At 44.2% G+C, this 230,686-nt stretch carries 164 protein-coding genes, 1 tRNA gene and 1 pseudogene (2 of these 166 cut by a window edge); 78 read left to right on the forward strand and 88 right to left on the reverse strand.

Features of this window, described 5'->3' with window-relative positions; all coding sequences use genetic code 11:
- The 6 genes from EGV92_RS08850 to fucP all read left to right on the forward strand — a co-directional run.
- Positions 1-242, forward strand: the 3' end of a protein-coding gene (locus EGV92_RS08850; protein WP_131668897.1) for a fumarylacetoacetate hydrolase family protein. Its footprint begins 601 nt before the window's first position; the window shows 242 of its 843 coding nt (coding positions 602-843); the start codon falls outside the window, past its left edge; it ends in the stop codon at positions 240-242.
- Between the two features lie 149 nt (positions 243-391).
- On the forward strand, positions 392-1,669 hold the full coding sequence (locus EGV92_RS08855) for an L-fuconate dehydratase (protein WP_131668898.1): 1,278 nt from the start codon (positions 392-394) through the stop codon (positions 1,667-1,669).
- Between the two features lie 186 nt (positions 1,670-1,855).
- On the forward strand, positions 1,856-2,680 hold the full coding sequence (locus EGV92_RS08860) for an amidohydrolase family protein (protein ID WP_131668899.1): 825 nt from the start codon (positions 1,856-1,858) through the stop codon (positions 2,678-2,680).
- Positions 2,681-2,798: 118 nt separating this feature from the next.
- Complete coding sequence (locus EGV92_RS08865; RefSeq protein ID WP_131668900.1) at positions 2,799-3,575, forward strand: SDR family oxidoreductase; 777 nt, start codon at positions 2,799-2,801, stop codon at positions 3,573-3,575.
- A gap of 61 nt (positions 3,576-3,636) precedes the next feature.
- Positions 3,637-3,972 carry an L-rhamnose mutarotase gene (locus tag EGV92_RS08870; protein WP_131668901.1) on the forward strand — a complete coding sequence of 112 codons (336 nt, stop codon included), beginning with the start codon at positions 3,637-3,639 and terminating at the stop codon, positions 3,970-3,972.
- Positions 3,973-4,011: 39 nt separating this feature from the next.
- A complete protein-coding gene (fucP, locus tag EGV92_RS08875) occupies positions 4,012-5,253 on the forward strand; it encodes an L-fucose:H+ symporter permease (RefSeq protein ID WP_131668902.1) in 1,242 nt (413 codons plus the stop codon).
- A gap of 430 nt (positions 5,254-5,683) precedes the next feature.
- On the opposite strand, the gene EGV92_RS08880 is transcribed toward fucP, so the two are convergent.
- From EGV92_RS08880 to EGV92_RS08890, 3 genes are all read right to left on the reverse strand, one after another.
- Positions 5,684-5,759: transfer RNA gene (locus tag EGV92_RS08880), tRNA-Arg, on the reverse strand.
- Between the two features lie 279 nt (positions 5,760-6,038).
- Complete coding sequence (locus EGV92_RS08885) at positions 6,039-6,734, reverse strand: hypothetical protein (protein ID WP_131668903.1); 696 nt, start codon at positions 6,732-6,734, stop codon at positions 6,039-6,041.
- Positions 6,735-6,837: 103 nt separating this feature from the next.
- The gene (locus tag EGV92_RS08890) at positions 6,838-7,362 is read right to left on the reverse strand and encodes a hypothetical protein (RefSeq protein ID WP_131668904.1); all 525 of its coding nucleotides are present in this window, start codon (positions 7,360-7,362) and stop codon (positions 6,838-6,840) included.
- 741 nt (positions 7,363-8,103) lie between these two features.
- On the opposite strand from EGV92_RS08890, the gene EGV92_RS08895 reads away from it, so the two are divergent.
- From EGV92_RS08895 to EGV92_RS08910, 4 genes are all read left to right on the forward strand, one after another.
- A complete protein-coding gene (locus tag EGV92_RS08895) occupies positions 8,104-12,747 on the forward strand; it encodes an exodeoxyribonuclease V subunit gamma (RefSeq protein ID WP_131668905.1) in 4,644 nt (1,547 codons plus the stop codon).
- A 111-nt stretch (positions 12,748-12,858) separates the two neighbouring features.
- The gene (locus tag EGV92_RS08900; protein ID WP_131668906.1) at positions 12,859-17,385 is read left to right on the forward strand and encodes a UvrD-helicase domain-containing protein; all 4,527 of its coding nucleotides are present in this window, start codon (positions 12,859-12,861) and stop codon (positions 17,383-17,385) included.
- Positions 17,386-17,423: 38 nt separating this feature from the next.
- Entirely contained in the window at positions 17,424-19,664 is a 2,241-nt protein-coding gene (gene recD / locus EGV92_RS08905) for an exodeoxyribonuclease V subunit alpha (RefSeq protein ID WP_242678672.1), read from the forward strand.
- 95 nt (positions 19,665-19,759) lie between these two features.
- Positions 19,760-20,743, forward strand: coding sequence for a hypothetical protein (locus EGV92_RS08910; protein WP_131668907.1), 984 nt, complete (start codon positions 19,760-19,762; stop codon positions 20,741-20,743).
- A gap of 85 nt (positions 20,744-20,828) precedes the next feature.
- On the opposite strand, the gene EGV92_RS08915 is transcribed toward EGV92_RS08910, so the two are convergent.
- Both EGV92_RS08915 and EGV92_RS08920 read right to left on the reverse strand, forming a co-directional pair.
- Complete coding sequence (locus tag EGV92_RS08915) at positions 20,829-21,392, reverse strand: hypoxanthine-guanine phosphoribosyltransferase (RefSeq protein ID WP_131668908.1); 564 nt, start codon at positions 21,390-21,392, stop codon at positions 20,829-20,831.
- 82 nt (positions 21,393-21,474) lie between these two features.
- On the reverse strand, positions 21,475-22,143 hold the full coding sequence (locus tag EGV92_RS08920; RefSeq protein ID WP_131668909.1) for a hypothetical protein: 669 nt from the start codon (positions 22,141-22,143) through the stop codon (positions 21,475-21,477).
- 1,216 nt (positions 22,144-23,359) lie between these two features.
- Here EGV92_RS08920 and EGV92_RS08925 point away from each other — a divergent pair.
- From EGV92_RS08925 to EGV92_RS08935, 3 genes are all read left to right on the forward strand, one after another.
- Positions 23,360-25,033 carry a carbon starvation CstA family protein gene (locus EGV92_RS08925; protein WP_131668910.1) on the forward strand — a complete coding sequence of 558 codons (1,674 nt, stop codon included), beginning with the start codon at positions 23,360-23,362 and terminating at the stop codon, positions 25,031-25,033.
- 716 nt (positions 25,034-25,749) lie between these two features.
- Positions 25,750-26,016: a cory-CC-star protein gene (locus EGV92_RS08930; protein WP_207401773.1), complete on the forward strand. Its 267-nt coding sequence runs from the start codon at positions 25,750-25,752 to the stop codon at positions 26,014-26,016.
- A 140-nt stretch (positions 26,017-26,156) separates the two neighbouring features.
- Positions 26,157-27,164 carry an ArsA family ATPase gene (locus EGV92_RS08935; protein ID WP_131668912.1) on the forward strand — a complete coding sequence of 336 codons (1,008 nt, stop codon included), beginning with the start codon at positions 26,157-26,159 and terminating at the stop codon, positions 27,162-27,164.
- Between the two features lie 54 nt (positions 27,165-27,218).
- Here EGV92_RS08935 and EGV92_RS08940 read toward each other — a convergent pair whose 3' ends face one another.
- Together EGV92_RS08940 and EGV92_RS08945 are read right to left on the reverse strand one after the other, a co-directional pair.
- Entirely contained in the window at positions 27,219-28,886 is a 1,668-nt protein-coding gene (locus EGV92_RS08940; RefSeq protein WP_242678673.1) for a DUF3482 domain-containing protein, read from the reverse strand.
- Positions 28,887-29,296: 410 nt separating this feature from the next.
- Positions 29,297-30,643 carry a DUF2868 domain-containing protein gene (locus EGV92_RS08945; protein ID WP_131668913.1) on the reverse strand — a complete coding sequence of 449 codons (1,347 nt, stop codon included), beginning with the start codon at positions 30,641-30,643 and terminating at the stop codon, positions 29,297-29,299.
- A 329-nt stretch (positions 30,644-30,972) separates the two neighbouring features.
- Between EGV92_RS08945 and EGV92_RS08950 the strand changes: the two genes are divergently transcribed.
- Positions 30,973-31,809, forward strand: a complete 837-nt coding sequence (locus EGV92_RS08950; RefSeq protein WP_242678674.1) for an SDR family oxidoreductase — start codon at positions 30,973-30,975, stop codon at positions 31,807-31,809.
- Between the two features lie 125 nt (positions 31,810-31,934).
- Here EGV92_RS08950 and EGV92_RS08955 read toward each other — a convergent pair whose 3' ends face one another.
- The 4 genes from EGV92_RS08955 to prpF form a co-directional block, all read right to left on the reverse strand.
- Positions 31,935-33,419, reverse strand: coding sequence for a bifunctional 2-methylcitrate dehydratase/aconitate hydratase (locus EGV92_RS08955; protein ID WP_131668914.1), 1,485 nt, complete (start codon positions 33,417-33,419; stop codon positions 31,935-31,937).
- Between the two features lie 530 nt (positions 33,420-33,949).
- Positions 33,950-34,555 carry a GNAT family N-acetyltransferase gene (locus tag EGV92_RS08960; protein WP_131668915.1) on the reverse strand — a complete coding sequence of 202 codons (606 nt, stop codon included), beginning with the start codon at positions 34,553-34,555 and terminating at the stop codon, positions 33,950-33,952.
- A gap of 154 nt (positions 34,556-34,709) precedes the next feature.
- Entirely contained in the window at positions 34,710-34,838 is a 129-nt protein-coding gene (locus EGV92_RS14350) for a DUF2834 domain-containing protein (protein WP_131668916.1), read from the reverse strand.
- Positions 34,839-35,404: 566 nt separating this feature from the next.
- Entirely contained in the window at positions 35,405-36,637 is a 1,233-nt protein-coding gene (gene prpF / locus EGV92_RS08970) for a 2-methylaconitate cis-trans isomerase PrpF (RefSeq protein ID WP_131668917.1), read from the reverse strand.
- Positions 36,638-36,947: 310 nt separating this feature from the next.
- On the opposite strand from prpF, the pseudogene EGV92_RS08975 reads away from it, so the two are divergent.
- Positions 36,948-37,142 (forward strand): annotated as a pseudogene (locus EGV92_RS08975) (IS3 family transposase); the annotation flags it as partial.
- A gap of 154 nt (positions 37,143-37,296) precedes the next feature.
- Here the strand turns inward: EGV92_RS08975 and EGV92_RS08980 are convergent.
- Both EGV92_RS08980 and EGV92_RS08985 read right to left on the reverse strand, forming a co-directional pair.
- Positions 37,297-38,460 carry a siderophore-interacting protein gene (locus EGV92_RS08980; RefSeq protein ID WP_131668918.1) on the reverse strand — a complete coding sequence of 388 codons (1,164 nt, stop codon included), beginning with the start codon at positions 38,458-38,460 and terminating at the stop codon, positions 37,297-37,299.
- 36 nt (positions 38,461-38,496) lie between these two features.
- A complete protein-coding gene (locus EGV92_RS08985; RefSeq protein ID WP_165525598.1) occupies positions 38,497-40,701 on the reverse strand; it encodes a TonB-dependent siderophore receptor in 2,205 nt (734 codons plus the stop codon).
- 173 nt (positions 40,702-40,874) lie between these two features.
- Between EGV92_RS08985 and EGV92_RS08990 the strand changes: the two genes are divergently transcribed.
- On the forward strand, positions 40,875-41,819 hold the full coding sequence (locus tag EGV92_RS08990) for a helix-turn-helix transcriptional regulator (protein ID WP_165525599.1): 945 nt from the start codon (positions 40,875-40,877) through the stop codon (positions 41,817-41,819).
- A 408-nt stretch (positions 41,820-42,227) separates the two neighbouring features.
- Here the strand turns inward: EGV92_RS08990 and acnD are convergent, their stop codons facing one another.
- The 7 genes from acnD to EGV92_RS09025 form a co-directional block, all read right to left on the reverse strand.
- Positions 42,228-44,858 carry a Fe/S-dependent 2-methylisocitrate dehydratase AcnD gene (gene acnD / locus EGV92_RS08995; protein ID WP_131668921.1) on the reverse strand — a complete coding sequence of 877 codons (2,631 nt, stop codon included), beginning with the start codon at positions 44,856-44,858 and terminating at the stop codon, positions 42,228-42,230.
- Positions 44,859-45,233: 375 nt separating this feature from the next.
- On the reverse strand, positions 45,234-46,364 hold the full coding sequence (prpC, locus tag EGV92_RS09000) for a bifunctional 2-methylcitrate synthase/citrate synthase (protein WP_131668922.1): 1,131 nt from the start codon (positions 46,362-46,364) through the stop codon (positions 45,234-45,236).
- Positions 46,365-46,434: 70 nt separating this feature from the next.
- Complete coding sequence (locus EGV92_RS09005; protein ID WP_131668923.1) at positions 46,435-47,106, reverse strand: DUF2059 domain-containing protein; 672 nt, start codon at positions 47,104-47,106, stop codon at positions 46,435-46,437.
- 80 nt (positions 47,107-47,186) lie between these two features.
- Complete coding sequence (gene prpB, locus EGV92_RS09010; RefSeq protein ID WP_131668924.1) at positions 47,187-48,080, reverse strand: methylisocitrate lyase; 894 nt, start codon at positions 48,078-48,080, stop codon at positions 47,187-47,189.
- A gap of 339 nt (positions 48,081-48,419) precedes the next feature.
- Positions 48,420-49,364, reverse strand: coding sequence for a LysR family transcriptional regulator (locus EGV92_RS09015; RefSeq protein ID WP_131668925.1), 945 nt, complete (start codon positions 49,362-49,364; stop codon positions 48,420-48,422).
- Between the two features lie 141 nt (positions 49,365-49,505).
- A complete protein-coding gene (locus EGV92_RS09020) occupies positions 49,506-50,294 on the reverse strand; it encodes a hypothetical protein (RefSeq protein WP_131668926.1) in 789 nt (262 codons plus the stop codon).
- 220 nt (positions 50,295-50,514) lie between these two features.
- Positions 50,515-51,789 carry an NRAMP family divalent metal transporter gene (locus EGV92_RS09025; RefSeq protein WP_131668927.1) on the reverse strand — a complete coding sequence of 425 codons (1,275 nt, stop codon included), beginning with the start codon at positions 51,787-51,789 and terminating at the stop codon, positions 50,515-50,517.
- Between the two features lie 542 nt (positions 51,790-52,331).
- Here EGV92_RS09025 and EGV92_RS09030 point away from each other — a divergent pair.
- The 10 genes from EGV92_RS09030 (at position 52,332) to EGV92_RS09075 (ending at position 64,238) form a co-directional block, all read left to right on the forward strand.
- Positions 52,332-53,300 carry a DUF805 domain-containing protein gene (locus EGV92_RS09030; protein WP_131668928.1) on the forward strand — a complete coding sequence of 323 codons (969 nt, stop codon included), beginning with the start codon at positions 52,332-52,334 and terminating at the stop codon, positions 53,298-53,300.
- A gap of 298 nt (positions 53,301-53,598) precedes the next feature.
- Entirely contained in the window at positions 53,599-54,294 is a 696-nt protein-coding gene (locus tag EGV92_RS09035) for a DUF805 domain-containing protein (RefSeq protein WP_131668929.1), read from the forward strand.
- Between the two features lie 92 nt (positions 54,295-54,386).
- Positions 54,387-55,310: an RDD family protein gene (locus tag EGV92_RS09040; RefSeq protein ID WP_131668930.1), complete on the forward strand. Its 924-nt coding sequence runs from the start codon at positions 54,387-54,389 to the stop codon at positions 55,308-55,310.
- Entirely contained in the window at positions 55,307-56,497 is a 1,191-nt protein-coding gene (locus tag EGV92_RS09045; protein WP_131668931.1) for a stage II sporulation protein M, read from the forward strand. Before EGV92_RS09040 ends, EGV92_RS09045 begins: the two co-directional genes overlap by 4 nt.
- Positions 56,494-57,396 (forward strand): hypothetical protein, encoded by a 903-nt coding sequence (locus EGV92_RS09050; RefSeq protein ID WP_131668932.1) that lies wholly within the window; start codon positions 56,494-56,496, stop codon positions 57,394-57,396. The genes EGV92_RS09045 and EGV92_RS09050 overlap by 4 nt, the downstream gene beginning before the upstream one ends.
- Positions 57,396-58,436: a hypothetical protein gene (locus EGV92_RS09055; RefSeq protein WP_131668933.1), complete on the forward strand. Its 1,041-nt coding sequence runs from the start codon at positions 57,396-57,398 to the stop codon at positions 58,434-58,436. The genes EGV92_RS09050 and EGV92_RS09055 overlap by 1 nt, the downstream gene beginning before the upstream one ends.
- Positions 58,436-60,598 (forward strand): hypothetical protein, encoded by a 2,163-nt coding sequence (locus EGV92_RS09060; RefSeq protein ID WP_131668934.1) that lies wholly within the window; start codon positions 58,436-58,438, stop codon positions 60,596-60,598. The genes EGV92_RS09055 and EGV92_RS09060 overlap by 1 nt, the downstream gene beginning before the upstream one ends.
- Before the next feature lie 150 nt (positions 60,599-60,748).
- Complete coding sequence (locus EGV92_RS09065; protein WP_131668935.1) at positions 60,749-61,858, forward strand: AAA family ATPase; 1,110 nt, start codon at positions 60,749-60,751, stop codon at positions 61,856-61,858.
- A gap of 42 nt (positions 61,859-61,900) precedes the next feature.
- A complete protein-coding gene (locus EGV92_RS09070; protein WP_131668936.1) occupies positions 61,901-63,685 on the forward strand; it encodes a DUF58 domain-containing protein in 1,785 nt (594 codons plus the stop codon).
- Positions 63,686-63,791: 106 nt separating this feature from the next.
- The gene (locus EGV92_RS09075; protein ID WP_131668937.1) at positions 63,792-64,238 is read left to right on the forward strand and encodes a tetratricopeptide repeat protein; all 447 of its coding nucleotides are present in this window, start codon (positions 63,792-63,794) and stop codon (positions 64,236-64,238) included.
- 390 nt (positions 64,239-64,628) lie between these two features.
- Here the strand turns inward: EGV92_RS09075 and EGV92_RS09085 are convergent, their stop codons facing one another.
- A complete protein-coding gene (locus EGV92_RS09085) occupies positions 64,629-65,897 on the reverse strand; it encodes a tyrosine-type recombinase/integrase (RefSeq protein WP_131668938.1) in 1,269 nt (422 codons plus the stop codon).
- A gap of 1,356 nt (positions 65,898-67,253) precedes the next feature.
- Between EGV92_RS09085 and bioA the strand changes: the two genes are divergently transcribed.
- The 3 genes from bioA (at position 67,254) to EGV92_RS14105 (ending at position 70,307) form a co-directional block, all read left to right on the forward strand.
- Positions 67,254-68,582 (forward strand): adenosylmethionine--8-amino-7-oxononanoate transaminase, encoded by a 1,329-nt coding sequence (gene bioA, locus EGV92_RS09090; protein WP_131668939.1) that lies wholly within the window; start codon positions 67,254-67,256, stop codon positions 68,580-68,582.
- A 107-nt stretch (positions 68,583-68,689) separates the two neighbouring features.
- Positions 68,690-69,415 (forward strand): dethiobiotin synthase, encoded by a 726-nt coding sequence (gene bioD / locus EGV92_RS09095; RefSeq protein ID WP_131668940.1) that lies wholly within the window; start codon positions 68,690-68,692, stop codon positions 69,413-69,415.
- A gap of 130 nt (positions 69,416-69,545) precedes the next feature.
- Positions 69,546-70,307: a hypothetical protein gene (locus EGV92_RS14105; protein WP_207401774.1), complete on the forward strand. Its 762-nt coding sequence runs from the start codon at positions 69,546-69,548 to the stop codon at positions 70,305-70,307.
- 319 nt (positions 70,308-70,626) lie between these two features.
- On the opposite strand, the gene csdA is transcribed toward EGV92_RS14105, so the two are convergent.
- Entirely contained in the window at positions 70,627-72,246 is a 1,620-nt protein-coding gene (gene csdA, locus EGV92_RS09105) for a DEAD/DEAH box helicase CsdA (RefSeq protein WP_131668941.1), read from the reverse strand.
- A gap of 568 nt (positions 72,247-72,814) precedes the next feature.
- On the reverse strand, positions 72,815-73,684 hold the full coding sequence (gene yghU / locus EGV92_RS09110) for a glutathione-dependent disulfide-bond oxidoreductase (RefSeq protein ID WP_131668942.1): 870 nt from the start codon (positions 73,682-73,684) through the stop codon (positions 72,815-72,817).
- Between the two features lie 309 nt (positions 73,685-73,993).
- Between yghU and EGV92_RS09115 the strand changes: the two genes are divergently transcribed.
- Together EGV92_RS09115 and EGV92_RS09120 are read left to right on the forward strand one after the other, a co-directional pair.
- A complete protein-coding gene (locus tag EGV92_RS09115; protein WP_131668943.1) occupies positions 73,994-74,794 on the forward strand; it encodes an alpha/beta fold hydrolase in 801 nt (266 codons plus the stop codon).
- 266 nt (positions 74,795-75,060) lie between these two features.
- Positions 75,061-76,470: a DHA2 family efflux MFS transporter permease subunit gene (locus tag EGV92_RS09120; protein WP_131668944.1), complete on the forward strand. Its 1,410-nt coding sequence runs from the start codon at positions 75,061-75,063 to the stop codon at positions 76,468-76,470.
- A 19-nt stretch (positions 76,471-76,489) separates the two neighbouring features.
- Here the strand turns inward: EGV92_RS09120 and arsH are convergent, their stop codons facing one another.
- From arsH to EGV92_RS09135, 3 genes are all read right to left on the reverse strand, one after another.
- Positions 76,490-77,209 carry an arsenical resistance protein ArsH gene (gene arsH / locus EGV92_RS09125; RefSeq protein WP_131668945.1) on the reverse strand — a complete coding sequence of 240 codons (720 nt, stop codon included), beginning with the start codon at positions 77,207-77,209 and terminating at the stop codon, positions 76,490-76,492.
- A 75-nt stretch (positions 77,210-77,284) separates the two neighbouring features.
- Entirely contained in the window at positions 77,285-77,800 is a 516-nt protein-coding gene (locus EGV92_RS09130) for an arsenate reductase ArsC (RefSeq protein WP_131668946.1), read from the reverse strand.
- 55 nt (positions 77,801-77,855) lie between these two features.
- A complete protein-coding gene (locus tag EGV92_RS09135) occupies positions 77,856-79,148 on the reverse strand; it encodes an arsenic transporter (protein ID WP_131668947.1) in 1,293 nt (430 codons plus the stop codon).
- A 207-nt stretch (positions 79,149-79,355) separates the two neighbouring features.
- On the opposite strand from EGV92_RS09135, the gene EGV92_RS09140 reads away from it, so the two are divergent.
- Entirely contained in the window at positions 79,356-79,676 is a 321-nt protein-coding gene (locus EGV92_RS09140; RefSeq protein WP_131668948.1) for an ArsR/SmtB family transcription factor, read from the forward strand.
- A gap of 521 nt (positions 79,677-80,197) precedes the next feature.
- Here EGV92_RS09140 and EGV92_RS14310 read toward each other — a convergent pair.
- The 6 genes from EGV92_RS14310 to EGV92_RS09170 all read right to left on the reverse strand — a co-directional run bounded on the left by EGV92_RS14310 (position 80,198) and on the right by EGV92_RS09170 (position 86,016).
- Positions 80,198-80,281: a hypothetical protein gene (locus EGV92_RS14310; protein ID WP_341352812.1), complete on the reverse strand. Its 84-nt coding sequence runs from the start codon at positions 80,279-80,281 to the stop codon at positions 80,198-80,200.
- Between the two features lie 119 nt (positions 80,282-80,400).
- Positions 80,401-81,123, reverse strand: coding sequence for a sulfate/molybdate ABC transporter ATP-binding protein (locus EGV92_RS09150; protein WP_131668949.1), 723 nt, complete (start codon positions 81,121-81,123; stop codon positions 80,401-80,403).
- A gap of 130 nt (positions 81,124-81,253) precedes the next feature.
- Entirely contained in the window at positions 81,254-82,228 is a 975-nt protein-coding gene (gene cysW / locus EGV92_RS09155; RefSeq protein WP_131668950.1) for a sulfate ABC transporter permease subunit CysW, read from the reverse strand.
- Positions 82,229-82,324: 96 nt separating this feature from the next.
- A complete protein-coding gene (cysT, locus tag EGV92_RS09160; protein ID WP_131668951.1) occupies positions 82,325-83,215 on the reverse strand; it encodes a sulfate ABC transporter permease subunit CysT in 891 nt (296 codons plus the stop codon).
- 156 nt (positions 83,216-83,371) lie between these two features.
- Positions 83,372-84,505, reverse strand: a complete 1,134-nt coding sequence (locus EGV92_RS09165; RefSeq protein WP_131668952.1) for a sulfate ABC transporter substrate-binding protein — start codon at positions 84,503-84,505, stop codon at positions 83,372-83,374.
- Between the two features lie 356 nt (positions 84,506-84,861).
- Positions 84,862-86,016 carry a sulfate ABC transporter substrate-binding protein gene (locus EGV92_RS09170; RefSeq protein WP_131668953.1) on the reverse strand — a complete coding sequence of 385 codons (1,155 nt, stop codon included), beginning with the start codon at positions 86,014-86,016 and terminating at the stop codon, positions 84,862-84,864.
- A 274-nt stretch (positions 86,017-86,290) separates the two neighbouring features.
- Here EGV92_RS09170 and EGV92_RS09175 point away from each other — a divergent pair, with 274 nt between their 5' ends.
- Positions 86,291-86,902, forward strand: a complete 612-nt coding sequence (locus EGV92_RS09175; protein WP_131668954.1) for a hypothetical protein — start codon at positions 86,291-86,293, stop codon at positions 86,900-86,902.
- A 143-nt stretch (positions 86,903-87,045) separates the two neighbouring features.
- On the opposite strand, the gene sat is transcribed toward EGV92_RS09175, so the two are convergent.
- Positions 87,046-88,320, reverse strand: coding sequence for a sulfate adenylyltransferase (gene sat / locus EGV92_RS09180; RefSeq protein WP_131668955.1), 1,275 nt, complete (start codon positions 88,318-88,320; stop codon positions 87,046-87,048).
- Positions 88,321-88,817: 497 nt separating this feature from the next.
- On the opposite strand from sat, the gene EGV92_RS09185 reads away from it, so the two are divergent.
- The 3 genes from EGV92_RS09185 to EGV92_RS09195 all read left to right on the forward strand — a co-directional run bounded on the left by EGV92_RS09185 (position 88,818) and on the right by EGV92_RS09195 (position 91,893).
- The gene (locus tag EGV92_RS09185) at positions 88,818-90,500 is read left to right on the forward strand and encodes a nitrite/sulfite reductase (RefSeq protein WP_131668956.1); all 1,683 of its coding nucleotides are present in this window, start codon (positions 88,818-88,820) and stop codon (positions 90,498-90,500) included.
- A complete protein-coding gene (locus EGV92_RS09190) occupies positions 90,493-91,149 on the forward strand; it encodes a DUF934 domain-containing protein (RefSeq protein ID WP_131668957.1) in 657 nt (218 codons plus the stop codon). Before EGV92_RS09185 ends, EGV92_RS09190 begins: the two co-directional genes overlap by 8 nt.
- 114 nt (positions 91,150-91,263) lie before the next feature.
- Positions 91,264-91,893, forward strand: coding sequence for a phosphoadenosine phosphosulfate reductase domain-containing protein (locus EGV92_RS09195; RefSeq protein WP_131668958.1), 630 nt, complete (start codon positions 91,264-91,266; stop codon positions 91,891-91,893).
- 103 nt (positions 91,894-91,996) lie between these two features.
- Here the strand turns inward: EGV92_RS09195 and EGV92_RS09200 are convergent, their stop codons facing one another.
- The 3 genes from EGV92_RS09200 to EGV92_RS09210 all read right to left on the reverse strand — a co-directional run bounded on the left by EGV92_RS09200 (position 91,997) and on the right by EGV92_RS09210 (position 94,290).
- Entirely contained in the window at positions 91,997-92,245 is a 249-nt protein-coding gene (locus tag EGV92_RS09200) for a WG repeat-containing protein (RefSeq protein ID WP_165525600.1), read from the reverse strand.
- A 47-nt stretch (positions 92,246-92,292) separates the two neighbouring features.
- Positions 92,293-93,894, reverse strand: coding sequence for a WG repeat-containing protein (locus EGV92_RS09205; RefSeq protein ID WP_131668960.1), 1,602 nt, complete (start codon positions 93,892-93,894; stop codon positions 92,293-92,295).
- 84 nt (positions 93,895-93,978) lie between these two features.
- Positions 93,979-94,290 (reverse strand): WG repeat-containing protein, encoded by a 312-nt coding sequence (locus EGV92_RS09210; protein WP_165525601.1) that lies wholly within the window; start codon positions 94,288-94,290, stop codon positions 93,979-93,981.
- 421 nt (positions 94,291-94,711) lie between these two features.
- Between EGV92_RS09210 and cysG the strand changes: the two genes are divergently transcribed.
- From cysG to EGV92_RS09230, 4 genes are all read left to right on the forward strand, one after another.
- Positions 94,712-96,211, forward strand: a complete 1,500-nt coding sequence (cysG, locus tag EGV92_RS09215) for a siroheme synthase CysG (protein ID WP_131668962.1) — start codon at positions 94,712-94,714, stop codon at positions 96,209-96,211.
- Between the two features lie 306 nt (positions 96,212-96,517).
- The gene (locus EGV92_RS09220) at positions 96,518-98,101 is read left to right on the forward strand and encodes an exonuclease SbcCD subunit D C-terminal domain-containing protein (protein WP_131668963.1); all 1,584 of its coding nucleotides are present in this window, start codon (positions 96,518-96,520) and stop codon (positions 98,099-98,101) included.
- Positions 98,101-99,057, forward strand: a complete 957-nt coding sequence (locus EGV92_RS09225; RefSeq protein ID WP_131668964.1) for a leucine-rich repeat domain-containing protein — start codon at positions 98,101-98,103, stop codon at positions 99,055-99,057. Before EGV92_RS09220 ends, EGV92_RS09225 begins: the two co-directional genes overlap by 1 nt.
- A gap of 87 nt (positions 99,058-99,144) precedes the next feature.
- Positions 99,145-103,080: an SbcC/MukB-like Walker B domain-containing protein gene (locus EGV92_RS09230; RefSeq protein WP_131668965.1), complete on the forward strand. Its 3,936-nt coding sequence runs from the start codon at positions 99,145-99,147 to the stop codon at positions 103,078-103,080.
- A gap of 28 nt (positions 103,081-103,108) precedes the next feature.
- On the opposite strand, the gene EGV92_RS09235 is transcribed toward EGV92_RS09230, so the two are convergent.
- The 3 genes from EGV92_RS09235 to EGV92_RS09245 form a co-directional block, all read right to left on the reverse strand.
- Positions 103,109-103,342 (reverse strand): hypothetical protein, encoded by a 234-nt coding sequence (locus tag EGV92_RS09235; RefSeq protein WP_131668966.1) that lies wholly within the window; start codon positions 103,340-103,342, stop codon positions 103,109-103,111.
- A 234-nt stretch (positions 103,343-103,576) separates the two neighbouring features.
- Positions 103,577-108,403, reverse strand: coding sequence for an NAD-glutamate dehydrogenase (locus EGV92_RS09240; RefSeq protein WP_131668967.1), 4,827 nt, complete (start codon positions 108,401-108,403; stop codon positions 103,577-103,579).
- Between the two features lie 673 nt (positions 108,404-109,076).
- Positions 109,077-109,283, reverse strand: a complete 207-nt coding sequence (locus tag EGV92_RS09245) for a DUF2905 domain-containing protein (RefSeq protein ID WP_131668968.1) — start codon at positions 109,281-109,283, stop codon at positions 109,077-109,079.
- A 457-nt stretch (positions 109,284-109,740) separates the two neighbouring features.
- Here EGV92_RS09245 and purD point away from each other — a divergent pair, with 457 nt between their 5' ends.
- Together purD and EGV92_RS09255 are read left to right on the forward strand one after the other, a co-directional pair.
- Complete coding sequence (gene purD / locus EGV92_RS09250) at positions 109,741-111,048, forward strand: phosphoribosylamine--glycine ligase (RefSeq protein ID WP_131668969.1); 1,308 nt, start codon at positions 109,741-109,743, stop codon at positions 111,046-111,048.
- 71 nt (positions 111,049-111,119) lie between these two features.
- Positions 111,120-112,496: an ABC1 kinase family protein gene (locus EGV92_RS09255; protein WP_131668970.1), complete on the forward strand. Its 1,377-nt coding sequence runs from the start codon at positions 111,120-111,122 to the stop codon at positions 112,494-112,496.
- Positions 112,497-113,427: 931 nt separating this feature from the next.
- Here the strand turns inward: EGV92_RS09255 and EGV92_RS09260 are convergent.
- On the reverse strand, positions 113,428-113,895 hold the full coding sequence (locus EGV92_RS09260; RefSeq protein ID WP_131668971.1) for a GIY-YIG nuclease family protein: 468 nt from the start codon (positions 113,893-113,895) through the stop codon (positions 113,428-113,430).
- A 123-nt stretch (positions 113,896-114,018) separates the two neighbouring features.
- Positions 114,019-114,705, reverse strand: coding sequence for a tRNA (guanine(46)-N(7))-methyltransferase TrmB (gene trmB / locus EGV92_RS09265; protein WP_242678676.1), 687 nt, complete (start codon positions 114,703-114,705; stop codon positions 114,019-114,021).
- Positions 114,706-114,942: 237 nt separating this feature from the next.
- Between trmB and EGV92_RS09270 the strand changes: the two genes are divergently transcribed.
- Together EGV92_RS09270 and EGV92_RS09275 are read left to right on the forward strand one after the other, a co-directional pair.
- On the forward strand, positions 114,943-115,197 hold the full coding sequence (locus tag EGV92_RS09270; RefSeq protein ID WP_131668973.1) for a DNA gyrase inhibitor YacG: 255 nt from the start codon (positions 114,943-114,945) through the stop codon (positions 115,195-115,197).
- Between the two features lie 126 nt (positions 115,198-115,323).
- Positions 115,324-116,514 (forward strand): aspartate aminotransferase family protein, encoded by a 1,191-nt coding sequence (locus EGV92_RS09275; RefSeq protein WP_131668974.1) that lies wholly within the window; start codon positions 115,324-115,326, stop codon positions 116,512-116,514.
- Between the two features lie 156 nt (positions 116,515-116,670).
- On the opposite strand, the gene EGV92_RS09280 is transcribed toward EGV92_RS09275, so the two are convergent.
- The 6 genes from EGV92_RS09280 to EGV92_RS09305 all read right to left on the reverse strand — a co-directional run bounded on the left by EGV92_RS09280 (position 116,671) and on the right by EGV92_RS09305 (position 126,298).
- Positions 116,671-117,573: a LysR family transcriptional regulator gene (locus EGV92_RS09280; protein WP_131668975.1), complete on the reverse strand. Its 903-nt coding sequence runs from the start codon at positions 117,571-117,573 to the stop codon at positions 116,671-116,673.
- A gap of 363 nt (positions 117,574-117,936) precedes the next feature.
- The gene (dnaX, locus tag EGV92_RS09285; RefSeq protein WP_131668976.1) at positions 117,937-120,348 is read right to left on the reverse strand and encodes a DNA polymerase III subunit gamma/tau; all 2,412 of its coding nucleotides are present in this window, start codon (positions 120,346-120,348) and stop codon (positions 117,937-117,939) included.
- Between the two features lie 163 nt (positions 120,349-120,511).
- Entirely contained in the window at positions 120,512-121,843 is a 1,332-nt protein-coding gene (locus EGV92_RS09290) for a hypothetical protein (protein ID WP_131668977.1), read from the reverse strand.
- 223 nt (positions 121,844-122,066) lie between these two features.
- Positions 122,067-123,599, reverse strand: coding sequence for a lysine--tRNA ligase (gene lysS / locus EGV92_RS09295; protein ID WP_131668978.1), 1,533 nt, complete (start codon positions 123,597-123,599; stop codon positions 122,067-122,069).
- Between the two features lie 212 nt (positions 123,600-123,811).
- Positions 123,812-124,906 (reverse strand): peptide chain release factor 1, encoded by a 1,095-nt coding sequence (gene prfA, locus EGV92_RS09300; RefSeq protein WP_131668979.1) that lies wholly within the window; start codon positions 124,904-124,906, stop codon positions 123,812-123,814.
- A gap of 246 nt (positions 124,907-125,152) precedes the next feature.
- Entirely contained in the window at positions 125,153-126,298 is a 1,146-nt protein-coding gene (locus EGV92_RS09305) for a beta-ketoacyl-ACP synthase III (protein WP_131668980.1), read from the reverse strand.
- A 721-nt stretch (positions 126,299-127,019) separates the two neighbouring features.
- Between EGV92_RS09305 and pnuC the strand changes: the two genes are divergently transcribed.
- Together pnuC and EGV92_RS09315 are read left to right on the forward strand one after the other, a co-directional pair.
- Positions 127,020-127,739, forward strand: a complete 720-nt coding sequence (gene pnuC, locus EGV92_RS09310) for a nicotinamide riboside transporter PnuC (protein WP_131668981.1) — start codon at positions 127,020-127,022, stop codon at positions 127,737-127,739.
- Positions 127,693-128,286 (forward strand): AAA family ATPase, encoded by a 594-nt coding sequence (locus EGV92_RS09315; RefSeq protein WP_131668982.1) that lies wholly within the window; start codon positions 127,693-127,695, stop codon positions 128,284-128,286. Before pnuC ends, EGV92_RS09315 begins: the two co-directional genes overlap by 47 nt.
- A 284-nt stretch (positions 128,287-128,570) precedes the next feature.
- On the opposite strand, the gene EGV92_RS09320 is transcribed toward EGV92_RS09315, so the two are convergent.
- The 14 genes from EGV92_RS09320 to EGV92_RS09385 all read right to left on the reverse strand — a co-directional run bounded on the left by EGV92_RS09320 (position 128,571) and on the right by EGV92_RS09385 (position 151,274).
- Positions 128,571-129,506, reverse strand: a complete 936-nt coding sequence (locus EGV92_RS09320) for a response regulator (protein ID WP_131668983.1) — start codon at positions 129,504-129,506, stop codon at positions 128,571-128,573.
- Between the two features lie 80 nt (positions 129,507-129,586).
- Entirely contained in the window at positions 129,587-131,944 is a 2,358-nt protein-coding gene (locus EGV92_RS09325) for a sensor histidine kinase (RefSeq protein WP_131668984.1), read from the reverse strand.
- Positions 131,945-132,206: 262 nt separating this feature from the next.
- Positions 132,207-136,475, reverse strand: coding sequence for an ATP-dependent RNA helicase HrpA (gene hrpA, locus EGV92_RS09330; protein ID WP_242678677.1), 4,269 nt, complete (start codon positions 136,473-136,475; stop codon positions 132,207-132,209).
- Between the two features lie 300 nt (positions 136,476-136,775).
- A complete protein-coding gene (locus EGV92_RS09335; protein ID WP_131668985.1) occupies positions 136,776-138,146 on the reverse strand; it encodes a fasciclin domain-containing protein in 1,371 nt (456 codons plus the stop codon).
- A gap of 550 nt (positions 138,147-138,696) precedes the next feature.
- A complete protein-coding gene (locus EGV92_RS09340; protein WP_131668986.1) occupies positions 138,697-139,467 on the reverse strand; it encodes a hypothetical protein in 771 nt (256 codons plus the stop codon).
- A gap of 168 nt (positions 139,468-139,635) precedes the next feature.
- Complete coding sequence (locus tag EGV92_RS09345; RefSeq protein WP_131668987.1) at positions 139,636-140,493, reverse strand: HAD family hydrolase; 858 nt, start codon at positions 140,491-140,493, stop codon at positions 139,636-139,638.
- A 108-nt stretch (positions 140,494-140,601) separates the two neighbouring features.
- Positions 140,602-140,907, reverse strand: coding sequence for a hypothetical protein (locus tag EGV92_RS09350; protein WP_131668988.1), 306 nt, complete (start codon positions 140,905-140,907; stop codon positions 140,602-140,604).
- Between the two features lie 13 nt (positions 140,908-140,920).
- Positions 140,921-141,505: a DUF1543 domain-containing protein gene (locus tag EGV92_RS09355; RefSeq protein WP_131668989.1), complete on the reverse strand. Its 585-nt coding sequence runs from the start codon at positions 141,503-141,505 to the stop codon at positions 140,921-140,923.
- Between the two features lie 71 nt (positions 141,506-141,576).
- Positions 141,577-142,389 (reverse strand): metallophosphoesterase family protein, encoded by an 813-nt coding sequence (locus EGV92_RS09360; RefSeq protein WP_131668990.1) that lies wholly within the window; start codon positions 142,387-142,389, stop codon positions 141,577-141,579.
- 113 nt (positions 142,390-142,502) lie between these two features.
- A complete protein-coding gene (locus EGV92_RS09365; RefSeq protein ID WP_131668991.1) occupies positions 142,503-143,543 on the reverse strand; it encodes an alpha/beta fold hydrolase in 1,041 nt (346 codons plus the stop codon).
- Positions 143,544-143,909: 366 nt separating this feature from the next.
- Entirely contained in the window at positions 143,910-144,821 is a 912-nt protein-coding gene (locus EGV92_RS09370) for a DMT family transporter (protein ID WP_131668992.1), read from the reverse strand.
- A 246-nt stretch (positions 144,822-145,067) separates the two neighbouring features.
- Entirely contained in the window at positions 145,068-145,763 is a 696-nt protein-coding gene (locus EGV92_RS09375; protein ID WP_131668993.1) for a 1-pyrroline-5-carboxylate dehydrogenase, read from the reverse strand.
- A 168-nt stretch (positions 145,764-145,931) separates the two neighbouring features.
- Positions 145,932-149,165: a bifunctional proline dehydrogenase/L-glutamate gamma-semialdehyde dehydrogenase PutA gene (putA, locus tag EGV92_RS09380; RefSeq protein WP_131668994.1), complete on the reverse strand. Its 3,234-nt coding sequence runs from the start codon at positions 149,163-149,165 to the stop codon at positions 145,932-145,934.
- Between the two features lie 810 nt (positions 149,166-149,975).
- A complete protein-coding gene (locus EGV92_RS09385) occupies positions 149,976-151,274 on the reverse strand; it encodes an NCS2 family permease (protein ID WP_131668995.1) in 1,299 nt (432 codons plus the stop codon).
- A 739-nt stretch (positions 151,275-152,013) separates the two neighbouring features.
- Here EGV92_RS09385 and tolQ point away from each other — a divergent pair.
- From tolQ to EGV92_RS13930, 6 genes are all read left to right on the forward strand, one after another.
- The gene (gene tolQ, locus EGV92_RS09390; RefSeq protein ID WP_131668996.1) at positions 152,014-152,748 is read left to right on the forward strand and encodes a protein TolQ; all 735 of its coding nucleotides are present in this window, start codon (positions 152,014-152,016) and stop codon (positions 152,746-152,748) included.
- A complete protein-coding gene (gene tolR / locus EGV92_RS09395; protein WP_131668997.1) occupies positions 152,745-153,206 on the forward strand; it encodes a protein TolR in 462 nt (153 codons plus the stop codon). Before tolQ ends, tolR begins: the two co-directional genes overlap by 4 nt.
- 143 nt (positions 153,207-153,349) lie before the next feature.
- A complete protein-coding gene (locus EGV92_RS09400; protein WP_131668998.1) occupies positions 153,350-154,378 on the forward strand; it encodes a cell envelope integrity TolA family protein in 1,029 nt (342 codons plus the stop codon).
- A 223-nt stretch (positions 154,379-154,601) separates the two neighbouring features.
- Positions 154,602-155,909, forward strand: a complete 1,308-nt coding sequence (locus EGV92_RS09405) for a PD40 domain-containing protein (RefSeq protein WP_131668999.1) — start codon at positions 154,602-154,604, stop codon at positions 155,907-155,909.
- A gap of 259 nt (positions 155,910-156,168) precedes the next feature.
- Entirely contained in the window at positions 156,169-157,140 is a 972-nt protein-coding gene (locus EGV92_RS09410; protein ID WP_131669000.1) for a M28 family metallopeptidase, read from the forward strand.
- A 252-nt stretch (positions 157,141-157,392) separates the two neighbouring features.
- Positions 157,393-157,542 carry a hypothetical protein gene (locus EGV92_RS13930; protein WP_165525602.1) on the forward strand — a complete coding sequence of 50 codons (150 nt, stop codon included), beginning with the start codon at positions 157,393-157,395 and terminating at the stop codon, positions 157,540-157,542.
- A 175-nt stretch (positions 157,543-157,717) separates the two neighbouring features.
- Here EGV92_RS13930 and EGV92_RS09415 read toward each other — a convergent pair whose 3' ends face one another.
- The 3 genes from EGV92_RS09415 to EGV92_RS09425 all read right to left on the reverse strand — a co-directional run bounded on the left by EGV92_RS09415 (position 157,718) and on the right by EGV92_RS09425 (position 160,539).
- A complete protein-coding gene (locus EGV92_RS09415) occupies positions 157,718-158,278 on the reverse strand; it encodes a flavodoxin family protein (RefSeq protein ID WP_131669001.1) in 561 nt (186 codons plus the stop codon).
- A gap of 86 nt (positions 158,279-158,364) precedes the next feature.
- Positions 158,365-159,327: a purine nucleoside phosphorylase YfiH/LACC1 family protein gene (locus tag EGV92_RS09420; protein WP_131669002.1), complete on the reverse strand. Its 963-nt coding sequence runs from the start codon at positions 159,325-159,327 to the stop codon at positions 158,365-158,367.
- Between the two features lie 117 nt (positions 159,328-159,444).
- Positions 159,445-160,539: an RluA family pseudouridine synthase gene (locus EGV92_RS09425; protein ID WP_131669087.1), complete on the reverse strand. Its 1,095-nt coding sequence runs from the start codon at positions 160,537-160,539 to the stop codon at positions 159,445-159,447.
- A gap of 477 nt (positions 160,540-161,016) precedes the next feature.
- Here EGV92_RS09425 and EGV92_RS09430 point away from each other — a divergent pair, with 477 nt between their 5' ends.
- The 10 genes from EGV92_RS09430 (at position 161,017) to yfaE (ending at position 175,935) form a co-directional block, all read left to right on the forward strand.
- A complete protein-coding gene (locus EGV92_RS09430; protein WP_131669003.1) occupies positions 161,017-162,234 on the forward strand; it encodes an outer membrane protein assembly factor BamD in 1,218 nt (405 codons plus the stop codon).
- Between the two features lie 407 nt (positions 162,235-162,641).
- Positions 162,642-164,858, forward strand: coding sequence for a DNA primase (locus EGV92_RS09435; RefSeq protein WP_131669004.1), 2,217 nt, complete (start codon positions 162,642-162,644; stop codon positions 164,856-164,858).
- Between the two features lie 922 nt (positions 164,859-165,780).
- The gene (gene rpoD / locus EGV92_RS09440; RefSeq protein ID WP_131669005.1) at positions 165,781-167,673 is read left to right on the forward strand and encodes an RNA polymerase sigma factor RpoD; all 1,893 of its coding nucleotides are present in this window, start codon (positions 165,781-165,783) and stop codon (positions 167,671-167,673) included.
- A gap of 199 nt (positions 167,674-167,872) precedes the next feature.
- Complete coding sequence (locus tag EGV92_RS09445) at positions 167,873-168,184, forward strand: YbeD family protein (protein ID WP_131669088.1); 312 nt, start codon at positions 167,873-167,875, stop codon at positions 168,182-168,184.
- Positions 168,185-169,564: 1,380 nt separating this feature from the next.
- Entirely contained in the window at positions 169,565-171,844 is a 2,280-nt protein-coding gene (gene nrdA / locus EGV92_RS09450) for a class 1a ribonucleoside-diphosphate reductase subunit alpha (RefSeq protein WP_131669006.1), read from the forward strand.
- 544 nt (positions 171,845-172,388) lie between these two features.
- On the forward strand, positions 172,389-172,799 hold the full coding sequence (locus tag EGV92_RS09455; protein ID WP_131669007.1) for a hypothetical protein: 411 nt from the start codon (positions 172,389-172,391) through the stop codon (positions 172,797-172,799).
- Positions 172,800-173,078, forward strand: a complete 279-nt coding sequence (locus tag EGV92_RS09460; RefSeq protein ID WP_131669008.1) for a right-handed parallel beta-helix repeat-containing protein — start codon at positions 172,800-172,802, stop codon at positions 173,076-173,078.
- Positions 173,079-173,306: 228 nt separating this feature from the next.
- Entirely contained in the window at positions 173,307-174,170 is an 864-nt protein-coding gene (locus EGV92_RS09465) for a hypothetical protein (RefSeq protein ID WP_131669009.1), read from the forward strand.
- Positions 174,171-174,360: 190 nt separating this feature from the next.
- Positions 174,361-175,494 (forward strand): class Ia ribonucleoside-diphosphate reductase subunit beta, encoded by a 1,134-nt coding sequence (gene nrdB / locus EGV92_RS09470; protein ID WP_131669010.1) that lies wholly within the window; start codon positions 174,361-174,363, stop codon positions 175,492-175,494.
- Positions 175,495-175,668: 174 nt separating this feature from the next.
- Entirely contained in the window at positions 175,669-175,935 is a 267-nt protein-coding gene (gene yfaE / locus EGV92_RS09475; protein ID WP_131669011.1) for a class I ribonucleotide reductase maintenance protein YfaE, read from the forward strand.
- Between the two features lie 168 nt (positions 175,936-176,103).
- On the opposite strand, the gene EGV92_RS09480 is transcribed toward yfaE, so the two are convergent.
- Positions 176,104-177,444 (reverse strand): S1C family serine protease, encoded by a 1,341-nt coding sequence (locus EGV92_RS09480; RefSeq protein ID WP_131669012.1) that lies wholly within the window; start codon positions 177,442-177,444, stop codon positions 176,104-176,106.
- A 538-nt stretch (positions 177,445-177,982) separates the two neighbouring features.
- Here EGV92_RS09480 and EGV92_RS09485 point away from each other — a divergent pair.
- The gene (locus EGV92_RS09485; protein WP_131669013.1) at positions 177,983-178,834 is read left to right on the forward strand and encodes a Nif3-like dinuclear metal center hexameric protein; all 852 of its coding nucleotides are present in this window, start codon (positions 177,983-177,985) and stop codon (positions 178,832-178,834) included.
- A gap of 919 nt (positions 178,835-179,753) precedes the next feature.
- Entirely contained in the window at positions 179,754-180,944 is a 1,191-nt protein-coding gene (locus EGV92_RS09490) for an MltF family protein (RefSeq protein WP_131669014.1), read from the forward strand.
- A 119-nt stretch (positions 180,945-181,063) separates the two neighbouring features.
- Here EGV92_RS09490 and EGV92_RS09495 read toward each other — a convergent pair whose 3' ends face one another.
- From EGV92_RS09495 to EGV92_RS09505, 3 genes are all read right to left on the reverse strand, one after another.
- On the reverse strand, positions 181,064-184,339 hold the full coding sequence (locus EGV92_RS09495) for a LysM peptidoglycan-binding domain-containing protein (RefSeq protein ID WP_131669015.1): 3,276 nt from the start codon (positions 184,337-184,339) through the stop codon (positions 181,064-181,066).
- A 525-nt stretch (positions 184,340-184,864) separates the two neighbouring features.
- Complete coding sequence (locus EGV92_RS09500; RefSeq protein WP_242678679.1) at positions 184,865-185,389, reverse strand: hypothetical protein; 525 nt, start codon at positions 185,387-185,389, stop codon at positions 184,865-184,867.
- Between the two features lie 450 nt (positions 185,390-185,839).
- Positions 185,840-186,946 carry a CNNM domain-containing protein gene (locus EGV92_RS09505; protein WP_131669089.1) on the reverse strand — a complete coding sequence of 369 codons (1,107 nt, stop codon included), beginning with the start codon at positions 186,944-186,946 and terminating at the stop codon, positions 185,840-185,842.
- Between the two features lie 778 nt (positions 186,947-187,724).
- Between EGV92_RS09505 and yajC the strand changes: the two genes are divergently transcribed.
- The 4 genes from yajC to EGV92_RS09525 all read left to right on the forward strand — a co-directional run bounded on the left by yajC (position 187,725) and on the right by EGV92_RS09525 (position 192,999).
- A complete protein-coding gene (gene yajC / locus EGV92_RS09510) occupies positions 187,725-188,057 on the forward strand; it encodes a preprotein translocase subunit YajC (RefSeq protein WP_131669017.1) in 333 nt (110 codons plus the stop codon).
- 228 nt (positions 188,058-188,285) lie between these two features.
- Positions 188,286-190,163 (forward strand): protein translocase subunit SecD, encoded by a 1,878-nt coding sequence (gene secD, locus EGV92_RS09515; RefSeq protein ID WP_131669018.1) that lies wholly within the window; start codon positions 188,286-188,288, stop codon positions 190,161-190,163.
- Between the two features lie 9 nt (positions 190,164-190,172).
- Complete coding sequence (gene secF, locus EGV92_RS09520) at positions 190,173-191,411, forward strand: protein translocase subunit SecF (protein WP_131669019.1); 1,239 nt, start codon at positions 190,173-190,175, stop codon at positions 191,409-191,411.
- 148 nt (positions 191,412-191,559) lie between these two features.
- Complete coding sequence (locus EGV92_RS09525) at positions 191,560-192,999, forward strand: MATE family efflux transporter (protein WP_131669020.1); 1,440 nt, start codon at positions 191,560-191,562, stop codon at positions 192,997-192,999.
- Between the two features lie 269 nt (positions 193,000-193,268).
- Here EGV92_RS09525 and purF read toward each other — a convergent pair whose 3' ends face one another.
- The 11 genes from purF to EGV92_RS09580 all read right to left on the reverse strand — a co-directional run bounded on the left by purF (position 193,269) and on the right by EGV92_RS09580 (position 204,946).
- A complete protein-coding gene (purF, locus tag EGV92_RS09530; RefSeq protein ID WP_131669021.1) occupies positions 193,269-194,807 on the reverse strand; it encodes an amidophosphoribosyltransferase in 1,539 nt (512 codons plus the stop codon).
- 152 nt (positions 194,808-194,959) lie between these two features.
- Positions 194,960-195,460, reverse strand: a complete 501-nt coding sequence (locus EGV92_RS09535) for a CvpA family protein (RefSeq protein ID WP_131669022.1) — start codon at positions 195,458-195,460, stop codon at positions 194,960-194,962.
- 148 nt (positions 195,461-195,608) lie between these two features.
- Positions 195,609-196,643, reverse strand: a complete 1,035-nt coding sequence (locus EGV92_RS09540) for a quinone-dependent dihydroorotate dehydrogenase (protein ID WP_131669023.1) — start codon at positions 196,641-196,643, stop codon at positions 195,609-195,611.
- 375 nt (positions 196,644-197,018) lie between these two features.
- The gene (locus EGV92_RS09545) at positions 197,019-197,528 is read right to left on the reverse strand and encodes a DUF4870 family protein (protein ID WP_242678680.1); all 510 of its coding nucleotides are present in this window, start codon (positions 197,526-197,528) and stop codon (positions 197,019-197,021) included.
- A 289-nt stretch (positions 197,529-197,817) separates the two neighbouring features.
- Positions 197,818-198,429 carry a type II secretion system protein GspM gene (gene gspM / locus EGV92_RS09550; RefSeq protein ID WP_165525603.1) on the reverse strand — a complete coding sequence of 204 codons (612 nt, stop codon included), beginning with the start codon at positions 198,427-198,429 and terminating at the stop codon, positions 197,818-197,820.
- A gap of 67 nt (positions 198,430-198,496) precedes the next feature.
- Positions 198,497-199,831: a type II secretion system protein GspL gene (gene gspL, locus EGV92_RS09555; RefSeq protein ID WP_131669025.1), complete on the reverse strand. Its 1,335-nt coding sequence runs from the start codon at positions 199,829-199,831 to the stop codon at positions 198,497-198,499.
- Between the two features lie 123 nt (positions 199,832-199,954).
- Entirely contained in the window at positions 199,955-200,410 is a 456-nt protein-coding gene (gene sixA, locus EGV92_RS09560; protein ID WP_131669026.1) for a phosphohistidine phosphatase SixA, read from the reverse strand.
- Positions 200,411-200,512: 102 nt separating this feature from the next.
- Entirely contained in the window at positions 200,513-201,829 is a 1,317-nt protein-coding gene (locus EGV92_RS09565; protein WP_131669027.1) for an NAD(P)H-dependent glycerol-3-phosphate dehydrogenase, read from the reverse strand.
- Positions 201,830-202,168: 339 nt separating this feature from the next.
- Entirely contained in the window at positions 202,169-202,768 is a 600-nt protein-coding gene (locus EGV92_RS09570; RefSeq protein ID WP_131669091.1) for a nitroreductase family protein, read from the reverse strand.
- A 291-nt stretch (positions 202,769-203,059) separates the two neighbouring features.
- Positions 203,060-204,184, reverse strand: a complete 1,125-nt coding sequence (zapE, locus tag EGV92_RS09575; RefSeq protein WP_131669028.1) for a cell division protein ZapE — start codon at positions 204,182-204,184, stop codon at positions 203,060-203,062.
- A 96-nt stretch (positions 204,185-204,280) separates the two neighbouring features.
- Positions 204,281-204,946 carry an alpha/beta hydrolase gene (locus EGV92_RS09580; protein WP_131669029.1) on the reverse strand — a complete coding sequence of 222 codons (666 nt, stop codon included), beginning with the start codon at positions 204,944-204,946 and terminating at the stop codon, positions 204,281-204,283.
- 782 nt (positions 204,947-205,728) lie between these two features.
- Here EGV92_RS09580 and EGV92_RS09585 point away from each other — a divergent pair.
- The 3 genes from EGV92_RS09585 to xseB all read left to right on the forward strand — a co-directional run bounded on the left by EGV92_RS09585 (position 205,729) and on the right by xseB (position 208,378).
- Positions 205,729-206,127 carry a hypothetical protein gene (locus EGV92_RS09585; protein ID WP_207401776.1) on the forward strand — a complete coding sequence of 133 codons (399 nt, stop codon included), beginning with the start codon at positions 205,729-205,731 and terminating at the stop codon, positions 206,125-206,127.
- A gap of 183 nt (positions 206,128-206,310) precedes the next feature.
- Complete coding sequence (xseA, locus tag EGV92_RS09590; protein WP_341352811.1) at positions 206,311-207,867, forward strand: exodeoxyribonuclease VII large subunit; 1,557 nt, start codon at positions 206,311-206,313, stop codon at positions 207,865-207,867.
- A 229-nt stretch (positions 207,868-208,096) separates the two neighbouring features.
- On the forward strand, positions 208,097-208,378 hold the full coding sequence (gene xseB, locus EGV92_RS09595) for an exodeoxyribonuclease VII small subunit (RefSeq protein WP_131669030.1): 282 nt from the start codon (positions 208,097-208,099) through the stop codon (positions 208,376-208,378).
- A gap of 18 nt (positions 208,379-208,396) precedes the next feature.
- On the opposite strand, the gene pncB is transcribed toward xseB, so the two are convergent.
- The 6 genes from pncB to EGV92_RS09625 all read right to left on the reverse strand — a co-directional run bounded on the left by pncB (position 208,397) and on the right by EGV92_RS09625 (position 218,685).
- Positions 208,397-209,686, reverse strand: coding sequence for a nicotinate phosphoribosyltransferase (gene pncB, locus EGV92_RS09600; protein WP_131669031.1), 1,290 nt, complete (start codon positions 209,684-209,686; stop codon positions 208,397-208,399).
- 288 nt (positions 209,687-209,974) lie between these two features.
- Positions 209,975-211,576 carry an inorganic phosphate transporter gene (locus EGV92_RS09605; RefSeq protein WP_131669032.1) on the reverse strand — a complete coding sequence of 534 codons (1,602 nt, stop codon included), beginning with the start codon at positions 211,574-211,576 and terminating at the stop codon, positions 209,975-209,977.
- Between the two features lie 177 nt (positions 211,577-211,753).
- The gene (gene msrAB / locus EGV92_RS09610) at positions 211,754-213,526 is read right to left on the reverse strand and encodes a bifunctional peptide-methionine (S)-S-oxide reductase MsrA/peptide-methionine (R)-S-oxide reductase MsrB (protein ID WP_131669033.1); all 1,773 of its coding nucleotides are present in this window, start codon (positions 213,524-213,526) and stop codon (positions 211,754-211,756) included.
- 567 nt (positions 213,527-214,093) lie between these two features.
- Positions 214,094-214,933 (reverse strand): ATP-binding cassette domain-containing protein, encoded by an 840-nt coding sequence (locus EGV92_RS09615; RefSeq protein ID WP_131669034.1) that lies wholly within the window; start codon positions 214,931-214,933, stop codon positions 214,094-214,096.
- Positions 214,934-215,036: 103 nt separating this feature from the next.
- Positions 215,037-216,935 (reverse strand): glycine betaine ABC transporter substrate-binding protein, encoded by a 1,899-nt coding sequence (locus EGV92_RS09620; RefSeq protein ID WP_207401777.1) that lies wholly within the window; start codon positions 216,933-216,935, stop codon positions 215,037-215,039.
- A gap of 310 nt (positions 216,936-217,245) precedes the next feature.
- Positions 217,246-218,685, reverse strand: a complete 1,440-nt coding sequence (locus EGV92_RS09625; protein ID WP_131669035.1) for a coniferyl aldehyde dehydrogenase — start codon at positions 218,683-218,685, stop codon at positions 217,246-217,248.
- Positions 218,686-219,025: 340 nt separating this feature from the next.
- Between EGV92_RS09625 and EGV92_RS09630 the strand changes: the two genes are divergently transcribed.
- The 5 genes from EGV92_RS09630 (at position 219,026) to EGV92_RS09650 (ending at position 222,945) form a co-directional block, all read left to right on the forward strand.
- Positions 219,026-219,250 (forward strand): hypothetical protein, encoded by a 225-nt coding sequence (locus EGV92_RS09630; protein WP_131669036.1) that lies wholly within the window; start codon positions 219,026-219,028, stop codon positions 219,248-219,250.
- A gap of 565 nt (positions 219,251-219,815) precedes the next feature.
- Positions 219,816-220,682: a lipoyl protein ligase domain-containing protein gene (locus EGV92_RS09635; RefSeq protein WP_131669037.1), complete on the forward strand. Its 867-nt coding sequence runs from the start codon at positions 219,816-219,818 to the stop codon at positions 220,680-220,682.
- A 357-nt stretch (positions 220,683-221,039) separates the two neighbouring features.
- Positions 221,040-221,570, forward strand: a complete 531-nt coding sequence (locus tag EGV92_RS09640) for an inorganic diphosphatase (protein WP_131669038.1) — start codon at positions 221,040-221,042, stop codon at positions 221,568-221,570.
- Positions 221,571-221,939: 369 nt separating this feature from the next.
- Positions 221,940-222,368 carry a hypothetical protein gene (locus EGV92_RS09645; RefSeq protein ID WP_131669039.1) on the forward strand — a complete coding sequence of 143 codons (429 nt, stop codon included), beginning with the start codon at positions 221,940-221,942 and terminating at the stop codon, positions 222,366-222,368.
- Between the two features lie 205 nt (positions 222,369-222,573).
- The gene (locus tag EGV92_RS09650) at positions 222,574-222,945 is read left to right on the forward strand and encodes a DUF1622 domain-containing protein (protein WP_131669040.1); all 372 of its coding nucleotides are present in this window, start codon (positions 222,574-222,576) and stop codon (positions 222,943-222,945) included.
- A gap of 169 nt (positions 222,946-223,114) precedes the next feature.
- On the opposite strand, the gene dusB is transcribed toward EGV92_RS09650, so the two are convergent.
- The 3 genes from dusB to EGV92_RS09665 all read right to left on the reverse strand — a co-directional run bounded on the left by dusB (position 223,115) and on the right by EGV92_RS09665 (position 226,960).
- Complete coding sequence (gene dusB, locus EGV92_RS09655) at positions 223,115-224,158, reverse strand: tRNA dihydrouridine synthase DusB (RefSeq protein WP_131669041.1); 1,044 nt, start codon at positions 224,156-224,158, stop codon at positions 223,115-223,117.
- Between the two features lie 120 nt (positions 224,159-224,278).
- Positions 224,279-226,324 carry a BCCT family transporter gene (locus EGV92_RS09660; protein ID WP_131669042.1) on the reverse strand — a complete coding sequence of 682 codons (2,046 nt, stop codon included), beginning with the start codon at positions 226,322-226,324 and terminating at the stop codon, positions 224,279-224,281.
- Between the two features lie 195 nt (positions 226,325-226,519).
- Positions 226,520-226,960, reverse strand: coding sequence for an HIT family protein (locus EGV92_RS09665; protein ID WP_131669043.1), 441 nt, complete (start codon positions 226,958-226,960; stop codon positions 226,520-226,522).
- Positions 226,961-228,013: 1,053 nt separating this feature from the next.
- On the opposite strand from EGV92_RS09665, the gene EGV92_RS09670 reads away from it, so the two are divergent.
- Both EGV92_RS09670 and ilvD read left to right on the forward strand, forming a co-directional pair.
- The gene (locus tag EGV92_RS09670) at positions 228,014-228,781 is read left to right on the forward strand and encodes a hypothetical protein (RefSeq protein ID WP_131669044.1); all 768 of its coding nucleotides are present in this window, start codon (positions 228,014-228,016) and stop codon (positions 228,779-228,781) included.
- A gap of 308 nt (positions 228,782-229,089) precedes the next feature.
- Positions 229,090-230,686, forward strand: the 5' portion of a protein-coding gene (gene ilvD / locus EGV92_RS09675) for a dihydroxy-acid dehydratase (RefSeq protein ID WP_131669045.1). It continues 326 nt past the right edge of the window; the window shows 1,597 of its 1,923 coding nt (coding positions 1-1,597); its start codon is at positions 229,090-229,092; its stop codon lies off the right edge, out of view.

Here is a 230,686-nt window from a genome sequence, read left to right on the forward strand (position 1 = left end):
AAGTAGATGGCCATCGCTATCAAGATGGTAATACTAATACTATGATCTTCGATGTACCAACCATTGTCAGTTATCTTAGCCAATTTATGGGCCTACGAGCGGGTGATGTGATCTCGACGGGCACTCCACCAGGCGTAGGTTTGGGTCAGACTCCGCCCGTTTATTTGAAGCCCGGTCAAGTGATGCGTCTTGGCATTGAAGGATTGGGTGAGCAGCAGCAAAATGTGATTGCTGCCGAATAAACATAACTCTCCTCTGCAATCTTAAGACAGCCTCTTATTTATCATTTACATTGTATTCAATGTCAATGAATAGGGAGGTTGTGTCTTAAAGAAATGTTTTTTACAAAAATTGTTTTTACCAAAAATGACGTTAAAAATGGATTTTTACAATGCTTAAAATTACAGACCTTGAAGTCTTAGACATCAGATTCCCCACTTCTCAACACCTAGACGGCTCGGATGCCATGAATCCTGATCCGGATTATTCTGCTGCTTATGTCATTTTAAAGACAGACAATGATGCGCTTTGCGGTCATGGTCTGACTTTTACCATTGGCCGTGGCAATGAAATTTGCTGTGCTGCTATTGAAGCGATGCGTCATTTGGTGGTTGGCTTAGATATTGATGAGGTTAAACAAAACCCTGCATTAATGTGGCGTCATTTGACGTCAGACAGTCAATTGCGTTGGATTGGTCCAGACAAAGGGGCCATGCACTTAGCGACAGGCGCTGTAGTTAACGCCATTTGGGACTTATGGGCAAAAAGTGAAGGTAAGCCGGTATGGAAACTGGTAGCTGACATGACCCCAGAACAGGTGGTGAATTGTATTGACTTTAGTTATATCACCGATTGTATTACACCGGATGAGGCGCTGACATTATTAAAAGCGAACGCAGTAGCTAAAGACCAGCGTGAGCAGACGCTACTACAAGAAGGTTATCCTTGTTATACCACTTCTGCAGGTTGGTTGGGCTATAGCGATGAGAAACTAGCACGCTTGTGTCAAGAAGCGATAGACGAAGGCTTTAATTACATTAAGTTAAAAGTTGGTCGTAATGTCGAAGAAGACATTCGCCGCGTGAGCATTGCTCGTGAAATTATCGGTCCAAACCGCCATTTGATGATCGATGCCAATCAGATTTGGGAGCGTCAGGAAGCCATTGACTGGGTAAAAAAATTGGCGTTTGCTAAGCCTTGGTTTATTGAAGAACCCACCTCTCCAGATGATGTAGAAGCTCACCGCGCTATCCGTCAGGCCATTGCTCCAATTCAAGTGGCCACAGGTGAGATGTGTCAGAACCGTATTATGTTCAAGCAATTTATCATGCGTGAAGCCATTGACGTTGTTCAGATTGATGCCTGCCGTATGGGTGGGATTAATGAAGTGTTAGCTGTGTTATTAATGGCAGCCAAATACGGACTGAAGGTATGTCCACATGCTGGCGGTGTAGGTCTATGTGAATATGTTCAACACTTGTCCATGATTGATTACTTGTGGTTCTCTGCTGAAAAAGATGACCGTGTCACTGAGTTTGTCGATCATTTGCATGAGCATTTTATTGAACCATGTGTCATTGAAAACGCAGCCTATATGCCACCAAAGCTACCAGGTTTTTCGATTGAGATGAAGGCTGCGTCTATTCAGCAATATTTATTTCGTGAATAGTCATAAATATAAGACAGGTCTAGCCGTTTTAATAGGATGTAGAGCGACTCATATCAAAGGATGATTGATAGGCGAGTAATCAAGGAGGATTTGCAGCAAAAACTGCAATGAGACTTTCTCGGAGTGATTCTTTTAGGGTCAGCGGGATCATCAGAAGTATGGGAAGCGATTAACAAGGAGTGTTAAGTGATCGATAGCCATTTACATTTTTGGGAATATTCTGCGGATGAGTTTCCTTGGATTCAGGGGGATTTAGCTCCTATTGCCAAGGATATGCTACCAAAAGATTTATGTCCGCAGCTGACGGATAATATCGATGGCATTATTGCAGTACAGGCAAGACCATGTGCAGCGGAAAATGACTATCTCAGCGACCTTGCACAGCAATATGCGCTGATCAAAGGGATTATTGGTTGGTTCGATTTTGAACAAGATGCCGATATGCAGTTAGATGCATTTAAGCGTAATCCGAAGATGAAAGGCTTTCGCCATATGCTCCAAGATGAAAAAGATCCTAGTGCTTATATGACACATCATAAAGGATTCAATTTAGGGGTTGAAAAAATTCAGCAGGCAGAGTTGTTATACGGCGTCCTAATTCATCAAAAAGATCTTGATGCAGCGGTGCAGTTTTGCGAGCGTCATGACCGTTATGAGCTAGTGGTGGATCATTTAGCAAAACCAAAAATGTATAGCAAAACAGGTTTTGATAGCTGGGTCAATATGATGCAGCGACTTGTACCTCTAAAGCACGTTAACTTAAAAATTTCGGGCTTAGTGACAGAGGGTGGTCCTAATTGTAAAGCTGAGGATTTTCAAGCTCACGTTGATACGGCATTAGAGCTATTTGGTCCAGAGCGTTTGGTTTGGGGCTCAGATTGGCCTGTGTCCTATGCCACGCACTCATATGCTAAGTTAATGGATTTTTGGCAGCAGTGGACGCGGCACTGGAGTGAATCAGAGCGGCTACAAGTTGAAAGTGGTACGGCCCAGCGTCTGTATAAGTTATAAACAATACAGCAGTCATTTAAACCATTTAGATCAATCAACTACTTAGATCAATCAACGACGAAAACTGTGAGCTCTGAATCTTTACAGCGATAGAAAATAAATATAGGAGTACATTTTAATGGATTTAAAACTTAACAATAAAGTATTTGTGGTCACTGGCGGTGGTGCGGGAATTGGCGGCGCAATTAGTTTGACCTTGGCGCAGGAAGGGGCTGTGGTAGCGATCTTTGGCCGTTCTGACTTGAAGCCAGAGTTTATTGAAGCCTTAGATGCACAGCAGGCAGTTTACTCTTTTCATCAGCTCGACTTGAGGGATGAAGAAGCCTGCAAACGAGAAGTTGAAGCAGTGATTGAACAGCATGGTCGCATTGATGGCCTAGTGAACAATGCCGGTGTCAATGACAATGTTGGGTTGGAAGATGGCGTTGACGCCTTTAAGCAGTCATTAGATAAGAACCTGATTCACTACTTCATGATGGCTCACTACTGCATTCCACATTTAAAAAACAGTAAAGGCAGCATTGTTAATATCGGTTCTAAAGTGGCTTTAACCGGTCAAGGTCATACCAGTGGCTATGCAGCATCGAACGGTGGTCGCTTGGCTTTGACCAGAGAATGGGCGGCGCAATATCGCAATGACGGTATTCGAGTAAATGCAGTACTGCCAGCAGAAGTCATGACACCTTTATATCAACGCTGGGTTGATAGCTTTGATAACCCACAGGAAAAACTTGCACAAATTACCAAAAATATTCCTTTTGGTCATCGTATGACCACAGTTGAGGAGATTGCAGACACCACGGTATTTTTATTGTCAGAACGTTCATCGCATACCACAGGCCAATTGCTGTTCGTGGACGGTGGCTATACACACTTGGACCGTGCATTGGATTAATTTAATTAAATTAAACTTTGAAAGCCAGTGCCGATAAAATAACTTAAGCAGGAGAGCTTAAATGAAACGCTATTGCTTAGCGCTTGATCTAATAAAGGATGCGGAAAAAATAAAGCAATATCAGGAGTTCCACCAAAAAATTTGGCCTGAAATTGCTGATAATATCAAGCAGCGTGGTGTGCTAGATATGCAAATTTGGCAAGTAGAAAACCGGCTGTTTATGATCATGGACACTCGAGATGATTATGATCCAGAAGTAGCCAATAAGATTGCTCTATCTGAACCGAAAAACGTGGAGTGGGAGACGTTGATGTCTCAGTTTCAGCAGCCACTACCAAGTGCTATGGCAGATGAGAAATGGGTTGAGATGACAAAAATATTTGATTTGAACTCTTAAATTGATGCAAGGACGAAATAAGGTATAAGGATGTAAAATATGAAAGCGAAAATAACAGAACCACAATTCAGATTGGGCTTTATGTTGGTCACTACACTGTTCTTTATGTGGGGCCTATCATATGGTTTAGTAGATGTTTTAAATAAGCATTTTCAGGAAGCGCTGCATATTACTAAGGCGCAGTCAGGCCTAATTCAGGCGGCCTATTTCGGTGCTTATTTTGTCATTGCGTTACCTGCAGGTTTGTTTATCAATAAAAAAGGCTATAAAGCGGGTATTATTTTAGGATTGTCCTTATATGCCATTGGTGCTTTGCTATTTGTACCGGCAGCAATGCAGTTAACGTTTAGTTTTTTTCTTTTTGCATTATTTGTACTAGCTTTGGGATTGGGCTGTTTAGAAACAGCAGCCAATCCGTATTCAGCGGCACTGGGTGACCCTACGACAGCAGAACAACGCTTGAACTTATCTCAGTCATTCAATGGTCTTGGTCAATTTTTTGGCCCACTAATTGGCGGTTTATTTTTCTTCAGCGATAGCGGCGTAGAAGCCTCAGGGGATTTTACTGCTGTCACTTACACCTATGTCGGCATTGCGGTTATTGTGATTATTTTGATTGCATTATTTGCCAAAGCCAACCTACCGGACTTACGTGAAAGTGAAGCAAAACTTGATGCAGCTAATATTAAAAATAGTAGCGCCTCATTGTGGTCATATAAAGAATTTAAATTCGGCGTAATTACTCTGTTTTTCTATGTGGCAGCACAAGTTGGTGTCGGGGCATTCTTTATTAACTTGATGGTAGAAACGTGGCCACAAAGCTCAAGCCAGCAAGGTGCTTACTTCTTGTCCATTGCGATGCTTGCCTTTTTGATTGGTCGCTTCATTAGTACAGCACTAATGTCCAAGATCGCTGCAAATAAATTATTAATGATTTATGCCATAATTAATACAGCGCTTTGCGCAGTGATTCTTTCAGGTACTGACTATGTTTCGGTAATTGCTGCAATCTCGGTTTTCTTCTTTATGTCGAGTATGTTCCCGACTATATTTGCAATGGGTGTGAAGAATCTAGGGTCTAAAACTAAGATTGGTAGCTCGTTTATGATCATGGCGATTGTTGGTGGTGCTGTGATGCCATACTTCATGGGGAAAATGGGTGATCACTTTGGAACACATGTTTCATATGCATTACCATTAGTGTGCTTTCTCATCGTGTTTGCTTATGCTTTAAGCTACAAAAAAATCGTGCCAAACTCAGCGAATATTGCAGCTAATTAAAGTAGTGCCTATATGGGCAGTTGATTATAATTAATCCATCGCGATTAAGCTGCCTAACTGCGATTGCCACCCCAAATCTAACCTAGCTTGCTAGGAAGGACATAGAAAAACCTCTTAGCCTATGAGGCTCTAAGAGGTTTTTTTATGTCCAAAATTGTCTTAATAGCTAGGACGTGTCCTTATTTTAAGCTTCGTGAGCTAATTGAGGGTATGCCCTAGTAGATTCTAACCAAGAATATATTCTTCTACTACTTTCTATAGTTGGCCCACAGTAAAGCTGTTACGTTGTCATCCTCACTAGCCATACTGCTGTATAGCCTGCGCTCGGCTTGCTTGTATCAATAAATAGACATCATTAAACACTTAGGCCGACGTTTATCAGGGTTTTAGGCAGGTTGAGGGATGTGAAGGGGTGTCTAAATATAATAGATGGTGCGCTCACCAGGACTCGAACCTGGATCGGTCACTTAGGAGGCAACTGCTCTATCCTGTTGAGCTATGAGCGCAAAATAATGACGATCTATCAGTAATGTTAAATTGTTAGAAAGGCCTATTTAAAGGTCAAAGTGAACTAAACCAAGCTATTGTAAGAAAAAGTCTTAAATAAAGCAATGTGCAAACGCTGATAACTGGCCTATTATGGCGCTACTATAAGAGCATTACTAATCATCACAGTAATAAATAATGCAGCTTTAGTGCTACTGTTAGCGCGCAAGTGCTGATTGCTCCTAAAAACAGCCATAAATAAAACAGCAATAGCCAAGGCAGCAAAAAAGCTATGGCTATTAAGAAGTCTTGATGCCTGAATCATTAAATAGATCCGCGACTTGGTTTCGATAACCATCAATATTGTCATAACCGAATTGGACAAAGATATCTTGCCCCATACTCGATAGGAGATAGTTACGTAGACTAATAGCGCCCGGTTTGTCAGTTAACTGAACCCCCATTAAGCGCTGCTTTTGTTGCAGGCTATAGCTAAAAGGCCGCACGTAAGATTCGGCTGCCAGTAAGCTCTGACTATCGTCGTTAGGCTTATTGGCTATGCTTTGGATGCGGTCTAGAGTTTGAGCGGTAATCGGCTGCGCGAAGAGGAGAATGTCTTGATGGTGCACAGCGCAATCCTTACTTATCGGTGCTGAATTGGTATAAGTCGCTACCACATTTAAATCTGTATAGCGCTGTTTAAAGCTTGTGATAAGAGCATCCAATGCGGGTTGAATGCTACGATCGGCACACAGCTGAATATGAGACGACGTGGGGTTGACAGTGACAGCCTGCGTGTCAGAAGTCACTAAACCCACAGTTTTAGCGCTAGTAAAACTGTCATTAGCAGCGGCAAGAAGGTCTGCACTGGTGGCAGGAATCGGTAGCGGGTTGACATTCAAGCTATTTCGTTGCCACATCCAGCTTAAGGCAGCCATCAATAAGGTCGTCGTCAATAAAATTAGGCCAATCAGTATGGCTTTGATTTTTTTCATACAAGCAGTCTTAATACAATCAAGTTAGGGCAGAGAAGGACGACATAAAGATATCATCTAAAATCGGGTGTTAACGACGTCCAAGGTGGTGTGAGTGGACGACTCAGCGAGAATGCAGAACTTCATCGGCAAGCTCTGCCAACATATCGTCAAAGATATTGCCACTGGAGGGTTGCGTTGATTGTTTTGCCCTGCTCTCAAGCTGACCTGTCAAAGGTGAATCAGTCGTTTTGTTGGTTGGAGTAGTATCTATCGCTGGCGCAGGCGTATCTTTATCTTCGCTTGATTTGGCATGACCGGCTAAGGGAGACTCGCCTTTGGTAATAATATCTTTTAGCCAATCAAAACCATGGGTTAGCCACCAATCTTTAAACTTAGGGAAGCTAGTGCCATGCAAGTTTTTAGGCAAGTCTAGCGTTCTAAGCTTACGGGCTAATTCAGTATCTTCAATATATTGATTGTGGCTAAGGAATAAAGCATTTGGATCACCACGATAGGCCTGCCTACGCCACCAAGAAGCCACATCAAGCTTCATTCGAGTCAGCTGCCACAGCTCACCGCCATGATAAATCACATAGCATCGCCGCTCGGGGTGGACAAAAATGGCATCAACAGGACGCAGTGGCATAGTCAGGTTACCTTAGTCAAAGTTGGAGACGTCGATCCACTTATTAAGGCAGATCAACAATTGAAAAATAACACTTAGAAATAAGTTAAAGATCACACATTAACGTAAAATTTGCAGCTTATGATAGCATGACTCTTGAACAATCCTCAGCAAAGCCACATTATCTTGCTCACAATCAGGCATTAATAGCATGAGAACTACTGATTTATAGTCTTTCTTTAAATTCTCAAGTCAATTCTAACGCGCAACGCTAAAAATATAATGGCTGAAGATGCAATCGATAATTCTTACCTTTGGAGCGGTATGGATTAAGCACTATGCGACAACTACTGTCGTAAAGGGTGCGATTTGCCGGTCATTTAATGGCCACTTACTAGTATTTTAACAAGGTTCGTGGCACTCTATTTTACTAGAAGGGCATTTTGACTTTATATCTTCTAAGCTCAGTATTTGTAAAAATATCAAAAAACCACCTCTAGATTATTTTAAATTATTGAATAGATTCGTCTCTTAATGCTTATCAAAGTAGCTTCTAGTTGTCGTTGTAGGATATGGCTATAGTCATTCCTGTTTAAAAAGCTCCAACACGAGTCACTGCTATACACCCTTTGGCTAGTGGTCATGAGAGGCCCAAGGTAGGTGGATAGCAGTGACTTTGTGTCAGAGCTAGAATGTATTGACTATCGTCCAAACATTACAAGATGCAGCCATTTGATTAGAGCGTTATCCTAGGTTTTATTTATGTTTACCATTATCCAATCCCACCGCACTGAGCGTTTGGTTTCGCATTTGCTCAAAGCTTACCAGTCTAAGCAACACGCTATCTTTGATGAGTTTATAGTTATCGTGCCGTCGATGGTTTTGGGCGATTGGCTGGATAAGACTATTGCCAGCCGTGCGGGGATTAGTACGCTAGTGACGACTAAGTTTTGGGGTCAGTATCAGTGGACCCTTATGCAGGATGTGCTCTCGAAACACAACGCTTGGCTTGCTGAGGGTAACCCAAATACACCTTTATTAAATGTACCCGAAGTTGCCGTTCTGTCGACCACGGTAATGCAGTGGCGATTGTTTGGTTATCTGACTTATTATCGCCAGAGTATTATGGAGGATGAAAGTCATCCTGTGCACCCCTTGTTAGAGTCATTGCTGGGCGATGATAGTGACCCGGTGCAACAGGAGACGCGGCTGTGGCAACTTGCTACCGATCTTGCTCGGGTGTTTAACCGCTACCTGACCCACCGAGATAACTGGCTCAACTCATGGTCAAATAATGAAGGCCTTGATGTCGAAGCTATGATTAAAGAAAAAGATGAGCTATCAGAGCGCTTTGACCAACACGCCAGTCAAACGCCACCTTGGTTGACTGCTCATTATTGCGAGCTTGAAGTGGCGCAGCGTCATCTTTGGCATCATCTATTTGCTGGCGTGCACCAGCATCGAGTAGCTATTGAGGAGCTGTTTTGGCAAGCATTAGAAGACAATCAGGCTAATGAGCGCCAAGCCTTGCCTAAGGCGCTACGCATTTTTACCATTCAGCAGCTGCCGCAAAACGAGCTGGACTTTTTGCAGCGTCTGTCGCGATACACTAACATTACCTTGTTACATTACAATCCCTCTAAGTTATTCTGGGCAGATATTGTCGATAAAGTCTGGCTTCAGCGTCAAAAAATTATTAATCCAAAGAGTGTATTCCTTCGTGATCATGGTCATGCACTATTATCACGGTTAGGCAAGCAGTCGCGAGAGACTTTCGCTATGCTGGCAGGTCTTTCGGGAAACGAATTTCACGACGATATTGTCATTGATTGGCAAGATAGGTTTACGGAAGAAGATGACCCTGACTATGAGTCCGAGTATAAACAAGCAAGCTTAGCGTATTCAGCAACGGATAGCAGTGGCGCTTGGGCAGACGACTATCCCCATGACAGCTTGCTGGCGCGACTGCAAAATGACGTGTTGATGTTAGATGAAGCGGCGACTCAGCAAGCCACAGTGGGCCGAGTCAGTCAAGCGTTGGGCGAGCAGTTGCAGATGGACTTTGCCGAACTTGATGCCGAGCCTGATGATTGGCATTCAGACGCTACGCTGCAACAAAAGCGCTTTGTAAAGCATCGCGAATGGAATGTCTCAGAGCAAGATAATAGCCTAAGCATTCACGCTTGTCATAGCTTACAGCGCCAACTAGAGATCTTGCGCGGTATGATTGGCCGCTGGCTCAATGAGCGCAACCCTGATGGCAGCCGACGGCACGTCTCAGATATTGTGGTGCTATTACCTGATGTCGATCGCCACCATGCCTTAATTAATTCGGTCTTTGTCGATGGAAAAGGTCAGGATGGGCTAACGCTACCAGCTAAAGTGACGGGTGTTGTCGATACGTCTATTCGTCAGCTGTGGGAGGCTGTTAGCGGCTTTTACCGATTGCTTGGCAGTGAGAGTGCACGGTTTGAAGCGCCTGAGGTTTTGGACTGGCTCATGCTGCCGCCGCTGTACGAGAGCTTTGGTCTTACTCATGAGCAGATGAGTCGTGGTTGTGATCTATTAATTCAAGCCGGTTTTGTACGTGGCTTCGATGAGCAGCACCTGCAGCAGAGTCTAGACACCCATGATTATGATTATCGCTTTAGCTTTGCCCATGCGCTAGACAAGTTGACCTTAGGGCTGATCATGCCTGAGGCGAAGGTGAATGCTAGTCTTTATCCCTTACAGTGGCCCGATAATGTGCTACCCGAGAAGACCCTACCACTAGCTGGTATCAGTCTAGATGACGCGCCGTTGATTGAAGCACTGTGCCGCATTTATCAAGGGCTTGTGGCACGTCGAGATGACCATAAGCAACGCTTACAGGCTGAAGAGTGGCTTAAGCAGATTGAGTCGCAAGTGATCCATACTTATTTCGCTGCAGTTGACCAAACGCGTAGTATGCGGGCGATTTATCAGGCCATGAACGGCTTTAAATCTAGTCTGCGTGCCAATCGCCATTATAGGCATTACAGTAATACTGATGGCGCTAATGATGAGGCAAATAACCTTGAGCAGCGGCTTAGCAATGTCGAAAAACTGCCGTTGAAGCTGAGCTTTATGCTCGACAGTATTGAGGATGAGTTAGAGAGTCAGCAAGTCAGTGCCGAGCCGACAGGGGTAATTACCTTTGGTCGGTTTGGTGCTCTGCGCAATGTGCCCTTTGGGCTGGTCGTCATGTTAAATATGAATATCTCTGAGTTTCCCAATCGTGACCGTGACAACCGATATGACTTAATGAAAGCCGGGATAGCACAGCGCGGTGATCGCTTTAGTGAAGATGATGATAATGGCGCGTTTTTAGACGCGCTACTGTGTGCTCGCTCTGCCTGTTGGATATTTTATAATGGCCAAAGTCTCACTGATACTCATGAGCATCTACCGGCCAATCCCGTCAGCGAATTGCTACAGTTCTTGCAAGGTGAGGTCAAATGGCAATGGCAACCGCTTGATAGCGTAGGCGCTGGTGGAGGTATAAGTAGTGAAACAGATTCGGCAACGACTGAGCAGATTCAGCGCTACTTACCCAAGCTAGTAGAGCGCTGGCTTGTGACGCATCACCCTGCACTGCCTTTCGCCCGTGATTTATTTGAGGTAGACAGCGCACTCTTTAATGACAGCCATGTGTTGAATAATGGCAAGCGTTTAAACGCTTGCTCAGCGACAAATGCTAGTGAACCTCTAAGTATAGGACAGGGGGCGGATATCGATGCAACTGTTGGTAATAACGAAACTAGTCATAAAAACCAAGTTAGTAATAAAGCTACTGAGGATGACAGTTGGCGACAGTTGCTCGATACTGCCATGCAGCGGACGAAGCTAGAACAACGTCGGCAATACCCTCCCGCGAAGGTCTGGCAGTCGGTGTTTAATGAGCTGAATAAGCGCAAGATAAATAATAACGGTAGGGGCAAGAGTTATGATGAATACGACGATGTGACAGTCAGAACCTCTGCTCCTAGTATTGAACGGACGGTAACGCTACCGACGCCGCCACAATATCGAGCTTTGGCCAAGCTACTAGGTAATAACTCTAGTTACTCACAGGCTGCTGAGCTCACTAATAAAGAGTTGGCAGAGATTGTCAAGCTGGTTAGTGTTGATAATCATCATCTTACTGAGGCAGAGCTTGCCAAAGCGCTGCGTCAAAGTATCTTTGCCATTGAGCAGATAGATATTCAGTCGCTGCTATGGCAAGTACGCCATCCTGCCAAGCAGTTTTTACGTGAGCAGCAAGTGCTGATAACTCAAACAGAAGCGTCGCTATCACGGCAAGAGCCTCTGTCATTGGATAGTCTTACCCGCTATCAAATCGACGATGAGCTACTAAAGCATCTACATGCCAATCATACAAGTGATCCAGATTCTCACGAGTCTTCCTCTACTAGTTCTGCTACCAGTCATAGTGCCGATGATAATCTTCAAGTGCTAGTGTATGACAAAATGATACCGGCAGGGGTCGCTCGGCAGACGACCTTAAGCCATCAACTGGCTAAGCTACAACGCCAATGTGATGACTTTAAAGCGCAGCTGCAAAAGCTGGACATTGATATAGACAGCCCTGATTTCCCTGCTGCGGGGGAAAGCTTATTGACCCCAACCCAAGAGGTGACCACCAAGGTTAATCTGACCCAAGTTTATGCAGCGTTATCTAAAGACGCTCAAGCTGAGTCTTCTACTGAAGCTACTGAGTCTAAAGCTATTGGCTTAGAGGTGATTAAAGAGTGGTTGCCCAACGAGCTTTCGCTAAAAGGGGCGGTGCCTTGTGCAGAAGCTACAGAATATAAAGTCTGGCTAAATATACTACCAAACTCTGCCAGCCCCAAGCATTTACTCCGTTTTTGGCTGGCACATCTTTATTGGCAAGTGGCTCGTCATACCACACCTGCACAAGTTGCTACAGATAATGGTCGCAGTATTTGGCGTTTTAATAGTAGCAGCTCGCAAGTTAAAGCCTATAAAGATATCGTAACCTTCGAGCTGAAGCCTATTATCTACGAGCAAGCGGTCATGCAGCTGATAAAATGGGCAATTTTTGCGAATCTTGCAGGACAAGTACCGATGACCCTTTTGCCAAGCTATGCGCTGATTTATCTTGATAAAGTCAAAGAGGCCGCTACACCAGATAAAAAGACAGGTGAGGTAAAGGTTTATTATCCAAAACGCAGTGATTTTAGCGACTGGCTAGCACCTGGGTTTCATGCGGATACGGTTTACGATACCTGCTCGCAGCATGCCATCTGGCAGTATGTACTGCTAGGGCAAGGCGATGTATTTTCTGCGTTATCAACGTCATTAACTACGTTGGCTGTGCCTATGTATCAGCCTATGTTTGAAGCCCTTGTACCCATAAAAGAATAGACAGGGCACTGTGCCAGCAGAGGGTAATAGAGCTGCAATTTATCCTTTGCTAACGCGCTATAGACTTTACTGAAATGACCACTATGACTCAATAAGACCTAAAACAACGATATGACCACTATGCCGCCAACATCTCCTCAGTCTTCTCCTGAGACTTTAAATCCAGATAATAACGCTGGAGCTTCGGCTTTACAGGTGCTCAATGACAAGCCTCCAGCAGTACGTATTGCGCTGACCGGCGAGCATCTGATCGAAGCCTCTGCAGGCACTGGTAAGACGTGGACATTGACCGGTATCCTGCTGCGCTTGTTAATTGAAGCTAAGCGTCCCCCTGAGCAGATTATCGCTACCACCTTTACTCGGGCGGCAGCAGCAGAGATGCGTCAGCGTGTGAATGACCGACTGATTGATTTTTATCAAGTGCTGCAATGGGTTAGTAGCTTGCAGGACAATACCAATTATAGGGAGGCGTTATACCCTGACGCCTTGCAGGTGCTGCCTGAGAAGAAAAAATCGTCTCATAAAAATACAGAAACGGATAAAAAAATATTAAAGATTAGCCCAGTTGAACGAAGCAAGCTTGAAAAAGTACGAGAAGAGTGGCTGCAAGAGCAAGCAAAGCTGGCTGGCATGAGTGAGCGTGTGAATGACCCTATTAACTTACACTTGGTGGGATATTTGCTCGATCATGTGACGACCTATCCTTTAGCTGAGGCTATTCGGCGTACCGAGCTGGTGCTGACGACTTTAGATAAGCTGTTCGTCGGGACACTAGACAGCTTGGCACAAAAGTGGCTGTCAGAATATAGCGCAGAGACCGGCTATCGCCAAGGCATGGGCATTACGGAAGATGTTGAAGTCGTGACAGATGGTATTATTCATGATGAGCTACGCCGGTTTCAGAGTCAGCTTTATTATGAGCAGCCTAAGATTTATCAATTGCTGCAAGAGCAGGGCAAGCTGACGACTATTGACGATCATCGTCAAGCGGTTAATAAAGCGTTGACTTTTATTTCTGCGCCCATTGATGAGGTCAAGCTGGCTGATGCTTTTGATTTTGCTGAATTAGAAGCGCTTCTAGAGAGATTTATAGCATTAGACTTCCAAGATATTGAGCCTTATTTTGATAAAGAATACAGAAAGTCGCAAGGTATAAGAGGCCGGTCAAATTTGGACACCAGAATTACCTACATAGCTGATATTCAAAAGGCTGTATGTCAGTATGGTTATGTTTTTTATAATCATTTAAACGACGATGCCAGTAAGATTTACCATGCAATAAAAAGTGTATTTCCTGATACAGAAGGGAAGACGGTAGGGTTTAATAGTAAAACTGAAGAATCTCATAATACATTTATCAACCTAGAAACCATAAAAACCTTAAAAGCAATTCACGATAAGACCGATGAGTTAGACGAGTATTTAGACAACATAGTCACTAATCTCAACCGCAATATTGCCATAAGCGTGCGCAAGAAGCTGGCCAGCATTTTAGAAGAGCGCAACGAGACCACCTTTACCCTACAGATGGTGCGTCTTAACCAAGCTTTATCAGGTAGACAAGGGCACAAGCTCGCTCGCTATATCCGCCACCATTATCCAGTGGCTCTAATTGACGAGTCGCAAGATATTAATGGCGAGCAGGCGCAGATGATTGAGCGCATTTATCTGCCTAGCCAGACCAATCCTAACCCTACTCATGAAGAGCTGTTGAATAGCGCCAGTAATAATGCAGTTAACAATGTCGAGACAAATAGCCAAGCCGTTGATAGTAGCAACAATGAGAGAAAAATAAGCACATTTTTATTGCTGGTCGGCGATCCGAAGCAGGCGATTTACGGCTTTCGTGGTGGCGACGTGGCCAACTATAACTACATGAAGGCCAAGTTTACCAGCAGTATTATGACGCTGAATCTCAACCGTCGCTCTAACGCTTACCTAATCGATGCATTAAATCATTGGTTTGGTTGTCCATTACCGCTAACTACAAAAGGTAATAGCAGTTCACAATTTGAGCTAATAGCCAATGATAAAAATAGCCTAAGTAAAAAAGAAGAACATCATGTCGCCTTATCAGAGCTTGGCGAAAATATTCACTATCAATACATTGAAGCCCATAATCAAAATACCAAGTTGTCTTGGCAATCAGCAATAGAGACAGCTAGTGATTCAGGCAATGATGATGTAGGAGTAGAAAGTCAGCCAGCCGAGCAGCCTTTACCGCCTACTATTCAAGACCTGCTACCGACTAAGCCGCTCACTATTATTCACCTGCCCAAGGATGAAGCAGACTACGATGAAAGTGAAGCAACCGCTCTACATATCGCCTCACTACTCAAGAGCCAGCAAACCATTGATGGTCGTCCGATTCGACCCAGTGACATTGGGGTATTAGGCAGAAGAAAGCTTGAGCTGAAGCAAATTGAGGCGTATCTCACTAAACTCAATGTCCCGACCTTAAGCACTAGTGAAGTCAGTATTTTTGAGACCATGATAGCGGCAGATTTAGTCGCACTAATGGAGGCAATGCTGCGCTCATACCGCCGCGACACCATCAACCGAGCGCTTACGAGTCAGTTTTTTGGCTTAAGCCTACGTCAAGTCAAAGCGATGATGGCCAGTCATGACCATCATGGTGAGGCAGACGATGATCTGACAGTGGGGAGTGGTCTTACGGATCATGCACCTGAAGATCGAAGCTCACAATGCTACCAAGACTTTATTACCCATATCAAAAAGGCGGCAGAGCTTTGGCAAAAGCGCGGTATATTGCCTGCCTTGCATCATCTGCTAGGGGTTAGTCCGATCCATCCTAAGGGTGCTTGGCAGAGTCTGGCGTCGCTACCAGACGGTGAGCGCCATATTATGGATCTTCGTCACTTATTAGATATCTTGGCGCAATACAGCATGAATATGGGCGAGCATGAGTTACTGTCTTGGTACAAGCAAAATATGGAGGCCGCGCCTACGGGAGACTGGGCCAAACAGCAGCCACTCCCCACCGAGTCAGGCGTTCAGCTAATGACTATTCATAAATCTAAAGGTTTAGAATTTCCTATCGTCTATGTATTAGGTATGGATGCGGCCAGCAATGAGGCGGGTTCGCGTGAGAAACATGGGTTGTATTTGTATAATGTAGAGACCAAGGAGAGCGAACAAGCCATAGGTTGGCAGCGCCGCTTGTCACCAGTTAAGGGCAAGCCGCACGATGAGAACTTTTTTACAGATATAGAAACTACAGAGAACTATAGCGAGCGTAAGCGGTTGGGGTATGTGGCCTTTACTCGGGCCAGTGAGCAGCTTTATATTGTCCTAAAAGACCTCTCTAAAAAGACAAAATTGACGAGTAGACCGGCGTTTTTTTGGCTGAGTTGTGATGATAAAGAGCTGGCCTTACCCGAGAGACTAAAATCCCAAGTGGGCTGGCTAGCGGGCAGCAAAATCTTTGACTATCATAACTGTCAAAAAGACAGCAAAAAACAGTCCTCATTAGCAATCGCTACACCCTCTAATGAAATTAACGACGTTACCCGTATTCCTTACCCAAATATAGATACGCTGATGCCCGATAAGTTCTTTTATGGTTGGGCAAAGACCAGTTTTACCGCTTTAGCACGGCAGCTAGGGGAGCAGAGCCAAGACTTAGCGGTTATGGATGAGCGCATAGATGATGACCTTTATATCGCGACTACGCCCAATTGGGACAATGCGGCCACCTTAGCTGCTGAAGATGATTGGGCAGCGCTGAAGCCTGTAGACGATATACGCTTTAGCTTTGTCAAAGGTGCCAATGCAGGTACATTTCTGCACCAAGTTTTCGAAAAGATAGACTTTACCGAGCAGGCTCTATGGTCTGTGGTAATTGATAAGGCCATCCGTGACTATCAATTGCCGATTCACTACGCCAGTCAAGAACAGCAACGCGTCATCTTAAAAAATAAAAAGGACAAGACACAAGATAAAAATAAAATAGACGATATGCATCATAGAGATCTGAAAAATTGGATAGCAGAAGTGTTAGAGACACCACTACTAGCGTCCAATCAACCGCTAAAAGCGATACCCACTAATAAACGCTTTGCCGAACTGAGCTTTAATATGGGTCTGTCTGAGGGATTTCGCGCTGAGGCCATTAGCGATATCTTTCGTCAGCATCTAGCAGATGATCCTGATAAGCATGTGGTGTTGACCAAGCATAATATCCCGCATCTATACCGCTATCTACGCGGCGAGATTGACTTAGTCTATGAGCACGCTGGCAAATATTATGTTGTCGATTATAAGAGTAACTATTTAGGAAATAGCCTAAGCAATTATAATCAACATACTCTATCTGAAGCCATGAGCAAAGCCGGATACTGGCTGCAAGCCGCGATTTATCAGGTCGCACTCCATCGTTTTCTCTCTATCCGTATTGCAGATTATATCGGCAATGAGCACCAGTACCTCGGTGCGGTAGAGTATGTCTTTTTACGTGGGACCTTAGCGCCTTCTTTAGAGAATAGCTCTGAGGCTCAGCAGACTCCGAACAACAGCCAGACAATATTGTCACAGCAACGCTTTGGCTTAGTTAAATGGGAAATTCCTATCGACTTTATCAAAGCCTTAGATGCAGCGTTTGGTAAGCCAACTCGCTAATGACACCACATTTATTACCAAAAATCAGTGACACTCATATGAAATCAGCCAATAACATGACCAATCCTAATACTGTCAGCCAAGTACCTCAACCGTGGGCGCATACGATCAGCGACTATCTATTGCAAAGAAGAGCGCAGAATAAGCAAGCTTACGAGACGGCTTTTATAGGGCAGGGTAGTGCTGCGATTATTGAAGATCTAGACGGTCAGGTGAATGATTGGCTGTTTAAAGCTTTATTTATCGCTTTAGCACAGCAGTTGGAAGAGGGACATACAGTATTGGCGCTTAGTATAGACAGTCATCCTGATAGTGAGACTAGCAGTGCTGTGAATACGTCGGCTATGCTGCATACTTGGCAACAGCAACTGCTGACTACTTTGCTATCGCCATTGTCAGACTATCTCGATAAAGCAGTTCAGCCTACTGGGGATAGTTCAGACCTAAGCGAAGAGGATAAAGCGAATGCTAATCTAGCTACAGACTCGTTAGGTGAGTTATTAAGGCGATGGCCGCAAGTCATCGTACAGCTGGCTCTACCGCGGCATGAGAGTAAGATATTGACGGAGCGCTATGAGTTAGGGTGCAAGTTATATGACCACTTCTTACGTATGAATAAGCTCGATGGTCATAGCCGAAATAGCCTAAGCAATTTTATTCAACTTATCCACGATAATAATCTATTCGCTGATACCCGTACCACTGATACCACGCCCATACGATTTAAAGTAATTAATACTCAAAATAGCCTAAGCATAACTTTATGGCTTCAACGAACTTGGCAAGCAGAACACACACTAGCCAAAAAGATTCAACAAATTAGTACTTACCCAGTCACACCATTACCTATCACTGTAAATGAACAACTAAATACAGAACAACAAGCAGCGATTGACATGGCCAATAACAGCGCTTTTAGCATTATTACCGGAGGACCGGGGACAGGGAAGACCTATACAGTAGCGCAGTTGGTCATTGCGCTTAAAGATATGCAAACTACTGACTCAACAGCTAATGAGAAGCCTAAGCGCGCCACAAAAGAACAAAGTGCCAGTTTGGCATTGGCTGCTCCTACAGGGAAAGCCGCCCAGCGGATGCAAGAGTCGCTACAAGTAGCATTAGATAGCGCAGGCGTGAGTATGCAACTGCAAGAAGCTAAGACCATCCACCGCTTGCTCGGTATAGGGCAGAGTGGGCGACCGCGCTACCACGCGGACAATCCTCTGAGTGAAGACGTCGTCATCATTGATGAAGCCTCTATGTTAGGGGTGGAGCTGGCCAATCATCTAGTCAGTGCTATCAAGCCTGGCGCGAGACTCATTCTTTTAGGAGATGCCAATCAGCTTGCCGCAGTTGATGCTGGGGCCGTACTAGCAGATTTATGCCGCATTCCTATATTGCAGTCGATGCACCAAGAGCTAACAGAAAGCCGTCGATTCAGTAGTGAGTCGGGCATTGGTAAACTTGCAGCGCAAATCAATAGTCCCACTACTGATGTGCCAGCGATATGGCAGCTGTTTGCAAATGATGATGCTTTGGCCTTTCAGTCGGTCAGAGCCCGAATTGATACTGATAATGGCAGTATTGATAATAATCAAAATATAAATAGCCTAAGCAACTATAAGATTCTCAAAAACCTATCAAAAAACTACCAAAATTACGTAAACAAAATTCAAAATTTATTAACAACATCATCCACCGCAAAATCTGTACCTAAAATTGAGCCTATAACCTTTATTAACGAACTTTTGAACACGCTAAATCAATTTCGTATCCTAACAGCAGGACATCACGGCCGTTGGGGCGATCATGCTTTGAATAACTACTTGAGCGACTGGCATATTAGTGAATTAAAGCTGCCAGTGTCGAATAGTCCTTGGTTCCACGGGCGTCCAGTCATGGTGTTGCAGAATAGCTATGAGCTAGGCTTATTCAACGGTGATATTGGTATTTGCTTGCAGACCGAGAAGGGGCTTGAGGTCTTTTTTGAAAATAAACAGCAAGGTATCGCGGTCAACTTATTAAATGACGAGATGATTGCCACAGCCTATGCGATGACCATTCACAAGTCACAAGGGTCTGAGTTTGATCATGTAGCGATTACCTTTGATGATAGCAATGCGCGGCTACTGAGTAAGGAGCTGATCTATACGGCTGTGACCCGTGCCAAGCAGCAAGTTAGTATCTATAGTACGCAAACGGCATTTGCGCAGGCTGTTAGTACACCGACAGAGCGCCAAACCGGGTTGGCTTTGCAGTTTGATAAAGAATACAAATAGATAAATTGTCTTATAGCCTCATTACAAGCTATTAATAATTATCAACATACGTAGTAGTATTAAGGTTGAGTATTTAACGGTAATAAGGGATTATAATGAATTTTAAGACAGCTTTTATCGGCAGTTTTTGGTTAGTAGGTGCTTTTACATTGGCTGCATGTGGCGGCGGTGATGATACCAATTCAACAATGACTAGCGCTCATACGGGTGGTGGTAACGAGTCAAATCGTGGTCCTATTGTGAATAAAGAGCTTAAGTACACCACTTATGATATTTATAGTGATGTCGTTAATGATAAGTATAAGAGCGCTTGGGGAAAATTAAAGTATTCGATTACGGAAGATGGCGTTCGAGAGGAGATATCTACTGTTGTCGGTAGCACACCTTATAAGGACACTCATAACTCTAATAATGAGGGTTTGGACTATTATGCAGGCGATAATTTCTTTATAGCTACCTCTGAAGATTGGGATAATGCGAGTCATAAGCTTAGCTTTGTAGATCACGATACCTATAAGTTGAAAATCACTTCTGATAAGGCGTCGATTACTAGCAATTATGATGTTCTAAGTTATGACATAAGTGGTGCTAAAAAATTGCCTGACAATGCAAAAACAGGTATTCGTACTGATTTGCATTATCCTTATTTCCCAGCGAATGTTACCTTTCCCAAAGGATCGCAATGTTACATCCTTGCAGAGACACCTGAGCAAAGCTATTATAGTTTTTATAGCACAGCAGAACGTGATGACATTACTCTAGATCAATGGCTAGCGAATAAGAAAAAAGAAAATCGAGTTACTAATGACGGCATTAAATATAACTATCAAGTCAATAATTTAGTTAAAGAAAAAGTAGGTCAGAAGAACAGTTTGAACGCCCTTCGATTCACCGATCAGTATGGAAAAATCCATGCTGCCATTGAATTTAATGGTTTAGTGTACAATGCAGACTATCTGCAAAAGGGAGTGAAAGAAAAGATTGAAAGCGATCCTAAAACCCAACTTGTCAATTGCCGGTTATATAATGATATTGCTGCTGACTTTATAGAAAAGCAGATTAAAGCTAACTATAAATAGCCCGATCTATCCATGATGGGTAGTAAAAGTAGTCAATAATAAATAAGCACCCAATCTTGGGTGCTTGTTTAGTAGCAATTGTAGGCTAAATTTGGTCTTCTTTAATCGCATAGATGCCAGGCAGATGACGCAAATAGCCATGAAAATCCATACCACAGCCATACACATAGCGATCAGCAACGTCGATACCGACAAAATCAACATTAAAATCTTTAACTTTGCGGTCATGTTCTTTATTAAGAAGCACGCAGCAGTTTATTGAGGCTGGATTTTCGATTTTTAACTCTTCTACAATGGCTTTTAAGGTGATACCTTCATCAAAGATATCATCGATCAGCAGAACGTGCTCATTGGTTAACTCTACGTCGGGTCGATAGTTCCACGTCAGCTCATTAGTACCTTGATTATCACGGTAGCGGGTAGCATGAATATAGTGCATACGATGATAGAAAGTCAGCTGAGTGAGTAGCTGACCTGCTGGGATTAGACCACCATTCATGACGACCATCACGATAGGATTTAAGCCGGCATAATGAAGATTCAACTGAGCGGCGAGGCGCTCATAAGCAGCAGCGACTTCAATACTACTAATTAGACATTCTGAATTACGTAAAGTTTTTTCAATTTCTTGGTTGCTGATTTGGGTCATGGAGTTTGCCTTACATTAAGAATGCCGGTTATTTTAACAAGAAATAGATAATAATCCTAACCATCACAGCGATAAAATCGGATTAATCATTTATTTGTACGATAAATGGCTTATAGAAGCCTGCTAAGCGGTTTAAAGCAGGATTATCAAGCTGAGGGAACAGCTTGTTGATCGCCATTCCTAACCCTTTGTTGATAGCTACCTTGGTCACAGGAACTGCATTACGCTTAAACATCCCAAGCTTTAAGGTAGCAGCAAAACGTGTAATAAAGTGAGTCAGTATTTCATTGTTCATAACCTCAAGGCCATGTTTGAATTTATCGATGTCAATAGACTCAGGGGTGACCGCATTGAACCCTGCTAAAATTTGACTCGCCGCTTCATCAGGTAACTTAAAACCAACTCGGCGCTCACCTGCATTATCCGTAAATAGCGATTCATTCTTCATAAAACAGAATGTGGGCAACACATCTTGGTTATTGTCTTTGCCCAATAACACTTTTAATAAAGTCTCAGTAGAGCTTTCGATCGAAACGATAATTTTACGCATTTTCGCCTGTCTTTCAGGATTGGGAATATAGTCAACAAGGTTAACCAAAAGATTGTCGATAAGTTCACGAGCGATAAGCTGAGCAATCTCATTCCGGTAAAGATAATAATCTTCATCCTTGCCAGCTGTAATGACTTTATCAGCTTGATCAATCTTCTGGCTGAGCTCGTCTGAAGGTTTAAATCCAAAATAGTGAGACATGTAAAACTCCTTTTAATAGTAGCCAATAATTTGATGTGACAATTTAACCATGACCAACAAAGTTGGTCTACAGTTAGGCATAATAAAAATATATTACCTAGGCAAGAAGGCATTCATTAGAGTAAGCGCAGTCAAAAAGGGCAGGGCATAGTAGTCGTACATGTATTATTGCTATCTGCTAATCCCCAACCGATCATCGGGCAGCTCCTCAATTGCTTAACCGACTAACTGACTTTTATGAGTGATACAGAGCGGTAAATCAAGCTGGATATAACTGGCTGAATTAACAACATAATAATATTTGCAGTCAAATATTGACTAATGGTAGGTATAAGTGGAGGGTTGTTGTGCCCCTTTTGCTTGTAGCCTTATTAAAGCCTTATCAAAAATCACCTTACTGTCATAGCTAGCATTTTAGGTCAGTACCCGAAAATAGATTTCAATTCCTAAATCAGGCTGACTTGATATCAGTAACACTAAAGTTATCTGGCCAACAGCTGCACTAAGTTTTATGAAAGCTAGAATTGATAAGGAGCGCTAAGGTAATTTAGATGACAATGGTCATTCAATATCACCTAATAACCCTACTGGTATAGTGACAATAACCATCCCGTATGCTAAATTATCGACCACTGCGGTGATACCTGCATCTACTATATAAAAAATATATGGTTTGGATATTCATAGCTAGCGGCTTTAGCAGATAAGTCGTGCTCAACTAGCCAAAAAATGAGCTAGGCTTAGAAACTATAGAAGCAGGGCAGCGCTTACCAATGACGCATTCACTAAAATCAGTCCTTTGTTATCACAGACTACTCACTACTCAAATTACCACTAACGGCACAGGTATCCAATCTGGATAATAGTGTCGATATGAGGTCATATAGCAGAGCGCTAGATCAATATTATGAAGAGGGCGTGGGACAGAGATCGGCAAATTTATTTATGGTCTAATATCGATGTGCCGATCACTGACTGATATAAATAGCGCACTTATAGCGAATCAAGCTCAAGACTGACTAAAAAAAGTTAGACATAATATTGAAGTCAGGGTGAAAAAACACAAGACCACACTAAATACAGCGATAGAAAATTAAGGTCAGACACATCCTGACCACAGTCTCCTATCAAACAACAACCTTGGTAATGCACCAGCTATCGATCTGGTGCTTTATATATTTTACCAATCTATCCTAAACCGTCCAGGGAGGGTTAAATGAACAGTGCTATTGTCCTAATTTTCGGTATTGTCGCCATGTTGTGCGGCTATCTATTTTATTCCAAATTTATTGCAAGCAAAATATTGGCACTAGACAATAGCATTCCCACGCCAGCCCATACTCTAAAAGATGGTATCGACTATGTCCCAACCAATAAATACGTCTTGTGGGGGCATCATTTTACCTCAGTAGCTGGCGCCGCACCTATTATCGGTCCTGCGATTGCAGTCATTTGGGGCTGGGTTCCCGCTATTCTTTGGGTGGTACTTGGTACTATCTTTATGGCAGGCGTTCATGATATGTCTGCTGTCTGGGCAAGTGTACGAAACAAGGGTCAATCTATTGGCTCTATTGCCGGTACTGTCATGGGTGGCCGAGTGCGCACACTCATGATGGTGGTGATCTTCTTACTATTATTGATGGTTAATGCTGTCTTTGGCGTTGCCATTGCTAATATGATGATCAAGACGCCATCAGCGGTACTTCCTGTTTGGGGGGCATTAGTGGTCGCTGCTATTATCGGTCAGTGTATCTATCGCTATAAGATGAGTTTACCACTTGTCTCTATCATTGGGGTCGTAGCGCTTTACACCCTAATCTATCTTGGCCCTATGTTTCCAGTAGTACTGCCCGAGACAGTCATGGGCCTACCTGATAATGCGGTTTGGATTATTATTCTATTCGTTTACGCGGCAATCGCATCATTATTACCTGTGTGGATGCTCTTACAACCTCGAGACTATATCAACGGCCTACAACTGTTCGTCGGCCTAATACTACTGTATGGCGCAATCTTTATCGCGACACCGAATATAGTAGCGCCTGCGATTAACAATAACCTGCCAGCTAGCACGCCGCCTATGCTGCCACTATTATTCGTGACGATTGCTTGTGGTGCTATCTCTGGCTTCCATGGCTTAGTCGCTACGGGTACTACTTCAAAACAAATCGATAAAGAAGAAGATACCCGCTTCGTTGGTTATTTTGGTGCCGTTGGTGAAGGGCTATTAGCACTCGGTGCGGTACTCGCTGCTACAGCTGGCTTTGCTAGTCTCGCAGATTGGGAAGGGGTCTATCAAAAGTTCGGTGATGGCTCTATCGGCGCATTCATCGATGGTGGTGCTACTATCTTGAACGCTGGTGTCGGTATTGATATGGTACTGTCGCAGACTATGCTTACCGTTATGGCAGCTTTATTCGCTGGTACTACAATGGATACAGGGGTTCGTTTACAGCGTTATATCTTCCAAGAGTTTGGTGAGATTTATAATCTACCGCCTCTACGCAAAGGTTATGTAGCGACATTATTGGCTGTCGGTACCTGCTTGTTACTTGCTTTTGGTGCCGGTGGTATCGATGGCTCTGGTGGTATGATCATCTGGCCATTATTCGGTACGACTAACCAGCTGATGGCAGCTCTGACCTTAATGATTGTGACGGTTATCTTGTTACGTAAAGGCAAGACCGTTTGGTACACTTTAGCGCCGCTGACTTTCTTACTAGTCATGGCGATACTTGCACTTTTACTTCAATTAAAGACTTTCTATGTCGATGGTAATTGGCTACTTATCATCATGGATATCATCATTTTGATTGCTACAATTATGGTGACCTTTGAGAGCTTCTCAGTACTGCGCCGTGAATGGCGTCAGCATAAGACTCTAAGCTAAGGTATAAAGGTAGGTGAATTAGAAGGTAGGTGAATTAGTTCGTTAAGTGGCTTACAAAATTAGTAAGTTAAGAGAAACGCTGGCAGAAGCTGGCGTTTTTTTATGACCTGATTTTAGATTACTGTCTTTATACTCCTACTACAACCTAGATATTAGTGAATCAAGATAAGCTTGCTATAGACATAAACAACGTTTATTTTCTTTTTTGAAAAATCGTTTCTGACATCGTGTTAAATCTTGCTAAATATGCTGAAACTTAATAAAGGTATTTAGCTCTAGTATAATTTCTAAGCCTGTAATGCTAAGATTGAATACAAACCAGATAACGCCTCCCCAAGATAGTGGCAAGATAATGGGGTAAGTGGCAAAAAGACAGAGTCAATCATCGTAGAAAAATCTTGCAGAATAACACATTGATTTTATGAGAATTTAGAGGGCTGCATCGGTTCATCACCTAGATGAGCTTTAGACTCTGGGATAAGAGACAACGACCACAAAAGCCATAGGATGTTTAACAACTCAAGCCAAAGCCCCGTCCCCTTAAACAGACAAGGCATGATTTTAAGAGTGTTATTCTATAGCGAGCTAAGAGGTCGGAATAGAGATGAATATGAAAGGTAGGAATGATAAATATAATCGCATTAGTCAATTATTAGTCAATTATTAGTCAATTCGGGGCTTATTTCACGGTAGAGGAGCGAAAAATGGAGCATAAAATGACGCAGAATCTTTCCTTTTGGCGGCGGTTCGTTGAGGGGCTTAATGAGTTTTACCATGCTCCATATCGGCAAACTCTAGCTCGGGCAGCGCGTGATGAAGAAGACTTATTTATGTTGCTGCTCTTTGCTGAGAGTCTAGGGGTAGATAATCCTGCCAGTTTTTATACGTTAGAGCTACAGCCAATATTTTTGGAAAAATTCCATGAATGGCATACGCGCATGGGCATGGAGCGCTGTCCGCTACAGCATGGCGGTTGCTGCTAGTATTCGTGTCAGATATCGGTGCGCACCAACGACCGGATTGTCTTTAATTCAAAGCTCTGTAGGCTGTCGTTTGTAGAAGACTAGCCCTCTCAAACATTTAAGTCGTGATATTGATAGAATGATATTTATAGGAAGTTACCATGAGTTTTAAGCCGCTTGGGCAACTGGCGTCCCAGCTAAAAAATACCCCTATTTTATTTATTGGTGGTAAGGGCGGCGTAGGGAAGACCACTACGGCTGCTACATTAGCAGTTAGGTTTGCGTCGCAAGGTCAGGGGACGCTACTTATCTCTACAGATCCTGCTCACAGTCTGGGCGATATCTTTTCCGCCAAGCTCGGACATAGTAAAACGGCATTACATAAGTATCTGGACGTCATCGAGCTGAATCCCGATATCATTATCGACCAGCATTTCGCGCAGGTAGAGCGAACCATTAGTGGCTATACCAATCCGGAGATGATGCCCAAGATTCAGGCACACCTTAAGCTTTCTAAGAGTGCGCCGGGCGCGCAGGAAGCGGCGATGCTAGAATCAATATGTAAGCACTTGGTCGAGGCGATTGAGGCTGGATATGAGCATGTGATATTTGACACAGCACCAACAGGTCATACATTACGACTGCTGGTATTGCCTGAGATGATGGAGGCTTGGACCGATGGGCTGCTCACACAGCAGCGGCGTCAGGCCAAGCTCAAAAGTGCTGCCGATCATTTAGGCAGTGCTACATCTAAAAGCCAATTGGCCAACCCTTTTGACAAAGCTGGAAAACCTGATCGCTGGCAGCAAGCGGTCGAAGTACTGACAAAACGCAAGCGGCTATTCAGTCAAGCCGGTAGCCTACTGCACGATAAGGCTAAAACAGCCGTTGTCTTAGTCATGACTGCCGATACGCTACCGATTGAAGAGACACGGCGAGCTACAGAACAGTTAACCTCAGCGCAGCTCAGGCCCGCTGCTATTGTGGTAAATCAATTGATTAGACCCAAGCAGAGCGATGACTTTTGGCAGCAAAGAGCGACTCGCCAGCAAAAACTCCTTGGCGATATAGAGCAGATATTTAAGAGCTATCCGCTCTATGAGATTTATCTTCAGCAGACTGATATCCGCGGTTTTGCTGCATTAGAGGCCATGACTAACCCAGAGTAGCGTTTAAAGCGTACGTTAAAAGCACGGGTTAGGACGCAAACCATTCCCTAAGCCTTATCGATACAATCTTCTAGATAAGCTCCACGCAGCGTCAGCTCGAAGCTCACTTGCTTGTTGGCTATTGCCACCTGTCAAGCTGCTCCACTGAGGCTTGCCACGAGCTTTTTTAAGCTCACTCGGTAGCTTGTTTGGCTCCCACGGGGCGTTGGTCTGCTCTTGAAGCTCAGCAATAGGCGAGTCGGCTGTCGCCGCATGACCACGATGGCGTAGGGCCGTGAGCAAGTCCAATGAGCGAGTAGCTAGCAGCGTCAAAGTCGCGGGATCAATATAGAGTCGTTTAACCCCAGTAATCTTATCCGCAATACTGCTGGTATTAGACAACAGCCCGCCTGCGATGCCACCAAGAGCCGCACCAAGCCCTAAGGTAGTACCAAGCGCAGCTGCATCAATGCCCAGACCTAGCAAGGCACCTGCCGCTGCACCCGATGTAGTGCGGAGGCCATAACTTTTGAGCAGCTCAGGGTCAAAGGGGTCCTGCTGGTATTCTTGTAGCTCAAGTGGAGTGACTACTGCGGCATTGTCATAGAATTTATATAGGTTTAACAATTGCGACTGCATCGTGCGTTCTGTCTGGCGCACCGCTTCTTGCATCTCCTTGAGTACCGGCATTGGGTCATCGTCCTCACTAATCTCGCGTACGAAAGCGGCGACGTTCAGCAAGAAGTCAGCGATGATAATAGTAGCTTCATCATAAAGCTGCGCCCAGTCGTCCTGTCGTCTGTCGATCAGCTGATTTAGCACTTCAGGATGGGTCAGCATGGTGGCAAGGTTTTGCCACAAAGTCATCTCATCGTCAAACTCAAAGGCGACCGAATCGAAGCGAGTAGAGATGTGCAAGTTGCGCCGTGCTAGCATCGTCTGCCATTCGCTGATATTGGCATCTTGGCTGTCAGTAAAGTTAAAGACTGGCATCACCGGAATCGCGGCCCAAGACAAGATGCTCAGCTCGTCCTTATATTTGCCCAGTACCGGCTCTCTGGCATCAATGACATAGATAGCCATATCGCTCGCCAGCAGCTGCCGGATGACTTTGGCTTCTTGTGAATAGTCATCCATCGAGCTGTTGACCAAATCGCCGCCTTGGGCGATATCATTGGCCAAAAACTGCTGTAGTCGCTCGATACCATCTCGGCGGCTGGCCGTATTGTCCTCAAGCCAATCCATTAGACCTGAGGCATCTTCTAACCCTGGAGTATCGTACAAGGCTACAAGTACCTGTCCAGTCTGGCTGTCGCTAATCAGCGCTTGCTCTACATGCCGAGTGGTCGCCGCTTCGTTTTTGACCTCACCGAAATACATGTCGCGCAGCAGCGTTCGCAAGATTGAAGTCTTACCAGTATTGGTATGACCGACCACTGCGAGCTTGAGAGCCTCACCACTTGCCAGCGTGGTTTTAGGCGCTTCTTTTAAGATAGTAGACATAGATTGGGGCGCTGCGCTTTGCTCAGTATCTTTGCTTTGTTTGTTTAAATCTGGCTTAGCCGCGGGATCATTATCGTTATGACACTTATTATTAGAATCATTAGGGCCATTCATGAAAGCTTTATCAGCAAACAATCCGGGCGGACGACTATCAGCTTGATTGGAAGTAATGTCAGTAGATGAAGGTATAGTGGTAGGAGAGGCAGTCGATGATCGCTGATTTGGATTAGAATTAGGCATAATTTTTGATAGCTTCTTTAACTTGATAAATTTGAATAAGCGTCTAACCTGCATTAGGCTAAGATTAAGCAAGTAAAAATCACCACAGTGCGTCAGGCGCTTTAAATAGCTCCCAAAGCGCTGCTAAAGGCTTTTACTTTATTCCAATAATAGACTGATTAAGGGTCTCCCTTAAGCGATCAAGGTAAGCGGCATAACGGCCCATGTTAACCTTCAACTGAACCCTTAGGACAATACCTTAGTATAGCAAAACAGGGTAAATGACATTTAAAAATTACTTTAGCATACGTTTCACTATTTAAGTCGATATTTTAATGGCTATGTATGTCCTCTTTCTAGAAGTTAACGCTCCATAACCCCGTTGTTTTGGCTATTACCGTAAGGCTAGAATGACCTTTTAGGAGCCACATTCAACTTATCGAATCTGCCACAAGACCAATCTGCCTCTCAGCAAGAGCGGTCTGCCATTGATCATAGCGCGCAGACTTTGCGGCTTGATTCATAGTCACATTATTATCCTTTAACAGCTGAACAATAAGGCCTTGTTTAGCATGACTGGCGATTTTATCAAGCTTTCGCATCGTACCACGGTCCGGAAGTGCTTGAGCATGAATACCGATAAGAACTTGCACGTCATTGTCTTCTAGATAGCTTAGCAATCGCTCCATGTCATCACGGTCATCGAGGATGCCAAAGTCATGAATCTGATGGCCGACACTGAACTGATACCAGTGTTCATCTTCATAAGGATATTCAAGTAGAGCGACGAGCTTTTGACCGTGGGCTACCTGTGCTACGGGAGCAACAGGCACGATTTTTTCCTCAAAATCATCCGCATCGACGACCTTGCGCTGCCAAAAGTTAAGGATTTTTTGATAATAAGGCAGCTTGATATCTAGGCGCATTTTTTTGCGGCGAAACATAAGTGCGCAAAAGGCCCAAGCAATGGCTCTAGGCACGATGCCGTACATCAGCAAGCTACCAATCAACAAGCTGGCCCATTGCCGAGCAATAGTCAGCGGCATTGTCCCCTGAACCAATCGACTTTGAACCACCGCATCACTATCAGGCACACTAAACCCGACCATATTGGGTAGCCAACCTAGCCAATGGGTTAGTGTCATCAATGTAGAGTCTGATAGGAGCGTCGACTCCCAGCTAAAGCTGTACTGGCGCACAATGAGCAAAAAGATAATGGCAAACAGCATGCCGGTTAAAGTGGCTAACCACAACTGATGGCTGAATTTGCTGAGATACCAACGCATACCAGTGTGCTGTAGCTGACGCTCATACAAGCTCGCAGCGGCCATAGTAACGTCGTCCTTGCCACGCACTAGCGCTCGCGGGCTAATAAAGCTGGTAACAATACTAGGCGACTGATCACCTTGATTGACCAAGGTCAGGAGCAGCCAGCCCACTAGCATGACTGTATGAAAGCCCAGCAAACAAACGAGCACATAAAAGAAATTGACCACATTGGCTTGCAAGAGGGTAAATAGGCCCAAGAAGCCAGAAATACACCAGACGATACTCATGACCAAGATGATACCCTTGATACGGCCATCTATCTTGCCTAGCGTACTAGCCAGCTGAGCATTTGCATCAATGCGCTCAGCGCGGCGATGCAACTTTTGAATGGGGTTGCCACTCTCATCTTGTAGCTTTTCGGTGATGAGTAGAGGGTCGGCGGCAAAGACATGGTTTTGTGTCTCAAGCTCACGAACCAGCTCGGTTAATTGGTCTTGTTTGGATAGCATGTAAACGTCCAATAACAGCGTGCGTCAGTAATCGATAATTTATATTGCCAACTGGCACTTAAAATAAAGGCTTATTGTAGCGCATTTGGAAAGGTTATAATTTTGCCATTAAATTAGGTAGCTCAGAAATAATTTTACTGCAAAAATTTATGATAAAAGTATCTATATCCGCACAAATTGCGATTTACATTTATTTTTACAGTTCGCATGCTATGCCACAGCCTATCCAATACCTAACTATTTAATACCAAAAGCCTATACTGCCAAATACCAGCGACTTTGTGTCAAACCTAAAATGGGTTGACTATATGAGCGAATGAACAATGAACATGGCACAACTAAATAAGAGCAGCTTGATAGGTGCTCATAAAATTCATCCCAATCCGCTAATGAGGACCTCTATGCCCATGCAGAACTATCTAATTATTGGCGGAACGGGTGGTATCGGTCAAGCCATAGTCGAGCAAATTATAAAAAATTCGCTACATAAGCCTATGCATATTTATGCCACCTATCATCAGCGACAGCCAAATTTGCAGGCGGATAATCTATCTTGGATTCAGATGAATGTCAGTAGTGAGGCCAGTATCCAAGCGGCTATTGCTGAGGTTCAAAGCCAAACCGACCATATCGATTGGGTCATTAATGCGGTAGGGATGCTGCACTCTGAGTCAAATGCTCCAGAGAAGGGTATTCGTCAGTTAGAACCAGACTATTTTATGCAGAATATGGCAATTAATGCCTTGCCAAGCCTGCTGATTGCCAAGCACATAAAGCCTTTATTAAAGGCGGCTGAGAATTGCTTAGGCTTGTCAGCAAAAGACGCGCCTGTGATCTTTGCCACCATCTCGGCTCGAGTGGGCAGCATCAGTGACAATCAGCTCGGTGGTTGGTACAGCTACCGAATGAGCAAGGCTGCCCTCAATATGGGCATGAAGACCTTGGCTATAGAATGGTCGCGAACGTTAAAGCACGTCTGCGTGGTGGTGATGCAGCCCGGTACTGTCGATACTGAGCTGTCTAAACCCTTTCAGGGAAATGTGCCAGAAGGTAAATTATTCACTGTAGAGTACAGCGCGCAGAAGTTACTTGAGGTCTTATCGTCTATGACAGCTGAGCAATCTGGAAGTTTTGTGGACTGGTCAGGAGCAACCATTCCTTGGTAGGACAGAGCAGGCTCATCAATCCCAACCCTTCCTTTGGTAAGGGCTGGGGTAATAAAAGAGAGCAGGGGTGGATTTAAATATAAGGGAAAGGTCGGAATAGCATTCGACCATCGTTCGAGCAAGTGTTAATTCACCACAAACAGGTCCATAAACTCATTGACCGGCGTTTGCTCTAGTTTCTCTTGGTCACTACAAAGCTCTATAATCTCATCACAGCGACTTTCGATAAAGCGCGTCATAAGGTTGGCGTGAAACTTCGCTTCAAGGACGGGAATGCCTTCGTCACGGCGGCGTTTGTGACCAATAGGGTACTCGACTGCGACTTTATCCGTACTACTGCCATCCTTAAAGAATATTTGAATGGCATTGGCAATCGAGCGCTTTTCTGGGTCGTGATAGTCTTTTGAGTAACGCTCGTCTTCTTCCACCACCATCTTACTGCGCAGCTCATCAATCGATAAATGCTGAGCATGGTACTCGTCAGCATAGTTCTCTGCAACCAAATCGCCAGTTAGTAGCGGCACGGCAACCATATACTGTAAGCAGTGGTCACGGTCAGCAGGGTTGGCCAGCGCGCCTTCTTTAGAGATAATGCGAATCGCTGACTCATGCGTGGTAAGGACGATTTTTTCTATATCATCAATGCGATCTTTAACTTGCGGATGCAAAATTACCGCTGCCTCACAAGCCGTCTGAGCATGGAACTCAGCGGGGAAGCTAATCTTGAATAAGATATTCTCCATCACATAGCTGCCAAAGTCGCGCTGGAACTTAAATTTACGCTCGCCCTCAGGCTTGGTCGCTAGATCCTTGTTGGTATGGCTAAACAGCACGTCATAAAAGCCCCACTGCGGCGCGGATAATACACCAGGAATACCCATCTCACCACGGCGAGTAATATCGACTAAGCGCACCGCTCGACTGGTAGCGTCGCCTGCTGCCCATGACTTACGGCTACCTGCATTGGGTGCATGGCGATAAGTTCTGAGCGCTTGACCATCCACTAAGGCCTGCGAGATAGCAGCCATAATGCGCTCGCGAGGTAGCTCATATAGCTTGGCAACCACTGCGGTAGACGCTAGTTTTACGAGTAATACATGATCGAGACCGACACGGTTAAAGGAGTTCTCAAGTGCCAATACACCTTGAATTTCGTGCGCCATAATCATGGCCTCTAACACCGCTTTCATGGTTAACGGTTGGCGACCTTGGCTGATGTTCTGCTGACTAATATAATCAGCAACGGCTAGAATTCCCCCTAGATTGTCAGATGGATGTCCCCACTCAGCAGCCAGCCAGGTGTCGTTATAATCTAGCCAGCGCACCATACAGCCGATATCAAAAGCCGCCTTGATAGGGTCAAGTCGATGTGACGTACCCGGAACACGTGCGCCATTCGGCGTAATCTGACCTTCGCAATCAGGGCCAAGGTGTTTGGTACATTCTGGGAAGCGTAGCGCGAGCAATCCGCAGCCGAGGGTATCTATCAGGCAGTGCCTTGCCGTCTCCCAAGCATTCTGACTGTCTATCGAATAATTTAAGACGTAATCGGCAATCTTTTGAATCTCGTCGTCGTACTCTGGTCGGACGTTGCTTTCTACATTACTCATAGTTGTGCTCCTTCACTCAGTGGTTTATGTACTTGATAATCATTCTTATTTAAAGATAGCACAGACATGAGTAAACAACAATGCACTAGTTAATGTATTGTCGTAGCAAGAGATAGAGGAGGGAAGTTAGCAAATAGCAGCCATATGATAAGAGGTATAACTGCTAAATAACCTAGGGAATTTAAGGACTAACGAAGCATACCCTGCATATTATCTAATCGCTGAGCTGGGCAATGAAGTGTGGTTGGGCGCCAGTAAAAAGGTATGATTGCACCATAAGTTAACAGCATTAATGCTATAAGACATGAATACTCACGATACTAAATAGTAAGTTTATTATAAAAACGATTCAGCGGTACTGGGCTGAATTTTTGCAGTCTTCGTTGGCGTGCTCGCAGCACACCAGGAAAATTTATACCAGTTCCGCATTATACTACTCAGACCTAATACAATGGCGCTATCTTATTTAGAAGCACTATAGCTGGTCAGCAAATTAAAATTAGCTCTTTTTAGAAGAGTTCTTTAGACTGTCAAATGACTAAATAAAGGACGCCTGCAAGAAACAGAGCAGCGAGTAGCAACAGCAATCCATACAAGACCTTGGTTACAATAGGCGACTCTGAGCCTTGCGATTTTACCTTAAGCTTCTTTTTAAGGTTCAAAACCATCGTCACATGCTCAATACCATCTTCAAGATAACCCTCACCATCAGTGATGAATCCTAGCGACTCATAAAATTTGATGAGATAACTCTGTGCCGAGATGATAATGGGCTTCTTGCCAAACTTCTTACGGCAATATTTAATAGCCTGCGTCATTATTTGTCGCGCCAAACCGTTGCCACGATGTTCAGGCAATACCAGCACTCTACCAATAGCAGGCATTGCGCTTGCCGCACTCGCTCCTATAGTCCTAGAGGTCAGCGAGTTATATTGGGGCGGAATAATGCGGCAATAGCCAATGAGCGCCTCGTTCTGGTGTGCGACCAGATGTAGGCAGTCAAAATCCACCTCGTCCATGTCTTGATAGGCGCAGTGTTGCTCAACCACGAACACCTGCGAGCGCGCTTTTAGAATGTGATATAGGTCTACTGAGGTAAGCTCATCAAAGGTTTTAATAGAAAATTTACAGCTCATAATTGGATAGCTTCTGGCAGTTGAATTAAATTAAGTTGACTTGCACAGGATTGTCATTAAATGGTGCTGGAGAGGGTAAAAGACAATAGCAATATTCCCATAAAAATTAGTGAACCTAACAGTAAGTCGTTCAGTGCAGCAGCCTATTATCTCTTTAACGATAAGCCTTTACAGCAGTTTTGGTAGAATTTTCACGAAAATATAGATACAACGGTAAACCGCAAGAGGGACCGACCAATAGGGGAGCTGTCATGGCAATCAAGCGAAATTTAGTTGCGACCAATCATGACCCCATCAAAGTAAACAAAATCGAGGCGATAGCGCATAGTATGACATCTGCCCCAGCGAATAAACTGCTACTATTTGCAGTTAAGTTTTGCAAACAAAGATAGCGTTATATCGTTTTGACACAGCCAACTTATAAACAAACTATAGGGGAGCGTAGCGCCTAGCACAGATAATAAAAGACAAAATTCCGCTTTAGTGACACTCTAATCATCACCTGAAATTCTTTATTAAACTTTTATCCCAATGGTTTCTATCAAGCACATAAACCGCATGATGCATAATTCGACCATTAACATTTTTAGCTCGAATGACAGCGCCTTTTAAAATAAAGCCAAACGTAAAATAAAGCCCAAACATTCGGCTACGCGGCGACTAGTTTATCCTAAATGAATCTAAACAGAACTTTAACGCTAATACCGTGGCTGGTAAGTATTTACTGGCTGGCAGAGTGATATTTTTGGATATTAAAGCTTAGCACCTTCAAAGAGGCTGGATAAATGTCACCCAGCCTCTTTATCGTAAATTTGACATAGACTCGTTATAATTTAAACAAGTAGCCTATTAGAAGCAGTCAGCAGGTACAAACACTTCACCAACCATAATGCGGCGAGCTGAGCGGCTCATAGAGACCTTCTTGGCTTGCCAGCGGCCATCAACTTGCTCCGTCTTACCACCGACCAGCAAAGTGCCTGATGGATGACCAAAACGAACTTCAGATAATTCTCCACCACCTGCTGCTTGATTCACCAGCGTGCCTTGAGTGGTAGCTGCCGCCGCGATAGCGACCGCTGCCGTTCCCATCATAGCATGGTGCAGCTGACCCATACTCATCGCGCGAACGACCAAATCGATGTCATCAGCTTCGACGGTCTTGCCACTAGAAGCGGTATAAGTTGTAGCAGGGGCTACCCAAGCAATTTTCGGAATATGCTGGCTCTTTTCAGCTTCACTAACATCTTTAAACAAGCCCATAGCTATGCCGCCTTGCGCGCGGATACGCTCAAGCTTAGCAAGTTGTTCGCTATCACTATTAATTGCGCCTTGCAGCTCAGTCCCATCAAAGCCTAAATCCTCGGCTTTCATAAATATAGTCGGGATGCCGGCGGTAATGAAGGTAGCCTTGGCAGTAGTGCTATTGCCGTTACTATCTGTAAAGGTGAAGTCGTCGATTAGATTACCCGTAGGGAACATACTGCTGTCGCCATCGACCGGATCGATAAACTCAATCTTAACTTCAGCGGCAGGAAAGGTGACGCCGTCCAATTCAAAATCACCCGTTTCTTGAACCTGAACGCGGCCCTGCTCATCCGTATAAACAGGCACATGGGCAATGATAGTCTTGCCGATGTTCTCTTGCCAGATGCGTACTTCACAGATGCCGTTGTTTTGAGCACTGTCTGCAATTCGCTCAGCAGCCACCAGTCCCATATTAATGGCACAAGCCCCTACTGCGGCAGTCAAATTACCGCAATTACCCGCCCAATCAATCATGGGTTTGGCGATATTGACTTGACCAAATAGATAATTGACATCGTGGTCGGTTTGCTTCGCTTTAGAGAGGATAACTGTCTTAGAGGTTGAAGAACTGCCATTGCCCAAGCCATCAATCTGCTTGCCATAAGGGTCAGGACTACCAATCACGCGCAGTAAAAAGTTATCGCGAGCCGCGCCCGGTACTTGGCAACGCTCTGGAAGATCAGAGAGTTTAAAAAATGTGCCCTTTGAGGTGCCGCCGCGCATATAGGTGGCAGGGACAGAGACTTGCGGGGTAAAAGCTGGCTTACGCTGAGTCATTGATAAGTCCTTTTATTCACTTGTTTTCTGAAGAAGGGGAATTAGAGCTTGTTAAATTCTAATTGAGGCCTTTGTATTGGAAGCCGTATATCTAGCCGTTATAATTGGCAATCAAGCTAAATATTTGCTATATCATCATTTAATGCTAATTGGGCAAAAGTATTACTCAAGCTTTCTAAAAAATTATAAATTAGGCTATTTTACCAAATTATTTTATCGTTAGCGCCCTTGTTACTAAAAGGTAAGATATTTCCGTCAAGCAGTGAATTGATGTATGTTGAAGAAACCGTAAAATAAAACTAGGCAAACTAACCACTGCCTACAGTTAGTTAAAGCCGCTTATACTGAGACTAAAGAGCGCTATGGTTATGAGAGTCTACACGCCCATATAGCCGCTCAAGGGCACAAGATTAGCAAGTATATGGTCAGAAGTATTAAAAAAGACTATGACATCAAGTGCAAGCGTTATAGGAAGTTTAAAATGACCACTAACTCAGATCACGACTATTGAACTTGAGGATAATGGAGAGCGATTAGCAAGGCACTACTTTGCAGCGACGCGACGCAAGGCAAGAGCTTTGCTCACAGTGGGACTAGGACTAAAAAAGGGCTGGTCATGAAGTCACCGTATAAGTTCTAACCTATCTAAGTCATCCCTTTTACTTTAAGTCTTTATCCGCTCGCCAATAACCCTTGATACGATTTTGCTTACCTGACAAGTTTCGCTCATTTCTTAGATAATAACGAACTGCTTTGGCAGAACTGTTTTCTAATGCGCCCCACGTAGCATCAATAGTATCAATACCTTTTAAGATTTCTATTACCTTGCTACCTTGTTCACTGTAATTACAAATAATTCGGTGTATTTGGGCATCTTTTGGTAAGTAGTTAGTCGTGTGTTCTATAGCATGTTGATTATCTGAGTCTTCTAAAAAATATGCCTGCTCACTTTGTTTTTGGCTCAGTATAATGATGTGAGGTAACTTTGTGTTGTCCCAACATTCTAAAATACCAGCTAAAGCAGGGTAGGCAGTTTCATCGGCAATCAGGACGCATTGCCCTGTACTTAGATGCTCATGTTTATCCTCGCTTTCATTACGGCTAAAGATAACATCACCAATATTTAGGGAGGCAGCCCATAGGCTACCGGGACTACTATCGTGTGTAAAAATATCCATATAGCCTTTGTTGATATAATCAGACTCTATGCTGCTACATGCCTTACGTAAGGTATATAACCGTACATCTTTATTCATAGTTTCGACAATTTGATAGCGATGCTTACTCGATAGATGTTTTAAAAACCATAAAAGTGCTTGATTACCATATTTTTTGGCAAGTTTAATCGCTATAGAGCTTGTGCTATTAGAAATGGGCCGTTCTGGTACTTTATTTAATACTTTAAGTAGCATGCCATACGTATATCCTGCATAGTTACTAGGTAATGGTGTCTGACTTTGAAGGATTAGTCGAATCATGTTTTGGGTTAATCGCTCTTTGCCAATAACTTCAAAATACTGTTTTTTATTACTATTTAAGTCTTTACCTTGTTTGACTTTGACCATATAGGCAAGGTAGAGGATTTGTTCTTCAATATCCCCCTCTAACTTAAACTCAACATATAGCTCTCTTGTTTTAGTCAGGCTTTGGACAATGACTAACATTCCTTCATTAGAGATATCTTTAATAAAGGCTTCTGTCATCTCTATATTAGGATAATAATAATGAACTATCGACATCAATTCTGCAGTATGATCTTGATTGATGTGCTCGATAATATCGAGTTTGGCATCGGTATCTTTAGCTAGGGTATAGTCAGTCACAACATTCTCCAATATAAGTATTTAACTTCAAGGTTTCTAAAACTTATATGTCAAAGAAGCTTTGACGGCACGTTCATCATCTGGAATGTTAAAGGTATCAACTGAACCCACCCTGACATAGTGATGATCATTAAATAAATTATATATATTTAACTGCCCTTCTAAATTGTCATTAAATGGATAACTAAGCATTGCCTCCCATGTCTGGTAGCCATCAGCTTGTATGCCTTGTGATGAAGAAAAATCACCAATCACATTGACACCCAAGCCAATAGTTAAAGGGTTGGCGAACCAGTCATTAGCTTGATAATTTACCCAAAGATTGCCTGTATGTTTGGGCATGAGTAAAAATATGCCATCGTCTCGAGGATTTGATGCTTGTTTGATATCGCTATCTAGGTAGCTATAGCCACCTGATACCTGCAGATTAGGTAGAATCTCTCCATTGACCTCAAGCTCCACCCCTTGCATTTCTCGTTCGCCTAATGCTATCAGATCGCGAGTTTGAGTTACTGCGGCAGCATTAGTATCCTGCATGCGATAACCACTCAGTCTTGCCGATAGATTGTCATCCCAATGACCTTTTACGCCAATTTCTATTTGTTCGCCTTCACGAGGTTTTAGGATTTCATTATTTTTATTAGTGACAGACTGAGGTGTAAATACCTGAGTATAGCTACCATAGACATTAATGTTAGGCGTCAATTCATATACCATAGCCCCATATCCTGTCAGCTTATCATCACTAGTGCTGGCATGTGTGTTTCGTAGCTTGTTTTCACTATCAACTTGATAATGACTGACTCTGCCACCAGCGATTAAACTTACTTTATCTAAGGGCTTGTAGTTAACTTTAGCATATACGCCAGTTTCGCTTAATGTATTATCCTCATGGCTTAACCGATAACCTGCCTGACCTTGCTTTGCTTGTTGTAAGATATCAACTGGACTTAAGTTATTAATCTGATCAGCCGTTAGCTGTTTAGCTAATCCTCTAGTGCTTGCGCGTTGCATATCGGAATTAAAACGTTTGTAATCAGCTCCAACCACATACTCACTCTGGGTTTTCCCTGTGACAAAGGGTTGACTTAAGTTAATATCAGCACTTAAAGAATCTTGTTTAATGTCACCACCTAAAGCTGTAACGTTAGTCTTATTATTGACTAAAGCAGACCCAGCAAAGGTATAATTATAATCAGCTTCTGTTTTAGCGTAGCGGGTTCCTAGACTGATAATGCCTTGACTATCTAGCCTATGAGTGAAGTCTACAAAAAAGTCGTGACTTTGGTTATTAAAATCATTCCAGTTTGCGCCATAAAAGTCTTGATTTGGTAGGTTAATTAGGGATTTATCAGCGTTTGTGGGCAAACCAATATTTGGTGTGATATGACGGCTTTGTAATAAATAACCCATTCCCAGTCGACTAGTATCACTTAAATACTTATCAATGCTTGTATAAAATGTAGTGTTACTATTATTGTCTCCCCCCACCTTAGTAACTACTGGGTTATCTTTCTGATTGTATTGGATTATTGTTCGGCCTAACAAGCTATCGTCTTGACTCACCCCACCTTGAACATCAGCAGATAACTCAAAACCTTTGGGATGGCTAAAACTGGCCTTTAATGTGTTTTCTCCATTAGCTCTTCCACGTTTGCGTACTAAATTAACTACGCCACCCACCTCTGAGGCAGAATTAAAAAGTCCTGAAGGACCACGCATTACTTCAACACGGTCAAATGCAGCAAGGTTAGGGACTGAGCCAAAATTACTTGACATAGGGGAAGGCAGGCCATCAATACTATATTGATCATACTCATAACCACGAGAAAATATGGCAGAACGGCCATCATCATTCTGTAATACCCTAAGTCCTGTAGTACGTTTGGCCAGCTGATCTAATGTTTCAATATTTAAGTCATTAATTTTTGACTGAGTGACCACACTGATAGACTGAGGAATGTTTTCTAAATAATCAGGGGTTTTAGTGCCTACAGTAGCGACATTGGCGCTATAAAATTCGTTGTCTTCACTAGGATCGATGCGATATAAAGGATTGGCCGTAACGATTATAGGTTCCAATCTAACGGTCGGCGACGCTTCATTATCTTGAGTCACCTTTGCGTCTACATAACCTGTGTCTGCATAAGCTCCCACTGTTGTAACTGGCACCAATAGGGTGAGTATGGAGTAATATAGTAATGATGGTTTTGCCGAAATTTTCAGACTAAATAATTGCATGATATAAGTCATCCTATGGTTACTATATATAGCAGAAAAAATAAAACTAAATTAATAAGTTCATAATTTAAAATGGTAATGATAATTGTTATTATCTATATTTATTAATTCGTATGTGTCATTATTGGAAAGAATATATATCGAAAAGAGGAAAAGTGGGGTATGACATGAGTATGGACTATGATCAACTTAATTGGGAACAACAAAGCTTTAACCGTGTTTTGCAAAGACAAGTTGATAATCAAGTGTGTGCTTATGAGGAAGAATTGGAGTTTAGACAAGGCTTTAAGCTTGTACGTAGACGATTAAAAACATCAATACCCATATACTACGCATCTTTTGATAGTTTAAATCATGTGGGTATGTGCTACACATTCGGTAGTAAAAGGGTGCACCCTAAAGACTTAGCTTTTGATCATTTGTTTCATAGTGACTTAAATATTAGCAATGGGTATCATTTTAAAGGCAAAACACTTAAGGCGTTAAATGAGCCGCTATATTACGTCAGTCTGCATTTTGATAAATCTTATCTTAACCAATTAAATGAAAAACAGCCCTTGCCTTCATGGCTATTTGATTTAAGTAAAGATTCTGCAATACAAAAGATTGATCACATTTCAGCACCTGCCGAACTGAGACATCTAGCGTGGAAAATCTGCTGCCTGCCGAAAATAATAAATTTGAGTGATATATTGAGAATAGAGGCTCATGCACTTGAATGGTTGGCTATTGTACTAGACATGGCAAACCAAACAGCTTGTTCAACAACAGCTAACTATTCTCGATTAAATAACGATAGAAAAAAAAATGTCGATGAGGTCTGTGACATTATTAAAGCAGAGTTCTCACAGCCCTTGACGATTACTGAGCTTGCGCAGCGTACTGGAACTAATGAGTGTTATTTGAAGCAATATTTCAAGCAGCACACTGGATTAACTATTCATCATTATCTTACCCAATATCGTCTTACCCATGCGCGTGAGTTATTACGCAATCAACCCAATGTTAGTATCACAGAAGTTGCTGGAATATGTGGCTATCAAGCTAGCCACTTTAGTCACTTATTCCGTAAGACTTACGGTATGTCTCCCATGCAATACCGTAAAGGCGAGTATTAATTAATAACAATGAATTAAAAGCTGTTCAAGCGATTACTTCAACAATAAAAAATTAAAGCAGTCTAAACTGTACTCTTTTACATAACTCATCTACTTCAGTCCCTTAATTTATTAATTCGCTTTAGGGTTTTTTATCTGGCGCCTACCAATATCAGTCTCTATAGCATGGTCTGTATCTAACAGCTCTCGCAATTTAGATTTGCCAGACTGATACTGGGCAATGGACTAAGCAAGGTGGGCGGTATTAGCAGATGACTTAAGCAGGTGCAGCGTTCCATAAAGCTGTACGGCAAGTAACGATAGCAGCATCATTGGCAGTATTTAATACCTGTGTAAAGCGCTTCCTAGCTTCTGAAAAGACCCCATCATCTGACGGGGTCTTTTTTAACTAAAGGTTTATATTAAGTTTTAAGCGGTAGCAGTAGTGCTTGCCAAGAACTCTTTAGCGAAGCGCTGAAGCATGCCGCCATTGTTATACATCTCAACTTCATCTTCAGTATCAAGGCGGACTAAAAGTTCAATTTCGTCCTTGCTACCATCTTGACGATTGATCACTAAGGTCATCATCCCGCCAGCACTTGGCGTACCGACCACATCATAAGTCTCAGTACCATCGAGGTTGAGGGTCTGGCGGTTGGTATCTGGCTGGAACTGAAGAGGTAACACCCCCATACCGACTAAGTTCTGACGGTGAATGCGCTCAAAATTCTCAGCGACGATACACTCTACACCCGCTAAACGAACGCCTTTGGCAGCCCAGTCGCGGCTTGAGCCTTGGCCATAGCCGTCACCCGCGATAATGATGAGTGGCTCATCGCGGTTCATGTAAGTCTCAATGGCTTCCCACATACGCATGGTGACCCCTTCAGGCTCAACGCGCGCATAAGAGCCTTGCTTGATACTACCATCATCGTTTCGAACCATCTCATTAAGCAGTTTTGGATTGGCAAAAGTCGCACGCTGAGCGGTCAAATGATCGCCGCGATGGGTAGCGTATGAGTTGAAGTCCTCTTCAGGGACTTGCATCTTGGTCAAATATTCACCCGCTGCGCTACTGGCTAAAATAGCATTAGAGGGAGATAAGTGATCGGTGGTGATGTTGTCGCCTAAGATAGCAAGGGGACGCATGCCTTTGAGACGATTGGCCCTAGCCATCGCACCTTCCCAATAAGGAGGGCGGCGAATGTAGGTACTCATCTCACGCCAGTTATACAATGGCTCAGAACGAGCTGCGTCGATAGCCACTTCATCAAACATTGGGATATAGACCGCGTCAAACTGTTCTGATTTCACGTGTTTATTGACCAGCTCGATGATCTCATCATCATCAGGCCAGATATCTTTTAAGTAGACCGGATTGTTATCATAGTCATAGCCTAAGATATCTTTTTCAATATCGAAGCGGATGGTGCCAGCGATAGCATAAGCGACGACCAATGGCGGTGAGGCAAGATAAGCTTCTTTAGCATACGGATGGATTCGACCATCGAAGTTTCGGTTGCCTGATAACACCGCCGTAGTATACAGGTCACGCTCGACAATCTCTTGCTGAATCTTCGGATCTAACGCACCGCTCATACCATTACAAGTCGTACAAGCAAAGCCGACAATACCAAAGCCAAGCTGCTCTAAATCATCTAGCAGTCCGGAGTCTTCAAGGTAGAGCTTGACCGTTTTAGAGCCTGGTGCAAGCGAAGTCTTGACCCAAGGCTTACGCTGAAGCCCCAGCTTAGCGGCATTACGAGCGATTAGGCCAGCGGCAATCATATTGCGAGGGTTAGAGGTGTTGGTACAGCTGGTAATCGCCGCGATAATAGTCGCGCCATCAGGCATCAACCCATCTTCTGCTTTAGGAAGTGGTTCGTTTTCTTTATGAGCGACACCGCGAACGGCAAGCTCTGATGTTGGCAGGCGAGCATGTGGCCGAGATGGTCCTGCCAAGTTGCGCGTCACTTGCGCCAAATCAAACTGTAAGACGCGCTCGTACTCGGCATTTACCATGCCGTCTGCCCACAGACCAGTCTCTTTGGCATATTGCTCAACGAGCTTGATTTGCTCTTCGGTACGACCTGTCAGACGTAGATAGTCAATGGTCTGCTCGTCAACATAGAACATTGCTGCCGTCGCACCATATTCTGGTGTCATATTGGAGATGGAAGCTCGGTCACCGACGGTCAGACTGCGAGCGCCTTCACCAAAGAACTCAATGTAGGTTGAGACCACACCTTCATTACGTAGGAATTCGGTCATGGCCAGTACTAAATCAGTGCCGGTAATGCCGGGTTTTATCTTACCGGTAATCTCAACGCCAACGTAATCAGGACGACGCATCATAGAGGGGTTACCCAGCATCACGCTTTCGGCTTCTAAACCTCCGACACCGATTGAGATAACACCTAGCGCATCAACCATTGGCGTATGACTATCCGTACCGACTAAGGTATCAGGAAAGGCGACTTGCTGACCGTCTTGGTCTGCAGCCACTTGTATCACAGGTGACATTTTCTCAAGGTTGATTTGGTGCATGATACCGTTACCAGGCGGTACGACATTGACGTTATCAAAGGCGGTCTGACACCAGTTGATAAAGTGGAAGCGGTCGTCGTTACGACGCTCTTCAATCGCGCGGTTAGCAGCAAAGGCATTTGGCTTAAAGCCTGCATGTTCTACCGCTAATGAATGGTCGACAATTAATTGAGTGGGAACGATTGGGTTTACTTTTGAGGGGTCACCACCTTGCTCAGCGATAGCATCACGAAGGCCTGCCAAGTCGACAAAAGCGGTCTGACCCAAGATGTCATGGCAGACCACACGGGCAGGATACCAAGGCCAGTCTAGGGTTTGCTTACGCTCGATGTGCTGCTTTAAGGCTTCAGTTAGCTCTTCTGGTGCACAGCGGCGCACGAGGTTTTCTGCGAATACTTTTGAGCAAAACGGGAGCTTGTCATAAGCGCCTGCTTCAATTTCATTGACGGCGGCGCGGGTGTCAAAATAATAGAGATCAGTGCCGGGCAACTGCTTTTTATACTTGTCGTTCATGGGTTGTCTAAGGATAGTCATAACGTACCTTTTAAATAGCTATTAATTGGCTGTCTAGGCGCACGAAGGGTGACAGTATTGATGGCTCAATACTGTGAATAAGCTAAAAGAAATGAGGATAATTTTAAGGTAGGAGTTAGGCTAGCGATATCAGAGGAAGGTAAGACGATTTTAGTCAGCCGTCGTCTCATTCCACCACCGTGTCGAAAACACTGTGTCGAATGAGACGTCAATAGTACTATGTTGAGATTCTTGATTTGGCTGGCTAAACTACCGTGATATTGTCTTTGATTAGCTGGCTTATTTCCAATAACCTAATTTTCTAATAACCTGCTTTGCAAACAAGTTAAGGGTTGCTTACAGTATGGTACAGCGCTAACCACGCTCACTAATCTTAGGCACTGAGCGTGGCTCTTCACCAATATACTCGGCACTTGGACGAATGATACGGTTGTTTGAGCGCTGCTCAAATACATGCGCGGCCCAACCCGTTAAGCGTGAACATACGAAGATTGGCGTGAATAGCTTAGTAGGAATGCCCATAAAATGATAAGTTGAAGCATGGAAGAAATCAGCATTACAGAATAGTTTCTTCTCGCGCCACATCACTTCTTCACAGCGCACTGAGACTGGGTACAAGACCTCATCGCCCACATCATTCGATAGCTTTTCAGCCCACTCTTTAATGATGACATTGCGCGGATCACTGTCTTGATAGATCGCATGACCAAAGCCCATGATCTTGTCTTTACGCGCCAGCATATCCATTAGACCTTGTTCTGCCGCATCAGGTGAGTCAAAGCTCTCGATAAGCTCCATCGCAGCCTCGTTAGCACCGCCGTGTAATGGACCGCGAAGGGTACCAATGGCGCCAGTGATACAAGAGAAGATGTCTGACAAGGTAGAGGCACAAACACGAGCAGTAAAGGTTGAAGCATTGAACTCGTGCTCAGCGTATAAAATTAGAGAGACATTCATCACGCGCTCATGTAGCTCACTTGGGGCTTTGCCATTTAGTAGATGTAAGAAATGACCACCGATAGTCGCGTCATCAGTAGCGCAATCAATCTTGACACCATCATGACTGAAGCGGTACCAGTAGTTGATGATACTTGGGAAGGCCGCGAGCATACGATTGGTTTTGTCAAGTTGCTCATCAAAGCTGTCTTCTGGCTCAAGATTACCGAGCATAGAGCAGCCTGTGCGTAAGACATCCATTGGATGCGCGCTTTGCGGAATACGCTCAAGGACGTCTTTTAGCGCTTGGGGCAAGTCGCGTAGCTGCTTAAGCTTAGCTTGGTAGTCATCGAGCTGTGCTTGAGTTGGTAATTCGCCATAAAGTAAGAGATAGGCGACCTCCTCAAAGATACAAGTCTCGGCTAAATCCTTAATATCGTAGCCACGGTAAGTAAGGCCTGAGCCGGATTTACCGACGGTAGATAATGAAGTCTTGCCAGCGACTTGACCACGAAGTCCTGCACCTGAGAGTTGCTTTCCTGCTGCCATAGTGAATTCCTTTTAAACGATGTGAAAGTTAAGTAAATGGATAAAATTGATGATCATTTAGTACTGCTAGCTACAGCACGCCTTCAATATTGCATCGAGATAACTCACCAGTAATGGTAGGTCTTAATGCTTCTAACATGCTACCTTCACCCTCAGCGTTATTCATCGCCATATATTTTTGGCCGACTGGTGACTGCATGAACTTTTGCATCTCTGCTGATTCTTCTGCTGTTGGTTCTCCCATAGGCTTCTCCACCTCTAGGCCATTCATTACTCGCAGCTGCTCATTACCATACTCAATAAGCTTCATACCAACTGGCGACTCATAAAATTCATTAAGCTCATTTAATTCAGCTTCAGTAAACTTGCTTTCAAAGAATGCTTGAGATTCGGCTAGACCGATATTTGGGTCCCGAGCTTCTAAGCAGCTTTTCTGCTCAGGTGTCAAGCTACCGCTGTTAATAAGTGGCACGAATAACATATTGTTAAAAGTGTCAGAGCTAAGATGGGCGAGAGTAGAGTACTGTGGTTCGGCCGGTTGAGCTACTGGGGTAGTAGTGGCTGAGTCAGAGTCAGACGTGGTGCCGACCGTAGCATCAGTATCTACCCCTGTCGAATCCGTCGTCGTAGCTTGATCATCAGTAGCAGTATTTTTATTACAGCCGCCAGTCAATAAGGCTGTCATCAGTACACCGCTAACTAACGATACTCTGAAAAGCTTTGAGGTTAAAGAAAATGTCATAAACTGCCTATTGGTTAAGTAGGGTGCAAAGAAGAATAGAGAATATCGCCTGCGCCTGCATAAAATAGCGCGGTTCCAAGTTATTTTTTATCTGCAAATAACTTATCTAGAGTTTGCTCAAACTGATGGTAGTTTAAGAAGTCGTACAACTCCATACGAGTTTGCATGGTGTCGACCACCTTCTCCTGCGTACCATCTTTAAGTAAGTGCTGATAGACGTTGAGCGCTGCTTGATTCATCGCACGAAATGCCGACAGTGGATAGAGAACCATGTCGACACCGACTTTATAAAGCTGCTCAGTGGTATAAAGGTCAGTCTGACCGAACTCCGTCATATTAGCCAGTACCGGAATATCCAATACGTCGGTAAACTTACGATACATCTCGATATCAGTTAGCGCTTCGGCAAAAATCATATCTGCGCCCGCCTCTTGAAAGGCTACGGCACGCTCGACTGCAGCTTCTAAACCTTCGACAGATAGAGCATCGGTTCGCGCCATTACCACAAAGTCAGGATCGGTCTTAGCATCTAAAGCAGCTTTGAGACGGTCCACCATCTCAGCGGTCGAGACAATCTCCTTGTTAGGACGGTGACCACAGCGCTTTTGCGCAACTTGATCCTCAATATGGACGGCAGCCACGCCAGCTCGCTGCATCTTTTTAATTGTTTGAGCAATATTGAAAGCACCGCCCCAACCAGTATCTACGTCAACCAAAAGCGGGGTATCGACGGCATTGGTAATTCGGCTAGCATCTTCTAATACATTATCTAAGCTGGTCATTCCTAAATCAGGTAGACCGTACGAGGCATTAGCCACGCCTGCGCCAGATAGATAAATGGCTTTATGGCCGACTTCAGTCGCCATCATTGCTGTATAGGCATTAATCGTACCGGCAATTTGTAAAGGTTGATTATTAGCATTTTGCTGTTGAAGGGCATCGCGAAAGCGTTTGCCTGCAGAAGTGTTGCTCATAGCTCTATCCTTAGCTTATAAGTCATGAAAAGTTAATATTAGAATACGAGGTTTGCAGGCAAATTAAAAGGGCAAGCAGTGCTGGTCAGATTAGTATTACTATACTAACTGCTAGACTAAACTCAATCTATTTATATTTTGAATAGTATTATTGATTTATTAACTAAATTTAGATATTGCTATTTAATTAACACATAAAGCCAAGCAGTATGACTAATTTATGTTACATAAAATTACATTTAATGTTAATAATTGAATCGCCTTAGCTAAGAATAGATAAGCATAATCAGCAATAGCAAGGATAATGCAGGCACAGAGCTAGCTTATAAGTTAGCGCTTTTATAATGACTGTCGCCTATAAGTAATGCCCTTATGCTCATAGACTTGATAGATAGTTTCTAAGAAATGCTCAAAGGCAGGGTGGGTCATCTGCGCCAGCGTATTAAGATAAATAGGGGAAGTCGCATCTTCATGCAGCAGTGATTGATAGCGAATTTGCTGGCCTCGAAGTATCTTTAAGCTATCCGGTACTAAGGTAATACCTTCTCCTGCTGCTACCAGCCCTAGCGCCACTTGTAGATCACTAACTGTCGTTGTAGAAAAGGGCGCAGCACCATATCGAGCAAACAGATTTAGCAGGGGTTCAGTCTCTATATTGCTATGGCCGGCAAGGCTAGCATCAGCTACATTTAAATGGGTTTGGTGGTAGAGGATCAATCGATTGTCCGCCAGCTGTGGCAAGCGCAGATTGCGCACTTCAGCTAGCGGATGCACAGCGGGAAGGGCCACGACATAGCGTTCATGACGCAGTAATATCTGCCGTACCCATTCATCTTGCTGAGCAAAGCGGCCAAAGCCTACGTCAATCTCCCCTGACTTCAAGGCATCAAGCTGCTGATAAGAGGAGATATCTTTGAGCTGCACCTCAAGATCAGGTAATTGCTGCTTTAACAAAGCGATGATGTCAGGCAATAAACCATATAATACCGAAGGCACAAAGCCAATGCTTAGCGTCTTCGGAGGATGGGCCATACGCTTAGTTAATGCGCTAATGGTATCAAGCTCTGCCAACAGTAGCTGCGATTTTTCGAAATAAAACATCCCAGCCTCAGTTAGCTGCAAAGGACGATGATAACGATCCACCAGCTCGGCACCGATCTGCTCTTCTAACTGCTTGATAAGCCTACTAAGCGTAGGCTGTGACAGCCCTGTGGTGGTCGCCGCTGCACTGAAGCTCTGTGATTTGGCCACCGCATGAAAGGCTTGAATTTGTTTTAGCTGCATAGCAGAGTCATTATTAAAAACCTACGATATAGTAGCAAAAATCTGAAACCTGCATCGACGAGTTGGTTTGGCTAGTTGCATCGACTAGCTACTTAGACTAGCTTCTTAAGTTAGCTGCTTGGATTTAATACTGGTTAAGAGTTAGGGGGTGGTCGCCTTAATCTCAATCTTATTGCCATCGGCCAACGTAAACGTGCCTTCGGTAATAGTCACTTTCACTGCTTGTGGGTCTTTGATGGCTTTAATAATATTCACATCAGCGATACTTGAATCAATTGCAAATTTCGTGGCGCTATTTGGCGCTATAGGCGGCTCAAATGTCTTCAAGGGTATTAAGACAGGCTTGCCTTCTTTAAACACTTCAGCTTGGATTAGTAGCGAGCCTTTAAAGCTATCAATCGCGACATCACCTTGATTAGATAACAAAAAGCGTAGCTTTACATTATTTAAGCTATCATCTTGACTGCTTTGTACAGGCAGTAAAGTGATGGAGTAGGGCTGACTGTTGCTAGCAGATTGTGAGAGCACAGGACTGTCTTGACCAGTAGGGTTGTCAGGATGCAGCTCCTCATATTTACGCTGCTGCTCTAACGCTTTACCAATGGTAATACTAGGCACTGCCCCTGTCTCATAAGCTTTACCAAGCTTCATGCGCAGCATATAGCGACTTAGCAGGTTACGATCTTCCTCTGATAGCTGGTCAAAAGTATCGCCTAGCTTATCCTGCCACTTCTCAGAGTCTGTGGGGATGGTTTGTTTCATTGGGTCACTGCCAATACGATCGCAGCCTACCAAGTTTACTGTAGAAAAAGATAAGATAAGGCTGGTACTTAAGATAGCAGCTAGACTTGAGCTGCGAGATCTGCGCTGCAATAATTGACCTGCTCTACGAGATGACTTGAGTGATTTAAAAGGCAGGGTCTTTCTCATCTGATGCTCCTCATTGGGCGCTGCTAATATGCTAACGCAAAAAATCCATATAAGCCGATAATAAAGACCGTCACTGATAACAGCTTATGACTCATTATTATTCGGTAATTATATGGATTTTAATCTAACACTAATAATTTACAATAGGATTTTTTATACCATTAACGGCGCTAAGGCCATTTTACTGCCTTACTCATTAAGCAGCTGATTAAGCACATGGTTAAGCACCCAACAGCCCGGTTAAATTTGCGAGGAACAAAACAGCAAACGCTGCCAAGAACAAGAGACCGGCCACTGACCATGCATTCATAACAGGGGATAATCTTTCATGATTTTTCACGAGTCGGTAGTTGAGCCAGCCAAATATAGGCGCTGACACAAAGGCTGTGATCATCGCAAACTTAAGCATCGCTCCTAGCTGGCCTGTGAAGAACATGATGATAATAAGGCCACCGACGGCTGAATAGGTCGTCCAGAAAAGGACTTGTTTTTCACTAAGCTCAAGGTTGCCTTTAAGCAGTCTCCAAGATTCTGCGTTGGCTCTACCATAGCCATCGGCGCAGGTAATGGTGGTGCCAAACATACACATAAAGGCGATAAATGCGACCAATAATCTCGACCACTCACCAATGGTGGCGGTATACATGCTGATCAGCTGACCCACATAAGCGCCACCAGAAGTCTGAATCTCTTGACCTGACCCATATTGCACAAATACCCCAAGGCTTAAGAATAACAACGCTAAGACAGCAGAGGTCATATAGCCAACATTGAAGTCAAGTCGTCCTTGGCGATGGGTAGTATGATCGGCTTTAATTTTAGCTGAAGTCCACATAGAGTTAATAGCTGCAAACTCCAGTGGGGCTGGCATCCAGCCCATTAAGGCAACGATAAAACCTAGGGTAGCCAGATTCCATGGCGAGGTCGCAACGAAGTCTGGCGTCATAACAGTGGGCTTGCCAGCCGCGATAACCACAGCAGCGATGGTCGCAATAGTGAGCGCTATGATGATCCATTTGGTGAGACCGTCAAGCAATCTATAGTGACCAGCAATCAAAAACACCCAAGAGACCCCCATCACTATTATGGATAATGTAATGGTAGATACCTCTATGCCGGCAGGCAACATGAAGCCTAAAATAACGGCGGCCAGCAAGGCAACAGCCCCAGTACTAATGACTGATGACACGACAGATAACGCGAAAAAGACCCACAAATAGACTTTTGACTTTTTATAATAGCCTGAGATTAGCGACTCACCAGTATCATAGACGTAGTCACTACCAAATCTAAAAAAAGGATACTTAAAAAAGTTAGCGAGAATAATCATAATTGCTAGCTGCCAGCCATAGATGGCACCTGCTTGGGTAGAGGACACCAAATGTGAGCCACCAATAGCAGCTGAGGCCATTAAAATACCGGGGCCAAAAATGCGCCAGTTAAAGCCTTGCTGCTCATTCTCGGCAGGTTGGGTATGAATAGAAGGAGTAGACATGAATACCTCAAATAAATAGATTCTATATAAATCTACGTCGTAAATAACAACTAAAATTGTGCAAATACGCACTAATTATACTTTTAGGGCACTATCTAAGTGCATGACGCTTGAAAACGTTATGGTACAAGAAATTACCGTACAACATTACAAAAAATTATTTTAGTAATTCATAACTTCTTATATGCAGTTTATTAATCACAACTATTAAACGCCAGTTATCGCGAATTATCTAAGCACTATTTGGATAGTCGAGCATTTAAAATCCTGTCTAAAAAAGACACGGTTATTTTTAAATACTAACAACTGGTACATTAGTTTATAGATTGCTTGGCATAGTCAATCATTCATTGGTCAATCAGCAATAATGCAAAAGAAAAATTGATGATAACTGTTGGTGATTTTTTATTTTTTGACCTTCGATAATGTGGTTTTTCTTAGTGTATATTAATAATATAGTTACAATTATGAAATGTTTGCTTATAATAAAACGCTCAAAAGTTTAGCAACTATTAGTATCGTAATTTTTAGGCAATTCACTAATGAAAAATAGTATAAAAAAAGACAGTTTCACTGATTTTGATTTAAGTTTAGAGGATTCGCAAGAAGCCGATGATAACCAACAGCTATCTTTAGATAAATCAGCCAAACATCAATCGGCTACGCCCCCTTTAACTGATGAAATGTTGTCCCAAAATTCAGCGTCATCAATCCTCGCTACTGAACCAGACTATTATTCACCGCCCGCGGCTGAGCATCTATCTGCTCAACTGCCCAATGACAGATTTAATCATTCAACTTGGTATTCATTACAAGGCAGAATAGGACGAATCCAACTGGCTGCATTCGGTGTCATTTGGGGATTGGTGGTCGTCGTTATTTTTGCTTTAGCCTTTTCCTTTGGGCTTGGTCTTTCAGGTAGAAGTGCTGATTGGATTTTACTGACGCTACTTATCTTACCTATATTTATCTATTCTTATTTGGTGCTTCCAAAGCGTCGATTGCATGATCTTAATAGATCAGGTTGGTGGTTATTACTTGCTTTTATACCAGTAGTGAACGCTATTTTTATGATTTATTTATACTGTGTCGGTGGCGATAAGGAAATTAATGATTACGGATTACCACCCGAGCCATATACTAAGCTGCAATTGGTTTTGGCAATATTGTTTTATTTATTTATGGCGGTCGGTATTCTTGCACCTGTCTTTGCACCTAGTCTCTATACAGACTCTCTAAGCTCCGAAGCTACCAGTATCGAAGAATCAATAGCAGGGCAAAGTAGTAACTCTGAACACTCTAGCTCGGTTGCTGAGCCCGCGACGCAGCCGCAACCCTTAGAAGCTGATAGTGCTGTTCAGCAAGTAGCGTATGATTCGGGTAATGCTGCTGCCATGGAAAGTCAACCCACGACTGCTAATACTGACTTAGCTACTAATTCAACGCCTGACATCAGCTTTGAGGAGTTTAAACAGCAAGCTGATAGCCAAATCTTGTATGAAGCGGAATAAAAAAACGCTAATAGCCCCAGTAACGATAGTATTCTTATATTATTTATTTTTAACTGCTGGCTAGTTGGCAAAATGTTTAATTTAGTACTAAACAATCTAGTAGCCAACAACAGAAATAACATGCCAACGAAGGATAACAAAGGCAGTGGCCTCTCGACAGATAATTACAATAGATAATTACAATCGCCGACTTTTTGTTTAGTGGATAAAATGCAATAATATCAATTTTTTATAATAAAGTACTAAATACTAAAATCATAAAATAACATTTACATCTATAAGGTAGGCAGGTAGGAAAATGGATAATAATTTAAAAGTATCAAATCAGCAGCAAACTTCAACTGAGGCGCTCGATGAGCCAATATCATTGAGCAAGGCTACCCATACCAACACTACTACTGGGTTTGAAGAAACCTCTAGCATCACTAATCCGTATCAGTCTCCTGAGGCGCCTTTACAAAGCGCTGACTTTGCACAAGTGCCGCCTAATCAAAGTAAATGGTATCACCTCCACGGTCGTATTGGGCGCTTACGTTATTTGTCATACTTGATGCTAATGAGTATATTGATGTATGTGGTATTACTGCTTTCTATGGCAGTTATCATAGGACTTTTTGCTGATACGGCCGATATTGAATCGTCTTATCTTTGGTTATTGCTAGCTTACATTCCCGTGTTACCTTTTATTTTTTATACTGCCATTATTTACCCTAAAAGACGCTTGCATGACTTAAATCAGAGTGGCTGGTTGGCGGTGCTGATGTTTATTCCCGTTATCAACTTCTTTTTTTCACTTTATCTAATATTTGCTGCTGGCAGCGAAGGTGTTAACCAATATGGCGCGCCGCCACGACCAAATCGAAAAATACACTATCTCAGCGCCTTTATATTTCCAATAATCGCCATTATTGGTATATTGGCTGCCATTGCTATTCCTGCCTATCAAGATTATACAGAACGTGCTCAGCAGCAAGTCATCCAGTTTGAGCAATAGATGAGACGTTTATTTTGGCTAGCCGTCTTAGACTGTATGGTTTTTAAATTTTAAACTGGCCCTAGAGCGGCATTGGATCTAAAACACTCATTATGTCTTATACTCACCAAAATGCTGAGCCCGATCACGCCGACTTAATTGATAATGTGGCTACCCATCCTACGCCAGAAGGTCTGATGCTCACCCTCATGCCAGCTGGACTGATGCCTAGACTTAGCGCATGGTTTATAGATTTTGCCATTCGCGCAGTACTGCTAATTATTATCGGGGTGGTGAGCGCTTTTTTTGCGACAGCAGGGACTGGGTTTTTGGCCATTGGTTATTTTTTGATCACTTGGCTATATCCAGTCTATTTTGAGGTATACCGTGATGGCAAGACCCCAGGAAAGAAGAATCAAGGCATCTACGTCTGCCATGATGATGGCACGCCTATCTCACTGCAATCTTCAATGATTCGTAACCTATTACGCGTGGCCGATTTTTTACCAATGGGGTTTACGGCAGGTGCTTTGACGATGATGTTCACTCGTCAGTCTCAGCGTATTGGCGATATCGTAGCGGGTACGTTAGTAGTCTATCAACAGCAAGATGATATCGAAAAGCTCTACAAAAGCGTCTATGGCTTGGTGGCACATCCGGCAGCTACGAACGGTAGCGTTACTTCTAGTACTTCGCCTATCAATGATAATTTAAATCACATTAATGCCACTTTTGATGCCGCTTCGCCTTTATTCTTTTATCCGCTTCAATTGGTAGAGCAACAAGCCTTAGTCTCTTATTCAGAGCGCACTGCTTTTTTATCAGAGGCGCGCCAGCAAGAGATTGCTTCAGCGCTAGCACCATTGGTGCTTAGCAAACAGCACTCACCAGCTGCCAAAAAACAAGCAGTGCAACAGGCCGTGGCTCAAAAAGCCTTGCTCATTCAAGGTCAATACTCTGTAGACAGCTCGCGAGCTAACTTTGCAAGCGTCACCTCAAAAACTGGCAATACAAATTTGCAAGGAGAGGGGCGATGAAACAGCGGCAATTTGAAAGCCAGCATCAAGCAATGTGGCAACGCTTTAGTAGTCTGCTTGACAACGATGTTCAGAGCCAAACGCCAAGCCGATTTCTTGCCGCACAAGCTGCCACGGCGCGGCAGTCTGATGTCTCTACTTCTGACTCTACCTCTAGCCCAGCTAAGGTGGCCGATCAGGGCAGCTTCCTTGAACCCAACGCTTCAGGCTATGAGTTTATCCAGCTGTACCGCATTATTTGTCAACATTATGCCTTAGCCAAACAGCGTCATTACAGTCCTCAGTTGGTACAGTATCTCAATGAGTTGGTAGTCCTAGGTCATCAAGAGTTGTATCAGCGAGACAGCCATATTTGGACTCGGATATATCGCTTTTTTACCTATACTTTTCCAGTCCGGCTTCGCAGTCATTCAGGGCTACTACTGCTTAGTCTATTGTGCTTTTTGATTCCTGCGATACTCATGGCCTGGGCTTGCTATGAGCATGCGGATATGCTGTATAGCATTATGCCAAGCGAGCAAGTTAGGCAGATGGAGGAAATGTACAATCCAGCCAATGACATGATTGGTCGTGACAGTAGCCGTCGCTCTGATACAGATATCGCGATGTTCGGCTTCTATATTTATAATAATATCGGTATTGATTTTCGTATCTATGGTATGGGGATTTTTGCAGGTATCGGTACGCTGCTAAGCCTACTGTATAACGGCTTGGTCATTGGCGGAGTGGCTGGTCATCTGAGTGGATTGGGCTTTAGTGAGACATTCTGGCCCTTTGTGGCCACGCACAGCTCATTTGAGCTGACAGCAGCCGTCATTAGTGGCGCTGCGGGGTTAAGATTGGCACAGTCACTATTTATGCCAGGCAATTTTAAGCGTATTGATGCCTTTAAGATTGCGGGCAAGCAAAGTATTGAGCTATTAATTGGTGCGGCGACGATGACTTTTATTGCAGCTTTTATCGAGGCTTTTTGGTCATCATCCTCTATTATTCCTGCTTTTGTAAAATATACCGTGGCGGCGATATCTTGGTTGGCAGTATTAAGCTACTTATATCTTGCCGGACGCCGTGAACACGCAGAGCTTATGAGAGGGCGCAATTACTCGAGCAGCAATTATCCTAGCATTGATAAGCAAAAGCCTGCGCCTAAAAGTGCCAATTCAGCAGCGGTGAGTGACTCCTTATGAATATTGATAACATGAAAGTTGCTGTCCGGCCAATGAGCACACCGCAAGCTCTGGATCTGGGGATGGTCATGGCAAGGCATTGGTTCTTGCCTTTGTGGAAGATTTGGCTGGGCATGGCCGCTCCCGTCTTTTTGCTAGTTTATATTGGTGGGATATTATTGGATCTGCAGTGGGATATGAACGCCGGCTTGATCGGTGGGCTGATATTTTGGTGGTTAAAACCGTTATATGAAAAGCCAATGATTGCTTGGTTAGGTCAAGCTTTGTTTTCAGATACACCGAGTGTCAAGGCGACTATCAAGACAGGTTGGCGCAGCCTGAGGCTGTATGCGTTACCTTTACTGCTATCTAGGCGATTGTCGCTTCAGCGTCAGCTCATACAGCCCGTTTTGATGCTAGAGCGCCCTGATAAACAACAGCTAAAATCTCGACTACAGATATTGTCACTTGGTCAAGGAGGCGGGCTAGGCTGGCATACCATCGTGATGGTGCATATTGAGATGGTTATTAGTATCAGTGTCTTAGTACTCCTATGGCAGCTTATTCCCACTGAATTTATGTCCTCAGAGACCTTGTTTAATTATATTGAGCAGGCGCCGCTATGGGGCGATATTGCTTGGGCCTGCATTTACTTTTTGGCGGCTAGTATCGTTGCACCATTTTTTATTGCCGGTGGGTTTGCCGTCTATCTTACCAAGCGCTGTTTATTAGAGGGTTGGGATGTGGAGTTGGTATTTAAGCAGCTACGACTTCGCTATGAGCGCAGTCAAGCCAATCCGTTGACCCAGATTAAACACGGCAATAACTCACAGTTATCTCATAACGCCGCGTTGACCACACCGTCAGTTAATCAGTCTTCCTTAGATTCACTAGATGCAGCTGTAAAGGAGGGGAGATAATGCTATCAATCTTCGCCCTTAATCGGCTGCTCTGCCTAACTCGTATTGGCTCGTTCGCGCTATTCCCTCTGTTGGGTGTGCTAATGGTGACCAGCTCACTAGCGCAAGCCCAGACTGAGCCTCTCGCCAGTCAGCTGATAACCAGTCAATCGCTAAGCACCTCTCAAGCTGCTGCACCATCCAATAGTGCTGTCAATACTGGTGGCGATGCCAACGCAGTCAGTACGGATATTATGCCGCAATCGAGGCGTGCACCTGAGCATATTCGGCAAGATTTGGTCACTCTTATCACCAGTGATGACTATGCCACTGCCAAAGAAGTCAAAAAATGGCAACGTATTCCTCAGTCTAAAGATTCATCGAAGCTGAACTTAACTTGGTTAGAAAAGCTTCTACGCTTCTTATTGGGTAGCTCAGCAGATACCGATACCTGGACAGCGATATTATCACTGATATTAAAGACGCTGTTAGTAGTAGCATTGATAGCCTTTATTGTTTGGGTCGCTCGCCGAGCTGGCTATCTATCAGGGCTAGTCAACCCGTTACAGCGCGTCAAGTCTCACCGCAGTCAGGTAGAAGCGTATTCTGCCGACGCATTGTCACAAAGCTGGACGCAGCTACCTGACCATGACGCCATCCCTCATACTGTCCAAGAGCTTTTAGAGCAAAAGCAACTGGCGGCGGCAGCCTCTGTTATGTATCGCGGTGCAATGCGCTGGCTGGCCTTGAGTCAAGATCTATATATAGCACCCGCTACCACCGAATTACAATGTATTGAGCAAATCAAAGCCTTCTCGCAACAGAGTCTATTGGGTCAATCAAGCCAAGAGTATTTGTATATTAGTGAGATTATCAAGTTATGGGTTCAGGCCGCTTATGACAAGCAAAAAAACGACGCACAGAGAACTTCTCTACAGCTTAAGCTTAGACACTCTGCTGAGCGCTGGACAAGCGAGCTGCCCCTTAATGGTTCACGCTCCAAACTTGCCAAGCGAGCGTCTAGCATGACTGCCAATACCGCGACTAGGGGGGCTTCGTAATGAGTATGCGCTCCTCAAATACGCCACGAAGCCAACGTATGACATCTGGTAGCAATCGCCTTACATCGGCAGTGACTGATATTCACCCAGGCTATTTGTTTTGCATGCTGCTATTGAGTGCTTTTATCGGTTGGTTTGCTTGGTGGTTTTTGCATAACTTTGAGCGGGTGACCGTCACTGATTACGCCTTAAAGCCTGCTGCACAGTACAACCCTTACTATGCTGCTGAAATATTGATTAACCATCAGCGTCAAAGCGAAAATGTCGCGGATGATGATAATGACGTTGCGCAAACGCTACTGGACAGCAACTTAAAACTACTACTGGATGATTTACCGCCTTTAGAAGATGCAGAAGGGACGAAGGCGCAAGGAAAACGCCCTACACTTATTATCAATGATGTGGGTAATAAACTAACTGAGCCTCGCTTCGTTAAATTAAAAACTTGGGTAGAGCAGGGTGGTCACGTCATTACCTTTACCTCAGACAGTAGCTCGTTTGATGATATGCAAGCTGTCCTTGATCGACTCACTGAATTACAAAAGCAGCAGTTAACAGCAGAACATATTAGTAACGATCAGACCTTACAAGCCTTGATTGATAAGTTAGATTCGGGCAATCAGTTTTTGGCGAAGCTGGGTATTTTTGCGGTTCAGCCAAAGACTGAGGGTGATGATGAAGACGACATTGAGGTACAAATTGAGAGTCTGATCGAAGATCTCCAGCAGCAAAGTGAAAAACCGTCGATTTCTGATAAAGACTTCTTAGAAAGTACCCTTGAGATACTTGCAGAAGAGCAGCCATTAACCTTAATAGCGCCCATGACACTGCCTAGGGACGATATTAGGACTGCGCAGCGTTTAGCGCCTCAAAATGGTCTGATGGTACAAAGCCAACATCGTAACCATCATCTCAATACAGAGCTATTTCGAGCGCTATATCCACAAGCTGCTCACATACATAAGTCTCAGCAGCCTAGTGAGCAGGCGGCGCTGATTCGTCGCTACTTAAATGAGCAACTAACAAGGCTAGCAGTACCCAGCGCGCAATCAGATAGCTCCCAAGCAAATGCTCCGCAGCAGGATAACCAACCGCGACTCCCTAGCTTGAAGCTTACGCGCCTCATCAAAGCCATGCTCGCTCTAGATGACGCTAAGCTAGTAGCACTGTTTAAGCCGGCTGATGAGATTTTTTTCGACAGTCGCTTTGGTAAAGGTCGCATTAGCGTATTGATTGATAATGAGAGTTTTGCCAACCCTAATCCCAGTATAGATTTGCCGCAAAATAAATCTATATTGGACCATATCGAAGACAGTCTTAATGAGGGTAATAATGGTGATGATAATTCAGAATCTGGTTTAACTTTGACGACTTCTTTGGCTGAATTACTGTCTCCTTCATTTAGGATAACCTTATTAAGTGCTGATAATGCGGCATGGCTAAGTGAGCTAACTGCCGATAGTAGTAGCGTATGGATATTACCTAATAATGATGTTGATCCACTGCCAGTTATGCTTTGGAAGCAAGCGAGAGTGGCGGTATTAGGGCTTGGGCTATTATCGATACTATGGCTTTGGTCACTGTATAACCGCTTTGGTAAACGGGCGCAACTGTCTACAGATCAAGCTCACGATATCATGCGTTATTTTCGGCAAGTGGGACGTTATGGTTGGCAGCAAGATAAAGCAGCTAAACTAACGAAAACGACCCAGCAACAGACGCAGCAATTGGTCAAAGAAGAGCTTAAACGCCATCTTCAGCTAACCGAGCAGTCTATAGACAACGCTCTGAATACCCCTCTAAAAGACTTTGACAATACCGCTCTTAATGCTATTAATGAAAGTAGCGCGGCTTATATTGAGCAGCTGCATCAGATGCTCATTCAGCGCCTAAAAGATAAGCAGCAGATGGTCGGCAGTGCGGTGCAAGATAGTCAAGAGTATATTGGTGCAAGCTCTAGTAAACTGACTAATCGTAGCGCTGATGACAGTAAAGGGCTGACACATAATCAATGGCTTGATAACGATGAATTTATTCAATCAATAATTTCACCAGCTCGTTTACGCTTAGCATTAACATCGACTACTCGTGAGAGTCAACAGGCAGCTACATACACCCAAATAACGCAAACGCTATGGGCCATTCAATGGTTATTAAGATAAAAAAAAGTGTATGCGCTAGCCTGTGACTCAGAAAATTTTAACAAAAAGTCTTAGCAAAAGTTAGATGCGCTAATGGCTACCAAGAACAGTACCGTTAACTGATGAACAATTTATATTCATATTCAAAGTTTTTAGCATTAGGAAAAATTAATGGAATTCCAAAGCAATAATACTGCCAATACCAATAAAGATAATACGGATCATTCTGCCGACCATGAGTCAGCCAGTATTGCTAGCTCTCAAGCACCACTATCTCAGGTATCACCGTCTCAAGCTGCGACGAATGCAGAGGATCATGCCCATGTCTGGCAGCAAGCGGCCGAACAATCTGCATCACTAATGGCTGCTGTTGGCAAAGCGATGATTGGTCAAGAAGATATCATTAATCAGGTCTGTATTTGTCTTATTGCAGGCGGGCATGCCTTGATAGAGGGTCTACCAGGCTTAGGTAAAACTTTAATGGTTAAGGCCTACGCTAAGGCCATTGGTGGCACTTATCATAGAGTTCAGTTTACCCCTGATCTGATGCCTGCTGATATCACAGGTCATACGCTTTATGACATGCAAAATAGTAAATGGAAGGTTCGCCGCGGTCCAGTTTTCTGCAATCTGTTATTAGCAGATGAGATCAACCGCGCTTCAGCAAAGACTCAGTCCGCCTTACTAGAAGTCATGCAAGAGCAGCAAGTTACCATCGAAGGCACTACCTATGCGGTTGCAGAGCCTTTTATTACCATTGCGACACAAAATCCGCTTGAGCATGAAGGTACTTACCCCTTACCTGAAGCCCAGCTGGATCGGTTTTTGTTTAATATCATGATTGACTATCCCACCGAGGCTAATGAAGCGTTGATGCTAAAAACGATACTAGGGGGTAGTATCGGTGCAACGTTAGACTTGTCTGCTGTGCCGCAAGTAATGACACCAGAGCGCTTGGTAGAGTTACAGCAACTCGCTGCCAAAGTAAGCCTAGATGACAGAGTGGTGCAGTATGCATTACAGCTCACCAGAATGACGCGCCAGCATCAAGGTATCGCTGCTGGGGCTGGGCCAAGGGGCGGGATTGCGTTGCTGCGAGCAGCTAGGGCTAGCGCGCTTATGGCAGGACGGCATTTTGTAATACCAGATGATATCGCTGGCGTGGCTGTTCCAGTACTGCGTCACCGTATCGCTCTTAGTGCTGATTATCAGATAGAAGGGGTGCGACCTGAGCAAGTCATCGAGCAGGTACTGGCATCTGTTGCCGCGCCGCGCCAATAGCTTAGTCAGATAGCTACAAATAAGATATCAATTGAGATACCAATGAACCCAGCTCAGCATTCAACATTACCTAAATCCAAAGTGTCTGGCGCTAATAACACTGCCACTACTGTTGACTCTAAAGGCCCGCGGGCTAATGGATCGGTAGTTGCCACGTCTCCATCATCTCACTTATGGCCACGGCTCAAACATCTGCAACCTAGCAGTCGTTTGGTAAAAGTCGTCTTTGTATGGTGGCTGGTATTGGTAGTAGCTAGCGCATTAAAACTCACTGATGGCTTTGGGATTGAAGGGTTGGCAAGAGGGGCATCACCGCTAATATCATTATGTATTGTGGTATTAGGGCTGCTAGCAGTGGTGTGTCTCATTGATGTCATATGCTTAATGGCGCGCAGCCATCCAGCAAGCTTTACTTTGTATCGAAAGTATCCAAATAACGTTCCGATTTATCATGAGTTTGACATCGTCGCTTATTTGTCAATTGACAGGCAGAGGCAGGCGTCTATTGGTAATCGATTAGCGAATGGTTTGCGCCGCTTGGGTGTGGCTCGTCAGCTGGTAATTGATTTTTATGATGATTATCCAGATCAGCTGACTTTGTTAGAGCCAATGCCTATTCGAACCACGCTACCTTTACATCCATTTTTACATTCATCTCAACAATCATCATCAGCACAAAAGAGCGATGATATTGCCCAAAGCCATATCAAAATTACTTATACTATGCTGCCCATCACCCGCGGCACAGGCTACTTTGGCCCTGCTCACATTAGGGTTTGGTCACCGCTGCGATGGTTTCGCCAGTCAGTCATTGTCACGCAAGACGCTACTACTCAGAATACTGCGTTTAACCATGATTCGCTAAATAGCAACTTGGCTGGTGCAGCTCATAAGTCGAGCTTAAGAGTATTGGCCGACTTTTCGGGGCTAATGACCAATCAATTATCAGCAATATTTGAAAAGAGTGTTGATGCTGGCGTGCAAGCTTTACGGCAGCAAGGCCATGGTAGTGACTTTTTACAGTTACGGGAGTATAGAGCAGGGGATGCCATCCGGCAGATAGACTGGAAAGCCAGCTCACGGCTACAGCGCTTGATGAGTAAAGCTTATGAAGAGGACAATGACCAGAATGTGGTGTTTTTATTAGACTGTGGTGAGCAGATGCGTCATCAGGATGTCTTTGAGGATGAGCGGGATATCGACACGGGTCTTAATAGCCAGATATTAGGTATAAGTGAAAGCGCAGATAGTCAGACCAGCTTTAGCCGAGTCAACTACTTTGATAAAGTACTCAATGCGGTATTGCTATTATCATATGTTGCCAACAAACAAAATGACAAGGTAGGGCTAATGACATTTGGTGGTATGACGCTGTATCTACCACCCAGTAAAGGGGTGTCGTTAATCCGCAATATGCTCAATGCGACCGCCGATATTAAGCCAACAATGCAGACCAGTGACTATCTCATGGCTGCTCAAGCACTATTAAAACGCCTGAATAAACGCAGTTTAGTGATCCTTATCACCAATACGCGTGCCGAAGCCAGTAGTGAGCTGCAGCAGGCAATGCAGCTATTATCACGGCATCATCAGCTGGTTTTTGCTAATTTAATGGAGCAATCCATCTTTGATAGATTGCATGGTGATAGGATGCCTGCCACTATGGATGACGCCTTACTTTATCACTCATTAGTCAATTACGAGCAAGACCGTGTGCAGCTGCATCAGACCCTTAGCCAGCATACCGGCGCAATGTGCCTGCAAACCACAGCGAGTCGATTGCCACTGACTTTGACGCAAGCTTATTTATCGCTGAAACGAAAATAGTCAGAAAAAAGCTAATTTTTTGCAAAAAGTGTTTAGAATGGAGTCAAAATAGCGCTATCAAAGACAGCTCTATTCAAAATCACTATGGGCAAGAGGGTAAGTAGCCATGACAAACACCAAGACAAATACCAAAGTTAACACTAAAGTATATCAGTCTGTTTATATCCTAGCAGAAGAGCTGCTAGAGGCGAATAGCAGAAAAGACCAAGAGACGTTTGACGCGCTTTATGCCGATTTGAAGGCAATCTGTATCGAAAACGAAGATACCGATAAAGACCACCCTGTGCAGTGGGAAGCTTTAGCCGACTTCACTGAAGATACCGATCAAGCTCTGGCGCTCTACAAGAAAGCTTTAAACAAAGCTACGGCCATTAATTCAAAAGATTATATGTCATCGATTGCCTTTTCAATGGCTGAGTTACAAGTTCAGGTGGGTCAGATAAAAGAGGCTATCGAAAACCTGAAGAACGCTAAAATCACGGCCAATAAAATTGAAGACAAACAACTTAAGAATGAAATTCATGACTTGCTGGTTGAGCTTACGGGGGATTAGCCCCGTCAAGTTAACTTTCCAAAAGGCATGGCAGGCGAGCGTCGTTGGCTCATTACTGACCTAGATGGACGCTTAATTACCGGGCGTCGCTATCCGCAAATGCTACTTTGGTAGGCAAGGATTGATGCTCAGCAAAATCTAACTCTGACCGCCCCGAATGGGGATAGTCAATCAGTTGATAAACGTGATGGCAGGCACAATCGTGAGGTAGCGGTATTTTAATTTTACTATCAAGCTAATCATAGCTACGGTGTCATAAAGCTACGCTGCGTCTAACTGGGGGTGGAAAATCAAATCTCATGTGATTGCCGTTTTAGACTATTACTACTATTTGATTCCGTTTTCAATATTCTAATGATTGAATTTTGATGGTATAAGACAGGCTCGTATTTAGACGATCAATCTGAGTTTGTCTATATAATCTGCCCAATCCTGCATCATTTTTACTCGCGTATCTAATTCATCCAGTCTATTATAAGCACCGCCATGCGTGTCTTTAATCCTATGACCCAGTTGTAACTCGGTGACGATATCCGAATAGCGCAACTCGGGTTGTTCCATCAGTAAGGTTTTGGCAGAGGCACGAAAGCCATGAGCGCATTGAACGTCTTTGTAGCCCAACCTATGGAACAATTGTACTAGCGTGGCTTTGCTAATATAGGCATTACTAGACGCGCGCATCGAGGCAAACACATACTCTTTATGACCGGTCATCGCTTGAATTTCTCGTAAACGGTGAATAACTTGCGTCGCTAACGGCACAACTAGGTGTGACACCATATCATCACGGCCTTGGCCTTTGGTGGGGGAGAACTCCCAGAGCTTATTGTTCCAATCAATATCTCGCCAGCGCATGGAGCGCAAATCAATACTGCGGACGAATACATAAGGTAGCAGGTTCATAGCGGCTAGAGTAATGGCACTAGCTCCTTTAAACGCTGCCATATCCTGTAATAGCTTAGCAAACTTGTCGGGCTTGGTGATGGCAGGTAAGTGTTTGCCTGAATTGGCCGGAGCCAACTCACCTCGAGTATCTACGGCCACATTGCGTTCGCACAGCCCTCGGGCTACCGCAAAGGCGAATACTTTTTCCGTATAGAGCCGCGTACTAGCGCCCACAAAGGTCGCTTGGTTGTCATTGTTTTGAATAGACTCACAGACACTTAATATCATCTCGCTGGTGATGTCATTCATCCTTATATCACCAATTTCACGGCACATATATCCTAAGCACAGATCCCAAAACGCAAGGGTCGATTCACTAAACGACAGCTTGCTAGATTTAGCCATGCGGCGGCTAGCTATCTTGTTATCGCGCCAAGCTTGAACTATCTCAGCAAACGTAGCGTTCTTCAAGTGTGCATATTTATTTACTTTTTCTTGCTGGTGAATGGCTTTGGGATCAACCCCTTGGGCGACCATGGCCAAGATAGCGTCGGCTTTATATTTCACCTCATGCAGACTCACTTCATCGACGCGGCCTAGCATCATCCTCGGTCGTTTACCGTCTATGTGCGGATGTGGATAGCGCAGATAGTACTCTTTTTTGCCATTGGGATAGACACGCACACTTAAACCTACGACACCTGAGATATTCACTGAATAGTCCTTATTCCGGCATTCGAGATTATTAATATCGCTTATAGTGTTGATGGTCATAATTTAATCCGTAAAGTTTTGCGAGCGCGCGAGATAAAAGCTTAGGTGCTTTGGAATAGATTAAAAACCGATAGATTTGCTTATCGTCGTTAACTGTCTGAACAGCGTGCTTGTTAGCAATAGTTCCAAAGAGTTGGACACTATTTTGGACACTGATTATTTAGCTATACATCTGGAACCTTGTAAATATAGTCATCTAAGACATAATCATCCCCAAGGTAGCCTTGGGGATGATTATAGTATAATGTAAATCAAGGGAGTAAGCCATGTACGCGTTGATATATATAGCGCTAGGCTTGAGGAATAAGAGCGATACCCACAAAACTATCCGACAGTACATTTACTAAAAGAGTATCTCACCATATTTGGATAAAAAGGCATGCTCCCGTACTCGCACAGAATTAAGGAATCAGGGGCATAGTACTGTTCTATGCGAGTACGGGAGCATCTAAATTTACCGTTTATAGGTTCAAATATCGTAGGATAAGCAAAGGACTGGGTAATAGGGCAAAGTTACTCAACTTTTTGGCTGATATCTAAACCAGTGACTATTGGCATATCGAAACTATCGCAAAGGCAGTCAGTAGTCCTAGGGGGCCTAGGGACGCTGGTCACGCTGCAGATCTAACTAGCGAAGTTATCAATAGAAGACTAATCAAGAGGTCAATTGAGAGCTCAGTCAGTGATAGGCAATATGTGGTTCTAATGACAATATTATGCAACTATATTGAATTCAGACATTTATGTGCGGTAAAGGCAAGAATTTAGTTAATACGTATAGAGTCGATTGATTTTGGAGAAATACAGGGTTATTGAGAGCTTTAACAAAGGGTTAAAAGTCGTTGTCTAACTAGGTACAACGGACTTGAAAGATTTATACTCGTATTGGGCTTAAATATAAACGTATTAGATTCTGCCAACGTGTCTCAAGAACTTAATGCGAGAAGGCAATGAAGATAGCTAACTAAATAATTGCATCATTATTATCACTAAGCTGTGATTAGGACTATCTTTGCAGATCAGCTTTGTAGATCAGGATCGCCAAGTAGAATAAGGACTGAAACCAGAAGCGTTAATAATTCTCATGGAGCAGCTGTGCAATTAATTTTCTAGACTGAATACTCAGATGACCTTACAGAATTGGTCGAGCAAGAGTAGGTCATATCATTATAGAATTTCATGTTAGGATATTAGATACCGTAATAACCTTAAGCTTGAGACATTATATTTAACATAATATACATTATGCGAAAACAAACCAATCGGAATTCAGAAAATGATAAGCTAGTTCACGCAACTTACTATCTAAACCTTTTCTGTCAATTCTAAATTCTACAACAATCCTTAGAAGCTACTATGTCTGATGTTGAACACTCTTTAAATTCTACCCGCCGCGTTAGTACCAACTATGACGATTTTGATCAGCAGCATCTGTGGCATCCTTATACCACGCTGCCACCGACTTATCCTAACATCGTCATCGATCATGCCGATGGTGTTTATCTTTATAGTAAAGATGGCGGTCCTTTACTGGATGGCATGTCATCTTGGTGGGCTGCCATTCATGGTTATAATCATCCACAGCTAAATGCAGCTATTAGCACGCAGCTTGGCAAAATGGCTCACGTCATGTTTGGCGGCCTTACGCATCAGCCAGCTATCGATCTGGGTAAAAAGATACTACAATTAGCACCTGCGGCTATGGATGCTATATTCTACGCTGACAGCGGCAGTATCGCTGTTGAGGTCGCGCTTAAGATGGCGCTACAATACCAACTCTCTCAGCACAAGCCAAATAAGAACAAAATCGCCACCACGCGCTCTGGTTATTATGGTGATACTTGGCATGCCATGAGTATCTGTGACCCCGTTACTGGTATGCATAGTATATATGGCAAGCAGCTCCCCATTCAGTTGTTCACTGATATGCCACCTTTAGGCTATCAGCAAGCGCTACCGGCGTCAGTTTCTGAACAGCTGAAGACATTCTTTGCTAATAACCATACCTCTATGGCCGCCTTTATTATTGAGCCTATCGTCCAAGGTGCCGGCGGCATGCGCTTTTATAACCCTGACTATCTCAAGCTCTTACGTCAGCTCTGTCATGAATTTGACGTGTTATTAATCGCTGATGAAATTGCCACTGGCTTCGGTCGAACTGGGCGAATGTTTGCTTGTGAGCACGCTGATATCAGTCCTGACATTATGACGGTTGGCAAAGCGCTCACCGGTGGCTATATGACTTTTGCAGCGACGCTATGCACTCGGAAAGTAGCAAAAAGCATCGCAAATAGTGACTATCCTGCACTGATGCATGGCCCTACTTTTATGGGCAATCCCCTCGCCTGCGCAGTATCTAATGCCTCTTTGGAGCTGATAGTAGCAAACAACTATCCCACTAGAGCGCGCGAAATTGAGCTTATTTTACAGCATCATCTCACTGAATTATTAGATCATACTTTGGTCAATGATGTCCGTTGTCTGGGCGCTATCGGCGTTATTGAATTGCATGACGCTGTCGATATGAGCTTGTTTCAGCCCCTGCTTATTGATAATAAAGTATGGGTCCGACCTTTTGGCAAGTTGGTCTATATCATGCCGCCACTGATAATGACCGATGACGAATTAGAACTGTTATGTAGTCGTTTAAAGACAGTATTAAATCAATACTTTAGCTATCAATAAGTAGAAATTACTGATAAATTTATCCGATTACTTATTTTTTAGTTGAGTATAAATTTTAGTTATTATTTTTTTGATTACCATTAACCAACTCAAAGCTTAAGACCATTATGAATGTCACCTTTATCACCGGTATTGATACCGACATTGGCAAAACTTATACCACCGGACTATTAGCAAAGGCCCTATATGAGCACGGCTGCCGTGTCATCACACAAAAATTGGTACAGACTGGCTGTCATGACATCGCTGATGACATCGTTGCCCATCGCAAGATGATGGGGCTGCCATTGCAAGAGGTCGATGAAGACAATACTACTTGTCCCTATATTTTTTCCAAACCTGCCTCGCCGCATCTCGCGTCTGCTCTAGAGAGCCGGGCTATCGACCCTCAAGAGATTACCGCCGCTACCCACAACTTAGCTCAGCAATATGATTGGGTATTGCTAGAAGGTGCTGGCGGGCTCATGGTGCCCATTAGTGATGACCTGCTAACTATTGACTATATTGCTCGCCAGCGCTATCCAGTGATACTAGTGACTTCAGGGCGACTGGGCAGTATCAATCATACCTTGATGAGTATTGAGGTGCTAAAACATCGCTCATTGCACTTGCATGCGATTATTTATAACCATTGGCAAAGCGATGACGACGTTCAAGATCAGCAGATTGCCGCCAGTACGAAGAGCTATCTGCAACAATACCTGCAACGCTACTACCCTCATACCCACTGGATAGACTTGCCTAATATTGACGACTCCAAATTCACTGAATCTGAATCTTCATCTGACTCTGCGTTTAGCCAGTATGTGAAACAGCTGATGACTGACTGTTAGCATGATGGTAAATAATAACTCAGGCAATAAGATGGGGTTAGATGCTAATAAAACAGTGGTTGATAAGGACAAAATGGTTTGGGTAAGATAGCCTGACTAAGAAGCTGTAGCTACCTAATAAGGAGGCGCAATGAAAGATTTACCCTTAAGCTCTGCACTACCATTATTGCTTTTGTTATCTGTCAGCACGCTGGTATTGCCAGGTTGCCAACGCTCAGAGCATCAAAACTTGTCTAACATCAGTCATGTTTCTGTTGAGGCCCAATCCATGGATGCCATCAAAAATCATTCTGCGAAAGTTGCATCAGCAACTAAGCCGATAAGCGCAATTGAGCCTCCTACAGCTACTAGCCAAGTGTCTAATAAGCCAATATCTAATGTTCAACTGACTAAGCGCGAGCAAATTCAACAGCTGGCCTTAGATATTCAACACTCATTAGCCACTCATGACTTTGCAGCTATTGCGCCCTATATTCACCCAACCAAGGGGGTTCGCTTTAGTATGTACGCTTATGTACAGCCTGAGTCGGACAAAGTTTTCACCCGTAAGCAATTTACACAGTATCTAAAAGAGTCGAAAATCAAATTCACTTGGGGTCGCACAGACGGCAAGGGCGATTTGTACATCACTCCCCTTCCCGACTATTTAAGTAATTGGGTCAAAGCAGATGACTTCCAGCCGTCGAGTGCTACATTAAATGAATTTCAAGGAGCGGGTAATAGTTTGAATAACCTTAAAGAACGTTACCCAGATAGTGAATTTGTCGAATTTTACTACCCTGGTAGCAAAAAATACGATGGTATAGATTGGCGCTCATTAAGACTAGTGTTTGAAGAGTATCAGGGGCAATATTATCTACTGGCCATCATTAATGATCAGTGGACCACTTAAAAGTATCACAGTATCTCAAAGTATCAATGAGCATTAACAATATAACCTCTTAATCAGATCAAAAATGCCTTACTGGTTGTCGTGATATTTAATCGAATGTAAGGTGTAACGTTGCCGTTAGCCGACAATAAATGTTCAGCAGAGCATCTTTTGTCGTAAAACGGCTCGGGACAGACCATCAAGTCCATCATCCCTACCCGCCAATTCCCTCCTAATGATTTTGACACCTCTTTAACATAAAATACGCCACAAAAAAAAAGACCAGATAACAAGTATCTGGTCTTTTTTATGATTGCTTATGCGCTCTATGGATTACCGATTAGTAATCGCTACGACGCGGTGCGCGGTTGCCATCATTAGAGCGGCCCGCTCCACCATTAGCACCGCGGCGTTGCCCACCGCTTGGCTTACCTGCAGCTGATGGCTTGCCACTGTAGTGACCTCTACCGCCTTCACTACTGCCGCGACGATTACCACCATTACCAGCTGAGTCGCCACTATTTCCACGGTTGTCTGAGCGGCCTTGACCACTGCTTCCACGGTTGTCTGAGCGGCCTTGACCACTGCCTTTACCGCGGTAGCCACCACTGCGACTTTCACCATCATTGCTATCAGAGCTACGACCACGATAGCCGCCGCCATTTCCATTTGGACGACCACTGCCACTACGGCCACGACCATTACCTTGACCACCGCGACCACGATTGCCGCCACGACCACGTTTAGGGCCAGCACCGAACTTTAGGTCTTTGGTGTTTTTCTTAGGCTCCATACCCTCGATTTCACCGATCTCCATGGTACGTTTTAGATAGCGGTTGATGGCATCTAGCTGTGGGCGGTCATCGATACTACATAAGTTGATAGCGATACCGGTACGACCTGCACGGCCACTACGACCAATACGATGCACATAATCCTCAGTTTGACGTGGTAAGTCATAGTTGAATACGTGGGTAATACCGCTAACATCAATACCACGAGCGGCAACGTCAGTGGCCACTAGGATATCAACCTTACCAGCTTTTACATCATTAATGATTCGGCTACGCTTAGACTGCGGCAGATCACCATGTAAGAAGCGGGCTTTATGGCCTTTTTCGACTAGGCTCTTAGACAACGTCTCACAGCTACGCTTAGTAGCAGCAAAGACAATGGCTTGGTTGACTTCTGAGTCGTTCAGCAACTCATCAAGCAAGCGGTTTTTGTGATTGAAGTCATCACAGTAATAGCTGATTTCGTCAATGTGCGCTGACTCAACTTCGATAGCGATACGCTCAGGGTTTTTGGTAAAGCTCTCAGCAATTTTGCCGACTGGGCCTGCCCAAGTGGCTGATGACATGATAGTCTGACGCGATTTTGGTGCGGCTTTCATAATCATTTCGATATCATCAGCAAAGCCCATGTCCAGCATACGGTCGGCTTCATCTAGAATTAGAACGTCAAGATCCGATAGATCAATACGATCTGACTTCATGTGATCGATAAAGCGTCCTGGGGTCGCGATGATAATCTGAACGCCTTTATTAAGGGCACGAATCTGACCACCATAAGGTGCGCCGCCCACTAGCGGTACACTAAAGATATTGCGCGTCTGTGAGCTGTATTGGCGCACACTGTCACTTACTTGATTGGCAAGCTCGCGTGTCGGTGTCAAGATCACGGTATGCACGACTTTATTCGTAGACTTATTACGGATGATCTTGTCCAGTACTGGCAAGACAAATGCCGCAGTCTTACCACTACCCGTCTGTGCAGACAGTAGCAAGTCACGACCGGCAAGGGCAGATGGAATAGCTTGAGCTTGAATAGGTGTTGGGGTGTCGTAACCGGTCTTTTTAAGGGCATCAAGTAGCTCTTGAGATAGCTCAAGATCAACGAAGCTTAAATCGTCATCTGCTTTGATAGTCGGTACGTCTAGAGTATTAGTATTATCTGTCATAAATTGTCCTTTGAGACTACTTTAAAAAATTTGGGCATATAAAAGCTTGCGTCGCTGACACACAATCATTTATAAAATTAAGTAATGAATAAGGGCACAACACAGATAAGCGACGGTAGATTTGTACATCCGATGTACAAGTCAGTGACGTATTTTGGTGGTTGTTACCGTGAGTTATTAGCAGCACTCGCTATGAGCAAGTATCAGCTAATAGCAAAATCATCGGCAACAATTTAAACGGTGTCTTCTCCAGACGACAATTGCAGGCGATGTTATCAATCAGCAAGACGCGCAGTATAACACAGCTAAAATTGAAAGTTTGAATTGATTTAATATTATTTAATTAATTTACTATTGAGTAAAACAAATCGCCCTATTGCGTAATCAATATAAGATTAGATTTAGCGTTGTCCAATATAGCTAATCTACTATTAATAATGGCTAATGACCCAGCTAAGACAAGATAACTCTCGCTGACTGGCTATTAATATGAGTTTTTGTCGCTCTATCAGTGTCTCTTATTTGCTGGGTCTATACTATTTAACATCGATCATTAGATAGATAAACGCTATTCTGCTGATTTTATCGGTTTTAATACCAAATCGACACCGCGCTGAACGGCTGGTCGCGCCGCTATTTGCGCCGCCCAACGCTGCACGTTTTTATAACTGGCCACGTCCAAAAACTGTGCCGCATTGTCATATAGCTTATCCAGTACTAGCTGACCATACCAAGCCCAGATAATGATATCGGCTATCGAATAACTACCCTCACCATCGCCAATCATATACTCATGGCTGGCTAGATGCTGATCTAGTACATCAAGCTGACGCTTGCTCTCCATGGTAAAGCGGTCAATCGGGTATTGCATCGGATAAGGGGCGTACGCGTAAAAGTGACCAAAACCGCCGCCAAGATAAGGCGCACTCCCCATCTGCCACATCACCCAAGATAAGCAGTCGGCTCGCAGTTGACCTTGCTCAGTGGGAATAAATTGCTCAAATTTCTCAGCCAAGTACATCAAGATAGCCCCAGACTCAAATAACTTAACCGGCGCTTCCTTATTAGTATAGTCAACTAAGGCAGGAATCTTAGAGTTCGGATTAATGGCCACGAAGTCTGAACCAAATTGATCGCCATCCATGATATCTATCTTATAGGCATCATACTCAGCGCCTTTAACACCCAATTCCGCCAACTCTTCTAACAAGATATTCACTTTGACGCCATTGGGAGTATTCAGTGAATACAGTTGCAGTGGTTTATCGCCTACTGGCAGGGTTTGCTCATGGCGCGCGCCTGCTGTTGGGCGATTATTGCCAGCAAACTTGCCACCATTGTCTTTATCGACAGCGTCTAGTGACCAGACTTTGGGCGGTGTGTAGTTGTTGTTAGTATTAGCATTTGAATGAGAGCTGTTTGAATGAGAGGTTGTCATCACTTACTCCTTCTTTATAGGTATGGTTAGTTAAGCTAATTGGAATTATAGGGGCTAAAGAATACAGTTAGTATTGAGTTTGGTTAACTTACATTACCTTTAACGCTACCTGATTAATATCTATCATAGAGACGTGACCTTACAGTTAGCCTTAAAAAGACCAGTATTGAGCATTAAGCAGGTGGATTAGTTACAATCAAGCAGCGCTTATCGCTTAAACATCAAGGAAGACACTATTAAATGCCTGCGTTTACGTTTAAAGATAAATATTAATCAGGGTAATTATTCTATTCATGGAGGATACCACTAATGCCAAGCTTTAAGTTCCAAGATAAATACCAAGTTAAGGTTCATGTTCATGAGCCAAATCCCGACAACGACCAAGGTACCACCTTAGTATTTTTGACCGCTATTGGTGTACCGCTACGCAAGTATAGTAAATTCTTCGCTACTCTTACAGCTAAGGGCTTCACCGTCATAGGTGCTGACTACCCGTGCTGCGGTGACAATGATCCTAAGCTAAATCGCTCGGTCGATTATAACTACCAAGACATTGTCGATGACTTTATTCCCCAGTTATTAGCGTTCTCAGCGCAGCCTAATACTTATCTACTAGGCCATAGCTTGGGCGGTCATATGGCGACTATTTATAGCGCCCTTTATGATATTCCCGTCATTGGCATAGCGACAGGCAACCTGCACTATAAGAACTGGTCTGGGCGTGGTAAGTTAAATATTTTGCGCGCTGTGGCGGTGATTAAACCCTTGACCAAGATTTACGGTTACTTTCCAGGATATAAAATCAGCTTCGGCGATAAAGAAGCCAAGGGCATCATGAATGACTGGTGTCATACGGCGCTGACGGGTCGCTATGACTTTATTAGCAATCTTGATAGTAAAGGGGGCAGTAAAGGTCGGGGACTTTATTTCTATATTGAGGGCGATGATTATGCCCCTTATAAATCTACCAAAAACCTAGCCAAGCTCTGCGCTGAGCACATGCTAATACCAGTGAGTCTGCCTGATCATATTAAAGGCAATCCACACGGCGCTTGGATAAGAGATCCAGAGGTCATTGCTACAAAAATAGCTGAGCAATTACAAGCTTGAGCTGGTTCAGCTTATGTACTAAGTTGAATCCTTTGAGGTGCTCAATACGGTGACATGTAGCTAAAACCGATTCCTAAACAACAGGGCAACTGGTAATAGTTTTATTACTGGTTGTATACTAGTGCCTGTTAAAGGTTAAAAAACTTTTCTCGCAAGCTTTAGGCCGATGTGACCTTGATTTGTAGTAAATGACCCGAATATATTAAGGGCAATCCAAAGGCTGTTTGGCTTAATTATCGCCATGAGCGCCGACTTAATAAATATAAATGAGTAACTACGACACCGTGACTTCTAACTCAGCCCCCGCCCTGACTGCCATCCAGACTAAATACCTGCCTTATGTACTAGCCGTTGCATTATTCATGCAAATCTTGGACGCTACCATTTTAAATACAGCATTGCCGAAGATGGCGGTTGCTTTGGGGGAGTCGCCTCTTGAGATGCAGTGGGCTGTCATTAGCTATGCACTAACTTTGGCTATTTTTATTCCTGTGAGTGGTTTTTTGGCGGATAAATATGGCACGCGTCGAACCTTCTTAGCAGCAATCGTTATCTTCTGTCTAGGCTCATTACTGTGTGCGGCAGCATCTGACCTTAGTTTCTTGATTGCCTCAAGAGTCATTCAGGGTATTGGCGGCGCAATGATGACGCCAGTGGCGCGGCTGATATTGGTGAAGTCCTACCCTCGCAATCAGCTTCTTAGCGTTATGAACTTTGCGGTGATTCCGGCTTTGATTGCCCCCCTATTAGGTCCATTGATGGGCGGCTATATTGTGCAATACGCCAGTTGGCACTGGATATTTTTGATCAATATACCGATGGGGCTACTCGGGCTATTCATGGGCCTACGACTCATACCAGATATTAAGGAAGTCACAGGCAGGCTTGACTGGCGCGGTTTTATTCTGTTTGGGTCTGCTGCCTGTCTGATGACCCTTGCGGTGGAGATGTCCTCGCAACAAGGGCGCTTTAATTTTGCGGTTATGCTCGCTGTAGGGGCGCTGTCACTACTGGTCGCCTATTACTGGCATGCTCGGCGTCGCCCTAAGCCACTATTCCCGCTGAGTCTATTTAGCGTGCGTACCTTCCGAATAGGCATCGTGGGCAATCTTTTTACTCGCTTGGGTATTAGCGCCGTGCCTTACCTGTTGCCGCTATTATTACAAGTGGTATTTAAATACACCCCCTCGCAGGCAGGCTGGCTACTAGCGCCGATTGCCGTGGGGGCTATTGGCATTAAACCCTTTGTGAGTAAGACGATTCAGCGTTTTAGCTACCGGAAGGTTTTGGTCGTTAATACTACCCTACTTGGTATTCTAATTTTGCTGCTTGCCCAGTTTGACGCGAGCGTACCTTGGTATTGGTTCATCCCTGTATTGACAGTGATGGGCGCGTGCAACTCCATGCAGTTTAGCGCCATGAATACCATTACTATTGGTGACTTAGAAGGAGCGCAGACCAGTAGTGGCAATAGCCTGATGGCGGTGAACCAACAGCTCGCTATGAGCTTTGGTATTGCCTTTGGTGCGGCAGTACTTAACATCCTAATTGATAATTATCAGATTGATACCCTTGCTGCGTTCCAGACCACCTATTGGATATTAGGTATTCTTACTATCGCCTCAGGGTTGTACTTTCTACGCCTGCAATCGCATGATGGAGATGGCTTGTATTAATAGGCTTCAGTGCTACTTCTTAAGCAGTCGAATCAGATTGATTCACCCGCTTCATAAGCTCTTCGGCACTCTCAACCCGTTCAGAGTAGCGATCGACCAGATACAGTGCATGGTCACGCGTCAATAGTGTGAACTTCATCAGCTCTTCCATAACATCGACAACGCGCAGATAATAGCCAGATGGCTTCATGCGCCCTGCGTCGTCAAATTCTAAAAAGGCCTTAGGGATGGATGACTGGTTAGGGATGGTCAGCATACGCATCCAACGGCCCAAAATTCGCAGCTGATTGACCGTATTAAATGACTGCGAGCCGCCGCAAACTTGCATTACGGCTAGTGTCTTACCTTGGGTAGGTCGCACCGCGCCTATGGACAACGGAATCCAGTCAATCTGTGTCTTCATAATACCAGTCATCGAACCATGGCGCTCAGGTGAGCACCAGACCATCCCCTCGCACCACTCAACGGCATCTCGTAGCTCCTGAACCTTAGGGTGACTGGTATCGGTAGCGTCTGCTAAAGGTAAGCCTTTTGGGTTAAAGATTTTGACCTCAGCGCCCATCGCTGTTAGCAATCTAGCGCATTCTTGTATCACTAGCTGACTATATGAGCGCTCTCGCAGCGAGCCATAGAGTAATAAGAATTTAGGGGCGTGAGTGGATATTGTTCGCTCGAAATCATTGATGGTAGGAATTTTGAATTGTTCAGTATCGATATTAGGTAGGGTTGATCCAGTCATGGTGTTGTCTTCACTTTTCCATTATTAATTTACTAGTGTTAAGTAAATATATTTTTTAAATCAATTATATAGCAATTAATTCGTAAGCTGTTCAAAAGCTTTTGCTTGCTTATCAGCTGGCAATAGCACTATCTTTTTCAGCCTCTCTACCCTTGCTTCAATTTTTTTAATCGTTTGCGCAAAATCAACAACCGTCTGCACGTCACTTTCAGTACTTTCAGTATCTTTTGAAGGATCGGCAAGACCCCAATGTAGCTTGGGAGTATTCCCAAGCCATAAAGGACAAGTTTCTCCTGCAGCATTATCACAGACTGTAATGACCACATCAGGAACGAAGTCACCCATATAGTCCGAATCCGCCCATGAATTACTCGTTAAACCATCAGTAGTATAGCCAGCCTGAGTTAGATACTTTAGGGTCAATGGGTGTATTTCTCCCGCAGGCGAGCTACCCGCACTTTTGGCAAGTAATAGCCCCTTGCCTAGTTGGTTGGTAATCGCTTCGGATAAAGCACTTCGGCAACGATTATGGGTGCATATATAGAGGATTTTTAATGGTGCAGCTGATGACAAGTCTTTATTATTATCCATGGCGCTATCCAACGTTGAGTAATTATCGTAATTTCTAATTTAGTTAATAACTCACCTACGGGTTCAGTACATTTAGCCAGATAACGAGTGCTGATAACGTCGCAAGGAGTACTGGCAAGGTCAGAATAATGCCTACCTTAAAATAGTAACCCCAAGTGACTTTGAGGTCCTTGCTGGCGAGCACATGTAGCCATAGCAAGGTTGCAAGCGAGCCTATTGGTGTAATTTTTGGCCCAAGATCACAGCCGATGACGTTGGCGAAGATCATAGCCTCAAGTGTCTGAGGCGTGGTTACTGCTTGGTCAATGGCGAGCGCTTGGATGAGCACCGTCGGCATATTGTTCATTACCGATGACAGTGCTGCTGATAGCATTCCCGTGCCAAGCGTCGCCGCCCAAATCCCTTGGTCGCTTAACATCGTCAGTACGGAAGCTAGATAATCCGTCAACCCCTGATTTTTCAGACCAAACACTACCAAATACATGCCGAGTGAGAATATTACCACGTGCCAAGGCGCGCCTTTGATTACTGGCTTTAAGTCAATCTTTCGTTGTGTGAGCACGACAATGCTGAGTACCAACGCGCCTATACCAGCAATCAGGCTAATCGGAATACCTCTTGGCTCAAGTACAAAAAAGCCAAACAGCAGCGCTGCCAGTATTATCCAGCCGGTGATAAAGGTGGCTTTATCAACAATAGCGCCATCAGGGTGAGCGACGTTAGTGACCTCATAGCTGGCTGGAATGTCTCGGCGATAAAATAAATATAACACCAATAAAGAGCTTGCAACGGCGACAAGGTTCACCGGTATCATAACCTGAGCATAGCGATTAAAGTTCACCTCAAAGAAGTCTGCTGAGACAATGTTAACCAAATTAGAGACGACCAGCGGTAAGCTGGCGGTATCCGCTATAAAACCTGCCGCCATAATAAAGGCCAGCGTCGTGGCTGGCGAGAAGCGCAAGTTAATCAAGATAGCAATGACAATAGGTGTCAGTATTAATGCTGCCCCATCATTGGCAAAAAAGGCAGCCACGAAGGCACCAAGCAGTACGATAAATAGAAATAATCGCTTGCCACTACCGCCGCTAGCTCGGGTAACATGCAGAGCAATCCAGCGAAAAAAACCTGCTTCATCTAACAAAAGACTAATAATAATAATCGCAATAAAAGCAAAGGTCGCGTTCCAGACAATATCCCAAACGATAGGAATATCCGTCCAGCTGATCACACCAGACAATAGCGCTATCCCAGCACCAATGGCAGCAGTCCAACCGATACTCAGTCCCCGTGGCTGCCAGATAACAAATATAAGGGTAATAATAAATATTGCTGCGGCAATAAGCACAATAGTGTCTCAATTTTATAGTGAATTTTGACCCATACAATTTCAGGACAGCTTCGTCCAACGCTACTTTTGAGTAGTAAGTTGGTGAACAATCCCTTATAAGCGTTGGTGGAATGGGGTAGTTGTGCTACCATACACGCATAAAAATTATATTCATATAAGTGAATATAACGAGAGCTTACAATATATATTCGGAAAAGTAAATATATGCAACTTTACCCTGTCACTTTCTTTAAAGCTTTGAGCGATCCAACCCGTCTAAAGCTGGTATTGTTGTTAAGGCAACATGAGCAGATGTGTGTCTGCGATTTGACACAGATTTTGGCGCAGCCGCAGCCGACTATCTCGCGGCATCTTAATCATCTAAAACGTGCCGGTATTTTGGTCAGTGAACGTCGGGGTACTTGGATGTGGTATGCATTAGACCCCTCTTTACCTGATTGGTGCCAAGAGGTCATTCATAATATTAAGCTAGATAGTGATGTCTTGCTTGACTCAAATACAGGCTCAGATACAGAGTGCTGCTAGCGAGTATCGTTAAGGCGTCAACCTGTTAGATTTGACACAAAGTCACTGGAATAAATTTACGTCCGCCTCCGTCATCTCGTGGCTTCTAGCCAGTAAATTTATTCCAGCTACTCTTTTACGTATCAGCTTTAAATAGGATTAATTAGATACGAGTTAACTCGCCTAGACGAGTAGACTGCCAAGATTGCCCTCAAGCATGACGAAGCACTAATCTAAGATAGCAAATCAAATATCCACCAAAACTTCGATATCACAGTAAAGCTCCATCAGCGCTACGGTAAGCTGCTGCCGACTATATCAGACGCAGAAGCAGCTAATTGATTTAGGATTTGAGCTAAATACTCACTTACTTTTAGTAGTCAGCATGATTGTCATCGCTACCTATGGTCATGCCAAGTGGCGCCGCAATCCTCTGGGTAGACCAACTGCTAATAAATCACCAGACATTGATATAGAGTTTTATCCTGTTCTGACATCTGCACCATTAGACTTAAAGCCTGTAATAGCCCTACCTTTTTCCCCTATAAATAACTAACTTTAATAACTAATTTTCCATTAATTTCTTTAACTGTAAGATCTAAAACTCTTAATTTAAAATCACCCATACGCTTGTAGTCGTGATCTTCTACATCTAACTGATATCTGAAATTATTGTCGTCATTTAATTAAAAAAGACCTGAGATATCAGGTCTTTTTTAATGGCTAGAGAATACAATAAATTTGATTAAACCAAGTCTAAGAAATCCGCGACGAACTCGCTAGCAGGATTGGCGATCAAGGTAGCTGGCGTGCCGACTTGCTCAATTGCACCATGGTTCATAACGACAATCTCATCCGAGACATCCCTAGCCTCTTCCTGATCATGGGTTACCATAATACTGGTCACCCCCAGTTCATGGTGGATATTTTTGAGCCAAGTCCTCAGCTCTTTTCGTACTTTGGCATCGAGTGCCCCAAAGGGTTCGTCAAGTAACAGCAATCTTGGCTTTACTGCTAAAGCGCGTGCTAAAGCAATACGTTGGCGCTGGCCACCAGAGAGTTGATGCGGATAAGCGTTTGCCAAGTTTGGTAACTGAACCAGTTCTAACAGTTCAGTGACTCGGCTTTGAATATCGGCCTTACTAGGTCGTTTGTCTTTTGGCAGCAGAGTCAAGCCAAAAGCGATATTGTCGGCGATGGTCTTATGACGGAACAACGCATAATGCTGAAACATAAAACCAATATGCCGCTTTTGCACTGGTGTATGGGTCACGTCTTCTCCATCGAATAGTATCTGACCATGATCGGCGTATTCAAGACCAGCAATGATACGTAGTAAGGTGGTTTTTCCACAACCAGATGGCCCCAGTAAGGTCACCAATTTCCCTGTGGGAACACTAAGACTAATATTATCTAAGGCGACAAAATTGCCAAATTTTTTGTTAACGTGTTGAATATCTATGCTCATTTTGCTTATGCTCTTTTGTTGCTGTAGTAATGAATTATTTTAATTACTTAGGCTATTTATCTAGGTGCTTATACTTAGCATGTGGAGCTATTACTTAGGTACAAGCCAATACTTAGGTACAAGCCAAGCCTTAAACCTCTTCAACTTTCACTCTGCTGTTTTTAAGTTCAAGATTATTGCTCACATCACTGGCTACAGTTGGCGTGGCGGTCACTAATGTCGGGGCAGTAATAGCCTCACGATTTTCACCTTTGGCATATTTGCGCGTCTGAAGCTTAGTCATAACTTGCTGAACCAGCAAAGTAATAAGGGCCAATGCTGCTAGCAGACTTGATAAAGCAAAGGCAGCGGTAAAGTTATATTCATTGTACGCAATCTCTACCAATAGTGGCATGGTATTGGTCTCTCCGCGAATGTGCCCTGACACCACACTTACCGCGCCAAACTCCCCCATTGCCCTAGCATTGGTGAGAATAAGTCCATATAACAGCGCCCACTTAATATTAGGTAAGGTTACGTGCCAGAAGACTTGCCAACCAGACGCCCCTAGTGTCAGTGCCGCCTGCTCCTCACTATCGCCTTGTGATTGCATGAGCGGAATTAGCTCACGAGCAACAAAAGGAAAGGTGACGAATAATGTCGCAAGAACAATACCAGGAACGGCGAATATCACCTGAATCCCCATGGATTCAAGCCAGCCTCCTACGGTAGAGTTTAAGCCAAACAACATGACGAACATCAGACCGGCCACGACAGGCGACACCGAAAACGGTAAGTCTAATAGCGTAGTGACCAGCTGCTTACCTCTAAACTGATAACGCGTCACTAACCAAGCAATAGCAATCCCCATCACCATATTGATAGGCAATATTATAGCGGCAGTTAGTAAAGTCAGTTTGATCGCCGAGACTGCCTCTGGCTCTATTAATGAGGCAACGTACAGCTCCCAACCACCTTTAAACGCCTCATAAAAGACTGCCAATAAAGGGACAACTAACATAACTATCATAAATAAAGTCGCGATAACGATAAAAGTACGACGAACCCAAGGGACGTCTCGAGTCGCCGCATTATTTTGATAGTCATAGCTATTGGAGATTTGCATGAAGTTACTTCCTGAAGTGCTGATCTACGTTGTGGCTTGGTATTGAACTTGGTTTTAAATTCAGTTTTGAAGCTTGTATCTTAAATCGCTTAGGGCTTACTTGGCGCCAACTCGTCGCGACAATCGCCACTGCAATAGATTAATAGCTAATAGAATAATGAACGATATCATGAGCATAAATAAAGCTACTGCCGATGCACCTTGGATGTCGAACTGCTCTAGCTTACTAATAATAATCAGCGGTAGTATCTCTGATTGCATAGGAATATTGCCCGCGATGAAGATGACAGAGCCATACTCACCTGTTGCCCGAGCAAACATCATCCCTGCACCCATTAATAGCGCTGGTAATAATTCTGGTAATATCACCGTTCGAAAAGTAGTCAATCGGCTAGCGCCTAAGACGGCAGCAGCCTCTTCAAATTCTACCGACAGCTCTTCTAATACAGGCTGAACGGCGCGAACAATAAAGGGAAAGCTGACAACGACCAAAGCCAGCCAGATGCCCAGTGGCGTAAAGGCCACCTGAATACCTAACTTAGCAAACCACTGACCAATCAAGCCATTGGGTGCGTACAGAGTCGCTAGCGAGATACCGGTCACAGCCGTGGGTAAAGCAAATGGCAAGTCAACTAAAGCGTTAATTAATGACTTACCCCAAAATTCGTAGCGCACTAACACCCAAGCCACTAGAGTACCGAAGACCATATTAGTGAGCATCGCATAAAACGACATCTTTAATGACAGCACAATAGCGGCGGTCACTTGCGGCTGGCTAATGGTCTGCCAAAACCCTGCCCAGCCCATCTGTGAGGTGGTAAATGCCATCATTGCAAAGGGCAATACCACAAGTAGTGAGAGACTTAGAACGGTGATACCCATTGACAGGCCAAAGCCTGGCAAGACATTGCGCTCTCGCAATCGAGTAAGCCAAGAGCGCTTAACATAAGCCCCTTTGGCGGTATTTGGCGTTGATGGATGTGTCATTAATGTCTCAAAGCCTTACTGATTTTAGTAGTAGATAATACTGGTAATAGACAATACTGAGTAATCATAGCCTACTTGTATTAAGGTTATGATTACTCTTGGAATACTATGGTAGTTAGCGCATTGGTAATGAATGCAAGTTACTTGCGAGCACTATTACTGGGGATTGTTAGTAGCCAATTGATCAAATACCCCACCATCGCTAAAGAAGTTACTCATAATCTCATCCCAAGTACCAAAGGCATCGTTAGGACGGAAGGTATCGACTGGTGGTAGCTTGTCACTGTTGGCAGCTAATACACTCTGAACACTAGGACGCAAGTACAGATCAGCAGCCAACTGCTGAGCAGGCTCGCTCCATAGATAGTCGAGATAGGCTTTTGCTGCATCAGTAGTTCCTTTTTTGTCCGTTACGCTATTGACGACAGCGACCGGACTTTCAGACTTGATAGAGTATTTTGGGTAGACGATATCTACTTGGCCTTGGCCAAATTTTGTAGCGGCTAGATTAGCCTCATTCTCAAAAGTGATGAGAACATCACCAATATTGCGCTGAACGAAAGTTGTCGTTGCTGCACGGCCGCCGTTTTCGTAGACTTTGACATTCTTGAGCATGTCTTTGACGTAGCCTTGAGCTTGTGATTCGTCATTATTAAAGGCATGTAGACCGTAGCCATAAGCCCCTAAGAATGCATAGCGACCATTACCTGTCACTTTAGGGTTAGCCATGACGATCTCAAGGCCTGGCTTGGTCAGATCCTGCCAATCATTGATGGCTTTCGGGTTATCTTTACGCACCAAGAATACGATAGTACTGGTAAAGGGCACTGCATGATCTGGAAACTGAGCTTCCCAATCATCAGCGACCAAACCTTTCTTCTGTAGTAGCTCAATGTCTGAGCCTTGGTTCATGGTAGCGACATCAGCTTGTAGACCATTAGCAACAGACAAGGCTTGCTTACTTGAGCCGCCATGAGATTGCTTAATACTAATATTGACACCTGGATTCTCACTCTTATAGTGCTCTATGAACATTGGGTTATAGTCTTTATAAAAGTCTCGCGCCACATCATAAGAGACGTTTAACAGCTCAATATCTTGGCCATCAGTAGCCGCGGCAGGCGCTTCGCTATCTGCTGTGGCAGTCTCTTCACTAGGTGTCTTATTACATGCCGTTAAGCTCAATGCAGCAGCAGCGATCGCGGCCGTAGATATGACTTTTGCATAAGTAAAATAACTAGCATGATTATGGCTTTGTGGTAATGTTGACTTGTTTATTGATATTTTCATAATGACCTCAATGCGCAGAGCGCCTTTTAATATTCAGCTAATATTCAAATCATATTTAACAGATAGATATTTAAAGGCTAATTATTTGGATGACAGTTATCTAATTTGATGCGCCCATGCTAGCAGTGGTTAGTTATTATGTTTAATGATGAATAAGGGTATCGTAGTGAAGAAAAGGAATATAAGATGATGGATTTAGTATGCAGTCTTGAATACTGCTAAGCATGAAATACAATATAGATGCCAAAAAGGTGACTGTTATTAGTCACCTTCTTATTTATACAGATAAATCTAAATAATCATTAGCGATATTGAATATAACGACCCAGCTATCACGCCTTATTATGACACTGTATCTATGACGCTCCATCAACAGCGCTATTTTTGGCTAACTTATCAAACTCCCCTCCTTCTACAAAGAAGGTCTGCATGATTTGTGGCCAAGGGCCAAATACTTCAACAGGGTTAAACATCTCAATATTGGGAAGCGTGGCTTCATACTTGGCTAATACTTGAGGATCGCTTGGTCGTAAATAAAGCTTGGCCATTTGCTCTTGAGCAGATTGATCCCAAAGAGACTGCAAGTAATCATGCGCCACTTCACGTGTTCCTTTTTTAGCAGCCACCTTATCTACCACAGCCACAGGATTATCTATGCGAATAGAGTAACTCGGATATATCACCTCTACTTGACCCTTGGCGAACTTATCAGCCACTTGATGCGCCTCATTCTCTGTCGTGATTAGCACATCTCCCATACCCCGCTGCGTGAATGTGGTAGTAGCAGCGCGTGAGCCATTATCATAAGTGACGATATTAGCTAATAATTGATGAATGTAGCGATTAGTGGCTTGCTGATTATTGTCAAACTGCTTTAAGGCAGCACCATAAGCAGCTAAAAAAGCATATCGAGCCGTACCACTGGTCTTAGGGTTGGGCATGACTACCGCTATGTCTGAGCGACTCAAGTCTTGCCAATCATTAATATGCTTTGGATTGTCCGTTCTTACCAAGAACACTATCGTACTGGTATAAGGAACAGCGAGATTGGGGAAGGCTTGCTGCCAATTGGCATCTACTACGCCTTTTTCTACCAGCAATTCGATATCAGTCTCTTGGTTCATGGTCACTACATCAGCTTGTAGGCCGTTGGCGACAGACAAGGCTTGCTTACTTGAACCACCATGTGATTGACCAATATGAACGCTGACTCCAGGATGGGCCTCTTGATATGTCTGAATAAATTCAGGGTTGTAGTCTTTGTAAAAATCTCGTGATACATCATATGAGACATTCAGCAAGTTAATCTTTTGCGCCGCAGAACCATCACTGCCACTATTGGTACTGGTATTAGAGGGAGCCTGATCACAGCCTGATAACACAGTCATCATAGTTAGCAGAGCCGCAATGCCTAGTTTCTCGGTTACCTTCAACGGCATGACTGAAGATAATGCTGCTAAATGGAATTTTAGGAACTCGGATAAGGTGAGATGGGCGACTTTGGCAGGCATTTTGACCTCTATAAATAATATATATTTAAAACTGAGTAATGCCGATATGCTAACAGTAGTGTGGATTCTTCTTTAAAGATATATTTAGCTATCGAAAGATTAAAACGGAATAATTAACCAAAATCGCTTTGGTTTATAAATATGGTCATACTATTTATTCGTATCAAACAAGATATAGAACTAATTTTAATCAACAAAATTTTATATTATTAGGCATAATAACTTGGCTGAATCTTACTTTAGCTTTAATTAAGTGACATTATGAGGAAGTTACATGAATTTAGAAAAACCAATCAAAGCGGATGAGATAAATCCTTATCAAGCACCGCTTACCCAGACCAGACCATCATCTGTAGACGCTGCCAAACACTATTATGTGGTCTCTGCAAAGAAGTTCTTCGCTCTTTTTTTTGCCACACTAGGTTTATATACCCTTTATTGGTTTTGGGAAAACTGGACAATTTGGAAGCAGCGTACCGGAGATAGTATCTGGCCGGTCCCCAGAGCCATATTTAATATATTTTTTGTTCATAGCTTATTTAAAAAGATACATTCTGACGCCTCGCAGGTGTCTAGCTCATCATTACCTAGTCTACAGCTCCCTGCCACTATATTTATACTCTGCCAGATAGCCATTAATGTTAGTGATAGTCTAGTATCTGATGCTACGGTTACGCCAGGTATGCTGCTGCTAATCCTGCTATTAGCCATTAGCTCATGGTGTTTATGGTTAGGGCAAAAACAAGCGAATATAGCCAGTTTAGATAATGAAGGCAGCCAAAATAGCAAATTCACGGTTGCCAATTATATATGGTTGGTGCTTGGGTCGATATTTTGGATACTTATTTTTATTGGGATGGTTAGCGAATCAATGAGGTTGGTATAAGCTAGGTGATAAATTAATATTCTAAAAGGCTCGTTAATCATGACTATCTTTGGGCTATAAGGCACCCATTAAAAGGTCAAAGGTCAGTACCAAAAAGGCCAGCACACTCGGTACTGGCCTTTTTACTGACTAAAATTTATTCACTATACCGCCGATGCACCAGTCAGCTTCACCTCCGCGCGGTCCTCTTTGGCAATACCTGCATAGTACTCTCTTAGGATGGCCAATACTTCAGGACGACTAAAGTTGTCAGGTACGTCGTCATCTTCAGATAGCGCTTTACGCAGCTTGGTGCCTGAGACTTTGACATGGTGCTCAGCATCGTGTGGGCAAGTCTTGGTAGAGGCCATAGCTTGGCAAGCGTTACACCAGAAGGTCCAGTCAATCTTTAAAGGTTTGGTCTGCATGGCATCACGGTCGATGACATCGAAAATCGCTTGAGCATCAAATGGGCCGTAGTAATCCCCTACTCCAGCGTGATCACGACCGACGATCAGATGGCTACAACCATAGTTTTGACGGAATAAAGCGTGAAGCAATGCTTCACGAGGCCCAGCATAGCGCATATCTAATGGGTAGCCTGCTTGGATTACCGTGTCTTTCTTAAAATAATTATCGATTAGCGTGCGGATGGCTTCTTGGCGAACTTCGGCAGGAATATCGCCTGGCTTTAGCGCACCAAGTAGCGAGTGAATCATCACACCATCACAGATCTCGATAGCAATCTTTGCAAGATACTCATGTGAGCGGTGCATAGGATTGCGTGTCTGGAAAGCAGCGACCGTTTGCCAGTTTTTCTCTTCGAACAGGGCTCTGGTCTCAGCTGGAGTTTTATAAATTTCAGGATATAGCGTCGGGAACTCGCCTTGACTGAGTACCTCGACTTTACCTGCGACATTCACCTCACCTTGCTCTAGCACTTGCTTTACACCTGGGTGAGTCGCGTCAGTGGTAGTAAATACTTGCTGACATTCATGATCTTTATCAATTTTATAAGTCTCTTCGACCGTCAAGATACCCATGATCTCACCATCGTCAGCCACTAACGCTACCTTATCGCCTTGATTAAGGGTGCTTGCAAGCTGCTCAGAGGTGGATAAAGTAATAGGAATAGGCCAAAACAGTCCTGCATTGTCGCCACTTTTGAGTGTCATGTCATCAACCACACCTTGCCAGTCTGCTTGATTCATAAAGCCATCTAGCGGTGTGAAGCCGCCTATACCGAGCATAATAAGGTCGCCACGCTCTCTAGAGCTTAAGGTAATTTGCGGTAAGCTTTTGGCAAGCTCTAATGCTTGTTGATGAGCTGCACCTTCTAATAGTAAGGGTTTTAACTCCTTACTACCATGAGGGGGTACTATGGCAGTTTTACCAAGACGTTGAACGGGTTTTTGTGTGTTAGCTGTGGGGGTAGTCATAGCTGATGTTACCTTGATTTTGTTTATGGGTAAGTATGGAAAAATTATTGAATTTGCTTAGGCTATTTTTATCAATACCTAACAAGTAGTGATAAGTAGTAACAAATATTGCTGCTAATCCCTTGCAAAAGCATGTGGATGAACAACGATAGATAGTCTGTTCATGGCGACCTACATCTACTCTAATAGTCAATCAATAGCTTAAAAAACAGCCATAAGAGCTACACAGTAAAAAACAAAATAGCCGACTGGCTGCTCTAGAAACGCTCTATAACGTCATCCAGATTAAATTCTTAGCCATAGCCTACCCAAGTTGGCATATTCTTTTCTATGCATTGTTTGGATATGGATATGTCTGATATGAATTTATCGAATGGCTTATTGCTCGGTACTATAGCCTCATGAAATTTTATTAACCTTAGTGCGCTTTTATTCTAGTGATATCCATTACTACCGCGCACTAACGTTTTTATTGCTACCTTTAGGGCTTAATACCTATGTATAAATATACACATGCAGACCAAGCGATGGTGGATGAGCGTGTCACTCAGTTCCGTGACCAGACTCGTCGTTTCCTGTCAGGCGAGCTAAGTGAAGAGCAGTTCTTACCCCTACGCTTACAAAATGGTCTATATATCCAGCGACATGCGCCAATGCTGAGGATTGCTGTGCCTTATGGATTGCTCGCCACATACCAGCTGCGTAAGCTTGCTGAGATCACTCGCAAGTATGACAAAGAGTATGGTCACTTTACGACTCGTACCAATTTACAGCTAAACTGGCCAAAGCTCGAAGACGTTCCTGATATATTAGCGGAGCTAGCATCCGTTCAGATGCACGCTATCCAGACTTCGGGCAACTGCATTCGAAATACCACAACTGACCCTTATGCCGGCGTCAATGCTAACGAGATAGAGGACCCACGTCCCTACTGCGAGATTATCCGTCAGTGGTCCACCTTTCATCCAGAGTTTGCCTTTTTACCTCGAAAATTCAAGATTGCTGTGATTGGTACCAAGAAGGATCGCGCTGCTACTCAGGTTCACGATATTGGCCTTCATGTGGTCAAGAGTGATGAAGGTGAGATTGGCTTTGAGGTCATCGTCGGTGGTGGTCTGGGCAGAACACCCGTTATCGGTAAGCTCGTTCGTGAATTCTTGCCTAGAGAGCATCTACTTAGCTATCTTGATGCCATCTTACGTGTCTACAATCTACATGGTCGCCGCGACAATAAGTACAAAGCACGAATCAAAATTTTGGTCGATAGTATGGGCGCAAAAGACTTTGCCAAGCTGGTCGAAGCAGAGTGGGAAGCACACTGTAAAGATGGTCCATTAACCCTAACTGATGAGCATTTTGCGACTGCCAAAAGCTACTTCTCAGACTTCGACTATGAGCAAATTGATACTCTTGCCAGTCAGAGCCAATTGAATAACGACTTAAAAGATAAAGCCTTTGCTGATTGGTACACCCACAATACGGTCGCTCATAAAATCGCAGGGTATCGCGCCGTGGTTATCTCCTTAAAAGCCGGACTGGTCGATGGCAAGTATGTGCCTGCAGGCGATGTTAGCGCCTATCAAATGGACGCTCTAGCCGATCTAGCAGATAAGTATAGCTTTGGGGAGATTCGAGGCACACATCAACAAAACCTAGTCTTTGCTGATGTAAAAGTCACGGATCTGTATAGCTTATGGCAAGCACTTGCTGAGCTAAACCTAGCTCGCGCCAATATCGGCACCTTGACTGACATGATTGTCTGCCCAGGCTTTGATTATTGCGCCCTTGCTAATGCCACCACCCACAATATCGCTGAACAAATTGAACAACAATTTGACAATCTAGACTACCTCTATGATTTGGGGGAGATTCAATTGAACATGTCGGGCTGCATGAATGCTTGTGCCCACCATCACGTCGGTGATATCGGTATCTTAGGTGTTGATAAAAAAGGCGAGCATTGGTATCAGATTAGCCTTGGTGGCAGCTCAAAAGAAGATGCACGTCTCGGCAAAATATTGGGCAAGGCTGTGCCTGCTGATGATGTGGCAGCCACACTCCAGACTATCCTTGATGTCTATACTCGCGAGCGTCAACAAGAAGCGGACCAAAGCGAGCCTTTTGGCGAATTTGTAGAACGAGTTGGCATAGCGCCATTTAAGGAGGCCGTCTATGGGTAATCATAGCATTCTAAACAGTGACGCGGTGAATATCAGCGCTGAAGACACTTGGCAAGCCCTTGTTGTACCCAATCTGCCTGACGGTATCGCCGTTGCTGAGATCCATCTAAGTGAGCTGCTTAACAAAACTGAGCGCCTCGACATTATCCTACCCCTTACTGAGGTATTAGCGCCTTCAGGGTTGGTGCAAGAGACCTTGGCTTTAATCGGCAATCGGACCAGCAAAATAGGACTTTGGGCAGATACCAGTACGACGACTGATCAGCTAGACAGCTTACTTGGACTGATCACAGGTAGCAATAGTAGTACAGATACCAAAAAAGACACGGCAGATGAGAATCACATCAGCTTATTGCGCGCACTTGATTTAATCGTGCTCTATACCCCGCTATTTGCTGATGGTCGCAACTTTAGTCTTGCCAAACATTTAAGGTTACAAGGCTATCAAGGAGAGATTCGGGTCGCTGGGGAATTTGGCCGTGATCAAATCGCTTATCTACGGCGCTCTGGCATCGATAGCTTTGTTATCGCCAATGAATATTTGGCCGCTGATATCGCCACAGCATTCTCAGTACTGCCGACAGCTTATAGTGGTAACGATGCTAATCAGCTACCGATGTTCCGCTCAGCGCCTGCAAGTCGTCCATAAGCCGTCTGCAAGCGTCGATGAGCCACGCTCTTTACTGCTTAAGCTTATTTCTAGTTATTAACCAAAACCAGCGATTACGCTTTTTTTAACACCACTTACTTTTAAGGACTATTTATGAGTATTAATATCGATATTGATCAAGCCAATAAAGACTTACAAGGTAAATCACCTGCAGAGATTGTCGCTTGGGCCTTAGAAAAAGCAAAGAACCCAATCATCACTACCAACTTCCGCCCTTATGAGTCAGCCATCTTGCACCTAGTTGCTAAGCAGCGCCCTGATATCAAGGTGCTGTGGGTAGACTCAGGCTATAATACTGATGCCACTTATAAATTTGCTAACAAGTTAATTGAAGATTTAAATCTGAATGTCGTGACCTATATCCCGCAGCAGACTCGCGCCCACCGTGACGTGACTCTAGGCGGTATCCCTGGTGTCGACGATGCTAAACATGAAGTATTCACTGAGCAAGTCAAGCTTGAGCCTTTCCGCCGCGCCCTAAGTGAGCTAAAACCTGACGTTTGGTTTAACGCTATTCGGAAAGACCAAACTGAGTTCCGTCAAGGTCTTGATGTGCTTAGCCAGTCAAAAGATGGCGTACTTAAAGTTGCCCCATTATTCTACAAAAACGACCAAGATTTAGACGCTTATCTTGAAGAAAATAACCTGCCAAACGAGTTTGACTACTTTGACCCTACTAAGGTAGAAGAGCATCGTGAGTGTGGTCTGCATACTCAGCTTTAGTAGCAGCTTTGCCAAGTTTTGAATGATCAAAAGCCCTCTCATAGATTAATGAGAGGGCTTTTTTATGAGAAGATTATAATTAACGTTGTAGTTATAAATACGGTCAGTCTGATGGCTGCCAGTCTACTTCTTCCCCTTCTTTATTCATTATAAAGCTACGATAATCATTACTATTGTCAGTTATTCCTACTCTAGCCTTACCACTAAATATAAACTTTTTAGCTTCATCATACTTAAAGTCAATAGCTTCCTCACCTTTTGTATTTAAATAACCCCACTTACCATCTCTCTTAGCTGCCAGCAACTCCTCACTCACAGGTCTTATCTCATCGTATGCACTAAGATCGACCAATACGCCATCACTATTAACAAACGCATAGTTATCATTGGCCTTGGTATCTATGGCCTCGTTATTTGATTGCAGGGGGATAATCTTTTTATTACAAAGGGTATAGCGATATCACCTTTACTATTGATGACACCGTAATTATTGTCTTTTTTGACCACCGCTAACCACAATCCAGGTTTATCATATTTGTCAAAATCTATAGCTTCATCGAACTCTACTGGCGTTACCAACTTTCCATTTAGGTCAACATAGCCATATTTGCCACCACTTTTAACTTTAATGACACCTAAAACAGTTGTTATCTTACTGATATCATCATAGTGATCGGCTACAATAACTTTACCGCTATTATCATAAACGCCATATTTATCTTGCCATTTTACCTTAACAAGCCAAGATTGTGCGTCATCCAACCGCTCAAACTCAGCAATATTATCGTATTTCGCAGGGACTATAAGATCACCATTGATATTGTAGCTGCCATATTTTTGCTGATCTCTAACTTCATATATTATATGTACAACCCCGTCAGAAAACGCTCTATCACTCCTACCTATTTCGTCATAAGCGATTGGAATGACTATAGCGCCATTTGCATCAACCATACCGTATTTATTGTCTTTTTTAATCTGCGCAACTTGGGTATTACGACCTCCTGACTCGCCACTAATAAATTCCGAAATGTCATCATAGTCAGCTGGGACGAATAACTCGCCCTTCTCGTTAATCACACCGAGCTTATTATTTTTTACCACCCTAGCTATGAATAAATGATCACTATCGATATTTACCCTTCTAAGATCCCCCATATCTTCATAGTCAAAAGGTAAAATAATTTGACTTTCTGAATCAATAACGCCGGCTTTATCATTTTTACTAACAGCAGCAAGTGAATGCCCTAATTCTTTAAAGTATTGGAAACCGCTGATATAGTCATACTCAAGAGGGATGACTAACTCACCATTGTGGTTAACGACGCCATATTTACCGTCCTTAATAACATTAGCGAGCCATTGCTTAGTGTTATTGTCCCAATTAAACCAACTGACATGGTCATATTCAAGGGCAACTATAATCTCGCCTAGCTCATTAACCATCCCATGGTTACCATCTCTGGTGACCAAAGCAACTTTAAAATCGTCAGCACCTTCAGAATTGTGATTATTAAACATCAAAAAGTCATAAGTGATAGGAATCATCACTTCACCTTGAGTGTTTATCATGCCATATTTGTCATTTAGCGCTACTGAAATTAACCCAGCATCATTAATATAGCCTACCTGATCATATATACTATCAGCGATTAGCTTACCATCAGCATATATCAAGCCTTTCTTCATGCCTTCTTTTGTAGACTTTAAGGTATAAAAGATACTGCCATTACCCCTTTGATCATATTCCTCAAAGCCATCATACTCAATCGGTATAATCACTTCATTGTGTTGGTTGACATAGCCAACCTTACCATCCTTCATAACCTTGATCAGGTGGTTCGGCATGCCCCGAATATACTCAGTGTTAATGTCATCATATTCCAAGGGAATAACAGTGTTGCCTTTTGAATCTATAACCCCTTGTTTATCGCCATTAGTGATAAGAATAGTATCTTTTTCTGCACAGCGCTCATTGACTAATTCGACGCCTGCTGGCAACTGGTAACTTTCTGTTAGCTCGCAAAGTGGGTCTACATACTCAACCGTTAGCGCTTGAGCATTCTATTCTTTCCAACCACTTCATTAGTCAGAAAAATCATTGATTTTAACCACGTCACCCTGCCTATTCACATACACTATTTGGTTATCTTTGACGAAGGTGTCAACATCATCAACAAAAGGATTTAGGGGATAGTCATACGCCAAAGGAACAACGACTTCGTTTAATTCGTTGATATATCCATGTTTATCATCTTTCGCTATTAAGGCAAGCTCTTCCGCGAAGGGTAAAACAAACTGATAGCTCAGTGGTAGTACAATTTGCCCACGATTATCGATGAAGCTGTATTGACTGTCATTTTCCACTGCTACCACCCCTTCAGAGAACGCACACAACGCACTCCAATTGACTTGTTCTGGCAGCTCATACCCCTTTATAAGCTCGTAGGCTAGCGCTTGACCATTGATGATCAACTGTTTAGCGGTATCCCAAGAGTAGTAAGTAGCTTATCTTTAGTCGTTAACATAGCGTCAAACCCTACTACCTTCTTTTTCGATTAGTATGAGATAACTATTTGTTGTTACTATGATTGTCTTTTATTTTGTACTCAGCAAATTTTTATAAAATGATACAGTTTTATTTTATTTATATTTAGAGGTTTCGTCATAACTAAACTGACTAATCTAATGTTAATTTAGGGAAAGATTTGACTGTAGTTATGATTCATAATACGGTAGGAGACAAATTAGTTAATTTTTGCTTAGGCTATTTAGTTATTGAGCCACTTCCTTATTCAACTCTTTAAAGGGCGCAGCCATGAATACCTTCCCGCTATTTTTTAAGCTAGATAATCAGCCCATCCTTATTGTCGGTGGTGGTGAGGTCGCGCAACGAAAGGCAGATTTGCTCGCCCGTGCTGGCGCTTGTATTACCATCGTCGCGACAGATATCACGCATGAAATTCAAGAGCTTTTAGCAGAAGGCATCGCCAGTGGTCGTCACACCTTAGTCTATGAGAAGTACGACAAAAAATGGCTGGTAGGCAAACGTATCATTATTGCAGGTACAGATAATGAAGCACTGAACCATCAAGTCCAGGCTGATGCAAAGGCGCTGAATATCCCCGTCAATGTGGTCGATACCCCGCCTTTGTGCGACTTTATCTTCCCTGCTATTGTCGATCGCAACCCTATCGTGATTGGTATCTCGTCAAATGGTAAAGCCCCTGTGCTCGCCCGTCTACTTCGCGCTCGTCTTGAGACACTAATTCCTCAAGGTTACGGGAATCTGGCCAAACTCGCGGGTCAAATGCGCGCTGACGTAAAATCGAAAATTCCTACACTTACCGGTAGAAGGCAGTTTTGGGAGCGTGCCTTTGAAGGCCGCGTCAGTGAGCTGATGTTTGCCGGCCGCGATAAGGAGGCCAAGCAAGCGCTTGAGGATAGTTTGGCAGAAACTGAGCAACAGCTTATAAGCTCTAAAGACAAGCAAGAAGTAGGAACGACTAAAAAAACTAAGACGTCAGGGGAAGTTTATATCGTTGGCGCAGGCCCAGGCGATCCAGAGCTTTTAACCTTTAAAGCGCTCAGACTGATGCAACAAGCCGATATCGTCTATTACGATGCCCTAGTCTCAGATAAAGTGCTTGATCTGTGTCGCCGTGATGCAGACAAAGTATTTGTGGGTAAGAAGCGCAGCAACCATGCAGTTGCACAACAAGGCATTAATGAATTATTAATCAATGCGGCTAAGACCGGCAAGCGTGTGGTCCGGCTTAAAGGTGGCGACCCATTCGTCTATGGTCGCGGTGGTGAAGAAATTGAGGCCTTACAAGCCGCGGGTATTGCCTATCAGGTGGTGCCTGGGGTGACTGCTGCCAATGCTGCCGCCTGCTATTCAGGCATCCCTCTAACCCACCGTGATCATGCTCAGTCCATTAAGTTTGTCACCAGCTTTTTGAAAGCGGGCGCAGAGAATAATAATTTTTCCAGTTTATTAAATCCTGACGAGACCGTGGTCTTTTATATGGGGCTACACGCACTAGAGCGACTAATCACAGGACTTATAGAAGCAGGTCGCGACCCTAAGACGCCTATCGCCATCGTCGCGCAAGCCAGTCTACCGACGCAGCAAGTCCTTACCGGAACGCTGGCTAATATCGTCGAGAAGCAGGCTAAGGCCAATCTACCCACGCCAGCTTTGCTGATACTAGGTAAAGTCGTGAGCTTACACGAGACCTTGGCTTGGTTTGGCACCGATGGTAAGACGACTGATATGGAGTCAGAGCAACAGGCTCATGCGCTAAATATGGTTTAGGCTACTATAGCCTTAGTAGGGGCGATGTCTAACGATGTCTAATAAAGCTGTTTTATCTCCCATAGGTGCTCAATAACTGTTTATCGTGACTTAGTTATTGATTCGAATATTGCTCTAGCGTAGCGCTTATCGCATCGTGATAACTATCTTGATAACTTAGACATGAGTCTTATACTTTGATTTGCTAATACTTTGAGTTGCTAATTTATCATATTGTCGCAATACTGCCTTTAGCCCGCATAATCATCATCAACATCCTTTATAATCGATTTATCCCTTTATCCTTTGCTGATTGCACGTATCTTTATGGCCAACCCTATTGCTCCCCCTACCCCACTTACCATCCTACACACCTCCGACTGGCATCTTGGTCGCAAACTTTATGGCAAAAACCGCTACGAAGAGTTTGCGGCCTTCCTATCGTGGCTAACAGAGACTATCGTACAGCATAACGTCGATGTGCTGATTGTCGCCGGTGATATCTTTGATGTCATGACCCCAACCAACAAAGCACAGGCTCTATATTACGAGTTTTTAGCTCAGGTAACTAAGTCATGCTGCCAGCATATCGTCATTGTCGCAGGCAATCATGACTCACCTTCATTCTTAGACGCGCCAAGTCAATTTTTAAAACACTTAAACGTGCATGTGATTGGCACTGCTTGTGAAGATATCGCCAACGAAGTGCTGACCTTAATGACTAAGGATGGCACTCCATATTGTATTATTACCGCTGTACCCTATTTAAGAGACCGCGATGTCCGAGGTAGTGTGGCTGGCGAATCTGCAGACGATAAAGACAGTAATGTCCTCAAAGGCATTCGTGCCCATTATGATGAGGCAGCGGCGATTGCCAAAGCTAAGCAAGACGCCTTAGTTAAGACTCACGGTCGCCATATTCCTATTATCGCCACTGGACATCTTTTTGCCGCGGGCGGTAGGACGACCGAAGATGATGGTGTGCGCGAGCTTTACGTGGGATCTCTTGGCCAAGTCTCAGACGATATGTTTGATGACTGTTTTGATTATGTCGCATTAGGTCATTTGCATGTCCCACAACGTGTGGGTGGCTGCGAGCATATCCGCTACTCAGGCTCTCCTTTAGCAATGGGCTTTGGGGAAGCACGCCAGCAAAAGCAAGTGTTGCTGGTGCAGTTTGGGGAGACACTGACTGACTTTACTAGTGCTAATAAAGGTGTCGATAACTCAAATATTGCGCCCCTAGAGCCTAGAGTTGCAGAAGAAGACCTCATCCCGGATGTCGCTATTAAGCAGCCAAAGAAAGTCGCCCATAACTCTGAATTTATGGATGACCTATTTGGTTTTACAGAAGTGACTGAATCTGAAAATGACGATGCTAAAAATACCTCTATAGACAACGTAACCGACATGGTGACTACTACAAAGGTCGCTACCACAGTAGCAACGCCAATTGATAATACCTTACCAACTATCAAAGTAGTGCACCAAGACGACTCTCGCTATATGCAAGTGGTCTCTCTACCTATTCCTTGCTTCCAGCCCCTAGCGCAAGTGTCTGGGGATCTGGCCACGATTACCACCACCTTACAGTCTTTAGCCACTACCGAGACCATGTGGTTAGAAGTCATCTATAGCGGTGATGAGATAGTCACCAATTTACGCGAGCTTGTGCAGTCGCTGATAGAAGGCTTGCCCTTCGAAGTGTTAAAAATTAAAAACACGCGGACTTATGATAAAGTCATGCAGCAGCAAGAGTCTACTGAGACCTTGCAAGATTTGGATGAATTGGAAGTGTTTCAACGCTGTCTCAATGCGCATGCGGTTGCAGAGTCTCAACGTGATAGTCTACAAGCTGCTTATGAAGAGATACTCTACACCATTCGCCATGCGGATAGTCAGGCAGAATAATGATGACTCAAGTAATACTAGGCTCTGAAAAGCGCCGCAAACTGCAATCAATTATTGATTGGGCAGTCACGAATGATATTGATGACAGCCTAATACCGAGAGAACCACTAGCGCTAAGCCAACTCTGTGAGATTGATTTATCAGGTTATGATATTGTCCAGTTACCTGAAGAAATTGGGATATTAGACCAGCTCAATAGTTTAGATGTTTCAGGTTGTGGACTAACTACATTACCGCATAGTGTCTCTAACTTAACCCAGCTGGTCATGGTTAATCTCAGTGCCAATAGATTAACTGAGCTACCTGTATGGATCGATCATCTTATCCATCTGCAGTGGCTTGACTGTAGTTTCAACTCTTATATCTCCATTCCCGAAAGTATCAAAAACTTAGCAGAACTATCCACATTGATCATGTTTGGCAATGACTATGATCAACTGCCAGAGAATCTGCGTTATCTTTATAAATTGGATGAATTGAACCTTAGCCATAATCAATTAACCCAGTTACCCCAATGGATTGGGTTGCTAACAGGTCTGACTAGCCTTAGTATCGACAACAATCAGCTTAACAAGTTACCAGATAGCTTTGCTTTGCTAAATCAGTTAACTTATCTCAATATCAGTAATAATAATTTCACCCAAATGCCCGAAGTCATACGCAATCTTAAACAGTTGACCTATCTGAATGTTAAGGCAAATCAACTCACTCAACTGCCAGATTGGCTAGGTGATCTTTCGAAACTAGCAAGCCTAAACCTAAGCTCAAACCAGCTCACCCGACTGCCCGATAGTGTTGGCAACTTAGTAAAGTTATCTTCAATGGATATTAGCAACAATCAACTCGACAACCTTCCAAAAAGTGTGGAGAAATTACCAACTCTTCTCTCTCTTGAGACTCACAATAATAAGGTAGGTGCAACTATCTTGGCGTCTTTAAATAATAAAAGCACATAAAATTTATGAAGGCTTTCATAAAAAAAGATAGTTGTCAGTTTGTCACTAAACCTGCCTTACATGTTAGCGAAATCATAAGAATCAACCATGCGAATCATAGAACTCAGACTTAAAAACCTAAACTCCTTAAAAGGCGAATGGCACATCGACTTCAGTGATCCGGCCTTCATTAACGAAGGTATTTTTGCCATTACTGGGCAGACGGGTGCGGGCAAGACCACGATACTGGATGCCATTTGTCTAGCGTTATACGGTGAGACACCGCGGATCAATAGCATCAGTAAAAATAGCAACGAGGTTATGACTCGGCAGACGGCGGAATGCTTCGCTGAAGTGGTTATCGACCTAGGGGGGAAGCACTATCGCTGCCGCTGGGGGCAAAGACGTGCGCATAATAAGCCTGATGGTAACTTACAAGACGCGACTCATGAGATAGCAGTATTAGGTGTGAACGCTAGCACTAATAATAGTGATAGCAGCGATAAGGATGAGAAGCCTGCTGACCAAATCCTCGAGAGCAAGCTATCGCGTACCAAAGCCAAAATCATTGAACTCACTCGGATGGACTTTCAGCAGTTCACTCGCTCCATTCTGCTCGCTCAGGGCAGCTTTTCGGCGTTCCTAAAAGCCAAGCCTGAAGAACGTGCTGATATCCTAGAGAAGATTACGGGTACGGATATCTACGCCACCATCTCTACCCATGTCTTTGAAAAGAAGCGTGCAGAAGACGCCATATTGACCAATCTGCGAACCGGTCTAGAGGGACTGTCTCTATTAAGCGAAGAAGAAGAAAGTTGGCTTGAAAAAGACGTAAAAGACCTCGGTGTACAACAAGCGAAGCAACGCCAGACCTTAGCAAGCTTAGAGCGTCAGCTTAAATGGCTTGATGACATCCACGAGCAGCAGCAGAAGCTCAGCCAGTATCAGAATGACTTGACCAACGCACAGTCTACCCAGCAAGAATTTACCCCTGAAGCCACTCGCCTAAGCTTAGCCATGGCTGCCTTGGAGATAGACAGCCCTTATGGTGAGCTAAGTCATAACCGCCAAGCCTTAGCAAATTTTAAACAAGAGCAAGAGCACTTACTGGAACAGATAGCCTCGCAACAAGCTACGCTAAAGACCGCGACTGAAACCTTAGTAGCAGCTAAAGTAGCTGAGCAACAGGTCATGGAGCAATTACAAAGCCAATCACCTATTCATAAGCAAGTACGTAAGCTTGATGTGCAGATTCAGCAGCAGTCGGCCACCATAAGCAATGAGCAAGCAAGACAAGCTGAGCTTGAAAAGGATATTCAACGGTTATCCCAAGCTATAGAGAACGATCAACAGCAAGAGCAAAATGCAAAGTCGCAGCTTGCCAGCATAGAGCAGTATTTTAATAATTATCCAGAACTTAGCGACTTAGATAGCGATATAGCCACCAATACCACTCATTGCACCCGATTAAAAGCCTTGCTAGAAGACAATGCCAAGCTAGCAGCGGATAAGCTTAACTCTGAGCAGGCCAATCAGTCACGCCAAGCTGCGTTACTAGACTTAAAAAAACAGCAAGCACAAGACGCAGCACACAGTAGTAAGCAAAAAGAGCACCTGGCTGAGCTGCAACGGCAGCAAGCCGATTTATTGCAAGGGAAGCAGGTACATGACTTGCGCCAACAGCAGAGCCATATTACAGACATGACCGCTCAGCTTGAACCCATTAGCTATAAGTTGCAGCAAGTTACAGAGATTAATATTGAGCGGCAACAACTTGAGACCGCTGTGGCTAATCAAACAGACTTAGCAACACTAGCAGCCAATATCAAGGCTACCGAAGACGCCATCCAGACCGCAACTGAGCAGCGTCAAGAGAAACAAGACCATCTCGCGCTATCACAAAAAGTCGCTAAGCTTGAAGACTATGTTAAGCTATTAGAAGACGGTCAGCCCTGCCCTTTATGCGGTGCAGCGGAGCATCCTTATAGTAGTGGCGACCACCCCCTACTAGCGAATAATGCCCAAACCCAACAGACGCAAGAGCAGCAGCTACAAACGCAGATTGAGGCACTGAGCCAAACTATCAAAACGCATGAGCGCACGTTAGCCGATCAACGGGTGGCGCTGGCAACAGCAAATAATGAGCTTGAGCGCCAACATCAACGTCTGGCTAACTTACAAACTCGTGCACAGGAAATAAACGGTCAGCTACAGTCTACCATTACAAATTTAGTAACTAGCGCATCAGACTATGCTGAGCCACTATTGACTATCGCTCAGCCTCTACGAGCCTCCTATGCCAATGCGACTCAACGGTCTGAGGCTATTCATCAAGTTAAGCAGCAACTTGAGCAGCATAGAGTCAAGCTTAGCACGACCTTAAACCAGTATGACGAGCTAAGTCAGGCAGTTGATGAGACGCGTACGGCAGTGACGACTTTAGAGGCGGCTCAACTGCAAGTGACTAAGCAAGTTAACGAGCTCACCAGCAGTATCAGCCTTGATGACCAAAGGATAGAAAATATCGATACCGCCACGGTGAGTAATTTTACCGAGTTAACGACTGTGGTAATGCACATCACGGACCTCGTTAATAAATATCATAATTGCTTATCTATAACTATGGCAGATGGCCACTTAGACGACATTACTGAATTACCCACTAAATCAGCACTAGCAACCCTGCAAGAAAGTATTAAACAACGTCAGGTCAGCTCTCAAGATGAGTGTAAGGTCTTTATAGAGACTTTACGGCAACAGCATCGCGCCTTACAAAAACTAAGCGAGCATTTGCGTACTGAGCGTCAGCAGCAGCAAACCTTAGCGACAGCTTTAAGCGGGATGGCCGCACAGATTGACGCCAAGCAAACACAACTGGAGGAAAAGGCTCGCGAGCTCGATAAACTTTCTCAATGGCTTAAAGATGAGACGAGCAGCATAGAGGGACTAAAGACAGAGCGTAAAGCCCTGTTTGGAGACAAAGACTGCGATGCTGAAGCCGATAAGCTACGCAAGATATTAGAGGCTGAGCGAGAGCAACTGGTGACGGCGCAAAGAGCATTGGATAGTGCTGAGCAGACTTTACAGCAATCGCAAGAAAGACAAGAACAACTAACTCATAACATCAGCGCTACCGAAGCCACACTAGCGACGCAACAAGCGACTTTTTCCAAGTTATTAGCCGATTCACAATTTGCTACTGAGCAAGCCTTCCTAGCAGCGCGGCTGCCTAAGGAAGAACGCGATGCCTTACAGCAGCGTAAGCAAACCATTGAGACGGCTCTACAGCAAGCACAGCTGCGATTAAGCGCGACTCAGGAGAAACTGACGACCCTGCAAGATGAGCCTCTGACTATAGAAAATCGCGAGACTTTAGCGGACCGCCAGCAACAGCAGCAAACTACGATAAATACGCTATCTGAGCGAATCGGTGCTATTAATCAACAGCTTAGAGACAATGAAGCACGCAAAGGCGAGCAACAAGCGCAGCTAGAAAAGATTACTGAACAAACCTGTAAGCTAGAAGTTTGGAACAATCTGCATGCGCTGATTGGCTCCAAGGATGGCAAGAAGTTCCGCACCTTTGCGCAGGGTCTCACCTTTGACATCATGGTCAGTCATGCTAACGCCCAGCTACATAAGATGAGCGATCGTTATCTACTCAAACGCGATGATAATAGCCCGCTTGAGCTTAACGTCATTGACAACTATCAAGGCGGCGAGATTCGCAGTACCAAGAATCTATCAGGCGGTGAAGGTTTTATTATTAGTTTAGCGCTAGCGCTAGGATTGTCACAGATGGCCAGTCAGAATATCCGCGTCGATTCGTTATTCCTAGACGAAGGCTTTGGAACCCTTGATGAGGACTCATTAGAGATTGCACTGACGACGCTGACTAGCCTGCAACAAGAAGGCAAGCTTATCGGCGTGATATCCCACGTTCAGGCATTGAAGGAGCGTATATTAACGCAGATCAAGGTAGAAAAACTCTCGGGGGGTCACAGTCAGGTGACCGGCGCAGGTTGTCATAAAATAGCAGGTTAGCTGAATTAAAACAGCTGCAAAGGGCTAATTAGTTACTAGCGCTCTGAACTAAGGGCGCGATAGTTTGGACATCCTTAGAGCTAATATTACCGTTACGCGTATCTTCAACCTTATCAATAACTTTGGCAGCGGCTGGTGCTTTTACATTATTATTGTCCATAACTTCAAGCTCATCAGACTGCACGGCATAGTACCCTATAGCCGGAATAACGATAAACGCAAAAACGACAGCACCAAAAGTAACAGCAGGATTTTTTTGCATTGTTTTTTCCTTAGTATTGGTCATTAGTAATAATAAAAGGGATTGAAGCAAGTAGTGTAGCTGAGTCTAGCATTTTAATTAATTCGATGGTAGCAGCCTATAAAATAAGATTGTAAGACCGTCATAACTTTAAGGTAGCTTTCACTCTAAATCACGATAAATAAAGGGCATCTTATGTAAGACGCCCCTATTATTAGCTCCAACCTATGTTAGTTTGATGAATACTTAACACAATTAACCAATCAATTTATTTACTTCGCTTAGCAGTACCGATAACGCGGATAGAGTTGCCTCACCGTCATCCAGCTTATTCATCTCTACAGCGATGCTATCTAGATGCGCTTGATGGGCCTGCTGCCACTCGCTAAAGGCCGCGCCAGCATCATCGCGACTCAATAGCGCATTTAGCATTTGGCGTAAGCTACGTGACAGCTCATTGATTAGCGCGTAGCGTGCACGGCGATCCCAATGATCCTGCTGCGGCAACTGCTCTATCTGACCCATTAACCAATCAATGTGTAGACTCTGGTAAGCATCAAAGTACAGCGCTGATACCTCATCAACAGGTCGATCATATTTCTCAGCTAGCAAGGCGGTATCAAGGGCGTCAACGGCATAAGGCAAGATGGCAAACATGCTGGCATCCGCATCATTCAAACCCTTATCCGCTAGACGCTCAATATCATCTTTAAGATGCTCATCAAACTGTACCTCGATAATACCTTTTGGCTGAGTCAACTCTTGCACGCTACTTTCAAAGCGCCCAATAATATCGGCAACCGGTAGCTCACTGCCAAGGGCGTTAATGAGCCACACCATGCCTTGCTCTAACGCCTCCCGAACACGAGTCTCAAGCTGCAACAGCACGACAGCATCGACTTGATTATCCAGTGCCTCTAGTCGCTGCCAAGCGCGGCGAACATTAAAGATATCTCGGGCGATAGCGTAAGCACGGATAAGGGTAGCCACACTTTGACCGGTCTCTTCAAACAGACGGAATACCGCTTCAATCCCGAGCCGGTTGACCACACTATTGGTCAGGTAGGTACTGATAATCTCACGGTGTAGACGGTGACGCGTCATCTCATCGAAGAAGCGGCTGGCAAGCTCTTCAGGGAAGTATTTGCGCAGTTCATTAATGAAATATGGATCGTCAGGTAGATCTGAGCCTAGGAGCTGCTCATAGACCCACATTTTGCCGTAAGCCAACACCACAGCAAGCTCAGGACGAGTAAGGCCAGTATTGGACTTCTGACGCTGCACAATCTCTTCTTCGCTAGGTAAGAACTCAATAGCCCGATCCAAACGCCCCTCACTTTCTAAATAAGCGATAAAGCGCTGATGATCACTCAATGAGTCGGCAGCATTAAGGTGACTAAGCTCAATGGCCTGAGGCTGTAGATAGTTTTGGCGTAGTACGAGCTGCGCTACGCTCTCAGTCATACTTGCCAGCAGCTCATTACGCTGCTTGGTCGTCATATCGCCTTGCTCGACCACTTTACCGAGCAATATTTTGATATTGACCTCATGATCTGAGCAGTTGACGCCCCCTGAGTTGTCAATAGCATCAGTATAGATCTGACCACCCGCTAATGCATACTCAATACGGCCGCGCTGGGTACAACCAAGGTTACCTCCCTCACCGATGACTTTGGCACGGATCTCATTACCATTAACCCGTACGGCATCGTTAGCACGGTCACCCACATCACTATTAGACTCATTACTACTCTTCACGTACGTACCGATTCCGCCATTCCAGATAAGATCAACTGGGGCTTTTAGTAGTGCATTAATAAGCTCATTTGGCGTGAGCGAATCGGCATCGATATCAAAGGCTGTTTTCATCTCATCGGTAATAGTGATAGATTTATCTTGGCGCGAAAAGACACCACCGCCTTGACTGATAAGCTTGGCATCGTAATCCTCCCATGAGGAGCGCGGTAGATTAAACAAGCGCTCACGCTCGGCGAAGGAGCTTTGAGTATCTGGATTAGGATCGATAAAGATATGCAGATGGTTAAAGGCAGCCTGCAGCTTAATATGGCGAGACAGTAGCATACCATTACCAAAGACATCGCCACTCATGTCACCGATACCCACTACGCTAAAGTCGTGTTTGTTTTGGATATCACGACCCTGCATTCTAAAGTGACGCTTGACCGACTCCCACGCACCTTTTGCGGTAATGCCCATTTCTTTATGGTCATAGCCAACTGAGCCACCAGAGGCAAAGGCATCATCTAGCCAAAAGTTGTATTCTGCTGCGATACCATTAGCGATATCTGAGAAGCTGGCCGTTCCTTTATCAGCAGCGACCACTAGATATGGGTCATCACCATCGTGACGGACGGTGTGGTCTGGTGAGACTACCTGCCCCTCAATCAAATTATCGGTTATATCTAGCATGCCACGTAGGAAAGTCTGGTAGCAGGCCACACCTTCTTTTTGAAACGCTTCTCGGCCATCTGCCATCGTTTTACGCTTGACAATAAAGCCGCCTTTAGAGCCTACAGGCACGATGACTGCATTTTTCACCATCTGAGCTTTGACCAGACCTAAAACTTCTGTTCGGAAGTCTTCCATCCTATCTGACCAGCGCAGACCACCGCGGGCAACCTTACCACCGCGCAGATGCACAGCCTCTACTCTTGGTGAGTAGACGAAAATCTCAAACATTGGCTTCGGCTTGGGCAAGTTTGGAATCTTATCTGCGGCAAATTTAAAGGACAGACGGTCTTTACGATTGCCCTCGCTATCACGTTGATAGAAGTTAGTACGCAGCATGGCATTAATTAAGTCTAAGTACCAGCGCAGGATTCTATCCTCATCTAAGCTGTCGACACCGGCTAGCGCCGTTTTAATCTTGCTCTGATATTCTGCTGTTAGAGACTCGCGCTCTGCGGGGCTTAATGCAGGGTTCATTCGCGCATCAAATAGCTCTCCGAGCATGACTGTGGTCTGGCTATTCTTAACCAAGGTTTGCTGAATATAAAGACTAGAGAATGGTGCTTTGGCTTGCAGCATGTAGCGCATTAAGGCCCGAATAACGACGACCTCAAAGGTCCCAAGCTTGGTGGTCAGCACCAGCTCATTGAGCGAATCACTCTCAACATGACCTGCCCAGATCTGCGCTAAACTATCCTCAAACTGATCCCGAACAACCATCATATCGACGGTATCAGCATGGCGCAGGGTAAGCTCATATTCTTGCAGCCAACTGGGGTCATTAGGCACACTAAACTCATAAGTATGAGCTGAGATAACTGAGACGCCAAAGTTCTCCAATATCGGTAAGATATTGGATAATATAGCGGGTTTATTAAGACCATACAGCTTAAGATGCAGCTGATTACTGGCGTCACCAGTGGACTGATATAAACGCCAAATCATTGGGTTATCAGCACTTAAGCTTGCCAGCCGCTTAGTGTCTTCTACGCCCGTGCGAACATCAAAGCGCTCTTGATATGCAGCAGGGATATAGCTCAGATAACGCTTAAGTATCGCATTTGCTTCTTGCTCACCGACAGCTTCGATAAGGACTTGACGATAGCGATCTGGCCAAGCTTCCATAAGCTCATTAAGCTCATCTTCCACTTCGCTGAGATCCACCTCATTAATTTTTCCAGGCTCCGTGCGAACGTGCACATGAACCCGTGCATGATTGGACTCGTCAAACTCTGTCGTAAAGTTAGAAGAGATACCACCAAAGACTTTTTGTAATGCCTCTTGGATCTTAATCCGTAGTTCTGTATTAAATTTATCACGCGGAATATAGACCAAGTTTGAGACAAAGCGCTGATAATGATCTATTCGACTAAACAGGCGCAGGCGCTTCTTATCTTGTAGCTGAGCAATACCAGAGACAATAGGATACAGCTCTTCGATATTGGCTTGAAAGAGATCATCTCTTGGCAGAGTATTAATGATATGCATCAGCTTATGATAATTATGGCCGTTTCGCGGCAGATCTGCCATCGTCATAACCTTTTTGGCTTTATCACGTAGCAATGGAATCTGCTGGACACTCAACTGATACGCTTGTGAGGTCAATAAGCCCACAAAACGATATTCACCCACAAGTTCGCCGTTTTCATCGAATTTATGAATGCCCAAAAAGTCCATATAGACGGGACGATGGACAGGCGACTCATGACTGGACTTAGACAACAATAGCACTCGAGGAATGGTAAGTAGCTGCTTTAGCTCATCTGGCATTTGTGCAAAACTCTCAGAGCGCTTATCTTCGCTAGAGCCTTTTAAAATTCCTAGACCGCTATTGCCAACCGAGACAAGATCAATATTTGCCGCAGTGTCACCATTACCATTTTCCGAGCCACTGGTTTTTAGTCGGTATTCTCTAAAGCCTAAAAAGATAAAATGATCATCCAAAATCCATTCTAAAAAAGCCTGAATTTCCTCTTCTGAGTAGTATTCATTGGGCAGTGGCTGATGCACGATCTCATTCTTAATTTGCTTAAGCTTATCTTGCATCGCACGCCAATCTGCAACCACATTATCTAGGGTCTCTATCTTTTCTAGTAACGCCTGACGTAACGCTTCGAGGACCTCACCATCAATCTGGTCAATCTCACAGTGGACTAAAGATAAATGGCGCGTATCACTATTTTCCGCGCTGTCGATGGTGGTAATCTGACCGTCATCATCTCTTTTTACATCAAGAATAGTATTATAGATTCTATGAACATTTATCCCCTGTGCTTCGATACACATTATAAAAGTATCAATCAAAAAAGGTCGGTCATAAGCCACCATCTGAATGACGGTATGACCGCTATGAAAGTGCTGCTCCTCAGCTTGTGGATTGAGCAAACAGACTCTTGGTTGGCTACTTTCGTACTGCTTTAATAAGATAAAGTGGTGCAAAGCCATACCGGCTAGATCCACATCACTAACTTGGTCAGCGGTCTCCTTATGTAGGGTTCGGTAATATACTTTTATAAACTGCGATAGTAGCGCCTTATCCTCTTGAACATAGCCACTAGCGATATCGGCAATATGCTTGAGCCGTTCTTGGGAGATTGTTAGATTATTTTGCATTTTATTGTCCTTAATCCTTTTAGAAGAATGTCGTCATGAGCCGTCATGACGTTATTTTAATAGTCGGTAATGACCATTGTAACTATTAACTCGCTACCATTATTAATAGGTGATAATAGATAAGGTTTACGAGGTAGCCATCGTTAAACGGTGATAGCTAAAAGTAGGAAGTCTTAAGAGCCTTATTTAAACGCCCTATCGATCAATTTATTTCAATAACTCTAATCTTTAGTCAGATTACAGCTAAAGTGCTGCAAGAGTATTGCATCAACATCTTATAAATTTATAAATTTTAGTAGGGGTATCGCAAATATTTTGTCCTAATTACGATACTAATATGGGTAGTCTTGTTACTGTAATAGCCAACCTCAACCCATAATCTTAGTAAAAACAGATGCGTCAAGTCACTGACACGCTTCATTTGTTAAAACTTATGGTTAAAAGTTATGGTTGGGTTTAGGTTACTTTGCAAGCCGCCCAGTCATGCCAATACTACTGAAGCAAAGTTACGCTGAGTGGCTATCATTGTCATAAATGATTATAGTTGTCATAAAATTTGACACACACACTGAAATAAAAAAAGCACCTAGATAGTATTCTCTATCAAGATGCAAAATAGTTAAGGCTATTAAATATACAATATAATCAATGGGTTAATCTTATCATGTCTTGGCTAGCGACTGAACAAGTTCAGTAAGATACTTCCTACAATACTGATGATAATCATCGTGACAATCGGGAAGTAAAATCGAGTATTGCCTGACTTGTAGCTAATATCTCCTGGCATGCGACCTATCCACGAAAATGCTCCGGGAAAGACCAGCCATAAAATACCGATTACAACCAATATTACGCCAATAATAATGACAATCTTTGCCATAACCAATCCTTAGCTTGTGTTTGAGCTTCAATAAAACCTAGTTATACAATCAAACTATAACAATTAACAGCTCCCCTAACCGTAGTATTGAGTAACAATATACCGACCCTATATTGACCATAAGATACTTCCTAACTGGCAAATACTGCCCTTGTGTAAGTGACCTATCAGTACCTTCGTAGCAAAACAGTGATAAATTTTGGTAATATAGCGAGTCGTTGATAGCATAATAACCGCGTACCTTATACCTGAGCAAAATGACAAATTTTTTGTAGTATATAAAGCACGAACGTATTACCCTACTATGGGTTTAGGCGACTAATCTTATATTGGCTTACACCTTTTCAGTCTTGCTCTTGAGGTACTTTGAGTTCAATATTAACCTATTAATTTTAACAATAATGTCAAGTAAGACGTTAATTCGACTTTAACACCTAGTAAATTTATGGACAGTACTATGAATATTTTAATCATCGGAGCAGGCGGTCGTGAGCACGCCTTAGCATGGCAATGTGCCAAAGATAATAATGTGAGTAATATCTATGTCGCGCCCGGCAATGCTGGTACTGCTCTAGAACCAAAGTGTCAAAACGTTAATCTTGACTGTAGTGTTCATAAATCTGTTATTGAATTTTGTCAAAACAACCACATTGATTTCGTTATCGTAGGCCCTGAGGCACCATTGGTCGCAGGACTGGTCGATGATTGCCGTGATGCCGGTATCAAGATTTGGGGACCGAGCAAGTACTGTGCTCAGCTTGAGGGCTCAAAGACCTTTGCCAAAGAGTTTATGCAAGCCGCCAATATCCCTACTGCAAGCTATCAAGCCTTTACAGAAGCTGAAGCTGCTAAAGCCTATGTTGCAGCTCAAGGCGCGCCCATTGTCATTAAGGCAGATGGCCTAGCCGCAGGTAAAGGCGTTATTGTGGCCGAATCTGTAGAAGACGCTCAAGCCGCCATCGATGATATGCTTGCCGGCAATAAATTTGGGGCAGCAGGTAGCCGCGTTGTTATCGAACAATTCTTAACTGGGGAAGAAGCCAGCTTTATCTGCATGATCGATGGCGAGAATATCTTACCCATGGCTACCAGTCAGGATCATAAGCGTGCTTTTGAAGGCGATCAAGGACCTAATACTGGAGGCATGGGGGCTTATTCGCCAGCCCCCGTGGTCACAGACCAAGTGTTTGATAAAGTGATGTCCCGGGTTATTCGTCCTGTAGTGGAGCAGATGAAGGCAGCTGGCCATCCCTACACTGGCTTCTTATACGCTGGCCTTATGATTGATGACGCCGGCGACCCTTATGTCATTGAGTTTAACTGTCGTTTCGGCGATCCTGAGACCCAGCCTATTATGATGCGTCTACAAAGCTCATTGCTAGAGTTGGTGCAGCAAGGTATTGATGGGAAGCTACCTACTGATGCACAGTGGGATCCACGCCCAGCTTTAGGTATCGTCTTAGCATCAAAAGGCTACCCTGAGTCCTCTTCTAAAGGAGATGTGATATCAGGACTTCCAGAACACAACTTCTACAACACCACCGACAAGCCGAGTGAAGAGACAATTAAAGTCTTTCATGCGGGTACTCGAGCAGAAGATAACCATATTGTGACCAATGGCGGCCGCGTTCTCTGCGTCACTGCACTTGGCGACAGTATCTTTGCTGCACAGCAAGCAGCACTGCGTACTTGCGCTAGTATTGGTTTTGATGGGGCGCAGTATCGCCGTGACATTGGTTATCAGGCCATTGCTCGACAAGCGTAACCCTGATTGAAAAGTGATGCTGACTTCTCACTTTTCACCCTTTTCATGTGACCTGATTTAAATAGGTTTTTATGACAGATAATAACAAACTCCCTCTTGATAGGCTAAAGACCTCCCGCCTAGACAGACGCTTGTCTATTGCAAAAACGTCGCTACAACTGGGCAAGCGCTGGGCGGGTAATAGTATGTCGGGCCTATTTTTAAATAAAGAGGAACGTACTATCCGCAATCAGGCCTTCATGCAAGAGCAAGCACAATATCTGGCCGAAGAATTAGGTAAGCTAAAGGGGTCGGTGGTCAAAATTGGTCAGATGCTGGCTCTTTATGGGGAGCATTTCTTACCGCCTGAGATCACCGAAGCGCTGCAAAGTCTGAACGACAATACCGCTACTCTATCGTGGCCTACTATCCAAGATACGCTGCATACGCATCTTGGTAGCTTATACGCTGAGCTGGACGTTGACCCCACTCCCATTGGAACGGCTTCATTAGCTCAAGTGCATAAGGCAAAGGTGATTAGTAGCGGCCAAGAGGTGGTCCTTAAGGTCCAGTATCCTGGCGTGGCTGACGCTATTGACTCAGACTTAAGTCTCTTTAAACACCTGCTCAAGGTGACAAATGCAGTACCGCAAACGCGTATCCTTGACGATTGGTTCTCTGAGATTAGAGACCTGCTTTATCAAGAGGTCAATTACAGCACTGAGGCGGATACCACCGAGCGCTTTTATGAGCGACTAAAAGATGACCCGCGCTACATAGTGCCGCAAATTATCCGCCGCTATAGCTCTGAGCGGTTACTATGCATGACTTATGAAGACGGGGTGCCAGTGACGCACCCTAGTTTAAAAGCTCTTAGCCAGTCGCGCCGTAATGCATTAGGTCAAGCTGCGATTGAGATTATGCTGCAAGAGATCTTTACTTGGGGCGAGATGCAGACCGACCCTAATTTTGGTAATTATTTGATTCGAGTTCAGGACGATAGTCACCTTCCTGATCAAGTTGTGCTTCTCGATTTTGGTGCTATCCGGCAGTTTGATGATTACCTATTAACCATTGCCAAAGGCTTATTGGAAGCTGGGTTTTATCACGATTATGAGGCGATGCTTGCCTCAATGCACGGCTATGACTTCTTGGACAATATGAGTCAATCTGTCCGTGAGGATATGGCTCAAGTGTTCTTGATTGCGACAGAACCTTTTAGCCTACCTGAGCTTAATCCAGATATGGCGACTGAGCTAATTGACGAGCAAGACCGCTATTGCTGGGCTAAGAGTCGACTGCATCAACGTATTATGAAAGAGGCCAGTAGTGCCATGCAGTCTACTGAGTTTAGCTTACCACCCAAAGAGTTTATGTTCATTAGTCGCAAATTTATTGGTGCTTATACATTTTTGACTGTGCTTGATGCGCGGACAGAAGCGCGGCCATTAGTGGCGTCTGTACTATAGTTTGCTTCTATATTATTGTTGCATAAGTGAAATAGTCACCTATGCAGTAGTCTGTCATTTCCTGCCATGCTTTAAGGGACTCTTTATTATTTAACGAGTCCCCTATTGTGCCTTCTAGCCTTACTCACGCGACCCCAGCAGTAGCAATCGCTGTTGCTTATTTTTGTAATAATCTTGATAGATAGGGGCTGCAACTCTGTGGCCCTCAATTCTTAGCAGCTACCTTAGCTTCGCTCTTTCAACTCTAGCAACTAATCAATATTATCTGCGCGCTGAGGTATTCTTTAGCATGGGTAGCTTTTTTAATGGGATATTATGAACCTTCCCACTTTTAACTTCTATGTATGCCAGAGGGTAGTTACTTATTTGATGCTGTAGCTAGACTAAAGAGAATAATTAACTCAAATTTTATAGACACCCATAACACTCAACCGCTGGCTAGCATTGATACCGAGGCTAATAAAAGAGAAATGATATCCTAAATAGCCGTGGTGGAAACACCATCATAACTGGGGATTTAGGTGCAGATTTATTCCTTTTTACCAGTAAACTAAATAATCATCATGTCAGTACGATTAAAGATTTTAGCTCAGCTGAGTATGACCAAATCAGTTTAAGCAAGCTGGCTTTTTCAAATTTAGTAGAGTCTGGTTCGCCGGTAATGGCGCCGCCACAGTAGCGACTCAAGTTATGCAAAAAGGTTATGATCTTTACTATGATAAAGATAGCTTAGCAACCAACTATACTGAGATTCACTTTGCTACTGCCAATCAAACTCTTACTGTAGACGATTTTGTAGTGCTAAAATGGATAACCCAACCTAAGATTAAATAACACTATGCATCTTAGTATTTATATAAATCATTTTGTAAAACCCCGAACAAGATTTTACTTGGGCTTTTTAGTATTGTAATGAGGTGCAACTCCTCTATTATTGCGGTGCAAAATACACATGACCGGCACACGAGCAATCACTACTGCCGACTTTGCTGATAACTGTCAGGTTAGGGTTATGACTTAGCAGCTCACTAATCTCACATTCAATCCTCGCCTCACTAACCATCACCCAGCAGCCGACCAAGCTCATCTGCGCTCTTAAATAATCTATGTGCCAGCGAAGTTTTTTATCTTTAGTATTCCTAAAGTGACGCCCTACTCGGCTAGCCAGTCCCCCTGGCCCCATAGCGCTACCCACATAATAATAGCTACCTGCTCGACAGTCTAACCCGCCTAACTTACCAACTTGAATCAACTTATCATCATCTAAGTGCAATACCAGCACATAACTTCCAGACTGCTTAGGTAAGGCATCAGTCGCAGTGACCCAGTTAAACTCATTAATGGTACTGGCTAATGATTGCCTCCCAAAGACAGCCGCTTTTTCATTGTAATTCATCATCGAATACTATCCTTAATGAAGCTTACTAATTTAAAAGGTTGCTAATATCCTTTGAATATAGGTCATGTGCGCCTTTTATCACTAAGCACTAATGGTATTTATAGAATTAAGTAAACCGCGCTACTACACCGCTAGCCAACTATCAAATCGAGTATGGTATACCTCAGGCTTAGTCATAGTCAGCTGCCAACAGCGCTCACCACGGGCCAAATACTTAATCTCAAAGTGGGTTCGTGCACTGTCGTTAGGAACCTGCTCACGAACAGTTGGTAGACACCAAGTAGCAAGCGCTCGATGCTGAGCCTGATCAATATAAGGTTCAACATTACTGGCCAAAATGATCTCACTACCGCCTTTTAAGCGTGACAATAAAAACTCAAAAAACGGCATATTGAGCCACTGCTGATTGGGGTTGTGCGGCTCAGGATTGGGGTATAATAAATAGACACCATCAATACTTGCAGGGGCGAGCGCATGAATAATCCAAGGTATCGCATCCGCGTGAATCGGTAGTAGGTTATGAAGGTTGGAACTGCTAGCTTGCTTAGCAAAGGCATCAAACTTGGCCTTGGTGCGCTCGATAGCGATGAGCTGGTCATTAGGATTGGCCGCTGCATACTGCAATGCATGTTTGCCTTTTCCGGCACCGATCTCCACGATTAAACGCTTATCATGGGCAAAATCTGGTTGAGTAAAGTCACGAGGGGGACTAAGTTGCTCTGGCTTAAAGGCTCTAACATGATGATGTGAAAGTGGTATTGATGTCAGATCTGATATTGGTTTGATGACTGGTTGCGATAGTGACGACATAATAATTGGCATACCTTTTTTAATACAACTGAATGGATAATATCTAGGGGCTGCTGACTCTAAATAAAAGCTTATTTTATTGGTTCAATAGTGATCTGCAATCATGGGTTAGCTTGGCGTAGTAAACGCCATCTTAAGCATCAAATTGACAGGCCATAATAACTTTTGAATTGTGTTTTTACTCCGTCATGCTATGATACTTTACTCCACCCATAGCCGCTAATAAAACCTATTATCATGAGCCAATCTGCTTCAAAGCTTAATCAAGCCGGGTTAACGGAAGAAAGTACCTTACAACCTGATGCGCCAAAGACCTATCCCTGCCCGCGCTGTGCGACCCATACTGCTTGGCAAGACAATTCAAACAAGCCTTTTTGTAGTGCGCGTTGTAAGCTAATCGATCTTGGTGCTTGGGCCAATGAAGACTATAAGGTTCCTGCTGAGGTGAGTCCATTCTCAAGTGATATCTCTCAAGACTTTCCAGATCGATAATCGCAAACTTCTACGGATTTATGAGTTTAGAGCGATAAGTATCGTCTCTAACAGCACAAAGTCGCTCATCCCATAATTAGTTAAACCTAGCCCTCCTTCTATTAGCTAAATCATAAAGGATAACTTATGTCACGCTCTTATCTCATGCCTACCTATGCACGTCAGCCGATCAGCTTTGTGCGTGGGCAAGGCAGCTGGTTATTTACAAGTGATAACACCCCTTATCTTGATGCCTTAACAGGTATTGCAGTATGCGGACTTGGCCATTGCCACCCTGAAGTGACCCGCGCTATTCAAGAGCAAGCCGCCACGTTAGTCCATACCAGTAATTTATTTGAGATAGACTGGCAAGAGCGTGCTGGTGAAGCCCTTTGCCTAGCGGCTGGAATGGACAGTGTGTTCTTCGCCAACAGCGGCGCTGAGGCTAATGAAGCAGCTTTGAAACTGGCACGCCTATTCGCGCACAATAAAGGCTTGCAGCGCCCCAAAGTGATCGTAATGGACAAGTCATTTCACGGTCGAACGCTATTGACCGTCTCGGCGACAGCCAATCCTAAAGCGCGGGCAGGCTTCTTTACGCTTGATGATGACTTCATTCGCGTGCCCTTCGGTGATATTGCAGCAATCAAGCAAGCGGCAAGTGAGCATGATGATATCTGTGCGGTATTTCTGGAACCCATTCAAGGTGAAGGTGGTCTTAATACCGCCGAAAATGGCTTTAGCTTTTTGGACGATGTTGCGGCGCTTTGTGAGGCCAATGACTGGTTATTCATGCTTGATGAAGTACAAACAGGCAATGGTCGAACTGGTAAACCTTTCGCTTATCAATTTAGTCAAGCCAAACCTGATGTCTTGACCACCGCCAAAGGCTTGGGCAATGGTTTTCCAGTCGGTGCCTGTATGGTAAGCGGCCGTGCAACTGACTTATTCGGCGCAGGTAGTCATGGCTCTACTTACGGCGGCACACCACTGGCTAGCCGCGTAGTTCATAGTGTCTATGAGGTACTAACTGGTAGTGACATTATGCTCAATGCTGAACGTGAAGGCGACTTTATTCGCCAGTCCATCACTGATGAGCTAGGCAGTCAAGGGGTCACAAGCCGTGGTCAAGGTATGATGATTGGTATCGTCCTGCCGCAAAGCACTGACTGTAGTAAGCTAGTAGAGATTGCTCGCGACCAACAGCAACTTATTATCAATGTCACTGGCGCTCATGTCGTGCGCTTGCTACCTCCCTTAAATCTAACTCGTAGTGAAAGCGAGCAAGTGGCGCAGCGGCTCATTGATACAATCAAGGCAGCTCAAATTTTAGCTTAATCCCAAAGCACTTATCTTAATCTCAAGTAAAGTTAAGGCTAACAGAGTGTTGCCTAGTACTACCCGTAGTAGAGTCTTCAATAATATAAGATTTCGCTTACTCATAAAAAAAGCAGCCTAAATTTAGGCTGCTTTTTTAGCATGAATCCCAGCTACTTACGCAGCTGCATGGAAGTATTTCTTCAACACTTCAAGACAGCGTGTGATCTTAGCGGGCTGTTGCTCACGATTTAGAGTAACGGCATACAGGACAAAGCTTGGCAGTTGATAATCTGGTAGTACTTCAACCAACTCTCCTGAATCAAGCTCTTTTTTAGCATCCATCTCCATCAGACGTACCAAACCATGACCCTCTTTAGCTAACGTAGTCGCCACAAAAATATTATTGGTATGAATGCGCGACTGCATCTTAATACGGGTCTTTTTACTCGTCTCAGTCTGCACGAGTTCTAATAAATTAGGGTCTTTCATTAGATCGATACTGATCAATTGATGGGCCGTCAAATCTTTGGGTTTTTCTATTTTATCATACTGCCGCAGATAGTCTGGTGAAGCCACGAGTACCTGCCGTACATCTGCTAATGGATGACTATTGACATTAGAGTCGTTAACACTAGGACTCATGCGAATGGCAATGTCAATGCGCTCATCGATCATATCTACATAAGTATTGTCGGCTAAAAAATGAATATTAAGATCATCATGCGCTGCCATCCAAGTCGATAGAGCCGGCAAAATTCTATTGACCCCAAGCTCAGGAGTTGTTGCAATTCGCAAACTACCAGCCAGCTCATCACGAAGCTGGTTTACTTTAATTCGGCCTTGCTCCGCTGCGCTAACCACATCCTTGGCGGCTTCATAAAAGCTAGCACCAGCTTCTGTTAAACTTAGCTTACGAGTAGAACGATGTAACAAAACCACACCCAGATCATTCTCTAATGAACGAATCTGTTGGCTCACTGCACTGGTTGTGATGCCCAGCTCACGAGCGGAACCACTAAAAGAGCCATGGCTAACCACACTAGCAAAAACTGCCATACCACGTAAATTATCTAGCATATTAATCACTCAAACAGTTTGTAATTTATCTAAAATATTATAAATGATTAACAATGACTATTTGTTATATGAACACCGGGAATCGTTAGTTTTCGTACAAAGTCACTCATTTATAAGTTCATATCTTGTACGGGTCTACTGATAAAGAAAGTTAGATAAATTAATGAATGGGTATTTGCCGCTGCAGTGAATACAAATTAAACCGATTTGATGTTGAGAGTAATGGGTACGCAGGCACTTGTTAATAGTAACAGTAGCCTCAAGACTACCAAAACTTAATCCACTACTCTTTATCGCACATACATTAACTATACAGCCCTATAGTGGCGATAGCTAGCTTATCAACCACTAATAAAATCAAGTTTACTTAATATCAACTATTTTGACTTTACCCATTCGGCCTTGACCGCGACTTGAGAGGTACTGCATCACTGGCGACTGCATTAACTTATTAGTAGCAGCAGCGGTAGCTTCCTCGAGGCGCTGCTTTTGCCGAATCTCTGGCGTATTGACCATGACTGGACTATCGCTACTTTGATTGACTTGTAGCTCAACTTTAGCATTGGGGAACTGCTGCTGAATCTTACTCACTAGATGGGTAAAGGTAGCTTGTAAATGGGGGCTATTGATAGCGGTTACAAAAGTGGCTTCGCCATCACACTCGCCTGTCATAAGTCCTTGGCGCGCCAGTGCTAATTCATCTTGATCCAATTGCTTTTGTTCACGAGCAGTTTGCAGCCAATAGTCCCACTTGTCTACGCTCCACTGACCTGACAGTGGCTGCGGAGGACATTTTAATAGGCTTCGAGGATCGTCCACTAGACTTTCAGCCTGAGGGCTAGGTTGTGGCTTACTAATTACTGATTGCTCTGCTATGTGACTGAGTTCATTATTTTCAGAGGTCAGCGGTGCTGGTGAATCCTTGTCTAGATTTGAGTTGAAATTAGAATCAACTATGGATTGCTTAGCGTTTTGTTCAGCGCCATGATTGACGCTATGTTTGACGTTCTGCTCAGCATTCTGTGCAACCAGCTGGGGATCACTTAGTGCTAAATCATCCTGATGACTCAAGGTATCAGACTGTGATTCTGTGTTATTGACTAATATTGCATCCCCATTTGCCGCACCCAAGCTCTCTTGCTTAGGCATACTAGGTATATTAGCCCTACTGGTCTCGACATTACTGTCTTTAGCAGACAGCGCACCTTCGTTACTACTAATATCTTTGCTAATATCAATATCTTCGATAACCTTATCATTAGTATCTGCATCGATGTTGCTATCAATATGGTCAATATTACCACTAGCGATATGAATTAGCTCGCTATTCACCTGAGGCGTATCATTGTCAGAATGAATTGACTCAACATCGCCTGTACTCTGCTTTAAACTCTCTGCTTCATAGTAATAACTATCACTATGAGCACTCCCCCCATGTTCTATACTCTCACTTGGCTCTACATTGACCCCAGCGTATGAAGCAGCGGCTTCATTCACTTGGTCAGCAGCAAAATCAGTATCAACATCAGCAGCGAAATCTACACTAGCACTAGCGTCTGACTGAGAACTGGCGACAGCTTGCTGTACTTTAGTATTACTAGCGAGTGACTGATCAGCGGGTTTTGAATGCTCTACGTCTGCTTCGATGGGCGCTGATGAATGAACGACTATCTCATCATCGTGTAGCGGACGAAATGCTAGCAAGCGCAGCAAGCACATCTCTAAAGACTGCATGGGCGTATTGGCTAAGCGAATGCCTTCACGCGCTTGAATAACAATCTCATAATATAGCTGTAGAGTCTCTGGACTAAGGCGCTGGGCAAGCTCATTAATAAGCTGTTCTTGACGCTCATTAAGACCCAGTGCAACGTCTGGCAATAGCTGTACTAGCGCCATTTGATGTAGTAGCTCCGCCAAGCCATCAAACATACTTGAAGCATCGACCATCTGAAGGCGCATTTGCTGAATTTGCGCTGCCACAGCACTGCGGTCATTATCATAAATGTTCGCTAGTAAATGGACGAGATCAGCCGTATTAATAAGTCCCAGCATACTATTGACTGTATCATCGCTTAACGCCCCTTGACCGAAGGCGATAGCTTGGTCGGTAAGTGACAGCGCATCTCGCACTGAGCCCTTGGCAGCATTGGCTAGCTGCCATAGTGCAGACTCTGAATAAGCGACGTTCTCCTTCGTCAGGATATCAGCTAAATGCTCAGACAACAGTGCTTGCGGCAGAGGACGTAAGACGAACTGTAGACAGCGAGAGATGATAGTGATGGGTAGCTTTTGTGGATCAGTGGTCGCTAATAAGAACTTCACGTGAGCAGGAGGCTCTTCTAAAGTTTTTAACAGGGCATTGAAGCTATGCGTCGACAGCATATGCACTTCATCAATAAGATAGACTTTATAGCGGCCTTGAGTTGGCGCATAGGGTACATTGTCTAAAAGCTCTCGGGTGTCCTCAACCTTAGTTCGAGACGCAGCATCGATCTCAATAAGATCAATAAAGCGGCCTTCATCGATAGCCACACAGTTCTCACAAACACCGCATGGGGTACTGGTCACCCCGGTATCACAGTTTAGACACTTAGATAATATACGAGCAATAGTGGTCTTACCTACCCCACGTGTGCCAGTAAATAAATAGGCATGATGCAGCCGCTCATAGTCGATGGCGTTGATTAGCGCCTGCGAGACGTGGTCTTGTCCAATAAGCTCGTGGAAGTTCTTTGGACGATATTTACGGGCGAGGACTTGGTATTGCTGAACCATAATAAAGGCCAAATTATGTCTAGTAGGGGTTAAAGGTCTGATACAGACGGTACACAGTAAAGTTAATACAAAATAAAATTAAGCGGCTGCTGACTTTTATTAGTGGAGCAACAAAACTTAAGCCATTCAGCAGCAGTCATAAACTTCGACACCGCGATTATGGTTATTCTGAGTTTTGCGCCTTTAAGGTGGCTAGCTGCTCATACAAGCGCTGGACATCAGCATTTAACACTGAGCCTTTTTGATGATAGACATCAATGAGCACCTCAAAATTTCCAGAAGTCTCATCATACACAAAGTCTATACCGATCAAGAATAAGTCGTCCATAACCGGATCTTGAAGCTGGGTATTGACCTCAAATAATAGATCGCTGTGATTAGCCTGAATCGACTCCGCACTAAGTGTGCTAGCCTTATCTTGGGCATAAAACACTAGTATGTAATGACGACCAAAGGCATTGTAGGAATGCTGATGACGGACATACCCTTGAAGCCGTGACTCTACACTTGACTCAGCGTAAGCCATCACTTCTTCTATAATGCAGTTGCGGGTATACATTGACTCGCCGATAAGCATCTTAACGTGGTCAATAGGCAAAGCAGCACCTGATGTGGCAAGCCGTTTGGATAGGCCATTAATGAGCTTGTACCACATCCTGCTGTAACTTCGCAGCTTAGCATTAAGGGTTTGAGCAAAGGCTGACTGCGCTGGCGCTACCGCCTTTAGCAAGCGCGGCTCTACGGTATCTAATAGCCCGATATCGACCAATTGCTTTTGTACGTTTATCGCACGTTGATAGAATGCAGGAGACCCCAAAAACTCTTCAAGTAAGGTGGTCTCATCTTGAAAGAACTGCTGAGCCACTAACTTAGAGCGGTGGTACTGCAAGAAGACTTGAAGGTCACTTGGTGTCTCTAGCTGCTCAACGATATTAGCAAAGCTCTGTAAGCTAAAGACTTGTAATACTCTGTGCTCATCATCTAAGTCTAATACACACTCTTCGAAAAAAAACTGACTGCCATACTGATGATTGATCTGATGGAACTGTGAAGGTTGCCTTGGCTGCCGCATCATTGAGTAGGATCGCGGTGGCAGCTGCTCTACTGCCAAATCAATCAGCCCAATAAAATAGACGGGTTTTTCTAAGTTATTTAAAGTTTCGGCCAAACTTGCGTTGGCCTTTAGGCTTTTACGATAGAGTAGATTATGACGTTTGATTTGCTGATTGGCCGTCTTTTTTCTAAGCTCACGGATTTGACTGGCACTGACTTGAGAGCGACTGGTCTTTAGTACGTTTTCATCTATCAGTAAATAAAGCGTTGCTTGGGCAAATTCAAAAACACAATCATAACCACTAAAATAATAGTCACTAAAACCATCATTATCGGAACCATCTTTAGTTGACTGCTCTTGTTGGGGCAACAGATATAACGACAAGAAGCTACGCTGAATCAATGATTGCCCAATACCAGACGGTCCATTAGTGTCGGTCATAATATCCTTGTCTAGCTACTTCTATTCACCATTGGCATATCTGTATCTATTGAAGAGTGCCTGCTGCTGCATTTAATGTCCTAACTATTCTTATGAAGTCACTGCACTAAAGGCCAGCAGCAAAGCCAACTCAAACTATATCACACCTTCGATACAGTGTTATGATGACTTAACGCAGACAGAGGCTACCGTCTGCGCTCGCTCTCTACACAGTATGCCGTTACTATTCTGACTTGCGGCGCATATGCGGGAATAGAATCACATCACGAATACTGGCTGAGTCGGTAAATAGCATCACCAAGCGATCAATACCAATGCCCTCACCTGCTGTTGGTGGTAAGCCATAAGATAGAGCTTCAATATAATCAGCGTCGAAGTGCATCGCTTCATCATCACCCGCATCTTTTTCCGCCACCTGGCCTTTGAAGCGCTCAGCCTGATCTGCCGGATCGTTAAGCTCACTAAAGCCATTTGCAATCTCACGCCCACCAATGAACAGCTCAAAGCGATCGGTGATCTCTGGATTGTCATCATTACGGCGAGCTAACGGTGAGGTCTCTGCTGGATAGTCGGTAATAAAGGTCGGCTGACGAAGCTGGTGCTCGGCAGTCTCTTCAAAGATGATGGTATGCAGCTTACCAATACCAAAGACGTCTTTAACTTGCTGCTTCAAGGTATTTTGAGCATAATCTGCAAGATAATCGCGGTCATCAATACGGCTCATATCAAAGCCTTCGGCATACTTAGCAATAGCATCTTTCATAGTGAGACGGGTAAACGGCGCTTTAAGACTAATGCTCTCTCCTTGATAGGTAAGCTCAGTACTGCCTAAGATATCCGTCGCTAACTGATTGAACAAGCGCTCAGTTAAGTCCATCAAGTCATGATAATCGGCATAAGCTTGATAAAACTCAATCATGGTAAATTCAGGATTGTGCCGCGTCGAAACGCCTTCATTTCGAAAGCTACGGTTAATCTCAAAGACCCGATCAAAGCCACCGACCACCAAGCGCTTAAGGTACAGCTCTGGCGCAATTCGTAAATACAATGGCATATCGAGCGCATTATGGTGCGTCACAAATGGCCTAGCTACCGCGCCGCCCGGAATAGGATGCATCATTGGCGTCTCTACTTCCATAAAGCGCTCACCGAGCATAAACTGACGAATACCACTAATAACCTGACTACGAATGATAAAAGTCTGACGGCTCTCTTCATTGGTCATAAGGTCTAGATGGCGATTGCGATAGCGAGCCTCGACATCGGCCAAGCCATGGAACTTATTAGGCATAGGCCGTAGCGACTTGGTCAATAAATGAAACTCTTCAATATGGACGTATAAATCACCTTTACCCGAACGGCCGATATAGCCTGAAACGCCAACAATATCACCAAGATCCAATGACTTGATTGTCGCTAACGTCTCTTTATCAAGCTCTTTACGCGCGACATACAGCTGAATACGACCACTCATATCCTGAATGACGATAAACGCGCCACGGTTAAGCATCACACGGCCAGCGACTTTTACTTGTGTCTTATCGCCATTCGCAGCTTTTTCCTCAATCTCTTCTTTACTAATACCATCAAATGCCACTTGTAAATCTTTGGCATAATCTGTGCGTTTAAACTTATTAGGATACGGCTGTTTCCCCGAGGCGCTGATATCATCAAGCTTAGATTGGCGCTGGGCGATCAGCTCATTAGCGTCTTGAGGTTGCTCATTTTGGTCTTGATTGTTGGCTTGCTTAGACATTAAGATTTCCTAGTATTAAGTATAAGTTTAAATTCTTTTGTAAGACTGACATCAGAAGGTCTGCTGGCAAGAAGGCAGTCAACCTATAAATATGGTAATTTTATAAGACTTCCTGCGTGTCTGCTTATCCCGTCTTTGAGTTGCCATCTCCCGGCGCGCTGTTAATAGTCACGATAACCTTGACGCGATAGTTTATTTGACATGAGAGTTAACTACGCTTCATCACCACCGATGCTGGCCATAAGATCGGCCTGATGCTCACGAACCAGCGCATCTAACAACTCGTCAAGATCACCTTCCATAATTGAATCAAGCTTATATAGTGTCAGATTGATTCGGTGGTCGGTCATGCGCCCTTGTGGGAAGTTATAGGTTCGAATGCGCTCAGAGCGATCACCACTTCCGACCAGATCACGACGTAGCTCATCGGCGCTATCGACTTGTGCTTGAACCTTTGCTTGTTGAATACGTGATATTAGCATTTGCATGGCTTTAGCACGGTTTTTATGCTGACTTCGCTCTTGTTGACATTCAGCGACGATACCTGTTGGAATGTGGGTTAAGCGTACCGCAGAGTCAGTGGTGTTGACATGCTGACCACCAGCGCCACTTGAGCGGAAGGTATCAAATCTAATATCAGCAGGATTGATATCGACGGTGTCATCGATCTCTACCTCTGGCATTACTGCCACCGTACAGGCAGAAGTATGTACTCGCCCCTGACTTTCAGTCTCTGGCACTCGCTGGACACGGTGCGCGCCGGACTCAAATTTCAAGCGACCATATACATCAGTACCTGAGACTCGGCTAATGATCTCTTTATAGCCACCATGCTCACCATCACTGGCAGATAATACCTCCACCGTCCAGCCTTGGGTTTGCGCGTACTTTTGATACATACGGAATAAATCACCTGAGAAAATCGAGGCTTCATCACCGCCAGTACCTGCACGAATCTCTAAGAATGCCGGAACTTTATCATTAGGATCTTTAGGCAACATCATAACGTTGAGTTCTTCTTCCATATCCTCAATCGCCTGACGAGCTGTATCAATCTCCTCCTGCATCATCTCTTTCATCTCAGGATCACTAGCTTCTTTTAGCATCTCCGTTGCCTCAGCTTGGTCAGCTTCGGCCTTAAGGTAGCGCTGCCAAAGCGCGGTAATATCCCCTAAGTCACTATATTCCATTGATAGTTCACGGAATTTATCATTGTCACCAATGATTTCAGGGTCTGATAAAAGAGCGGTCACTTCTTCATAGCGATCAACCATTTGATCAAGGCGTAAGCGTAAAGATTCTTTCATAAGGGTGCTTTTATTCGGCAAATAAAATAAGACAGCGATTATAACAAACTTTGCCCCCGATGCTAAAATCCCTTTTGGTAACGACCACATTTATTAGTTTGCCGCTTTTAATCCGTCTAAAGCGGACAAAAAAAACCAAGTCAACTTTTGTGACTTGGTTTATTGGCTTTTCTTGCTTTATTAGATTTTAGTATTACGTTATCCACCAGCTTTGTAGAAATAACCGAACTGGCTTGTCATTAGGCACTATACCTTCTCTACCAGCACCGAACCAATAGAATACCCAGCGCCAAATGAGCAGATAACGCCCAAGTCGCCTGACTTTAGCTTGTCTTTATAGCGATGGAAGACAATAATTGGACTAGCGGAGCTGGTATTAGCAAACTCATCAATGACACTTGGGGCGATGGCTTTATCCGCATCACGCCCCACGACGGTACGCAATATTAAGTCCAGCATATTGGCATTGGCTTGATGCAGCCACATCATCTTAATCTGCTCAGCACTCAAGTTATTCTCTTGTAAATGCTCAAGAATGATCTCTGACACCTTAGGACAGACTTCTCGGAATACTTTACGGCCATTTTGTAAGAATAACTTATCCGTGACCGGCTCTTTAAGGTCTGGATACATCTCAGTTTGGGCCGCTAGATATTCGGCGCGGTCCATAAAGCCAAATTCATTTTTGATGTTGGTTGAAAACTGAGTAAACAGCTTTGAATCCAAGATTTTATACCCTTTTGGCTGCTCAAGCGCTTCAATAATAGTCGCTGTAGCCACATCACCGAAGATGAAATGACTGTCCCGATTGCGCCAGTTTAGATGCGCCGATGTAATTTCTACATTGACCACGGCGATACGCTTACCCAGACCTGCAGCAATCGAGCCTGCTGCTTGTGCTAGTCCAAAAGTCGCTGCACTACAAGCCACATTCATATCATAAGCAAAACCGCCTACCATACCGATAGCGTTCTGAATTTCAATCGCTACAGCCGGATAAGTTCGCTGAAAGTTCGAGCACGCTAGAATAATGCCGTCTAGATCATTAGCTTCCAGCCCTGCATCCTCTAGAGCATCTTTTACCGCAGCAACGCCCATCTCCGCCATAACCGACAGCTCTTCACCAAGCTTGCGGGCTGGAATGACAGGCGCCATGACTTCAGGGTCTAAGATGCCCGACTTTTCCATGACATAGCGCGACTTAATTCCTGAGACCTTTTCAATAAATTCGGCAGAAGAATGCTGAAGCGCGGGCATCGTCTCTGCTTCAATCTCTGCAGCATGCTGCGCGTTATAATTATCGACATACTGATTAAAGGTCGCGACCAGCTCATCATTACTTATGCTATGTGGGGGGATGAACAAACCTGTTCCAGTAATATAAATACTCATAAATGCTTCCTTGATATGGCCTAGCATAAGTTTATTACGAAATTAAGCGTTATATTAGTCACTTACTTATCTAGGTATGGTAGTAAATTAAAAATCTCAGTGAATAGTTGTATACTTAAATGCGGTCTCATTATGCCCTATTAATGCGTAACTGCTAATACCTTGTTACAAATAATTGTAAATTCAAGCATTAACAACATTCACTTTTATACAAATAAGGGCTTAGTTCAGCCTAATCAATATTAGTCACCGTTAAATTCCTCAAAAGGCCACGCCCTAGGCTAATAGGGATAGGGTTTTGAGGATTTGCGTTGTGCTAACGGCCACTTAACCCTCTAAGGTTTATACCATAGTCGGCCGAAAATAACAGAGATATCACTCGTAAATCCAACTGGGTAACTGGTAGTGGCAATTCGTTAGTCAATACTCAGGGCAGCTTTAGACTGCTAATATAAAAGCGATATTAGCGCTGTAAAGCAACTAACCTAAATAAAATAACGCCAACCAGTCGTTTATCCGATAATCTTGATAGCTGATTGGCATATAATTGATGGCTAAGAACCCGTGACAGTATATAGTCACAACGCAAAATAGTTAAGTTAGCAGAGATCATAGTATAGATCTTATGGCCACCCATAAGCCCTTTAATTAGTCTCTCCTAAGTTAGTAGTTAATAATAATAAGCAACTGATAATAGGCAGCGCAGTATTTTGGAGTGAATATGGCAGGAATTTTTGAGTGGTTATTTGGGCAGTACGCCAGTTACCAACCCCTTTTTATTGGACTTGAACTCATTGCGGTGGTGTTTGGTATCGCCAGCGTACTACTGGCACGAAAGACCAATATTTTAGTCTATCCCGTCGGTCTTATTAGTACAGGACTATTCGTTTACCTGCTGTGGGAGTGGCAACTGTTCGGTGATATGCTTATCAATGCCTATTATACCGCAATGAGCCTGTATGGCTGGTATAACTGGTCCAAGCACCAAGACATTGAGCATACAGGTGACGTCACTATTGAGTGTATCCAAAAGCGCGATATCCCTATGATGCTGACGCTAGCGGTCGTATCAGCTGCCTTTGTGGCCTTAGTCTATTATCTCAGACCCGTGATTAATAATGGCTTTAGCTTTGATGGTGTGGTACTTGGATTGCACCTATTTACTTGGGTCGACTATACCGATATGTTTACTACTGCGCTGTTTTTGATCGCTATGTATCTTATGGCCAGTCGCAAAATTGAAAACTGGCTGGTGTGGATCGTCGCGGATGCTATATCAGTACCGATGTACTTCTATAAAGGCTACACGTTTACCTCAATACAATACGTGGTGTTCACCTTGATCGCAATCTGGGCTTACTATGAATGGAAACGACGCTATCATCAGCAAGTTAATGACCACGGTATCTCGCCAGCAACCCTTAACGCAACGAACGCCTAGCGACCTTATTAATGTCGCAATCTTAGGCGCAGAGAGCACCGGCAAAACCACCCTTTGTCAGGATCTAGCTGTCCACCTCAACTGTAAGTGGGTAGCAGAATTTATGCGACCCTATCTCCAGCAGAAATGGGATAACGAGCATAAGACGTGCGAATGGGAGGATTTATTACCTATCGCGCGAGGTCAGATAGCGCTTGAGAATAGCCTAGCACAGCAGAGCGCTGACTATCTATTTTGTGATACTAGTTTGTTTGAGTTAATGGTCTATGCCAATTGGTATTACGGTAAATGCCCTGCAGCGATTACTGAGGCTGCCCTAGCCCATCACTACGATCTCATTTTATTAACTGAAGTCGATGTGCCTTGGGTGGCTGATGATTTGCGAGATGCTCCACATGAGCGAGAGCAAATTACTGCAAGCTTTGCTGAAGAGTTAACCCAGCATGGCAAAGCGTTTCGACGTATTGGCGGAGATCGTGAGACTCGCGTTACTCAGGTGGTTAACTGGTTAGCAGAGTTCGCAACTGAGTCTCACCACGATGCATAACCGTTATAACCTTGATAATAAGAGCGATAACAATGATAACAACACAAGCATCATTTAGACTCATTACTGCTATGAACTGTTATAGCTAACTGCCCTTATACGGGCAGGGATAGAGACTCTGTAACCTTTCAAATTACTCAGAGTCTTAGTATCACTTTATCCCTTTTAGATTGAATCAACCATAGAGACTTTTTTATTGTTTACCGTTAGATAGTTTATTTTTGCTTAGGCTATTTGGTAATCTAATTTACCTGTGTTAATATCCTTAACCTCTTTTAATCCACTTAAGCCTCCTTGCCCCATCGCCATTTACCCAGCTTAGATATGCCAAGCTTAGAGAAGAAGCCTTTAAGCTTATCCGATAGGTTAAAGCCTTCAACCTCTGGCGCTTCTTCGACATGATGACGGGCAGCAAGGATGGGCTGCTGAACCATCTTTTGATGGTGCTGATAAGCACGCTCGAGGCTGATACCCATAATGGTGAGGTTGGTCGGTCTTGGTAAACAGCGATAAATCTGGCCCTTATTAATCAAGTCGATAATCATATAGGCGTCTTTAAACTCAGTCAGCATGAGCACCATAAGGTCAGGCTGAATGTTTTTAAGGGCATAAACAATTGGTGCGATGTTATCACCATTAAGGGTCACATCGGCAATGGCCACACTGAATTGTTTGCGCTGTAATAAGTCTGACGCCTCTTCTAAGTTACTGGCCCAGCTGACTTTAAAGTTCGGCTCAAAATGATTTTTTATCTGCCGATAGACCTCTTTATCATCGTCTAACACCAAGACATTGCGATTGCCCTTGGTATTGACCGCTTCAGTTACTTCGTGGTCGATATCTTTAGTTTGCTGAGCAATCTCAGTGGCCTTATTGACGACCCTTTTAAGCTCATCATTCTGCCAAGGTTTGGTGATATATCGGTATATCTCCCCTTCATTCACCGAGTCGATTACCGCATTTAAGTCGGCATAGCCAGTGAGCAAGATACGGATAGTATTTGGCGAAGCGTCTTTGACCTCACGCAGCACCTCAGTACCTTGCTTATCAGGCATACGCTGATCGCTAATCACCACTTTTACATCATTGTCTCGAACGTAGCTGACCAGCTCATCAGGATCGGTCGTGGTAAAGACGTCATGAGTCTGACGAAAGTGCATTTTTAGACTGCGTAAAATACGCTGCTCATCATCAATAAAGGCTATTTTTGGCTTTTCCATAAGTAAATCCTTTTGTTACATCAAGTTATAAAAGCATAGGTTTTAGGTGCAGTACCATGACAGCTGCTGCGCCTATCTCGCTACGCTTCAAATAAAACCTTAGTTGTAGCCGCATCTTTACTGGTGTTATGCTGAACTGGCAGTATTAATTCAAATCTGCTGCCTTGACCAACAGTAGACTGCGCCTGTAACTTACCGCCATGCTGTTCCATAATCTGGGTCGCAATCGCTAGACCTAACCCTGTCCCTTCACCGGCCTTTTTGGTAGTAAAGAATGGCTCAAACATACGCTCAAGCACGTCATCTGCTATACCACTACCGTTATCAATCACACTCACGCTAATCTCATTGTCACCCAGCAGCTTAGAGATAATGGTCAGCTCACCCTTTTTATCTTTTGGGATCGCTTGCGCGGCGTTATTGATAAGATTAAGAAGTACCTGATTGATTTGTGAAGGGTTGCATTTGATGGGCGGTAATTCCGCCAACTCTGTCGTGACATTGAGCGTCTTTAGATTGTTACGAGCCATGACTAAGGAGCTGTTGATGCAATCATTGATATCGACGTCTTTAACTTTGGACTCATCTATACGCGAAAAATCGCGTAGGTTTAGTACCAACTCCGAGATTTGATCGACACCAAATAGACCGTCTTTGACCAAGTCTGATAAGTCTTCACTGACTTCATCTTCCTTAATTTCCTTACAGCACACCAAGGTAGCATCAATGGCAGCATCAATCTGCTCTTGAGAGCTATTGGGGTCTTTTAAGGCCATCAAGAGCTGCTCAGTATGAGCGATTAGCTCCTCAAAACGGGTTAAGTTGTCACCGACCAGCTCGATATTACTGCGCACGTAGCCAAGTGGTGTATTGACCTCATGTGCTACTCCAGCGACCATCTGACCTAAGGTCGCCATCTTCTCAGAACGTACCAACTGCACTTGCGAGGCTTTAAGCTCATCCATCGCTTTTTGTAGCTCCTGGGTACGCTCAACGACCTTTTTCTCTAGATGAACGTTTATCTCAGCCAGTGCCCCTTCGTTTTCGACAATTCGGTCAATAAGCTGGTTGGTCTTCTCACTAATGACTTGAATCTCACTAACACTAGATTTTGGTAACTTATGGTTACCTAGAAGTTGATACTGTTGTTTTTCAATCAGCGCTCCCATATCGGCAACAGCGTTAGCCATTCGGCCCAGTGGCCGAGTAAAGTAGCTTCTAAATACCCAAGCGGTTAATAGCAAAATAGGAAGGAATCCCAAGAGCATGGTACGAACCAGCTGATCCGACAAGGCGTTAGCAACACTCACCAGATCGCTATCTGGCTTGACGACCACCATCTTCCAGTAAGTAAATGGCATGCGAAAGACAAAAGCCGTAGACTGCTTATTTAACACGCTATCATTGGGTACAGCGACGGTGTCCACCAAGTGACTATCGACCAGATTGATGGATTGATCGGTATTAAGGAGCAACAGGGCAGACAGAAGCTTTGACTCATGCTTACTAATCTTGTTCATATTGGTGGTGCTAAGAATACTGCCTGCCGCAAGGTTAAATTGACCCTCATTTTTGCTCAGCGCCTGCTCAATCAGCTTATCATTGAGGTTGTCCAAACTATTAGCAATAGGTGCAAAGTTAGGGTTGGATTCGGCAAACTGACTGACCGTAATCATCTCACCTTGAGGATTATCAGCAGTTACTTGGGTCACAAGCGACTTATCGGGGAAGGTTAAGAAGCGATTATCTAGATCTACTAAGAAAACATAACCACCGATTTTCTCTTGCCATTTGCTCATGGCTTCATCGAGGTTATCTAAGAGCAGGTTAAAGGATACGACACCATCAAAGGCCTGATTCTGACTGTTATAAAGAGGTCGAGCACAAGTCATCATCGGATAGTGGCTAATGGGGTCGACGTAAGCTCGACTCCACACACAGTGATCATGGCGCGCATACATCGCTGGAATGTACCACCAGTCGCGGTAATAGGCATTGGGCGTGATAGCGGCAGAATTATAGCTCTCGGTGGGCTGCATCACTCCGGCGCCATCACGCATCCAGACAAACGACTGACGCTCTTGACCCTCTTGATATCTATTAGGGTCAAACCAAACGCCGCCGCCGACAATCTTAGCATCGGCTTGACTCATAAGATTGCCGATGGTCTGGTAATAGATATCTTTATCTTTTGGCAGCCCACCACTTATGGCACTGGTCGCCTTAGCGAGACCATCGACGTGATTGATATTTGCCATGATGCTGTTAATGACTTCGTTACCCGTCTCTTCGATCGCCTCAGAAGTCATCGCCACAATACGCGGCTTACCTTGAGTCTCAATGACCCAGTTAACCATCAAGATAATTAACAAAAACGCCAATGTCAGTATCACTAACATTCGCGTAGTGATACTGCCGAATCGCTTCGCAATACTCATGTCCCTCACCCAATGTGCTCAAAAGTTAAAAAACCTACCCCTCAACAGACTGCATAACGATTAACAGTGAGAAACTGCCTTGTTATCAACTGTTAAGAAGAGTAGAAAATTAACTGAAAACTTCACACACAAGAATAAAACATAAATATTACAAAATGATGATAAGTGGTTCAAAAACAATTATAAGCGGTAGTCTTAATAATTTTGAACAATTCTATATCAAAAATTACCGCTTAAATGTTGGTTAAATTTATTTAAAAACTTAGTTTAACTTCTCCCAAATTTTATTCAGACGCTTTGGTGAAACTGCTATTCTAGTCTTCATCGGCTGAGCAAATAGCTGAATACGGTACTCTTCTACCATCCAGCGATAGTCGCTAATTTTTTCATCTGCCGCTCGACCTGCCAGACGTTCCATATGAATATCTAAGTCATAGACCGCGTCTAAGTCTCCCTCTAAATTATGCTCTAGGCGCTCTATACGAATCTCTAGCGCTTCTAGATAACGCGGATATTGTTGCCAATGCTCGTAATCCATGCGGTAGACAAAATCCGACAAATGTAGGTCTTCTAGCTGGTCTTCAATATCATCAATGGACTCACCAAAAACCTCTCGATCTAACATAAGAAGGCTCTGACGGATACGTTGCCAGCGAGTATAAACACTTTTTAGCAGCTTGATGACCGTCTGACCCTCTAGTAAAAAGTTCTCCAGTACTGTTTTAGCAGTACGCTCATACTCGCTATCACTCAGCGGTAGCTTTTCTGCCAAAGCTTCAGCAATCTTATCTGCGTTATCCGGTAATACCTCCTCATGTTCAAATGTAGCACCGTGCGTCTCGAGTGCGGCATCTAAGGTAGCGTCGACGACGATCGTCTTAAGCTTTTCCATATCACCAAGCGGCGCGAAGGCCAGCTTAAAGGCTTTATCTACTTGGCTGGTCAATTGCTTTTGCTTCGCGCCCAACTGATTCTTAATGAGGGTCAGTACGCCTTTTCGATGCGCTTTAAGGGCAGCCGTGACATCAGTAAACTGATGGATAGACACCGCCTCTCCAGCATCATCAGCCACAAGCGCCGCAAATTGCTTCATAACGACACCTGCACTATGACGGTTTTTGCTAAAGCGGAAGTGCTCAGGGAAGCTAGTATGCATACCATGCTGATCGGCGTCACTGGAGATCGCTTGACTGGTCTCGCTGGCATGACGCGCCTGCAAGGTCTCAAGATCACGTCCCTTTTCAATCAGGCGATTTTTATCATCAACCACGCAGATTTGCGGCTGCAAATAACGATCAATACTAGACGGATTGAAGTCTTTTGGAGTGACGCCAACGATACCGCGGCGCTGAAGAGCTTGGCACAGCTGCTTAAGTAAGCCCTGCTGTTGGCTATTTGCGCTAGTATGCTCCAATTCATCAAATAGATCATCCGCTGTATCTGGGATCGGTACTATCTGGCGGCGAATGTCTTTAGGTAGCGAGCGCAGCAGCTGTAATACCAACTCAAAACGCCATCCCGGCACACCCCATAGCAGCTCAATCGCATCTAGCTGCGGTAATGCTGCCAATGGCACACGAATAGTCACGCCATCATCTTCACTAGCCGGATCAAAAACATATTTAAGTGGTAATTTTAAATCGCCTAAATGCCAGACTTCAGGGAAGTCACCGGTGGTTGGCGCTGTCTCTTTGAGGACATCTTCGTCGGTGAAGAATAGATACTTGCTATCGGTACTCTCAACCTCTGCGCGCCAATCCTCAAAGGCTTTTCGGCTAGCAATATGCTTAGGTATTTTGTGGTCATAGAATTGATACAGCGCCTCTTCATCGACCAGTAAGTCGCGGCGACGTAGCTTGTCTTCAATGCGCTCCACATGGGCAATCTTATCCATATTGTGCTGTAGGAATGGCGCTTGCCTGCCAAGGTTACCAGTGACCAAGCCATCACGGATGAATATCTCGCGTGACTCTTCGAGATTGATCTGCTCATAGTTGGTCAGCTGCTTGGCAATAACGATTAAGCCAAATAAGCTAATCTGTGCATAAGCTTTTACATGACCGGTCTTCTTTGACCAATGTGGCTCAAAATAGTGATACTTAAGTAAGTCACCCGCTGCAGATATAATCCATTCTGGCTCAATCTTTGCGACCGTACGCATAAAGACTTGCGAGGTCTCAACAATCTCAAAAGCCATCACCCAAGCTGGCACTTGCTTAAATACTGTACTAGCAGGGAATATCTTGGCTTTTTGTTGACGTGCTGCCAGATACTCACCACGGTTTTCCGTCTTATGCGCGATGACCGATAGCAGTCCTGTGAGTAGCGCGCGATGCAAGTTGGCGTATTTGACGGCACGAAGTTGCTCGTCTTCACTGTCGATAAGATCAATAGCCACTTTCGAGTTATTGTTAAGGCCAGTGTTAGCATTATTCTGCTGGTTGGCTTTACCTTTGCTCTGATTTTTAGACGGACTCTGGGTAGCGGTTAGCTTTAGCTCCGTCACCATCTGTTCAAGCTGACGATAAGTCTTGTGCCATTCACGCAAACGCGGAAAGCTTAAATAGTGCTTTTTGGCAAATTGCTTTAACTGATTGCCCGAGAGTTTATTGCCATTGCTATTACCTTCAAATACTGCTTTCCACAGACTGAGATAAAAGAGAAAGTCTGAATCTTCTTGACGAAATAACGCATGTTTTTGATCCGCTTGCGCCCTCTTCTCCGCAGGACGCTCACGCGGGTCTTGCACTGCCAGTGCTGCTACCACAATGAGCATCTCACGCATACAGTCAAAATCGCTACCTGCGACGAGCATTCGCGCCAGCCGAGGATCGATTGGCATTCGGGCCATTTTTTGACCCGTTCGCGTCAGCTTCACCTCATTCAAAGTTTGCTTGCCGATAGGCCGCTTATTGCTGCTATCTTTTGTGGTAATAGCGCTCAGCTCACTAAGGAGCTTGCGGCCATCTTTAACCAAGCGCGAGTCAGGTGGCTCGATAAAGTCAAAGTCTTCTACTGCACCAAGACGCAAGCTTGCCATCTGCAGGATAACAGAGGCCAGATTGGTGCGTAGGATTTCAGGCTCAGTAAACTCAGGCCGACTGGCAAAGTCCTCTTCGCTATAAAGGCGGATACAAACGCCGGGAGCCACACGACCACAGCGACCTTTTCGCTGGTTGGCAGCCGCCTGCGAGATAGCTTCAATAGGTAAGCGTTGAACCCGGGAGCGATACGAGTAACGCGATATCCGAGCAAAGCCTAAATCAATAACGTAGCGAATACCCGGTACCGTAAGAGCTGTCTCAGCGACATTGGTAGCAATGACAATACGGCGACCACGTCCCGAAGGCGAAAATATACGCTGCTGTTCGGCATAAGACTGGCGGGCAAAGAGCGGTAATACTTCGGTATGACGTGGACCATGGGCGATTAAGACATCTTGCATCTCGCGAATTTCAGCTTCAGTCGCTGCAAATATCAGAATATCAGCTTGATCTGGATGACCTTTGTTATGGGCATCCTCAAAGCACTCTTCGACCGCCGCCACCACCGCTCGAGGCAAATTATCCTCAAAGTCATCATAGCTATCATCATCTGAGCTGGTCACTGGCTCATCGGTTAACGGTCGATAGCGCACTTCTACTGGATAGCTGCGCCCTTCGACATCGATGACCGGAGCCGGTATATGCTTGCGCGTTTTTGGATCATATTGCGAGAAATATCTGCTAAAGCGTCCGGTATCGAGTGTCGCTGAGGTAATAATGACTTTAAGGTCTGGACGCTTAGGCAGCAGCTGCTTGAGATAGCCCATGATAAAGTCAATATTGAGGCTGCGTTCGTGCGCCTCATCGATAATAATGGTGTCATAACGGGTCAAAAAGCGATCATGCCCAAGCTCAGCTAGCAAGATACCATCCGTCATGAGCTTGACCACAGATTTAGCCGTTCCTTGCTCATTAAAGCGAATCTTGAAGCTAACGGTCTCCCCTAATGGCTCGCCAAGCTCTTCAGCGATTCGGTTCGCCACACTACGCGCCGCTAATCGCCTAGGCTGTGTATGCCCTATCTGACCTGTAATCCCTCGTCCTGCCATCATTGCCAGCTTAGGCAACTGTGTCGTCTTACCTGAGCCGGTCTCACCTGCCACAATAATGACTTGATTATCAATAATCGCCTGAACCAGATCCTCTGCACGCTGACTGACTGGTAGATCATGGTTAAGCTTAGCAGCTAGCTCATCTGGAATGCTCTCCATGCGCTCTTGCACTGCTCGCTGCGAACGGCGTTTCACTTTTTCAAACTGTGCTTGTTTATCTTGAAGCTGTTTAGTGTTTGTTTTATTAGACTTTCGCTCCAGCTCTCTTTGCAAACGACTCAAAAAATGGCGGTCTTTGGCGAGCACTGGCAGCTCATCAAACTGCTGAGCGCTTTGAATATCATTGGTCTGTGTAACTGGTGTCACCGTATCGAGATCAATGGCGTCACTAGAGGTATTAGTATTTGGCATAGTTTTGGCGATAGAATCAGACATTGGCTTAGGCTATTTTGATGTTATAGGTTGCTAGGATATGAGGATGAATCGCGGCAGAATCAAGGGCAAGGCATTATAACAAGCTTAGGACAGTAGCGAATTAAAGAAATAGCTTGATGGCTACCACGTAGCAACAAAGCCTAGGAACATCGTAGCATTGATAATCACCTCAATGGTATCAGTCTTCTGATTGACACAAAAAAGGGAACCTAAGGCTCCCTTTCTAATTTACTATTTTTTGCCGTTCAACTATTGTCACCGCTCGACAGTTAGACGTCGGCTCTTACTGGTTTTGCTCCACTACTGAAGCGAGTCAGTAATATGAATCACGCCATTACTGGCAATAATGTTAGCCAAGACGATATTTCCTTTAATCTCTGGCAATTCTGCTGAAAACATAGTATCAGATTTGATATTACCAGAAACTGGTACAAACTTATTAACCTCACTACCATAACCCGCTACTGGCTCCAAAAAGCATTCATTGTTTGCATCGATAATGTCTTTGCCTCCAGTCTGTCCTTTAGCAGCGGGGTTCAGATCGATACACTTTTGATTGAGAGCAGCATTATTAGGGGCGAGTACTGTGTAACTAGTAGCATCCTTATCTGAACTTGCGCCCGCCACACTACCGTTAGCAGTACTAACAATATCTAAGAAGCTTCTAAATTGCTTGGTCTCTGATAGCCTCGTTAATGTCTCATCAATATCATACATCGGCGGGATAAGCGCTTGATCAATAACATGGACTACGCCATTGTTAATGGCAATATCAGTACTGGTCAAATCAACTTTGGCCTGAGCAGTATCAGCAGCACCAGCGGCTTTATTAATATTAGCCAACTGAATTGCCTGACTTGGGATTATAAAATCTGTGCCTGATTGAGTAACGAACAATGGTAATCCATTGACAGTTGGCAGATTTTTATTAAGGCTACTTGCCACTTGCGCCGCTTCTACCTTACTAGTAAGGACATGATATTGCAGTATAGATTTGAGTAATTCGGGCTTGGCTGTTAATTCATTTAGCTCAATTTTGCCACTATTATTAGTATCTAATTCAGGCATTTGAATGGTTAATATGTCTAACGTTTTATCAATGGCCTCATTGGTAGGCGCTAGTAGCGTAATATCATTCAACTGCTCAATGTCAGTACCAAGATTATTGGTACTATCGCCAGCTGTCGCTTGTAGCGCGCTCGCCAGCGTAGAGAATCTATCGTCATTCGCTAGCAGTGCTGTCAATTTGGGTGCATCGCTGGTACTGCCCTCACCTATTTTAGGTGTGGCTGACTTTTCTACTTCATCTTTGCCGTCTGATACCTTAACTTTTATTTCAGGCAATACCTTATCTGCAGCTACTGCCTCAGCGCCTTTAGTAGTCAAGCTTACAGCGCCCGTTGCACTGTCAATGGCATAGTAGCCTGTATCATTACCTGCCAGACTATAAGTCAATGTATCGCTATCTTTATCCTCACCTTGTGATTCTACGATGACAACACCCTCTACTGCTGCTTCTTTTGCTACTGTTTTTGCCGAAACAGTCAATGTTGGTGCGTGATTACCATTAGTAGCAGGGATGGTAATTTCAGTATTATCATCATCATTACAGGCAGTTAGTACTAATACAGAAGAGATAGCCATAGTTAAGAGTGCGACTTTATTTTTCATATTCAAATCCTTTGGTCAAAGCTTTAGGTTTAGTTGTCTTAATTAGGCTTACTTTATTTATCAATCAGTTGCTTATTGCCTAGCTTGTTGGTATTCACATAACTTATAACAGTGACTTATAAATAATCCATAATTAACTTTATCTCATCATCCTAAATCAAAATGATTATCATTTCAATAAAATTATTTAATTAATCTTAATTAATTTAAAGTATAAATAAATAAATAAAAAACCACTTAAACCAGCCTGTTACAGCAAATTTAAGTGGTTAATAAGCTTATAATTAGACGCACGAGAGCGAGCTGCTAGAAGCTATTATGCTACCTATAATGAAAATTGATAGAAGTCTGGGAGTATATTTTTAGTGCATTTAAGATATTGGCACGCTCATTATTGAGCCACTAAATAAAGCTAGATAAGGTAGTCGTCTCGATCAACAAATAGCAAGTGTCGAATAAGTTAGCTGAGACCCAAAGAAACACTTTGTGTGTAATCAAATTCCGCAGCTTTGAAATCATAATGGCTATTGATTAAGACCAATGATTAGGCCTAACTATGTGTTAATGCTTGCGGCGCTAATATCTCTTCAAGTTCATCCGTCATAGGTTTGAAGTTAAAGTGCTCAGGCTCCATTTGATTGATTAAGGCGATACTATCCATTGAGCTTGGCGACTCTTCACAAAAGAAATGATTAATCTCGTGACCTGTCATCGCATTGTTAAGATAAAACGTCGTATCGCCATCTTCATACTGAGTCAGTACATAATAGGTATCAGGGTCACGCATGACCAGCGTCACTGCATTGGTATGAATGGCGTAATAAGCCTCTTCTGCCGCTTGCTGAGCTTGAAGCTGTAAGCCTTGACCTTGTTGAGCAAAATAAAACTTAAGCATATAGCCGATATCACTGTTGACCACATCCATCTTCAACTGCTCGCCATCGTCCGTTATACAGCGATATATAGTGAATGGCTCATAAATACGAGGTTCGGCAGTGCTATTGTCATCCTCCACACTCTCCCACTCCATGCCCATAATAGGCGCGTTTAGTATGAGGTCTCCGTCTTTAGTACGTCTATAACCAGGTGGCACGATGATATCGGTCACATTGCTCGACTGCTGAGCTGGAGGTACACTATTTTGGTTACGGTTCATCATATTACCTGCAGTACTATCTGCAATACTAATAGAGGCTTTATCACTGCCTTCATCAGTCTTGTCAGTCAGTAATTTAAGCACCACAATAACGATTAAAATACCGATGCCAATGCCAATACCTGCACCAATCCACTTCAATAATGCTTTAATTAAATTTTGCAAATCTGACTGTCCTTGACTATTTTTTGAATTAGGATCTGTTGAACACTCAATGAAGAAGGTATTGGAGAAATTAAGTCAGCGAAAGTGAGCGAAGACAAAAGAAGCAATATAGAATTTAGCTCACTCACCGCTACAGTCTAAAAAATGTGCATAAGGCCATGATTTAATCTATACAACATAAAATTTATCCAGAACCGCTTGGATACCTCGCTCTTCTATAGACCCTGTGACTAAATCGGCGCGCTCAATAAGGGCAGGTTGACCATCGCCCATAGCCACACTACAGCCTACTAAATCAAACATCTCCAAATCATTAAGGCCATCACCAAAGGCCATGGCATCCTTAACATCAATATCGTAATGACGGCAGACATCAAGTACCGCACGGGCTTTGGAGGCATCAATAGGGATAATATCAGCACCGGTATTGTGCCAATGCACCAGCTTTAAGCCGAATTTGGCAAAGTCGATATGTTGCATTTTGTCTTTTTCATTATTAAAGATAACCGAACATTGATAAACGTCATTGCATTTATGAAAGTCGGGATCGACAATGAAATAGCTGTTTTTTACCATCAATTCTTTTATGTGCTCATGCATCGCAGACCATGCAATATAGTGCGTAGAGTCGAGCTTATAGACGACTTGCTCCTGTTGACAGATTTGCACGATTTGCTCGACTTGAGGTAGCGTTAGCGGATAGTGTTTAATTAGCGCTTCATTGCCTACTATTTTAGACTTATCACCACTGCTGCTTCGGCTCACTTTATCTGAATTACTACCATCCTTATAAAAGCTATATTGACCATTCATACAAATAACGGCATCGATAATGCCTTTATCATGTAGATCTAGAATGTCCTTTGGTAACATAGGCTTAGCACGACCTGTCGCTATTACCAATTTAATCTCAGTATGGGCTAGTCCCTGCAAAGTGGCTTGATTATGCGGGGCGATAATACCGCCTCGACTGAGAGTATCGTCTATGTCGAAAAAGATAATTTTGGGCGTGAATGAGTGGGGCATAGAGGGATTACTTTTAAAATTTAGGGACGGTTTCAACTAAAAAGTTGATTGATTAATTTTGTATCATCAATCTATATACTATTTGGTAACTATTGATTAGTAACTGCTTTAATCACTAACCGTATGGACGACTTCATTTTTATTAGCAGCGGCCAAAAAGAAGGTCTGTAACTTTTGTAACGGCAGCATAGGAAATGGCAAGTGTAACGAGAGTATTAGTCGCTCAACCGCCAGCATCTCATCAGCCAGTGCCTTGGCAATATCAGGTGAAATTTGTGGACTTTCATACAAGTTATCAATCAACCAAGTCAATTGTGGAAACTGTGCATTGTCGTGAACCTGATACAGGGTCGATACTAAATCATCAGGGATTTGGCAGCGCGCCTTTCGCATCAGGCCACTTTTGTAATACATGTCAAAGGCCATATCAACTCAACTTCTTTAATTTATTTATACTTAAGTAACCAATAAACAGCTTGTCCTGTTCAACTGGCGCGTCTTGATGACGCGTAATTTGTAAATATCCTGATGACAATAAATCATTCACATTATAAATCTCATCGATATCCACCAGCAGTTTATCATCGATGTGGGAGGCAGCATTAAAGGGGGTGTCTTTATCGTTGAAGCTATATTTTCTGTAAAATTCAGATTGCTTGGCTTGTTTAACGGCTTCGGCTTGGCTCGGCGCAACGATTAAGAGCTTATGATGATACTCTTCGAAGTCCTGCGCCAGATAACCACCTAAGTTAATAAAATATAGCTTCATATCGCTTAGATCACTCTCGGCATCAGTAGTGGCATCTTCTACCCACTCAATGCGGTAATTATCGACAGCTGTTACTGGCCGATAGGCATCAATATGCCATTTGTTCTTCACCTCGGGCCAGTGCGCATTAATAGCAGGAATAAGCTCACTTAGGTGCTCAGCAACACCAAAAAACATATCATGCTGCTCAATCAAGCGGCCTTTTGGGCGACCGCCAAGCCCTATCATAAAGAGTGTGGGCATCAAGGCTCCGGTTTATAGAAACTATGGAATAGATATAAGGTTGATGTAAGGTGTATTATTAGAATTGCTTCCTAAAAGGCTTTTACCCTCCCTGTCTGAAGCGCAAATGCCCAATCTTTTCGGTGGTTTGCAGCTGCCATTTGAGCAGCTGCTTCATGGTCATACGGTACTTTTATATGCTCAACCTGCCAGCTTTTACCTGCATCTGTTTCGATACTTTTAATAATGGCATAACTAGCGTGTGGCGAGTAAGTCTGCATCCGGTGTATTACAGGTATGTCATCCTCATAAGCGGGATAACCAACACTACCTGTATTTACGATAAGTTGCCCCGTAGATAGTGTGATAGTTCGCGGGATATGAGTATGTCCGCAGACAATAACTTGAGAGCTCTGACCGGATAACCGAGCTATTATATCGTCATCATCTCGTACCTTAGGCTCTCCACTACTCACATCTTCTAACAAATACACCATATCATCGCTAGGTGAACCGTGACACAGGTAAACATTTTCTGTCAGCTGACAGTCAAACGGTAACTTGCGCATCCAATCAATTGCTGTGTTAGGTAGCTCCGCTATGATAAATCTCATCGTGGGATTAGACATTATTTCCTCTGCACTGGCATCATAAATCTGTCGGTCTTGATTACCGCGAATGGTAACGATAGGCTCAAGATACCGCTCTTGATGCGCCATTAATAACTCATATGTGGCTTTGGGGGCAATCGGTCCATAAAGAATATCGCCAAGGTTGACGACTTGCTTGATACCTCGTCGGTTAATATCTGCGAGTACAGCCTCTAGAGCGAATACATTACTATGGATGTCAGAAAGCGCAGCAAAGCAGGTGGGATTACTAAAGTTACAATTGATAGCAGTCATATGTCCTACATTTTATTGTCATATTAGTTTTTTGCGTTCATTTCATTAAATGTGAATTTAGCTTGATAGCTATATTACCCTGCTAGACTCAAATAGCGATAATTTAATAATTATTATTCATTATTTAGCATTCTCTGCTCATTAACTAACTTGCCCGCCAAAAACCGTTTCGCTATGGCTACTGTAGCCTTGGGGTCTTCTTCTTGTGGCACATGACCCAAATTATCAAACACTACCAGCTGGCTACCTTTGATATCTTGATGAAAGCGTTCGGCATTTTCTACAGGGATTAGGTCATCCTTTGCGCCCCAAAGGATTAAAGTCGGTACGGATATGGTTTGGATCAGCGCTTGCTGACCTGAGCTGTCGAACTCGCGCATCCGCCGTGATAACGCACCACGGTTGCCTTCGCGCAAAGTCAACTCAAAGTAGCGCTCTATCAAACTATCTGTGACCTTACTGTCATCAGTATAGACGCTAAGTAAGCTGTTTTTTACCACAGAGCGTGGCAATACATGTTTGATAATAGGGTCTAAAACAGGATATCTAGCGAGTTTGAAGCCAATAGGTACGTGCTTAGGGGTGGCAGGATAACCGACTGAATCAATCAAAATAAGTTGGTCTACCAGCTCAGGGTATAGGGTGGTCGTAAGCCAAGCAACCTTGCCGCCTAGAGAGTTACCAACCAAGCTGGCTCGCTCAACACTTAGCCTATCTAGCACTTGTTTGACAAAAATAGCATAGTTCTGCGCAGTATAAGCCGTGCTTTCATCTACAAATGGCCCTGTTAGCCCAAACCCAGGCAAGTCCATACGGATAACGCAGTGGTCGACCTCTAACTGCGTCGCCCAATCATTCCAAGTGTGCAAACTGGCAGAAGTACCATGTAATAAGACGATGACTTCAGAAGCTTTACTACTGAGGTGAATGTTATCTTTTTGCGCGACCTTGCTCAAGCGCTGACGGCATAGGTCAGATTGCACGATATGCACCTGCATACCTTGCACTTCAACAAACTCACTATCGGGCAGTTGCCAGTGCGCCAGCTCGGCAACCGAACGATCTGGCTGCCAAAAATAGGCCAATACGCCTGCGCTAATAATAGTGACGCCTAATAAGATAATACTTAGTATAGAAACAATCCGTTGCCGCACCTTTGCTAGTCCTTTTAATTAACTGTCCTTTTAAGTAACAGTTCTGGAAAATGGCAACTCTTAAAAGCACCCGTCATGTTATCGCAGGTTTCACGTAATCACTAGTTGAGCAAACGACTAAAAGCCAAGAGTAATCCTCTAAGCACTATTAAGAACTTTCAAGACGGCTGCATTCCCAAACTATAATAACTTCAATCTAACAACAATAGCATGATACTGGGATAGATTTTTTGTAGTCTCAGTTAGCGTACTCACAGCAAGTTAAAAAAATAATGCCCGTATCGCGCTAATATCTATAGTACTTTTCCGGTTGGCCATGTCAGTCATCTTGGTTGATGGGTTGCCCCATAAATGAGTTGCCCAATCTTACTTTGAGTGATGAGACTCTTCCCACAGCACTTCTACAGGGTTACGACTGCGTTCATAATAAGTGACAAATACCACGGAGCCTATAATCATGGCTGAGCCAATCCACAGCATACCAGGTGGTACCCAACCGAATACCAAGAACCCTGCTAGCACATTAAAGGGCAATTTAAGATGGTCAAAAGGCTGCACAAATGACGCATCAGCTACCGAATAAGCCTTGGCCACTGACCACTGTGCGAAGCCTGTCAACGCGCCGCTCATTACCAATAACGCCCAAGGCTGCCAGCCTGATGGTACAGCCAACTGCGGCAAGCCAAATAACAAGTCAAATGGCAACATTAATACCAACAAGTAAAATACGATGGTGGTAGGAGAGTCTTGACTGACGGTGAACTTGGTCAAGAGCGAAGCACTGGCCCAGAAGAACGCGGCACCAATCGGCAATAAGGCGGCCCAAACAAAGTCATCTGACCAAGGTTGCAATATAAGCATCGCTCCCGCGAAGCCGACGATAGTAGCGAGCCAGCGTAATAGACTGACGGACTCACGCAGCAGCAGCCCTGAACCAATAGTGACAAATAACGGCGAGGTCATTAATAACGCTATACCCTGCCAGATAGGCACAGGGTAAGTGAGCGCCGCTGTCCATAACTGAATACCAATGACAGACACCCCGACGCGCAGCACATGTAGCCAGCGAAAATCAGAGCGCGCAGCTGCGCGAATAGCGCCAGTACCTATTAAGGGGATGAATATCAGCAAAGCAATACCATATTGATACAACACCGCTGAGCCTGAATTGATGTCAAAGGTGATGCCTAGATATTGTAGTGTGGTATTGATAATAGCGAAGGTTACCCCCGCAGTTACCATCCAAAAAGCACCGAGCAAGGGGTGATGATTAGACATAGGGTTGTGGCTCGAACAAAAGCATAATGATAACTTATAAACAGGTTAAACATCGACCCAATGAGTGAATATGCTTTATCAAGCACTGAGTATATCTGTAGTAAAAATCAATTTTATCTATCAAGGCTGCTGTTTATGTCTTTTGGGTTCACTCTTTCTTAATAAGAAAAAGCGCTTTTAATATCCTAAAAGCGCTTTTTGTCATCCTACCCAGTTATACAGGTGTTAATCAACTTTAGTAGCGTCTTATTCGCCCACTCCAAGCTCAAGCAAGCTTGCATTACCACCAATGGCAGTGGTGTTGATGGTCTTGACGCGCTCGGTAATAAAGTTATACAGATAATCTGGCGTCAGCATCTCTCGGCAGCCTTTGGTATCTGTCACGGCAATGACTCTCGTCAAGATACCGTCAGATTTAGCCAGCTCAGCAGCAATATGCTGAACTTCAGTAGGCGTACCTACCACTGCCACTTGGGCGAGCTTATCCATATGTAATAGTGTGATGGTTTGCGAGTCGTTAGCAATGCTAATCACATCTTCTTTAATACCTGCTTGGTATAAGACATCTACCGCCTCGGTGCAAATCTCAGGCTGACTTGGATAATGCAGAATGACTTCATTACCCGCCAGTAGAGCAGCCATCATCTGACCGAGTACTGGTAAAGTCTTCGCGCCCTCGCTACCAATAATCATGGTCTTACCACGGCCACTGAGGTAAAGATCGTTTGACTCACCAGTTGCTCCATTCATTCGCAGTACTTCATCGAGCTTAGGGGCTTGGTCAATCAGGTGCGAGAACAGTCGCTTAGCCTTGTTAGTATTGCCAGTTAATAAGGCCAGTCGAGGACTAGCGGCTTGTAAATATGGCGCTCTATCAATCGCCCCTAGCAGTCGCCAAGCTTCACAGATTTGGGCGTGGTTTTTTTTGAATTCAGTCGCCATGATAAGGCTCCTATTAATGCTTTAGTATTGAATTAATTAAAATCAAGAAAAAGAGAAACAAATAAGATCAGTATTAAGTCTAGCCGCTGGTATAAGGCTTCCCCTTATACCAGTCGGCTCTGTATCTACTTTTATCCCATTGTTTTTATTGATCATAATAAACAGCTGCTACTGGCTATCTTCCCAGCGCATCAGACGAGCCACATAGTGTGGGCCACCAGCTTTAGGGCCGGTACCAGATAAGCCGCAGCCACCAAAGGGTTGAACATCTACCACAGCACCGATTTGGTTACGGTTTACGTAGGTATTGCCTACCATCACGCGGCGCTCAATATGCTCAGCAGTGCGCTCAATTCGACTATGAATACCTAAGGTCAAACCAAAACCAGTCGCATTAATCGCGTCAATCAAGCTATCAAGCTCGCCAGCTTTATAGCGTAAGACGTGCAAGATAGGACCAAAGTGCTCACCTGCGATGACATCGATGCTTTTGACTTCGATAGCCGTTGGCAATACGTAGGTAGCCTGCGCTTGCTGACTGGCAGCCTCTGCACCGAGTGGCGTCTGTGCCAAGATAGTCGCCGTAGGCTCAGCCTGCATACGCTCGATGTGCATCTCAAGGCCTTGTTTGGCGTCTTCATCAATGACAGGGCCTACATCGGTAGTCACCTGCACAGGATTGCCCACGACCAGCTCCGCCATATGACCTTGCAATAGCTCAATGATGCCATCCGCCACGTCATCTTGAACACACAGAATACGACAAGCAGAGCAGCGCTGACCTGCAGAGCCAAAGGCAGACAGTACGGCATCTTTGACCACTTGCTCAGGCAGTGCCGTAGAGTCCACAATCATCGCATTTTGACCACCTGTCTCAGCGATTAATATGGGCAGCTCTGTGGGCGACTCTTGGTTGGCTACGCTATCTTTTTCAGCATGCAAGCTTTGATTAATGCGCTGCGCCGTCTGGGTCGAGCCCGTAAAGATAACGCCAGCGATGTTGCCTGCCGAGGTCAAAGCAGCGCCAACCTCGCCAGCACCGAGCACTAGCTGTAAAGCCGAACGTGGCACACCTGCTTGATACATCAAGGCCGCGGCAAAATGAGCAATCAGACTGGTTTGTTCAGCAGGCTTAGCAACGACGGTATTTCCCGCAGCTAAGGCAGCAACAATCTGACCAGTATAAATAGCCAGTGGGAAGTTCCATGGACTGATACAGACCAAGGTTCCACGCGCAGCCAGTCGCTGAGTAACTTCTACTCCGGTCAAGTCAGTAAAGGTATTGACCTCTTTAGCCAGACGCTCTGCTTCATCTGCATAGTATCGGCAGAAATCAACTGCCTCACGGATCTCATCAATGCTGTCTTGCATGGTCTTGCCCGCTTCTAAATGGCACAGCGCCATGAGTTCAGCATAGTTGGCTTCATACAGCTCAGCAATCTGGCGCAAGATAGCAGCGCGTTCGTGAGCGGCGGTATTCGCCCACGTGTCTTGACCTGCTATCGCCGCAGCAATGGCTTTGGTTGCTATCTCTGCATTGGCATAATGTACCTGACCGACAAGGATATCGTGGTTCCAAGGTGCACGAACCTCATTGATATCGCCTGCGTTATTGTTAGAGCTATCAGCGCCATTACTCGTAGTGTCGACATCATCATTTATACCACTGATACCATCAATAATCGATGCCGCTGTCCAGGTCTTATCAAGGTACGAATCAATGGCGGCCTTAAAAGGTATCCACTGCGATTCAATAAAGATATTAGGCGCAAAGCTGGCCTTTCTATCACCATAGATCTCAAGCGGTAATGGAATATTCGGGTTGCGCAATTGATTATGAGCAGTCAGCTTGTCATATGGATGTACCGTGAGCTTCTCGATGGGATATGACTTGTCCAATAGCTGATGCACAAAGGAGCTGTTAGCACCGTTTTCTAATAAGCGGCGCACTAAATACGGGAGCAAATCCTTATGCGCGCCTACTGGTGCGTAGATACGAACCGGAATCTGATAGGATTGCAAGATATGGTCGTATAGCGCGTCACCCATACCATGCAGACGCTGAAACTCGAAGTCTTTGTGCGTGCTCATGGTCATGACAGATGCTAGCGTGTGCGCATTATGGGTAGCAAACTGTGGCCAGATCAGTCCGCGTAAATGGTCACTAAGCAAGAACCTTGCGCAGGCAAGATAGGCACAGTCTGTCCCTTCTTTACGCGTCCAAACCGGATAGCCTGACAGCCCTTTTTGCTGCGCAAGCTTAATCTCAAAGTCCCAATAAGCACCTTTGACCAGACGCACAGGAATGCGGTCACCGACTTCTTTGGCAAGGCTCGCAAGCCAAGCAAAGATAGCGATAGCGCGTTTAGAGTAGCCCTGAACGACTAAGCCTAGACCATCCCAACCTGCGGTCATAGGATCGCGGTAAAGCGCTTCAAATAATTTAAGGGAGATCTCCAGACGGTCGGCTTCCTCAGCATCGATACTGATATCGACATTAACCTCACGTGCCGCTTCGATCAATAGCAGACAGCGCTGACGCAGTAGCCCCAATACTTGTGCTTCTTGTGTCGCCTCATAGCGTGGGTGCAACGCCGAGAGCTTAATTGAGACAGACGGCTTTGGCATACCCTCAGCCACCTCAATATGGGCAGTCTTTTTAATCGCGTGCAGATAGTCGGCAAAGTATTTTTCGGCATCTTTATTGGTAATGGCAGCTTCACCGAGCATGTCAAAAGAATAGGTATAGCCTTTTTTACGGTACGGCTGGCTATTCTTGTTAGCGTCCTCAATACTCTCGCCTAATACGAACTGATGGCCCATTACACGCATGGCCTTTTGCATCGCAGCACGAATAACCGGTTCACCCATCTTTTTGGTCATACGATCCAAAAATCCAGCAGCGGTTAAGCCCTTGTCAATACTGACCACACGGCCTGTCATCATAAGCCCCCAAGTCGAGGCATTGACGATAAAGCCATTGTTATCTTTTAGATGCTTTTTCCAGTCCGCTACGCTCATCTTATCTTGAATCAGCGCATCTGCTGTCGCATTATCGGGCACACGAATCAAGGCTTCAGCCAGACTCATCAGCAAGATACCTTCTTGCGTATCCAAGCTATATTCTAATAATAATGAATCCACCATCTTGACGGCTTTATCATTTTGGCGCACATGAGTGACCAGCTTTCGCGTCTGCTCAGTTGCTGCTTCTTTTTCTTCAGCCGTAGGTTTTGCCAAGGGTAATAACTGAGATAGCCAAGTATCTTCATCCACGCTATATAGAGGAGAGACACGCTGTAACAGCTCATTAGGTGACTGCTGAATGTAAGCAGGGTCTAATAAGTCGCTCGGCGAAAATAAGATAGGGTTTTTCGGGGTGAATTGCTCGATTGGGGACATACCGACTCCATTCTTAGTCAAGAATTATCATAAGATTGTTGTTATTTGCATTTTTTGCTTGATGATTAGTAACTTCAACTTTTTTGCCCCAGTAGATAGTCATAAGGCCGCATAAAAGTGAATCAGTAATATCAGTACCATATCACCCAGACTCTGTGACAGTATCAGTATTAATGCTGGAGCGTCAAAGTAGCAATGCGAAAAAGCAGTGCCTAGGAGCTATGCGATAAAGCAGAGCCTAGCAAGGAGGTATCGTAAAGACCTATCAATGAAGTAACGATGACATCAATCTATAAACACAAATTAATCAGTAAGCAGCATTAGCGCCTTCTTCATGATGGTAGTGACTGCAAAATGGTAAAACAACCAAAGACCTTCAGCAAAATTTAAAGCACTTGTTTGCAAAATATAGTCTATATATAGCAAGAGTCACTGTCAGAAAAACCTCTACGGCGTTGATTGAGGTGATGCGCTTAACTAACTGCATGGTATCATGAAAAGTATAGCCAAACTATGGGTTATAGCCTTGTCAGACTGAATTCCTTGTTCAGTATTTATGATTGTACCTTTTACTGGCTTTAAAGTTTTTACACCGGCTCGAATAGCATTTGCATTCAGCGCTATCTTTTTTAATATTGTGTCAAAGCATAACCCCTTATTAGGTAAGGGCAGCTGGCAACCCTTCTATAAAAATTAAAAAGCCCCTATCAACTTAATTGATAAGGGCTTGACTTAATAAGCTTAGTAATATCATCTCATCAACTGTGATAGATGATGGCTATTGAAGTTTAAACTGCTCTTAGCAACTGATTAGCTCAAAAATATGAATTTAGACAAGAGCACAATACTCAGAACCCAGACAGCAGGGCTAATCTCAGAGAACTTACCGGCCAAGGCTTTTAATACCGTATAGGTGATAAAGCCAAGTGCGATACCATCCGCTACAGAGTAAGTCAGTGGAGTGAATAACAATACTACCGCTGCAGGAGCCGCCTCAGTCAAATCATCCCAATGAATGTCTCTTAAAGAAGACATCATTAGCACAGCCACGTAGAATATCGCCCCAGCAGTAGCATAGGCTGGAATCATACCCGCTAATGGCGCAAAAAATAAACTGAGTAAGAACATTACGCCAACAGTAATAGCCATTAAACCAGTGCGGCCACCCGAGGCGACGCCAGACACACTTTCAATATAGCTGGTGGTGGATGATGTCCCTAGCAGCGAGCCTGCAACCGTTGCAGTCGAATCGGCAAGGAGCGCTTTACCCATATTAGGAATATTGCCTTGCTTATCCATTAGGCCTGCTTTACTGGTAATACCAATTAAGCTACCCGTAGTATCAAACAAATCAACGAATAAAAAGGCAAATATGACAGCAATCATACCGACATCAAAGGCACCAGCAACATCTAGCTGCATGATCGTCGGTGCAATACTTGGTGGCAGTGATACAATACCACCGAACTCCGTGTGACCAGTAATAAGACTTATAGCAGCAATAAGAAGAATACCGATGGTTACCGCACCTGGGACCTTTTTATAAGCTAAAGCTGCGATAATAAAGAACCCTAAAGCGCCCATTGCTGGTGCATAGCTCTTCATATCACCGAGCATCACTAGCGTCGCATCACGGCCGACGATAATACCGGCACTTTGCAGCGCAATAAAGCCTAAGAATGCACCAATACCTGCGACAATACTAAGCTTCAAGGTCAAGGGAATGGCATTAATAATCAACTCGCGAATCTTAAATAGACTTAGCAGAATAAAGATACACCCTGACAAAAATACTGCGCCCAGAGCCGTCTGCCAAGTATAGCCCATACCCAACACCACGCCATACGTAAAGAAGGCGTTAAGTCCCATTCCTGGTGCTAACGCCACGGGAAGCTTGGCAAATGCCCCCATAATAAAACAGCCGACTGCCGCTGCTAAGCAAGTAGCGACAAATACCGCCCCCTTATCCATGCCAGCTTCTGATAGTACGTTCGGGTTGACAAAGATGATATAGGCCATAGTTAAGAAGGTGGTGACTCCAGCCATCACCTCAGTCTTAATGGTCGTATTGGTGCCATTAATCCCAAAATAACGTTCAATTGCATTCATAAGTAACGCCTAGCTTGTAATAAATTTAATCAATCAATACAACCGCTATTGCCAAGGTAGTTAGCAATCAGTGTATTACGAAGGGGTAACAAATAGTAACATATCAACCCAATGCCTAAGTCAACTTAATCTATGAATCTTAGAGCTTTGTATAAGACACCCTCGAAGATAGCTGTATAGTAAGTTCATTATAAAAACGCTACAGCGGTACTGAGATGAATTTTTCGCAGCCTCTGTCGGCATACCGCGGCAAGGCAGAAAAACTTATACCAGTTGCGCATCATACTACGATGACTCTATTTTATTTAGACTCGACTATAACTTTCAAAGCATACTTAGCGAAGATCGATAAGTTAGACATTAATCACTATTGTTCATGTAGGGGTTAATAATTTGCGACATTATACAAAGGTTTTATCTATAATACTTTGACTTAATCCCTAAGATTTATAGTATTGTAATAATCAGGCAAAACTTACTGAAATATATGCAATTAACATTCCAATGTTCTTAGTACTGCTATCGTGACGTTACCGTAAAGCGGCTGCAATACTATGGTCAGCTATGGACAATTGGCACGTTAGGATATTTCAGTATTCGCAATACGCAATAATAGCCGACACAAACTGACCTTTAACACATTTATAAATGACGCTTGGTGTATTTCGCAGTAAACTAGCCGGCTGACTGTGACTGCCTTTTGTCTATTTTTTAACTTTCGCATAAGTGAGCGACTTGAATGCCAGAATCGTTGAATATCCTTGAACTAATCACTGGGGCCAGCTTGTTGGTTCAAATAGTCATGGCGCTACTACTCCTAGCATCGCTGGTCTGTTGGGTGATTATCTTTCGTCTAAGCGCCAAGCTTGGATCTGCCAAAAGCTTTGACGAACAGTTTGAGTCGTGGTTTTGGTCCGGAGAGGATCTGGCTAAGCTCTACCAAGGCGTACAAAACTCCCCAGATAGGCAAGGTCTCGAGCAAGTCTTCTACGTTGGCTTTTCTGAGTATTTAAAAATGCACAAAAAACGCCAACCAAAATCCGATATTATCGATGGTGTTGAGCGTAAGCTTCGCGTCGGTCTAGGGCGTCAGCAGCAGCTATTAGAGTCAGGACTAGCGACGCTCGCCAGCGTTGGCTCTGTTGCCCCTTATGTAGGACTGTTCGGTACGGTCTGGGGTATTATGAATGCCTTTTTGGGCTTATCACAGACCGAGCAAGCCAGTCTGGCTGCCGTCGCTCCTGGAATTGCTGAAGCTCTAATTGCCACGGCTATGGGGCTATTCGCCGCTATTCCTGCCGTGCTCGCCTATAATCACTTTACGGCTAAGGCTAACCGAATCTATGACTCGCGCGCCCTATTCTGTGATGAAATGACAGGTATGCTCCAGCGTGAGACTAGCGCTGCGCCAGCGACTGCTAACACCCCTACTGCCCAGACCCAGCAAGTTGATCCGCAAAGAGCTACCCTATGAATACCAGCCCCTATCGCCGCGAAAAAAGGGCGCTTAATGCTCAAATGAATGTCGTGCCTTATATCGATGTGATGCTGGTACTACTGGTCATTTTTATGGTGACAGCCCCCATGCTCACCACTGGCGTAGACGTGGATCTACCCAAGGAGCAGACCAATACTTTAAGTACCAGTAACCAGCTGCCGGTTATTATCTCACTACGAGACAACGGTGAGATCTTTATTAGCTTTGAAAATAATATCGATCAGCCCGTCAGTGAGCCAGAGCTTATTGACACCTTATCTCGGCTACAGAGCCAAAGCCAAGCTAATGGTCAACAGCCCGTCCAAGTGATGATTAATGCCGATCAAAACAACCAATATGGTGCAATTATGCAGCTGATGGCAAGCCTACAGCAAGCTGGCATCGAAAAAGTAGGTTTACTGACCGGTAGACCACTGCCTGAGCCTACATTATAGTTCGTACTTTTTAGAGTCCCTATTGGCCGTACGCTTATAGCCTGATGATCGATAATCATCTCCAGGCCAATGGGCGGCAGTTTCGTAAAACGATGACATGTCCTATACCGTGTCAATTTTAAACCGTGGAAGGTAGGCGTTAAATGAAGCAAGCTCCCTCCGTCTTTGTCCCTACCCGCCCTGAAGGCGACGGTCTTACTGTGCCTGTGTTATTAAGTGTGCTAGCGCATGGGTTACTGATTGGTTTTGTCATCTTTACTCATCAGACCCCTGAGCTTGAGACCGCAGCCAGTATTGAGACTACCATGGTATCACCCGAGCAGCTCGCCGAGATGCAAGCGCAGATACTAGCCAATAGAGCGGCATCTGGTGGCCAGTCTTCTGTATCTGCCAGTGAAGACGCTATCGTGATGCCATCCAGCCCTGATCAATCCTTTAATTCAAATGACTCAGGTAGCCTGAATGGTAGTCAAAGCTCGTCTGCAAACAGTGCAGCTACCACCAATCGACCTGCTATTTTTGAGCGCTCCGATAGCCCCGCCGACTCTCAAGTGGATGATGGTATATTACTTAGCCGTGAGCATCGGCTAAAAATCCAACAGGCGAATGCTGAGTACGAGCGCAAAATGGCCGCCTTAGCCGAACAAATTGACGAAGCGATAGCAAATAAAGATAATGCCCTTCTCGATGAGGCGAGAGAGCGCGAGCGTATTAGGCAAGCTCGAGTAGATGAGTTAAAGAAAATCGAAAAAAGTGGCCCGATGATTAAGCGCCCAACCACAGATAGTAAAAACAGCACAAATAAAGGCGCTGCCTCTGACTCTATTAATATCGGTCTCTCAGACGGCACACCCATAGCTGCCGGCAGCACAACAGGCAAGTCCAGTGCTAGCAGTGGTAGTCCGTCAAAATCCGTTGGTGAATACAAATCAGCCATTGCCAAAAAAATTCAGCGTAACCTTCAAGCGCCTATAGGCACTCAAGGAATCAAGGCCACTGTGAATCTTAGGCTAGATGCCAGTGGTAATGTATTGTCCGCTAATGCCAGTGGATCTAACCCCGAGGTCAATAGTGCAGCAGAGCAAGCAGCGCTAAATGCTAGTCCCCTACCCATCGACTTTGACAATCCTGATGCTTACGCCAATCTAAGAATAAATGTCGTCGTTGAATAAAATCGTGTTAGATTAACGATAAAATAAAAAAGTATAGCCACAAATTCAGTCGATAAAATATAATCAGCACTATTAAAGCTATTCCTAGTCACTGCCCTTTGCCTGATATATTGCTTGATATACTTAGAACGCGCTTAACAAGCTTACAGACATTTAACTCAAATAGCAGCAGCTTACTCAATAAAACCCACTCACATTCTATAACGCTTTAGGTTATCCATTTATGAGACTACTAAATTTTAGCACTATTAATAAGACGTCACGTTTATTCATTACCGCTCCCTTACTGCTGACCTCAATGTCAGCTTTAGCTGCTGACCCGTTAGAGATTGATGTATCCGTTATCGCGCCCAGACAGCTTAATCAAGTGGCGATTGTGCCTTTTGCTGGTGACAATGTCATCTCACCGGTGGTACTCAATGATTTGAGTAAAACTGAGCTTCGAGCCACCAGTCAGAATCTGCCCCAACAGCCGCATAGTAGTAGCGAGCTGGCAGGAACGCTGCCTATCTGGCAACAGACTGGCATCCCTTATCTTGTCGTCGGTAGTACCCGCTCTAATAAGGGTCAGGTCATCACTGACTATGAAGTGATAGACCTTAAGTCTGGGAGAATTATTGGTGGTAAGCAAAGCTTGAGCGCTAACAATGATCGTAGCAGCTTGCGTTTTGCTGGTCACGTCATTGCCAATAAGATTCAAGAGCTGATTACTGGTGTTCCTGGTGACTTCACAGGAAGAATTGCCTACATTGAAGAGACAGGAAGCGACAAAGACAAAACCTCCACCCTTAAGGTTATCGATGCCGATGGTGAGAATCCTGCAACCCTCTATGGTCCAGTCAAAGGTTCCATCTTTTCACCCGCTTGGTCACCCGATGCTCGGCAGATTGCTTTTGCCGTACAGCGCCCCAAAGGCTATCCTGTCATCTATATTCAAAATGCCAGTGGCGGTAGTCCGCGCTTAGTCACTCCTTATCCAGGTAGCAACTTAAACCCTAGCTTCTCTCCTGATGGCGGCAGTTTGATTTTCTCAAGTAGCTTTGAGGGCAATGCTGATATCTACCGAATCAATCTGGCCAGTGGTGGAATACAAAAACTTATTGGTACTCCTTATAATGATGTGCAGCCAAGCTATGCACCTGATGGTAGCTCATTCTTATATGTGTCTGATCCAGGCGGCGAAAACCGACCACAAATTTACCGTTATAACTTTGCTACAGGCAAGTCTAGTCTAGTATCGCGCAGCGGTTACGCGACCAGTCCGCAATATAACAAAGACGGCAGTCAGATTGCCTTCTTAAGTGGTCGCTCCGCTGCCATCATGAACTCTGCTGGCGCAGTCGTAACCAACCTTGGCAACACGGGTATTGATGAAGCTCCTAGCTTCTCACCGAATGGCAAACGTGTCGTCTACGCCTCTAAACAAGGTGGCAAAGGGATATTAACCATCAAGTCTTTGACTGGTGGTGAGGCGTTTGGTAAGTCCTCGGACGGCACTATTCGCTCGCCCACTTGGTCGCCTAACCCATAATGAATCCCGTACTATGACTAAGAGTAAGCGCCTAACTTTAGGCGCTTATTCTTGCGTCCGCTTTTCGGTAAGATTGATCAGTATATTTAAGTAAGTAAAGTAAATTTACTTTAATTTAGTTGGGTTTTTAAGCATAATTGCACTCAAACTAAGCTAAGATTAACTTGGTTAAGCTTATGCAATCAGCAAAATCTTACTGTGAACTGATTTGTACAAATTAGTTGCTAACAATCACTCTATTTAGGGTTTAATCTTTATTATGTTGTCAAAAAAACTACCATCGCTTTTGCTTTTGGCCTTGTTAACTGGCTGCGCCACTAACAGCGCCGTTCAGCTCAAGCCTGCTCCTGAACATACTATCGCCAACGCTACCATTAGCACACAAGCAACTGAGCAGATCTTATCCACGCTAGCCAGTGATGACATGCAAGGTCGTCAAGATGGCACGCCCGGCGGTGAAAAGGCCGCCAGCTTCATTGAAAGTCATTTTCAAGCCGCAGGTCTTTCTACTCTTACTGGTATCGATGGCTACCGCCAAGTTTATAGCTATGATGAGCAGCCCATAAGTAATATTGTTGGCGTTATTAAGGGCAAAAGCCGACCTGATGAATTTGTCGTTTTTGGTGCGCATTACGATCATTTAGGCATGACAGATCAAGGTGTTGACCGCATCTTTAATGGTGCTAATGATGATGCCTCTGGCGTTACAGCATTAATTCAGTTGGCGCAGTATTATAAGCAGCTGGGCAATAATGAGCGCAGCATTATCTTCGTTGCTTTCTCAGGTGAGGAAGCCGGTGGCTTTGGCTCTAAAGCATTTAGCACGCTAATCGACCCTGACAAAGTAGTGGCCATGTTTAACATTGAGATGATTGGCACACCAAGTAAATGGGGGCGTAACTCCGCTTATATTACTGGCTTTGATAAATCTGACTTTGGCACTATCTTGCAGCGCAACTTAAAAGGATCTAACTTCCACTTCTACCCTGATCCTTATCCAGCTCAGGACTTATTCTATCGCTCTGATAATGCCACTTTGGCCGCTCAAGGCGTGCCTGCCCATACTATCTCTACTTCCAAAATGGACAATGAGCCGTATTATCATACCGTCGATGATGAGATTGAGACCTTAGATATCCCTAACACTACTGCCATTATCAAAGCGATCGCCGTTAGTGCGACCAGCATCATCAATGGGCAGAGTACACCGACCAGAATTACAGAAAAATAAACTCCTATCTGTTGATTAGATTAGCCGCTTTATAATCCATCTTTTCTGATACATACGTATCAATTAAGGGTACTTAGCGGTTAATGAAGAGCTAAAAAATAGCTAAAAGCAAAAAAGCGCTTGTAATTAAGCGCTTTTTGATTAGGGTCACTTAGGACTTAACCACAGCTGTAGTGCTGACTGGGCATAATCTAAAAGCCATCTAATAAAAATGATAGTATCAAATCATTAATTTACGAGTTGAGGCAAGCCATGCGACCTGATTTATTCGCACCTATATTGATTCTGTATGCAGCGTGTAACCTAACGGGCTGCCAAGTTATTCAAACTTTTGACCACCCTATTCCCGTTACTACTGATTATAACCATAATCCAGAAGCGACTATAGCCAGTCAAAAATAAAAGTGATAACAATACGCTCAGCACAATACTGTCTCAACTTTTCTAACTTGTTGCTAGCATACTTGCAAAGGCTGTCAAAGGCTTCAAGATTCATCTTAGCAATCTTGCATTCTTTTTAGACTGCACTCACTATATGACGACACCTTAGTACTTATCACCAAGACTACCCGTCGAGCTAATGCTTTAGCACCGTATCAGCCAAATACTCACCAAACCAAATAGCAGTCTCTATATCGCCTTGGCAAGGCGTCTCTTCCGGCGGTGCATCTAAGGATTGGGTCATCAGGCCTAAGAACCCAGAAAGCCGATTAAGGTCGGTATCTGAATGGCCTGTCGGCATAAGTGGCAATCCTGTCCAATACATACCATGCTGCATAGCAAATAGACAAATCTGCTGCAATACTGCAAGCTTATCACCACTTAGCCCACCTGAGTTGGCAAAGCCAGCCGCCCACTTTCCCTCCCACTTACGATGGTACCAACGCTGGGAAGTCTCATCCATAAAGGCTTTAAACTCAGCAGTAACACTGCCCATATAAACGGCGCTGCCTAACACAATCATATCGGCAGCATCTACAAAATCCCAGTCTACTTCATGAATATCGATGGCTCTGACATTCGTCTCGCCTAATACTTTTTGTGCCCCTTTAGCAATAGCTAAGGCCACATGTCTGGTGTGACCGTAGTTACTGTGGTAAATAATGGCGATAGTTGGGTCGCTTGGCTTATCAGTCATTCGGTTGTCGTCTCTTATTTGCATCATAAAACAATTAATTGGAACAGGGCCAATTAACTAAAAGATAAGATTAAAATACAGTTTGATTATAGTCGCAGGATGACTAAGGCCATCCTCCCTGTGGCTGGTCGGTGCTCGTGAGTCTGCCGACGATAAGAATAAAATAATGGCTCAGTATAACTACAGGGAATCTTATTATCGCTCGCCACTTGGATACCTTGCGCCGCTAGCTGCATACTGGCAAGCTTGGGTAGATTCACCCAATATTTATCTGCCTGATGACTATTATCAGCTACTTCTTGATCTGAGGTGCTATTTTGAGAGGGGCTTGGGCAACTGATTAGCGCCTTTAATACTTGAGGCGCTATATCCGCTAATAAGTGATGATGCTCGCAGCCAGCAATAAGCTTATCGACGACCTCAGAGCCGACTTCATAATTCTCCTGACTAATACAAGCGCCAATCCACGCCATAATTTCGGCAGATTTATCAAAGCTGTCAGCAGTCACTTTGATAATACCATTAGCCAGCCCTTGCCAGCCTGCATGGATCGCAGCAATTTGCTTTGATTTAGGCTGATACAAGACAATGGGTACGCAGTCTGCCGTCATAATGGACAAGCCACATTGCGCGGCGCTACTGACCATAGCATCAGCGCTTGAAGCTTGCATACTCAGACTTTGGGAATCAACATGTAGCACTGTATTGCCATGCACTTGATTTAGCCAGTGCAATCGAGTTATAGATGGCCGGTTATGTTGCTTGAGATAAGCATTAATAGCCGCCAGTAATTGGCCACGATGACCGTGCACTTGCGCGGCATCATCACCGACATGCAGTCCAAGGTTAAATGCCCCAAAGCTGGCTCGCAAGGCTTGTTGACTCATTAGCGGCGTCAAAGTATCTGCCGCTGTCAGGCTATCTTTTAAATCCGATTGTAACTCAATAGCAGCATGGGTCTGTAATATCAGTACATCGTCCCATTGCGCCTTTATATACGCAATATCTTGAAGCCGCGGCGACGTAGCAAGTGATTGCAACTCAATCATCCCAATTAACCCTTCTTTTATAACCACACCTTGTTAACAATATCTTTATCACTAACACCTTTTTAACGACACTTTTAATAAGCATTTTTTTAACAATTTGTGGACGTTATAGAACAGTCATTCCTTGTCTTGAAGTATCGTTATCAATGTTTCGATATCAGAGGGCAATGGTGCTGTTACCTCGATATTTTCCCCACTTACCGGATGCACGAAGCCAAGGGTATAAGCGTGCAAGGCTTGCCTAGGGAAGCCAATAATCGCCGCGCGCTGCGCCTCAGTCAGCCCTGCCCGTAATTGTCTGCGGCCACCATATACTTTATCCCCCACTAGCGGATGACCGACATGACTTAAATGTACGCGAATCTGATGTGTGCGCCCCGTCTCCAGCTTGACATCTACCAAGCAGTAACTGTCATTGAGCGCAGTAATTTTTATAAGGTGCGTCATCGCCTCTCGACCTTGATCAGTTACCGTCATCTTAGTACGCATACTGCGGTGACGACCTATCGGCTCATTAATATGCCGATGGCGCATAAGGCTTTCAGCTGAGCCTGCCACCACGCATTGATAATGTCGATAGACAGACTTGTCCTTAAGCTGGTTGGTCAGGTCTAGCTGTGCTATCTTGGTCTTCGCTATAAGCAGTAATCCCGAGGTATCTTTATCGATTCGGTGAACCAAGCCCGCTCGAGGTAAGTGTTGCTGCTCAGGATAGTGGTACAACAAAGCGTTGACCAAGGTTCCCGTCCAGTTACCAGCCCCTGGATGCACGACCATACCGACTGGTTTGTTAATGACGAGTACCGTCTCATCTTCAAAAATGATATCGAGAGGAATATTTTCTGGTAAGTCCTCGCCATGCTGTTCAAGCGTGGCTGATAGCGATAAGGTCTCTCCTGCTTTGACGCGGTACTTAGGCTTTTGGCTGATGCCATCAACGAGCAGCTTATCCTCGTTGATCCAGCCTTGTAACTGGGCGCGGGAAAACTCAGTAAACACTTTGGCTGCTAGTTTGTCTACTCGCAGCCCTGTCTGCTCTTCAGTCACGATATGCTGAGCACTAATAGATTGACCATTGCTAACGGCTAGAGGACTATTAGCTTGGGGATGCTTAGTGATTATGGCTGCGCTAGTGCTATCTAGCATATGCTCATCTAGAATATCGTCATCATCGTCTACGATATCCTCCTCTATGCTGTCCTCACCTTCCATATCGGTATCGTCAAAATTATCAATATCATCTGTATCGGCGCTATAGGTCACCGCCTCCTCGTTATCTTGAGTCTCAAGCCATTGGGAGTCAGTACTTAAATCATTAGGGCGCTTGCTCATAAATTATTGCTCAATGTATAAAACTTAAAAATCAGAAATTATTTATAAAAATAATGCTAGTGTATCATGAGCTTTTATAACGCCCTATGCTAAACTCACACTAGCCTGTCGATTTATTATCAATAATGTGACTTTTATGACATTGCCATCGCTGCTTTGTGAGTCTCATGCTACACTATGCCTCAGATTTAATTGGCCACCATGAGACAAGAGCGGCGATTAGCAAGATCAAGTATTGTTGCTGACGTGTCGTTCAACTCAGGCTATAATTATACTTATTATCTTTAATCTTATGACCTTATTAGGCTTTAGTTTGCCTTTTATTGTCATCTAGCTGTCTTGCGTTGGAGTAAATATATGCGTCCTGTTGGCAATAAATTAGTATCTCTATCAGCGGTGACTTTGATCACTATGAGCATGGGCTTAACCGGCTGCCAAACCTTTAAAAATTTGACCAACAAAGATAAAAATGCCGTCGAGACAGCAGAGCAATCTGAGCAAGGTTATTATCAAACTGCGATCAGCCAGCTTGATAAAGGCCGCTACTTGCAAGCCATTGACAGCTTGACCAACCTGCGCACATTCTATCCGACCGGTCGCTATGCTGAGCAAGCCTTACTCGATATGATGTATGCGCAGTTTGAAATAAATGAATACGAAGCTGCCGCCAATAGTGCCAATCAGTTCATTAGCCTTTATCCGTCTAATCCTCAAGTTAGCTATGCTTACTATGTACGTGGCGTAGCCAATATGCAAGGCTCATCTGAAGGCATAAAGCTATTCCCGGTCAATCAAGCAGAGCGTGATACGGCATATTACCGCCTAGCATTTGCTAATTTCCAAGAGCTTATTGGCAAATACCCCAATAGTCCTTATGCGCCAGATGCAGCGCAGCGTATGATCTTTATCTATAATCAATTTGCTGAAAGTGAGCTTAATGCTGCGAATTGGTATATCGAGCGTGAAGCTTATGTCGCCGCAGCCAACCGTGCTAAATGGGTATTTCAATATTATCCATTAAGCGAATCGGTGCCAGATGCTATCGCTATCTTAGCCTATAGTCATGAAAAGCTTGGCCTGACTGACCTTGCCAACGAATACAAAACACTGCTTCAGTTAAACTACCCTGAAAAGCTGACCGCCAAAGGGGCCGTAAAACTTAATGCCAAACGCGATCGCACGCTATTAAACAAACTCACCTTTGGTAAGCTTGGCCGTAGTCAAAATTCTGAGGGCAGCTATACCCCAAGCGACTATACCGGAGCGACCAAAACTCAAGAAATTCGTAATGCGGCGCAGCTTCAATTGCCCGCTGCTAATGCAGCCAACAGAGGTTCATTAACCGGTATTAATAGCAGCGCTAACACCACAGACCGCGGCATTAATGTCGGTCTGGGGCTGCCTGACAGTGCGACCGAGCAAGTCTCAGGTCAAGGCAGCTCTACTGCGGCTGCTCAAGAGGCTGCTGGTGGCTATCCTAATGAAGATGGTTTGGACAATCGCGGAATGCCAGCAGTAGGCAAATGGTCTAACCGAGACTCTACTGATAATCCTGCTGTCATTGAGGAAGACTAAGCTGTTGTTTAGCTAGGATAGCTAATATTTTGATAATCCTAACCTTAGTATCAGCTAATCTTTATTCGCTGTAACTAGAAATCGTCTTGTTTAATGTAAACGGTATAACGTCTTACTAGACTCGTTATGCCGTTATTCATTTCTTCTCTTCGATTTGATGCTTTTGAGAAGCTAACTTTGAAAGCAACCTATTGAACAAGCTGTTTTTTAGAACAATTATTTTTGAATTTATAATATTTGCTTCACTTTCGCCAATAGTTGGGTGTCATTGATGGATTATGGTCAGGCTATTTAGCTATATCTATATATAGTTAAGATACAGTAGTTAAGCGCTGCGGCTGTAGTTATTTATCGACACTTTTTACCACCCACTATCGTTTCCACTTTTCCCTTTTTATGGTTGATTTATGAGCATTCCCAGTCATATTCTCGACCAAATTAACGCCCAAGCTGACCTCGTCGCTATCATTGGTCGCCACACCACGCTCAAAAAAGCGGGGCGTGAGTATAAAGGCTGCTGCCCTTTTCATGGCGAAAAGTCCCCTTCGTTTTATGTCAATCCGCAAAAAAATATCTACCACTGCTTTGGCTGCGGTGTCGGTGGTAATGCCATTAGCTTCTTACGCGATTATGAAAACCTAACTTTTAAAGAGGCGGTGAACGAGCTGTCGAAGCAGACAGGTATTGAAGTTCCTAAAGAAGATCAACGCGCGGTCAAATATCAACGCTCCTCTGCCCCTGCGCAGCCAAGCCACAACCGTCAAGTATCGACCAATCGCTCAGCATCTCAAGGCAACACTGCTCGCGCGCAGCAAGCCCATAATGGCAATAGCCAACCTCACACCTCTCAAATCAACCAGCCTATTCAGAGTATCAGTGCGCCTTCATCACAGACAATTGATCCAGCTGCCAATGGCTATGATGACTATCCAGCTGATTACTACATTCCGGACGATAGCAATATATCCTATGATGACTGGCAGGGCTTTGCGGTACAAAGCTATAGTAACGACTTTCATCCTCAAGCTGCCAATGAGACTTCAGGGTCGCAGTCCAACCAAAGCTTTGCGCCCCGACCCCCTAACCAAGAAGGCGATCTGTATGAGCTGCTTACCCAGATTCAGCAGTTTTATCAGCGCTGTCTGCAGCAAAATGCTGCGGCCAAGCAGTATTTCTTAAGCCGTGGTCTGAGCGCTAAGACGCTACAAACCTTTAGCTTAGGCTATGCCCCAGCTGGCTGGCAACATTTAGAGGAGCAGTTCCCACAGGATATAGAAGGTCTCAAGGCTTTGGGGCTGGTTCGCCGCTCTGAGTCTGGCCGCGACTATGACCTACTACGCGACCGAGTGATTTTTCCCATTCGGGATAATCAAGGCCGCGTCATTGGCTTTGCTGGGCGCGCGCTAGATGACACGGTCAAACCCAAATATATCAACTCCTCAGACTCGCCAGTCTTTCATAAGCAGCACGTGTTATATGGGTACTATGAAGCTCGCCAGCAGCGTGCTAATGATTGGCTCGTGGTTGAGGGCTATATGGATGTTATCGCCTTGTATCAAGCTGGCATCTATGGAGCAGTGGCATCAATGGGAACGGCGATTAATGAGGCGCAAATCTCACGGCTGCTAACCATGAACCCAACACTGACATTATGCTTTGATGGCGATAGCGCGGGGCAAAAGGCGGCTTGGCGTACTCTAGAGCTGAGTATGCCCATTCTCAGTGATGATAAGGAGCTTAGATTTCTAAGCTTACCAGACGGCCATGATCCCGACACTTATGTTAAGGCGCATAGCGTCGAGGCAATGCGTGAGCAGATTGCTAATGCCACGCCTTTGTCTCAGTATGTGTTCGCTTATCTAAGTGAGCGTTATGACTTAAGCTTGGCAGAGGGTAAGGCGAAGCTCATGTCACAAGTTCGCGCCCTAACCAATAAGCTGCCCAAAGGCAGTAGCTTTCGCTCACTTCTCAATAACGATATTTACCAAAAACTCGGTGGTCGCCGCGCGCAGACCAAAGCTGCCCATGATGCGCTACTTAACTTTGATAGTACCTTAACGGTCAATATCAATCTTTACCTGTGCCTACTGTACCAACCGACTATTTTGGATAATAAGCCCCTTGGTAGACTGTGGCAAAAATCGGGAGTCAGTGAGCTTAAGATTCCCGAGAAGCTCATTGATCGTATCGAGCAAAACGGACTGCAAATTCCCGCGCTACCCACTTGGAACGACATCAATGATGAACATTTAGCGACGCTAGTCACTACCATTGAAAAGCTATTGCCGTATCTGCCAACCGATACCAATGCTGCCAGTCACTTTATCATGGCCAACCTGCCGACTGAGCTACAGACTCTCTTAGCCTCCCAGTGGCAACAGTTTTATCGCAATATGGTGGCGCGCGGGGTACTTGATATTGAGTTTTTATTTGAAGAGCTGATCACCCAGCTGCTCTACCTCACGCTAAAACAGCAGCATCGTCTATCGAAGAACTACCTTATTAAAGAGATTATTAAACGGCGCTGGTCGACTCTCACGGACTGGCAAAAACGTCAAGAAGCAGAGCAAGCAGCGCTTATTAATGCCACACCGCAGGCCAGTAGCAATACTGCTGCTCACTAAGGCTATATTGCAATCTCTTCACGACCAGTATATTGCAGCTAGGGATACTTTTGTCACTCCTAACTTCCTTTTTTAGTCACCTTCACTGCCTAAATTGTCCCTTGAACTGGCTTAGGTGACTATAATAAATTTTTGCAGCTTTTGTTGATGCGCCCGCAGTAATTCAAAAAATTTATACCAGCTTCGCATCGTGATTCAACGACTCTATTTGATTTAGAATTGACTATCTCACTTTATCAACCATAGTGTTATCAGGGCTTTAATCATGGTCACTAATCACCCTCATGCAAAAAATCAATACTAATTGCCTTTAAAAATAGTCAAGCTGCCCCCATACAGTCAGTAACAATAATTTAGCGTATTCATTAAGAGTATTTGGTGATTACTGATCTATTATCGATAGTCTTAATCGCTTAAGTTAGCCGTATATCAGTATCGAAGTCATGATTCAAAAGTTAAAGTTATCGGCATCGACCATTAGTATATTTAATTAGGGCTGAATCTTATCAATTGTGATAAACTAATCAGTTCTATAAATTTTGTCATTTTTAAGATTTTGTTTTATTTTTTGATCGATTTTGGCCGATATTCCTTTGAATATATTGATAAGTTTATCATCTGGTCTGGTTGTAGATTTCGCTGACACCACACTATGCGATTAATAACAGTCAATAGATCACAGTTGTTAAAGTGGTGATGGATAGAGTACTAATAATAAAAGTACTAACTAAGGTACGACTTATGAAGTACTGGCAACCTTCTCACTTTGATTCTTATTACCAAATTTATTAACCCATAATCTCACATTATGACCCGACGCCAATTGTAGTATTTATCATGATAGCACTCTGTGCTTATTGATAGTTTTTAGGACAATTTGCGCGTTTGGCATTAATGTCCGACTTAACCAAAGCGAGTATTTATGAGCGATAAGTCAGTGTCTCAGTCTACCTCTCAATTAGCAACCCTCATCCAGATGGGTAAGGAGCAAGGCTACCTTACCTATGCTGAGGTCAATGATCAGCTACCAGACTCCATTACCGAAAGTGATCAAATCGAAGATATCGTGCAGATGCTTACTGATGTGGGTATTAAGATATTTGAGTCGGCGCCAGATGCTGATGATATCTTGATGAGCGATGACTCAAGCGATGATGATATGGCCGCCGATGAGGCCGCTCAAGTATTAGCTGCAGTAGAGACTGAGCCTGGCCGCACCACTGATCCAGTGCGCATGTATATGCGTGAGATGGGTACGGTTGACCTACTGACGCGTGAGGGCGAGATTGCTATTGCCAAACGTATCGAAGAAGGTATCCGTGATGTTCAGCATGCCATGGCTTATTGGCCAGGAACGGTTCAGTTCGTCTTGGATGAATACCAAAAAGTCCTCGAGGGCGACAAAAAGCTCTCAGACGTAATTACCGGCTTTTTAGACCCTGAAGACACTAGCGAGCCTAGTGCTGATGATGATAAAGAAGCAGATCTTCCCGTTATCAAAGCCAAGACAACCAGTAAAGACGATGATGACGACGATGAGGATGATGACGATGACTCAGACGACGACGATGCAGATGACGATGACGCAGAAGAAACCACTGGTATCGATCCAGAAGAAGTTCGCGCTCGTTTAGAAGAGATTGAGGCGTTATTTGTCACTGCAAAACAAGCGCTGAATGACTTTGGCCGTGGTAGTCCACAAGCTGAAGAAGCATACGCGCAATTGGCTGAGCGCTTTATGATGCTTAAGCTCAATAACCGTCTATCTGATCAAGTCATGGCTATTATGCATGACGTCTATGATGATGTGCGTAAACAAGAACGTCAGATTATGCGCCTTGTCATCCGCCGTGGTCGTATGCCGCGCGCTGAATTCCGTAAGACCTTCCCTAGTAATGAGACCAACGTCGATTGGCTAACCGAACGTCTTAAAGGTAAGCCAAAATTCGCTGAGCATCTTGAGAAAGTCGTCGATGACGTCATTCTACTACAGCGTAAAATCCGTGATCACGAGCAGCAGCTCGACATGGAAATCCGCGACATGAAAGATGTCGCCCGCCGAATGGCCATTGGTGAAGCCAAAGCCCGCCGCGCCAAAAAAGAGATGGTCGAGGCCAACCTACGACTGGTTATCTCTATTGCCAAAAAATACACCAACCGTGGCCTTCAGTTCCTAGATTTAATTCAAGAAGGGAACATTGGTCTAATGAAAGCGGTTGATAAATTTGAATATCGCCGTGGTTATAAATTCTCGACCTATGCCACTTGGTGGATTCGTCAGGCCATCACCCGCTCTATTGCCGATCAGGCGCGTACCATTCGTATCCCTGTACACATGATTGAGACTATCAATAAGATCAACCGTGTGTCTCGCCAGCTTCTACAAGAGATGGGCCGGGAGCCAACACCAGAGGAATTAGGCGAACGCTTAGAGATGGACGAAGTTAAGGTCCGTAAAGTACTGAAGATTGCTAAAGAGCCTATCTCTATGGAGACGCCGATCGGTGATGATGAAGACTCGCATCTTGGCGACTTTATCGAAGATCAGACCATCTCAAGCCCAGTCGAAGATGCGACGGCCGCAGGTCTGCGCGAAGCCACCCGCGATGTGTTAGGCAATCTAACCGAGCGTGAAGCTCGCGTACTGAAGATGCGCTTCGGTATCGATATGCCGACTGACCATACCCTTGAGGAAGTCGGTAAGCAGTTTGATGTGACCCGTGAGCGTATTCGCCAGATCGAGGCTAAAGCTCTACGTAAATTGCGTCACCCTTCTCGCTCTGAGCACCTACGCTCATTCCTTGAAAATGACTAATTAAGACCTTACATTAAGGTTAGGTCTATCAACAAGAAGCTGAGCTAAGTCTCAGCTTTTTTGTGGTTATACTGATAGAGAAGTGATTATTCACATCAGCAGATACCAGCCACTTAATTTAACTGTCTAGGGAATTATTATGAGTAATGATAACAATGATGCTAACGGCTCTAACAATACCAACATCAATATCACTGAGATGATGGCAAACGTTGGCAAGATAAAAGGCAAAAAGACCGATATTCAAAATCCTGAGCTTTGGGATTTTCCTATGGACTACCCGATGAGTATCATTGGTCATGAAGGTGAGCATGAGTCACTACTCAACGAGATAAAGCTCATTTTAGGTAGCCAATTCCCAGAGTTTGATTTAGCATCTATCCAAGTCGTGCCCTCTAGGACTGGCCGCTTTCACTCAGCGCGTGTCAACTTACGCCTCACCTCCGCTGAGCAAGTAAATGCTTTATATGCAGCCCTTGCCGAGGCAAAAACAGTACGCATGGTGCTTTAAAGTACTACGTTAATGCGGCAAAACAAGCGAGTAAGGCAAGCAAGACGAGTGCTATAAGATAGCGCTAAAGACAACGCTAATTGTTATTAGGCTTAAACGACTGTAGCAAGCCATGACTACTGATCATCCTTTTGTCGCAATATAATTATCTCATACCATAGTGAAATGAGGATTAATATCAACAATAAAGTCATAATTGCTAATAAGACATGCAGTATTGGCTTCAAGTTGATATCTAGGAGATGCTCTATGACAGCTGTTATTCTAATATTACTAAGTGGCAGGGCTATATATCCGAATTCTTTCGAATGGCGCAAGTAATCGCGTAGTGAATGAATAAATCTATTAAGATGGTGAGTCATAAAGCAAATCTACATTATGCTGATTGGCGTACTATATTTACCCAAGGTGGTATCGAGGGTGCTGGTCACTTTTGCGAGAAGGGCTGTTAAAGGTTAAAGAGCTGAGGGTATTCGATAGTTGGGCCTGACTGTGGACTTAATACTTTGCTCTAAAGTGGGCTTAAAGCAGACTTTAAAAATTTTATAGTACGCAATGTGTCGACTATTACCCAACTATCGGCAAAAACTAAAAAATCAGTTAATTCAGTAGTCATATGATCTACTGAGTCATAAAATATTTTAATTAGACCTATAGTACGCTGCTGTGACAGTATTACCTAAAAGATAACTGTTACTCTCGTCTTAAAAGTGTGACGAGCGTAACCTTGCGTAGTTGTTGTGTTTTTGCGAGGTATCAAGGTTCTTTTGGCTGACTTTTAACCGCTGTAAAAGGTGACTGATATCTCATGGTCACATTTCTAGAAATTTGTCAAAGTACGCATAAGTTTTTTATTCAATAAAATATTTTTTTTACTATTGACTTTTACCTAGCCCCCATCGCTTCTGACTTGTATTTGAAGCCTTCTTTTTTCTGAGCTGATAACCACAAAATTATTCTAAAATCAATCTAGCAATTCAAATTTATTCCGGCTATATTGTGTCTAACAAAGCAACTATACCCCATATCTTGTGTCCATTACGTAAATCACAACTAATGGCAGGGGTGGTCTATTGCTTAATTTTTGCTTCAAATCTGCTTCAAAATAGTGCAGAACGCTGCACACTTTGACAGCCCGTTAGCGAACTTGAGTCGCAGATAGCAGACGAGCTAATAAAGACTTTTATGGATGCCGTTGTCACGCAATAGTCGCTATGACTAAGGGCAATTCAATCGATTAGATTTCACCCTTGTCGTGCGCCGACCATCGTCAAAAAAAGCCTATTATTTATGACAATTTAGTGAGACCACTATCATCAAGTTGTTTATAGCGAGTCATCACCTTTGTTACTCAAATCTGAATATTCACTGAGGACTACCATGACCCATATTGATCAAATCCAAGTTACCAAACGTGACGGCCGCCTAGAGCCAATTGATTTAGACAAAATCCATAAGGTTATAGAATGGGCAGCAGATGGGCTTGACAATGTTTCGGTATCGCAAGTAGAGCTTAAGTCGCATATTCAATTTTATGATGGTATTCGTACGCGTGATATTCATGAGACCATCATTAAAGCCGCCGCTGACCTTATTTCAGAAGATACGCCAGATTATCAGTACTTAGCGGCGCGCTTGGCCATCTTTCATCTACGGAAGATTGCTTATAACCAATTCACCCCACCGCATCTGTACGATCAGGTCAGCAAGCTAACCGCTGAGGGTAGGTATGATGAGCACATCTTAGCGGACTATAGCTTGGATGAATTCAATGAGCTAAACGACTACATCGACCACTGGCGCGATATGAACCTTGCCTATGCTGCCGTTGAACAGATGGCCGGTAAATACTTGGTGCAAGACCGCGTCACCAAGACCGTGTACGAGAGCCCGCAGTTCCTCTACATGCTCGTCGGTATGTGCTTGTTTGCCAGCTATGATAAGTCTGAGCGTATGACATATGTCAAGCGCTTCTATGACGCCACCTCACAGTTTAAGATCTCTTTGCCTACGCCTATCATGTCTGGCGTACGTACGCCATCGCGGCAGTTTAGCTCATGCGTACTCATCGAATGTGGTGATAGCCTCGACTCTATCAACGCCACTACTAGCGCCATCGTGCGTTACGTGTCACAGCGTGCCGGTATCGGCGTCAATGCTGGTCGCATCCGCGCTCTTGGTAGCCCTATCCGTGGCGGTGAAGCCCAGCACACTGGCTGTATTCCCTTTTACAAGCTATTCCAGACGGCGGTCAAGTGCTGCTCGCAAGGCGGCGTCCGTGGCGGTGCAGCCACCCTCTTCTACCCACTTTGGCACTTAGAAGTCGAGTCGTTGCTAGTTCTGAAAAACAACCGCGGCGTCGAAGACAACCGTGTGCGCCAGATGGACTACGGCGTTCAGCTGAACAAGCTACTCTACACTCGCCTGATCAAAGGCCAAGATATCTGCCTATTCTCGCCCTCTGATGTGCCAGGTCTTTATGACGCCTTCTTTGAAGACCAAGACGAGTTTGAGCGTCTGTATCATCAATACGAGCAAGACGAGAATATCCGTAAGCGTCACATTCCAGCCACTGAGCTATTCAGCATGATGATGCAAGAGCGTGCCAGTACCGGTCGAATCTATATTCAGAACGTCGATCACTGCAACACGCACAGTCCATTCGACCCTAAAGTCGCGCCGATTCGCCAGTCCAACTTGTGTATGGAGATTGCGCTGCCGACCAGTCCTCTTGACAATATCAATGATGAAAGCGGCGAGATTGCCCTGTGTACGCTGTCAGCGGTGAACCTAGGCAAAGTCAACGACGTCAGTGATATCGAAGAGCCTGCCGAGCTTATCGTGCGTGCGCTAGATGCACTACTCGACTATCAAGACTATCCGGTCAAAGCCGCTGAAAATGGCAGTAGAAAGCGCCGTACTCTAGGCGTCGGCGTCATCAACTACGCGTACTATCTAGCTAAGAACGGCACGAAGTATTCTGAAGAAGCCGCGCTTGGTCTGACGCACAAAACCTTTGAAGCCTTGCAGTTCTACCTCTTAAAGGCGTCGAACAAGCTTGCCAAAGAAAAAGGTGCGTGCCCAGCCTTTGCCGATACCACCTACTCGCAAGGTATCTTGCCGATTGATACTTATAAAGCCGACCTCGATAAAGTCTGCCAAGAGCCATTGCATCTCGATTGGGAAGCCTTACGCGAAGACATCAAGACCCACGGCCTGCGTAACTCGACCCTTTCTGCATTGATGCCGTCTGAGACCTCTAGTCAGATTGCCAACGCCACCAATGGCATTGAGCCACCACGCGGTCTGGTCTCTATCAAGGCCTCTAAAGACGGTATCCTCAAGCAAGTCGTTCCCGATATCGGCAATCTAAAAGGTCAATACGAGCTACTGTGGCAAATGCCCAATAACGACGGCTACTTAAAGCTTGTCGCTATCATGCAGAAGTTCATCGACCAGAGCATCTCGGCCAATACCAACTATGACCCTAGCCGCTTTGAAGGGTCACGCGTGCCTATGAAGGTGCTGCTCAAAGACTTATTGACCGCCTACAAGCTCGGCGTCAAGACCTTGTACTATCACAACACCCGTGATGGTGCCAATGACGCGCAAGCAGATATGGAAGATGATGGCTGTGCTGGCGGCGCTTGTAAGCTATAGATACTTTGAAGTTTCCCTTTTTTAAACGGGTGAGAAGCACTGCTTCGCAAGAGAGGGGTTTTCTAGGTTTTGAAGTCTCCCTTTTCTAAATGGAGATTTAGAGGGATTTTATTAGCCTTAATATCGGAGCATTTTAGACATTGAGAATTATGCGAGGCACGGGTAGTTTATTTTTTATGACTATGGCCGCGCCTCGTCCCTCGGCGAAGGGCAGAAGCTTTCGAGTTATTAGCATCTGTAATAAGGCTCGCGTAGGCTTGGCATCTTGCCCAGCATTATGAATCTTATCAATGCACTGGGCTAAAGCCACAGCCTACGGTTATAATTTTCGAGGTTTGTAGGGTGGGCTGACAAATTCGTAACCCACCATCCCTACAATTTTGGTAAGAACCGTAGCGTGGGTACAACCCACGGTTTGGATATCGGATAGAGCGTTAAGTTTAATTAAGCCTAGGATTTGATCATTTATCATTGTATTTCAATGATAAGATTTGTCTTTCGACTCTGTGAGTTATGCTATTTTCAGAATAATTAAGGAAGTTGTATGTCTATAGGTGTGGAAATAAATGGCGGCGGCAATAATATAATAAATGGAGTTTCCGTACAGTCAAATAACGGTAATAGTAAAGCTGTAGTTATAAATAACTCTTCTAATAATCATATTCAAAATATCCAGCTTATAGACGAAGTTACTTTAGAACACTTGCATAAGCTGAAGAATGAAATTTTATCCATCCAAGACGCTTCTACAAACCCTATCACAGGTCATAGTTTTCAAGAGGAAGTGCTTAATAAACTTAATAGTTTGATTGTTAATCACCATCAATCTAGCAGCATTAAAGATACTCTACTTGAATTAAGTTCATTGTTAAGTAATTGGATCACTATTAAAAATGAGTTAGCTCCTCAGCTCATACCATATCTTATCCTTTTCCAAACAATTATTGGTGGGTAAATGGCTGCTATACATATAGAAGGATGTACTAATAGCTCTATAACGCACTGTTATTTTGATGGTTTTGAAATTGGTGTAAGTGCAACAGACTCCTCTAATATAAAAATAAGCAACTTGAATATAAATAATTGCAAGAAGGGAATTGTTTTAAATAACTGCTTAAACTCAGAAGTTAGTGAACTTAGATTACATCAAATAATCTTAGAACAAGAACCCAAGTTTATGATTAAAGAATTACCACTATCAATCGGTTATTGGATGAATTTGTCACAATGGTAGATATGGGGTGCGTATTTTGCCAAAGATGACATCACAAATAAGCTAGGCTAAAGCCACAGCGTACATCCATAATTTACAAGATTTGTAGGGTGGGCTAATAACCCACCAACGATACTAGGCACGACACAGCTTGAAAAAGCCGACCCACCAATGGGCGTGGTTATGAGATGACTTATCTAGATTAACCTTTAAAATTTACGACCATAATTATGAAATAGGTCTAGAGCGATGAATAAATTAACTCTACCTTTATCAATATTAGCATTATGTTTTGCTACCAGTAGCTATGCAAATACTCAAAGCCGTCAATCGTTAAGGGTTGAGACTGAGCGTCATCTCATACCCTGTGATTATCACTACCAGCAAGCGTTACAGTATCAACTGATGAAACGTGATAGACCGATAACGATTAATAAAGAAAAATCACAGTATATTAATGAGCTACGCAAGTTCGCTGAAGAACACTATATGCCAGCTGATATTACAGATTTGCCAAAGTATGATGACCTTGACAGTATAAGAAACCAGTATAATATCGGAAGCGAGCAACACAATAAGACTGTAAATATTAACGATCACGTCATCACGCAAGAGGAAGCCGTGACGTCATTGTTTAAGCTTTATGCTTATTATTTTACAGGCGAATATGTGCCCAAAGATGACTATCTTGCAATTACCTATCTTGCAAAGTTAGTTGACTTTTACGAACGGGACAACCCCAGTCGCATTCCCGAGTTATTGGCTGTTTCTTTGCTAGCCTTTGTTTCTAATGATATCAATGAAGATAATCCTGTTTATGGCTCAAATAGCGAGGAATTCAGTCAAGTCATTGACGCCTTATTGCTACGAGCAGGGTCTACTAGTATCAAAGCATCTCTAATTCGGGATGATTTTTACCACTCTTTTAATTCAGATGAGTCATGTCGTGCTGAGCAACTAAATAAGCTTGAAGTATTGGCTAATGAGGGGAGTGTTTATGCTACCTTTATTTTAGCAGAGCTATATTCAGAGCTAAATGATGACTCTGGGAAATATAAGGAAAAACTGAACTACTGGCAACAAAGGGCAGATGCTTATGATATTGAGCCTTAAAACCCTACCGCATTGATTGGGGCAGTCAATATTGTCAAGACACGCCAGAGCAAACTTTGCACTTTGGCGAATAGCTTTAAGGCTTTAAGATAGCCCCCTAATTTAAATATATTGTGAGTCGTGCTAACGCTGCACCCACACTACTTATTAATCATAACCAGACCCAACCAAACGCATCAAGGTAATACCCATGACCTACTCCATCTTTTGCCAAACCAAAAACAACGCCCTAACCGAGCCGATGTTCTTTGGTCAGCCCGTCAATGTCGCCCGCTACGATCAACAGAAGCATCCGATCTTTGAGCAGCTGATCGAAAAGCAACTGTCGTTCTTTTGGCGACCAGAAGAAGTAGACGTGTCCAAAGACCGCCTTGATTTTGGCAATCTATCGACGCATGAGCAGCACATATTCTTGAGCAATCTCAAGTACCAGACTCTGCTCGACTCAATCCAGGGTCGCAGCCCCAATGTAGTACTGTTACCGCTGGTGTCTATCCCTGAGCTTGAGACTTGGATTGAGACGTGGTCATTTAGCGAGACCATTCACTCGCGCAGCTATACCCATATTATCCGTAATATCGTCACTGACCCAAGCTTGGTGTTCGATGATATTATGGACAACAAAAACATCCTAGACCGCGCCTCAGACATCGCCAAATACTACGACGACCTGTATCAGCATTCACAGGTCTATAGCTTATTTGGCGAAGGCACACACACCATTAATGGTAATGAGGTCACGGTAGATTTACCGATACTTAAGAAAAAGCTGTATTTATGCCTAATGGCGGTCAATGTCCTAGAAGCCATTCGCTTTTATGTGTCGTTTGCCTGCTCATTCGCCTTTGCTGAGCGTAAATTGATGGAAGGCAATGCTAAAATCATTAAGCTTATCGCTCGTGATGAAGCGCTGCATCTGACCAGTACCCAGCATATGATTAACATTTTGCGTTCAGGCAGAGATGATCCTGAAATGGAGCAAATCGCCAAAGACTGCCATGAGCAGAGTATCGAGATCTTCCGCGCAGCCGCTGAGCAAGAAAAAGCTTGGGCGGGCTATCTGTTCAAAGATGGCTCAATGATTGGCCTAAATAAAGACATCTTGTGCCAGTATGTCGAGTACATTACTAACCTGCGCATGGAAGCGGTCGGCCTGCCAGCCATCTTCCCGAATGCCAAGTCCAACCCCATTCCGTGGATTAATACTTGGCTGTCATCAGACAATGTTCAGGTCGCGCCGCAAGAGACTGAAATCAGCTCGTATCTGGTCGGTCAGATCGATTCAGACTTATCAAACAGCGACTTCGATGACTTTGAGCTGTAATTTATAGCTCACAATTTTGAGTTAAGTGCTAAAAATTAAGCATTAGAAATAGTGGATTGGGGCAGACGCTAAGTAGCATCATAAGCAGCTATCATTAGCTTGTCTCAATTTGCTAGTAAGGTTTAAAGAATAAGCCGTTCACGATATTGTCCACAGCAACATCAAAGGTGAATTATGACTTGGGTCAAGACCAGTCGGACACAGTTTTATTTGCATGAAGATGAGACCTTGCTTGAGGGCCTTCTGCGTACAGGGCACAATGTAGAGTTTCAGTGCAAAGAAGGCTACTGCGGCAGCTGCCGAGTCAAGCTGATCTCAGGCTCACACCCAGTCGATTACCCCACAGCACCGCTTGCTATGATTGACGAAGATGAGATATTGCCCTGCTGCTGCCGAGTTCAAGGGGTCATCCATATCAGTCATGAGCGTATTCCAGACTGATATGGATTAAGCAAACCATCAAATACTAAGCACAGCTGCTTATCCCATTCAGTCAATACTCTAGCCACAAAAAAGGGAGCCTCATACGGCTCCCTTTTTAATAGATGGTAATGAGCTTTATTAGCGCATCTGCTAAATAAGTCCGTACGCTCTAGGCTCATAGCTTACTTACTGACCATTGCGGTTACGCATATCATGCTCAAACAGCTCAATAAGCTCTTCACGTAGTCGCGCGCGCTCTTCATCAGATATCGGTGCTTCTTGCGCTCTACTATTGGGCACATCCAGTTGCGGCTCTTCTAAGTATGGCTCTTCAATAAGGGGTATCTCAGGGCTGTCTTGTACAGGTCGCTCCGCAAGTAATATCTGAATCTGCTTATTGACCTGCTGATTGCCATTTTTACGTAGCACTTGCGCATTCAAAATAGTATCGGGTGACTTTCGAGCGACATATTGAATCAGAGTATTAGCATCAGTCATCTCGACATCATCAATACTCAGGATCACATCACCGACCTGCAGACCACTCTTCGCTGATGGGCTGCCTGGAATGACGTTTAGCACCTCAACGCCTGTCGTTGTCTCTAGCTGCGTTGGGTCACGGAGCTGAGATTGGACCTCGATACCAAGCCAGCCTCGGCGCACGCGGCCATCTTGAATAATGGCATTCATTACTTGCTCCACTAGCCCTGTTGGGATGGCAAAGCCAATACCCATTGAGCCACCTGAGCGCGAGAATATCACGGTGTTGATACCGACCAGCTCGCCATGAGCATCGACCAAAGCACCACCTGAGTTACCCGGGTTGATAGCCGCATCAGTCTGAATGAAGTCTTCAAACTTATTAACGCCTAAACCAGTACGATCTGTCGCTGAGATGATGCCCTGCGTCACAGTCTGACCTACGCCAAATGGGTTACCAATAGCGAGTGCGACATCACCGACTTCAATAGGCGCTTTACGGAATGCCAGCGGTGTAAGTCCACTCATCTCAACTTTGATGACAGCAAGATCACTATCGGGATCAGTACCAATAACCTTAGCTCGGCTCTTGCGGCCATCATTAAAGGCTACCGTAATCTCATCAGCTTTTTCAATCACATGCGCATTGGTCACGATAAAGCCGTCAGCAGAGACGATAACCCCCGAGCCTAAGTTAGTCTCGCCGTGCTCTTGCTGGGGCATACCACCATGAAACTCAAAAAAGCGTCGCAGCACAGGATCATCCATATAAGGATGATTATTAACGACTTGCGTAGTATAGATATTGACCACCGACTGAGAGGCTCTAGCAACCGCATCATGATAAGAGGTTACGGGTGCTGGCTTGTCAGATGTCTGTAGTCGCTCAGCTGGCGACTGTTCAGCACGTGGCGGCTCCCAAGTATCTTTTTTATTATTTTGACTGTCTATAAATAGCCAAGCAAAAGCCGTCAGCATTGCCAGTAATAACAGCCAAGGTAACCATTTCCAAAAAGATATTTTATTATTGTTCGCGGACCGTGCCATAGATAGACCTCTTGGGAGCTACCCCTCAATAATGGGAGTAATCTTAATAGTAGAAACAAACAGAATAGGTAAATTAAGTACTAATATCGCTTATCAGTAATTAGCCACGTGCATCCTATACCAGCGTCATAGTTTACCATCTAGCATCAGCATTCACAGAATACACTCGTGCCTTTTTTAATGGCTTTTGTTAAGTGTATTTACAGAAATATTTCATGGCTGGTTAGGGCTAATGACTCTAGATAGTATTCTTCGTAAACTTTTGCAGGCTTTCTCATTACTTACCAGCGATAGTATCATACTTAATTTTCGCTTAACGGCTATTATAGTGGCCCGCTGTTATATTTCAAATAGCATGATGACAACAGTCTAATTTATCTTAAAGCGAGTTCTCTTTGACTAGAGCGAGCATTTAATGGGCTTAAACTCTTGCCATTATCTTAAAATTTTCACTTTATAATATAGCTACTTAAAAGCACTTTTAACAAAATACCATTACCTCTAAAATCATTACCTTATCACTTTAATTGGAGCTATTATGAGTTTGGATGTACCATCAGTAAGCCTTATAAGTAACGACAGAGATGACAATACCTCTACAAGCTCTCATCAATCAGAGCAAGGGGTTAGCCCAACTGCCTTAGCAAAATGGTGTGACCAATACCTACAAGCCAATGCCTTTAAAGACTACTGCCCCAATGGATTGCAGGTCGATGCACAGCAGCCTATTCGTCGTATCGTCACTGGAGTGACAGCTTGTGAAGCACTTATTGATGCCGCGATTGAGCAAAACGCAGATGCCCTACTTGTCCATCATGGCTACTTTTGGAAAGGTGAACCCTCTGCCCTCACAGGGATGAAAGGTCGCCGAATTCACAAGCTCATGCAGCACGGTATCTCCCTACTGGCCTATCATCTTCCCTTAGATGCACATCGAATTATTGGCAATAATGCTGTCTTAGCAGCCCAGCTCGATCTTGAGATAACAGGAGGCTTATATCCCGAAGAAAGCCATCCTGTGGGCAATATTGCCACTTGCGCCCCTATTAGTACGTCTGACTTTCAGAGTAAGTTGCACCGAGTATTAAGCCGCGACCCCTTGGTAATCTTTGGTAGCTCTGAAGGCGCAGATAGACAACTACAAAAGATTGCTCTATGCTCAGGCGCAGCGCAAGATATGATTGACCAAGCGGCGCTCATGGGCTGCGATGCCTTTATCTCGGGTGAGATCTCAGAGCGTACCACTCATAGCGCTCGAGAGCTTGGAGTGGATTACTTTGCTTGCGGTCATCATGCGACAGAGCGCGGCGGTATTAAGGCATTAGGTGAGCTGATTCAGCGAGAGCTATTGTTGGAGGTCAGCTTTACCGATATTGCTAATCCCGTTTGATATTGACTCTCAGTGCTTTTCTAGTAAGGGATAAAAGTTAAAATAAATAGAGCGTTTGCAAAAATGACTTGCTTAAACAGCTCTATTTGTTAATTAGATATTCTAATTACCATTGAACCTATGTTGAACAGTATAGGACTAAATTCACTAATAAAGTTACCGCTTGTTATAATTTTATTGTGTTTTATCGTCCTTCACTAATCCTACCTTGAATATTCATTCGTTAAGCCGCATATTAACAACTGAGAAAAGTTGTAAGAAATTGTGTTGTCATGAGCATTCCAATTCTTTCAGCCATCAGTTAAATCGATTATTAACAGGCTGTGCCTTTTATAGCTCGATGCGGTTATTTAGCAAGTAGCAGTATCATTGCGTGCCTTATTCGACCAGCATAGTTCCTATCAATAATCCTTGCCGTCCTACTCATAATGCCCATAACGATAGATATGTTAATCATGGGCTGAGTAGTTCTGCCTGAGGCTAGGCTATTTAATACTATTTATCAATTCTGCATGTCAATCTCATAAATTGAATACTTGAATGATATTTAGCTTTATCAATAGCCAGACAAGGTATATCAGTAGCTAGAATCAGCTGCTATCAATGACTCTATAAACCCTTATTGATCATTGAGATATCTTGAGCCACGGTTAACTTATTCATGACCTTACTCTGAGAAAGCTTGGGGCAGTACTATGACGTGGGCGATAGTTAGACCAACGTCGAGATTGTACTGAGCCAGTCTTTCTGATTGGACTTATCTTTAGAGCTTTATCAGCCTATGATCAATATAGTGCTAAATGAGCCTCGTATGAAGATAAAGTCTACATCTACTTAAGCCGACTTGACGTTTATCATTTGATAAATCCCCAAGTGCTGTAGTACCAGTGAGTTAGATGGCTATATCTAGGAGACATACATGCATCGTATTACTTATCGTGTCAAAGTATCGACGCAAAGCGCCAGCAGACGACTTAAGAAGTTCGTCGGCAAGACGCGCAGTGATATGAACACTACAAGTAAGCCTGCCGTATTTAATCGCTTTTCAACTACCAAAAAAATTGTCCAACTATCAAGTATTGCTTTATTGTCCTTACCAGCTAAGAGTCTTACGACGACGGGCAACGGTGTCCATGCCTTTGACCGCGTCATGGTAAATAAGTCATTGACTATCGCCTCGGTACCGGGTGACAGTACTTTTTTTGCAACGGACAACTTCCAACATGGCTTCGGCTATGATTTGGCACGAAGCTATGCCAATGAGCTTGAGGTTAGCATTAATCTTAAGACATATACCACTGATGCTCAGGCGTTAGCTGCCGTCAAAAGAGGGGAAGCTGATTTGGCATTGACCACCTCAAGCACCCAAGAGATCAATAAGTTTGCCTTAGCATCAATGAATCTAAGCTGCGGTCAGGATGCTAAGTTGACAGCGAATGGACTGCACCCTAAGGTTAGCTGGACATTCGCCGATGCTGATGATCCTCTATCGCAAAAAGCCAGTCACTTCTTATGTGACAATGTAAAAGTAGAGAACACCCAAAAGCTGGCGGCATTTTATAATCAAAATTTATTAAAAGATGCCTATAATCAACAGCATTTTAATAAAGCATTGTCAGATAGACTGCCCGATTATCAGTCTTTATTTAAAGAGCAAGCTAGCGAGTACAATCATGACTGGCAGCTGCTCGTCGCTATGGGCTATCAAGAGTCACACCTTAATGCCAATGCGATATCACCCACCGGTGTAAAAGGGCTTATGATGCTGACCAATAGCACCGCTAAAGCTATGGGCGTATCAGACCGCGTGGACCCAACCCAAAGTATCAGCGGCGGCGCGCGCTATCTAGAAGAGATGAAAGCGCAGTTTGCAGATGTACCCCAAACTGACCGCTTATGGTTTGCTCTAGCGGCTTACAATATGGGTCCAAATGCAGTAAAAAGTATCCAGCGTAAGCTTGAGGCAGCCGGTCAAGATAAAAACAGTTGGGCGAATGTCTATGCCTATTTAAGTGATCACGCTAAGTCGAATGGTCGCTACGTTCAGTGTATGCACTACGTGAGCAATATTCGTAGCTATCTTGAGTCGATAAAGACGCAGACTGTCTAATACTGAATCTCGTTGCTAGTTGCCAGTGAAGACATTATCACCAAAAAAAACGCTGCCTAAATGAGCAGCGTTTTTTTGGAATAAGAGCATTCTATTACTAGCTTGTTAATCATTAACCACTAACGATTAGGGACAGTCAAGGTTTGGCCGCGTTGCAGCTGTGCATTGGCTTCAAGATTGTTCATATCAGCAAGCTCTTTGGTAGATACCCCGTACTTGCGCGCTAAGCCAATCAAGCTATCACCACTTTGCACCTTATAGCTAACAGTCACTTTCGGTACTTGTAAGCTCTGGCCTCGTTGTAGCTGTGCATTACTCGCTATATTATTGGTGGCCGCTAGATCATCGACAGACACACCAAATTTACGAGCAAGACCAATGAGACTGTCGCCAGATTGCACTTTGTAGCGCTCAGTATTGGAGAGCTTTGATCCAGTGCTTGCGCTGCTCGAGGTTGATGACGACTGCGTATTATTGGAGCTTGAGCGACTCGTTGACGATGCTGCTGAGCCTTTAGCAGGAATGGTAATGGTACGGCCACGAATTAGATTAGCCGACGTGGAGATATTATTTGCTGCCGCCAAGTCGCTGACTGATACACCATATCGTGCAGCTACGCCAGTTAAAGTATCACCTGAAGCTACCTTATACTTAACTGGCTCATCATTAAGCCGAATACTCACTTTATCTTGGCTTACGGGTAGTTTGATCGTTTGACCACGCTGAAGCTGTGATTTGGCATCAAAGCTGTTAATAGCAGCAATTTGCTCTGCACTAACGCCTATCTTGTTAGCAATGCCGATCAATGTATCACCAGATGCCACTTTGTACGAAGAGGTAGGACCGTTGTAGCTTGAGCGACTATTGCTAGAGCTTTGAGTACTGCTAGAGGTGCCCTTATTAGCAGGCACTTTCAAACGCTGACCCACATAGAGGTTATCGGTAGTAGATAGTCCGTTTAAGCCAGCCAGCGTGTCTACTGAGACGCCAAACTCACGGGCGAGCGCAATCAGGCCATCACCAGACTTCACAGTATAAGAGCTGGTCGCTCCGTCATAGTTAGAGCGACTGTTACTACTTGATGCGCTGGAGCTAGCTGCAGTACTAGCCGTCGTGGTAGCAGGAACTTTAAGACGCTGACCCACATAGAGGTTATCCCTAGTAGATAGCCCATTTAAGCCAGCTAGGGTATCTACTGAGACGCCAAACTCACGGGCGAGCGCGATTAGTCCATCACCAGATTTTACAGTATAGGTAGTCGTATTACCTTTGTAACTTGAGCTGCTGCTACTTGCGTTACTACTTGACGTAGTAGCGCTTGAAGAGCTACTAGATGTACTTTTTGATACTTTACCTGGGATTAGCCAAAGCCGCTGACCGCGTAGCAGCTCCGCTGAACTGCTCAGATTATTATAGCTGGCCAGCTCACTGACAGACATACCAAAGCGGCCGGCTGTACCAATGAGAGTGTCTCCAGACTGAACGACATAGCTATCAGGACGTGAGGGTGTAGCACTATTAGACGAGGAACTACTGCTAGTATTTAACGGCGCAATTGGCTTGGCATTGTAAAGATATAGCGTACTTCCCGCCAGTAGATTGGCACGAGGGTCAATCTGATTCCACTCCGCGATATCACGCCAGTTAACCCCAGCTCTACTAGCGATATTCGACAGCGTATCGCCGCGCTTGACTGTATAGGTAGTACGCTTACCTTGCGGCTTTGGCTTACTGGCTACTGGGTTATTGGGCGTACTAAAGCTCAGCTTTTTCTCTTCACCTTTGGCCTCTAATATCGACTGCTGAGTCTGTACAGCAGATAGTTTAATATTACCATCAACAGGGCTTACTACCTCAGAGACGCTCGGCGTCTGCTGCTGAATCTGCTTGGCAATAAAGTCGCGCTCAGCATCACTTAACGGTGGCTCTTGCACGATGGTATTGTTCTGTGTGACCTGCGCTGAAGTTGTCGGCAAGCTATTACTATTTTTGAGTTCTGCATTAATCTTATTCATCTCGCTGCTGCTCACTGGCGGCTCTTGAGCGACATTGGTCTGCGAACTATAGACAGAGCTACTATTTGGAGTACTTACAGGAGAAATGTAGCTGGTCGTCTGCTTAGGTACGCTAGCACTTGCTGCATATTCAGCGAGGGCTGAAGAGTCAGAAGGTAATGATGAGCTCTCATAAGGCTTATTGTTATAAGCAGGGGTATTTTGTGCCTGCATAGTACCGGCACTGCCATAACCACCGAGCGCACTTATTTTTGCATCCAGATTGACATTGACATCGTTAGGAATGACCACTCGCTGTGGTCCTGAAGAGTCTATGCGTGATGCAATCAGCGCTGGGTTTAGCTTTTGTAGCTCATCAACGCTGACACCGGTGACTTGTGCCACTTCAGCCAAACTAATACCGTAATTGACCGGCACACTACGGAAATGTTGGCGGTTAGCAATAGCAGGTAGATAGACCCCATACTGCTCAGGCTTTGCGACGATATCTGCTACAGCCAAAAATCTAGGCACATAGTTCTGAGTCTCTGTGGGTAGGCTTAACGACCAAAAATCAGTAGGAAGACCACGCGCTGCATTACTATCGATTGCTTTTTGGATTCGGCCAGGTCCGGCATTATAAGCGGCCAGTGCAAGCTCCCAACTACCAAACTGATTGTGCAACGCTGTCAAAAAGTCGTAAGCTGCGCGAGTAGATTCAATGACATCACGGCGACCATCATAAGTGCTGCTTTGATTTAGACCATAGATACGCCCTGTACTAGGGATAAACTGCCATAAGCCAGCAGCAGCTGCATTACTGGTCGCGCTAGGGTCATACGAGCTTTCAATCACTGGCAGCAAGGCAAGCTCTGTTGGAATATTACGGCGCTCAGCCTCTCTTACCGTATGATATAGATAACGACTTGAACGCGCTGCCAATCTATTTAGATAATCTTGACGAGATGAAAACCAGCTTTTCTGAGCTTCAATTCGAGCATTATAGCCATACTGGCCATGATTCATGCGATAGCCTGCTCGCAGTCTATTCCATAAGTCACCATACTTCTGGATCGCCAGTTTATTATCCTCAACCATGGTCATATCGGTAGCTTCAAGCAAATCTGCTAGCTCATCTAAGCTTTCTTCGTCCAAAAAGGCAGTAGAGAAGTCACCGTCTGCAGGCGTAGTACCCACTGATCCTTGTTGCGCATTCGCTGCCGCTGAAGAACTGGCCGCTGGCCGCTGCTTGACGACAGGACGAGTGTTCGTCACTACCGGACCATTAACACTACTGGTATTACTACAACCGCTGACCAGTAAAATTGCTGAGATAGCAAGCGTTAATTGTTTTAATGGAACTACGGATAAAGCGCGAGAGGTAGACGGGACAGTTGACATGATTGATAAGGCTTCCTAAATGACTTAAATATAATCGATAATTGAAAAGGATGCTGTGAGCGTCTGAAACCTTGGCATCCCTAATTAATCCTACTACGTTATGTCGATTTCCTAAGTTAAATACTGAATATAACACGAGCTTGCTGTTTTTATTAGGCTTAGCAGTTAATATGCTAACTTACAGTAGGTTTGACTGAAGATTATAACGACAAATACCAATTTGGGTAAGTAAAAACCCACTCATTTAGTAAGTTATTAAAAGTGGGTGGATGGTATAGCTAGTGTCTATACCAAGATATGACAACTATTAACACATCAGTATTATCAAAATATATTGCTACAACCCTCTAAAACAATAGCGTATAAAGGACTTAGGGCAAAATTAATTATTCATTATAAATAGCACTGGATTAATAACGAGCATATACGGCAAATCAGCAACCAATTATTCCAATAAATACTAACTGAACTATTAGTCAATTAACTACTGGCAGTATAGTTATTCCTCACTTGCTAAGTTAGTTGTTAATTGATAGTAACTTGAGAGACTGCTCTAAGTAATATGGCATTATTACTACCCGAACCAAGGGTAACGCGCGAGGAAGTCACAAAACTAACGTTTTGACCATCTTTGACCCAAGTCTCGACAGTCTTGACATCCGCTTTCGCTTGCTCTCCTGAAGTTACTATATTATTAACTGTAATCTCATAACGATAGTTTTGCGTCTGATTCCAGCTGCTTTGTAATAACTTTAAGTAAGCGTCTTTATCTAGGCTGGTCGTCTTACCTTTACGAGACAATGAGATTAAAGCATCATCTGAGACCAGTCTTGCAACTTGATTAATATTTTTACTATTAGCGGCCGCCTTCATCGCTGAGGCATACCCTTGTACTGCACTTTCAGTAATGGGTGCAGCTTGAGCTGACACCGCTGTGCCAGCAGCTATGGTTCCAGCTGTTATTAGGCTTAAACCGCGCATTGCACGTTTGGCAGTTGCCAAACTAAATACAGTACGAAAGATAGAAGCATTTAATAAATTACTTTTCATTATAAAAGCCATAAGGACGTTCCTAAACTAAGGGGCGCGCTATCAATATCTGATTGACGCTAAAGGTGTGGCACTGATAAGTCCGACAACCAACTTTAAAAAACTCTTCAGATGTCAATGTGCTTAACCATATTTAAAGCTCGCTTGGATTCAACCGCATTATCAAAGTTCAACATGCTAGCCAATCCTTCGAAATCAATGCACTCTAAAGCATTATAAGTACTCACTAATAGTTTAGATTAGCACGTTAATATAACAGTGATGTAACAACAAGTGTAACCCTTGTTTATGAATATCCAATCACTATTTTAAAAGGCTATGCAAAATAATCCTTAATAAAATAAATACTGGCTTTATTGCCGTTATTTTAAGATTTATAGCGGCGTACTAAGTAACAGTGGCGATGAACACGGTGCGGCGTCTGCTCCACGGTTTTTATTGTTAGTGAGCTTACTGATTGACGCTATCATTATAGATCTCATCATCATTGAGCTTCATACCTAAACGCTCTACTCGCTTATCCATCAATTGCCGAGCCAGCGCCTGCATGTCCTCTACTCTATCAATCTCATCGACAATCTCAAGCCCTAATAAAGTCTCAAGAACATCTTCTAAAGTCACTAAACCTTTAACCTCACCGTACTCTCCTACCGTAATCGCAATATGAATGTGCTCTTTTAACATCAAATCTAGCAAATCAAATAGCTTCATTTTAGAAAATACGAAGGTGATATCCCTCTTGAACTGTATCAAGGGCTTATTCATAGCATGATTGGCTTTAGCAAGCAGCATATCCGTTTTTAGCACAAACCCTTTGATGTCGTCTAGCTCTTCATCATAAATAGGTAAGCGCGAAAAAGTCAGTTTAGGCCGCTCAGCCAAGACTTCTGCAACGGTCATCGATTGCTCAAAAGCCTGCATGACGGATCGCGGCGTCATAATGTCTTCGACCTTGATCGCCCCAAAAGCTAGTAAGTTACGGATAATTCGCGACTCTAATGGATCAATCTGACCGGACTCCTCACCAACGCTCGCTAAGGCAGCAAATTCGCGGCGACTAAATACATGCGACTCTTTGCCACGGACCAAAAGCTTGGTCAGTCGCTCTGATAACCAAATGACTGGAAAGAGGATGACAATAATGCCGCGTACAAAATAAGCGACCAAGCCACTGAGCTGCCGCCAATAGACTGTACCGAGTGTCTTAGGGATAATCTCAGATAAGGTCAAGATGGCTAAGGTCATCACCGCAGAAAATAGTCCAAACCAAGCACTACCAAAGACAATGGTCGCTTGAGCACCAGCGCCGATAGACCCTAAGGTATTGGCAATGGTATTAAGCGTCAAGATAGCGGCGAGTGACTGATCGACATTATCGACTTTAAGCCTTTTTAGCATTGAGGCTTTTTTGGGATTGTCTTCGCGAATATCGGCAATAAACGATGGCGTCATGCTAAGTAGTACCGACTCTGCCATAGAACAAATAAAAGAGACACCGATAGCCATAACCACGAAAAATATAAGCAGAACAATATTGGTAGTCGTTGGCTCTACCATAGTATCGGCAGCCCACAGCGTGGTAGGCAGAGTCGCTATTGCAAGACCAGTGCCTGCCTTACCTAGTAATGACCCAGCAGACGCTAGCCCTCGGCGAAGAGGCGTCTTAGAATGCATATCTATTGGCGCACACTGGTTCTGTATGGTTATATTATTAATAGACAAATGAGCAACCTCTGATTGCCCATTATGAGCAGACAGTAAAGTATTAATATTATTTGATGGATTCATACGACGACAATACACAACAGTGTTGAACAAGTTAAATAACCTAATTGAAGAAATAACCTAATTGAAGAATTGATAATGGGACTAACTTACGAATGATTGCGACATATAAAGACAATATATTAGGTCACTGAACCAAGATACAAGACGACTAGGCATAACACTTATAAAATTGTGTATGGTATTCGTCACTCTATTATATTTATAATTTTAGCAGCGCTAGCAAATCTGCCTGACAATGACATAAGTCAGGTATCTACATCAATAAGGTCCTACCGAACCCTATCAGCTATAGCCTATATTGCTCTGAAACTCCGAGCAGTATTAAGCTAAGCTTACTAGTAACATTAGTATACAAGATTGACCGTCTTGTTAGCTATAATCTCTGACAATTCTAGCATGCCAATTAGCCTAGCCATATTAAATGATAGAGGGAACAGTGACAAGCTAGCGAATAAAATTACTTATGCGCTGCTATTAACAGTTACCAAATGCAGCAATTTTTGTTACTATGCGTCATATTTTATTGATGAATCAACCCGAGAATACTATGAGCTTTTTAATTCAATCCGCCCATGCGGCTCCAGAAGCGGCAGCAGGTCCAGCATCATTATTTGGTCAGTTATTGTTGCCGATCGCCTTCTTTGCTATCTTTTACTTTTTGATTATTCGTCCTCAATCTAAACGCACTAAAGAGCACCGTGCGATGATTGAAGCATTGAAGGAAGGTAATGAAGTGATTTTCGCTGGTGGTCTTATGGGCCGGATCAAAAAGCTTGAAGGCGATTACGCCATTGTTAGTCTCAACAACAATACTGATATCAAGGTGCAGCGTGCTTCAGTACTGTCTGTATTGCCAGCTGGCACAATAGACAGTATTTAGATATTAAATAATAGTATCTAGATAATTAGCAAAAGCCTAGCGGAGCCCAAGTTGGTATCACTGTTTCTTCATACTTTATATGGTTAACCTTAAGGTATGAACTAACGGTGACCAACTTTTTGATTCTAGAATGTATTTTGGTTTTAGAATGATAAGGTCTGAGTAGCCTATCCTCCGCCCCTGTGCTGCCCTCGCCACTCTTGTCTCAGTCAATATGAAGAAGTGATTATGCAATATCCCGCTTGGAAATATTTAGTTATCGTCGTGGTGCTGTTCTTCGCTGGCCTCTACGCCCTTCCCAACCTGTATCCTGATGAAGATGCGGTTCAGATCACCAGTGAATCTGCTGGCACTCAGTTAACTGAAGGTGTATTGACCCAAGCGCAGTCATTACTTAAAGAAGCTGGCATTAACTATCATGGCGGCACTTTTGAGGATAACAGTGCATTGGTCCGATTGGATAACGCCGAAGATCAGCTAAGAGCTCAAGAAGTCCTTAGAAAAGACTTGGGAGATGACTATGTCGTCGCCCTAAACTTAGCACAGACTACCCCACAGTGGCTGCGCGACTTTGGCGCAAAACCTATGAAGCTCGGTCTCGACTTACGTGGTGGTGTTCGCTTTGTGCTTGAAGTCGATATGAATAAGGCTTTAAATCAGCGCCTAGAAAGTGCTAGCCGCGATGTGCGCCGTGAGCTTAGAGCTGAGCGTATCGCTGTTAAAGGCATCAAAGCTGAGCAAAAAGGCCTGATCCTGCATTTTAATGATACAGATGCTCGAGATCGCGCTCAGAATATATTGCAAAGCAGTATGGGCAATAACTTCAACTTGCAATCTTCAATGGATCAGCAAGGTGCGGCGCTGGTGATGACCTATAACGACGCTACTATTGACGAGCTAAATCAGTATGCTGTCGGTCAAAACCTAACAACTCTACGCAATCGTATTAATGAGCTGGGCGTAGCAGAGGCTCTAGTACAGTCACAAGGTGCTAATCGTATTGTCGTAGAGCTACCTGGCGTTCAAGATACTGCTGAGGCCAAACGAGTATTGGGTCGCACCGCGAACCTTGAGTTCCGTATGGTGGCTAAGAATAGCGAAGACTACTTTGGTGGTATTCCTCCTGCTGGTACAGAAGCTTTTCCCTTTGAGACTTTAGATGGCCCTCCAGTACTGCTTGAGCGTCAAGCTATCGTTACGGGTGATAAAGTGACTAACGCACAGACCAGCTTGGATGAGAATGGTCGACCTGAGGTTAACATTACCTTAGATAGCGCCGGTGGTAAGCTGATGCAGAATGCGACCAGTCAAGCAGTCGGTGAGCAAATGGCGGTACTGTTCATTGAAAATAAACAACGTATCACCTATGAGCAAGACCCACAAACTGGCGAAACTGTAGAAGTACGCACACCATATGCTGAAACTAAGGTGATCAACCGTGCTAATATTCAAGCAGTCTTAGGTTCTTCATTCCGTATCACTGGTCTAGATAGTAACGCTGAGGCAGCTGAGCTTGCCTTGCTACTTCGCTCAGGCGCCCTAGCCGCACCGATGTATTTCGTCGAAGAGCGAACGATTGGCCCATCACTTGGTCAGGAAAATATCGATAAAGGTCTCTTTTCAACCCAAGTCGGCTATCTGTTAGTCTTCGTATTTATGATTATCTTTTATCGCTTATTTGGTCTCATTGCTAACGTCGCATTGGCCATTAACGTCATAATCATGGTCGCTATCATGTCTATTCTAGGCTCTTCTCTTACCCTTCCAGGTATCGCTGGTATTGTCTTAACTATCGGTATGGCAGTAGATGCTAACGTGCTGATATTTGAGCGTATTCGTGAAGAGTTGGCCAATGGCGTCAGGCCAAAGTCTGCTATTGTCGCTGGGTTTGATCGCGCCTTTAGTAGTATTTTTGATGCCAATATTACGACTTTACTGGTGGCATTCATCCTCTTCGCTATTGGTACTGGCCCTATTAAAGGCTTTGCTATTACTCTAGCGATCGGTATTGTCAGCTCACTGTTTACTGCTATTTTGGTAACTCGCGCTCTAGTGCAGCTTGCCTACGGTAAACGCAAATCCGTCAAACAGTTGAGCATCGGCTAGGAGATTATAATGGCGATTGAACAAAACAATCCAAACACGGGTAATAATACCCCAACTACCCCAAGTAGTGATGCCAACCTGAGTGCTGCTGAGCGTCGTCGTAGACGTCGTAGCAAGCCTCGCCGTGATGGCAAAGGCAGCAACGCAAAGACCAACCACGAGACACTTAATAAAAAATCTCGCTCCACTACTGACTTAACTGCCCCCGTATCGACGTCAGGTGACACGTCTATTGACACTGATAGCGCAGCAGATGATGCTGCTATCGCCGAAGGTGGTTTGAAAGCTGTTGGTAATCAGCGCATCATTGGTTTTATGAAGATTGAAAAACCAATGGCACTGCTCTCTTTGCTATTGGTCATAGGCAGTATTATAGCCATCGCTGTTAATGGCTTAAATCTAGGCTTAGACTTTACCGGCGGGGTCTCAACCGATGTCACTTACGAGCAACCTGTGGAGCAAACAGAAGTCGTTAATGCCTTGGCGAGCAATGGCTTTAATGATGCGGTAGTTCAGTATCTGGGTACTAGAAAAGAGCTTTTGGTTCGCCTGCCGCCCCAGTCCGACAGTGTCGATGGTCTTAACACAGCGCTAAATGCTGCTTTAGATCTTCCCAATAATAATGCTGAAATTAGCAATGTTAATATTATTGGTAGCCAAGTCGGTAATGAAGTCTATCTAAACTCGGTCATGGCCTTAGCTTTAGCACTTACTTGTATGCTTGGTTATGTCGCCTTGCGCTTTCAGTTTAAGCTCGCACTCGGCGCTGTGGTAGCGCTATTCCATGACACGATTGTCACAGTGGGTGTCTTCGCTCTATTCGGCTGGCCCTTTGACTTAACGGTATTAGCGGCAGTATTAGCTCTGATCGGTTACTCTCTAAACGATACCATTGTCGTCTATGACCGAATCCGTGAGAACTTCCGCCGAGTTCGTGGTATCTCGCCGCGGCAGATTCTGGATCTATCATTGACCGAAACGCTACGCCGGACGATCATGACTATTACCACTGTATTACTGGTTGTTCTAGCTATGATGTTCTTGGGTGGTGAGGGGCTATACTGGTTCTCAGTGGCACTATTTATTGGTCTACTGGCAGGTACTTATTCTTCTGTCTACATCGCCAGCTCAATTCCACTACGCATGGGACTATCGCGTGATGACTTTGTGGTTAAGGTCAAGCCTGAATTTGAGGAAGAAGTAGTAACCTTTAATGACCCTAAGATGTTTGAGCAAGAACAGTCTTAAGATAGAACTGCTGTCTTAAGTTAACAATTATTTTAAATTAGAAAAGCACCTATTATTAGGTGCTTTTCTATTGAAGTGAAGTTAATTTTTGAAGATCTTATTAAGACGATACCACTAATCTATTACGCGATAAGAGCCGAAGCCTGCTATGCCAAATACCGTATCATCTAGCACCACGCCGCCGCCTTTAGACCATCGCTATCGTCATATCGTGGCTATCGCGCTGCCTGTATTATTTGCCAATCTGGCAATGCCGCTACAAGGGGTTATCGATACCGCTATCGTTGGTCATATGCCTAAAGCAGCTAACTTAGCAGGCATGGGGCTTGCTATTCAGCTATTAACACTCCTGCTCGTTAGCTTTAACTTTTTGCAATACGCTTCTTCAGGGCTATCGGCCCAAGCGCTAGGCAGTGCAACAAAGTCAGGAGATAAAGCTTCAGCTTCGACTAAAGCTAATAATAAGTACCATTTATCACCACATCAACTTGCAGCGCCTAAATTACTGTCTATCTTACAACGCGCTCTTATTCTTGCCATTACCATTGGTGGGTTGCTGCTGCTACTAAAGCCTTTGATAGTGGATTTTGGCTTGCACTTGTTAGCGGCCAGTCCAGCGAGTGGCGCTGCTGCCAAGACTTATCTTGACGTTCGGCTATGGGGCGTCATGGCAGAGCTGATGAACTTTGCCTTTATCGGTTGGTTTGCCGGTCAAGGCCGCACTCGCTATTTACTCTATCAGCAAAGTGGTATTGCGATCTTAAATATTGGCCTGACGTTGTGGTTCGTATTCGGTTTAGACATGGGACTTAAAGGTGTGGCTCTGGGCACGACCATTGCCTACTGGATTGGCTTCGTCATCGCACTGTCACTGGCAAAGATGCATTTACGAGTGTCTGTTAAAGCTTTATTTACCATAGATAGTGAAGCCTTTACTCGCTCGAAGATGCTTAGGCTATTTTCGTTAAATAAAGATATCTTTATTCGCACCCTTATACTAACCGTTAGCTTCGCTTGGTTGACTCGGTTATCAGCACTCAGCGGCGATCTGGTGTTGGCTGTCAATACTATCTTACTTCAAGTACTAACTATCTCTGCCCTTGCTTTGGATGGCGTCGCAGTAGCTGCCGAGACTTTAAGTGGTCAGGCTGCAGGACGCAAAGACTGGGAGCAGTTCCGCTTAATTATTAAGCGTACTGGCATTGTAAGCTATGTCTTGGCTTTTTTCTTAAGCTGTATTTGGTGGTTAGCCATGCCCTACTATTTACCACTTATGACAGATCTTCAACCCGTCATAGACTTAGCATTTGACTACCGCTGGTACGCTATCATGCTGCCTATCATCGGTGTCGGTGCCTACTGGCTTGATGGGATATTTTTTGGACTTACTGCGGGTTATGCTATCCGTAATGCCGCCCTGCTGTTAGCACTAATATTCTTCCCCTTAAGCTCATTACTGTTTTGGTTATTTGGTATGCATGGCATCTGGTTAAGTGTGTGTAGTTTATTGCTACTGAGGATGTTAATTTTAGGAGGCTATCTTCTGCGGATGACTTTCGATAGTAGTAGTAATACTCTAATTGACTAGCTTGATTGCAAAGTCTGGGTATCGACTTTGCGAAATGACAAGCAAACCAACCATAATCGCAATCTTAAAGTCATTAATATGATGACGATAAACAAGCGTGCTTTATAGTTGATTGACTATCGTTTATTTAGCGCTTGCTGATAGCTAAATTAGCTATAATAAAAAAGCCATGACCTTAATAAAGATCATGGCTTTTATCTTTGACATCACTATAAATACTTAATGATGAGGCTTTAGAGATATCTCATCATTGCAGTTTTAGCTTCTAACTATATCTGTTCGGCGATACCGGTCATGTCCACCGGCGTGTCAGCAACAACCTGCACCCCTTTTTTACCCGCTTTGGCCGTATCACTACGCTGCTCTTGTAAGTAGTCAAGATAGGCTTCATTGATTTGACCTGTGATATAACAGCCATTAAAGACCGCACAGTCAAAGCCTTCTACTCGGCTATGCTTGGTATCTTTTACCGCATCTATGAGATCTTCTAAATCCTGAAAAATCAAGCGGTCCGCACCGATAATCTCACGCACTTCTTCTACTGTATGCCCAGAAGCAATCAACTCACTGCGTACCGGCATATCGATACCGTAGACATTAGGGTACTTAACTGGTGGCGCTGCACTCGCAAAAAATACTTTTTCAGCACCGGCATCGCGGGCCATCTGAATGATCTCGTGACAAGTTGTCCCACGCACTATTGAGTCATCAACCAATAGCACATTTTTGCCTTTAAACTCTAACGGCACAGCACTAAGCTTCTGCCGAACTGACTTTTTGCGCTGCTGCTGACCCGGCATAATGAAGGTACGGCCAATATAGCGGTTTTTCATAAAACCTTCACGGTACTTGATATTCAGCTTGAGCGCCAGCTCCATCGCAGAAGTTCGTGACGTATCAGGGATGGGGATAACCACGTCAATATCATGCGCCTCTCCCCACTCGTGCAGTATCTTTTGCGCAAGTTTCTCGCCCATACGCAATCGCGACTTGTACACAGAGATATTGTCCATAATAGAGTCTGGCCGCGCAAAATAGACATACTCAAAGATACAAGGGGTATATTCTTTAGCTGGAGCACATTGCTGGGTATGTAGATTGTGCTCCAAGTCAATAAAGATCGCCTCACCTGGGCGTACATCACGAATAATGCTAAAACCAGAACCCGTCAATGCTACCGACTCAGAGGCTACCATATATTCGGTACCACCATTGGCAGCTAAGCGCTCACCAAATATTAGCGGCCGAATACCATTAGGATCACGAAAGGCCAATAAGCCATGACCCGTAATAAGTGCTACGACACCATAAGCCCCTTCTAAACGCTTATACATCGAGCTCACGGCAGCAAAGATATCATCAGCACTGGCATGAGTCTTATCCAAATCTTGGATTTCATGCGCCAAGACATTCAGCAGCACCTCAGAGTCTGAGTCAGTATTAAGATGACGGCGATCTTCTTTGTATAAAGACTCTGCCAGACTTGCGGCATTGGTCAAGTTACCATTGTGAGCCAGCGTGATGCCATAAGGCGAGTTGACATAAAATGGCTGCGCCTCTGCACTGCTAGAGGTTCCCGCAGTTGGGTAACGAACGTGGCCTATACCGAACTTGCCGATTAAGCGCAGCATATGACGAGTCATAAAAACATCGCGCACCATGCCATTCTCTTTTCGCAAATACAACCGCCCATCTTGCAGTGTCACAATGCCAGCAGCATCTTGACCACGGTGCTGAAGCATCGTCAATGCGTCATACAAAATTTGATTGACAGGCTCGTGCGCTGCAACTCCAACGACTCCACACATATCTCTACCTTACGATTGAATAACAGTTAAATAAATTCTTGCCAGCGTACTGTCCACATCGTTATCTACCGCTGGAGCAATAACGAACACTTACAAACATTAAAGGGCTAAATAAGTCTACTTAGTCATCACCAATGACAAGTATCTGTAGATTACTTCGGTGTATTAACCTGATCCCAAGCCACGCCCATAACTTCATAAGTCAGGGTCTTAGCCATCGGGGCAAATGGCATCAGCTCAGGCGCTAGTACAGAACGTTGCCAAACTGGTGTCTGCACCAATATTGGTGCTGCCATGCTAAGCATCACTAGCACAATCAATACATGCTTGCCTGTACCGATCACTGCTCCAGCTAGCTTATCGACCAAACTAAGGTGAAGCGCTCTAATGGCGCTAGAAAATACAAAAGCAAGCAGATGCATAATCACGATGACCACCAATACAACGGCCAAAAACGCTAGCGCCATCTGTAGCACAGGACTTTGTACCAAGCCTGCCATCTGCGGCGCAACAGAGTCGGCTAATCGCGTCGCTGCTACTAAAGCAATAAACCAGCCCACCAGACCAAGTACAGACTTGACCAGACCCGCTTGAAAACCACGCCATAAACCCATCAACACAATGACTGCAATCGCGATATCCAATCCGCTCATTTTTACCTCACTATGTTGGTTTATTGATGCTAGAAAATTGATAATTAAACAAGGTGATTTTACCCATAAAGCGCCCACCTAGACCTTTTATTCGAGCCAAAAAAGAGTAGCATTAATCCAGCTCAAGATGGTCGCGTGTAGGTGTGACCTACTCTTCTAAAGCGTCGTAATAACCGCCAATAGCTTGAATACAAGACTGCACCAGTCCCGGACCTTTATAGATAAGTCCAGAGTATAACTGAACCAAATCAGCACCTGCCTGAATCTTTTTCACAGCTTTATCACCGCTATCGATCCCCCCTACACCGACCAATGCGACTTGATTCTCTAGCCGCTCAGCAAATTTTTGCAGTACCTGGGTGCTCTTTTGGCTAACGGGGCGACCTGACAACCCACCCGTCTCATCACCGAATGGTAGATCCTCTACTCCGACTCGGCTTAAGGTCGTATTGGTGGTAATAAGGCCATCTATCTCAAAGTCAAGCAGCTGCTTGGCAATATAATCAATTTGTTCGTCATCTAAATCAGGGGCTACTTTCAATACTAGCGGCACATAAAAACCAAATTCAGTTGCTAGCTGGCTATGGCGCTCTTTAATTGTATTTAGTAGTCCAGTCAGTGCGGCTCCGCTTTGCAAATCGCGTAGATTCTTGGTATTGGGCGAGGAGATATTGATCGTGATATAAGAGGCATGGGGGTATACGCGCTCCAAGCAATAGACATAATCGTCCGCAGCTTGCTCTACTGGAGTGACAGCATTTTTACCGATATTAATACCGATATTGCCCTTATACTGACAACGTCTAACATTTTCTACGAGGTGATCAACGCCTTTGTTGTTGAAGCCCATTCGATTAATAATGGCCTCTGCCTGCTTAATTCGAAACAACCTTGGTTTAGCATTACCCTCTTGTGGCTTGGGAGTTACCGTACCAATCTCGATAAACCCAAAGCCCATCTCAGCTAGGGCATCGATATAGTCGCCGTTTTTGTCTAGTCCTGCCGCCAGTCCCACGGGGTTTGAGAACCTTAAGCCCATACTCTCTACTGGAAGAGATTGCTGACCGTAGATAAAGCCTAAAGCTCGTGCTTTATGGGCTTTTTCTAATAACGCTAAGGTCATGTCATGCGCACGTTCTGGATCCATATTAAACAAAAAAGGGCGAAGCAAGGCGTAGGACATAAGAAGGCGAATACCTAGAGTTGGAGAATGAAAAGGACAAGTAATTGCTGCTGATACACTAAATTAAGCGCAGGCTGCTATCGATGCTGTGATTAAGTATTAACTTAATACAACAAACTCAGTCAATAAAATATCAGCAAAGAAAAACCCTATAATTATATCAGGTAAATAATGTGCTGAGCAAAATCATAACAGTAATATGTATATCAATTTAATTAATAACCACAGATCAGACTATCGACCCAAAAGCTATCTATCTTAAAACCATCTGCAGCGAAGTCCGTAGCTATCATAGTCATCAAAGCTATCAGATTTATCAGCGATAATGGTTAGGACGTGTCGTCAGTTAGCCGATAGCTTCTTTAGATTAGAAGCTTAAGGAACAGGGCGCTTATCCGCTAAAGCAATCCAGCCGCGTACAATACGGTATAAATGCCAGACTACGGTCAATCCTATAATAATAAGACCAATAGTAAAAAGTCCAAATGACCCTGCAGCTATATGACCACTTTCAGCAAATATACTGACGCCAAGACCGCCCAAAGAGAAGATACTTAAAGCCGCTCCCAACATAAAAAATACAATACTGTACCAGAAGGTTTTGATTTGCCAGTCAAAGTGCGTGGCTAACCAAGACCCATCAGCGTCACGGCGCTTAACATAATTCATAACGATCGGCACGATCCATAGCAGCCCCGCAGTAAAGTAGCTAACTACGTACAACAGGTAGGTGATATGATTATAAGTTGTCAGTGCTGATTCAGCAGATAGTATCGACAACGACCCACGAGCATCTTTGTGCTGAGACTGAAGAGCTTGCTTGGAGGTGGTCGAAGCAAAGGCGCTATTAGTGACTTTATTTTTACTTGCGTTATTAGATGACATATCGACTCCCTTTGAGGGTAAGTACAGACATTATACAGCTATGCTCTGACGCTTAATAAAGAATAATTAATAAATTTAGTTAACAGGCCATGAGAGGACAGTCTTACAGAAAGAAGCGAATTTCAATTACAGGGGGTATGAAGTAAGACAAGTGTAATATCAGAGTAATGTAAAACGCTAAATTCCAAAAAAACTTGCGCATTGCCTATATTAAATATTGTCTACATTAAATACTGACAACCTATACGACACACCGCTAGTAGTCTTGAAGCCCTCTTGAGATTAGCCCCTATCTTACTAAAGTCGCTTGGACTTGCAGCAGTTTGCTAGCACTATCTTGCTGCACGCTTAAGCGGCTAAACGCCCAACCCTGCTGCTGCAATGTATTAAGGACTCGACCTACTAGCGCTTGGCTATCATGAGTAAAGCTCAACTGCACCCCTTCACCTGCAGCCACGACTTGCGCTTCATTGATACCTGCTTGCGACAATACCGTAGTCACTGCCGTCGTTGGTGACTCGCTAGCATCTAACTGCGCTGCCGCGTTTGCATCAATATCAATATTACCCGCTTGTGAGCGTAGCCAAAAGTAATCTGATACGGCTTTATTGTAGTCAGCTTTGCTTTTAGTTGCCGCACTATGGATACTGTATCCGCCATAACCCCCTACAAACAATATTAAGAATAACAATAATATAGTGAGAGCCAGCTTATCGCGTGCAGGCAAAGCGTGCCAACGCGAGCTTATCTGCTGCTGGGCATTATGATAACTTTTAAGTATGGTGCTTTCAGCTACGACAGCTGAAGGGGTAGTGGTCTCTGACACCGATGTGGGTGAGCCGCTCGCGAGGCTTGGGGATTTGATCTTGCGTCGAGCTGAGCGATTTTTTAGCATAGTCATCATCTGTCTGTGGTTGAGCACTTAAGAGTTTATTATTTTTATCGTTATTGCCGATACATTTAGCACATTAGCTATCTGTTGTGGAAGTAAGATTAATAGTTACTTGCCCTGCCACTTTATCCTGATCGCTATTGTTTACACTTCCCAAGCTGGCATCGATTCCTTGTGCCGTCAAAGAGTTCGCAAATTTATCTAAGCTATCCCTATTGTCGCCAACAATGGTAAAGCTCAGCATCGTTGGTTCGATAACTAGCGACTGCGCAGCCAACGAAGACTGCTTGATCAGTGGTGAGATGCGTAACAATAAGGCCAAGTGCTCAGACCCTGCTGTACCAGCGCTAGTAAGTTTAGGTTGCAATTGAACTTGCAAATCATTAGTAGGTGACAGTGGCTCATTAGGAAACCAAGCGTCATATTGCGCCGTTGTAGCAAGCTTCGTAGCGGCAGTTGCTTGATTAAATCGATACCATTGTAGAGCATCAGCACTCAACTGGAAGACCAGAGCCGCAAGCGCCACCATAATGGTAACCTTGAGATACGGTGATAGATTAAAGTTTGCAGGCTTGACGAAGAAGTTTAATGCATGACGTTCAGGCGCTGATATTGGCATAGGTGGCGTCATCAACTGGGTGATGACAATATCTTGAGCGCCTTGATTTTCGGCAATCTGAGTCTGCAAAGTATCCTTGGAAGTCACTGCTTTATTCAATGACAGTTGGGTACTATCGAGATCGCCCTCAGGGATAGTAACCTGACTCAGATTACTATCATCGATCTCGCGGTGAGGGTCAGTTAAGTTGTCTATGGTAGCTTTAGTAGTCAGTGAGCTTTCGGCATCAGTGCCCGTATCCGCTACTGCTAATACATTAATCTCACTTAAATGAGGCAAACGCTCAATAAGAAGCGGCAAATAGCTGGCCGCCATACCTTGCGTTTCAGACTGACGCACAAGCGTGGTTTGAGAATCTTGATATAAGCTAAGCTGCTGACCTGCCCCTTCCGTCGGCACAGGTAATAACAAAAAGTCTGGCAGTAATGCACTGATAGTAAACCCACCTAGCAAAGCACTCTGCTGCCAAGCATCAATGTCATTTTGCGAGACAGCAAACAGCTGATTGCCAAGGGCACTATTTAGCTCACGGATACTTAGTTGATCGGCTGGCGTTAAGGAAGTCTCTTCAAATAGATATTGCTTGCCTGTCACGCCCAATTGTTTTAACTGCGCACTAGATAGCTCTGAGCTTAGCTGCTGGATATGCCAAGAAGGAAAGTACAGGCAAACAGACTGCTCACCCAAGGCATCGCGCAACTGGAGCCAGTCTAAATGCGACTGCCAAGTCTTCAATGCTGAATCCCATACTAGCAGCGGGCTATGCTGACGCCTTAACCAAACCTGTAACACTAAATTATATCCTTAAAAGGTAAGCCTTTATTCATCTGCTCACATCTAGTGATGATCGCCGTCATTTTATTGTTATTATTTTAAATACAAACGCCCGTCTGGCGAGTGGTCAATAAATGCCGGTTAGGGTTGCTCGGGACTAAACCGGTCAATCTCTTTGGCTTGGTCCGCAGCCACAATCTCCATCTCAAACACTCGAGCTTCGGCCAACTGAAAGGACTCTGGAGAGTCACCTGCTAGCAGCGCCGCAAGGTGTGCAATGATAGACATGTGGCAGACCACGACCAGACACTCGGCGGTGACATCACCAAGACCAGTAAGCGCTATCTTTGCATCATCTGCAGGCGTAATATTGTCATGAATACTAACCGGCGTATCGGGAGCGCGCTCACTCAATGCGGCTAGCGTCTGCTGTGCACGCTTATAAGGACTCACTACAAAAAAGTCGGGGTGATATTTGCCTAATATATACTCTGCTGTCTGCGCCGCCTGCTTATGACCTAAATCCGTCAACTCACGCGAGCTATCTGGTTGTTTATAGTCTTCAGCTTGACCATGGCGCATCAAAATAATTTTCATCGTATTATGCTCTTATTTTATGAAGGTAATTTTTACAACTTATTAAACATAGCTTAGTTGTACCAGCATGGTGACAGTCGCCTAATGGTGGATAATACTAGACTAGTTATCTTGTTGACTATTTTTATCGCTGGCTGCTTGCATCTGGGCGTTTAACGACTCATTGCTACGGTCATGCGGCATAACAAACTCGACATCGCTTCGGAAGCCTGCTTCCATCAGATTAAGCGCCACACCGAGAGCCGCTTTATCCTCGTAGATGACAGCGTATAGAGCATGAGTAATAGGCATATATATGCCCTCTTTACTGGCTTTTTCATGCACTTGTTGAATAGTGTTAACCCCCTCAGCAGTCTGACCAAGTTTTTTTACTGCGGCTTCGATACTCATACCGCGACCCAGCATATTACCGACTCGGTAGTTTCGACTTAGCTCTGAGCTACAGGTAGCGTAGAGATCACCCACACCAGATAGGCCTAAGAAAGTAAGTGGATTAGCCCCTTCCGCCACACCAAATCGGCTCATCTCAGCCAGCGCTCGGGTAAGCAGCATTGCTTTGGTATTCTCACCGACATCATAAGCCGATGCCATTCCCATGGCGATAGCATAGATATTTTTTAGAGCGCCGCCCAACTCTACGCCGCGGACATCATCACTAGCAAAGACCCGAAAAAACGCACTATGTAGCGCCGCTTGAACAGCATGACGCAGTGGCTCTGAATCACTGGCAATAACCGTGGCTGATGGCATGTTATCCATGATCTCTACAGCTAGGTTGGGACCAGACATCACCCCAAAATTGACCTCCGGAAGCTCATCGGTGATGATATCACTCATCATAGCGAAGGTATCTTTCTCCATGCCTTTGGTCAAAGACACGACGCACTGTCCAGTAATATGCGGTGCGATATTTCTCAGAGTCTCTCTAAAGGCTGAGCTAGGAACCGCCACAAATATAATATCTTTATCCGACACTGCCTCTTTAAGATCATGGCTAAACTTTAGCCTGTCATCCAAGGAATAGCTGGGTAAATACTTTTTGTTAACACGATTCTTATTCAGCGACTTAACGGTACGCTTATTGCGTACCCAAAGGGTCGAATCACAGCCATTTTTGGCAGCCAAATTCGCCATTGCCGTACCAAAGCTGCCCCCACCTAAAAAGACCAATCTCAAAGTTTCAGGCGTCTTTGCTAACGGTTTGTCCATAGTCTTAGCCACATCGGCCTCGACACGGCTTGGATCAAACTTTTTGCGCGCGAGTCGCTCTTTACTAGCTTTAGCGGCTTTATCAATAATACCTGCAAGCAATCCTGATGAGCTGGCCTCAGAGCTCTTAGACTCTGCGCTAGCCACTTTATTATTTGAATCGGTACTGGCATCAGGATTTGAATTTGGCTTAAGGTGGTCAGTGTTCATAGCAATCGCGCTTCCTTGTTAACTGAATTTGCTCAGCGTATCTTTATAGTGGATGACGCACTAGTCTAAAGTTGGCATAAATACAATAGTAGTTGTCAATCGTTAATTTAACCTTAGCTACAAGTTACTAATGAGATTTTCTCTCTCTATCGTTAATCCTATTTAAAACTGATACGTAAAAGAGTAGCTGGTATAAATTTACTGGCTAAAAGCCATAAGACGACTGAGGCGAGTGCAAATTTATTCCAGCGACCTTGTGTCAAATCTAAATACAGATTGACAATATGCTGACTTTCGGTTCAAGTCATTTTTAAAGGGTCCGCCTGATTACCCATCCACTTAGCTGGTGGTATTTTTAAAAGTTAACAGGCTATCTGTCTCAATTAGTCCACGATCAGGCATCGCACAGCCACTGGTGCCAGTATAGACAAATGCCGCAATATAATCATCTACTCCAACCTTAAAATAATCCTTCACAGCAGGCTCGTTACACAGTAGCCCTGTTCGCCACACCGTACTGTATCCCTGTGCTTTGAGCGCTAGTATCAAATTCTGCACAGCAGCTCCTGTACTTAGCAGCTGCTCAAAAGGTGGCACTTTCTGATGGCACTTCATATCAGTCACCACAGTAATGATCGTAGGCGCACGCAGCGGCATATTATAGGTCTTAGTGCGTGTCTTTTCATCTAAGCTCTCACCTTGGGCCGCTGCTTGAGCTTCTGCTGCTGCCAAAAAGGCCCTACCTAGCTCGTGCCGAGCATTGCCTTCAATCACGATAAACCGCCAAGGCTGTAGCTTTTTATGATCTGGCGCTGTAACCGCACATTCAACAGCGGCCTTGATTTGCGTATGAGTGGGCGCAGGTATATTAAGATTGCCTACACTGCGTCTTGAATTGATCCAGTTAATGAGCTGCTCATCCGTCACCCTAGTTCTCATTGTGGACGCTTCTACGTCTGAGCCAGTACTGCTTGCATCACTGCCTTCTTGACTTATTGAGGCAGCAGCTGTGTCGGTAGCATTGTCTAACGGTTGAGTCATAAATCTTATCCTAATGATGAGCGATGTTTTGTGCTGATCGGGCAATATTAAAGCTAATTAACTAAATTACACGCTTACTTAAGGTTTTAAAACTGGGTATCTTAAAAAATAAATATCTTAAAAACTGGCTATCAAAGCATTTACTTTAATCGTGATAAATGTCGATGTAACCGAGATGAGCTAAGCTGACTAAATCGCCATACCTTCTGCATCGCCATCTAGTCGATGTTCAAGCTTGAGATAATCCTCTGACTGCATCTCCAGCAGTCTAGAGCGAGTACGCTCAATCTCAAATGCTAGTTTTTGTCCTTGGTACAGCTCTATAATAGGCTGCTCTGCGCGCACCAATAACTTCACTCGGCGATCATAAAACTCATCGACCAGATAGATAAATCGGCGCGTAGGGTCCCTAAAATCATCGTTTAGCGCCGGCACATTGTCCACCAGTACCGTTGAGAAATTATTAGCAATTTCAATAAAATCTCCTGCTGAGCGTGGCTCCATGCACAATTGACGAAAATCGCAATACAATACAGTCTCTGTCCGCGCATTAATATCTATCTTACGGCCATTGATGACTATAGGTGCTTCACTGACTTTTTGATTATTCGATAAGCTAGCAAAGCGATTCGCCAGCCAATGATGGTTTTCTTTAGTCAGAGGGTATTTATAAAGCTCAGCTTGCTGTAGCACTCGCAGTCGGTAGTCGATACCAGAATCAATACTCATGACCGTGGTATGCCGCTCTACCTCTTTAATAGCAGGTAAAAACCGATCTCGATGCAGACCATCTTTGTACAGACCAGCAGGCTCAATATTTGAAGTCGCAACCAAAGTAATACCGCGATTAAACAACATGGTGAACAGATCACCCAAAATCATGGCGTCTGAGACATTGGAGACAAAGAATTCATCAAAACAAATAACCAACGCTTCATTATATATAGTATCTGCGACTTTCTCTAAAGGGTCAGCTTGACCTTGAAGCTCATTCAATTCGCGGTGCACGCGCTTCATAAAATGGTGAAAGTGCATACGCATCTTTCGACTAATGGTCAAAGACTCAAAAAACATGTCCATCATCCAAGTCTTACCCCGACCTACTCCGCCCCACATATATAGCCCTTTGGGCGGCTCTGGATCAGACTTCAAAAAACTAAATAGCCCTTTTTTTTGCTGACTGTTTTTATTGAGCTCTTGATAAATGCCATCCAGATAGCTCATCGCTTGGTACTGCTGCTCGTCACGGGTAAAGTCGCCACTATTGATCGCCTTTTCGTAGCGTTGTAATGGGGAGAGATGCGAGTTGGGCATAAGGGTACTCATTGATTAGGTATAATTAATTAGATAGCTCAAAAGCAGTTGCCATTGTAGTCGGCCATAATCGGCGAGCGTTAGCTACTTGTACAGCTAAGTTAGTGTATTGCTAAACTCAGCTATAGCATCTTTTAGCTCACCTAGACGGCCATGAAAGAAGTGTCCTGCCCCTGGTATGATCTTGACAGAGATATCTAAACGCTTGGCAAATTGGTGCATACTCTCAGGATCGATGACCTCATCGGCATCACCGAATATCTCAAAAGTACGCTTAGTAGGCAGCATTATATCACTGACATCATTATTGACCACTGAGGGTGCAATAAGCGCAAGGCGGATTAATTCAAAGTCCTCTAGACCCCAAATGTGTGGGCTAACAAGCAGCTGCTCGGCAGCACGTGCTGCAATATAACCTCCGAATGAAAACCCACCTAGCCAAAGCTTTCGAGCAGGCGTCTCATCAGCAATCCATTGTAACACGGTTAATGCATCAGTAATCTCGCCAACCGCATTGTCATGCTCACCAGTAGACGCTCCTACACCGCGAAAGTTAAAACGCACCACATGCATTCCGTTGTCACGGGCGAAGCGGTACATCGTCGTCACGACCTTATTGGTCATTGTTCCTTGGAATAAAGGATGTGGATGACACAACAGCGCTACGGTATCGACATCTTGGGCATTAGGGTTGTCTTGCTGCCACAGTGCTTCTACTTCGAGTACCCCTGCTGGCGCTTTAATTAATTGCTTCTGACTCATGCTATCTATTTACCTATCTTTATTACTTGTATTGTTCATTGAGTTATTGATTACTACTGGCGGTAATTGTCTTATTTACCGCTATAAAGCTATCCATATAGCTGTTATCTAACCTAAACCACCACTATTTATTGGCTATTTGATGGAATCAAGACTATTTACCACTATTATAATAGGCTAGCATCTATAAGGGAGCTATAGCCAATACTATTTAAAATAGTATCTACTGACCCACTGATACAACTTTATCCCAGTCACTAAGTGTTAAGTCTGAAGTGGATTGACTGTATATAACCTCTGTAAGCCTATATTCAACTTAATTAAGGCAAATTAAATAACTAAGCTAAATAACTAAACTAAATAGCTCAGCTAAATAACTAAGTTTAGTAACTGAGCCTAATAATAACGGAGCTTACTACAGCATGGGCCAGGCTGTCAGCTGGTTATTAGCATCCCAGTAAGTTTCAAGCTCAGTGAATATGTTATAACTCGATACCGCACACATTTCGCTACCGATACTGCGGGACTAGCCTACCCCTGTTAATCTTCTCTACTTCACACTATTCAAAGCTTGGCCTAGTCCGGATATGTATGGCTATATTTACGACAGCGTTGCAACATTTAGGCAACAACACACACAATATCACTGTAGAAGATACCCTCCCTACCCTTATAATCCAAGGTAGCCTAATACCACTGTTTTTAATCAGTAATGTATAACCAATTAACCACTGATTAGTAACTATTAGTTAGAAATTTTGTTTAAGATTGAGGAGCGTCTAATGTTAACTTATAAAAGCTTAAATAGTAAAAATTTAAACAATAAAAAGTATCTTACAGTATTGGCAATACTGGCGGGCACTCTTGGCCTATCTGCTTGTCAGAGCACACCAACAGCACCCGTTATGCAGCGTGCAAACTCTACCTATGAGACCACAGGGCTAGGGAATTCTAAAGTCCAAGCGCAGCAAAACGCGCTAAACAGTGCCAAAAAGACTTGCGGCATCCGTAAGCCCATCGTCCTAAAGGATAGCGTAAAATACAATGGTGTCTTAGATGAGCGCACAGGGCGTATGGTCGAGCAAGTAGGCTCCGTCGTTGGTACAGTATTTGGTACAAAAACGCCTAATCTCACGCGCGATGATGACTATGAATATACCATTAATTTTCGCTGTCAGTAGCTAGTACAAAGAAGTATACAAGAATTTAAAATAACAAACCGTACCAACTTGCTATGCCCTTATCCCCTTAATGGTTGCACTGATATCTCTTTGCAGCCATTTATTTTGTCATTGTTGGAATCATTGACTGACCACTTATTCTCATTTTTATGCTATCTTTTGCCATCTACTCTATTGTAATTCATGACCATGCGAAAGCCTAACCTCTCTGAGCTAGACCACCTTACCACTAAGCCTGCCACAGCAGCGAAGTCCACACCAGATCCTGCGTCTCAATTAGACACTTTAGAGGCCCAACTTGCTGAGCAAAAGCAGGCCGCCGACCTTGAATCGACAGTACTGCGCTTAAGTGACTTTTTGTCCGCGGTTGAGATGACTATCAAGCATACCTTTGACCATAGCGTCTGGGTTAAAGCTGAAATTCGCAACTTATCAAGTAAGAATGGTCACTATTATTTTGAACTGGCCGAAAAAGACGATAGCGGCAAAGTAATCGCCAGCTGCCGAGGCAACCTTTGGCGTTTTAAAGCTGCGCGAGTACTGGCTAAGTTTGAGCGCGCGACTGGCATGCTCTTGTCCCGCGACTTAACCGTGTTGCTCAGGATTAGACCGACTTTTCATCCGCAGTATGGTTTTTCATTAAATATCGAAGATATTGACCCAAGTTATACTTTGGGCGATCTAGCGCAGCAGTATGCAGCGATGATTGATAAGCTGACAGGTGAGGGATTAATTCGGCTAAATGCGCAACTGCCTACCCCCTTTGATATCGAACACGTACTGGTGATCGCTCCAGAAAAAGCCGCTGGCCTTGGCGACTTTCGAGCAGATGCTGACAGGCTTGAGCGTACGGGAGCGTGTCATTTTCATTATCATCACGCCACCTTTCAGGGCAATCATGCAGCAAAGGAGATTCGCGAGGCTATCGTCGCTGCCATGCAGTGCTTTAATACTGAGTATCAGCGGCTACCTGACCTTATCGTCATCATTCGTGGGGGCGGCGCTGTGGGCGACTTGGCTTATCTAAATGATTATGAGCTGGCAGCCTTGGTTGCTGAGCAGCCTGTGCCTGTCTGGGTTGGTATAGGTCACGAGCGCGATAGGGTTGTCTTGGATGAAGTCGCACACACCAGCTTTGATACACCTTCCAAAGTTATCGCTGCCATCATCGCCCATCTCGCTACGTTAGTCAGCTCAGTACTGAGTTATCGCCAAATCATCGATAGCCAAGCTCAGCAGCAAATCAATCTGGCTCAGCAAAGCAGCCTGCGCCAGCTTAGCAGAATCCAAGCGCAAAGCGCCAGCCAGCTCACCGCCATTGACAAAGAAAGCAGGCATGCGTTCGCCACTATTGAGCAAACTGCTCGCTATCATATACGCCAAGCGGAGCAGGACTGCACGCGTGTTATGAGCCAAATTAAGCACACTAGCAATCAGCAAATAGGGCAAGTACGAAGGCTTATTCAGTCGCAGCAGGCGCAGATAAAGCACCAAGCTAAATCTACTATTGCCCAAGGTCGGCGTCACTGTGAGCACCTACGTGATCTTATTTTGCTCCAGCATCCTGCACGAGTACTAAACCAGGGCTATGTCATGCTAAAAGATACTGTGTCTGGGGCGATACTGACGAGCGTCACTCAATTGCATACCGATCAGTCGGTTGAGTTTGTACTAAAAGATGGTGAAGGCAAAGCTACTATAGAGTCAATGACTAAGGATAAAGTGCACATTGAGGATTGAAGTGAATTGAATTGAATTGAATAGGATTGAATAGGTCTCGTTACTTGTTGGCTACTGGGCCGCTTTGTACGATGGCGGAATGTCGCTTGTTATCCTACAACCCTTCCTATCATTCTAGTAGCACAACTTTTATTGCGACTCCTTTTTACAGTGCCTTATTACTAACTGCTGTACTACCAACTACAATGTTACCAACTACAATATTATCCACTGCAATCTTGGAGCTAAAATGACCACTACCCCTCGTAGACGTAAAAAAGCCGCCCCAAAGACATTTGAAGCGGCCTATCGTATCCTAAAAGACAATGCGGCAAACTTACAGCAGCAAGAGGAGCCTAATATTGACGACCTAATGACTATCGTCGAAGAGTCCATTAACGCCTATAAAGTCTGCCAGACACGCATTGATGCGGTGCAGCAGGCTTTAGATGCTGCTTTCTCAGATGAGACACTGACTAACGATACCTCTGAAGCAGATAAAAGTACCGCTGAGAACACGACTGTCTCATAATGTGGCTAGGTGTTGATATCAGCTATTGGTATTTGAACCTGCTTTATGTGCTGAGCTAATGCTGGATGCTCCATCCTTAGTATTTGGCTCTTGATCGACTGCCTCTACGTCAAATACTTGACGTAGATAGGCCAAATAAGTGTCATTATTAATCATCGTTTTGCCCGGACTATCAGATAGCTTGGCCACGGGCTGACCATTACACTCAACGAGCTTTAAGACGATATTCAGCTGAGTAAGACCCATATCATTGGTCAAGTTAGTACCGATACCAAAGCTGGTCTGGATTCGATCTTTAAAATATTGATGCAGCTGCCAAGCTTTGGTGATATCCAACCCATCGCTAAAAGTTAGTATCTTAGTTTTGGGATCTATTCTTAGTTTTTTATAATGGGCGATAGCCTTGTCACCCCAAGCGTAGGGGTCACCGCTGTCATGACGTAGCCCATCAAAGAGCTTGGCAAAGTATAAGTCAAAGTCGCGTAAGAACGCATCCATCCCCACCACATCGGTCAACGCTATGCCTAAATCACCGCGGTATTCGTGTACCCAAGCCTCTAGAGCCGCTTTTTGTGAATCACGAAGACGCACATCTAGCGCCTGAAATGCTTGCATAAACTCGTGCGCCATAGTACCTATAGGCGTCATCTTCAGTGTCTTGGCAAGATATACGTTGGATGTGCCACGGACGATACTAGGCGCTGCTCGGCGCAAGGTATCGACCACATGCCCTTGCCACTCCTTACTAAAGCGTCGACGCGTGCCAAAGTCGGCGATGATAAAGGCAGGTGCATTTCGTGGCTGCTGACCGGCATATTCTTGTAACATCTTGACCTTTTGTTGCAAGCGCCGCTCCCCTTCTTCAAATACCGCTGGGGTTTGCAGCTGCCGATAATACAGCTCATTGACAATTGCTAGCACAAACACTTCAAAGAACATCGCCTGAATCATCGGTCCTTCGATGTCGATGCACAGTCTATTCTTATGATCGACTGTTACCGAGATATGTCGGCGTTTTAATTTAAACAGCTCGAGATAATCGACAAAGTCTGAGCGAATAAACCTTAGTCCGCGTAGATAATCTAGCTCATCTTTACTAAATCCAAGCGCACACAAGCTGTCCAATTGCTGCTCAAGCGCCGGTTTAATATCGGCAAGCGGATACTCGGTTTCGGTATAGTTACGGCAGCGAAAACGGTAAACGCTATGCGTCTGCGGGAATTGATGAAGCATGGCTTGAAGCATCGTAAACTTATACAAGTCATTATCTAATAAGGAGGTAATAATAGGCTCATTGTTCGTCGTCATTGCACTACTCTAATAGTTAGGAATTATTCAATAGTCAGAATATTCGTTGTTATACCGGTAATTATGCTAAATTGAATCAACTGCCCCTCATTATCATGATAACTAACCATTAACTAGTTAAAGGGACTGATTCAACCGATATCGGTTCATGAATAGTATCAAGGATTGATGAATAAGGATAGATTGTCTATAACTACGCAGGCGGTTTGATGCTAAAAACCACAAAACCCCTGTTTAATACGTGCGATTAAACAGGGGTTTTGTGGTTCAGAAGCTTATGCTGAGATTTTATAAAACAGTGGTAAATAGAATGAAGCTTAGTGACGCAATAATAGCCGCGGCTGGCAAGGTAATCACCCACGCTAAGGCAATTGGTTTCATCAACCCCCAGTTAGCATTATGATTGACTAGACCGATACCTAAAACCGCACCAACTAAGATATGGGTACTCGACACAGGCAGGCCCATAAATGAGGCGATCATCACCACACCAGCGGCAGATAGCTCAGCGGAAAAACCAGATGCCGGATGCATTTCGGCTAGATTTTTACCCACAGTTTGGATCACCTCTTTACCGATGAACCAAAGACCGACGATGAGCGCTATGCCGAAAGTAACCATTGATATCATCGGCACCGCTGCTTGGTCTTGCATAGACTGCGTGCGTAGCACATCCATAATTGCGGCAAAGGGACCAATCGCATTTGCAATATCGTTAGAGCCGTGACTAAAGGCAAATCCTGATGCTGTAAATACTTGCATCCAGCTGAACATGATAAAGGTGGCTTTATCAAGGTTTTGACCACTCTTTAGTGTCTTGGCATAAATGAAGGTTGCCATCCAGATTATTGCGCCAATCATGCCCATAATCAAAAAATTTGTTAAAGCTGAAAACCCCAAATGCAGATTTTTAAGCCCTTTGAATAAGAGCATTGCAGCGATAATCATCCCACCAAGTGCAGCGACAAGAGGTACCCAAGTTTGCAGGGCTTTGAAAGCTTGTAGCTTGTATTTTTCTTGCTCTAAATCATATAAGGTTCTGTAATAGTTAGTCTCAAGATCATCTGCTGAAATAGAGTCTTCTGTAAATACTTGAGCGTCCCTAGCCAAAGAGCCGGTATAAGAGAGTTTTTGAATATCACTTAAGCGCTCAAACGCTTTTTTATCTTCAATTCTCGCTAGACGTTTTGCTTTATTGAGCTTGGTTAACAGCTGTTGAGCTGAGTCGTTATAGCTGAGGATATACTTTTTAATCTGATAAAATAGCGCATAGGAGACGACACCACCTAATAAAGGCGATAGCACCCAAGAGATAGCAATGTCACCAATTTGACTCCATTTTACCAACGACAATCCTGTATCTGAGCCACCGATCATAAAGCCAAGAGTAACAGAAGCACCGACGATACCCCCAATGATAGAATGCGTTGTCGAGACCGGCCAGCCCTTTTTAGTCGCAAATAACAACCACAAGGCAGCCGCTACCAACGACGACATCATAATAAACACAAACTGCATCGGCTCAATATGAACCGCACTAAGATCGACGATCCCTTTACGAATAGTGTCTGTCACTTCACCGCCGGCAATCACTGCCCCTGACACCTCAAATATAGCGGCGACGCCTAAGGCTTGTGGAATGGTAAGCGTCCCAGCCCCGACTGAAGTACCAAAAGAGTTGGCCACATCGTTACCACCAATGTTAAACGCCATAAAAATGCCAAATAGCGTGGCCAAGATAAAGATAAAGATATTATTGCCATTGGTGTAATCGATACCCCACCACATAAAATAAAGGGTAACTGCAATCAATAACAGTGCAAAGGCGACGTTCACTTTAAAGGAGCCAACCTGCACAATTTCATTCGTTCCGCTATTACCAACTTGCATAGCCTGTCCTTAACACATTAAATCAAAACTATAATTTGTCTGCTTATAAGGCTCGAATAATATCTTAGCTTTATGACAAAAATGTTAAAAAAAACCTAACTTTGCAACTAAAAAAAAGCCATTATTAGTGGACTAATAATGGCTGTTATTATCTGTTAATACTCACTTTATTTGCTATTAAGAATCAACGACCAATTGGGTCAATGCACCGTATCCGGACTGCGGCATAACGTTGAGCGGAATAAATTGCAGTGCCCCACCGTTGATACAATAACGTAGCCCACCGCGGTCTTTGGGACCATCGGGAAATACGTGACCGAGATGCGAGTCCGCCACTCTTGAGCGCACCTCTGTGCGCACCATATTAAAGGCATTATCTTTATGCTCAGTGATAACTTGAGGGTCGATAGGCTTAGTGAAGCTGGGCCAACCGCAACCTGAGTCGTATTTGTCCGTAGACAAAAATAGCGGCTCGCCACTGACGACATCGACATAGATACCGGGAGCAAACAAATGATCATATTCATGACTAAAAGCGCGCTCCGTGCCAGCATTCTGCGTAATATCATACTGGGACTTTGTCAGTGTCTCTTTAAGGGCATTTTTATTATAATTGGCATATCGCTTAGGATTGAGAGCTTCCTCTATAGTGGTTGCCGCTGGTAATGCCGGCTGATGGCGTACTGTAGACTGCGGCAGCTTATCATCAGCAAGACTAAGATCGATATGACAATAACCGTTAGGATTCTTGGCGAGATAGTCTTGATGATAAGTCTCTGCCATTGAAAAGTTCTTTAGCGGCTCCTCTTCTACCACGACCTTTTTCTCAAACTTCTTCTGCAATCTTTGTAGTGCTTGATCAATCACTACTTTATCAGCCGCATCGGTGTAATAAATTCCTGTTCGATACTGCGCGCCGCGATCGTTACCTTGTTTATTAAGACTGGTCGGATCAATAACCCGAAAGTAATAACTTAATAGGGTATCTAAGTCTATCTTGTCGGCATCATAGGTCACCTTAACGGTCTCAGCATGACCTGAGCCTTTAATCACCTGCTCATAGCTAGGATTGCTGATATCGTCTCGACCATTGGCATAGCCTGATACCGCATCGACCACACCATCCACACGCTCAAGATAGGCTTCTAGACCCCAAAAGCAGCCGCCAGCGAGATAAATACTGCGGGTATTGATAGGCTCACCTTGTGCATTGTAATACACACCATTTTTTTGCTGAGCATCTACTTTAGCCGTCACTTCAGCAGCTTCTGGTTTGGCTCTACTGTTTTTGATTTCATCCAAGTTGTCGGCATTGGCAGCCAAGCCATATGCTTGCTGCGGTGTCATATTACCCTTGACCAGTAACACCAGACTGCCATCTTTATCGACTATCGCCCATCCTGGATAGGTTTGAACACCCAATGAGCTGATGAGCGACCCTGCCTCATCGATAAGTACAGGTAGCTGCGGATAGTCAGCCTGAACGCCAGCATACCACTGCTTGAATTCAGCAGTAGGTTTTTCATTAAGCTGACCTGGACTGGCTACTGTCACAATATTGTAGTCAGCAAACTTAGGATCACGCCGCCATGACTCAGTCTCTTCTAGAGTGCCTAGGCATAAGGGACACCAGCTTGCCCAAAATTTAATGAGTGTAGGCTTATTTGGGTCGATTACTGCTTCGCCAGTCGCCCCTAAGCCTTCTGTAAGCTGTGGCATGGCCGATAATTGACCAATGATATTACTCGGTAACATATCCCGAGATTGTGTAATACCCGTATTTTCTACCTGAGCGTTGGGCTGACTGGTCGCACTGTCCCCTTGATCCCGTCCCTCAGCGTTCATAGAGCCGCAAGCTAGCAATATACTTGCACTAAAGATACTAACAACGCTTAACATACTGTTAGTTCTTACTTTAAATGATAAAGGCTTAGTTTTGGTCTTAGGCATGAAGTTTCCTTATTTCTAAAAATACTGCCTTGGGTAAATACTGTATTTGGAAAATCTCGCATCAGGGCATCCAAAGCTTAGGTGAAATCTGCGTACTAAATCCTCGTTACCCGCTCACAATAAGTGCTGATACTAGGTTTAGGTGTTGGCTTGTTCGACAGGCAGGAGATTGAGGCGAGAGAATGACAATAGGCAGTTAATATCAATACAAGTAAGCAATTAAAATAAACAAGCAATATAAACGGTTGAGCAGTGGTAATGGCTATAATCACGGATAATCAATACTAATAGAGTCATAAATCTATGACTATAAATCAGTACAGCACCTAATAAATAGCTCAATACCCTTAACTCAATTGTCCTTAGCTAAATACCCTTAACTCAATACCCTCTCCGCCGTGACCTTCACTCGGCAGCAAATCTCAACCTGATTTTATCACTCAATAATGTGCAATATATGTAGCGCTATCAATTAGAATTTGTGAATAATTCAATACAGATATGTACGGCAGCTTAACAATACTCCGAAGCTAAGTTTTAGAGAAAGTTTAGGGCGTAGTCTTTACATTAGCTATTTGCCTGCATAAACTGCGCCACGTAATCATCCACAGGATTGTCTTGTAAATCTTGCGGTGTTCCTGTCTGAATGAGGCGTCCCCCATTTAGTATACTAATGCGCTGCCCCACCTTAATAGCTTCATCAATATCGTGGGTAATAAATACGATCGTTTTTTGCAGCTTTGCTTGCAGTGCAAGCAGCTGGTCTTGCAATTGATTGCGAATGAGCGGATCCAATGCCGAAAATGCCTCATCCATCAAGATAATAGGCGTATCTACTGCCAAGGCTCGGGCCAATCCTACCCGCTGCTGCATACCTCCAGACAACTCGTCAGGATAACTGTCCTCAATGCCTTCAAGCCCAACTTCGCTAAGCCAATGCCGCGCGATATCATGACGTTCAGACTTTTTAAGACCACGAACTCTCAGACCGTAAGCAGCATTTTGCAGCACCGTCATATGCGGTACTAGACCAAAATGTTGAAAAACCATGCTGACTGTGCTCTGACGAAACTTTTGCAATGGTTTATCAGACAGCTCCAAGATATTAATAGGCTGACCGTCTGCACTCATTGGCGAATCTATCCAAATCTCACCAGTGGTGGGATCGATAAGCCGATTGATATGACGGACCAAGGTCGACTTCCCCGACCCTGATAAGCCCATGATACAGTGCAGCTCACCCGAATCTATGGTCATATTAATATCGTACAATCCGACCGAATAACCCGTCTGCGACTTCACTTGCACACTATCAGCACCCTCCGCCATCATATTAAGTGCGGCTTTGGCCTCTTTGGGGCTGGCGTCGAATATCTTACTAATATTATATAGGCGGATCTGACTCATAAGGTGTCTCTTTATCCTATTAATAACAACAACTTAATAGTACCAACCGCGGGCAATCGATACATCGATGAATTAGTTATTGAAAAGCTGACAAAAACATCACTTATTGCAGCTTTTCTCGAGCACGGCGACCTTGACCAAAGGCCTGACTAATACGGTCAATAATAATGGCGATAATGACGATAGCCGTACCCGCTTGCAAGCCTTGACCAATATTTAAAGTCTGAATAGACTGCAGGACATCTTCGCCCAATCCCGGCGCACCGATCATGGAAGCCAAGACCACCATCGCAAGCGACATCATGACCGCCTGATTAATCCCTGCCATAATACTGGGCAATGCTTGTGGCAGCTTAATCCAAATCAAAAGCTGCTTATGATTACTCCCAAAAGAGCGCCCTGCCTCGATCATCTCGTGATTAACCTGAGTAATGCCTAGCATAGTCAACCGGATCAGCGGTGGCAGGGCATAGATAACGGTCGCAAATAGAGCAGGTACTTTACCAATACCAAACAGCATCAGCACGGGGATCAGGTAGACAAAGCTTGGCATGGTCTGCATAACATCGAGAACTGGCGTAATAATACGCCGCAGCCACTTACTGCTCGCCATAGCGATACCGATTGGGATACCAATAACGACAGTAATAAGCACCGAGACAATAAGTAGCGCTAAAGTCTCAATAAGTGCTACCCAAAGACCAAAAGCCCCAATCACAAATAAGCCCATGGCGCACGCAATAGCAAACCATATTTTGCGGGTAGCAAACCAAGCTAAGATGGCCACCAAAGCAATAATCAGCCACGGTGGAATCATGCTTAATAGCGACTGAATAGGCAACAATAAATAAGTCAGCGTAAGATGACTTATCCCGCGAAATAGGTCGCCATAATTCTGCACCACGCTAGTGAGTGTCTGATTAAGCGGCTTCTCAAGCGACCATGAAGGAAACCAAGTAAAGTCTGGTGAAGTGGTATGGACCAGCTCAGTAGACGCCTCTTGACCGGCCAGACGAATACCTAGCGCGCCGGCAATTTTAATGGCCGCTTCATCAGATACCCACTGCTGCCATAGCTCAGGATTGGCGCGCAAAAATAGCTCAGCTTGCTCATCACCGCTGCGCTTATTTTCACTCATCTCTAAAATAGCAGTATTCAAAGCATCTGGTGTGAACTGTACTTGTTTGAAAACCTCGGACAGCTCAGGATTATCCTTGATAAAGGGGGTCGATACTGCCACGCCCAACTGAGAGACAGCAAAGCCAGACACACAGTCATTGCTACTATCAGCATCTAGCAAATCCTGCCAGCAAGCTTCATCATAAGCAGGGAATTCAATGGGGGCAAAGTCATATTTGGCCATCAATCCTGTCGGCTGCCAATAATAAAAGAGGAGCGGCTTTTTTTGCTCAAAGGCCGACGCAATCTCTGCATCAAGAGCAGCGCCAGTACCTGGATGCACATTATTAAAGCGACTATCTAGCCCCGTATTCTTGAGCAAATGAGTATTGAATACCTCACATGTCCAGCCTGTCGGGCAGTTCATAAGTCTTGCTCGGCTTGGATCTTCTGGGTCACGAAATAACTCAGCAAACTTAGGCAGGTCTTGATAGCTTTTTAGCCCAGGGTTATCTTCCAACACATATTTTGGCACATACCAACCTTGAGTCGCGCCGCCCTCTAAGGTATCGCCAATAATAGCCACCTTACCATCTGCTATTGCCTTCTCCATAATGGGTGAGCGGCCTATCCACTGCTCTCCGATAACTTGGATATCATTTTGAGAGAGCGCCGTTTCGAGTGCAGGCCCCGCTCCTGGCACCTCTTCAACATCGCAGCCGTACCCCTCTTCAGTTAAGTACTTAAGAACCCCGGTGATAAACTGACCACTCTCCCAAGTCAATGCGCCAAAGTTAATCGGCGCCTCACAAGCAGCCATCGCTGATACTGGCATTAAAGAAGTGAATAAGACTAAAAGGCTGGCTGCCATCCACTGACGCATGGGCTATCTCGCTATTGTTAGGGTTCTTAAAAAGGCTCAAATCTGTAATTTACGCTAATCTTAACAGGGTTCCTTCATACATACATTCATTGAACAAAGGCTTATTAACGTAGCTTTTGCAGGCAAATTTTATCAACGCTACCTTAATAATATTAGCTCACCAATACTGGTACATTAAGCCCAATAAATCAACTACTTAGATAAAAAAAGCAGCCACACATTGACTGCTTTAATAATAAGTGAACGATCGCCCAATTAGACTGGGGTTTACCAAAATTATCAGTCGTCAAGCTATACAGCCATAGCTTGACTATTTCAAAAATAGCCCAATACCTTTATTAAAAAATGTCCCATATGGCGGTAATAAGAAGCTCATGGCGTTAAGTTTAGATTGTACAAATATAGGCTTCATATGGCTAAGGCGCTCAAAACCTGCCTTGCCGTGATACGCCCCCATACCAGACGCTCCAACGCCGCCAAAAGGAATGTCATGCTGCGCCACCTGCAAAATAACCTCATTAACACATATGCCACCTGATACGGTATGCTCGCGAATGTACAAGGTGTCCTCGTAATCATCGCCAAATATATATAGGGCTAGTGGCCGCGGTCGGGCGTTGACGAAACTCACCGCATCACGAACTCTATCAAAGTGAATGAGCGGTAGAATAGGAGCGAATAGCTCTTCGCTCATAACCTCGCTATCAAGAGGAGGCTGCTCAACGATGACTGGCGGCATAAGCCGCGTACCTTCATTGGCAGGAGTGGCTGTGAGTTCATGAATATACGTGCTATCGAGCTTTGCTAGATAGCCTTGAATCCGCTTAAACTGCTCATCATTGATAATGTGTGTGTAGTCTTTATTATTCTCGATATTTGGATAATGTTTCTGCATCCAATCTTTTGCTAAAGCGATGAACTTGGCATGGTGACGCTCATGCAGTAGCACATAGTCTGGGGCTATACAGGTCTGACCGGCATTAAGGGTCTTGCCCATCATGATTCGACTGACCGCAGCTTCAAGATTAGCATTTTCTAGAACGATGACTGGCGACTTACCACCCAGCTCTAACGTCACAGGCGTCAAGTTAGGCGCTGCTGCTGCCATTATTTTTCTGCCGACACTGGTCGATCCAGTAAATAAAAGATGATCAAAAGGTAAGTGACTAAAGGCTTGCGACATCTCCATCTCACCGACCACCACCTTGATCATGTCTGGAGAAAAGTAATGGGAGATAGCCTCAGCAAAAGCATTGGCAAAAATGGGCACTGCTTCACTGATCTTGATCATGATACGATTGCCCGCCGTCAAGGCATCAATCATAGGACCGATTGCTAAGTTGAGGGGGTAGTTCCAAGGCACCATAATTCCCACAACGCCAAGCGGCTGCGGCTGGATCTCATTACGAGCGGGACGATAAATCGCAGGAATGCCAGCGCGCCGCGTCTTCATCCAAGACTTGCCATGCTTTTTGGCATGATTAATGCCCATAAAGCTGGTGAATAGCTCAGCAAACTGAGTCTCAGAGACACTGCGATGACCAAAGTCGGCGCTGATAGCTGCGGCAAAATTGTCTTTATTGTCTGCCAGCATAACCTCAAGGTTATCTAGCTGAGTGAGGCGCTGAGACCAATCTAGGATTGGCTGCTCTCGGCTTAAATTGTGCAGATACTCAAACTGAGTTTGTAGCTGCTCAGTATTGGTAATAATACTAATTGACTCAGGTAGGGCTAAGGTGGCGGTTGTCATAATCTTATCCTTGATATGATGACGATATAATTTATTGATTAATGATCCCTTCTAGACATATTCCTTAATGTCTTAGCGTCAGTAATACATTGCAGATCATGATAGAACTATTAAAAATTAACAGCTACTAAATAGCAGAGCAAATGGCATCAGTTTCAATCATTTATTCATGATTTTTAATCTTGAAAGTGTTTTATTGCGCTGGGGTGAACGGTTCGGTACTCAATTTAGCGCACTCTACCTATATAAGTAAAGCGACATTAACATACGGCGCGTCATTAATTCTAAAGCAAACTGCCCCGAGATTAGCGGAGACTCAATGATCTAAGAAAATACGGCAATGAAAAAACACAATTACACACCCGAAGTTAAAGAACGAGCCATTCGCATACTAATAGCAGCAGTAAGCAACTATCCAGAATTAGATAATGAAGAAAAGCCATTGCCAATAGCGGTATCTGGCTTTAGAGAAAGGTTTTATTTTGAAGATGGATGTCTTAAGTATGTAAGCGAATTAGCTAGCAAAGAAGCCACGCCAATTTTTAGTTACAACCTAGTAAAATGAGATCCTGATAGTCAAACACTTCTCATTAATAACAATTCAGTTAGCATGGATCAATTAGTAGAAGGCTCGGGTGAGTTCGACAATACACCCGAAAATATCAAAGGAAAATGCTGGAAAAAAAATATCATATACATCAGCTCAATAGGTGGGAAAGTTTTAGAAAAATAATATAAGACGCTTAGGAAATTTTTTAATCTTCATTCAAACCCTTATCAAGAAACCACTCTAAACCGCCTCAGTTTTTGATATAAGCATTGATCCAACAACCGAAGGGCGTTAGGCGCTAAGAGTGGTATTAATTAATCAAACACTTCCTCTAAAGCCCTTATAATTACCTGTCAGTGCATGATCCTTACACTTTTTTGGTGTTTTAAATTTGGGGTATTTCCCCACTTACTACATTAACGGACACTACTTGATGAACTTTACATCTCAGTTAAGAATGAATGGTCATAATAGATAAGAACAAGTGGCTAAGTTGATAAGAATATGCACACGCCCTAGTTGATTGCTATCGTTTGGTATAAAATAGCCCTTAATAGTTATCCTAACTTTTGACCTTTCTATGACCAATACTACCCCGCAGTACCATGCCCCTTTAGTCATCAAATATCTTAATGACGCCGATTATTCAGAGACTCATACGGCCATGAGCGCCCGAACCCTTGAGCGTATTCGCCTTGCTAAAGAAGGTATCTCGACGCCAGATGAGCTTTGGATCGTCGAGCACAACGATGTCTATACCCTTGGTCAAGCTGGCAAAGAGAGTCATATTTTAAGGCGGACAGACACCCCTATTATTAAGACCGATCGCGGTGGCCAGGTCACTTGGCACGGCCGCGGTCAGCTGGTTGTTTATTACTTATTTGATTTAAAGTCGCTTGGGTGGGGCGTTAGGGACTTGGTCTCACATGCGGAGCAAGCCATTGAAGATGTCATCAATACCTACCTACAATCCGCTGATGACAATGCGCTAAAGGCTGATAGCGCTGCCATCGTCAATGCTGAGTCGCCGCAGCATCTTTATGACCGCTCTAACTACGGCTATTACGCCAAAGCCCGTAAAGACGCTCCTGGGGTATATGTCTATGCCCGAGCAGCAGCCAACCAAGCTCTTAATCAATCTGCTCATACCTCAGTGCAGACTGATGAGCCAACTACTGAGACCGTCATCGATGCTAGTGACATCATGCTGGGCAAGATTGCCTCGCTTGGCTTTAAGATTAAGCACGGCATGAGCTATCATGGTATCGCTGTCAATTTGACTTGCGACTTATCGGCGTTTTTAGCCATCAACCCTTGTGGTTACGAAGGGATGACCATGCTGCGCTTAAGCGACTTTTTAGCGATAGACTATCAGCAAGTAACTGAAGCCTTGATAGCTAATATATCAGCGCGGCATCAAGGTCAGATAGCGTTACGAGCTACTTAGTAATCTGGGCAGTCAATTAGGTAACTGACTATCATCAAATCAGTAGCCATCTACAAGCAGTGTCTGGTAAAAGCATCATAGTGCGCCCGATTCAGTACAAAGCGCTTTTAGATTGTCTCAGCGATGAGTCTTATTTTGCATATCAGCTTGCCAGGATTGACTTAAGAGATTTAGGAAAAATATGCGCAAACTTGCTATACTCCTTCAGCGAAAATACTGATATTTCAGTTAACTTCTCCCTAATTTTTATTAGCCAGCGCCTTGAGCGTGATTAAGAGTCTTTGGCTTACTTAGTCTGAAGACTTCAGTAAAAGAGCTTGCTAATAATATTGAAACAATAAATGAATGGAGCAACATATGACAGACTTCAATAAAGTACTAGATGCAGGCGATGTCGATGGCGGCATTATCAATGTGGTCGTAGAAATCCCAACAGGCAGCAATCATAAGATTGAATGGAACCGTGAGCTTGCTGTGTTTGAGCTAGACCGTGTAGAGCCACAAATCTTCGCTAAACCTTGCAACTATGGTTTTATCCCGCAGACACTAGATGAAGACGGTGACGAATTAGACGCGCTAATCATCACAGAGCAGCCGCTAACCACAGGTATCTTCTTAAAAGCCAAGGTTATCGGTGTAATGAAGTTTGTTGATGACAATGAAGTCGATGACAAAGTGGTGGTTGTGCCTGCTGATGACCGTAACAACGGTAATGCTTACAATAGCTTAGAAGATCTTCCAGAACAGCTTATCCGTCAGCTAGAGTTCCACTTTAGCAACTATAAAGCCCTTAAAAAGCCCGGCACTACCGTCGTTCAATCTTGGGAAGATGCCGCTGTAGCAAAAGACGTTATCAAAGAAGCTATTCAGCGTTGGAAAGACAAATAATACTAGCTAATTCATACTAGTTCATAAATGCCAGTTAATAACTAGTAGTCAGTAGCTAATACCCTATTAACTGATATTGAATGAACCAAAAAATCGCAATCATCAACTATGATTGCGATTTTTTTATCTCTATGATTTTTTATCCCTATAAATAGTTTTTAAATAACCCACCTCAGTTACAAGCTTAAGAAAACAGAAAAGATACGAAAAGACAGAGCTTTACCATGATAGTTTAGGAGGTTTGCTATAATAGCCTCTTAAACTGACCTACTATAAATAGCTTTGCCTGTCTATATGGTTGGTTACTCGCTCTAACCTTAACGATAGATTCAGTGAAAGCGCTACCTGCTACCAAGAAAGGAAAGTCCAATGCCTACCTCTAAACTTCCTAGAGCTATCGCTCAAATGGTCGAAAAAAACAACCTCGTGATGGCGATTAAAACCTTGGCAGAGTCTGAGAATATCAGTATGGAGGCAGCAAAGGCGCGAATTGACGCCTATGAGATGAATCTAAAAGCTAAGCAGCAACGAAAGCTTACTAGTATTGCCAGTAAGCAGGGCATTCCGCCTGAGGCGATTAGTTTTTCTAATGACCCTGCCCCTACCACCCCTGATACTAATAAAGATAAAGATATAACTCTCAACACTTCATTCGATACTTTGCATACTGGTCTGGATAATAAATTGGACAGTCTGGGCTATACGAAGCCATTACTGCCACACTGGGCAAAGCGGATTATCATTATTTTAATAGTGATGGCCGTTATCTTTTGGGGGTTATGGCGTATCTTTAATTAGCGCTCGGCATAGACTGACTACTGGACGGCTCATGGCTACTGAGGCAGTAGTAAAACAGAAAATTGAGAAACGAGAATTTGAGGCACATAAAGTTGTAAAAGAAGTCAGACAGAGTCAGAATTTTACTAATTCCAGACTTCTGACTAAGGGTTTTTACTGATAATGGTTAATTAGTCGTCAGTTTCGACAACAAGGAAGCGCATTAATGGAATTCTTAAAGCATTATATTGATGTCATTGCCACAGTGGTCGAATTTATTGGTGTCGCCATTATGTTTTTGGGACTGCTCTTCGCGCTATTTAAAGTGATTCGTGCGCGGCATAGCTTGTCGCATGAGACTTATGTAGACGTCAGACAAGCCGTCGGTAAATCGATTTTATTAGGGCTTGAGGTGCTGATTGCTGCTGACATTATGGCCACTGTTGTCACCGATCCAACGCTGCGCTCTGTCCTCATCTTGGGCTGTATCGTGTTGATTCGGACCTTTTTAAGCCTGTCTTTACAAGTAGAGCTAGAGGGTCGCTTCCCGTGGCAAAAACAGTCCGATAAAAAGGCAAACCTAAAAGTGAATAACTAGGGCATCTAAACACTGATTTTTGATGATTTACTAAGCTGTAGACAGGATTAATAGTAGGCTATTCGTGAGCCTCTGTTGTTGAAAACTACCAACTGGTATCTCTTCAGCTACTCCTGCTCACCCGAACTCTTTACTTATAGTATCAGCCGAATGATATAGGGCGAACCAGCTATTCATGGGCGCTCAAAAATGCTTCAACCACCTGAAATTGACCGGCAGTGCTCTCCTCGCCATACATTGCCTGACGAAAGGCGTTGGAGTTAGGGATACCCGTGGTGTACCAAGCAATATGCTTGCGCGCAATTCGACAGCCTGAATACTCACCATAAAAGTCATATAAAGCTTGCAGATGTGACAGGACAATCTGCTTTATTTCACTGACAGTAGGTGCTGCAAGCGCCTCACCTGTCCGAAGATAGTGACCAATATCACGAAATAACCAAGGCTGACCTTGAGCTGCTCGGCCAATCATCACCGCATCACAGCCAGTAAGCTCATAGACCTCTTTTGCCTTTTGTGGACTATCGATATCACCATTAGCAATGACTGGAATACTTAGGCTATTTTTTACCTCTCGGATCAGCTCATAACGTGCCTGCCCCGTGTACATATCCTCACGAGTACGGCCATGAATAGCAATGGCCGCGATGCCAGCCTCTTCAGCACGTTTAGCAACGCGTAGGATGTTTTCTTCACCATTGGCAAAGCCGAGCCGCGTCTTTAGCGTCACCGGTGCATCGACAGCATTGACAGCAGCGTCTAATAATCTTGCTACTAAGTCTTCGTCTTGCAATAGAGCCGAGCCTGCCAGCTTTCGGCAAACCTTCTTTGCAGGGCAGCCCATATTAATATCGACGATTTGTGCGCCATTATCAATTTGATACTTAACCGCTTGTGCAAGCTTCTCTGGCTCTGCCCCTGCTACCTGCGCAGAGATTGGCGCTATTTCACCATCAAAGTTAGCACGGTACAGCGACTTTCTGCTGGCATATAATGCGGTATCAGCAATAATCATCTCACTAACCGCGTGACCCGCGCCAAATGATTTACACAGCTTTCGAAATGGATTATCCGTAACGCCAGCCATAGGCGCTATCATCAGCCGGTTTTCCACCTGCAAGCCGCCAATATCTAGCGGCATTAACAACGGATGCAGCTGTTCATCCGTAGCGGGGGCTGAACAATCTGCGATTGACTGAGAAGATATAGACATAAAAACGGCTTGCCACCACTGAGGAACAAGCCGTTATTGTAAGTACTCTTAAGCAGAATTCAAGGGTTATTCGTACAATTACCTTGATTCAATGGCTTAGTTTCAATTATCCCATTTCAATTACTTCGTTTCATCAAAGACACTAGTACTCTCGACTATAAGACCTTCATCGTGGCTCTGCATGCGCCAAGGTAGACTATCTGGCGAGACGTTCAAGAAGTGTAGGTACTTCTCAAACTGATCAATAATATCATTGATTACTGCATTTGGTTTGTAACCATAAAGATCATAAGTTAGGCCGCCACGGCGTAAAAACACCTCAGCTCGGTAATGATGCTTTTGTGGCAAGCTAGTAGCAGTCCCTTCATAATAATCGGGTATTTCATGCTCTGCTAGGCGCACCTCATACCAAAACTCGACATCTTCACCGCGTTGCAGCTCAAGAATAACGCGGTCATTGACATCATCATAATTTACACTTGGCTCCCAGCCTTTGTCCGCAAATTTGACAGAGACCTCTTGCATCGCAGGCATCACTACTTGCTTGATATAGGTAAGCACCTCTTCTTTATACGGCTGATGCGTCAGATAGTCGATTCGCTCGCGCCAAGCGTCAGGCTGCATCAAGTGCGGTGGCAGTCGAGTCTCCATAGCTAAGCTCTCAGTACGGTGCTCTTCAATAACCAGTGCTCGCCACATCCCAACCATAGCAATCAGCAAGATAATACCGAAGGGTAATGCGCTCACGATAGAGACTGTCTGTAGGGCCTCAAGTCCGCCAGCGAGCAAGAGCACTGAAGCCAGCACCCCTTGAATTACCACCCAAAAAGTACGCTGAAGTGGTGGTGTTGGTCTGCCTCCTGAGGCTAATGAGTCAATAACCAGTGACCCTGAGTCTGATGACGTCACAAAGAAGGTAATGATTAATAATACGGTCAATCCTGAGACAAACTGGGTAAAAGGCAGTGCTTCAAACAGCTTGAATAAGGCCACGGCTTTGTCCGCTTGCACATCAGTAATCAGCGCCTGATAGCCCTCATTCATGATTAAGTTTAGCGCGGTGTCACCAAAGACTGCGAACCAAAAAAAGGTAAAAAATGCCGGAACAAATAACACACCAACAACGAACTGGCGAATGGTACGACCACGGCTAATCTTAGCAATGAATAGACCAACAAAAGGAGACCAAGCGATGGTCCAAGCAAAGATAAATAAGGTCCAGCTGGCAATCCAGTCGCTGTGGCGATAAGCTTGTAAGCTAAAGGTTCGCTCAACAATATTAGATAAGTAGCTGCCCGTATTCTCCATAAAGGCATTTAATATAAATACCGTCGGCCCCACCACAAAGACAAAAATCATTAGAGCAGTCGCTAAGCCAATATTAAGAACAGATAACCGCTTAATCCCTTTGTCCATCCCCGCCAGTACTGACACTAGCGCCGCCATTGTAATCACGGTAATGGCAATAATCTGCGGCGTCGTACCTACCGGTACCAGATCAGGCAATAGGTAATTTAACCCCGCATTAATCTGAGCGACAGACAAGCCAAGTGTGGTCGCTACGCCAAATATAGTCGCTAAAATCGCAAAAGTATCGACGGTATGACCTATTGGTCCATATATCTTCTCACCAATGAGTGGATACAGGGTCGAGCGCATCGATAAAGGCAAGCCATGACGAAAGCCAAAGTAAGCCAGTACCAAACCTGCAAAGGTATAAATCGCCCAAGTATGAAAGCCCCAATGAAAATAGGCAATCTGCATGGCCTGCTTGGCAGCAGCAATGGTCTCAGGAGTGGCATTGGGCGGCGCGGCAAAGTGCATAACAGGTTCGGCTACACCATAAAACAGCAGGGCGATACCATAGCCTGCTGAAAATAACATCGCGAACCATTCACCAAAGCTATATTCTGGGTCTGAGTGGTCGGGGCCAAGCTTAATATTACCGTAGGAGGACATCGCCAATACCACGATGAATATTAAGAACAGCGCCACCGCTAGCATATAGAACCACCCAAATGTGGAGGTGGTATAGGTTAAGGCTTGACCAAATACCTCGCCAGCCAGCTGCGGATTAACAATTGTTCCGACCACCAATAAGGCAATCACAATAACTGCGGGCACGAATACAGGCACCAATATGGTCGATTTGGGGGATTTAAACATAGAGCTACTTTCCTTTAGAGCCTTGCTATTAAGCTTATGCAGTAGTATCAATCGCACTTTGATTAAAGTACGGGTGGTCAAGCCGCCAAACGATAAGCAGCGGCTTAACTTAAATGTTAAAAATAATTAAAATGATGTCTTTTAGGTCTCAAAGGATAATGTTGCTCGCTTGAGAATTAAGATGAGTAAATGGACTTAGCGAGCCGTATCGATGGCCTCTTTAAATTGTGCCGCAAGGGTTGCCAGTTCTTCTTGGTCAGCTTGCGAGCTACCATGACGACCCAGCTCATGAATGCTAGAGGGAATAAGATGGACATGATAATGAAAGACAGTCTGACCGGCCTCAGATCCGTTCAGCTGCATCTGGACAATGCCCTCACGGCTTAGCACTTGCCGCTGAGCTTGCATGACCTTTTGTGCGGTCATCAGTACAGCACTAGCGTATTCAGGCTCTAACTGACTTAAGTCTACTGCCTGCTGCTTCGGCACGATCAACACATGGCCTTTAGCCTGAGGCATGATATCCATAAAAGCTACGGTCATATCGTCTTCATAGACTTTGTGACAAGGGATGTCCCCTTGGATTATCTTGGCAAAGATATTGCTATCATCATAAGATTGACTGGTCTGACTCATAATTAGCTCCTTTAATATAGTATTGGCATATGGTAGTTGACGATTTGGTAGTTGACGAGTAAGTGGTCGTAATATAAGGCGAATCCGTATCAATACCCTAGTGGCAAAACTATTATCAGGTCTTGATAATCAAGCACTAGAGTACTAACAAAGCGCTGATGAAGTGTGAATAATCAGCCGCCCGATACTGTTTATTTTGTCAATTGTACCAATCGCCTATACTTCTATAGCATAATTCTTATATAACTACTACAGTAAGACTGAAGAAACTATCGCAGTCGCTAAACCATCTCCTATAAGGGCGCAGCGTCCAGCCTACTCTCTCCTAAAGAATCTTTACCAGATTAGCGAAAATATAAGACCCTCAATAGGATAGACTATGTGTAGTGTCGCAGATTTGGCAAGTTAAGTTGACTAATTGACGCGAACTCTAGCATATATAACGGCTCAACCCAATACTACAGTTGAGAATATGACCATAAAGCTTAACTTTAGTCCTCAGTTAAATAGCCTAAAACTATGGCACAATGACCAGTTCTTCTATAAGACTCAATTAGCAAAGCTAATGTTAGCCACTTACTATCGGTTTTGATTTAGACTGACTATAGGGTTAAAGCTGATAAATAGGCAGACATAGATAACTGGCACAGCAGCTCATGACAGTGCTATAATTATCCCCTTATTAACACCATGATGCGGTATAAGCGAAGGGTTACTCTAAAAGCTAAGCGCTAAAGTTTTGTACCAAGGTAATACAGTATTTGCCAACATTAATTTATCTATAATTACGCTTGTAATAATTGGAGAATCTATACAGTTACTGTCTAAAAATAGCCTATAATATATATTTAGCCTTTATCTTTAGCACATAAGCTTATTAGCAAAGCTATCACTGTCTCCTAAGCATATTCATAGTAATTTGATTGACTATAATTCTGATAATACATGCCAGAGTATCTAGAGCTACCAGTGTAGGTCTGACAATCTAGCTTCATAACCTATCTATAATTTGACCGCAATGACTATTTCGCCATCGATGCACGTACCTCGACCATGACTATTTCTGATACAGTAGCCAATACTCTGCCCGACAATACCTTACTTCTTAATGAGTTAATCATCGATAGTACGGTTAACTGGCAAGTTCACAACTGCAAGATTAATGAGCAGATAGTGACTCAAGAAGCGCCGCTACCATTTTTGTATCACTACGACACCCTTAGCGATGAGCTAAAAGCGGCGCATCCGTTAACGCCGTCACTACTACTGCGTTTCAATGAACCTATGTCAGCGGCCGCAGCAGCCGAGCTTCTCCACCTACCTACAGACAGTATCCCTGCCCCGTGGCAAGTGAAAGTCATAGGAACTTTAGTGATGTTTTGTGAGTCACTACAGGTCGCTGTAAGGCTGCGCTTTACCAATTCAGCAAAAGATCTCGATCCCATTTATACCGCCGATAAATCGCAGGCGCTTACTTTAGCGATGCACAATTGGCACTTCTTTGGTGATGTGTTTGTATTGAATAAAAGCACTGTACCTATTGGCATTGCCCCAGCTGATACTTTAAGTGATACCGTTTCAAGTAGCACCGTTTCAAGTGAGATTGCTTTAGGTGATGCTCAGCTGAACACGGTACAAAACTCCAATCAGGGAGACATTGCTGACACTGAGGCAAGACTCGCTCCTATCTTGTTGCTTGAGCGAGATCAGAGCTATCAGTTTATAGCGCCGTTATATTCAGTCGCGCTACTTAGTGAGCTTGATGCTCACAAGTCTGCCTTACCTCAACTTGATACCGCTGTTCAAGCGCGATTAAGCTAATCTTCTCTATTACGGGTACGTCATTCAACGGCTACACAGATCAGCTAGTATCTCAGTATAAGTAGTCTGTGAAGCTTGCTTATTAAGAGTGCTTTTTTAATGCCTCTGTTAACTTATAAATACCCTCTATAACTTTTAATTATAGGATGCCTATTTATTCAGACTTATAGCTTATTAGATACTTCAGCTACAATAGCGACTTGAGCTTATTCAAATAAACACCAAGGCAGTTTACTCATAAGCTAATTGTTTGTATTTATTAGCGTTCGCTAGTATTACTTTAGTGTTGACCATTCAAAGGATATATCATGCAATACCGCTCTAAAACTTCTACAGCCGGCCGCAACATGGCAGGGGCGCGCGCACTTTGGCGTGCTACTGGCATGACCGACGATGACTTTAACAAGCCAATCGTAGCGGTAGCCAACTCGTTCACCCAGTTTGTGCCCGGTCATGTGCATCTTAAAGACATGGGACAGCTGGTCGCCCGAGAAATTGAAGCGGCTGGCGGCGTCGCCAAAGAATTTAATACTATTGCCGTCGATGACGGTATCGCTATGGGCCACAGTGGTATGCTGTACTCATTGCCAAGCCGCGATCTTATCGCCGACTCGGTAGAATATATGGTCAATGCGCACTGCGCTGATGCTCTAGTCTGTATCTCTAACTGCGATAAGATCACCCCAGGTATGTTAATGGCAGCTCTACGCCTTAATATCCCAGTTATTTTTGTTTCTGGTGGCCCTATGGAGGCTGGCAAGGTATTGGCCTCAGATTTAGCACCGAGTCATAATACTGATGGTAGCAACGACGCCCCAGATGCCGATATTGTCACTGGTGCCAAAGGCAATGCCGTTCGTAAGCTTGACTTAGTCGATGCTATGATTGATGCGGCTGATGACCGTATTAGCGACAACGATGTCGCACATATTGAGAGATCAGCCTGTCCTACTTGTGGCTCATGCTCAGGGATGTTTACCGCCAACTCGATGAACTGTCTGACCGAAGCTTTAGGGTTATCACTACCAGGAAACGGCTCTTTACTGGCGACTCACGCCAAACGCCGAGAGCTATTCTTAGAGGCAGGTCGAACGATTGTTAAGCTTGCCAAGCGTCGCTATGAGCAAAATGATGACAGCGTCCTACCGCGCTCAATCGCAACCAAAGCTGCATTTGAAAATGCTATGAGCTTAGATATCGCCATGGGCGGCTCAACCAATACTATCTTGCATCTATTGGCCGCTGCTAATGAAGCGCAAGTTGACTTTAAAATGGCGGATATCGACCAGCTCAGCCGCCGTGTCCCTTGCCTATCTAAGGTCGCCCCGGCCACGCAAAAATACCATATGGAAGATGTCCACCGCGCAGGTGGCGTTATGGCGATATTGGCTGAGCTAAACCGAGCAGGCTTATTAAAAACCGACCTACCCACCGTCCATAGCGAGTCCATGCAAGCAGCATTAGAAAAATGGGACATAATGAACCCTGATAATATCGAGGCTCGTGAGTTATACATTGCAGCGCCTGGTGGCATTCGCACCACTCAAGCTTTTTCACAAGATAATGTCTGGTCTAACTTAGATGTCAACCGGGAGTCTGGCTGTATCAGAAGCAAAAAACATGCCTACTCGTCTGATGGTGGTCTTGCCGTACTATTCGGTAATATCGCTGAACGTGGCTGCGTAGTCAAGACAGCTGGGGTCGATGACAGTATCCTCGTCTTTACTGGTCGTGCTAGAGTTTTTGAGTCTCAAGATGAAGCGGTGGCAGCAATATTGGACGATCAAATTGTCGCAGGTGACATCGTCATTATCCGCTACGAAGGGCCTAAGGGTGGTCCAGGTATGCAAGAGATGCTCTACCCAACTTCATATTTGAAGTCTAAAGGCTTGGGCAAAGAGTGTG

Origin of the sequence: Psychrobacter pygoscelis, assembly GCF_004335015.1 — a bacterium.
In the GTDB taxonomy this organism is placed as follows: Bacteria; Pseudomonadota; Gammaproteobacteria; order Pseudomonadales; family Moraxellaceae; genus Psychrobacter; species Psychrobacter pygoscelis.

Coding starts and splice junctions, on each gene's coding strand:
- EGV92_RS08855 (WP_131668898.1), top strand. CDS start 392: ATGCTTAAAATTACAGACCTTGAAGTCTTAGACATCAGATTCCCCACT.
- EGV92_RS08865 (WP_131668900.1), top strand. CDS start 2,799: ATGGATTTAAAACTTAACAATAAAGTATTTGTGGTCACTGGCGGTGGT.
- EGV92_RS08870 (WP_131668901.1), top strand. CDS start 3,637: ATGAAACGCTATTGCTTAGCGCTTGATCTAATAAAGGATGCGGAAAAA.
- fucP (WP_131668902.1), top strand. CDS start 4,012: ATGAAAGCGAAAATAACAGAACCACAATTCAGATTGGGCTTTATGTTG.
- EGV92_RS08885 (WP_131668903.1), bottom strand. CDS start 6,734: ATGAAAAAAATCAAAGCCATACTGATTGGCCTAATTTTATTGACGACG.
- EGV92_RS08890 (WP_131668904.1), bottom strand. CDS start 7,362: ATGCCACTGCGTCCTGTTGATGCCATTTTTGTCCACCCCGAGCGGCGA.
- EGV92_RS08895 (WP_131668905.1), top strand. CDS start 8,104: ATGTTTACCATTATCCAATCCCACCGCACTGAGCGTTTGGTTTCGCAT.
- EGV92_RS08900 (WP_131668906.1), top strand. CDS start 12,859: ATGACCACTATGCCGCCAACATCTCCTCAGTCTTCTCCTGAGACTTTA.
- recD (WP_242678672.1), top strand. CDS start 17,424: ATGAAATCAGCCAATAACATGACCAATCCTAATACTGTCAGCCAAGTA.
- EGV92_RS08910 (WP_131668907.1), top strand. CDS start 19,760: ATGAATTTTAAGACAGCTTTTATCGGCAGTTTTTGGTTAGTAGGTGCT.
- EGV92_RS08915 (WP_131668908.1), bottom strand. CDS start 21,392: ATGACCCAAATCAGCAACCAAGAAATTGAAAAAACTTTACGTAATTCA.
- EGV92_RS08920 (WP_131668909.1), bottom strand. CDS start 22,143: ATGTCTCACTATTTTGGATTTAAACCTTCAGACGAGCTCAGCCAGAAG.
- EGV92_RS08925 (WP_131668910.1), top strand. CDS start 23,360: ATGAACAGTGCTATTGTCCTAATTTTCGGTATTGTCGCCATGTTGTGC.
- EGV92_RS08930 (WP_207401773.1), top strand. CDS start 25,750: ATGACGCAGAATCTTTCCTTTTGGCGGCGGTTCGTTGAGGGGCTTAAT.
- EGV92_RS08935 (WP_131668912.1), top strand. CDS start 26,157: ATGAGTTTTAAGCCGCTTGGGCAACTGGCGTCCCAGCTAAAAAATACC.
- EGV92_RS08940 (WP_242678673.1), bottom strand. CDS start 28,886: ATGCCTAATTCTAATCCAAATCAGCGATCATCGACTGCCTCTCCTACC.
- EGV92_RS08945 (WP_131668913.1), bottom strand. CDS start 30,643: ATGCTATCCAAACAAGACCAATTAACCGAGCTGGTTCGTGAGCTTGAG.
- EGV92_RS08950 (WP_242678674.1), top strand. CDS start 30,973: ATGGCACAACTAAATAAGAGCAGCTTGATAGGTGCTCATAAAATTCAT.
- EGV92_RS08955 (WP_131668914.1), bottom strand. CDS start 33,419: ATGAGTAATGTAGAAAGCAACGTCCGACCAGAGTACGACGACGAGATT.
- EGV92_RS08960 (WP_131668915.1), bottom strand. CDS start 34,555: ATGAGCTGTAAATTTTCTATTAAAACCTTTGATGAGCTTACCTCAGTA.
- prpF (WP_131668917.1), bottom strand. CDS start 36,637: ATGACTCAGCGTAAGCCAGCTTTTACCCCGCAAGTCTCTGTCCCTGCC.
- EGV92_RS08985 (WP_165525598.1), bottom strand. CDS start 40,701: ATGCAATTATTTAGTCTGAAAATTTCGGCAAAACCATCATTACTATAT.
- EGV92_RS08990 (WP_165525599.1), top strand. CDS start 40,875: ATGGACTATGATCAACTTAATTGGGAACAACAAAGCTTTAACCGTGTT.
- acnD (WP_131668921.1), bottom strand. CDS start 44,858: ATGAACGACAAGTATAAAAAGCAGTTGCCCGGCACTGATCTCTATTAT.
- prpC (WP_131668922.1), bottom strand. CDS start 46,364: ATGGCAGCAGGAAAGCAACTCTCAGGTGCAGGACTTCGTGGTCAAGTC.
- EGV92_RS09005 (WP_131668923.1), bottom strand. CDS start 47,106: ATGACATTTTCTTTAACCTCAAAGCTTTTCAGAGTATCGTTAGTTAGC.
- prpB (WP_131668924.1), bottom strand. CDS start 48,080: ATGAGCAACACTTCTGCAGGCAAACGCTTTCGCGATGCCCTTCAACAG.
- EGV92_RS09015 (WP_131668925.1), bottom strand. CDS start 49,364: ATGCAGCTAAAACAAATTCAAGCCTTTCATGCGGTGGCCAAATCACAG.
- EGV92_RS09020 (WP_131668926.1), bottom strand. CDS start 50,294: ATGAGAAAGACCCTGCCTTTTAAATCACTCAAGTCATCTCGTAGAGCA.
- EGV92_RS09025 (WP_131668927.1), bottom strand. CDS start 51,789: ATGTCTACTCCTTCTATTCATACCCAACCTGCCGAGAATGAGCAGCAA.
- EGV92_RS09030 (WP_131668928.1), top strand. CDS start 52,332: ATGAAAAATAGTATAAAAAAAGACAGTTTCACTGATTTTGATTTAAGT.
- EGV92_RS09035 (WP_131668929.1), top strand. CDS start 53,599: ATGGATAATAATTTAAAAGTATCAAATCAGCAGCAAACTTCAACTGAG.
- EGV92_RS09040 (WP_131668930.1), top strand. CDS start 54,387: ATGTCTTATACTCACCAAAATGCTGAGCCCGATCACGCCGACTTAATT.
- EGV92_RS09045 (WP_131668931.1), top strand. CDS start 55,307: ATGAAACAGCGGCAATTTGAAAGCCAGCATCAAGCAATGTGGCAACGC.
- EGV92_RS09050 (WP_131668932.1), top strand. CDS start 56,494: ATGAATATTGATAACATGAAAGTTGCTGTCCGGCCAATGAGCACACCG.
- EGV92_RS09055 (WP_131668933.1), top strand. CDS start 57,396: ATGCTATCAATCTTCGCCCTTAATCGGCTGCTCTGCCTAACTCGTATT.
- EGV92_RS09060 (WP_131668934.1), top strand. CDS start 58,436: ATGAGTATGCGCTCCTCAAATACGCCACGAAGCCAACGTATGACATCT.
- EGV92_RS09065 (WP_131668935.1), top strand. CDS start 60,749: ATGGAATTCCAAAGCAATAATACTGCCAATACCAATAAAGATAATACG.
- EGV92_RS09070 (WP_131668936.1), top strand. CDS start 61,901: ATGAACCCAGCTCAGCATTCAACATTACCTAAATCCAAAGTGTCTGGC.
- EGV92_RS09075 (WP_131668937.1), top strand. CDS start 63,792: ATGACAAACACCAAGACAAATACCAAAGTTAACACTAAAGTATATCAG.
- EGV92_RS09085 (WP_131668938.1), bottom strand. CDS start 65,897: ATGACCATCAACACTATAAGCGATATTAATAATCTCGAATGCCGGAAT.
- bioA (WP_131668939.1), top strand. CDS start 67,254: ATGTCTGATGTTGAACACTCTTTAAATTCTACCCGCCGCGTTAGTACC.
- bioD (WP_131668940.1), top strand. CDS start 68,690: ATGAATGTCACCTTTATCACCGGTATTGATACCGACATTGGCAAAACT.
- EGV92_RS14105 (WP_207401774.1), top strand. CDS start 69,546: ATGAAAGATTTACCCTTAAGCTCTGCACTACCATTATTGCTTTTGTTA.
- csdA (WP_131668941.1), bottom strand. CDS start 72,246: ATGACAGATAATACTAATACTCTAGACGTACCGACTATCAAAGCAGAT.
- yghU (WP_131668942.1), bottom strand. CDS start 73,684: ATGACAACCTCTCATTCAAACAGCTCTCATTCAAATGCTAATACTAAC.
- EGV92_RS09115 (WP_131668943.1), top strand. CDS start 73,994: ATGCCAAGCTTTAAGTTCCAAGATAAATACCAAGTTAAGGTTCATGTT.
- EGV92_RS09120 (WP_131668944.1), top strand. CDS start 75,061: ATGAGTAACTACGACACCGTGACTTCTAACTCAGCCCCCGCCCTGACT.
- arsH (WP_131668945.1), bottom strand. CDS start 77,209: ATGACTGGATCAACCCTACCTAATATCGATACTGAACAATTCAAAATT.
- EGV92_RS09130 (WP_131668946.1), bottom strand. CDS start 77,800: ATGGATAATAATAAAGACTTGTCATCAGCTGCACCATTAAAAATCCTC.
- EGV92_RS09140 (WP_131668948.1), top strand. CDS start 79,356: ATGCAACTTTACCCTGTCACTTTCTTTAAAGCTTTGAGCGATCCAACC.
- EGV92_RS14310 (WP_341352812.1), bottom strand. CDS start 80,281: ATGGGTGATTTTAAATTAAGAGTTTTAGATCTTACAGTTAAAGAAATT.
- EGV92_RS09150 (WP_131668949.1), bottom strand. CDS start 81,123: ATGAGCATAGATATTCAACACGTTAACAAAAAATTTGGCAATTTTGTC.
- cysW (WP_131668950.1), bottom strand. CDS start 82,228: ATGCAAATCTCCAATAGCTATGACTATCAAAATAATGCGGCGACTCGA.
- cysT (WP_131668951.1), bottom strand. CDS start 83,215: ATGACACATCCATCAACGCCAAATACCGCCAAAGGGGCTTATGTTAAG.
- EGV92_RS09165 (WP_131668952.1), bottom strand. CDS start 84,505: ATGAAAATATCAATAAACAAGTCAACATTACCACAAAGCCATAATCAT.
- EGV92_RS09170 (WP_131668953.1), bottom strand. CDS start 86,016: ATGCCTGCCAAAGTCGCCCATCTCACCTTATCCGAGTTCCTAAAATTC.
- EGV92_RS09175 (WP_131668954.1), top strand. CDS start 86,291: ATGAATTTAGAAAAACCAATCAAAGCGGATGAGATAAATCCTTATCAA.
- sat (WP_131668955.1), bottom strand. CDS start 88,320: ATGACTACCCCCACAGCTAACACACAAAAACCCGTTCAACGTCTTGGT.
- EGV92_RS09185 (WP_131668956.1), top strand. CDS start 88,818: ATGTATAAATATACACATGCAGACCAAGCGATGGTGGATGAGCGTGTC.
- EGV92_RS09190 (WP_131668957.1), top strand. CDS start 90,493: ATGGGTAATCATAGCATTCTAAACAGTGACGCGGTGAATATCAGCGCT.
- EGV92_RS09195 (WP_131668958.1), top strand. CDS start 91,264: ATGAGTATTAATATCGATATTGATCAAGCCAATAAAGACTTACAAGGT.
- cysG (WP_131668962.1), top strand. CDS start 94,712: ATGAATACCTTCCCGCTATTTTTTAAGCTAGATAATCAGCCCATCCTT.
- EGV92_RS09220 (WP_131668963.1), top strand. CDS start 96,518: ATGGCCAACCCTATTGCTCCCCCTACCCCACTTACCATCCTACACACC.
- EGV92_RS09225 (WP_131668964.1), top strand. CDS start 98,101: ATGATGACTCAAGTAATACTAGGCTCTGAAAAGCGCCGCAAACTGCAA.
- EGV92_RS09230 (WP_131668965.1), top strand. CDS start 99,145: ATGCGAATCATAGAACTCAGACTTAAAAACCTAAACTCCTTAAAAGGC.
- EGV92_RS09235 (WP_131668966.1), bottom strand. CDS start 103,342: ATGCAAAAAAATCCTGCTGTTACTTTTGGTGCTGTCGTTTTTGCGTTT.
- EGV92_RS09240 (WP_131668967.1), bottom strand. CDS start 108,403: ATGCAAAATAATCTAACAATCTCCCAAGAACGGCTCAAGCATATTGCC.
- EGV92_RS09245 (WP_131668968.1), bottom strand. CDS start 109,283: ATGGCAAAGATTGTCATTATTATTGGCGTAATATTGGTTGTAATCGGT.
- purD (WP_131668969.1), top strand. CDS start 109,741: ATGAATATTTTAATCATCGGAGCAGGCGGTCGTGAGCACGCCTTAGCA.
- EGV92_RS09255 (WP_131668970.1), top strand. CDS start 111,120: ATGACAGATAATAACAAACTCCCTCTTGATAGGCTAAAGACCTCCCGC.
- EGV92_RS09260 (WP_131668971.1), bottom strand. CDS start 113,895: ATGATGAATTACAATGAAAAAGCGGCTGTCTTTGGGAGGCAATCATTA.
- trmB (WP_242678676.1), bottom strand. CDS start 114,705: ATGTCGTCACTATCGCAACCAGTCATCAAACCAATATCAGATCTGACA.
- EGV92_RS09270 (WP_131668973.1), top strand. CDS start 114,943: ATGAGCCAATCTGCTTCAAAGCTTAATCAAGCCGGGTTAACGGAAGAA.
- EGV92_RS09275 (WP_131668974.1), top strand. CDS start 115,324: ATGTCACGCTCTTATCTCATGCCTACCTATGCACGTCAGCCGATCAGC.
- EGV92_RS09280 (WP_131668975.1), bottom strand. CDS start 117,573: ATGCTAGATAATTTACGTGGTATGGCAGTTTTTGCTAGTGTGGTTAGC.
- dnaX (WP_131668976.1), bottom strand. CDS start 120,348: ATGGTTCAGCAATACCAAGTCCTCGCCCGTAAATATCGTCCAAAGAAC.
- EGV92_RS09290 (WP_131668977.1), bottom strand. CDS start 121,843: ATGACCGACACTAATGGACCGTCTGGTATTGGGCAATCATTGATTCAG.
- lysS (WP_131668978.1), bottom strand. CDS start 123,599: ATGTCTAAGCAAGCCAACAATCAAGACCAAAATGAGCAACCTCAAGAC.
- prfA (WP_131668979.1), bottom strand. CDS start 124,906: ATGAAAGAATCTTTACGCTTACGCCTTGATCAAATGGTTGATCGCTAT.
- EGV92_RS09305 (WP_131668980.1), bottom strand. CDS start 126,298: ATGAGTATTTATATTACTGGAACAGGTTTGTTCATCCCCCCACATAGC.
- pnuC (WP_131668981.1), top strand. CDS start 127,020: ATGGCAGGAATTTTTGAGTGGTTATTTGGGCAGTACGCCAGTTACCAA.
- EGV92_RS09315 (WP_131668982.1), top strand. CDS start 127,693: ATGACCACGGTATCTCGCCAGCAACCCTTAACGCAACGAACGCCTAGC.
- EGV92_RS09320 (WP_131668983.1), bottom strand. CDS start 129,506: ATGGAAAAGCCAAAAATAGCCTTTATTGATGATGAGCAGCGTATTTTA.
- EGV92_RS09325 (WP_131668984.1), bottom strand. CDS start 131,944: ATGAGTATTGCGAAGCGATTCGGCAGTATCACTACGCGAATGTTAGTG.
- hrpA (WP_242678677.1), bottom strand. CDS start 136,475: ATGTCTGATTCTATCGCCAAAACTATGCCAAATACTAATACCTCTAGT.
- EGV92_RS09335 (WP_131668985.1), bottom strand. CDS start 138,146: ATGAAAAATAAAGTCGCACTCTTAACTATGGCTATCTCTTCTGTATTA.
- EGV92_RS09345 (WP_131668987.1), bottom strand. CDS start 140,493: ATGCCCCACTCATTCACGCCCAAAATTATCTTTTTCGACATAGACGAT.
- EGV92_RS09350 (WP_131668988.1), bottom strand. CDS start 140,907: ATGTATTACAAAAGTGGCCTGATGCGAAAGGCGCGCTGCCAAATCCCT.
- EGV92_RS09355 (WP_131668989.1), bottom strand. CDS start 141,505: ATGCCCACACTCTTTATGATAGGGCTTGGCGGTCGCCCAAAAGGCCGC.
- EGV92_RS09360 (WP_131668990.1), bottom strand. CDS start 142,389: ATGACTGCTATCAATTGTAACTTTAGTAATCCCACCTGCTTTGCTGCG.
- EGV92_RS09370 (WP_131668992.1), bottom strand. CDS start 144,821: ATGTCTAATCATCACCCCTTGCTCGGTGCTTTTTGGATGGTAACTGCG.
- EGV92_RS09375 (WP_131668993.1), bottom strand. CDS start 145,763: ATGGCGACTGAATTCAAAAAAAACCACGCCCAAATCTGTGAAGCTTGG.
- putA (WP_131668994.1), bottom strand. CDS start 149,165: ATGTCCCCAATCGAGCAATTCACCCCGAAAAACCCTATCTTATTTTCG.
- EGV92_RS09385 (WP_131668995.1), bottom strand. CDS start 151,274: ATGAATGCAATTGAACGTTATTTTGGGATTAATGGCACCAATACGACC.
- tolQ (WP_131668996.1), top strand. CDS start 152,014: ATGCCAGAATCGTTGAATATCCTTGAACTAATCACTGGGGCCAGCTTG.
- tolR (WP_131668997.1), top strand. CDS start 152,745: ATGAATACCAGCCCCTATCGCCGCGAAAAAAGGGCGCTTAATGCTCAA.
- EGV92_RS09400 (WP_131668998.1), top strand. CDS start 153,350: ATGAAGCAAGCTCCCTCCGTCTTTGTCCCTACCCGCCCTGAAGGCGAC.
- EGV92_RS09405 (WP_131668999.1), top strand. CDS start 154,602: ATGAGACTACTAAATTTTAGCACTATTAATAAGACGTCACGTTTATTC.
- EGV92_RS09410 (WP_131669000.1), top strand. CDS start 156,169: ATGTTGTCAAAAAAACTACCATCGCTTTTGCTTTTGGCCTTGTTAACT.
- EGV92_RS13930 (WP_165525602.1), top strand. CDS start 157,393: ATGCGACCTGATTTATTCGCACCTATATTGATTCTGTATGCAGCGTGT.
- EGV92_RS09415 (WP_131669001.1), bottom strand. CDS start 158,278: ATGACTGATAAGCCAAGCGACCCAACTATCGCCATTATTTACCACAGT.
- EGV92_RS09420 (WP_131669002.1), bottom strand. CDS start 159,327: ATGATTGAGTTGCAATCACTTGCTACGTCGCCGCGGCTTCAAGATATT.
- EGV92_RS09425 (WP_131669087.1), bottom strand. CDS start 160,539: ATGGAAGGTGAGGACAGCATAGAGGAGGATATCGTAGACGATGATGAC.
- EGV92_RS09430 (WP_131669003.1), top strand. CDS start 161,017: ATGCGTCCTGTTGGCAATAAATTAGTATCTCTATCAGCGGTGACTTTG.
- EGV92_RS09435 (WP_131669004.1), top strand. CDS start 162,642: ATGAGCATTCCCAGTCATATTCTCGACCAAATTAACGCCCAAGCTGAC.
- rpoD (WP_131669005.1), top strand. CDS start 165,781: ATGAGCGATAAGTCAGTGTCTCAGTCTACCTCTCAATTAGCAACCCTC.
- EGV92_RS09445 (WP_131669088.1), top strand. CDS start 167,873: ATGATGGCAAACGTTGGCAAGATAAAAGGCAAAAAGACCGATATTCAA.
- nrdA (WP_131669006.1), top strand. CDS start 169,565: ATGACCCATATTGATCAAATCCAAGTTACCAAACGTGACGGCCGCCTA.
- EGV92_RS09455 (WP_131669007.1), top strand. CDS start 172,389: ATGTCTATAGGTGTGGAAATAAATGGCGGCGGCAATAATATAATAAAT.
- EGV92_RS09460 (WP_131669008.1), top strand. CDS start 172,800: ATGGCTGCTATACATATAGAAGGATGTACTAATAGCTCTATAACGCAC.
- EGV92_RS09465 (WP_131669009.1), top strand. CDS start 173,307: ATGAATAAATTAACTCTACCTTTATCAATATTAGCATTATGTTTTGCT.
- nrdB (WP_131669010.1), top strand. CDS start 174,361: ATGACCTACTCCATCTTTTGCCAAACCAAAAACAACGCCCTAACCGAG.
- yfaE (WP_131669011.1), top strand. CDS start 175,669: ATGACTTGGGTCAAGACCAGTCGGACACAGTTTTATTTGCATGAAGAT.
- EGV92_RS09480 (WP_131669012.1), bottom strand. CDS start 177,444: ATGGCACGGTCCGCGAACAATAATAAAATATCTTTTTGGAAATGGTTA.
- EGV92_RS09485 (WP_131669013.1), top strand. CDS start 177,983: ATGAGTTTGGATGTACCATCAGTAAGCCTTATAAGTAACGACAGAGAT.
- EGV92_RS09490 (WP_131669014.1), top strand. CDS start 179,754: ATGCATCGTATTACTTATCGTGTCAAAGTATCGACGCAAAGCGCCAGC.
- EGV92_RS09495 (WP_131669015.1), bottom strand. CDS start 184,339: ATGTCAACTGTCCCGTCTACCTCTCGCGCTTTATCCGTAGTTCCATTA.
- EGV92_RS09500 (WP_242678679.1), bottom strand. CDS start 185,389: ATGAAAAGTAATTTATTAAATGCTTCTATCTTTCGTACTGTATTTAGT.
- EGV92_RS09505 (WP_131669089.1), bottom strand. CDS start 186,946: ATGGTAGAGCCAACGACTACCAATATTGTTCTGCTTATATTTTTCGTG.
- yajC (WP_131669017.1), top strand. CDS start 187,725: ATGAGCTTTTTAATTCAATCCGCCCATGCGGCTCCAGAAGCGGCAGCA.
- secD (WP_131669018.1), top strand. CDS start 188,286: ATGCAATATCCCGCTTGGAAATATTTAGTTATCGTCGTGGTGCTGTTC.
- secF (WP_131669019.1), top strand. CDS start 190,173: ATGGCGATTGAACAAAACAATCCAAACACGGGTAATAATACCCCAACT.
- EGV92_RS09525 (WP_131669020.1), top strand. CDS start 191,560: ATGCCAAATACCGTATCATCTAGCACCACGCCGCCGCCTTTAGACCAT.
- purF (WP_131669021.1), bottom strand. CDS start 194,807: ATGTGTGGAGTCGTTGGAGTTGCAGCGCACGAGCCTGTCAATCAAATT.
- EGV92_RS09535 (WP_131669022.1), bottom strand. CDS start 195,460: ATGAGCGGATTGGATATCGCGATTGCAGTCATTGTGTTGATGGGTTTA.
- EGV92_RS09540 (WP_131669023.1), bottom strand. CDS start 196,643: ATGTCCTACGCCTTGCTTCGCCCTTTTTTGTTTAATATGGATCCAGAA.
- EGV92_RS09545 (WP_242678680.1), bottom strand. CDS start 197,528: ATGTCATCTAATAACGCAAGTAAAAATAAAGTCACTAATAGCGCCTTT.
- gspM (WP_165525603.1), bottom strand. CDS start 198,429: ATGACTATGCTAAAAAATCGCTCAGCTCGACGCAAGATCAAATCCCCA.
- sixA (WP_131669026.1), bottom strand. CDS start 200,410: ATGAAAATTATTTTGATGCGCCATGGTCAAGCTGAAGACTATAAACAA.
- EGV92_RS09565 (WP_131669027.1), bottom strand. CDS start 201,829: ATGAACACTGACCACCTTAAGCCAAATTCAAATCCTGATGCCAGTACC.
- EGV92_RS09570 (WP_131669091.1), bottom strand. CDS start 202,768: ATGAGAACTAGGGTGACGGATGAGCAGCTCATTAACTGGATCAATTCA.
- zapE (WP_131669028.1), bottom strand. CDS start 204,184: ATGCCCAACTCGCATCTCTCCCCATTACAACGCTACGAAAAGGCGATC.
- EGV92_RS09580 (WP_131669029.1), bottom strand. CDS start 204,946: ATGAGTCAGAAGCAATTAATTAAAGCGCCAGCAGGGGTACTCGAAGTA.
- EGV92_RS09585 (WP_207401776.1), top strand. CDS start 205,729: ATGTTAACTTATAAAAGCTTAAATAGTAAAAATTTAAACAATAAAAAG.
- xseA (WP_341352811.1), top strand. CDS start 206,311: ATGACCATGCGAAAGCCTAACCTCTCTGAGCTAGACCACCTTACCACT.
- xseB (WP_131669030.1), top strand. CDS start 208,097: ATGACCACTACCCCTCGTAGACGTAAAAAAGCCGCCCCAAAGACATTT.
- pncB (WP_131669031.1), bottom strand. CDS start 209,686: ATGACGACGAACAATGAGCCTATTATTACCTCCTTATTAGATAATGAC.
- EGV92_RS09605 (WP_131669032.1), bottom strand. CDS start 211,576: ATGCAAGTTGGTAATAGCGGAACGAATGAAATTGTGCAGGTTGGCTCC.
- msrAB (WP_131669033.1), bottom strand. CDS start 213,526: ATGCCTAAGACCAAAACTAAGCCTTTATCATTTAAAGTAAGAACTAAC.
- EGV92_RS09615 (WP_131669034.1), bottom strand. CDS start 214,933: ATGAGTCAGATCCGCCTATATAATATTAGTAAGATATTCGACGCCAGC.
- EGV92_RS09620 (WP_207401777.1), bottom strand. CDS start 216,935: ATGCGTCAGTGGATGGCAGCCAGCCTTTTAGTCTTATTCACTTCTTTA.
- EGV92_RS09625 (WP_131669035.1), bottom strand. CDS start 218,685: ATGACAACCGCCACCTTAGCCCTACCTGAGTCAATTAGTATTATTACC.
- EGV92_RS09630 (WP_131669036.1), top strand. CDS start 219,026: ATGAAAAAACACAATTACACACCCGAAGTTAAAGAACGAGCCATTCGC.
- EGV92_RS09635 (WP_131669037.1), top strand. CDS start 219,816: ATGACCAATACTACCCCGCAGTACCATGCCCCTTTAGTCATCAAATAT.
- EGV92_RS09640 (WP_131669038.1), top strand. CDS start 221,040: ATGACAGACTTCAATAAAGTACTAGATGCAGGCGATGTCGATGGCGGC.
- EGV92_RS09645 (WP_131669039.1), top strand. CDS start 221,940: ATGCCTACCTCTAAACTTCCTAGAGCTATCGCTCAAATGGTCGAAAAA.
- EGV92_RS09650 (WP_131669040.1), top strand. CDS start 222,574: ATGGAATTCTTAAAGCATTATATTGATGTCATTGCCACAGTGGTCGAA.
- dusB (WP_131669041.1), bottom strand. CDS start 224,158: ATGTCTATATCTTCTCAGTCAATCGCAGATTGTTCAGCCCCCGCTACG.
- EGV92_RS09660 (WP_131669042.1), bottom strand. CDS start 226,324: ATGTTTAAATCCCCCAAATCGACCATATTGGTGCCTGTATTCGTGCCC.
- EGV92_RS09665 (WP_131669043.1), bottom strand. CDS start 226,960: ATGAGTCAGACCAGTCAATCTTATGATGATAGCAATATCTTTGCCAAG.
- EGV92_RS09670 (WP_131669044.1), top strand. CDS start 228,014: ATGACTATTTCTGATACAGTAGCCAATACTCTGCCCGACAATACCTTA.